The organism is Microtetraspora sp. NBRC 16547 (assembly GCF_030268965.1).
Taxonomy (GTDB): Bacteria; Actinomycetota; Actinomycetes; order Streptosporangiales; family Streptosporangiaceae; genus Microtetraspora.
The window spans coordinates 55,244-282,959 of sequence record NZ_BSSE01000003.1 but is presented as its reverse complement, the minus strand read 5'-3'; the positions used below and the strand labels follow the sequence as shown (position 1 = coordinate 282,959).

210 protein-coding genes, 2 pseudogenes and 2 riboswitches (2 of these 214 cut by a window edge) are annotated in these 227,716 nt (G+C 70.8%); of the genes and pseudogenes, 85 read left to right on the top strand and 127 right to left on the bottom strand.

The window, feature by feature from the left end; translation table 11 throughout:
- The 14 genes from QSK17_RS06625 to pyrR form a co-directional block, all read right to left on the bottom strand.
- Window positions 1-1,503, bottom strand: the 5' portion of a protein-coding gene (locus QSK17_RS06625) for a primosomal protein N' (RefSeq protein WP_285703719.1). The gene continues 765 nt to the left of window position 1, outside the view; the window shows 1,503 of its 2,268 coding nt (coding positions 1-1,503); the start codon lies at window positions 1,501-1,503; its stop codon lies off the left edge, out of view.
- Between the two features lie 210 nt (window positions 1,504-1,713).
- A complete protein-coding gene (gene metK / locus QSK17_RS06620) occupies window positions 1,714-2,901 on the bottom strand; it encodes a methionine adenosyltransferase (RefSeq protein ID WP_285703551.1) in 1,188 nt (395 codons plus the stop codon).
- Window positions 2,902-3,045: 144 nt separating this feature from the next.
- A complete protein-coding gene (gene coaBC, locus QSK17_RS06615; RefSeq protein ID WP_285703550.1) occupies window positions 3,046-4,245 on the bottom strand; it encodes a bifunctional phosphopantothenoylcysteine decarboxylase/phosphopantothenate--cysteine ligase CoaBC in 1,200 nt (399 codons plus the stop codon).
- Between the two features lie 55 nt (window positions 4,246-4,300).
- Window positions 4,301-4,564 carry a DNA-directed RNA polymerase subunit omega gene (gene rpoZ / locus QSK17_RS06610; protein ID WP_285703549.1) on the bottom strand — a complete coding sequence of 88 codons (264 nt, stop codon included), beginning with the start codon at window positions 4,562-4,564 and terminating at the stop codon, window positions 4,301-4,303.
- 46 nt (window positions 4,565-4,610) lie between these two features.
- Window positions 4,611-5,177, bottom strand: coding sequence for a guanylate kinase (gene gmk, locus QSK17_RS06605; protein ID WP_285703547.1), 567 nt, complete (start codon window positions 5,175-5,177; stop codon window positions 4,611-4,613).
- Window positions 5,178-5,300: 123 nt separating this feature from the next.
- A complete protein-coding gene (gene mihF / locus QSK17_RS06600; protein ID WP_285703546.1) occupies window positions 5,301-5,624 on the bottom strand; it encodes an integration host factor, actinobacterial type in 324 nt (107 codons plus the stop codon).
- 548 nt (window positions 5,625-6,172) lie between these two features.
- Window positions 6,173-6,904, bottom strand: a complete 732-nt coding sequence (gene pyrF, locus QSK17_RS06595) for an orotidine-5'-phosphate decarboxylase (RefSeq protein WP_285703545.1) — start codon at window positions 6,902-6,904, stop codon at window positions 6,173-6,175.
- Window positions 6,901-7,875: a dihydroorotate dehydrogenase gene (locus QSK17_RS06590; protein WP_285703544.1), complete on the bottom strand. Its 975-nt coding sequence runs from the start codon at window positions 7,873-7,875 to the stop codon at window positions 6,901-6,903. The genes pyrF and QSK17_RS06590 overlap by 4 nt, the downstream gene beginning before the upstream one ends.
- Window positions 7,876-7,910: 35 nt before the next feature.
- Window positions 7,911-8,768, bottom strand: a complete 858-nt coding sequence (locus QSK17_RS06585; protein ID WP_285703543.1) for a dihydroorotate dehydrogenase electron transfer subunit — start codon at window positions 8,766-8,768, stop codon at window positions 7,911-7,913.
- Between the two features lie 248 nt (window positions 8,769-9,016).
- Window positions 9,017-12,301 (bottom strand): carbamoyl-phosphate synthase large subunit, encoded by a 3,285-nt coding sequence (carB, locus tag QSK17_RS06580; protein WP_285703542.1) that lies wholly within the window; start codon window positions 12,299-12,301, stop codon window positions 9,017-9,019.
- Window positions 12,294-13,511: a glutamine-hydrolyzing carbamoyl-phosphate synthase small subunit gene (carA, locus tag QSK17_RS06575; protein WP_285703541.1), complete on the bottom strand. Its 1,218-nt coding sequence runs from the start codon at window positions 13,509-13,511 to the stop codon at window positions 12,294-12,296. The genes carB and carA overlap by 8 nt, the downstream gene beginning before the upstream one ends.
- 2 nt (window positions 13,512-13,513) lie before the next feature.
- Window positions 13,514-14,818 (bottom strand): dihydroorotase, encoded by a 1,305-nt coding sequence (locus QSK17_RS06570; RefSeq protein ID WP_285703540.1) that lies wholly within the window; start codon window positions 14,816-14,818, stop codon window positions 13,514-13,516.
- The gene (locus tag QSK17_RS06565; RefSeq protein ID WP_285703718.1) at window positions 14,815-15,750 is read right to left on the bottom strand and encodes an aspartate carbamoyltransferase catalytic subunit; all 936 of its coding nucleotides are present in this window, start codon (window positions 15,748-15,750) and stop codon (window positions 14,815-14,817) included. Before QSK17_RS06565 ends, QSK17_RS06570 begins: the two co-directional genes overlap by 4 nt.
- Before the next feature lie 5 nt (window positions 15,751-15,755).
- Entirely contained in the window at window positions 15,756-16,343 is a 588-nt protein-coding gene (pyrR, locus tag QSK17_RS06560) for a bifunctional pyr operon transcriptional regulator/uracil phosphoribosyltransferase PyrR (protein ID WP_285703539.1), read from the bottom strand.
- Window positions 16,344-16,762: 419 nt separating this feature from the next.
- Here pyrR and bldD point away from each other — a divergent pair, with 419 nt between their 5' ends.
- Window positions 16,763-17,257, top strand: coding sequence for a transcriptional regulator BldD (bldD, locus tag QSK17_RS06555; RefSeq protein ID WP_285703538.1), 495 nt, complete (start codon window positions 16,763-16,765; stop codon window positions 17,255-17,257).
- A 127-nt stretch (window positions 17,258-17,384) separates the two neighbouring features.
- Here bldD and QSK17_RS06550 read toward each other — a convergent pair whose 3' ends face one another.
- Together QSK17_RS06550 and QSK17_RS06545 are read right to left on the bottom strand one after the other, a co-directional pair.
- Window positions 17,385-17,822, bottom strand: a complete 438-nt coding sequence (locus tag QSK17_RS06550; RefSeq protein ID WP_285703537.1) for an SAV_6107 family HEPN domain-containing protein — start codon at window positions 17,820-17,822, stop codon at window positions 17,385-17,387.
- A gap of 573 nt (window positions 17,823-18,395) precedes the next feature.
- The gene (locus tag QSK17_RS06545) at window positions 18,396-19,289 is read right to left on the bottom strand and encodes a L,D-transpeptidase family protein (protein ID WP_285703536.1); all 894 of its coding nucleotides are present in this window, start codon (window positions 19,287-19,289) and stop codon (window positions 18,396-18,398) included.
- Window positions 19,290-19,419: 130 nt separating this feature from the next.
- Here QSK17_RS06545 and QSK17_RS06540 point away from each other — a divergent pair, with 130 nt between their 5' ends.
- Both QSK17_RS06540 and QSK17_RS06535 read left to right on the top strand, forming a co-directional pair.
- Entirely contained in the window at window positions 19,420-19,896 is a 477-nt protein-coding gene (locus QSK17_RS06540; protein ID WP_285703535.1) for a YbaK/EbsC family protein, read from the top strand.
- A 226-nt stretch (window positions 19,897-20,122) separates the two neighbouring features.
- Window positions 20,123-20,671 (top strand): GNAT family N-acetyltransferase, encoded by a 549-nt coding sequence (locus QSK17_RS06535; protein WP_285703533.1) that lies wholly within the window; start codon window positions 20,123-20,125, stop codon window positions 20,669-20,671.
- Window positions 20,672-20,743: 72 nt separating this feature from the next.
- On the opposite strand, the gene metF is transcribed toward QSK17_RS06535, so the two are convergent.
- Window positions 20,744-21,673 carry a methylenetetrahydrofolate reductase [NAD(P)H] gene (gene metF / locus QSK17_RS06530; RefSeq protein WP_285703532.1) on the bottom strand — a complete coding sequence of 310 codons (930 nt, stop codon included), beginning with the start codon at window positions 21,671-21,673 and terminating at the stop codon, window positions 20,744-20,746.
- 137 nt (window positions 21,674-21,810) lie between these two features.
- Between metF and QSK17_RS06525 the strand changes: the two genes are divergently transcribed.
- Entirely contained in the window at window positions 21,811-22,878 is a 1,068-nt protein-coding gene (locus QSK17_RS06525; protein ID WP_285703531.1) for a polyprenyl synthetase family protein, read from the top strand.
- Window positions 22,879-22,954: 76 nt separating this feature from the next.
- Here the strand turns inward: QSK17_RS06525 and QSK17_RS06520 are convergent, their stop codons facing one another.
- From QSK17_RS06520 to QSK17_RS06505, 4 genes are all read right to left on the bottom strand, one after another.
- Entirely contained in the window at window positions 22,955-23,488 is a 534-nt protein-coding gene (locus tag QSK17_RS06520; protein WP_285703529.1) for a LysR substrate-binding domain-containing protein, read from the bottom strand.
- Between the two features lie 212 nt (window positions 23,489-23,700).
- Window positions 23,701-24,348 carry a thiamine phosphate synthase gene (gene thiE, locus QSK17_RS06515; protein ID WP_285703528.1) on the bottom strand — a complete coding sequence of 216 codons (648 nt, stop codon included), beginning with the start codon at window positions 24,346-24,348 and terminating at the stop codon, window positions 23,701-23,703.
- A gap of 32 nt (window positions 24,349-24,380) precedes the next feature.
- Complete coding sequence (locus QSK17_RS06510) at window positions 24,381-24,755, bottom strand: Rv2175c family DNA-binding protein (RefSeq protein ID WP_285703526.1); 375 nt, start codon at window positions 24,753-24,755, stop codon at window positions 24,381-24,383.
- Window positions 24,756-24,942: 187 nt separating this feature from the next.
- On the bottom strand, window positions 24,943-26,118 hold the full coding sequence (locus tag QSK17_RS06505; RefSeq protein WP_285703525.1) for an NAD(P)/FAD-dependent oxidoreductase: 1,176 nt from the start codon (window positions 26,116-26,118) through the stop codon (window positions 24,943-24,945).
- Between the two features lie 318 nt (window positions 26,119-26,436).
- On the opposite strand from QSK17_RS06505, the gene thiO reads away from it, so the two are divergent.
- From thiO to pknB, 4 genes are all read left to right on the top strand, one after another.
- Complete coding sequence (gene thiO, locus QSK17_RS06500; RefSeq protein ID WP_285703524.1) at window positions 26,437-27,549, top strand: glycine oxidase ThiO; 1,113 nt, start codon at window positions 26,437-26,439, stop codon at window positions 27,547-27,549.
- Entirely contained in the window at window positions 27,546-27,746 is a 201-nt protein-coding gene (gene thiS, locus QSK17_RS06495; RefSeq protein ID WP_285703523.1) for a sulfur carrier protein ThiS, read from the top strand. Before thiO ends, thiS begins: the two co-directional genes overlap by 4 nt.
- Window positions 27,743-28,525, top strand: coding sequence for a thiazole synthase (locus QSK17_RS06490; protein ID WP_502889147.1), 783 nt, complete (start codon window positions 27,743-27,745; stop codon window positions 28,523-28,525). Before thiS ends, QSK17_RS06490 begins: the two co-directional genes overlap by 4 nt.
- Before the next feature lie 70 nt (window positions 28,526-28,595).
- A complete protein-coding gene (pknB, locus tag QSK17_RS06485) occupies window positions 28,596-30,617 on the top strand; it encodes a Stk1 family PASTA domain-containing Ser/Thr kinase (protein WP_285703521.1) in 2,022 nt (673 codons plus the stop codon).
- Window positions 30,618-30,706: 89 nt separating this feature from the next.
- Here pknB and alc read toward each other — a convergent pair whose 3' ends face one another.
- From alc to uraD, 9 genes are all read right to left on the bottom strand, one after another.
- Window positions 30,707-31,711: an allantoicase gene (gene alc, locus QSK17_RS06480; RefSeq protein WP_285703520.1), complete on the bottom strand. Its 1,005-nt coding sequence runs from the start codon at window positions 31,709-31,711 to the stop codon at window positions 30,707-30,709.
- Window positions 31,708-33,096: an allantoinase AllB gene (gene allB / locus QSK17_RS06475; RefSeq protein ID WP_285703519.1), complete on the bottom strand. Its 1,389-nt coding sequence runs from the start codon at window positions 33,094-33,096 to the stop codon at window positions 31,708-31,710. Before allB ends, alc begins: the two co-directional genes overlap by 4 nt.
- Before the next feature lie 24 nt (window positions 33,097-33,120).
- Window positions 33,121-34,452 (bottom strand): glycerate kinase, encoded by a 1,332-nt coding sequence (locus QSK17_RS06470; RefSeq protein ID WP_285703518.1) that lies wholly within the window; start codon window positions 34,450-34,452, stop codon window positions 33,121-33,123.
- A 75-nt stretch (window positions 34,453-34,527) separates the two neighbouring features.
- Complete coding sequence (locus tag QSK17_RS06465) at window positions 34,528-35,904, bottom strand: 8-oxoguanine deaminase (protein WP_285703517.1); 1,377 nt, start codon at window positions 35,902-35,904, stop codon at window positions 34,528-34,530.
- A complete protein-coding gene (locus tag QSK17_RS06460; RefSeq protein WP_285703516.1) occupies window positions 35,897-36,598 on the bottom strand; it encodes a (2Fe-2S)-binding protein in 702 nt (233 codons plus the stop codon). The genes QSK17_RS06465 and QSK17_RS06460 overlap by 8 nt, the downstream gene beginning before the upstream one ends.
- Before the next feature lie 112 nt (window positions 36,599-36,710).
- Window positions 36,711-37,613, bottom strand: a complete 903-nt coding sequence (locus tag QSK17_RS06455; RefSeq protein ID WP_285703515.1) for an FAD binding domain-containing protein — start codon at window positions 37,611-37,613, stop codon at window positions 36,711-36,713.
- A gap of 5 nt (window positions 37,614-37,618) precedes the next feature.
- Complete coding sequence (gene pucL / locus QSK17_RS06450; RefSeq protein WP_285703717.1) at window positions 37,619-38,545, bottom strand: factor-independent urate hydroxylase; 927 nt, start codon at window positions 38,543-38,545, stop codon at window positions 37,619-37,621.
- Between the two features lie 4 nt (window positions 38,546-38,549).
- Entirely contained in the window at window positions 38,550-38,897 is a 348-nt protein-coding gene (uraH, locus tag QSK17_RS06445) for a hydroxyisourate hydrolase (RefSeq protein WP_285703514.1), read from the bottom strand.
- Window positions 38,894-39,379, bottom strand: a complete 486-nt coding sequence (uraD, locus tag QSK17_RS06440) for a 2-oxo-4-hydroxy-4-carboxy-5-ureidoimidazoline decarboxylase (RefSeq protein WP_285703513.1) — start codon at window positions 39,377-39,379, stop codon at window positions 38,894-38,896. Before uraD ends, uraH begins: the two co-directional genes overlap by 4 nt.
- Window positions 39,380-39,549: 170 nt before the next feature.
- Between uraD and QSK17_RS06435 the strand changes: the two genes are divergently transcribed.
- Window positions 39,550-40,386: a deoxyribonuclease IV gene (locus tag QSK17_RS06435; RefSeq protein WP_285703512.1), complete on the top strand. Its 837-nt coding sequence runs from the start codon at window positions 39,550-39,552 to the stop codon at window positions 40,384-40,386.
- A 478-nt stretch (window positions 40,387-40,864) separates the two neighbouring features.
- Here the strand turns inward: QSK17_RS06435 and QSK17_RS06430 are convergent, their stop codons facing one another.
- Window positions 40,865-41,620, bottom strand: coding sequence for a LytR/AlgR family response regulator transcription factor (locus tag QSK17_RS06430; RefSeq protein ID WP_285703511.1), 756 nt, complete (start codon window positions 41,618-41,620; stop codon window positions 40,865-40,867).
- A 129-nt stretch (window positions 41,621-41,749) separates the two neighbouring features.
- Window positions 41,750-42,361: a sulfite oxidase-like oxidoreductase gene (locus QSK17_RS06425; protein ID WP_285703510.1), complete on the bottom strand. Its 612-nt coding sequence runs from the start codon at window positions 42,359-42,361 to the stop codon at window positions 41,750-41,752.
- A 342-nt stretch (window positions 42,362-42,703) separates the two neighbouring features.
- On the opposite strand from QSK17_RS06425, the gene aroF reads away from it, so the two are divergent.
- Together aroF and QSK17_RS06415 are read left to right on the top strand one after the other, a co-directional pair.
- Window positions 42,704-43,750, top strand: a complete 1,047-nt coding sequence (aroF, locus tag QSK17_RS06420) for a 3-deoxy-7-phosphoheptulonate synthase (protein WP_285703509.1) — start codon at window positions 42,704-42,706, stop codon at window positions 43,748-43,750.
- Window positions 43,751-43,977: 227 nt separating this feature from the next.
- The gene (locus QSK17_RS06415) at window positions 43,978-45,573 is read left to right on the top strand and encodes an AAA family ATPase (protein ID WP_285703508.1); all 1,596 of its coding nucleotides are present in this window, start codon (window positions 43,978-43,980) and stop codon (window positions 45,571-45,573) included.
- Between the two features lie 30 nt (window positions 45,574-45,603).
- Here QSK17_RS06415 and thiI read toward each other — a convergent pair whose 3' ends face one another.
- Window positions 45,604-46,812 carry a tRNA uracil 4-sulfurtransferase ThiI gene (thiI, locus tag QSK17_RS06410; RefSeq protein WP_285703507.1) on the bottom strand — a complete coding sequence of 403 codons (1,209 nt, stop codon included), beginning with the start codon at window positions 46,810-46,812 and terminating at the stop codon, window positions 45,604-45,606.
- A 667-nt stretch (window positions 46,813-47,479) separates the two neighbouring features.
- Between thiI and QSK17_RS06405 the strand changes: the two genes are divergently transcribed.
- A complete protein-coding gene (locus tag QSK17_RS06405) occupies window positions 47,480-48,097 on the top strand; it encodes an MHYT domain-containing protein (protein ID WP_285703506.1) in 618 nt (205 codons plus the stop codon).
- Here QSK17_RS06405 and QSK17_RS06400 read toward each other — a convergent pair.
- Window positions 48,067-49,092: a 6-phosphofructokinase gene (locus QSK17_RS06400; RefSeq protein WP_285703504.1), complete on the bottom strand. Its 1,026-nt coding sequence runs from the start codon at window positions 49,090-49,092 to the stop codon at window positions 48,067-48,069. The two genes, QSK17_RS06405 and QSK17_RS06400, sit on opposite strands and share 31 nt — an antisense overlap.
- A 326-nt stretch (window positions 49,093-49,418) precedes the next feature.
- Between QSK17_RS06400 and glpK the strand changes: the two genes are divergently transcribed.
- Window positions 49,419-50,867, top strand: a complete 1,449-nt coding sequence (glpK, locus tag QSK17_RS06395) for a glycerol kinase GlpK (RefSeq protein WP_285703503.1) — start codon at window positions 49,419-49,421, stop codon at window positions 50,865-50,867.
- 131 nt (window positions 50,868-50,998) lie between these two features.
- Here the strand turns inward: glpK and QSK17_RS06390 are convergent, their stop codons facing one another.
- Complete coding sequence (locus QSK17_RS06390) at window positions 50,999-52,210, bottom strand: alkaline phosphatase PhoX (protein WP_285703502.1); 1,212 nt, start codon at window positions 52,208-52,210, stop codon at window positions 50,999-51,001.
- 298 nt (window positions 52,211-52,508) lie between these two features.
- Between QSK17_RS06390 and QSK17_RS06385 the strand changes: the two genes are divergently transcribed.
- Window positions 52,509-56,102, top strand: coding sequence for a P-loop NTPase fold protein (locus QSK17_RS06385; RefSeq protein ID WP_285703501.1), 3,594 nt, complete (start codon window positions 52,509-52,511; stop codon window positions 56,100-56,102).
- Window positions 56,103-56,117: 15 nt separating this feature from the next.
- Here the strand turns inward: QSK17_RS06385 and QSK17_RS06380 are convergent, their stop codons facing one another.
- The gene (locus QSK17_RS06380) at window positions 56,118-56,585 is read right to left on the bottom strand and encodes a Dps family protein (protein ID WP_285703500.1); all 468 of its coding nucleotides are present in this window, start codon (window positions 56,583-56,585) and stop codon (window positions 56,118-56,120) included.
- Between the two features lie 114 nt (window positions 56,586-56,699).
- On the opposite strand from QSK17_RS06380, the gene QSK17_RS06375 reads away from it, so the two are divergent.
- From QSK17_RS06375 to mmuM, 3 genes are all read left to right on the top strand, one after another.
- A complete protein-coding gene (locus QSK17_RS06375; RefSeq protein ID WP_285703499.1) occupies window positions 56,700-57,725 on the top strand; it encodes a MerR family transcriptional regulator in 1,026 nt (341 codons plus the stop codon).
- Window positions 57,726-57,728: 3 nt separating this feature from the next.
- Entirely contained in the window at window positions 57,729-60,593 is a 2,865-nt protein-coding gene (locus tag QSK17_RS06370) for a VIT domain-containing protein (protein ID WP_285703498.1), read from the top strand.
- 83 nt (window positions 60,594-60,676) lie between these two features.
- Entirely contained in the window at window positions 60,677-61,540 is an 864-nt protein-coding gene (gene mmuM, locus QSK17_RS06365) for a homocysteine S-methyltransferase (RefSeq protein ID WP_285703497.1), read from the top strand.
- Window positions 61,541-61,590: 50 nt separating this feature from the next.
- On the opposite strand, the gene QSK17_RS06360 is transcribed toward mmuM, so the two are convergent.
- Complete coding sequence (locus QSK17_RS06360) at window positions 61,591-62,298, bottom strand: lysophospholipid acyltransferase family protein (RefSeq protein WP_285703496.1); 708 nt, start codon at window positions 62,296-62,298, stop codon at window positions 61,591-61,593.
- Between the two features lie 122 nt (window positions 62,299-62,420).
- Between QSK17_RS06360 and QSK17_RS06355 the strand changes: the two genes are divergently transcribed.
- Together QSK17_RS06355 and QSK17_RS06350 are read left to right on the top strand one after the other, a co-directional pair.
- Window positions 62,421-63,185, top strand: coding sequence for an alpha/beta hydrolase (locus QSK17_RS06355; protein WP_285703495.1), 765 nt, complete (start codon window positions 62,421-62,423; stop codon window positions 63,183-63,185).
- 12 nt (window positions 63,186-63,197) lie between these two features.
- Window positions 63,198-63,650: a hypothetical protein gene (locus tag QSK17_RS06350; protein WP_285703494.1), complete on the top strand. Its 453-nt coding sequence runs from the start codon at window positions 63,198-63,200 to the stop codon at window positions 63,648-63,650.
- A 45-nt stretch (window positions 63,651-63,695) separates the two neighbouring features.
- Here QSK17_RS06350 and QSK17_RS06345 read toward each other — a convergent pair whose 3' ends face one another.
- The 7 genes from QSK17_RS06345 to QSK17_RS06315 all read right to left on the bottom strand — a co-directional run bounded on the left by QSK17_RS06345 (window position 63,696) and on the right by QSK17_RS06315 (window position 69,640).
- The gene (locus tag QSK17_RS06345; RefSeq protein ID WP_285703493.1) at window positions 63,696-64,832 is read right to left on the bottom strand and encodes a hypothetical protein; all 1,137 of its coding nucleotides are present in this window, start codon (window positions 64,830-64,832) and stop codon (window positions 63,696-63,698) included.
- Between the two features lie 67 nt (window positions 64,833-64,899).
- Window positions 64,900-65,667 carry an endonuclease/exonuclease/phosphatase family protein gene (locus tag QSK17_RS06340; protein WP_285703716.1) on the bottom strand — a complete coding sequence of 256 codons (768 nt, stop codon included), beginning with the start codon at window positions 65,665-65,667 and terminating at the stop codon, window positions 64,900-64,902.
- Between the two features lie 190 nt (window positions 65,668-65,857).
- Entirely contained in the window at window positions 65,858-66,799 is a 942-nt protein-coding gene (locus QSK17_RS06335; protein WP_285703492.1) for an ROK family glucokinase, read from the bottom strand.
- 15 nt (window positions 66,800-66,814) lie between these two features.
- Window positions 66,815-67,267, bottom strand: coding sequence for a hypothetical protein (locus tag QSK17_RS06330; protein WP_285703491.1), 453 nt, complete (start codon window positions 67,265-67,267; stop codon window positions 66,815-66,817).
- On the bottom strand, window positions 67,264-68,424 hold the full coding sequence (locus QSK17_RS06325; RefSeq protein ID WP_285703490.1) for an ArsA family ATPase: 1,161 nt from the start codon (window positions 68,422-68,424) through the stop codon (window positions 67,264-67,266). The genes QSK17_RS06330 and QSK17_RS06325 overlap by 4 nt, the downstream gene beginning before the upstream one ends.
- A complete protein-coding gene (locus QSK17_RS06320) occupies window positions 68,421-68,858 on the bottom strand; it encodes an SRPBCC family protein (RefSeq protein ID WP_285703489.1) in 438 nt (145 codons plus the stop codon). Before QSK17_RS06320 ends, QSK17_RS06325 begins: the two co-directional genes overlap by 4 nt.
- Before the next feature lie 14 nt (window positions 68,859-68,872).
- Window positions 68,873-69,640: a metallophosphoesterase family protein gene (locus QSK17_RS06315; RefSeq protein WP_285703488.1), complete on the bottom strand. Its 768-nt coding sequence runs from the start codon at window positions 69,638-69,640 to the stop codon at window positions 68,873-68,875.
- A gap of 328 nt (window positions 69,641-69,968) precedes the next feature.
- On the opposite strand from QSK17_RS06315, the gene QSK17_RS06310 reads away from it, so the two are divergent.
- Window positions 69,969-71,753 carry an AMP-dependent synthetase/ligase gene (locus tag QSK17_RS06310; RefSeq protein ID WP_285703487.1) on the top strand — a complete coding sequence of 595 codons (1,785 nt, stop codon included), beginning with the start codon at window positions 69,969-69,971 and terminating at the stop codon, window positions 71,751-71,753.
- Window positions 71,754-71,781: 28 nt separating this feature from the next.
- Here the strand turns inward: QSK17_RS06310 and QSK17_RS06305 are convergent, their stop codons facing one another.
- The 8 genes from QSK17_RS06305 to QSK17_RS06270 all read right to left on the bottom strand — a co-directional run bounded on the left by QSK17_RS06305 (window position 71,782) and on the right by QSK17_RS06270 (window position 81,738).
- Entirely contained in the window at window positions 71,782-73,005 is a 1,224-nt protein-coding gene (locus tag QSK17_RS06305) for a glycosyltransferase family 4 protein (RefSeq protein ID WP_285703486.1), read from the bottom strand.
- A 40-nt stretch (window positions 73,006-73,045) separates the two neighbouring features.
- Window positions 73,046-74,338, bottom strand: a complete 1,293-nt coding sequence (locus tag QSK17_RS06300; protein ID WP_285703485.1) for a M48 family metallopeptidase — start codon at window positions 74,336-74,338, stop codon at window positions 73,046-73,048.
- 49 nt (window positions 74,339-74,387) lie between these two features.
- Window positions 74,388-75,281 carry a peptidase MA family metallohydrolase gene (locus tag QSK17_RS06295; RefSeq protein WP_285703484.1) on the bottom strand — a complete coding sequence of 298 codons (894 nt, stop codon included), beginning with the start codon at window positions 75,279-75,281 and terminating at the stop codon, window positions 74,388-74,390.
- A 258-nt stretch (window positions 75,282-75,539) separates the two neighbouring features.
- Window positions 75,540-76,067: a C40 family peptidase gene (locus QSK17_RS06290; protein WP_285703483.1), complete on the bottom strand. Its 528-nt coding sequence runs from the start codon at window positions 76,065-76,067 to the stop codon at window positions 75,540-75,542.
- 121 nt (window positions 76,068-76,188) lie between these two features.
- A riboswitch (cyclic di-AMP (ydaO/yuaA leader) is annotated at window positions 76,189-76,348 on the bottom strand.
- Between the two features lie 829 nt (window positions 76,349-77,177).
- Window positions 77,178-78,137 (bottom strand): C40 family peptidase, encoded by a 960-nt coding sequence (locus QSK17_RS06285; RefSeq protein WP_285703482.1) that lies wholly within the window; start codon window positions 78,135-78,137, stop codon window positions 77,178-77,180.
- Window positions 78,138-78,262: 125 nt separating this feature from the next.
- The gene (locus QSK17_RS06280; protein ID WP_285703481.1) at window positions 78,263-79,579 is read right to left on the bottom strand and encodes an NYN domain-containing protein; all 1,317 of its coding nucleotides are present in this window, start codon (window positions 79,577-79,579) and stop codon (window positions 78,263-78,265) included.
- Between the two features lie 282 nt (window positions 79,580-79,861).
- Window positions 79,862-80,266 carry a hypothetical protein gene (locus tag QSK17_RS06275; RefSeq protein ID WP_285703480.1) on the bottom strand — a complete coding sequence of 135 codons (405 nt, stop codon included), beginning with the start codon at window positions 80,264-80,266 and terminating at the stop codon, window positions 79,862-79,864.
- A 59-nt stretch (window positions 80,267-80,325) separates the two neighbouring features.
- Window positions 80,326-81,738, bottom strand: coding sequence for an alpha/beta hydrolase (locus QSK17_RS06270; RefSeq protein ID WP_285703714.1), 1,413 nt, complete (start codon window positions 81,736-81,738; stop codon window positions 80,326-80,328).
- A 62-nt stretch (window positions 81,739-81,800) separates the two neighbouring features.
- Between QSK17_RS06270 and QSK17_RS06265 the strand changes: the two genes are divergently transcribed.
- The 4 genes from QSK17_RS06265 (at window position 81,801) to QSK17_RS06250 (ending at window position 84,788) form a co-directional block, all read left to right on the top strand.
- Window positions 81,801-82,034 carry a WXG100 family type VII secretion target gene (locus QSK17_RS06265; RefSeq protein WP_285703479.1) on the top strand — a complete coding sequence of 78 codons (234 nt, stop codon included), beginning with the start codon at window positions 81,801-81,803 and terminating at the stop codon, window positions 82,032-82,034.
- Window positions 82,035-82,038: 4 nt separating this feature from the next.
- Window positions 82,039-82,599 carry a GNAT family N-acetyltransferase gene (locus QSK17_RS06260; protein ID WP_285703478.1) on the top strand — a complete coding sequence of 187 codons (561 nt, stop codon included), beginning with the start codon at window positions 82,039-82,041 and terminating at the stop codon, window positions 82,597-82,599.
- A 79-nt stretch (window positions 82,600-82,678) separates the two neighbouring features.
- Window positions 82,679-84,433: a DEDD exonuclease domain-containing protein gene (locus tag QSK17_RS06255; RefSeq protein WP_502889145.1), complete on the top strand. Its 1,755-nt coding sequence runs from the start codon at window positions 82,679-82,681 to the stop codon at window positions 84,431-84,433.
- Window positions 84,434-84,500: 67 nt separating this feature from the next.
- Complete coding sequence (locus QSK17_RS06250) at window positions 84,501-84,788, top strand: Lrp/AsnC family transcriptional regulator (protein WP_285703476.1); 288 nt, start codon at window positions 84,501-84,503, stop codon at window positions 84,786-84,788.
- Here the strand turns inward: QSK17_RS06250 and QSK17_RS06245 are convergent.
- The 3 genes from QSK17_RS06245 to QSK17_RS06235 all read right to left on the bottom strand — a co-directional run bounded on the left by QSK17_RS06245 (window position 84,731) and on the right by QSK17_RS06235 (window position 87,125).
- The gene (locus tag QSK17_RS06245; protein WP_285703475.1) at window positions 84,731-85,549 is read right to left on the bottom strand and encodes a sensor histidine kinase; all 819 of its coding nucleotides are present in this window, start codon (window positions 85,547-85,549) and stop codon (window positions 84,731-84,733) included. The two genes, QSK17_RS06250 and QSK17_RS06245, sit on opposite strands and share 58 nt — an antisense overlap.
- A gap of 101 nt (window positions 85,550-85,650) precedes the next feature.
- Window positions 85,651-86,694 (bottom strand): anthranilate phosphoribosyltransferase, encoded by a 1,044-nt coding sequence (gene trpD, locus QSK17_RS06240; protein ID WP_285703474.1) that lies wholly within the window; start codon window positions 86,692-86,694, stop codon window positions 85,651-85,653.
- A gap of 14 nt (window positions 86,695-86,708) precedes the next feature.
- On the bottom strand, window positions 86,709-87,125 hold the full coding sequence (locus tag QSK17_RS06235; RefSeq protein WP_285703473.1) for a hypothetical protein: 417 nt from the start codon (window positions 87,123-87,125) through the stop codon (window positions 86,709-86,711).
- 163 nt (window positions 87,126-87,288) lie between these two features.
- On the opposite strand from QSK17_RS06235, the gene ctaE reads away from it, so the two are divergent.
- The 4 genes from ctaE to qcrB are packed head-to-tail and all read left to right on the top strand — an operon-like array spanning window position 87,289 to window position 91,443.
- The gene (gene ctaE / locus QSK17_RS06230) at window positions 87,289-87,906 is read left to right on the top strand and encodes an aa3-type cytochrome oxidase subunit III (protein WP_285703472.1); all 618 of its coding nucleotides are present in this window, start codon (window positions 87,289-87,291) and stop codon (window positions 87,904-87,906) included.
- 17 nt (window positions 87,907-87,923) lie between these two features.
- Complete coding sequence (gene qcrC, locus QSK17_RS06225) at window positions 87,924-88,736, top strand: cytochrome bc1 complex diheme cytochrome c subunit (protein WP_285703471.1); 813 nt, start codon at window positions 87,924-87,926, stop codon at window positions 88,734-88,736.
- Window positions 88,733-89,818 carry a cytochrome bc1 complex Rieske iron-sulfur subunit gene (gene qcrA, locus QSK17_RS06220; RefSeq protein WP_285703470.1) on the top strand — a complete coding sequence of 362 codons (1,086 nt, stop codon included), beginning with the start codon at window positions 88,733-88,735 and terminating at the stop codon, window positions 89,816-89,818. The genes qcrC and qcrA overlap by 4 nt, the downstream gene beginning before the upstream one ends.
- Window positions 89,818-91,443, top strand: a complete 1,626-nt coding sequence (gene qcrB / locus QSK17_RS06215; RefSeq protein ID WP_285703469.1) for a cytochrome bc1 complex cytochrome b subunit — start codon at window positions 89,818-89,820, stop codon at window positions 91,441-91,443. Before qcrA ends, qcrB begins: the two co-directional genes overlap by 1 nt.
- Window positions 91,444-91,599: 156 nt before the next feature.
- Here the strand turns inward: qcrB and QSK17_RS06210 are convergent, their stop codons facing one another.
- The 4 genes from QSK17_RS06210 to ctaC form a co-directional block, all read right to left on the bottom strand.
- Window positions 91,600-92,778, bottom strand: coding sequence for a L,D-transpeptidase (locus QSK17_RS06210; protein WP_285703468.1), 1,179 nt, complete (start codon window positions 92,776-92,778; stop codon window positions 91,600-91,602).
- A 150-nt stretch (window positions 92,779-92,928) separates the two neighbouring features.
- Entirely contained in the window at window positions 92,929-93,324 is a 396-nt protein-coding gene (locus QSK17_RS06205; protein WP_285703467.1) for a cytochrome c oxidase subunit 4, read from the bottom strand.
- The gene (ctaD, locus tag QSK17_RS06200; protein WP_285703466.1) at window positions 93,321-94,979 is read right to left on the bottom strand and encodes an aa3-type cytochrome oxidase subunit I; all 1,659 of its coding nucleotides are present in this window, start codon (window positions 94,977-94,979) and stop codon (window positions 93,321-93,323) included. Before ctaD ends, QSK17_RS06205 begins: the two co-directional genes overlap by 4 nt.
- A complete protein-coding gene (gene ctaC / locus QSK17_RS06195; RefSeq protein WP_502889144.1) occupies window positions 94,976-95,806 on the bottom strand; it encodes an aa3-type cytochrome oxidase subunit II in 831 nt (276 codons plus the stop codon). The genes ctaD and ctaC overlap by 4 nt, the downstream gene beginning before the upstream one ends.
- Before the next feature lie 187 nt (window positions 95,807-95,993).
- Here ctaC and QSK17_RS06190 point away from each other — a divergent pair, with 187 nt between their 5' ends.
- The 3 genes from QSK17_RS06190 (at window position 95,994) to QSK17_RS06180 (ending at window position 97,957) form a co-directional block, all read left to right on the top strand.
- Window positions 95,994-97,151 (top strand): cysteine desulfurase family protein, encoded by a 1,158-nt coding sequence (locus tag QSK17_RS06190; RefSeq protein WP_285703464.1) that lies wholly within the window; start codon window positions 95,994-95,996, stop codon window positions 97,149-97,151.
- Complete coding sequence (locus QSK17_RS06185) at window positions 97,151-97,459, top strand: sulfurtransferase TusA family protein (protein WP_285703463.1); 309 nt, start codon at window positions 97,151-97,153, stop codon at window positions 97,457-97,459. The genes QSK17_RS06190 and QSK17_RS06185 overlap by 1 nt, the downstream gene beginning before the upstream one ends.
- Window positions 97,460-97,525: 66 nt before the next feature.
- A complete protein-coding gene (locus QSK17_RS06180; protein WP_285703462.1) occupies window positions 97,526-97,957 on the top strand; it encodes a CBS domain-containing protein in 432 nt (143 codons plus the stop codon).
- 63 nt (window positions 97,958-98,020) lie between these two features.
- Here the strand turns inward: QSK17_RS06180 and QSK17_RS06175 are convergent, their stop codons facing one another.
- Both QSK17_RS06175 and erpA read right to left on the bottom strand, forming a co-directional pair.
- The gene (locus tag QSK17_RS06175) at window positions 98,021-99,007 is read right to left on the bottom strand and encodes a carbohydrate kinase family protein (RefSeq protein WP_285703461.1); all 987 of its coding nucleotides are present in this window, start codon (window positions 99,005-99,007) and stop codon (window positions 98,021-98,023) included.
- A 224-nt stretch (window positions 99,008-99,231) separates the two neighbouring features.
- Window positions 99,232-99,585, bottom strand: a complete 354-nt coding sequence (gene erpA, locus QSK17_RS06170; RefSeq protein ID WP_285703460.1) for an iron-sulfur cluster insertion protein ErpA — start codon at window positions 99,583-99,585, stop codon at window positions 99,232-99,234.
- A 288-nt stretch (window positions 99,586-99,873) separates the two neighbouring features.
- On the opposite strand from erpA, the gene nadA reads away from it, so the two are divergent.
- Window positions 99,874-101,028 (top strand): quinolinate synthase NadA, encoded by a 1,155-nt coding sequence (gene nadA / locus QSK17_RS06165; protein WP_285703459.1) that lies wholly within the window; start codon window positions 99,874-99,876, stop codon window positions 101,026-101,028.
- 65 nt (window positions 101,029-101,093) lie between these two features.
- Here nadA and pspAB read toward each other — a convergent pair whose 3' ends face one another.
- The 4 genes from pspAB to QSK17_RS06145 are packed head-to-tail and all read right to left on the bottom strand — an operon-like array spanning window position 101,094 to window position 103,619.
- On the bottom strand, window positions 101,094-101,651 hold the full coding sequence (gene pspAB / locus QSK17_RS06160; protein WP_285703458.1) for a PspA-associated protein PspAB: 558 nt from the start codon (window positions 101,649-101,651) through the stop codon (window positions 101,094-101,096).
- Window positions 101,651-102,547 (bottom strand): zinc metalloprotease HtpX, encoded by an 897-nt coding sequence (htpX, locus tag QSK17_RS06155; protein WP_285703457.1) that lies wholly within the window; start codon window positions 102,545-102,547, stop codon window positions 101,651-101,653. The genes pspAB and htpX overlap by 1 nt, the downstream gene beginning before the upstream one ends.
- Window positions 102,547-102,825, bottom strand: a complete 279-nt coding sequence (gene pspAA, locus QSK17_RS06150; RefSeq protein WP_285703456.1) for a PspA-associated protein PspAA — start codon at window positions 102,823-102,825, stop codon at window positions 102,547-102,549. Before pspAA ends, htpX begins: the two co-directional genes overlap by 1 nt.
- Window positions 102,822-103,619, bottom strand: coding sequence for a PspA/IM30 family protein (locus QSK17_RS06145; protein ID WP_285703455.1), 798 nt, complete (start codon window positions 103,617-103,619; stop codon window positions 102,822-102,824). The genes pspAA and QSK17_RS06145 overlap by 4 nt, the downstream gene beginning before the upstream one ends.
- A 143-nt stretch (window positions 103,620-103,762) precedes the next feature.
- On the opposite strand from QSK17_RS06145, the gene QSK17_RS06140 reads away from it, so the two are divergent.
- Entirely contained in the window at window positions 103,763-104,383 is a 621-nt protein-coding gene (locus QSK17_RS06140) for a DUF3043 domain-containing protein (RefSeq protein ID WP_285703454.1), read from the top strand.
- Window positions 104,384-104,469: 86 nt separating this feature from the next.
- On the opposite strand, the gene QSK17_RS06135 is transcribed toward QSK17_RS06140, so the two are convergent.
- Complete coding sequence (locus QSK17_RS06135; protein ID WP_285703453.1) at window positions 104,470-104,937, bottom strand: SMI1/KNR4 family protein; 468 nt, start codon at window positions 104,935-104,937, stop codon at window positions 104,470-104,472.
- A gap of 142 nt (window positions 104,938-105,079) precedes the next feature.
- On the opposite strand from QSK17_RS06135, the gene QSK17_RS06130 reads away from it, so the two are divergent.
- Both QSK17_RS06130 and QSK17_RS06125 read left to right on the top strand, forming a co-directional pair.
- Window positions 105,080-107,128 carry a multicopper oxidase family protein gene (locus tag QSK17_RS06130; protein WP_285703452.1) on the top strand — a complete coding sequence of 683 codons (2,049 nt, stop codon included), beginning with the start codon at window positions 105,080-105,082 and terminating at the stop codon, window positions 107,126-107,128.
- Between the two features lie 27 nt (window positions 107,129-107,155).
- A complete protein-coding gene (locus QSK17_RS06125) occupies window positions 107,156-108,154 on the top strand; it encodes an aldo/keto reductase family protein (protein ID WP_285703451.1) in 999 nt (332 codons plus the stop codon).
- A 128-nt stretch (window positions 108,155-108,282) separates the two neighbouring features.
- On the opposite strand, the gene QSK17_RS06120 is transcribed toward QSK17_RS06125, so the two are convergent.
- The 11 genes from QSK17_RS06120 to fdxA all read right to left on the bottom strand — a co-directional run bounded on the left by QSK17_RS06120 (window position 108,283) and on the right by fdxA (window position 117,611).
- Window positions 108,283-109,173 carry a VOC family protein gene (locus tag QSK17_RS06120; protein ID WP_285703450.1) on the bottom strand — a complete coding sequence of 297 codons (891 nt, stop codon included), beginning with the start codon at window positions 109,171-109,173 and terminating at the stop codon, window positions 108,283-108,285.
- Between the two features lie 42 nt (window positions 109,174-109,215).
- On the bottom strand, window positions 109,216-109,509 hold the full coding sequence (locus QSK17_RS06115; RefSeq protein WP_285703449.1) for a Dabb family protein: 294 nt from the start codon (window positions 109,507-109,509) through the stop codon (window positions 109,216-109,218).
- Window positions 109,510-109,519: 10 nt separating this feature from the next.
- A complete protein-coding gene (locus tag QSK17_RS06110; protein WP_285703448.1) occupies window positions 109,520-110,032 on the bottom strand; it encodes an aromatic-ring-hydroxylating dioxygenase subunit beta in 513 nt (170 codons plus the stop codon).
- Between the two features lie 22 nt (window positions 110,033-110,054).
- Window positions 110,055-111,389 carry an aromatic ring-hydroxylating oxygenase subunit alpha gene (locus tag QSK17_RS06105; protein WP_285703447.1) on the bottom strand — a complete coding sequence of 445 codons (1,335 nt, stop codon included), beginning with the start codon at window positions 111,387-111,389 and terminating at the stop codon, window positions 110,055-110,057.
- Between the two features lie 199 nt (window positions 111,390-111,588).
- Window positions 111,589-111,975, bottom strand: a complete 387-nt coding sequence (locus QSK17_RS06100) for an AraC family ligand binding domain-containing protein (RefSeq protein WP_285703446.1) — start codon at window positions 111,973-111,975, stop codon at window positions 111,589-111,591.
- Window positions 111,976-111,998: 23 nt separating this feature from the next.
- Window positions 111,999-112,826, bottom strand: coding sequence for an aldolase/citrate lyase family protein (locus QSK17_RS06095; protein WP_285703445.1), 828 nt, complete (start codon window positions 112,824-112,826; stop codon window positions 111,999-112,001).
- Window positions 112,827-112,831: 5 nt separating this feature from the next.
- A complete protein-coding gene (locus tag QSK17_RS06090; protein ID WP_285703444.1) occupies window positions 112,832-114,019 on the bottom strand; it encodes an amidohydrolase family protein in 1,188 nt (395 codons plus the stop codon).
- A 78-nt stretch (window positions 114,020-114,097) separates the two neighbouring features.
- Entirely contained in the window at window positions 114,098-114,943 is an 846-nt protein-coding gene (locus tag QSK17_RS06085; RefSeq protein ID WP_285703443.1) for a fumarylacetoacetate hydrolase family protein, read from the bottom strand.
- A 475-nt stretch (window positions 114,944-115,418) separates the two neighbouring features.
- Window positions 115,419-116,201, bottom strand: a complete 783-nt coding sequence (locus QSK17_RS06080) for an IclR family transcriptional regulator (protein ID WP_285703442.1) — start codon at window positions 116,199-116,201, stop codon at window positions 115,419-115,421.
- A 67-nt stretch (window positions 116,202-116,268) separates the two neighbouring features.
- Window positions 116,269-117,303: an NAD(P)/FAD-dependent oxidoreductase gene (locus QSK17_RS06075; protein ID WP_285703441.1), complete on the bottom strand. Its 1,035-nt coding sequence runs from the start codon at window positions 117,301-117,303 to the stop codon at window positions 116,269-116,271.
- Window positions 117,300-117,611: a ferredoxin gene (gene fdxA, locus QSK17_RS06070; protein WP_285703440.1), complete on the bottom strand. Its 312-nt coding sequence runs from the start codon at window positions 117,609-117,611 to the stop codon at window positions 117,300-117,302. The genes QSK17_RS06075 and fdxA overlap by 4 nt, the downstream gene beginning before the upstream one ends.
- 226 nt (window positions 117,612-117,837) lie before the next feature.
- Between fdxA and QSK17_RS06065 the strand changes: the two genes are divergently transcribed.
- Entirely contained in the window at window positions 117,838-119,304 is a 1,467-nt protein-coding gene (locus QSK17_RS06065; RefSeq protein ID WP_285703439.1) for a hypothetical protein, read from the top strand.
- A 124-nt stretch (window positions 119,305-119,428) separates the two neighbouring features.
- Entirely contained in the window at window positions 119,429-120,220 is a 792-nt protein-coding gene (locus QSK17_RS06060) for an IclR family transcriptional regulator (RefSeq protein WP_285703437.1), read from the top strand.
- A 106-nt stretch (window positions 120,221-120,326) separates the two neighbouring features.
- On the opposite strand, the gene QSK17_RS06055 is transcribed toward QSK17_RS06060, so the two are convergent.
- Both QSK17_RS06055 and QSK17_RS06050 read right to left on the bottom strand, forming a co-directional pair.
- Entirely contained in the window at window positions 120,327-122,540 is a 2,214-nt protein-coding gene (locus tag QSK17_RS06055) for a cytochrome P450/oxidoreductase (protein WP_285703435.1), read from the bottom strand.
- 207 nt (window positions 122,541-122,747) lie between these two features.
- Window positions 122,748-123,878, bottom strand: a complete 1,131-nt coding sequence (locus tag QSK17_RS06050) for an NAD(P)-dependent alcohol dehydrogenase (RefSeq protein WP_285703434.1) — start codon at window positions 123,876-123,878, stop codon at window positions 122,748-122,750.
- A 77-nt stretch (window positions 123,879-123,955) separates the two neighbouring features.
- Between QSK17_RS06050 and QSK17_RS06045 the strand changes: the two genes are divergently transcribed.
- The 9 genes from QSK17_RS06045 to QSK17_RS06005 all read left to right on the top strand — a co-directional run bounded on the left by QSK17_RS06045 (window position 123,956) and on the right by QSK17_RS06005 (window position 134,066).
- Window positions 123,956-125,425, top strand: a complete 1,470-nt coding sequence (locus QSK17_RS06045; protein WP_285703433.1) for an aldehyde dehydrogenase family protein — start codon at window positions 123,956-123,958, stop codon at window positions 125,423-125,425.
- A 232-nt stretch (window positions 125,426-125,657) separates the two neighbouring features.
- A complete protein-coding gene (locus QSK17_RS06040; protein WP_285703432.1) occupies window positions 125,658-126,686 on the top strand; it encodes a zinc-binding dehydrogenase in 1,029 nt (342 codons plus the stop codon).
- Window positions 126,683-128,206 (top strand): amidohydrolase family protein, encoded by a 1,524-nt coding sequence (locus QSK17_RS06035; RefSeq protein ID WP_285703431.1) that lies wholly within the window; start codon window positions 126,683-126,685, stop codon window positions 128,204-128,206. The genes QSK17_RS06040 and QSK17_RS06035 overlap by 4 nt, the downstream gene beginning before the upstream one ends.
- 112 nt (window positions 128,207-128,318) lie before the next feature.
- Window positions 128,319-129,416 (top strand): BMP family ABC transporter substrate-binding protein, encoded by a 1,098-nt coding sequence (locus tag QSK17_RS06030; RefSeq protein ID WP_285703430.1) that lies wholly within the window; start codon window positions 128,319-128,321, stop codon window positions 129,414-129,416.
- Between the two features lies 1 nt (window position 129,417).
- On the top strand, window positions 129,418-131,076 hold the full coding sequence (locus tag QSK17_RS06025) for an ABC transporter ATP-binding protein (RefSeq protein ID WP_285703429.1): 1,659 nt from the start codon (window positions 129,418-129,420) through the stop codon (window positions 131,074-131,076).
- Window positions 131,073-132,251 (top strand): ABC transporter permease, encoded by a 1,179-nt coding sequence (locus tag QSK17_RS06020; RefSeq protein ID WP_285703428.1) that lies wholly within the window; start codon window positions 131,073-131,075, stop codon window positions 132,249-132,251. Before QSK17_RS06025 ends, QSK17_RS06020 begins: the two co-directional genes overlap by 4 nt.
- The gene (locus tag QSK17_RS06015) at window positions 132,248-133,162 is read left to right on the top strand and encodes an ABC transporter permease (protein ID WP_285703426.1); all 915 of its coding nucleotides are present in this window, start codon (window positions 132,248-132,250) and stop codon (window positions 133,160-133,162) included. Before QSK17_RS06020 ends, QSK17_RS06015 begins: the two co-directional genes overlap by 4 nt.
- A gap of 50 nt (window positions 133,163-133,212) precedes the next feature.
- Window positions 133,213-133,665: a VOC family protein gene (locus tag QSK17_RS06010; RefSeq protein WP_285703424.1), complete on the top strand. Its 453-nt coding sequence runs from the start codon at window positions 133,213-133,215 to the stop codon at window positions 133,663-133,665.
- Window positions 133,647-134,066, top strand: coding sequence for an ester cyclase (locus QSK17_RS06005; protein ID WP_285703423.1), 420 nt, complete (start codon window positions 133,647-133,649; stop codon window positions 134,064-134,066). The genes QSK17_RS06010 and QSK17_RS06005 overlap by 19 nt, the downstream gene beginning before the upstream one ends.
- A gap of 77 nt (window positions 134,067-134,143) precedes the next feature.
- On the opposite strand, the gene QSK17_RS06000 is transcribed toward QSK17_RS06005, so the two are convergent.
- The 3 genes from QSK17_RS06000 to QSK17_RS05990 all read right to left on the bottom strand — a co-directional run bounded on the left by QSK17_RS06000 (window position 134,144) and on the right by QSK17_RS05990 (window position 136,016).
- Window positions 134,144-135,220 (bottom strand): TauD/TfdA family dioxygenase, encoded by a 1,077-nt coding sequence (locus QSK17_RS06000; protein WP_285703421.1) that lies wholly within the window; start codon window positions 135,218-135,220, stop codon window positions 134,144-134,146.
- 156 nt (window positions 135,221-135,376) lie between these two features.
- Window positions 135,377-135,505, bottom strand: a complete 129-nt coding sequence (locus QSK17_RS05995; protein WP_285703419.1) for a hypothetical protein — start codon at window positions 135,503-135,505, stop codon at window positions 135,377-135,379.
- 304 nt (window positions 135,506-135,809) lie between these two features.
- Entirely contained in the window at window positions 135,810-136,016 is a 207-nt protein-coding gene (locus QSK17_RS05990) for a hypothetical protein (protein ID WP_285703417.1), read from the bottom strand.
- Window positions 136,017-136,214: 198 nt separating this feature from the next.
- On the opposite strand from QSK17_RS05990, the gene QSK17_RS05985 reads away from it, so the two are divergent.
- The gene (locus tag QSK17_RS05985; protein ID WP_285703416.1) at window positions 136,215-137,426 is read left to right on the top strand and encodes a bifunctional adenosylcobinamide kinase/adenosylcobinamide-phosphate guanylyltransferase; all 1,212 of its coding nucleotides are present in this window, start codon (window positions 136,215-136,217) and stop codon (window positions 137,424-137,426) included.
- Between the two features lie 78 nt (window positions 137,427-137,504).
- Window positions 137,505-138,500: an adenosylcobinamide-GDP ribazoletransferase gene (locus QSK17_RS05980; protein ID WP_352231771.1), complete on the top strand. Its 996-nt coding sequence runs from the start codon at window positions 137,505-137,507 to the stop codon at window positions 138,498-138,500.
- A 217-nt stretch (window positions 138,501-138,717) separates the two neighbouring features.
- On the opposite strand, the gene QSK17_RS05970 is transcribed toward QSK17_RS05980, so the two are convergent.
- Window positions 138,718-139,713, bottom strand: a complete 996-nt coding sequence (locus tag QSK17_RS05970) for a DUF1648 domain-containing protein (protein ID WP_285703415.1) — start codon at window positions 139,711-139,713, stop codon at window positions 138,718-138,720.
- Entirely contained in the window at window positions 139,710-140,057 is a 348-nt protein-coding gene (locus tag QSK17_RS05965) for a GntR family transcriptional regulator (RefSeq protein ID WP_285703414.1), read from the bottom strand. Before QSK17_RS05965 ends, QSK17_RS05970 begins: the two co-directional genes overlap by 4 nt.
- A 92-nt stretch (window positions 140,058-140,149) precedes the next feature.
- On the opposite strand from QSK17_RS05965, the gene QSK17_RS05960 reads away from it, so the two are divergent.
- The 9 genes from QSK17_RS05960 to QSK17_RS05920 all read left to right on the top strand — a co-directional run bounded on the left by QSK17_RS05960 (window position 140,150) and on the right by QSK17_RS05920 (window position 149,815).
- On the top strand, window positions 140,150-141,688 hold the full coding sequence (locus tag QSK17_RS05960; RefSeq protein ID WP_502889143.1) for a leucyl aminopeptidase: 1,539 nt from the start codon (window positions 140,150-140,152) through the stop codon (window positions 141,686-141,688).
- Between the two features lie 78 nt (window positions 141,689-141,766).
- Window positions 141,767-143,146 (top strand): dihydrolipoyl dehydrogenase, encoded by a 1,380-nt coding sequence (gene lpdA / locus QSK17_RS05955; protein WP_285703411.1) that lies wholly within the window; start codon window positions 141,767-141,769, stop codon window positions 143,144-143,146.
- Between the two features lie 32 nt (window positions 143,147-143,178).
- The gene (locus tag QSK17_RS05950) at window positions 143,179-144,639 is read left to right on the top strand and encodes a 2-oxo acid dehydrogenase subunit E2 (protein ID WP_285703410.1); all 1,461 of its coding nucleotides are present in this window, start codon (window positions 143,179-143,181) and stop codon (window positions 144,637-144,639) included.
- A gap of 187 nt (window positions 144,640-144,826) precedes the next feature.
- A complete protein-coding gene (locus tag QSK17_RS05945; RefSeq protein ID WP_285703408.1) occupies window positions 144,827-145,720 on the top strand; it encodes a TIGR01777 family oxidoreductase in 894 nt (297 codons plus the stop codon).
- A gap of 32 nt (window positions 145,721-145,752) precedes the next feature.
- Window positions 145,753-146,502: a Type 1 glutamine amidotransferase-like domain-containing protein gene (locus tag QSK17_RS05940; RefSeq protein WP_285703407.1), complete on the top strand. Its 750-nt coding sequence runs from the start codon at window positions 145,753-145,755 to the stop codon at window positions 146,500-146,502.
- A gap of 52 nt (window positions 146,503-146,554) precedes the next feature.
- Entirely contained in the window at window positions 146,555-147,208 is a 654-nt protein-coding gene (gene lipB / locus QSK17_RS05935) for a lipoyl(octanoyl) transferase LipB (RefSeq protein ID WP_285703406.1), read from the top strand.
- 35 nt (window positions 147,209-147,243) lie between these two features.
- Window positions 147,244-148,173 (top strand): lipoyl synthase, encoded by a 930-nt coding sequence (gene lipA, locus QSK17_RS05930; RefSeq protein WP_285703405.1) that lies wholly within the window; start codon window positions 147,244-147,246, stop codon window positions 148,171-148,173.
- Window positions 148,174-148,340: 167 nt separating this feature from the next.
- Window positions 148,341-149,012 carry a DUF4191 domain-containing protein gene (locus QSK17_RS05925; RefSeq protein WP_285703404.1) on the top strand — a complete coding sequence of 224 codons (672 nt, stop codon included), beginning with the start codon at window positions 148,341-148,343 and terminating at the stop codon, window positions 149,010-149,012.
- Between the two features lie 14 nt (window positions 149,013-149,026).
- Window positions 149,027-149,815: a class I SAM-dependent methyltransferase gene (locus QSK17_RS05920; protein ID WP_285703403.1), complete on the top strand. Its 789-nt coding sequence runs from the start codon at window positions 149,027-149,029 to the stop codon at window positions 149,813-149,815.
- Here QSK17_RS05920 and QSK17_RS05915 read toward each other — a convergent pair.
- From QSK17_RS05915 to QSK17_RS36385, 3 genes and pseudogenes are all read right to left on the bottom strand, one after another.
- The gene (locus QSK17_RS05915) at window positions 149,796-150,326 is read right to left on the bottom strand and encodes a glycoside hydrolase family 113 protein (protein WP_285703402.1); all 531 of its coding nucleotides are present in this window, start codon (window positions 150,324-150,326) and stop codon (window positions 149,796-149,798) included. The two genes, QSK17_RS05920 and QSK17_RS05915, sit on opposite strands and share 20 nt — an antisense overlap.
- Before the next feature lie 461 nt (window positions 150,327-150,787).
- Entirely contained in the window at window positions 150,788-151,453 is a 666-nt protein-coding gene (locus tag QSK17_RS05910; RefSeq protein WP_285703401.1) for a TetR family transcriptional regulator, read from the bottom strand.
- Between the two features lie 143 nt (window positions 151,454-151,596).
- Window positions 151,597-151,740, bottom strand: a pseudogene (locus QSK17_RS36385) (transposase); the annotation flags it as partial.
- Between the two features lie 48 nt (window positions 151,741-151,788).
- Between QSK17_RS36385 and QSK17_RS05900 the strand changes: the two are divergent.
- Window positions 151,789-152,940: an RNA-guided endonuclease InsQ/TnpB family protein gene (locus QSK17_RS05900; protein ID WP_285703399.1), complete on the top strand. Its 1,152-nt coding sequence runs from the start codon at window positions 151,789-151,791 to the stop codon at window positions 152,938-152,940.
- Between the two features lie 43 nt (window positions 152,941-152,983).
- On the opposite strand, the gene QSK17_RS05895 is transcribed toward QSK17_RS05900, so the two are convergent.
- Complete coding sequence (locus tag QSK17_RS05895; RefSeq protein WP_285703397.1) at window positions 152,984-153,460, bottom strand: RDD family protein; 477 nt, start codon at window positions 153,458-153,460, stop codon at window positions 152,984-152,986.
- Between the two features lie 104 nt (window positions 153,461-153,564).
- Here QSK17_RS05895 and QSK17_RS05890 point away from each other — a divergent pair, with 104 nt between their 5' ends.
- Both QSK17_RS05890 and glnA read left to right on the top strand, forming a co-directional pair.
- Window positions 153,565-153,969, top strand: coding sequence for a hypothetical protein (locus tag QSK17_RS05890; protein WP_285703396.1), 405 nt, complete (start codon window positions 153,565-153,567; stop codon window positions 153,967-153,969).
- 501 nt (window positions 153,970-154,470) lie between these two features.
- Window positions 154,471-155,895, top strand: a complete 1,425-nt coding sequence (glnA, locus tag QSK17_RS05885; RefSeq protein ID WP_285703395.1) for a type I glutamate--ammonia ligase — start codon at window positions 154,471-154,473, stop codon at window positions 155,893-155,895.
- Window positions 155,896-156,166: 271 nt separating this feature from the next.
- Here glnA and QSK17_RS05880 read toward each other — a convergent pair whose 3' ends face one another.
- The gene (locus QSK17_RS05880) at window positions 156,167-156,568 is read right to left on the bottom strand and encodes a VOC family protein (protein WP_285703394.1); all 402 of its coding nucleotides are present in this window, start codon (window positions 156,566-156,568) and stop codon (window positions 156,167-156,169) included.
- Window positions 156,569-156,951: 383 nt separating this feature from the next.
- Here QSK17_RS05880 and QSK17_RS05875 point away from each other — a divergent pair, with 383 nt between their 5' ends.
- Together QSK17_RS05875 and QSK17_RS05870 are read left to right on the top strand one after the other, a co-directional pair.
- Window positions 156,952-157,614 carry a pyridoxamine 5'-phosphate oxidase family protein gene (locus QSK17_RS05875; RefSeq protein ID WP_285703392.1) on the top strand — a complete coding sequence of 221 codons (663 nt, stop codon included), beginning with the start codon at window positions 156,952-156,954 and terminating at the stop codon, window positions 157,612-157,614.
- A 188-nt stretch (window positions 157,615-157,802) separates the two neighbouring features.
- Complete coding sequence (locus QSK17_RS05870; protein WP_285703391.1) at window positions 157,803-158,306, top strand: DinB family protein; 504 nt, start codon at window positions 157,803-157,805, stop codon at window positions 158,304-158,306.
- A gap of 28 nt (window positions 158,307-158,334) precedes the next feature.
- Here the strand turns inward: QSK17_RS05870 and QSK17_RS05865 are convergent, their stop codons facing one another.
- The 5 genes from QSK17_RS05865 to QSK17_RS05845 form a co-directional block, all read right to left on the bottom strand.
- Window positions 158,335-158,880, bottom strand: a complete 546-nt coding sequence (locus QSK17_RS05865; protein WP_285703390.1) for a PIN domain-containing protein — start codon at window positions 158,878-158,880, stop codon at window positions 158,335-158,337.
- Entirely contained in the window at window positions 158,877-159,974 is a 1,098-nt protein-coding gene (locus tag QSK17_RS05860; protein ID WP_285703389.1) for a helix-turn-helix domain-containing protein, read from the bottom strand. The genes QSK17_RS05865 and QSK17_RS05860 overlap by 4 nt, the downstream gene beginning before the upstream one ends.
- Window positions 159,975-160,173: 199 nt before the next feature.
- Entirely contained in the window at window positions 160,174-161,400 is a 1,227-nt protein-coding gene (locus tag QSK17_RS05855) for a hypothetical protein (protein ID WP_285703388.1), read from the bottom strand.
- A gap of 134 nt (window positions 161,401-161,534) precedes the next feature.
- Window positions 161,535-164,522 (bottom strand): bifunctional [glutamine synthetase] adenylyltransferase/[glutamine synthetase]-adenylyl-L-tyrosine phosphorylase, encoded by a 2,988-nt coding sequence (locus QSK17_RS05850; RefSeq protein ID WP_285703712.1) that lies wholly within the window; start codon window positions 164,520-164,522, stop codon window positions 161,535-161,537.
- A gap of 149 nt (window positions 164,523-164,671) precedes the next feature.
- Window positions 164,672-165,394, bottom strand: a complete 723-nt coding sequence (locus tag QSK17_RS05845; RefSeq protein WP_285703387.1) for a type 1 glutamine amidotransferase — start codon at window positions 165,392-165,394, stop codon at window positions 164,672-164,674.
- Between the two features lie 119 nt (window positions 165,395-165,513).
- Here QSK17_RS05845 and QSK17_RS05840 point away from each other — a divergent pair, with 119 nt between their 5' ends.
- Window positions 165,514-166,374 (top strand): alpha/beta hydrolase, encoded by an 861-nt coding sequence (locus QSK17_RS05840; RefSeq protein WP_285703386.1) that lies wholly within the window; start codon window positions 165,514-165,516, stop codon window positions 166,372-166,374.
- A 115-nt stretch (window positions 166,375-166,489) separates the two neighbouring features.
- On the opposite strand, the gene QSK17_RS05835 is transcribed toward QSK17_RS05840, so the two are convergent.
- Window positions 166,490-167,251: a hypothetical protein gene (locus tag QSK17_RS05835; RefSeq protein ID WP_285703385.1), complete on the bottom strand. Its 762-nt coding sequence runs from the start codon at window positions 167,249-167,251 to the stop codon at window positions 166,490-166,492.
- Window positions 167,252-167,496: 245 nt separating this feature from the next.
- The gene (gene glnA2, locus QSK17_RS05830; RefSeq protein WP_285703384.1) at window positions 167,497-168,858 is read right to left on the bottom strand and encodes a gamma-glutamylpolyamine synthetase GlnA2; all 1,362 of its coding nucleotides are present in this window, start codon (window positions 168,856-168,858) and stop codon (window positions 167,497-167,499) included.
- A gap of 195 nt (window positions 168,859-169,053) precedes the next feature.
- On the opposite strand from glnA2, the gene QSK17_RS05825 reads away from it, so the two are divergent.
- On the top strand, window positions 169,054-171,186 hold the full coding sequence (locus tag QSK17_RS05825; protein WP_285703383.1) for an ATP-binding protein: 2,133 nt from the start codon (window positions 169,054-169,056) through the stop codon (window positions 171,184-171,186).
- Here the strand turns inward: QSK17_RS05825 and QSK17_RS05820 are convergent.
- On the bottom strand, window positions 171,173-172,135 hold the full coding sequence (locus tag QSK17_RS05820; protein WP_285703382.1) for an ArsR/SmtB family transcription factor: 963 nt from the start codon (window positions 172,133-172,135) through the stop codon (window positions 171,173-171,175). The two genes, QSK17_RS05825 and QSK17_RS05820, sit on opposite strands and share 14 nt — an antisense overlap.
- Window positions 172,136-172,269: 134 nt before the next feature.
- Here QSK17_RS05820 and QSK17_RS05815 point away from each other — a divergent pair, with 134 nt between their 5' ends.
- The 4 genes from QSK17_RS05815 to QSK17_RS05795 all read left to right on the top strand — a co-directional run bounded on the left by QSK17_RS05815 (window position 172,270) and on the right by QSK17_RS05795 (window position 179,068).
- Window positions 172,270-173,490, top strand: coding sequence for an MDR family MFS transporter (locus tag QSK17_RS05815; protein ID WP_285703381.1), 1,221 nt, complete (start codon window positions 172,270-172,272; stop codon window positions 173,488-173,490).
- Window positions 173,491-173,502: 12 nt separating this feature from the next.
- Window positions 173,503-175,554: a sensor histidine kinase gene (locus tag QSK17_RS05810; protein ID WP_285703380.1), complete on the top strand. Its 2,052-nt coding sequence runs from the start codon at window positions 173,503-173,505 to the stop codon at window positions 175,552-175,554.
- A 147-nt stretch (window positions 175,555-175,701) separates the two neighbouring features.
- Complete coding sequence (locus QSK17_RS36080; protein ID WP_352231770.1) at window positions 175,702-177,234, top strand: BTAD domain-containing putative transcriptional regulator; 1,533 nt, start codon at window positions 175,702-175,704, stop codon at window positions 177,232-177,234.
- 55 nt (window positions 177,235-177,289) lie between these two features.
- Window positions 177,290-179,068: an NAD+ synthase gene (locus QSK17_RS05795; RefSeq protein WP_285703379.1), complete on the top strand. Its 1,779-nt coding sequence runs from the start codon at window positions 177,290-177,292 to the stop codon at window positions 179,066-179,068.
- 40 nt (window positions 179,069-179,108) lie between these two features.
- Here QSK17_RS05795 and QSK17_RS05790 read toward each other — a convergent pair whose 3' ends face one another.
- Window positions 179,109-179,723, bottom strand: a complete 615-nt coding sequence (locus QSK17_RS05790) for a TetR/AcrR family transcriptional regulator (protein ID WP_285703378.1) — start codon at window positions 179,721-179,723, stop codon at window positions 179,109-179,111.
- Window positions 179,724-179,889: 166 nt separating this feature from the next.
- Here QSK17_RS05790 and QSK17_RS05785 point away from each other — a divergent pair, with 166 nt between their 5' ends.
- On the top strand, window positions 179,890-181,092 hold the full coding sequence (locus QSK17_RS05785) for an RNA-guided endonuclease InsQ/TnpB family protein (RefSeq protein ID WP_285703376.1): 1,203 nt from the start codon (window positions 179,890-179,892) through the stop codon (window positions 181,090-181,092).
- 17 nt (window positions 181,093-181,109) lie between these two features.
- On the opposite strand, the gene QSK17_RS05780 is transcribed toward QSK17_RS05785, so the two are convergent.
- Window positions 181,110-182,621 (bottom strand): MFS transporter, encoded by a 1,512-nt coding sequence (locus QSK17_RS05780; RefSeq protein WP_285703373.1) that lies wholly within the window; start codon window positions 182,619-182,621, stop codon window positions 181,110-181,112.
- Between the two features lie 401 nt (window positions 182,622-183,022).
- The gene (locus tag QSK17_RS05775) at window positions 183,023-184,216 is read right to left on the bottom strand and encodes an MFS transporter (protein ID WP_285703372.1); all 1,194 of its coding nucleotides are present in this window, start codon (window positions 184,214-184,216) and stop codon (window positions 183,023-183,025) included.
- Window positions 184,217-184,373: 157 nt separating this feature from the next.
- Between QSK17_RS05775 and panB the strand changes: the two genes are divergently transcribed.
- Window positions 184,374-185,216, top strand: coding sequence for a 3-methyl-2-oxobutanoate hydroxymethyltransferase (gene panB / locus QSK17_RS05770; RefSeq protein WP_285703371.1), 843 nt, complete (start codon window positions 184,374-184,376; stop codon window positions 185,214-185,216).
- 226 nt (window positions 185,217-185,442) lie between these two features.
- On the opposite strand, the gene QSK17_RS05765 is transcribed toward panB, so the two are convergent.
- Window positions 185,443-186,612, bottom strand: coding sequence for a trans-sulfuration enzyme family protein (locus QSK17_RS05765; protein WP_285703369.1), 1,170 nt, complete (start codon window positions 186,610-186,612; stop codon window positions 185,443-185,445).
- Between the two features lie 162 nt (window positions 186,613-186,774).
- Between QSK17_RS05765 and QSK17_RS05760 the strand changes: the two genes are divergently transcribed.
- Window positions 186,775-187,458, top strand: coding sequence for an alpha/beta fold hydrolase (locus QSK17_RS05760; RefSeq protein ID WP_285703368.1), 684 nt, complete (start codon window positions 186,775-186,777; stop codon window positions 187,456-187,458).
- A gap of 61 nt (window positions 187,459-187,519) precedes the next feature.
- On the opposite strand, the gene npdG is transcribed toward QSK17_RS05760, so the two are convergent.
- The gene (npdG, locus tag QSK17_RS05755; protein ID WP_285703367.1) at window positions 187,520-188,185 is read right to left on the bottom strand and encodes an NADPH-dependent F420 reductase; all 666 of its coding nucleotides are present in this window, start codon (window positions 188,183-188,185) and stop codon (window positions 187,520-187,522) included.
- 265 nt (window positions 188,186-188,450) lie between these two features.
- On the opposite strand from npdG, the gene QSK17_RS05750 reads away from it, so the two are divergent.
- Window positions 188,451-189,029: a hypothetical protein gene (locus QSK17_RS05750; protein ID WP_285703366.1), complete on the top strand. Its 579-nt coding sequence runs from the start codon at window positions 188,451-188,453 to the stop codon at window positions 189,027-189,029.
- 109 nt (window positions 189,030-189,138) lie between these two features.
- On the opposite strand, the gene QSK17_RS05745 is transcribed toward QSK17_RS05750, so the two are convergent.
- Window positions 189,139-189,588 (bottom strand): hypothetical protein, encoded by a 450-nt coding sequence (locus QSK17_RS05745; RefSeq protein ID WP_285703365.1) that lies wholly within the window; start codon window positions 189,586-189,588, stop codon window positions 189,139-189,141.
- 71 nt (window positions 189,589-189,659) lie between these two features.
- Window positions 189,660-189,836, bottom strand: a complete 177-nt coding sequence (locus QSK17_RS05740; RefSeq protein WP_285703364.1) for a hypothetical protein — start codon at window positions 189,834-189,836, stop codon at window positions 189,660-189,662.
- A 43-nt stretch (window positions 189,837-189,879) separates the two neighbouring features.
- On the opposite strand from QSK17_RS05740, the gene map reads away from it, so the two are divergent.
- A complete protein-coding gene (map, locus tag QSK17_RS05735; protein ID WP_285703363.1) occupies window positions 189,880-190,728 on the top strand; it encodes a type I methionyl aminopeptidase in 849 nt (282 codons plus the stop codon).
- 99 nt (window positions 190,729-190,827) lie between these two features.
- Here map and QSK17_RS05730 read toward each other — a convergent pair whose 3' ends face one another.
- The 5 genes from QSK17_RS05730 to QSK17_RS05710 all read right to left on the bottom strand — a co-directional run bounded on the left by QSK17_RS05730 (window position 190,828) and on the right by QSK17_RS05710 (window position 197,393).
- A complete protein-coding gene (locus tag QSK17_RS05730; protein WP_285703361.1) occupies window positions 190,828-191,244 on the bottom strand; it encodes a sensor histidine kinase in 417 nt (138 codons plus the stop codon).
- A gap of 255 nt (window positions 191,245-191,499) precedes the next feature.
- Entirely contained in the window at window positions 191,500-193,491 is a 1,992-nt protein-coding gene (locus tag QSK17_RS05725) for a bifunctional copper resistance protein CopD/cytochrome c oxidase assembly protein (RefSeq protein ID WP_285703359.1), read from the bottom strand.
- Entirely contained in the window at window positions 193,488-194,129 is a 642-nt protein-coding gene (locus tag QSK17_RS05720; protein WP_285703358.1) for a copper resistance CopC family protein, read from the bottom strand. Before QSK17_RS05720 ends, QSK17_RS05725 begins: the two co-directional genes overlap by 4 nt.
- Before the next feature lie 208 nt (window positions 194,130-194,337).
- Entirely contained in the window at window positions 194,338-195,630 is a 1,293-nt protein-coding gene (locus QSK17_RS05715) for a helix-turn-helix domain-containing protein (protein WP_285703357.1), read from the bottom strand.
- Window positions 195,631-195,860: 230 nt separating this feature from the next.
- The gene (locus QSK17_RS05710) at window positions 195,861-197,393 is read right to left on the bottom strand and encodes a PucR family transcriptional regulator (protein WP_285703356.1); all 1,533 of its coding nucleotides are present in this window, start codon (window positions 197,391-197,393) and stop codon (window positions 195,861-195,863) included.
- 164 nt (window positions 197,394-197,557) lie between these two features.
- Between QSK17_RS05710 and QSK17_RS05705 the strand changes: the two genes are divergently transcribed.
- Window positions 197,558-199,912: a molybdopterin cofactor-binding domain-containing protein gene (locus QSK17_RS05705; protein WP_285703710.1), complete on the top strand. Its 2,355-nt coding sequence runs from the start codon at window positions 197,558-197,560 to the stop codon at window positions 199,910-199,912.
- Between the two features lie 69 nt (window positions 199,913-199,981).
- Here the strand turns inward: QSK17_RS05705 and QSK17_RS05700 are convergent, their stop codons facing one another.
- Window positions 199,982-201,184 (bottom strand): excalibur calcium-binding domain-containing protein, encoded by a 1,203-nt coding sequence (locus tag QSK17_RS05700; RefSeq protein WP_285703355.1) that lies wholly within the window; start codon window positions 201,182-201,184, stop codon window positions 199,982-199,984.
- A 281-nt stretch (window positions 201,185-201,465) separates the two neighbouring features.
- On the opposite strand from QSK17_RS05700, the gene ald reads away from it, so the two are divergent.
- Complete coding sequence (ald, locus tag QSK17_RS05695; protein WP_285703354.1) at window positions 201,466-202,581, top strand: alanine dehydrogenase; 1,116 nt, start codon at window positions 201,466-201,468, stop codon at window positions 202,579-202,581.
- Window positions 202,582-202,612: 31 nt separating this feature from the next.
- On the opposite strand, the gene QSK17_RS05690 is transcribed toward ald, so the two are convergent.
- The gene (locus QSK17_RS05690; RefSeq protein WP_285703353.1) at window positions 202,613-203,371 is read right to left on the bottom strand and encodes a thioredoxin-like domain-containing protein; all 759 of its coding nucleotides are present in this window, start codon (window positions 203,369-203,371) and stop codon (window positions 202,613-202,615) included.
- Window positions 203,372-203,483: 112 nt separating this feature from the next.
- Between QSK17_RS05690 and QSK17_RS05685 the strand changes: the two genes are divergently transcribed.
- Window positions 203,484-204,203, top strand: coding sequence for a DUF305 domain-containing protein (locus tag QSK17_RS05685; RefSeq protein WP_285703352.1), 720 nt, complete (start codon window positions 203,484-203,486; stop codon window positions 204,201-204,203).
- 181 nt (window positions 204,204-204,384) lie between these two features.
- A complete protein-coding gene (locus QSK17_RS05680; RefSeq protein WP_285703351.1) occupies window positions 204,385-204,681 on the top strand; it encodes a DUF3467 domain-containing protein in 297 nt (98 codons plus the stop codon).
- A gap of 107 nt (window positions 204,682-204,788) precedes the next feature.
- On the opposite strand, the gene QSK17_RS05675 is transcribed toward QSK17_RS05680, so the two are convergent.
- Genes QSK17_RS05675 through QSK17_RS05665 form a run of 3 tightly spaced genes read right to left on the bottom strand, consistent with a single transcriptional unit; the run spans window position 204,789 to window position 208,779 of the window.
- Window positions 204,789-205,862 carry a threonine aldolase family protein gene (locus tag QSK17_RS05675; RefSeq protein WP_285703350.1) on the bottom strand — a complete coding sequence of 358 codons (1,074 nt, stop codon included), beginning with the start codon at window positions 205,860-205,862 and terminating at the stop codon, window positions 204,789-204,791.
- Window positions 205,863-205,916: 54 nt separating this feature from the next.
- On the bottom strand, window positions 205,917-206,573 hold the full coding sequence (locus QSK17_RS05670) for an SDR family NAD(P)-dependent oxidoreductase (protein WP_285703349.1): 657 nt from the start codon (window positions 206,571-206,573) through the stop codon (window positions 205,917-205,919).
- 43 nt (window positions 206,574-206,616) lie between these two features.
- Complete coding sequence (locus tag QSK17_RS05665) at window positions 206,617-208,779, bottom strand: DUF6421 family protein (RefSeq protein ID WP_285703348.1); 2,163 nt, start codon at window positions 208,777-208,779, stop codon at window positions 206,617-206,619.
- A 184-nt stretch (window positions 208,780-208,963) separates the two neighbouring features.
- On the opposite strand from QSK17_RS05665, the gene QSK17_RS05660 reads away from it, so the two are divergent.
- Complete coding sequence (locus QSK17_RS05660; protein ID WP_285703346.1) at window positions 208,964-209,665, top strand: hypothetical protein; 702 nt, start codon at window positions 208,964-208,966, stop codon at window positions 209,663-209,665.
- Here QSK17_RS05660 and QSK17_RS05655 read toward each other — a convergent pair.
- A complete protein-coding gene (locus QSK17_RS05655; protein ID WP_285703344.1) occupies window positions 209,605-210,279 on the bottom strand; it encodes a response regulator in 675 nt (224 codons plus the stop codon). The genes QSK17_RS05660 and QSK17_RS05655 overlap by 61 nt on opposite strands.
- Complete coding sequence (locus tag QSK17_RS05650) at window positions 210,279-211,466, bottom strand: sensor histidine kinase (protein WP_285703343.1); 1,188 nt, start codon at window positions 211,464-211,466, stop codon at window positions 210,279-210,281. Before QSK17_RS05650 ends, QSK17_RS05655 begins: the two co-directional genes overlap by 1 nt.
- Before the next feature lie 435 nt (window positions 211,467-211,901).
- On the opposite strand from QSK17_RS05650, the gene QSK17_RS05645 reads away from it, so the two are divergent.
- Both QSK17_RS05645 and QSK17_RS05640 read left to right on the top strand, forming a co-directional pair.
- A complete protein-coding gene (locus tag QSK17_RS05645) occupies window positions 211,902-212,543 on the top strand; it encodes a vitamin K epoxide reductase family protein (protein ID WP_285703342.1) in 642 nt (213 codons plus the stop codon).
- A gap of 47 nt (window positions 212,544-212,590) precedes the next feature.
- Complete coding sequence (locus QSK17_RS05640) at window positions 212,591-213,376, top strand: DsbA family protein (RefSeq protein ID WP_285703341.1); 786 nt, start codon at window positions 212,591-212,593, stop codon at window positions 213,374-213,376.
- Between the two features lie 121 nt (window positions 213,377-213,497).
- On the opposite strand, the gene QSK17_RS05635 is transcribed toward QSK17_RS05640, so the two are convergent.
- The 7 genes and pseudogenes from QSK17_RS05635 to QSK17_RS05610 form a co-directional block, all read right to left on the bottom strand.
- Window positions 213,498-215,318 (bottom strand): hypothetical protein, encoded by a 1,821-nt coding sequence (locus tag QSK17_RS05635; protein ID WP_285703340.1) that lies wholly within the window; start codon window positions 215,316-215,318, stop codon window positions 213,498-213,500.
- Entirely contained in the window at window positions 215,303-216,058 is a 756-nt protein-coding gene (locus QSK17_RS05630) for an ABC transporter ATP-binding protein (RefSeq protein ID WP_285703339.1), read from the bottom strand. Before QSK17_RS05630 ends, QSK17_RS05635 begins: the two co-directional genes overlap by 16 nt.
- A gap of 129 nt (window positions 216,059-216,187) precedes the next feature.
- Entirely contained in the window at window positions 216,188-216,988 is an 801-nt protein-coding gene (locus tag QSK17_RS05625) for an adenosylcobinamide amidohydrolase (RefSeq protein WP_502889158.1), read from the bottom strand.
- 15 nt (window positions 216,989-217,003) lie between these two features.
- Window positions 217,004-217,801, bottom strand: a complete 798-nt coding sequence (locus tag QSK17_RS05620) for an ABC transporter ATP-binding protein (protein WP_285703337.1) — start codon at window positions 217,799-217,801, stop codon at window positions 217,004-217,006.
- On the bottom strand, window positions 217,798-218,811 hold the full coding sequence (locus QSK17_RS05615; RefSeq protein ID WP_285703336.1) for a FecCD family ABC transporter permease: 1,014 nt from the start codon (window positions 218,809-218,811) through the stop codon (window positions 217,798-217,800). Before QSK17_RS05615 ends, QSK17_RS05620 begins: the two co-directional genes overlap by 4 nt.
- A 63-nt stretch (window positions 218,812-218,874) precedes the next feature.
- A pseudogene (locus QSK17_RS36075) lies at window positions 218,875-219,111 on the bottom strand (pentapeptide repeat-containing protein); the annotation flags it as partial.
- Window positions 219,112-219,209: 98 nt separating this feature from the next.
- On the bottom strand, window positions 219,210-220,163 hold the full coding sequence (locus QSK17_RS05610; RefSeq protein WP_285703335.1) for an ABC transporter substrate-binding protein: 954 nt from the start codon (window positions 220,161-220,163) through the stop codon (window positions 219,210-219,212).
- 78 nt (window positions 220,164-220,241) lie between these two features.
- Window positions 220,242-220,387: riboswitch (cobalamin riboswitch) on the bottom strand.
- A 7-nt stretch (window positions 220,388-220,394) separates the two neighbouring features.
- Between QSK17_RS05610 and QSK17_RS05605 the strand changes: the two genes are divergently transcribed.
- The 4 genes from QSK17_RS05605 to QSK17_RS05590 all read left to right on the top strand — a co-directional run bounded on the left by QSK17_RS05605 (window position 220,395) and on the right by QSK17_RS05590 (window position 224,390).
- The gene (locus tag QSK17_RS05605; RefSeq protein WP_285703334.1) at window positions 220,395-221,633 is read left to right on the top strand and encodes a sensor histidine kinase; all 1,239 of its coding nucleotides are present in this window, start codon (window positions 220,395-220,397) and stop codon (window positions 221,631-221,633) included.
- Entirely contained in the window at window positions 221,630-222,271 is a 642-nt protein-coding gene (locus tag QSK17_RS05600; protein ID WP_285703709.1) for a response regulator transcription factor, read from the top strand. The genes QSK17_RS05605 and QSK17_RS05600 overlap by 4 nt, the downstream gene beginning before the upstream one ends.
- A 158-nt stretch (window positions 222,272-222,429) precedes the next feature.
- Window positions 222,430-223,728, top strand: coding sequence for an acyltransferase family protein (locus tag QSK17_RS05595; RefSeq protein ID WP_285703333.1), 1,299 nt, complete (start codon window positions 222,430-222,432; stop codon window positions 223,726-223,728).
- Window positions 223,729-223,811: 83 nt separating this feature from the next.
- Window positions 223,812-224,390 carry a histidine phosphatase family protein gene (locus QSK17_RS05590; RefSeq protein WP_285703332.1) on the top strand — a complete coding sequence of 193 codons (579 nt, stop codon included), beginning with the start codon at window positions 223,812-223,814 and terminating at the stop codon, window positions 224,388-224,390.
- Window positions 224,391-224,411: 21 nt separating this feature from the next.
- Here the strand turns inward: QSK17_RS05590 and QSK17_RS05585 are convergent, their stop codons facing one another.
- Window positions 224,412-225,638, bottom strand: coding sequence for an alpha/beta hydrolase (locus tag QSK17_RS05585; RefSeq protein ID WP_285703331.1), 1,227 nt, complete (start codon window positions 225,636-225,638; stop codon window positions 224,412-224,414).
- Window positions 225,639-225,738: 100 nt separating this feature from the next.
- Between QSK17_RS05585 and QSK17_RS05580 the strand changes: the two genes are divergently transcribed.
- A complete protein-coding gene (locus QSK17_RS05580; protein WP_285703330.1) occupies window positions 225,739-226,629 on the top strand; it encodes a LysR family transcriptional regulator in 891 nt (296 codons plus the stop codon).
- 221 nt (window positions 226,630-226,850) lie between these two features.
- Here the strand turns inward: QSK17_RS05580 and QSK17_RS05575 are convergent, their stop codons facing one another.
- The 3 genes from QSK17_RS05575 to QSK17_RS05565 form a co-directional block, all read right to left on the bottom strand.
- Window positions 226,851-227,147: a hypothetical protein gene (locus QSK17_RS05575; RefSeq protein ID WP_285703329.1), complete on the bottom strand. Its 297-nt coding sequence runs from the start codon at window positions 227,145-227,147 to the stop codon at window positions 226,851-226,853.
- Window positions 227,148-227,244: 97 nt separating this feature from the next.
- Window positions 227,245-227,478: a DUF397 domain-containing protein gene (locus tag QSK17_RS05570; protein ID WP_285703328.1), complete on the bottom strand. Its 234-nt coding sequence runs from the start codon at window positions 227,476-227,478 to the stop codon at window positions 227,245-227,247.
- Window positions 227,479-227,716: the 3' end of a Sco1979 family transcriptional regulator gene (locus QSK17_RS05565; protein WP_502889138.1), read on the bottom strand. 629 nt of this gene lie beyond the right edge of the window; the window shows 238 of its 867 coding nt (coding positions 630-867); its start codon lies off the right edge, out of view — the gene reads right to left on this strand; it ends in the stop codon at window positions 227,479-227,481.

The window sequence follows — 227,716 nt, the reverse complement described above, 5'->3', positions numbered from 1 at the left end:
ACGCAGGGCCAGCGGCCCCGAGCAGACGCCACCGGCGACACCACCGCAGCGGGCGAGGGCACGGCAGTTCTGGCAGGCGAGCACGGGGAGGTAGCCCCTGCGCGGCACCTGAACCAGCACCGGCCCGTGGTCGAGTCCCCGCCTGAGCGTCCGCCACGCCGCGCTGGGCAGGCGGGCGGCGCGCGCCGCCTCGTCGCGGGCCATCTCGGCGTCGTCACCCGCCGGGCGGACCTTGGGCGCGCGCGCCCTGACCTCCTCGCGCCGGGCCACCAGCGGCCGGGCCCACCCAGAGGCGATGAGCTGCGTGGCCTCGACCGTGCGCGCGTAGCCGCCGATCAGCATGCCGGCGCCGGTCTGGTGGGCGCGCAGCGCCAGCACCTCGCGGGCGTGCGGGTATGGCGCGTGCAGCTCGGCGTGGAGATCGTCGCCGTCGTCCCAGACGACCACGAGGCCGAGATCGGCCACCGGAGCGAATGCGGCGGCCTTGGTCCCGACGGCGACCCGCACGTCTCCGCGCAGCACCTTGAGCCAGCGGCGATAGCGTTCCGCCGGTCCGAGATCCGCCGTGATCGCGACATGGGGCGTGTCCCCCAGCGCGTGGTCAGCCAGTGCCACGTCCTTGCCGTCCGGCAGCACGACGACCACGCCGCGCCCGCTCACGAGCGTCGCCCGTACTACCGTCGCGATGGCGTCCGGCCAGGAGGGCCCGTCGGCACCGGTCCCGGGCAGGGCCGACCAGACGGCCCGGGGCGAGCGCCCCTCCGCCAGCGCGGCAAGGAAGGACTCGCCCGTGGGATAGGCGTGCCAGGCCCGCGCGTCGGCAGCCGGGCCGGCGTGGAGACCCTCGGCCGGAGGGCCCTCCGGGACATCGGCGCCCACCGCCGCCTCCGCCGTGTCGGCGACCTGGGTCGTCCCGGCTTCCTCGGACTCGCCACGGGTGGATTCGTCACTGGCGTCACTGGCGTCACTGGTGTCACTGGCGTCACTGGCGGATTCGTCTTTAGCGGATCGGGCCGTCCGGGGCCTGTCGATCCCGGGCCGGTCGATCCCGGGCCGGTCGGTCCGGGGTTCGGCCTCGACCTTGGCGTGGCGCGGCGGCACGGCGAGGCGGAGCACGTCGGACATCGTCCCGGCGTAACGGTCGGCGACCGCCCTGGCGAGACCGGCGATCTCGGCCGTCAGCACGGGCTCGGGCGAGATCACCCGGTCGAGGAACGCCAGCTTTCCCGCGTGGTCGCTGTGCTCGGCCCGCTCAAGAAGGAAGCCGTCCGTGAGCTTCCCGGCGAAACGGACCCGCACTCGGCAGCCCGGCACGGCGGCGTCGTCCATGGAGGCCGGCACCAGGTAATCGAACGGCCGGTCCAAGTGGGGCAGCGGGGTGTCGACCACGACCCGTGCGATCGGTGACCGTCCGGCGGGCTCAGGGGCCCCCTTGGCCGGACCCGCCTTCTTCGCGGCCGGTCTGTCGGACGGGCGCGCTGACCGCGCCCTGCGCTCCGGCATCGCGAGCAGCACCTCCTGGCCCTCGGGCGATGTCGGAACGGTCACGTCCCTGTCCTACCAGATGGCGCCGACGCCGCCGTACGGCCGGCGGGAGAGCCCACGGCAGAGGAGGTTCCGACGGGTGAGGCAGCGGCCGGGCGAACCACGGAGGTGCGGTGGAACGCGAAACGGCACCCGCCGGAGAGGACGGGTGCCGCTTCGCCTGACGTGTCAGAGACCGGCGGCCTCGCGCAGGGCGTCGGCGCGGGCGGTGGACTCCCAGGAGAAGCCATCACGGCCGAAGTGACCGTACGCGGCGGTATCGGAGTAGATCGGGCGCAGCAGGTCGAGGTCGCGGATGATCGCGGCCGGGCGCAGGTCGAAGACCTTGAGCACGGCCTCCTGGATCTGGGCGACCGGGACCTTCTCGGTGCCGAAGGTCTCGATGAACACGCCCACCGGCTGGGCCTTGCCGATGGCGTACGCCACCTGGACCTCGGCACGGTCGGCGAGACCGGCCGCGACGACGTTCTTGGCGACCCAGCGCATGGCGTAGGCGGCCGAGCGGTCGACCTTCGACGGGTCCTTGCCGGAGAAGGCGCCGCCGCCGTGGCGGGCCATGCCGCCGTAGGTGTCGACGATGATCTTGCGGCCGGTCAGGCCGGCGTCGCCCATCGGGCCGCCGATCTCGAAGCGGCCGGTCGGGTTGACGAGCAGCCGGTAACCCTCGACCTCGATGTCGAGGTCGGCGAGCACCGGCTCCACGACGTGCTCGCGGATGTCGGGCGTGAGCATCTCGCGCAGGTCGATCTCGGGAGCGTGCTGGGTCGAGACGACGACCGTGTCGAGCCGCACCGGGCGATCGCCGTCGTACTCGATGGTGACCTGGGTCTTGCCGTCCGGACGCAGGTAGGGGATGGTGCCGTTCTTGCGGACCTCGGACAGGCGGCGGGCCATCCGGTGCGCCAGCGTGATCGGCAGCGGCATCAGCTCGGGGGTCTCGCGGCAGGCGTAGCCGAACATGAGGCCCTGGTCGCCGGCGCCCTGGCGGTCGAGGTCGTCCACGCCCTCGCCCTCGCGGTGCTCGTAAGCGTCGTCAACGCCCTGCGCGATGTCGGGCGACTGCGCGCCGATGGACACTGAGACGCCGCAGGAGGCACCGTCGAAGCCCTTGTGGGAGGCGTCGTAGCCGATCTCGAGGATCTTGTCCCGGATCAGGGCCGGGATGTCGACATAGGTCTCCGTCGTCACCTCACCGGCGACGTGAACCTGGCCAGTGGTGATCAGCGTCTCGACGGCGACACGGCTCTTGGGGTCGTCCTTGAGCATGGCGTCGAGAATCGCGTCACTGATCTGGTCAGCGATCTTGTCCGGGTGGCCTTCGGTAACCGACTCGGAGGTGAACAGGCGACGGGACAACTCGTGGCTCCTCATGCAGCGGCTGCTGACGTCTACAATGCTTCGCTGAGTGTAGCCGCACCGGATACGGAGCTGCGAAGCCCCGCCGCTTTTGAAGATCCAGTGGCCGTGGCCGGACGAGATCCGGGGGACGAAACCGCCTGGTCAGGCCAGTCGAGTGGCGACCAGGTCCCAGACCACGTCGGCGAGGTCCTCCTTGGGTCCCCTCGGGATCTCCACGGGATCGCCACCCGCCACGAGAACGACGGCGGCGTTGTCGGGGGTCCCGAACGCGAGGTTCTCCCCCACCTGGTTGACCACGAGCAGGTCGCAGCCCTTGCGCTCCAGCTTGGCCCGGCCGTTGGCGAGCACGTCGTCGGTCTCGGCCGCGAAGCCGACGATGACCCGCGGGGACGGCGCGCGCCCCTCGCGGCGGATCTCGCCCAGCTCGGCCAGCACGTCGGGATTCTTCACCAGGTGGATGGGATCCGGCTCGGCGGCCGACTTCTTGATCTTCGTGCCGCTCTGCCGTGAGGGCCGGAAGTCCGCGACGGCGGCGGCCATGACGACGACGTCGGCGTGCCCAGCGGCGGAGAGGACGGCCTCGCGCAGTTCGGTGGCCGCCTCCACCCGCACCACCTTGGCCCCCGCCGGGTCGGGCAGCGCGACGTTGGCCGACACCAGCGTCACCTCCGCGCCGCGGGCGAGGGCCGTACGGGCGAGCGCGTAGCCCTGCAGGCCCGAGGAGCGGTTGCCGATGAAACGGACCGGGTCGATGGCCTCGCGCGTGCCGCCGGCGGAGATGACGACGTGCCGGCCGGCGAGGTCGGCGGCGCGCCCGGCGAGAACGCGGCGGCAGATCTCGAAGATCTCGGCCGGGTCGGGAAGCCGCCCGGGGCCGCTGTCCGCTCCGGTGAGCCGGCCGACCGCCGGGTCGATGACGAGCGCGCCGCGCTCGCGGAGCGTCGCCACGTTGGCGCGGGTGGCCGGGTGCTCCCACATCTCGGTGTGCATCGCGGGCGCGAACACCACCGGGCAGCGGGCGGTCAGCAGGGTGTTGGTGAGCAGGTCGTTCGCCAGGCCGTGCGCGGCCCTGGCGAGCACGTCGGCGGTCGCGGGCGCGACGACGACGAGATCGGCGTGCTGCCCGATGCGGACGTGCGGCACCTCGTGGACCGAGTCCCAGACCTCCGTGGTCACCGGGTTGCCGGACAGCGCGGCCCAGGTCGGCTCCCCCACGAATCGCAGCGCGTCGCGGGTCGGCACGACCCGCACGTCATGGCCCGACTCCGTGAACAGGCGGAGCAGCTCGCACGCCTTGTAGACCGCGATGCCCGCGCTGACCCCAAGGACGACCGATCTCACGAGTGAAACCTCCCGCGCGCCTCCCGCGCGAGCGGGGCGGGCGCATCGAGCGCCGTCAGCCCTCGATGGGCTCGGAGCTGAGCAGGCCGTCGCTGACCTCGCGCAGTGCGATGGAGAGCGGCTTCTCCTGGGCCTGGGTCTCCACGAGGGGCCCGACGTACTCCAGCAGGCCCTCGCCGAGCTGGGAGTAGTAGGCGTTGATCTGGCGCGCCCGCTTCGCGCCCATGATGACCAGACTGTACTTGCTGTCGACGATGTCGAGCAGAGAGTCGATCGACGGGTTGGTGATGCCTTCCGCGTAGGCGGCGCTGTTTGCCACGTTGATGCTTCCCCTAGCTAGGTGGACGTCCGGTCGTCTCGGAGACCTAAGCCTCCGGAGTACCGGCCAACAAGGCTATCAGGCGGTGGCAGACGTCCTGGACAGACGTGTTGACAAGGGTGAGGTCGAATTCCTTCTCGGCGGCCATCTCCACACGTCCGGCATCGAGGCGGCGTTCGATGACGTCCGGAGGCTCGGTGCCGCGGCCGCGCAGCCGCCGCTCCAGCTCCTCCCAGCTCGGCGGAGCCAGGAAGACGAGCAGCGCCTCGGGCATGCTCTCGCGAACCTGCCGCGCGCCCTGGAGGTCGATCTCCAGCAGCGTCGGCACTCCGGCGGCCAGCCGTTCGAGAACCGGCGTGCGGGGCGTGCCGTACCGGTTTCCGGCGAACTCGGCCCACTCCAGGAGCTCCCCGGAGGCGATCATGCGGTCGAACTCGGCGTCATCCGCGAAGAAGTACTCCACGCCGTGGGTCTCGCCCGGGCGAGGCTTCCTGGTTGTCACCGAGACCGACAGCCACACCTCGGGGTGCGACCGCCGGAGCTCGGCGACGACCGTGGACTTCCCGACGCCCGACGGACCGGAGAGGACCGTCAGGCGGCGGTTCGGAGGCATGGAGTCACCGGCACATGTCCCGGACCCGCTGGAAGCGGCTGCCTGGCGGGCCCGATCCTCATCGGGCCAGGACGTACCGGTCACTCAATATCCCCCTTAAATCTTGCTCGCGCGAAGCCGAGATCAGCTCTCGGCACCGCCGAACTCCCGCTCCAAGGATGCGCGCTGGTTGGCACCGAGACCCCGCACACGGCGGGACTCGGCGATACCAAGGCGCTCCATGAGCTGCTTGGCGCGGACCTTGCCCACGCCAGGGAGCGACTCCAGCAGAGCCGAGACCTTCATCTTGCCGACGACGTCATCGGTCTGCCCATCCTTCAGCACCTCAGCCAGAGAAACCGCGCCGTGCTTGAGCCGGTTCTTGACCTCGGCACGCTCCTTGCGAGCCTTGGCAGCCTTCTCAAGCGCCGCCGCGCGCTGCTCGGGAGTCAGGGGAGGAAGAGCCACGCCGGGTCACCTCGAATTTCTGTCGATGTACTCGGACGGGAGGGGAAACTAGCTGGTCTATGCCCTCTCCGGCAACGTCAAGCCATGTTTCTCTCACCACAAAATTGAATCTATTACTTTCCGCACCCGGAAAATCACGCTGTGTCGACGAAAACCGCCTCATCAGCCACGGAAGAGGACCGGCCCTCGAACCGCCTCCGAACCGCCTCCGAAGCGCCTCCGAGACGTCTCCGAAGCGTCTCTGAGGCACCCCGAAAGCCGGACGCGAAACCGCTCCGCACGCCGGCTCCGAGACCGCCCCGGACCTGCCCGAGAACGGCGCCGCGGCTGTCGTCTCGCCCTCCCGGAGCATCCTCCGAGGGCGTCTCCGAGGCGTCTCCGAGGTATCTCCGAGGCATCCGCGGGGCGACCCCGGGGCGTCAGGGAGGGCCGCCACGAGAGCCGTGAGGACGGCCCCGAGACGGCCGTGACGCGACAGCGGGAAGAATCTGGGATGATCTTTGCCACAAGGACTCGGCGACGGCCCTCCGCACGCCGCCGAGCGCCTTTCAGCGTGCCCGCGAAGCGTCCGCCGCCGAGCGGGACACGTCCACCTTGCGGAGGGCGGCGGCGATCGTCGCGGCGGCCGCGCCCGGGTCCGGCGAGCCCGTGATGGGACGGCCGATCACCAGAAGATCGGCCCCGTCAACGAGCGCGTCCTCGGGGGTCGCTACTCTGGCCTGATCCTGAGTGTCGGCGCCGGCGGGCCGGACACCCGGGGTGATCAGCGTGATTCCGGGCCCGACCTCGGCCCGCACCGCGGCGACCTCGCGGGGCGAGCAGACGAGGGCCTGGGCTCCGGCGCCCACGGCGAGAGCCGCCAGACGGCGTACGGAGTCATCGGGGCGTCCTTCGAGTCCGATCGCGGCGAGATCGGCCTCCGAGAGCGAGGTGAGAACCGTCACGGCCGCGATCTTGGTCTGCGGGCCCGCCGCGTCCACGGCGGCCCGGATCATCGCGGGCCCTCCCGACGCGTGGACGGTCAGGATGGACGGCTTGAGCCGCGCCACGGCGCGGGTGGCCCCGGCGACCGTGTTGGGAATGTCGTGCAGCTTGAGGTCCAGGAAAACCCGCACGCCGCTCGCCCCGCGCACCGAAGCGATCACGTCGGGCCCGTAGCGAAGGTAGAGTTCCAACCCGACCTTCACCGTCGAGACATGGGGTGTCACCAGACTCGCCCATCGGGCCGCGGTCTCCAGATCGGGCGCGTCGAGGGCGACGGCGATGGGAGCGGGGGTCACAGGGAACTCTCCTCCAGATCGATACGGTTCCGGGGTCCGGCCCCGGCGGGTCGGTGCGCCAGCCCGACGGCGTCGGCCAGGCGGTCGAAGCCGCGCGCCTGCAGGAGCTCCTCCAGCTCCCTCAGGATGCGCTGGCAGGCAAAGGGGTCATGGAACAGGGCCGTACCCACGGCGACGGCACACGCGCCCGCGAGGACCAGCTCAAGGGCATCCCTGCCGGTCATCACGCCGCCCATGCCGACGATGGGGACGCCTGGAAGGGCCGCGTGGACCTGCCAGACGCAGCGGACCGCGAGCGGCCTGATGGCGGGCCCGGAGAGGCCGCCGGTGCCGGCGGCGAGCGACGGCCGCATCGTGTCGACGTCGACGCTCATGCCGAGGGGCGTGTTGATCATGGACAGGGCGTCCGCTCCCCCGTCCACGCACAGGCGCGCCAGCGAGACGACGTCGGCCACGTCCGGCGCGAGTTTGGCGATCACCGGGACGTCGTAGTTCGTCGCCGCCCGCACGGACGCGACGACCTCCGCCGCGGCGGAGCCGTCCCGGGCGAAGACCCGGCCCCGGTCCTCGACGTTCGGGCAGGACAGGTTCACCTCGACGGCCGTGATCCCGGGAGCGCCGGCCAGCCGCCGGGCGAGGGCGGTGTACTCCGCCACGCTGCCGCCACCGATGGAGACGATCGTGCGTGCTCCCCGCTGAGCCAGCCAGGGCAGCTCCCGCTCCGCGAACACCTCCACGCCCGGCCCCTGAAGGCCCACGGCGCTCAGCATGCCCGACGGCGTCTCCGCCATCCTGGGCGTCGGACGCCCGGCTCTCGGGACCATCGTGATCGACCGGGTCACGAACGCGCCGATCCGCGTCACGTCGAAGAACTGCGCCAACTCCCGGCCCGTGCCCCCGCATCCGGAGGCGGTCAACACCGGGTTGGGCAGCTCCACATGACCCAGATAGCTTCGCAGATCAACGGCCATACCGCTCCCCACCCCGGCCCGAGGCGCCGCCGTACTCACCCATGCCGACCCCCAGGAGCGCCCAGAGCGTCGAACGGAATCGTCCCCACGTCGTCGAAGCGGACCCTCTCCCCGAGGAACACAGGACCGTCCGTACAGGCCCGGACCATCCGCGTCACACCGTCCTCGTCGATCACAGGGACGACGCAGGTCATGCAAATGCCCACACCGCACGCCATGGCCTGCTCCACCGACACCTGCGCCGGGATGCCGAACTCGGCGCACACCGCCGTCACGCCGCGCAGCATCGCCATCGGCCCGCACGCGTACACCACGTCCGCCCGCGCGTCCGCGATCACGCCCGCCAACACATCGGTGACCTCCCCGCGCATGCCCAGCGAACCGTCCTCCGTCGTCAGCGTCGTCGTCTCCCCCATCCGGCGGGCCCGCAACGCGCCGAACACCCGGTCCGCGCTGGACGCCCCCAGCACGAAATCGACCCGGCAGCCGCGCCGCTGCAGGACGTCCGCCAGCACGAATAGCGACGCCGAGCCGTACTCGCCGCCGACCAGCACGCACGTGCACGGATCACGCGGCAGCGGGAAGGGACGGCCCAGCGGGCCCACCAGATCAAGCGTGTCCCGCGCCCTGCGCTCCGCCAGCCATGCCGTACCCGGACCCCGCACGCTGAACACGAACTCCACCGTGCCGCCGTAATCCGGCTTCACGTCATGGATCGCGAACGCGCGCCGCGTCAACATCGAGGTGTGCGGCCCGCCCACGCCGACCGTGACGAAGTGGCCCGGCCGGAACCGGTCGGCGACGGCAGGCGCCACGACGGTCAGCGCGTGATAGGCCTCCACCCGCCGCGTCGTCAGCACCGTTCCCGTCACCTGAACCGGGGAACCGGCCACTCCCTCACCTCCGCCGCCGTGGCACGGGCCCGCCGTCCCGCGACACTCAGTCCCTCAGCCCCATGCCGACGGCCGGCTTCGCTCCCTCGCTCACTTCGCGGACCCCGCGTCGTGCCGGAGGCGCGCCCCCAGCACCGTCCTCGCGGGCCACTCCGCTCGCTCAGTCCCTCAGCCTCCGTACCCTTGGTCGGCTTCGCTCCCTCGCTCACTTCGCGGACCGCTCGTACCTCGCGGGCCACTCCGCTCGCTCAGTCCCTCAGCCTCCGTGCGTGCTCCTGGAGCGACCGTACGCCCACGTCGCCGCGGACGATGTGCTGGATGCCCTGAACGGCCGCCGCGAGTCCCTGCACCGTGGTGATGCAGGCGATGCCGCGCGTGACGGCGGCGGTGCGGATCTCGTACCCGTCCAGGCGCGGCCCGGACTGGCCCGGGCTGCTGAACGGGGTGTTCACGATCAGATCCACCTCACCGTCCAGAATGCGCCGCACGATCGTCGGCTCGCCGTCGGGACCCGTCCCGTCGCTCTGCTTGCGCACGATCTTGGCATGGACGCCGTTACGGCGCAGCACCTCCGCCGTACCCTCCGTGGCCAGGATCTCGAAGCCGAGATCCGCCAGCGCCTTCACCGGGAAGATCGCCGCGCGCTTGTCCTTGTTGGCCACCGACACGAACGCCCGTCCCTTGGTCGGCAGATCGCCGTAGGCGGCCGCCTGGGACTTGGCGTACGCGGTGCCGAAGAACTCGTCGATGCCCATCACCTCGCCGGTGGAGCGCATCTCCGGGCCCAGCACCGTGTCCACCCCGCGGAACCGGTTGAACGGCAGCACCGCCTCCTTCACCGCGATCGGCGCATCCAGCGGCAGCGTCCCGCCGTCCCCGGCGGCGGGCAGCATGCCCTCCGCCCGCAGCTCCGCGACGCTCGCCCCGAGCATCACCCGGGCGGCGGCCTTGGCCAGCGGGACGGCGGTGGCCTTGGACACGAACGGCACCGTCCGGCTGGCGCGCGGGTTCGCCTCCAGCACGTACAGGACGCCGGCGGCCATCGCGTACTGCACGTTCAGCAGGCCGCGCACGCCGACACCGCGGGCGATGGCCTCAGTGGCGGCGCGGATCCGCTTGATGTCGAACCCGCCCAGCGTGATCGGCGGCAGCGCGCAGGCGGAGTCGCCGGAGTGGATGCCGGCCTCCTCGATGTGCTCCATCACACCGCCGAGGTAGAGCTCCTCGCCGTCGAACAGGGCGTCCACGTCGATCTCGATCGCGTCATCGAGGAACTTGTCGATCAGCACCGGGTTGTCCGACGCCTGTACGGCGTCCGCCATGTAGGTGCGGAGGGTGCCATCGTCGTAGACGATCGCCATCCCGGCCCCACCCAGCACGTACGAGGGACGGACCAGGACGGGGTAGCCGATCTCCTCGGCGATCGCCTGCGCCTCCTCCACGCTCAGCGCGGTGCCGTGCTTGGGCGCGGGCAGGTTCGCCTCGGCCAGCACCCGGCCGAACGCGCCTCGCTCCTCGGCCAGATGGATCGACTCCGGCGGCGTGCCGACCACCGGCACCCCGGCGTCCTTGAGCGCCTGCGCCAGGCCGAGCGGGGTCTGCCCGCCCAACTGGACGATCACCCCGGCCACCGGGCCGGTGGCCTGCTCGGCGTGCACGACCTCCAGCACGTCCTCCAGGGTGAGCGGCTCGAAATACAGCCGGTCGGAGGTGTCGTAGTCGGTGGAGACCGTCTCGGGGTTGCAGTTGACCATCACCGTCTCGAACCCGGACCTGGCCAGCTCGAAGGAGGCGTGCACGCAGGCGTAGTCGAACTCGATGCCCTGCCCGATCCGGTTCGGGCCGCTGCCCAGAATGATGACCTTGGGCCGGTCCCCGTGCGGGACCTCGCTCTCCTCGTCGTACGTCGAGTACAGGTACGGGGTCGCGGCGGCGAACTCGGCGGCGCAGGTGTCCACCGTGTTGTAGACCGGCCGCACACCCAGGCCATGGCGTACCTCGCGGACGTGCGGCTCCGCCGCTCCGAGGATCTCGGCGATCTGCGCGTCGCTGAATCCGTACCGCTTCGCCCGAAGGAGGGTCGCGGCGTCCAAACCGGTGATGGAGTGGGCGACCTCGTCGATCGCGAACAGCTGGTCGATGAACCACGGATCGACCCTCGTCGCCTCGAACAGCTGCTCCGGCGTGGCCCCGGCGCGGATCGCCTGCTGCATCGTGCGCAGCCGCCCGTCATGCGGCCTGCGGCACGCCTCCAGCAGCTCGCCGAGGTCGCCGGGGTCGCCGGTCCAGGAGAACGAGGAGCCCTTCTTCTCCAGCGACCGCAGCGCCTTCTGCAGCGCCTCGGGGAAGGACCGGCCGATCGCCATCGCCTCGCCCACCGACTTCATGTGCGTCGTGAGGGTCTGATCGGCGCCGGCGAACTTCTCGAACGCGAACCGCGGAACCTTGACCACGATGTAGTCCAGGGACGGCTCGAACGAGGCCGGGGTCTCCTTGGTGATGTCGTTGGGGATCTCATCCAGCGTGTAGCCGATGGCGAGCTTGGCGGCGATCTTCGCGATCGGGAAGCCCGTCGCCTTGGACGCCAGCGCCGACGACCGCGACACGCGCGGGTTCATCTCGATCACGATCATCCGGCCGCTGGCCGGGTCGACCGCGAACTGGATGTTGCAGCCGCCGGTGTCCACCCCGACCTCGCGGATCACCGCGATCGCCACATCCCGCATGTTCTGGTACTCGCGGTCGGTCAACGTCAACGCCGGGGCGACGGTCACGCTGTCACCGGTGTGCACGCCCATCGGGTCGATGTTCTCGATCGAGCACACGATCACGACGTTGTCGGCTCGGTCGCGCATGACCTCGAGCTCGTACTCCTTCCAGCCGAGGATCGACTCCTCAAGGAGCACCTCGGTGGTCGGAGAGGCGTCCAGCCCCGCCCCGGCGATCCGGCGCAGGTCCGCCTCGTCGTAGGCGAACCCCGAGCCGACACCGCCCATCGTGAACGAGGGCCGCACCACCAGCGGATAGCCCAGCTCATCGGCCGCGGCCAGGCAGTCGTCCATCGAGTGGCAGATCACACTTTGCGCGGACTCGGCGTTCAGTCCGTGCTCGGCCGCGACCATGGCGACGATGCCCTTGAACCGCTCGCGGTTCTCCCCCGCCTGGATCGCGTCGAAGTTCGCGCCGATCAACTCGACGCCGTAGCGCTCCAGCACGCCGGACTCGTGCAACGCGACCGCGGTGTTCAGCGCGGTCTGCCCGCCCAGCGTGGGCAGCAACGCGTCCGGCCGCTCCTTCGCGATGATCTTCTCGACGATGTCCGGGGTGATCGGCTCGACGTAGGTGGCGTCGGCGAACTCCGGGTCCGTCATGATCGTGGCCGGGTTGCTGTTGACCAGGATGACCCGGAACCCCTCGGCTCGCAGGATCCGGCAGGCCTGGGTGCCCGAGTAGTCGAACTCGCACGCCTGCCCGATCACGATGGGCCCGGAGCCGATCACCATGATCGACTCGATGTCCGTGCGCTTAGGCACCCTTCTCCCCCGTTTCGCTCGTCGTCTCCTGCGGGCCGCCGCTCGCCCGCTCCATCAGCTCGCAGAACTCGTCGAAGAGGTATGCGGCGTCGTGCGGCCCGGCCGCGGCCTCCGGGTGGTACTGCACGCTGAAGCCCGGGTAGTCGAGCAGCCGCAGCCCCTCCACGCAGCCGTCGTTCAGGTTCACGTGGCTCACCTCGGCCCGGCCGTACGGCGTGTCGAACGGCCCGTCGAGCGGGGCCTGGACGGCGAAGCCGTGGTTGTGCGCCGAGATCTCCACCTTGCCGGTCCTGCGGTCCTGGACGGGCTGGTTGACGCCCCGGTGGCCGTACCGGAGCTTGTACGTGCCCAGCCCCAGCGCCCGGCCGAGGATCTGGTTGCCGAAGCAGATGCCGAAGAACGGCCGGCCCGAGTCGAGCACGCCGCGCAGCGCCTCGACCGCGTAGTCCGCGGTGGCCGGGTCGCCCGGCCCGTTGGAGAAGAACACGCCGTCCGGCTCGATCGCGAGGATGTCCTCCGCCGTCGCGGTCGCCGGGAGCACGTGCACCTCGCACCCGCGCTGGGCCATCCGCTCCGGCGTCATCGCCTTGATGCCCAGGTCGACCGCCGCCACCGTGAACCGCTTCTCGCCCGTGGCCTTCACCACGTACGGCTCGGCCGTCGAGACCTGCTTGGCCAGGTCCGCGCCCTCCATCCCGGGCGAGCGCCGTACCCGCTCCACCAGCTCCTCTGTACCGGCTCGCGCCGGGTCCGCGCCGGTACCGGCCAGAGCCGCACCGGAGAAGATCCCGGCGCGCATCGCACCGCGCTCGCGCAGATGACGGGTGAGCGCCCGCGTCCCCGGCATCGCGATGCCGACCACGCCCTGCTCGCGCAGGTAGTCCTCCAGGCTCGTGGTCGACCGCCAGTTGGAACGGATCCGGGACGGCTCGCGCACGACGTAACCCGAGACCCACACCCTGCCGGACTCCGGGTCCTCCTCGTTGACGCCCGTGTTGCCGATGTGCGGCGCGGTCATCGCCACGATCTGCCGGTGGTACGACGGGTCGGTCAGCGTCTCCTGGTAGCCGGTCATCCCGGTGTTGAAGACAATCTCACCGAAGGTCTCGCCGACGGCCCCGAAGGCCGTCCCCTCGAAGACCCTGCCATCCTCCAGCACGAGCAACGCCGTGTTCACGGTCCCGCTCTCCTCGCTCAGTCCCTTGCTCATCGTCACACCAGCTTCCCTTCGAGAACGGTCGGGCGGCCGCGCAGCAACGTGGCCACGACCCGGCCAGGAAGCGTCAAGCCCTCGTACGGCGTGTTGCGGCTCTTGGAGACCATCGCCGCCGGGTCCACCGCCGTGCGGACCGAGGGGTCGTAAAGCGTGATGTTCGCGGTGGCGCCCGCCTCCAGGGGGCTGCCGTGGCCGCTCAGCCTGCCGATCCTGGCCGGCCGGTAGGACATGCGGTCGGCGATGCCGGCCCAGTCGAGCAGGCCGGTCTCGACCATGGCCTCCTGGACCACGGAGAGGGCGGTCTCCAGACCGATCATGCCCATGGCCGCCGCGGCCCACTCGGTCTCCTTGTCCTCGACCGGGTGCGGAGCGTGGTCGGTGGCGACGCAGTCGATCGTCCCGTCGGCGAGCGCCTCGCGCAGCGCCTGGACGTCCTCGTTCGTGCGCAGCGGCGGGTTCACCTTGTAGATCGGGTTGTACGGCCCGGCCGGGGAACGCTCCACACACGAGTCGGTGAGCAGCAGGTGATGCGGGGTCACCTCGGCGGTGACGTCCCAGCCCTTCGACTTGGCCCAGCGGATGATCTCGACGGAGCCCGCGGTGGAGACGTGGCACACGTGCAGCCGGGAGCCGACGTGCGCGGCCAGCAGGCAGTCGCGCGCGATGATCGCCTCCTCGGCGACCGCCGGCCACCCCGTCAGGCCCAGCCTGCCGGAGACCTCTCCCTCGTTGACCTGGGCGCCCTCCGTGAGGCGCGGCTCCTGGGCGTGCTGCGCGACGACGCCGTCGAACGCCTTGACGTATTCCAGCGCCCGGCGCATGAGCACAGCGTCGGAGACGCACTTGCCGTCGTCGGAGAAGACCCGGACCCGGGCCGCGGAGTCGGCCATGGCGCCGAGCTCGGCGAGCTGCCTGCCCTCCAGCCCGGACGTCACGGCGCCGACCGGCTGGACGTCGCAGTAGCCGTACTCCTGGCCGAGGCGCCAGACCTGCTCGACCACACCGGCGGTGTCGGCGACCGGCGAGGTGTTGGCCATGGCGTGGACGGCGGTGTATCCGCCGCGCGCGGCGGCCTGGGTACCCGTCTCGACGGTCTCGGCGTCCTCGCGGCCGGGCTCGCGCAGGTGGGTGTGCAGGTCCACCAGGCCGGGCAGCGCGATCAGGCCGGTCGCGTCGATCGTCTCGGCCTTGCCCGCCTTGGCGACGGTCGCGCCGATCTCGGCGATCACGCCGTCCTTGATCAGGATGTCGCTCGGGTCGCCGCCGAGTACGCGGGCGTTCTTGATGAGGATGGTGCTCACAGGTCTCCCCCGATCGCGGGCTCGGACCCGCTCAGCAGCAGATAGAGAACGGCCATGCGGACGGTCACCCCGTTGGCCACCTGCTCCACGATCGTCGAGCGGGGCGAGTCGGCGACCTCGGCGGAGATCTCCATGCCGCGGTTCATCGGCCCGGGGTGCATGACGATCGCGTCGTCGTGCAGGCGGGCGAAGCGCTCACGGTCCAGGCCGTAACGGCGGCTGTACTCCCGCGCGGACGGGAAGTAGGCGGCGTTCATCCGCTCCAACTGCACGCGGAGCATCATCACGACGTCCGACTTCGGCAGGATCGCGTCGATGTCGTACGAGACCTGGCAGGGCCAGGTGTCGACGGACACGGGCAGCAGGGTCGGCGGGGCGACCACGGTCACCTCGGCGCCGAGCGCGTGCAGGAGCAGGACGTTGGAGCGGGCGACCCGGCTGTGCAGGACGTCACCGACGATGGAGACCTTGAGCCCGTCGATCCTGCCCATCCTGCGGCGCATGCTGAACGCGTCGAGCAGCGCCTGGGTGGGGTGCTCGTGGGTGCCGTCGCCCGCGTTCACCACGCTGCCGCGCACCCAGGTGGCCAGGCGGTGCGGGGCGCCGGAGGCGCCGTGCCTGATGACGACCGCGTCGGCGCCCATGGCCTCGAGCGTCAGCGCGGTGTCCTTGAGCGACTCGCCCTTCGACACGCTCGACCCCTTGGCCGAGAAGTTGATGACGTCGGCGGACAGCCGCTTGGCCGCGGCCTCGAACGAGATGCGGGTCCGGGTCGAGTCCTCATAGAAGAGGTTGACCACCGTGCGGCCGCGCAGCGTCGGCAGCTTCTTGATGGAGCGCTCGGAGACCCGGGCCAGCTCCTCGGCGGTGTCAAGGACGAGCAGAGCGTCGTCGCGGGTCAGGTCGCCCGCGGAGATCAGGTGCCGCTTCATCGTGCTCACCGCTCCCCGTTCTCTTCGCCGGCCGCGGGCCGGTCGTCCCCCTTGACGAGCAGTACGGCGTCGCGCCCGTCGATCTCCTCGAGGTAGACCTTCACCTTCTCGCTCTTGGAGGTCGGCAGGTTCTTGCCGACGTAGTCGGCCCGGATGGGCAGCTCGCGGTGGCCGCGGTCGACCAGGGTGGCGAGCTGGACGGCGCGGGGACGGCCCACATCGTTGAGCGCGTCGAGCGCCGCGCGGACGGTCCTGCCGGAGAAGAGCACGTCGTCGACGAGGACGACGGTCCTGCCGTCGATGCCGTCCGCGGGAAGGTCCGTACGGCCGAGCGGGCGGGCCGGCCGCAGCCGGAGGTCGTCGCGGTACATCGTGATGTCGATGGCGCCGACGGGCACCTTCACACCCTCGAACTGGGAGATGCGGGCCGCGATCCGGTGCGCCAGCGTGGCGCCGCGGGTGGGGATGCCGAGCAGCACGACCTTCTCCGCACCTTTGGTGCGTTCGAGGATCTCGTGCGCGATCCGGGTCAGCGCCCGGTGGATGTCGGGGCCCTCAAGGACCGCTCGAGCCTGATTTCGGGCATCGGACATGGAGATATCACCACCTTTCCCGCCTCACAGGACGGGTCTTAAAGGGTGTCTGGCGGCCTCACACTACCAGCACGGCCCGAGGGCGCCCGACGGGGTCACCCCCTCCTGCCAGCGGCGATGCCCCCGCGAGCGGGCGCGTTCGCTCTGGGCGTCACTCACCGGAAAACCCGAGGCAGGCTCCGATGGGGGGATTGAGGAGAGAACACTGTTTGGCGCTCTTTTTTCCAATCGGCTTGACCTTTGACAGTGGCGGCTTTACCGTCACTGTCCGTAACCACAACACACGACCTTCCTGGGTAAAACCCGACGCAGCGGTCACCGAAGGTGCCTGACTCAGGCACCGGCCCCGGTGTTCCCCGCATACGGGACGAGGAAGCAGAATCAAGTGAGAACAGACATAGAGAGCCGGGGGCCACACGATGCCGTCTGACTACGCCAAGTCGCTTGGCGCGCGACTGCGCGCGATCCGCACCCAGCAGGGCCTGTCTCTGCACGGGGTCGAAGAGAAGTCCCGTGGCCGGTGGAAGGCCGTCGTGGTTGGCTCCTATGAGCGTGGCGACCGCGCGGTGACCGTGCAGAAGCTGGCCGAGCTTGCCGAATTCTACGGTGTTCCGGTGTCGGAGCTGCTCCCGGGCGGGGCCTCGCCCAGCCCGCTGGCCCCCGCGCCGAAGCTTGTCATCGACCTGGAGCGGCTCTCGCAGCTTCCGAAGGACAAGGCCGGCCCGCTCGCCAGGTACGCCGCGACCATCCAGAGCCAGCGTGGTGACTACAACGGCAAGGTGCTGTCGATCCGCCAGGAGGACCTGCGCTCGCTTGCGGTCATCTATGACAAGTCCCCGGCAGAGTTGACCGAGGAGTTCATCAACTGGGGTGTTCTCGACGCGGAGGCCCGCCGGGCCGTGGAGTCCTTCTGACGCTCCGCACCGTCATCCAGCGCTGAACACGCATGATCGAATCGGGGCCCCGAGCCGCCCGGCCCGGCCGCTCGAGGTCCCGATTCGCGTTTCGATCCCATGCCCTTGGGGCCGCTGGGACGCGGACCTATCCCGCCATCGGGAGAGCCGACTGGCCGGGCACCCCGAGGATCGCCTCGATCTCGCCGACGAACCTGTCCGCCTCGGCGATGAGCTCCTCGGCGTCCCGCTGACTGACGACACGCGTCATCCCCGCCTCGGCCGCGGCGCGCTTGGTGGCGCTCACCGTGAAGTAGGCCGCCCACTCCGCCAGCTTCGGCTCCGCCTCGGGCAGCAGCTCCCAGGCGCTGCGCAGCCGGCGCCGCCGGCCGTCCATCGGCCGGGGACGAGCGGCGAGCACGGCCGCGGCCGCCCGCAGCGCCGCGAGATGCGCCGACACATACCTGTCCGCCGGGGTGGTGCCGCCAAGAGCGTCCGCCAGGCAGGCCCGGGCGTCCGCGAGATGCGCCAGAGCGGCCTGCGGGATCTTGGGCCCGCTCCTGCGGTCATCGACCTGTCCAGTCACGCCCGCCTCCTCGAGTGGTGGCCTCCGGCGGTGCTCGCCGGTGAGATCACACTTGCAGACCGCACCGACAATTTGTCACGGCCGACTTGTCACGGCGGCCGGACGAGGAGCTTCCCCTCTCCCCGTCCGGCCCACGCCGTGGACCGCACCGCGCTCGTCTCCGCCGACGACGAAGGCACGGCATCCAACGGGATGAATGCGAGCCGCGAGTCCCGCACTCACTGCCTCGAACATAAATTCGACCAGGTTCACTGTCAAGCACCATAGCGAACAAGGGTTCGATTGATCATGTGACGGCGGTACGGGGGAATGACCTCCGAAAACACGAAAAGCCCTACGGGCAAGGGACTCACGATCGCAGCGGCCTGAGTCGCCGATCGGGAACCTCCCGGCGTGTCGAGTGAGCCGGGCGCAGGACCGGCGTGCGCCCATAGCGTGCCCGGTCGACCCCGACGGTGCACGGGTGTCGACCACCGGAGCCCCGCGGGCATGGTTCGGGCCCGAGGCGAGGCGCCCCGGGCCCGGTGTGAATCGCTCGCAGATCGGTGCCGATCGGCGTCGACCGGCGTGTCGTCAGCGGACGAACTTGCCGCGCACATGCACCGGGACGCCGGTCCCGAGCAGGCCGGGCAGGATCTCGGCCACGTTCATCGGCAACCGGACGCAGCCGTGGGACGCCGGATAGAGCGGCACGGACAGCGCGCCGTGGAAGGCGATGCCGCCGTTGAAGAAGATCGGGTTGTACAGCTGCCCCAGGTAGGACCGGTGCCATCCGCTCCGGCGCCAGGTCGTCTTGTAGTCACCCGTCGGCGTCCTGGCGCTGCCGGTGAACTTCGTCCGCTTGCCGTTCCACATGGCGTACTCGGTGTACGGGATCCCGCTTCCGGAGGAGATGTGCGAGATGATCTTCACCTCACCCCCGGAGTACAGCACCATGACCTGCTGGGTGAGGTTGACCTCGACCCGGTCCGGCTTGCCGCCCGGCACCAGGACCTTGGGGGCCTTGGGGCTCTCCAGGGCCCGCCAGGTGCGGCTCGCCACCGTGCTCGTCGGCGTGATGCCCTGCACCTTCTGGAACGCCCACACCGCGGCCTGCGTGGTTCCGCCGTACTGCCCGTCGAGCGCGCCGGGCATGTAGCCGAGCTCCTTCAGCCGGGACTGCAGCGCCTTGACCTCGGTCCCCTTCGCGCCGAGCGTGAGCGTACGGCCCGGTGCGGAGAACGCCGTGAACGCGGCGGAGGCCGCGCGAACTCCCGAGCCGGCCGTGGCCGCGCTCGCCGGCGTCACGAGCACGGGTGCCGTGCTCATCGACGCCGTGCTCATCGGCCCCGTGCTCATCGGCGCCGTCACTGGAGCGCCGGCGGCCGCCGGCCGCACGTGTTCGGCCCCCGCCGTGCCGCAGCCCGCGAGCGTCACAGCCCCCACCGTGACCAGCGTCGCGACGGCAGGCCACCGTCGAGCCCCCATTCGGATCAACCCTTTCAGTCGTCTCAGTTTTGGATCAAAGGACATTAACGCACGGAACGAATGTCCCCGGTACTAGCCACAGAGCCGTAATGCGTGGCCCATGGCTTGTCATCCTCATTAGAGTTGCCTGATGCCGGAAAAGTTGCATCCCAACGTCGCCCGCGTGGCAGAGGTCCTGCGTTCCCATGACGTCGAGGGTGATGTCGTGGTCCTTCCCGAGTCCGTGCCGACCGCCGTCGCCGCCGCGGCCCAGCTCGGCTGCGAGGTCGGGGCGATCGCCAACAGCCTGATCTTCGATGCGGACGGAGCACCACTCCTCGTGCTCACCAGCGGAGCCCACCGTGTGAACACCGAGCTGATCGCGGGGCTCGTCGGCGCGGCGAAGGTGCGGCGGGCCACGCCGGAGTTCGTACGCGAGCACACGGGGCAAGCGATCGGAGGGGTCGCGCCGGTGGGCCACCCGGCGCCGGTGCGCACTCTGGTGGACACGTGGCTGGGCAAGTACGACGTCGTGTGGGCAGCGGCCGGGCACCCGCACACGGTGTTCTCCACGTCGTTCGACGAGTTGCTCAAGATGACCGGTGGCACCGCCGCCGAAGTGGAATAGGCCGTCGCGATCCCGGCCGGGCACTCGCCACGGGCCGCCCGTGGCCGGGATCGCCCCGAGTGGTGATCGAATCGTGACCTCGTGATCAGGTCACGCTCCCCGGATGCATGTCACGGGATTTCCGCGTCTTTCCGTAAATATCCACAGAGCTCCGCGCGGACGGCCGTCATTCACCTCCACCGGACGGCCGATGCCCGCCCGAGACGACTTTGCTAGTCTGCGGAAAGTGATCGAATTGCGACGCGTCGGACCCGACGAGTTCATCGGGGTACTCGACACGGTGCTCGCCATCTACACGGCCGCCATGCGCCCGCCCTCCGATCAGATCTCCGGCCGTCGCGGCATCATGCGCAATCACGCGACTTATCCGGAATTCGTCTGCGTCCTCGCCGAAAGTCCCGAGATCATCGGTTTCGCGTACGGCTTCCACGGAATGCCGGGCCAGTGGTGGCATGACATCGTCGCAAGGTCCCTGACGGACCAGTCCGGCCCTCTCGCCGCCGATGAGTGGTTCGGCGACGCGCTGGAGATCGCGGAAATTCACGTTCTCCCCGGCCACCAGGGCAAGGGCATCGGCCGCCGGATGATCCACGCGGTCTGCGAGGGCCGGCCCGAGCGCACGGCCGTGCTCTCGACGCACGACGCGCCGACCGTGGCCAGGCGGCTCTACCGCAGCATCGGCTTCGCCGATCTCATGACGGGGTTCGCCTTTCCCGGCGGCCGCGAGAGCTACGTGATCGCCGGAACGAAGCTCCCTCTCGCCCCGACGAGCTGAACCCGCGGATGCCACCGGAACCGCGGGAACCGGCCGGGGCTCTCCGAGAGCCCTCTGACGGGCCGGACCCGCTCAGACGGTCAGCGTGGCCGGGCTCGGGGACAGCGCCTGGAAGACCTCACGGGTGGCGCTCGACTTGTTGAAGGTGATGAAGTGGACCCCCGGCGCGCCCTCGTCGAGCAGCGTCTGGCACATCTCGGCGGCGTGCTCGACGCCCAGGCGGCGCACCGCGGCGGGATCGTCGGCGACCGCCTCGAAACGGGCCGCCACCTCGGGCGGGAACGGCGCACCCGACAGCTGCTCCGAGCGGGCGATCGTGCTCATCTGGGTCACCGGCATGACGCCCGGGATGATCGGCGTGTCGCAGCCCTTCGCGACCACCCGGTCCCGCAGGCGGAGGTAGTCCTCCGCACGGAAGAACATCTGGGTGATGGCGTAGTCGGCTCCGGCCCGGCACTTCTGCACGAAGTGCTCCGTGTCCGACTCGATCGTGGCGGACCGCGGGTGCTTGTACGGGAAGGCCGCCACACCCACGCAGAAGTCACCGGACTGGCGGATCAGCCGGACCAGGTCCTCGGCGTACTGCACGCCCTCGGGGTGCCTGATCCACTCGTCGAGCGGGTTGCCGCCGCGCGGGTCGCCGCGTACGGCCAGGATGTTGCGCACGCCCGCGTCGGCGAACCTGCCGATCAGGTGGCGCAGCTCCTTGATGGAGTGATCGACGGCGGTGAAGTGCGCGACCGGCGTGAGCGTCGTCTCGTGGGCGAGGCGCTCGACGATGTCGACGGTGCGGTCACGGGTGCTGCCGCCCGCGCCGTAGGTCACGGACACGAAGGTCGGCCGCAGTGCCTCAAGCTCACGGATGGCACGCCACAGCTGCCGCTCCCCCTCGTCGGTCTTCGGCGGGAAGAACTCGAACGAGAACGATCGCTCCCCCGCGGCGAGCATCTCGCGGACCGTGGGGACGCGGTCGGGAAGTCGTGACGGGAGACCCAAAGCCATGGTGACAAGGCTACCGTCCCGCTCTCCGGCCGGTCGCCTGCCCTCTCGCAAACGAATCCGGGTCGCTTTATTACCTCCTGACACTTATGTCTCCCCAGGCCTCCACTGTTCGATCTATGCCGGTTACGCTCAGAGGCATGACCACTTCCGCTGCCCCGCTCGACCTCGTACGTTTCGAAGTGGATCGTTCTCTGCGAAGGTTCCTCGACGACCAGCGACCGTTCTTCGACGACCCCCAGTTCGCCGTGCTGCTGTCCGCCGTGGACGACTTCATCGCCGGTGGCAAGAGGCTGCGCCCCGCCTTCTGTCACTGGGGATGGCGGGCGGCGGGCGGCGACGACGACCCGGCCCTCTACAGCGCCGCGGCCTCGCTCGAACTCCTGCAGGCCAGCGCGCTCATCCATGACGACGTGATGGACGCCAGCGACCTGCGGCGTGGCATGCCGGCGGCGCACCGCCGCTTCGAGCGGCTGCACGCCGAATCCGGCTGGCACGGATCCGCGGAGCAGTTCGGCGAGGGGGCCGCGGTGCTCCTCGGCAACCTGCTCCTCGTCTGGGCCGGGCAGATGTGGCGGACCAGCGGCGTGCCCGACGCCGCCCTCGCCGCGGCGCAGCCGGTCTACGACCACATGCGCACCGAGCTGATGTTCGGGCAGTACCTCGACCTGCTGGAGCAGGCCAAGGGCGAGAGCACCTTCGAGAGCGCCCTGCGTGTCGCGCTGTACAAGAGCGGCAAGTACTCGGTCGAGCAGCCGCTGCGGCTCGGTCTCGTCCTGGCGGCCCGCGGCGTGACGCCGTGGATCGACCGGCTCTGCGTCGAGTATGGCCAGAAGGTCGGCATCGCCTTCCAGCTCCGCGACGACGTCCTCGGGGTCTTCGGCGACCCGGCCGAGACGGGCAAGCCGGCGGGCGACGACCTACGCGAGGGCAAGCGCACCATGCTGATCGCCCGGACGCTGGCCGCCGCGTCCGACTCCCAGGCCGAGGTGGTACGGACGCTCCTGGGCGACCCGAAGCTGGACCAGGAGGGCGTCGAGCGGCTCCGCCTCATCATCGAGGAGACCGGGGCGCTGGCCCAGTGCGAGGAAATGATCAAGCGCTATCTCGACGACGCGCTCCGATCGCTGGAGCGCGCGCCCATCGAGCCCGAGGCGCGGGACGCGCTCGGCGCCCTGGCGGTCGCCGCCACCACGCGGCGTACCTGACCCATCCACCGTCCGCCTGTCCGGCCGCCCCTCGGCGGCGGCCGGACCACGGCCGAAAGGTGCCGCGGGCGGGGGTCTAACCGGGGCCGGGCTCGGCGAATGCCCGCCGGCTGTACGCGAGCAACTCACGCACGGCGGGGCTGTGCGGGCTTCTCCAGACCAGGGCCAGCAAGGCGGGTATCTCGACGTCCTCGATGGTCAGGGCGGTGAGCCGGTCGCGGTAGTGCGCGGCCATCGAGTCGCTGAGGATGGCGACGGCGAGCCCGCGGGCGGCGAGGTCGGCGATGGCATCTGCGGCGCTGGCCTGCAACGCGATGACCGGCTGGAGGCTCTGTGCCGCGCAGGCCTGGTCGAAGACCGTACGCAGGCCGGTCCCTGGTGGCATGCACACGATCGGGTAGGCGCCGAGGTCGCGCAGGGTGACCCGCGGCCGTGTCGCCAAGGGGTGCCCGGCCGGGACCGCCGCGACGAGCCGCTCGCTGATGATCGTCAGCGCGTCCAGCCCGTCGGGGGTGGCGGCCGCGGTCCCGATGAGAGCCAGGTCGACGGCGCCGGCGCGCACTCCCTCGACGAGCCGGTCGGAGTTGTCCTCCCGCAGCGAGATCTCCACGCCGGGATGCGCGCGGTGGAACGCGGCGAGTGCGTCGAACAGTCACGGTGCAGCCGATGACCACCCCGACCGTGAGCCGGCCCCGGATCAGGTCGGTCACCTCGCCCACCGCCTGGCCGACCGCCGCGGCGGCGGCGAGCGCGCTGAACCCCGCCACGGCGAGAACCGGCGTCCGCGCCCAGCAGGTGGGCCGCCTCCCGGGGCGACGAAGATCAGAGGGGAACGGCGTCGAGGCGTGCCCGCAGCGCCGCCGTCGCGGCCGCCGGGTCCTCGGCCTCGGTGATCGCCCGTACGACCACGACCCGGCGTACGCCGTGGGACACGACCTCGTCCAGGTTTCCGAGGTCGAGGCCGCCGATGCCGAACCAGGGCCGGGCCGTATCCAGGCCGGCGGCGTGATCCAGCAGCGCGACACCGGGCGCGGGACGGCCGGGCTTCGTCGGTGTGGGCCAGATCGGCCCGCAGCAGAAGTAGTCCACGCCCGGCTCGGACGCCGCGACCGTCGCCTCGTCCGCGGAGTGGGTGGACCTGCCGATCAGCACGTCGGGCCCGAGGATCTCCCGGGCGACGGACACCGGCAGGTCGTCCTGGCCGAGGTGCAGGATGTCGGGGCCCGCGGCACGAGCGATGTCGGCGCGGTCGTTCACGGCGAGCAGGGCGCCATGCCGGTCGCACGCGTCGCGGAACACCTCGAGCAGCGCGAGTTCCTCGCGCGCCTCCAGCCCCTTCTCCCGGAGCTGGACGATGTCCACACCGGCGGCCAGCACGGCGTCGAGGAACTCGGGCAGATCGCCACGGCCGCGCCGGCCGTCGGTGCACAGGTAGAGCCGGGCGCCGGCCAGCCGCTGTCGGAGATTCACACGACTAACGATGCCATGCCCCGGAGGGTCGGTCAGAACCCGAGGGCCTGCGCCCTGCGCTTGACCTCGGTGTGCCGTCCGGCGCTGATCGCGTCGATCGGCGCCCCTGGCAGTGAGTCGTCGGGTGTGAAGAGCCACCGGATCGACTCGACCTCGTCGAATCCGGCGTCGGCCAGCACGGTGAGCGTGCCGGGCAGGCCCTTGAGCACATCGTCCTCGCCGATGAACTTCGCCGGGATCTGCGGCCCTCCGCCGCCCCTGCGGGCGCCGACGAGCTTCTTGTCCTTCAGTAGCTGCTTGGCTCGGCCGATGGTCAGCCCGAGCCTCTTCGCAACCTCGGGGAGGGGGAGCCACTCCCCTACGAGCTGGTCGGTTCCTCTATCGATCTGTGCAACAGTAAGCGTCACAAATCCACGATTACCACAGGTGGCTGCCGCAAAACACCTCGATTGCGGAGCGCCCGGTAAAGCCTGGCGGACTCCAGCGGCTCCCGCACCGGCCGCTCCGCCGGCCCGTCGCCCGTTCCCGCGCCGGTTTCCAGTCGTTCTCGTACGGGTTGCCGGCCGTTCCAGCGCCGGTCGCCATACTGGATTGCTATGGCAGGGCGCAGTCGCGCAGGGCGGTGGCCGGGTCCGCGATCCCGGCGACGTCCACCCGCTTGCCCGCCTCGATCAGGCGCCGCCCCTGCACCAGGTCCCGGGGGCGGTCGACGGTCAGCACGGCGGCCAGCCGGTCGTCCTCGGTGAGCCAGCAGGCCGCCCACTTCCGGTCCTCCCGGGGCTCGCCCCGCAGGACGAGCCGCGCGCCCTCACGGTACCCGGCGAACTGCACCATCCGGCCGAACTGCTCGGACCAGAAGTACGGGACCGGGTCGTACACCGCGTCCTCACCGAGCAGGGTGGCGGCGGCGGTGTCCGGCGCGCCGAGCGCGGCGTCCCAGTGCTCGACCCGCATCCGCCTGCCGAACCTGCGCGACCACCAGTTGGCGCAGTCGCCCACGGCGACGACGCCGGGGACCGAGGTGCGCAGGTGCTCGTCCACGACGACGCCGTTCTCGAGCTCGACCGCGGAGCCCTTCAGCCACTCGACGGCGGGGCGGACGCCGACGCCGGTGACGACGACGTCCGCGGGGATGCGCGCGCCGGACATGAGCGTCAGGCCGTCGGGGTCGACCGACCTGACCATGGCGCCGAGCCGGAGCTCGACGCCGGCTTCGCCGTACCAGCCGGTGGTGTACGCGCCGACGGTGGTGCCGATGGCGGCGGCGAGGGGCGTCTCCCCCGCCTCGACGACCGTGACGGCGCAGCCGGCCCTGGCCGCGGCGGTGGCGACCTCGGCGCCGATCCAGCCGGCGCCGATGACGGCGACGCGGGCGCCGGGCACAAGCCGGGAGCGCAGCTCGATGGCGTCGTCGATGGTGCGCAGGACGTGCTGCCTGCCCTCACCTCTCAGCCGGACGGGGGTCGCTCCGGTGGCGATGACGAGCCCGTCGAACGCGAGCTCCCCCTCCGTGGTTTCCAGTACGCCGGTCCCGAGCCCCTTGGCGGCGGTCCCGAGAAGCAGCCGCACGTTCAGGGCGTCCAGGTCGGAGTCGACCACAGTGGAGTCGGTCTCTCCGAGCAGCACCGCCTTGGAGAGAGGCGGCCTGTCATAGGGGCGATGACGTTCCTCGCCGATCAGCGTGATCCGGCCGGCGAACCCGTGGGCTCGCAGTGCCTCGATGCTCCGTATCCCGGCCAGGCCGGCGCCTACCACCACGACGTCATCCACGCCCCGACCCTAGATCGGCGACCGGGGCACACGCCAATGGAGATTTGGTAACGAGTTGAGCAAGTAGCCCGCACAACGAGTGATGACCATGGTGTGCGTGACACTCCCGATCAAGACTAGTCTTGAGGCGTAAGACGCGCGGGAGCCCGGTGAGCCGGGCTGAGAGGAGAGCGTACGGAGCGGCGAGGGCCGCAGTGAGCGAAGTGGTAGGCGAGGAACGAGCCTCCCGCGAAGCGAACGAGGACCCCGAGCGCGACCGTGTGACAGCTCTCGACCGCCAGAACACCTGATCCGGGTAATGCCGGCGAAGGGAGCGCGTTGGTGCGTGGCTACGACGTGGTCGTCGTGGGCGGCGGCGTGGTGGGCCTGTCGGCCGCATGGCGTACCGCCCGGCGCGGTCTTTCCGTGGCGGTGGTGGATCCCGATCCGGGGACGGGCGCGTCGCACGCGGCGGCGGGCATGCTGGCCCCGGTCAGCGAGGTGACGTACACCGAGGAGCCGCTGCTGCGCCTGGGACTCGCGTCGCTGGAGATGTGGCCGTCCTTCCGGGACGCGCTCGAGGAGGAGAGCGGCGTCGATCTCGACTACCGCGCCGAAGGCACGCTCGAGGTCGCGTACGACCCGGACGACATGGCCTACCTGGACGATCTCGCGGCATTCGAGAAGACGCTCGGCCTGCCGGTGGAGCGGCTGACGGGGCGGGAATGCCGCAGGTTCGAGCCGATGCTGGCGCCGTCGATACGCGGCGGGCTGCTGGCGACCGGCGACGCCTGGGTGAATCCGCGCCGGGTGGTGCGCGCGCTGCTGGCGGCGTTCGAGCGGGCGGGCGGCACCCTGGTCCGCGACCGCGTGACCGAGCTGTCCACCGGCGGCGACGAGGCCCGGGGCGTACGGCTGGCGTCCGGCGAGGCGGTGGCGGGGTCGCGGGTGGTGATCGCGGCCGGTTGCTGGTCGGGGTCGCTGGCGCCCGGCCTGCCGGTGCGGCCGGTCAAAGGCCAGATCCTGCGGCTGCGCGGCCCGAAGGGCTTCCTGACACGGTGTGTGCGCGGGATGGTGCACGGTTCGCCCGCATACCTGGTCCCTCGGGGCGACGGCGAGATCACGCTCGGCGCCACGGTGGAGGAGCTGGGCTTCGACGGCCGGGTGACCGCGGGCGGCGTGTATGAGCTGCTGCGCGACGCGCGTGAGCTGGTGCCGGGCATCACGGAGCTGGAGCTGGTGGAGACGACCGTCGGCTTCCGGCCCGGGACCCCGGACAACCTGCCGCTGATCGGTCCGGCGGTCGCGCCGGGCGTGATCGCGGCGACCGGGCACCACCGTGGCGGTGTGCTGCTCGCGCCGGTCACCGCGGAGGCGGTCACGGCGTTCCTGACCGGCGGCGACGTGCCGGATGCCGTCCGGTCCTGCGACCCGGAAAGGGGCGTCCGATGAAGGTGACGATCAATGGAGCCGCCGGAGAGCTGCCTGACGGTACGACCGTGGCGGAGGCCGTGCGCACGCTGACGGCGCTGACCAGCGGCGTGGCCGTGGCGGTCAACGACGTGGTGGTGAGCAAGGGCGCGTGGAAGTCGACCTCGCTGGCCGAGAACGACCGCGTCGAGGTGCTGACGGCGGTGCAGGGAGGATGACGGTGAACGAGGCGGACGACGTGCTGGTCCTGGGCGGGGAGAAGTTCACCTCGCGGCTGATCATGGGAACCGGGGGCGCGCCCTCGCTGGATGTGCTGGATCGGGCGCTTGAGGCGTCGGGCACCGAGCTGACCACGGTGGCGATGCGCAGGCTCGACCCCGCGGTCCAGGGGTCGGTGCTCGACGTGCTGCGCCGGCGGAACATCCGGGTGCTGCCGAACACCGCGGGCTGCTTCACCGCCGGAGAGGCTGTGCTGACCGCGCGCCTGGCCAGGGAGGCCCTGGAGACGAACTGGGTGAAGCTGGAGGTCATCGCGGACGAGCGGACCCTGCTGCCCGATCCGATCGAGACGTTCGACGCCGCGGAGCGGCTGGTCGCGGACGGGTTCGTGGTGCTCCCCTATATCGGGGACGATCCGGCGCTGGCCCGCAGGCTGGAGCAGGCGGGCTGCGCGGCGGTCATGCCGCTGGGCGCGCCGATCGGGTCCGGACTGGGCATCCGAAACCCGCACAGCATCGAGCTGATCGTCGAGGCGGCCTCGGTCCCGGTGATCCTCGACGCGGGCGTGGGCACCGCGAGCGACGCGGCGCTGGCGATGGAGCTGGGCTGCGACGCCGTACTGCTGGCGACCGCCGTCACCCGTGCCCAGCGGCCGGAGCTCATGGCCGCCGCCATGCGCTCGGCGGTCGAGGCGGGACGGATGGCGAAACTGGCGGGCCGTATCCCCCGGCGGCGGTACGCGGAGGCGTCCTCACCTTCGCTGCCGAGGTTCGCGTAACGTTCAGAAACGGTCTCGTTTTGGGGCCGGAAAGCCCTACCCGCGGCAAAGCCGTCGTAAACTCAGCCGGGTGGACACGACGCTGACAGACCCGTTGGTGGGGCGGCTGCTCGACGGGCGTTATCGCGTCGAGTCCCGGATCGCCCAGGGTGGAATGGCCGCCGTCTATCTGGCTCTGGACGTCCGGCTCGACCGCACGGTGGCACTCAAGGTGATGCACCGGTCTCTCGCCGAGGACCCGCACTTCGTCAAGCGGTTCATCGGCGAGGCGAAGTCGGTCGCGAGTCTGTCCCACCCCAACGTGGTGCAGGTCTTCGACCAGGGCACGGACGGTCCCACGGTCTACCTCTCGATGGAGTACGTGCCGAGCAAGACCCTGCGCGAGGTACTGCGCTCACGCGGCCCGCTGCCCGCCCGCGAGGCGCTCGAACTCCTCATCCCCGTCCTGGCCGCCCTCGGCGCCGCCCACTCGGCGGGGATGGTCCACCGGGACGTCAAGCCGGAGAACGTGCTGCTCGCCGACGACGGCCGGGTGAAGGTCGTGGACTTCGGCCTGGCCCGCGCCGTCGAGGCGAGCAACCAGACCAAGACCGGCATGATGATCGGCACGATCGGTTACATGTCGCCCGAGCAGGTGACCTCCGGGGTCGCGGACGTCCGAAGCGACGTCTACGCCGCGGGTGTCATGCTGTTCGAGCTGATCACCGGGCGGCAGCCGTACGAGGGCGAGACGCCGATGTCCATCGCCTACCGGCATGTGCATGACAGCGTCCCGGCCCCGTCGTCGATCATCTCCGGCGTCCCGCCGCAGGTCGACGCCCTGGTGGCGGCGGCCACCGACCGGGACCCGGCGCGGCGTCCCGCCGACGCGACCGCCATGTTGGTCGCCGCCGTGGAGGCGCACCGCACGCTGCCGCGCGGGCACACCGGGCAGCACCCCAGGCCGCCCGCCGGATCCTCCGGCGCGCCGGGAACGCCCAGCAGTCCCGGGCTCTCCAGCGCGCCTGGTGCCCCCGGCACGCCCGGGCTCTCATACACCACCGGCGCACCCGGGCTCTCCGGCACCGGCGGCACGCCTGCGCTCACCTACACCACCGGCGCTCGAGCATCCGACGTGGCCGGGCACACGATGATCCAGCCCAAGGTGGAGCCGGCGACGATCCCGCCCGCGCGGTCCAAACGCGGGTGGCGGCCGAACTGGTTCATCGTCGGGCTGGCGCTGGTGATGATCGCGGGCGTCGCGTTCAGCGGCTGGTGGTTCTCCCAGTCGCGCTACACGGTGGTGCCCGACCTGCTCCGCCAGAACATCACCGCGGCCAGGCAGCAGGCGGAGAACGCCGGGTTCACGGTCAAGATCGGGGAGCCCAGGTTCGACGATGAGGTCGGGAAGGACCGGCTCCTGGAGATCTCCCCCGCCCCGGGCACCGAGGTGGAGAAGGGATCAGAGCTGACGTTCGTGGCATCGGCGGGGCCGGAGACCGTCCCCGTGCCGAACCTCGAGAACCTCAGCGCAGGCGACGCCAAGGTCAAGATCGCCGAGGCCGGTCTGCAGGTCGGTCAGGAGAGCAAGGTGCCGAGCGACACCGTCGCGCGCGATCTCGTGGTCCGCACCAAACCGGCGGTCGGCGAGCAAGTCAGGAAGGGCACGACCATCGACCTGGTGATCAGCGCGGGGATGCTGATGCCGGACGTCTCGCAGATGACGAAGGACCAGGCGGTGCAGTTCCTCCAGGAGAAGGGCTTCACCGTCACTGTGGACGAGACGGCCGACAGCACCCCACCAGGAACGGTGATCGCCCAGGATCCCGCCGCCGGAGCCGAGATAGCCGCCGGAGCCGCCGTCCGGCTGACGGCCTCGAGGGGACCGGACGAGGGCTGGCACTGGCCGTGGGAGACCGACGACTCGCAGCCCACGCCCGACTTCGCGAACGTCCCGGACGTGCGGCTCAAGGGCGTGGAGGAGGCCAAGGGCGAGTTGGAGGCCGCCGGGTTCACGGTCAAGATGCGCAAGCTCGTGGGCGGCCAGCGCGTCGTGGGCGAGAACCCGCTCGGCGAGCAGCCGGTGGGCTCGGAGATCACCATCTGGTACTGACGCTGGTACTTACGCCGCCGGGCGCCCGCCGCACCCGCCGGGCAGGCGCTCCGTCCCTGGCGGGCGCTTTCCCTGGCGGGCTCTCTCGGTCAGGGCCGCGTCGGGCGGGAGGCCGGGTCATCGAGCAGCGAGCCGAGCAGCCGCAGCCGGGCCAGCCCGCCGTCGGGGAAGATGTCGAGCCGGGCGTGGGTCAGCGGCCGGTCCCCTTCAGGACCGCTGTCAAGCCGGAACCGATGCCGGGTGTCCGGCTGGAGCCGCGTCTTCGGCAGCAGGGTGATCCAGGCGTCCTCGTCATCCAGCGCCGCCGTCCGGGCGTCGATGCCGGTCAACACCGCCGCGTCCGGAGCGTTGAACAGGAGGTTCGCGGTGTCCAGCTCGGCCACGGCGACGGTTCCCGCGCCGGCCAGGGCGACGATCAGCCAGTCGTTGCCGCCGTCCCGCCTGCGCGCGGTCTCCCACCCCTCGGCCTGGTTCCTGGCGAGCCCCGGAGCGAGGATGTTGTTGGGTGAGGAGTAGAACTCGTCGGAGCAGGCGACGACGACCGCCCCGTTCTCCAGCGCGGCGAGATCGACGGTGAGACCGGACAGGAGCAGCGGGTCGGGCACCACCTCGCCGTGCACCCGCAGCCGGGCCACGCCGCCGTCGGGGAAGATGTTGAGCCGCACATGGGTGAAACGGCGTGGATCGGTGACCTCGAACTCGTGGACGGTGTCGCCCGCGAGCGGGACGCGCGGCACGATCGGAGCCCAACCGGTCAGCTCGTCCGGGGCCGGGTACCCGTCCGCGGCGCACGCCTCGACCAACGCGAACGGCGGATAGTTGCCCTTGAACCACGCGGTGTCGATCACGATCGCCTTGATCACGCCGGGCAGGCCGAGCCGTACCACGGCCCAGTCGTGGCCGGGCTCGCGCCGTCTCCGGGTCTCCCAGCCGTCGTAGACCTGGCCCTTCGCGCCGAACGTGTGCGGCCGGAACTCCGCCGGGCCGGGCCTGATCAGGGCCTCCTTCTCGGCGAACGACTCGTCGCTCGCCGCGACCACCGATCCTCCGTACGAGCGGAGCGCGAGATCAGGAAGCCTGCCGAGATCCGTCATCCGATGCCCTCCCTCGTGAGAAGCCGGCCGTGTGGGGTGACGAGGTCGGCCGGGCGGCCGCGCAGCCACGTGCGGGCGACCACGCCGGTCAGCGTCTTGCCGTGGTAGGGCGACACCGGGTTCTTGTGGTGCAGCGCGGCGGCGTCCACGGTGAACCCGGCCGCCGGGTCGAAGGCGACCAGGTCCGCGTCCGCGCCCGGCCTGATCGCCCCCTTGTACGGCAGGCCGACCAGCGCCGCCGGTCCCTCGGCCATCCACCGCACCACGTCGCTCAGGCCGTAGCCGCGCGCGCTCGCGGACGTCCAGACGGCGGGGAGGCCGACCTGCAGCGAGGAGATCCCGCCCCAGGCGGCGGCGAAGTCGGGCACCTTGAGGTCGGGCGTGGACGGCGAGTGGTCGGAGACGATCCCCATCAGCACGCCGTCGGCCAGCCCCTGCCAGAGGGCGTCGCGGTTGGCGGCCTCCCTGATCGGGGGGCAGCACTTGTAGGCGGGCCCGCCGACCTCCTCGGCGGTCAGGGTGAGGTAATGGGGGCAGGTCTCCGCGGTGATCGGCACGCCGGCGTTCTGGGCGGCCCGCAGCGGTTCCAGGCAGGATCCGGACGAGACGTGCACGATGTGGGCGCGGGCTCCGGTCTGGGCGGACAGCTCGATGACCTGCTCGACGGCCCTCCGCTCGGCCTCCGCCGTACGAGATGCCAAGAAATCCAGATAAGTCGGGCCGAGCGGGTCGGTGAGGGTCGCGGGATCCTCAGCGTGGACGGTCATCAGGCCGCCGAACGACGCCAGCGTCCGAAGGGCCTCCCTCAGCCCGGCGCGGTCCAGAGCGGGGAACTCGTCCACGCCGGACGGCGAGAGGAAGCACTTGACGCCGAACACGCCCGCACGGTGCAGCGGCTCCAGCTCGCGCGTGTTGCCGGGGATCGTACCGCCCCAGAAGCCGACGTCGACGTGGCACTGCCCTTCGGCGGCCTTCCTCTTGATCTCCAACGCGGCCACGTTGACGGTCGGCGGAAGCGCGTTGAGCGGCATGTCGACGATCGTGGTGACGCCCCCGGCGGCGGCGGCCCTGGTGGCCGAGGCGAAACCCTCCCAGTGCGTACGGCCCGGCTCGTTGACGTGCACGTGGGTGTCGACCAGGCCGGGCAGCAGCGCCACCTCGCCCAGGTTCACCATCTCGCGGGCCGTCACCCGCGCCGTATCCCTGGCCGTATCCCGCGCCGACTCGCGGGCGGGCGGCGGCGCGGGATACGGGAGCAGGGCCGCGATCCTCCCGTTCCGCACGGCCACCGCGAGCGGCCGCTCCCCGTCCGGGGTCACCACCCTGCGGGAGCTCACGATCAGGTCGAACTCCGCCGGCAGGCCGGACTCCGCGCGCTCACCCATGGCGGGCTCTGCCTCCTGCTCGGATCATGCGTGACCTCCGTGATCTTCTCCGTGGCCGCTCCGGCGCACGGCCGGGGGCTCGGACCCGGACGCGGACGTGGACGCGGACGCGGACGCGGACGTGGACGTGGACGCGGAGAGGTGGTTGACCGCGATGTCCGCGGCCAGGCGCTCCAGCAGCGGCCCCGCCTCGGCCATGCACCGCTCGACGTCGGGTTCGAGATCGGTCAGCGCGTACGCGGCGGTGATGCCCGCCGCATGGAGTTCCTCGTCCGAGATGGACCGGCGGCCGCAGACGGCGACGACCGGAACCCCGTGCTTGGCCGCCGCCGACGCCACGCCCAGCGGTGCCTTGCCGCGCAGCGACTGCTCGTCGAGCGACCCCTCGCCGGTGATGACCAGCCGGGCTCCCGCGACATGCCGGTCGAACTCCAGCAGGCCGAGAAGAAGTTCGATGCCGGGGCTGATCTCGGCGTGCAGGAAGGCCAGCGCGGCGAAGCCGACGCCGCCCGCCGCTCCGGCCCCGGGCCGCCCGGCGACGCCCATGGAACGTACGACACCGTCGTGCTCGACCGCTCCCACGACGCCGTGGGTGTGCGCGGCGACGGCGGCCAGCCGGGCCAGACCCGCCTCCAGCACCGCCACGTCCTCCGGCCCGGCCCCCTTCTGCGGGCCGTACACGGCGGCGGCGCCGTGCGGGCCGAGCAGCGGGTTGTCCACGTCGCTTGCGACCACGAACTCGACGTCCGACAGATCGCCGCCGAAATGCCCGTGGCCGTGCCCGTGGTCCTCACCGTGCCCATGGTCCTCGCCGTGCCCATGGGTGTGACCGGGGCCGAAGGCCGAGAGATCGATCGTCGCCAGATTCCTGAGCGCGCCTCCGCCGGGAGGCAGCTCATCGCCGTTCTCGTCGAGCAACCGGGCGCCGAGCGCCTGGATCATGCCCGCACCGCCGTCGGTGCAGGCGCTGCCGCCGAGGCCGAGCACGACCCTGCGGGCGCCGTGCCGTACGGCATGGGCGATCAGCTCGCCGGTTCCGCGGCTCGTGGCCGTCAGCGGGGCGGGACCGGCCGGCAGCAGCCGCAGGCCGGACGCCTCCGCCAACTCGATCACGGCGACGCCGTCCCGCGTGGCGTAGGAGGCGCGGACGGGGTCGCCGGTGGGGCCGGTCACCTCGACCTCGACCCGGGTGAACCCGCACGCCACGACCGCGTCCACGGTGCCGTCGCCGCCGTCGGCCACCGGAAGGCGTACGGCGGGCACGTCTCCCAGCCCGGCGGCCACATGCTCGGCCACGTCCGCGGCGGTCAGCGACCCCCTGAACTTGTCCGGCGCGATGACGACGTGGTCCCTCATTACTGCTCCCTGGGCCTCTGTGAACGGATCACGACCATCATCGTCGAACGCCGTACCCCGCCCCGCCGGGTGGGGTCATCGGACCGCGCTCATGAGACGGCGGTGCGCCGCCGCGCCCGCCTGGGCCGCCTCCGTGCCGGAGACCGTGCGCAGTTCGCCGTCCTCGACCAGGGTCCGGCCGCCGACGAGCAGCCGGGCCAGCGGTGGCGTCCTGCCGTAGGCGAACGCGACCACCGGGTCGTCGATCGCGTCGTAGAAGCCGTCCAGCCGCCAGAGGGCGACGTCGGCCAGCTTGCCCGGCTCCAGCGTCCCGATCTCCGCGTCACGGCCCAGGCATCGCGCCCCGCCCAGCGTGGCCAGCTCAAGTGCCTGCCGGGCGGTCAGGGCACGCGGGCCGTAGCGGGCGCGCTGCATGAGCATGGCCGTCCTGATCTCGCCCGCCAGCGTGGTCATCTCGCTGGACGCGGCGCCGTCGACGCCGAGGCCCACCGTCGCTCCGGCGCGCAGCAGGTCGGAGATCCGGGCGATGCCCGAGCCGAGGCGGCCGTTCGACGACGGGCAGTGCGCCGTGCCCGTACCGGTCTCGGCGAACCGCCGGACGTCCTTGTCGGTCAGGTGGACGGCGTGGGCCAGCCAGACGTCGGGCCCGAGCCAGCCGAGCTGGTCGAGGTACTCCACCGGAGGGACGCCGAACTGCGCCACGCAGTGCTCGTCCTCGTCCCTGCTCTCGGCGATGTGCGTGTGCAGCCGTACGCCGTGGGAGCGGGCGAGCTCGGCGGACCGGGTCATCAACTCGCCGCTCACCGAGAAGGGCGAGCAGGGGGCGACCGCGATCCGGAGCATCGACCCGAACGACGGGTCGTGATATTTCCGGATCGCGTCCTCGGTGGCGGCGAGGATCTCGTCGACGTCCTCCACGATCTCGTCCGGCGGCAGGCCGCCCTGGGACCGCCCGCGGTCCATCGATCCCCGGCACGGGTGGAACCGCACGCCGACCCGCCATGCCGCCTCGATCTCCGCGTCGAACAGGTCGCCGCGTCCCTTGGGGAAGATGTAGTGATGGTCGGTCGTGGTGGTGCATCCCGACGCGGCCAGCCAGGCGAGCCCCGCCGTCGCCGCGCCGTGCACCACCTCGGCGTCCAGGCCCGCCCACAGCGGATAGCTCGCGACCAGCCAATCGAACAGCGTCCCGTCGGGTGTGACCCCTTGCGCGGCCCACTGGTAGAGGTGGTGATGGGTGTTGACCAGACCGGGCGTTGCCAGGCACCCGCTCCCGTCGATCCGCTCGGCGTCGGCGGGTACGGCGTCCGCCGCGCCTTCCGCCGCGCCGGGGCCGACCGCGACGATGCGATCGCCCTCGATCACGACGTGTCCGGCCGGGATCTCGGCGCCGGCCACCGGGACGACGTAGGCGTTCTCGATCACCACGCGCCGGGGCGCCGGATCAGTCACGGGAGCCTCCCTGTCCCGGCGGCACGAGCGGCGACGATCCCGGCGCGGCGCCGTTCCCGGCGAGGGCGCGGGCGGCGGCCAGCCGTACGGCGTCGAGGATCTTCTCGTAACCCGTGCACCGGCACAGATTGCCGGCCAGTGCCTCGCGGATCTCGGCATCCTGCGGCACTCCGGACGCTCTCGCGATCAGGGAGTGCGCCTGCACGACGAGCCCGGGCGTGCAGAACCCGCACTGTACGGCTCCCGCCTCGACGAAGCAGCGCTGCACCTCGTCGAGCCCGTCCCCCGAAACCGGCTCGGCCCCCACGGATACGCCCATGGAAACGCCTGCGGTATCGCCCGCGGTGTCACCCGCCGTGTCACCCGCCGTGTCGCCCGTGAGCACGCCGGGTGACACACCCGCGGAGACAGCCGAGACAGCCGTGCCGGCCGCGACAGCCGTGGCGATGCTCACCGAGGGGAGGCCCTCCACGGTGACCACCTCCCGCCCTTCGGCCTGGCCCGCCGCCACCAGGCACGCGCACACCGTGATCCCGTCGAGGTAGACGGTGCACGACCCGCACTCGCCCTGCTCGCACGCGTTCTTCGCGCCAGGCAGGCCCAGCCGCTCGCGCAGGACGTACAGCAGGCTCTCGCCCTCCCAGACGTCGTCGGCGGTCATCGCCTGACCGTTGACGGAGACGTTCACCCGCATCGGACCTCCATCCACAGGCTCCCTGAGAAGATCGGCGAGTCCCGGCGGTCAGGCCGGGCGGCACTGGTATTCATGCGGGCAGCTCTGGTGTTCATGCGCGGAGCTCTGGTGTTCATAGGCTGAGACCGGTCCCTTCGCTCGCTCCGCCGGCTCGCCCCGCCGTGTGATCGGTCCAGGCCCAGCCGAGGGCGCGGCGGGCCATGACGCCCAGCGCGTGCCGCCGGTAGGCCGCCTGGCCGCGCACGTCGTCGATGGGCGACGCCGCCTCCGCGACCAGCTCGCCGAACCTGCGGGCGAGCGCGGGATCGAGCGGCCCACGGCCGTCCCAGTCCAGCTCCTCGGCGAGGAACTCCTCGGCCGCGTACGCCCGGCGCGGAGTGGGGGCGGCCGAGCCGATCCCGGTGCCCACGCGCCGCTCCCCCGGGCGCAGGGCGATCGCGAAGGAGCACACCGCGATCACCATCGCGTTCCTCGTGCCGATCTTGGCGAAGTACTGCGGACCGGTGGCCGGAGGGACGTGGACCGCGCGGATCAGCTCGTCGGCCTCCAGCGCGTTGCGCTTCACGCCGGTGTAGAACTCCGCGATCGGGATGAGCCGCGTACCGCGTACCGACACGGCCTCAACCAGCGCGCCGGAGGCCAGCAGCGGCGGGTGGCCGTCCCCGGCGGGCGAGGCCGCCCCGAGGTTGCCCGCGAGCGTTCCTCGGTTCCTGATCTGCGGCGATCCCACGGTCCGGGACGCCTGCGCGAGCCCCGGCAGTCGGCCGCCCAGCTCCGCGATCAGCCGCGCGTAGGTCACCCCGGCCCCCACGCGCAGCATCGGCGCGGCGTCCTCCGTCCAGGCCCACCCGGCCAGCTCGGCGACCGGGTTCAGGTCGAGGAGGGCCGCCGGGCGCCCCTTGTCGAGGTTGATCTCGACCATCACGTCCGTGCCGCCCTGGATCGGCGTGGCGTCCGGCCGGGCGGCCTTCATCGCCAGGGCCTCCTCCCAGGTGGCGGGGCGCAGGAAGTCCATCGCCGTCACTCCCAGGCCGGTCCGGCGGCAGGGGCGTCGTCGCGCAGGACCGTCCCCTCGATCAGCCCGTACGGCCGATCCGCCGCGAGGTAGACCTCATTCGGGTTGTCCAGCCCGAAGGGCGCCAGATCGACCAGGAAGTGGTGTTTGTTCGGCAGCGACAGCCGTACCTCGCAGATCTCCGGGCAGTCGGCGAGCACGCGGGCGCCCATGGCGTAGAGCGTCTGCTGGAGGGAGAGGCTGTAGGTCCCGGCGAAGGCCGTGAGCAGAGCCTGGCGAACCGTCTCGTACGACTTGTCCCAGTCGTTGGCGGCCTCTCCGTTTCCGTCCGGACCCCTGTCCCAGTCCCCGCCCGGGTCTCCGTCCGGGCCGGTGGGGCGCACCGAGGAGTGCCGCCAGGACGCGTCGACCGCCGTGGCGAGGATCCGGTCGCGAGTCTCCGGCAGGGTCGTGTACTCGTCCTTCACGAACCCCCGGAACTCCGAGTTCGTGGTGTTCAGCACAACCAGGTCGCGCAGGCCGCAGACCATCCAGGCGGCCGACCCGTCGTAGTGCGCGACGCAGGTCCGCACCTCCCTGCCGGAGCGCAGGAACGAGTGCCCGGAGCCGGCGTTCCGCTCCCAGGCGTACTCCTCGACCGCGACCCGCGCCCGGTGGACGGACGGCTGGGAGTCCACGAAGCGCCGGGCCAGCAGCAGGGCGAAGTCCTCGATCGCCCCGATGCCGTGCTTCCTGGCGAAGGCGTACACCGTGTTCTTCTGCGCGTCCGTGGTGAGCACGGCCGAGTTGTCGCCGGTCAGGTGCACGTCGGCCATCGCGCCGGACAGTGACGTGCTGACGTTGAGATCCTTGATGTGGTGGGCGTCGCCATGCCGGGTGACTCTGACCACCCTGGTCTCGGCCTTGCCGTATCGGTTGGGACCCAAGACGATCAAGCTAGCTCCCGCGGTAGGTCGAGTAGGCGTACGGGCTGAGCAGCAGCGGCACGTGGCAGTGCCCGCCGTGCTCCCGGAGCGTGAAGACGACGCTGACCTCGGGGAAGAATGCGTCCTCCCCCAGGTATTCCCCCGTGTGGAAGACCAGGCGGTAGGTACCCGGGCGAGGGTCCACGCCCTCGACCCACTCCGCGCTCACCGGCGACCACTCCCGGATCCGGCCGTCCCCGTCCGTACGGCCCTCGGCCGCGGCGAGGAAGCCGTGCACGGTCATGCGCGAGAGCCGGACCAGCACGCCGGCCGCGGGCAGCCCCTTGGCGGTGTCGAGGACATGGGTGGAGAGGCTCATCCGCCGGTCACCGCCGTCTCCAGGCGGAGCCGGACGATCTCGGCGAGCTCGGCACGGACGATCTTCCGCTCGGTCTCCTCGTCATTCGCGAGCCGGGCCAGCAGCAGGCCGAGCATCTCCTCGGCGCTCCTGCCCGTGGCGCGGACCAGGTAGACGTGGCCGAACCGCTGCTCGTAGACGGCGTTTCCCCTGGTGATGGCGTCGAGCACGGTCTGGGCCGCGCCGGCCGTACCGGACTGCTCGGCCCGGGACCACGCCGCCTCGCGGTCGGTGGCGGCCTGATCGGCGGCGGCCCGCTCCCCGATCTGGGGATGCGCCGCGAGCGCCTCCTCCACGTCGGGCCAGTCGAGCGCCGCGATCGCGGCCTCGCCCGCCGCCACCAGCGCGGTGAGGTCCGCGTACGGCTGCCGCGCCGCGACCGCGGCCATCCAGGTCGTGGACGCGCAGCAGGAGCGCAGCTCCTCCTGGCTGAGTTCTCGCATGCCAGCAGTCAACATCGCGGCGAAGGGCGGGTCTAGCAGCGTGAACGCCCAACTGTCCCGCCGTGTCCCGGCCGGGGTTTGTACGTTGCCACAAAGCCCGGCCACCAAGCCCGGTCACCAGCCAGGGCAGCAGCCAGGGCAGCAGGCCCGGACACTAGGCTGGAGCCATCATGACCTCGAGAAATGCGATCGGCGCGCACGTTTCCGTCGCGGGCGGTCTCGCCACCGGCGGACTGCGCCACGCGGCCGATGTCGACGCCGAGATGGTCCAGGTCTTCGTCACCAACCCCCGGACCTGGGCGCTGAACGACGGCGACCCGGCCGAGGACGCGAAACTCGCCGAGTCCGGGCTGCCGGTCTTCGCGCACGCCCCTTACCTGGTGAACTTCGGCTCGCCCACCGCGGCGACCCTGGAGAACTCCGTGGCGGTGGTCAGGCACACACTCCGGCGCGGCGCCGCGATCGGCGCCCTCGGCGTGGTGGTGCACACCGGCTCAGCCGTCAGCCAGTCGCGGGACAACGCCATGCGCCAGATCCACGAGCAGTTGCTCCCGCTGCTGGACGAGATCCCCGAGGGCGGCCCCGACCTGCTGCTCGAACCGATGGCCGGGCAGGGGCAGATGCTCTGCGCGACCGTCCAGGACCTCGGGCCCTACCTGGAGGCGCTGGATCACCACCCGAAGGTGGGCGTCTGCCTGGACACCTGCCATGCATTCGCCGCCGGGCACGACCTGGCCGCTCCCGGCGGGGTGGGCGCGATGCTCGACGCGTTGCACCAGACCGCTCCCGGACGGCTCAAGCTGATCCACGCGAACGACTCGAAGGACGTGTGCGGCTCGAAGAAGGACCGCCATGAGAACATCGGCGCGGGACACATCGGCGAGGAGCCGTTCGCGGAGATCATGCGCCACCCTGTGACCGCCGGAGTGCCGCTCTGCATCGAGACACCGGGCAAGGTGGACCAGGACCGGGAGAACATCGCGCTCCTGAAGAAGCTGCGCGGCTGACGGCGCGAGGACAGCGCGGGGACAGCGCTGCTGACGGCGGCTGACGGCACGGCTGGCAGCAGGCCCGCTCGCGGTCCGGCGCCCCCGATGGCCGGACCGCTTTCGCGGATCCCGCGACAGGTCATATCCGGCAGATGTCGCCTTACTCGGCGAACCACCATCTTCCGGACATTTCCCAATGGCCCCATCCCCAGTGAGGGCCCGCCTGGCATCCGCGCGGCATGGTCACGAACTTCTGTCAGCTACGCGGCGTGGCCTTGCAATGACGGAGAGATTACGGCCGCCGGCCGGACCAACGGCCGGAGTTCGGACGAGCGGTCGGTGTTTCGCGACGCGCGGGCAGGCCCGCCCGGACCGGCGGCTCATCGGACGCGACGAACGGTCGAAGCCCGCTCCGTCGTCACGGCCGTCGCGGATGCCCCAGTCACATCACACCGCCCGGTCACATCGCACCGCCCGGTCACATCGCACCGGCCGGTCACATCGCACCGGCCGGCGGCGCGGCGACCCGGAAGCGCCGGACGAGCTGGTCGCGAACCTCACGGGTGTGCCGCCTGCTCACCGGCAGCACCTCGGTCCCTACCTGGAGCACCATCCGGCCGCCGTCGAAGCGCAGCTCGCTGACATGCCGCGCGTTGACGAGGGTGCTGCGGTGCGCCCGGACGAACCCCGAACCGCCCCAGCGGCGTTCGAGCGCGGCGAGGGGCATCCGGACGAGGTAGGTCCCGTCCACCGTGTGCAGGCGGACGTAGTCGCCGTGGGCCTCGGCGTACCAGACGGCCTGCCGCTGGACGAACTTGGTGCGGCCACCCAGCTCGACCGGGATGACGTCGGTGTCCTTCTCCTCGACCGTCGCAGCCGCGACCGCCGAGGAGAGCCGCCGTACGGCTTCCGCCAGCCGGTCGGGGCGTACGGGCTTGAGGACGTAGTCGACGGCCTCCAGCTCGAACGCCCGGACCGCGCAGTCGTGGGCGGTGACGAAGACCAGCCGGGGACGGGCCGGGAATCCGGCGATCACTCTGGCCAGCTCGAATCCGTCCAGGCCGGGCAGCCGGATGTCCAGGAAGGCGCCGTCGAGGCGCTCACCCGCACCCATCATCGCCACGATCGTGTGGAGCGCGGCCAGCCCGTCCTGGGCGGTGGTGACGTGCTCGATCCGCTCGTTCTGGCGCAGCAGATAGACGAGCTCGGACAAGGCGGACGCCTCGTCGTCGACGGCCATAACACGCAGCATGCCCACCACCGTGCCGCCTCGCCCGCCGGACCCGCAAGGGATTCGGCGACGAAGAGTGCCCGCACGGACACACAGAGAAGTCGGACCGTGGAGAGGAGTCGAACGCGGAGCGAACCCCGACTCGAACCGTCAGGGAGGGCCCTCGCCCGGCTCCTCCTGGTAGGAGTACCGCTGTTCCCGCCAGGGATCGGCGGTGTTGTGGTAGCCGCGATCCTCCCAGAAACCGCGCCTGTCCTCCGTCAGGTATTCCACTCCGCGCACCCATTTCACGCTCTTCCAGGCGTACAGGTGCGGGACCACGATGCGTACGGGGAACCCGCGCTCCGGGGTGAGCGGCTTTTCGTCCAGCTCGGTGGCGAACAGCGTGGTGTCGCGGTCGAAGTCGCTCATGCGGATGTTCGCGCTGTAGCCGTACTCGGCCCAGATCATGACATGCTGCACGTCCGGGGCCGGCGGAACGCGCTCCATCAGCGTCCTCGCCGCGATGCCCGACCACTCGTTGCCCATGATGGAGAACTTGGTGACGCAGTGGAAGTCGGCGATCATCGCAGTCCTGGGCAGCGCGGCGAACTCCTCCCACCCGAACATGTACGCGTCGCCCGAGGCGGTCGCGCCGAACACCTGGAACCGCCAGCTCTGGGGACGGAACGCCGGAACCCGGCCGTAGTGGAGGACGGGCCGGCCGCGCGGGATGTACTGCCCGGGGGGCAGACGGCTCTCCTCTTCGGGAATCTCCGGCACGTCGCCATCCTGCCACCAGCCGTTCAGTTCCCCGCCACCGGGACCCCGCCAGCGGCTCCGCCGCCCGTCGGCCCGGCGTGATCGGCGGAGCCGGACGCGGGGGTGCATCGCCCCTTCACCCCATGATCGCTTTAAGGGAAGGGCGCCGCTCGCAGTGTTGGACATGCGCTATATTGCGTGGCATGCGTATCGCTGAGTTTTGGTATGGCGACGGACCCGCAGGGACCGCTCGCCCCTTAGCGCTGCGCTGACAGCCAAGGCGAACGAAAGGCCCCGGGTCCACACGGACCCGGGGCCTTTCGCGTTTCGCGAGGAAAACGACAGCACCCACTAGGAGTGACCATGGTCATCGTCATGGGGTCCGAGGCGACCCAGGGCGACATCGAGTCGATCGTCGGGCTCGTCGCCACGGCCGGCGGCGAGGCGTTCGTCAGCAGCGGCGTGAGCCGGACGATCATCGGGCTGGTCGGCGACGTCGAACGGTTCGCGGCGCTGAACCTGCGCGGCATGTCCGGCGTCGCGGACGTCATGCGCGTGTCCGTGCCGTACAAGCTGGTCAGCCGGGAGAACCACCCGGAACGGTCGACCGTCAGGGTGGGCGGGGTGCCGATCGGCCCGGACACCGTGACGCTGATCGCGGGCCCGTGCGCCGTCGAGACCCCGCAGCAGACCCTGGAGGCGGCCGAGATGGCCAAGGCCGCGGGCGCGACCCTGCTGCGCGGCGGCGCCTTCAAGCCGCGCACCTCGCCGTACGCCTTCCAGGGGCTGGGCGAGGAGGGCCTGCGGATCCTCGCCGACGTACGCGAGAAGACCGGCCTGCCGATCGTCACCGAGGTGGTGGACGCCCACGACGTCGAGCTGGTCGCGTCCTACGCGGACATGCTGCAGATCGGCACCCGCAACACGCAGAACTTCGCGCTGCTCCAGGCGGTCGGCGCGGCGGGCAAGCCGGTCATGCTCAAGCGCGGCATGAGCGGCACGATCGAAGAGTGGCTGATGTCGGCCGAGTACATCGCCCAGCGCGGCAACCTCGACATCGTGCTGTGCGAGCGCGGCATCCGCACGTTCGAGACCGCCACCCGCAACACCCTGGACGTCTCCGCGGTCCCCGTCGCGCAGCGGCTCTCCCACCTCCCCGTGATCATCGACCCGTCCCACTCGGGCGGCCGCCGCGACCTCGTCCTGCCGCTCACCCGCGCGGCCATCGCGGTCGGCGCCGACGGCGTGATCATCGACGTCCACCCCCACCCCGAGCAGGCGCTCTGCGACGGCCCCCAGGCCCTGGTCAACGGCGACCTGCGCGAGCTCGCGCGGGTGATGCGCCAGTTCCCCCCGCTGCTGGGCCGTACGCTCGCCGACGCCACGCACGCGGTCCCGGTGCCCGCGTGATCTCCGGCTCGCCTCGGGGCGCGGCCCGCCACCGCGTGGCCTCGCGCCCCTGACCTTCTGAATGTGCGGCCGTCCGGCCGCGGACGAGCGGGTACGGCTTGCGCCACGAGCGGCGAGCCGTACCGACCGGCGGGGCACATTCGTCGCGAAATCCGCATATAACCGCAGGTCGGAAGGGTTTCCTGGAATCCCAGCGGACGGCCGAGCCGGGAAAATACGCTGCCCGCATGTTGCCCAAACCTGACGACATCGTTGACCGCGACGAGGACTGGGAGATCCTGGAGCGGTTCGCGCGGCCTTCTCCCATCGGAACCCCGGGCTCGGGGGTGGCCGCACTGGCCGGCCGTCGCCGCACCGGGAAGTCCTACCTTCTCAAGCACTTCACCGTCGCGACCGGCGGGTTCTACTTCGAGGCGCGCCTCGAGGAGACGCTCATCAAAGTCCAGCAGCGGTTCCGTAAGGAGCTGAGCACCTACGACCCGTCCCGGGCCGCCGAACTGTCGGCCCTGACTCTCGACGCGCCCGACACGTGGGACCTGCTGCTCCAGATCGCGATGGACGCGACGTTCAGCAGGAGCGAGGGAAACCGGATTCCCCCCGTCGTGATCGACGAGTTCCCCTATCTGCTGCGGGACACCCCGGACCTGCAGTCGATCGTGAAGTCGATCTACGACACCAGCTCGTTCCGGCGCGGCGAGCCCGGCAAGCCCGGCCTCTGGATCGGCTACTACGACCGGCTCATCGAGGGGCGCATGTTGCTCTGCGGCTCGGCGATGTCGGTGATCCACGAGCTCGGTCACGGCTCCCGGCCGCTCTTCGGCCGCCTCACCTTCAAGCTGACCATGGACCCATTCGACCATGTCGACATGGCGCGGTTCTGGGGGATCGAGGATCGCCGGGTGGCGTTCACCCTCTTCGCGGCGCTCGGCGGCGCTCCGGGCTATCGGAATCCGCTCCTGCAACTGACGGGGCTCCCGATTCCGCAGACGATGGAGGAACTGGACGCCTGGCTCGCCGACGCACTGCTCCGGCCACGGCCGGACTTCTTCACCGAGGCCGAGATCGATCGCCTGCTCCGCGAGGACCCGCGCATCACGGACAAGGACATCTACCGGCAGGCGATGAAGGCGATCTCCGAAGGCAACGCCACCCTGACGGAGATCGGCGGGGCCATCGGCCGTTCCAAGGACGAGACCGACGGGATCGTCGCCCGGCTGGTGGCCATGCGGTACGTCGAGGAGTGGCGCGACCTCCTACGGCCCCGCGACTACCTGTTCCGGCTGAACGACCCGATCGTCCGCTTCCATCACGCCGTGGTCGAGTCGCGCATGCGCGATCTGGCGCGCGGGGTGACGACTCCGGAGGACGCCTGGCGGGACGCGCAGCAGAGCTTCCGCTCCCAGGTGATCGGCCCGGCGTTCGAGCAGACCGCCACGTGGAGCGCGTTCCGCCTGCTGTACAACCGGACCGACCTCGGCACGGACGGCTGGGCCCTGGTGCCCGACCCGGCCAACCGGACCACCCACGAGGTGGACTACATCGGTCTCGCTCACAACACCAGTGGCCGCCCCAAGGGTTCGACGATCACCGCCATCGGCGAGACCAAGGCGACCGAGCGGCCGCGCGGCCTGAAGGACCTGGAGCGCCTTCGCCACATCCGGGCGCTGCTGGCCAAGGACCACAAGGCGGAGAACGCCGTACTCGCGATCTTCTCCATGCACGGCTTCTCGGAGCACCTGCGCCAGGCGGCGAAGGAGGCCCCCGACGAGATCGCGCTGTACGACCTCGACGACATCTACGGTTATCGGGAGCCGTCCTTCTGACCGGACGACCGGGCCACCGCACCGGCCTGGTCAGACGCCTTCGAGCTTGTACTCCTGCAGGGAGTCGGCGAGCTGGACGGCCAGCTCCTCGGCGTCGAGCCGCTTCTCGATCTGCTTGAGGTCCTCGATCTTGGCCCGGGTCTCGGCCGTACGCGGTGCGAGGAGGGTGCAGCAGTCCTCGTCCGGCAGCTCGGAGATCTCCAGCGTGCCGATCCGCCGCGCCTCGGCCATGATCTCGGTCTTGTCCAGCCCGATCAGCGGCCGCAGGATGGGCATGTCGACCGCGTGGTCCTGCGCGGTGATGTTGGCCAGCGTCTGCGACGAGACCTGGCCGAGCGAGTCTCCGGTGATCAGCGCCTCCGCGCGGATGCGGTGGGCGACCTCTTCCGCCGTCTTCAGCATCAGCCGCCGCTGCGCGATCACCGCCAGCCTGTCCTGTCCGGAAGCCTTGATGGACTGCTGTGCCTTGCCGAACGGCACCACCCACAGGCGTGACTTCCCCTGGAACCGGTCAAGGCGGCGGACCAGCGCGTACGCCTTGTAGATCGACTCGGACGTGGTGAACGGGATGCCGGAGAAGTGCAGGAAGTCCACCCGCAGGCCGCGGCGCATCATGCGGTAGGCGGCGACCGGCGAGTCGATGCCGCCGGACATCAGGACCAGCGCCCGCCCGCTGGAGCCGACCGGCAGGCCGCCCTGGCCGGGCAGCCCGTCGGTGAAGACGAAGACCTCGTCCCGGTCCACCTCGATGTAGACGGTCAGCTCGGGGTTCTTCAGGTCGACCGGCAGGCCGTACGTGTCGTTGATGTGGCCGCCGACGAGGCGGTCCAGCTCGTTGGAGCGGAGCGGGAAGCGCTTGTCCCTGCGGCGCGAGCGCACGGCGAACCGCGCCTTGCGCGCGACCTCGTCCCTGTCCTTGATCAGCTCGATGGCGGCGTCGGTGACGGCCTCGGGGGTCTTGGCGACCCGCCAGGCGAGGTTGACCCGTACCAGGCCGGGCACCTCGGACACGCGCTGCGCCACCGCCTCGGCGACGTCCACGGAGGTGCCCGCGGGGAGGAACAGCGCGATCACGCCGTGCCGCTGCCGGATGTCGACCGTGAACTCCTTGAGCGCGGCCTTGATGTTGGCGCGCAGCCGGCTCTCGAAGAGCTCGCGGTTCCTGCCCTTGAGGACGACCTCGCCCAGCTTGAGCAGCACGCAGGGCTCACCCAGGGCCGACATGGCCGTCACGGACATCGTGTTACCTCCGGCGAAGCGGTTCGAGACAGGTAGGGCTACCGCAAGTGTGGCGCGTACGGGCGGCTACGGCGAACCGGAAACCGGTCCGGCAAGGCACGTCCGGCAAGGCACAACGCCGCGGTCCCGCTACTTTAGTCCGCGCTCGCCCCCCCTCCGCCCCAGCCGGAGAGCCTCGACCGGCAAGGGGATCAGGTGCAGGCCGGACGGGCTTGCCCCGTCCATGAGACCGGCCGGTACGCGCAAGGGCACCGCAAGGACCACAAAGGGACGCAACGGCACGTAGGGGACGCCCTCACCGAATGTCACGCCGGATACAGGTAGAGATTTCGCCGGCGCGATCCAGGAACCCCGCCCGGGAATTCCCCCTCACCACCGAAAACCTCCGAGCACTGACTTTCCGGTCACGTCCAGATCGAAACAAGATCGGACCAATATCGGGCCATTTCGTCCAGTCAAAACCGGGGAGGAGCCCCATCCGCGATCTTCACCTCGGAAAACGTGAACCGAACCTCACTCGGAGTGCCGCCTTCCGCATCGGTGATGCATTACCACTCCCCCGGGACGAAAATGCCCACCCCACGCCTTGGGCATCAACCACACCAACCTCATAAATGCCGTTCTATTGCGATACTCCCGGTGTCTCGATTTACCGAAAGGTGAATTCATGGCACACATAAACCATTTTTCGTACGGGCTGCTCACCCCGCTGCTCGCCTACGTGATGTCCAGCATCGGCTCGATGCTCGGGCTGATGCTGACCGCGCGCGCCCGCTTCGCGATCGGCGGCGCGCGGGTGCGCTGGCTCGCCAGAGGCGCCGTGTCGATCGGCGGCACCGGGATCTGGGTCATGCACTTCATCGCGATGATGGGGTTCGACGTTGGGCACGTCCCGATCCGCTATGACATCCCGCTCACCGTCGCCTCCGCGCTCATCGCGGTGACCGTGGTCGGCGCCGGGCTGTTCCTCGTCACGTACGGCGGCGCGCGGCCGGGCCCGCTGCTCGCGGGCGGGCTGCTCACGGGAAGCGCTGCTCTCGGCGATCCTCGCACCGTCGGAGCGCGAGCTGCGCGCGGAGGCGGAACTGGTGGAGTGGCTGGCCGAGCGGCGGGCCGGATCGATGCTGCCCTTCCCCCACGAGCCGCAACACCACCACCGTCCTGGTTGAGGGCCCGGATGAGGGCCCGGATGAGGGTTGAGGCCGCGAAGGGCCGCCCCGGAACCCCGGGGCGGCCCTTCCTTTGCGATGCCGGTCAGCCGAAGAAGACCTCGGCCTCCTCGTAGCGCGAGACCGGGACGGTCTTGATCTCGGCGGTCGCCGCGTCGAGGCCGACGCGGACGATGTCGGTTCCACTCAGGGCGACCATCTTGCCGAAATCTCCCTCGTGAACGGCGTCGATCGCGCCGAGACCGAAGCGGGTGGCCAGGACGCGGTCGTAGGCGGTGGGCGTTCCGCCGCGCTGGATGTGGCCGAGGACCGTCGTGCGGGCCTCCTTGCCGGTGCGCTTCTCGATCTCCGCGGCGAGGATCTCGCCGATGCCGCCGAGCCGTACGTGCCCGAACGCGTCGAGCTCCCCGGCCTGCAGGGTCATCTGGCCCTCGATCGGGTGCGCCCCCTCGGCGACGACGATGATGGGCGAGTAACGGGTCTTGAAGCGCGACTCCACGTACGAACAGACGCGGTCGATGTCGAACGGCTTCTCCGGGATCAGGATGACGTTGGCGCCCGCGGCCATCCCGGCGTGCAGCGCGATCCAGCCCGCGTGGCGGCCCATCACCTCGCAGATGAGGGCGCGGTGGTGCGACTCGGCCGTGGTGTGGAGGCGGTCGATGGCCTCCATCGCGATGTTCACGGCGGTGTCGAAGCCGAAGGTGTAGTCGGTGGCGTTGAGGTCGTTGTCGATCGTCTTGGGAACGCCGACGACCCGCACGCCGCGGTCGTAGAGCTGCTTGGCGACCCCGAGGGTGTCCTCCCCGCCGATGGCGATCAGGGCGTCGACTCCGGACGCGGCGAGATTGTCCTTGATCCGCTCGACGCCGCCCTCGATCTTGATCGGGTTCGTGCGGGAGGAGCCGAGGATCGTGCCGCCGCGCGGAAGGATGCCGCGCACGGCCGGGATGCCCAGCTCCATGGTCTCGCCCTCCAGCGGGCCACGCCAACCGTCACGGTAGCCGACGAACTCGTGTCCGTAGACCCCGATGCCCTTGCGGACGACGGCGCGGATCACGGCGTTCAGACCGGGGCAGTCTCCGCCTCCGGTCAGCACTCCGATACGCATGACGGGTTCCTCCATATGTATCCACGGCCAGACCGGTGCCGGCACTCCAGCGCGTCAACGCAACGCATTCTGCCCGAGGTGGCACCAATGGTCTAGACCAAGCGTGAGGTTGAGTGATCAAGCCTAATCAGCGGGCCTGTGCCGCGCCGGGATTCTCACGACCGGCCGCGCGGCGCCGCGTTCCTTATCAGCCTCCCCCGGCGCATCGGCCGTTCGGCGCTGGCTCTCCGGGCCGGTTTCCGGGCCGACGCACCCTGCCCGGACGGCGAACCCGGGTTAATATCCGCCCACAACACAGTAGCCAACGTGCCGGCGAAGGAGGCGCGGTGAGCGTCCTGGCGATCGACGCGGGAACGACCGGGGTGACCGCCCTGGTCGTGTCCGAGGACGGCCGGATCGAGTCACGGGGATACGAGGAGTTCGCGCAGCACTTTCCCCGGCCGGGCTGGGTCGAGCATGCCCCCGAGGAGATCTGGCAGGCGACGCTGGCGGCCTGCCGTACCGCGCTGGACGGGTCCGCGACGACTCCCCGGTGCGTCGGCATCACGAACCAGCGGGAGACCGCGGTCCTGTGGGACCGGACGACGCTGGCCGCCCCGCGCCGGGCGATCGTCTGGCAGGACCGCCGCTCATCGGACGTCTGCGACCGGCTCCGCGCGCACGAGCCGCGGGTGTCCGAGCTGACGGGCCTGCGGCTCGACCCGTATTTCACTGGAACCAAGCTGGCCTGGCTGGCGGAGAACGACCCCGGGTCGTGGAACGCGGGCAACCTGGCGATCGGCACGGTCGACTCCTATCTGATCGCCCGCCTCACGAACGGCCGGCGGCACGTCACCGACCCGTCCAACGCGTCCAGGACCCTGCTGTACGACATCACGCGCGGCGCCTGGTCGCCGGAACTCTGCGAGCTGTTCGGCGTGCCGGTGAAGGCGCTGCCGGAGCTCGTGCCGAATTACGGGGACATCGGCCGGACGTCTCCCGAGGCGTTCCTCGGACTCGACCTGCCGATCAGCGGCGTGGCGGGCGACCAGCAGGCCGCGCTGTTCGGCCAGACCTGCTTCTCCCCGGGTGACGTGAAATGCACGTACGGCACGGGCTCGTTCATCCTGGTCAACACCGGCGAGGAGATCGTCCGCTCGGCGGCGGGGCTGCTCACCACGGTGGCCTGGCAGGCTCCGTCCGGCGCCATGACGTACGCGCTCGAAGGGGCGGTGTTCGTCACCGGGGCCGCCGTCCAGTGGCTACGCGACGGCCTGGGCCTGATCCAGAGCGCCGCGGAGACCGAGGCAGTCGCCCGGACGGTGCCCGACTCGGGAGGCGTCGTCTTCGTCCCCGCCCTGACCGGGCTCGGCGCGCCGTACTGGGACCCGGACGCGCGGGGCACGATCCTCGGCATCACGCGCGGCACGACGCGGGCGCATCTCGTGCGCGCGACGCTGGAGGCGATCGCCTTCGAGGTGCGCGACATCGTGGAGACGATGGACCTGCCCGTTCCCGTACTGAAGGCCGACGGCGGGGCCAGCGCCAACGACCTGCTCATGCAGCTGCAGGCCGACCAGATCGGCACGCCGGTCGAGCGGCCGGTCGCCCAGGAGACGACGGCCCTGGGCGCGGCGTTCCTCGCCGGGCTCGGGGCGGGCGTCTGGTCCTCCCAGGAGGAGCTGCGCGCCACCTGGCGGCTCGACCGCCGGTTCGAGCCCGCGCGGGAGGACGGCACGGCCTCCTACGCCCTGTGGAAGAAGGCCGTCGATCGCGCGCGGGACTGGGCCTCCTGACGCCGCCGTCATCCTGGTGATGGAAAACCCAGTGGCGGCAGGCCCGATGGTGGCGGGCCCTGTGGTGGCGGGCCCTGTGGTGGCAGGCCCGGTGGTGGGAGGCGCTGGTGCGGCGAGCCGAGGTGGTGCACTCAGCGGCGGAAGGGGCCGGTGACCTCGTAGGTGACTCCCGCCGTGGGTGATCCCTCGCCGCCGAGGCGTGCGGAGAAGTAGAGCCTGCCGCCGTCGGGTGAGAAGGCCGGGCCGGTGATCTCCGATCCGCCGTGGCCCAAGACGCGCAGGAACGGCGCTGCCGTGCCGCCGTCCGTGATGACGGTGATCTCCATGCGTCCGCACTCGGCGACGAAGAGGCCGCCGGTCAGGCCGGGGATCGCGCCGTCCGCTCCAGCGGTCGGCGCGCCCGGCGCGTTCTCTGCTCCGTTGAGGATCGTGATCCACTCGTTCGCCGTGTCGTATGCCCAGACGTGGCCGTCGCCCCTGGTGGTGAAGTAGCAGAAGCCGCCCGAGTAGTGGCACCCTCCGCTCCCGTCGAACCGCTTGGCCCCCTCGACCTGCTCCCGCGTCGGCTCGAACAGGGCGGCCGGGTTCGGCACACGCCGCCAGGTGACCGGCCCGGGCCCCGGTCCGCCCACCATCACCTCGAGGACGCCGGTCGTCAGGTCGCCCCACTCCTCGGGCCGGAACCGGTAGAAACAGCCGTCCGGCTCGCCCTCGGTCAGGTAGACGACCGCCTGGGAGGGATCGAACGCGGCGCCCTCGTGCCGGAACAGGCCCATCGCGAGCCGGGGCATGGCGGCGCGGTCGCCGTACGGGTCGCATTCGAAGATCCGGCCCCGGCCGGTCTCCTCGCAGGAGAGCCAGGTGACCCAGGGTGTCGCCCCGCCGGCGCGGTTCCTGTCGGTCCCGGACAGGATCCGGTAGCCGTTCCTGATGGTCCCGTCGGGGCCGAACCTGATCGCCGACACGCCGCCGAGCAGCGGAATCTCCGAGTTGGAGACGTAGATCCAGCCGTCGCCGTCGGCGAAGCAGGCTCCGCTGTCGGGAGCGGCGTGCCAGGTCAGCCCGCCCACCCGCTGGCCGGATCGCCCGACGACGCGGCTGGTGAACCCGCGCGCGAGGGCGATGCCGTTGCCGTCCGGCGCGTCCAGGTCCCCGTACGGGTTGCCGTCCCCGCTCGCGGGGGCGCTGTGCGAAGCGGGGGCGCTGTGCGATGGGGGGACGCCGGGTGGAACCCCCGAGCCGCCGCTCCCCCTCCGGACGCCCGGCGCCGCGCAAGCGGAGCGCCACAACGAGCCGGTCAGAACTGGAGTCGCCTCCGGCCGCACGGACGTACGACGCGACATGATCGTCTCCTTGGCCTGTTCGTGGGCACACGGCCCGGATGGGCCCCGGAACCCCGTTTCCCGCCACCCGGCCCGTGTCTGTGGCGTCTGTCCAGTGCGTCTCGTTGGCGCGCTACGCACGGTCGGTCCAGACAGCCGATCAAAACGTTATGAACGCCCGGGGAATCCCCACGCTTCGTCTGTGCAAACTTTGCGCGAGAAGTACGTAATCGACGCCGCCCGTCGCGATCATCGCGGACACGCCCAGGTTTACATTGAGGCCCCCACCAGCCCTCCAGCGAACCACGGTGATCGATCCATGACCCACGGCACGGTAGACGCCCCGGCCTCGGGCACCTACGCGGCCGCCGAGCCGATGGACGGCCGGGTGCACGCCCGCAAGGCGCTGGTGTTCCTGGACCCCGAGGAGCCGGAGGCCCCCGGGACGCCGACCGGAGACGCGTCCGGCGGCCTGCCCGCCCGGCGGCTCGTCAGCGCGCTGGCAAGCAACGGGTACGCGGTCGAGTCCGTGCCGGGCGGACGCTCCGAGGACCACCGTCACCTCGGCCGGTTCCTCGACGCCGCGGAACCGGGTGATCTGCTGGTCGTCCGCTGGCCGACCGGCCGGGGCTGGAGCTCCCGCGACTTCGCCGCGCTGATCAGCGGTTTCGCGCGCCGCGCGGGCGACTGCGCGGCCGACGCCCTCGTGATGATCGTGGATTTCGGCTGGGTGGTGGACACCGGTCCCGGCGACACGGACACCGACGACCCCAGCGACTCCGGTCGCAGCGTCAGCAGGCTTCCCGTACGCGGCGAGCCGCCCATCGTGGCGGCGGCCCTGACGACCGGCCTGGCCATGGGCGAGCGCCCGCCCGCCCGGGGGTTCTCGCTCACCGGCCTGATCGCCGACGGCCTCCTCACCGGGTCGGCCGACATCGACGGCGACGGCGTGATCACCATCTCGGACCTGCACCGATACGCCGTCGCCGCCTGCGCGGGCACCGGGCTGCGTCCCCTCCTGAGCGTGTATGGGGACGCTCCCGACGTTCCGCTCGCGCGTACGGGCCGGGCGGCCTCCGGCACGGTGCCCGAGGAGCTGCTGGCGGCGGCCGGCGAGCTGGTCAGGCGCGGCGAGACCGCCGTCCCTTCGACACCGCAGGAGATCGTGGCGCGGATCTACGACGTGTACCTGGGGGCACCAGCCCAGGATCTGCTGCGGCTCGCCTCACTGCTGGAGGACGGCGAGCCGCTGACCTCCGATCTCGCGGAACTGCTGCTCGCGGACGGCAAGGTAGCCGGGGACAGCGCCGGGATCGGCGGGAGGGCCCTCGCCGAGCTGGGCACGCCATGGGAACTGGTGGACGGCGCGGGCTCCCTCGCCCACCCTTCCGTACGCGATGTCGGGTGGGCGCGGCTGACCCGCGAGGAGTACGCGCGTGCCTCCGTGGCGTTGCGGCGGTGGCGGGCCGGGCGGCGGGCCGTACAGCCGCGGGCCAGGCTCACCCCGGACCGCTGGACGACGAACGACCAGCTCGGGCACCGGATCTACGCGGAGGCCATCGCCGCGTTCATCCGCCATCCCGAGACGCTGGCGCCGCTGACGATCGGCATCAAGGGGCCGTGGGGCACCGGCAAGACGTCGCTGATGCGCATGATCCAGAACCTGCTCGATCCCGGGGCATCGGACGGCAGGCCCGCCGAGATCCACCTCGACAGTCCGGCACCACCGGGGGATGCGGAGAAGAGGTCCCGGCTCGCCCGGCTGCGGCCGGCTCCCGGAGTGACCAACGCCGAGGTGCTCTCGCGCGCGAGGCGGCGAGGGACCGAACGGTCCCGAGAGGACGCCGACCTCTCAGCACCCGAACGGCTCTCGCTGCGCGCCTCCGACTGGCGGCCCACGGTGTGGTTCAACCCGTGGATGTACCAGAACGGCGAGCAGGTCTGGGCCGGCCTCGTCCACGAGATCATCACTCAGGTCACCGGCCGGTTGCCCCGTGGCGAGCGCGAGCGGTTCTGGCTGGAGCTCAACCTCGGCAGGATCGACCGCGAGGCCGTGCGCCGCCGGGCCTACCGGATGGCGATCATCCGGCTGACGCCTGTCGCGCTCGCGCTCGCCGCCACGCTCGTGCTCACCTGCGCCTCGCTCGCCGCGGCCGCGCTGGTGCCCGCTCTCGGCCCCGCCCTGCGCGCGGCGGCCGCCGCGCTCGGCACGGGCGGCTCCGTGGGCGTGCTCGTCGCGGGAGCCGTACGGCTGGCGCGGTTCCTGACCGAGTCGGCCGAGACGGCGTTCGGCAGGCTGATCCGACCGCCCGATCTGCTCGGACCCGTTCCGGGGTTGGCGGATGACCTGGTGAACGACCCCGGATATGGCTCGAAGACGGGATTCCTGCATCTCGTCCAGACCGACATGCGGCGGGTGCTGCGGCTGGTCGCCACGGAGGAGCGTCCGCTCGTGGTCTTCGTCGACGACCTGGACCGCTGCTGCTCCGGGACCGTGGCCCAGGTGATCGAGGCGATCAACCTCTTCCTCGCCGGAGAGTTCCCGAACTGCGTCTTCGTCCTGGCCATGGAACCCGAGGTGGTGGTGGCCCACGTGGAGGTCGCCTACCAGGGTCTCGCGGAGGCCATGCCCGGAGAGCTGCGTTCCGGCCTCGGGTGGCGCTTCCTGGAGAAGATCGTCCAGCTTCCGCTCAGCCTGCCGGTGCTGGAGGACGCCCACCGCCTGCCCGGGTACGTCAGCGCGCTGCTGGGCGTGGACCGCGCGGGGACGCGGGCCGAAGGACGCCGGGCGGTCCCGCCCACCCGTCCGGCGGATGCGCGCTTCTGGGGATGGACGTCGCCGGCGTACGGCGAGGGCCGCGAGCGTCCGCGAACCACCGACGATCGGGGCGCTGATGTGCGGGAAGCCCGTACTCACGGACCCCGTCCTCGAAGGACCCGCGCCCTCGCCGAGGGTGTACGCGCTTCCGGCGCGGGAGCTCCCGGAGGTCGTGCTGACGAAGGTCGTGCCGCCGGGGCTGGCACTCAGGGAGTTCTTGAGCGTGCGACGAGCGCACGAGGAGCAGGCACACAGGGAGCAGGCGCGCAGGGGGCGGACGCGCAGCAGGCGGACGCGCAGGGGGCGGACGCGCAGGGGGCGGACGCGCCCGGATCGTCCAGGGGCCGTACCCCCGACCTGCGGCTCGTGGAGTTGTTGGAGTCGGCCATCCGGGCCGCCCGGCCGACCGCGGAGACGCTGGACGCGGCCGCCCGGGAAGCGCAGGAGGCCGTCACCGCTGGGGAAGGCCGCTCCGGCCGTGGCACCGGTGCAGGAGGTTCGGGTCTTTTCGGACGACGTCGGACCGTGCGCCACGAAAGCATCGGATACGCAGGCGATCTCGAACCCGGGAGAGACGCCGTGCCGGATCTGTGGGCCGAAACGCGACTCGCCGCCGACCGGGTGTTCGACGACCTGTACACCGACGAGAACGCCTACCGGGCGATCGAGGCCGCGCTTCCCGCCCTGTCCGCCACCAACCCGCGGCAGCTCAAGCGTTACGTGAACGTCTTCAGGTTCTACTCGTTCGTGACGTACCGCCAGAGCCTCGCGGGGGCCGAGCGGGCCGATGACGCGGCGGTGGCGAAGGTGGCGGCGTTGGCCGTCCGCTGGCCGCATCTGCTGTCCGCGCTGGCCAAGGAGTGCGGCTCCGGGGAGACGGTCCTTGAGGTTCTGGAACGGGCGGCGTCCGCAGGGCGCGCCCGCGCCTGGGAGGAGGCGCTGGCCCGGAGCAGGCTCGTGCCGTACAGGATGACGGGCTCCTGGGCGGGCGCGGATGTCCCTGACACGCGTGAGGGCGCCCCGGAATGGGACGCCCTGCGCGAGTTGCTGGCGAGCCTGCCGCCCATGGCCGATCTCGCTCGCAGGCTCCTTTGAGGAGCACCCGGACGATCAGCGTTGAGCCTGCATCATCCAGTGGTGCTTCTCGAGGTCACGGGTGATCCCGATGAGAAGGTCCTGCGTCACGGGGTCGGTCGTCTCGGTCGCCTCGATGCGCTCCCGCATCCGGCGAACGATCGACTCGAGAACGTCGGTGAAGATCGCGATGACCTTGCCGTCCTCGATGTAGCCGCTGTCGACCCGCGTCACGTGGCTGTCTCTCGCCACGGTCCCGGGGCGGCCATCGGGGTTGGCCCCAAGTGCCACCGCACGCTCGGCGACGAGGTCCGAGCTCTCACGAGCGAGGTCGACGATCTCGTCGAGGTGCAGATGGATCGGACGGAAGTGACGTCCGATGACGTTCCAGTGGGCCTGCTTACCTTCCAGGGACAGGTCGATCAGATCGATCAACGCGCCCTGCAGACAATCCGTGACGATCTTCTTGTTCTCGGCCGAGAGCGGACTGCTTATCGAGGTCATGAAGGCGCCTCCCTCCGATCGGTGTCCTTCGTCAGTGCAACCGACTACCAGGCCTACCCCTTCCACACCCACTAAACATTGACACTGTCACGATGACAGTGTCAACATGAGGGCATGAGTGAGACGTGGACCATCGGGGAGCTGGCCGAGCACGCCGCGGCGCTGCTCGCCGCGGGGCCGCGCCGCAACGGGCGGGTCCGTGACGTGCCGAACGCGCGCCTCATCCGGTGGTACACGACGATCGGCCTGCTCGATCCGCCGCTGGCCCGGCGTGGCAGGGTCGCTCTGTACGGCCGACGCCATCTGCTCCAACTCGTCGCCATCAAACGCCGCCAGGCCGAGGGCCTGTCCATCGCGGCCATCCAGACCGAGCTCGCCGGAGCCACCGATGGGATGCTGGAGCGAGTCTCCGGCCTGTCCGACGACGCGATCGGCACGTCGGCCAGCGGTCGGGAGACCGATCGGAGCACGGGACGGGAGATCCGCCCGGGCAGCGGCCAGGAGATCGTTCCGGGCATCGGGCCGGAGCTTCCCGATCTCGTGCATGGCGGGGATGCCGCCGCCGACACCGCTGACGCCGCCGCTGGTGATGGTGGTGGTGGTGGTGGAACCGCCGGTCGCACCACTGTGGACCTGGCGGCCGGCGCCGCCGCAGCCTTCGCCTCGCCTCCATCCGCCAGTGCCGACAGAGCGCGAGGGGCCGAGCGCTTCTGGACACGTCCCTCCCTCCCTCCCACCCCGCCCGAGCCGTCACGAGCGGATTCCGCGCGGGCGCTGCTCGACATCGCGGCGCCGACCGTCGACACGACGCCGGCCGACCGCACTGCCATCGGGCCCACTCATGCGCTTGGTCTCGATCCTGCTTTCGGTCCCGCTCACGCTCCTGGTCCCGCTCATGCTCCGGCTGCTCCCGCCGCCGGCGGCCACACGCGAGGCCCGCTCCAACCACACCCTCGCGTCGCCGACCTCGTCTACGGCGTACGGCTCGCTCCGGGAGTGACCGTCGTCCTGGACGGCGCGACGCGCACGCCCACCGACCATGATCTGGCCGCGCTTCGCGAGGCGGCCGTCCCTCTCATCGCCGACCTCATCGCCAGAGGACTGGCCGTCGTGCCCGACTCCTCCATGGAAGGGAGCTGACCGATGTCTGCCCCGATCACCACCTTGCCGCCCGAAGAGTGTCGTCCCGTGCCGGACGCCGGGCTGGGCACGCTGGAAACCGCCAGAGGCAACCTTCCGCTGGAGAGTGTCGACATCACCGCGCACGTCGCGGGACTCGTGGCTGGCGTAGACATGGACCAGGGGTTCCACAACCCCTTCGATGTCACGCTGGAGGCGACATACGTCTTCCCGCTGCCGCCCCGCGCCGCGGTGACGGCCTTCCGCATGGAGGCCGGCGACCGGGTGATCCACGGGGTGCTGAAGGAGCGCGGCCAGGCCAGAGCCGACTACGACCGCGCACTCACCGAGGGCCGCCGGGCCGCGATAGCCGAGGAGGACCGACCCGACGTCTTCACCATCCGGGTCGGCAACATCCTGCCGGGTGAGCGGGTACGCGTGCACCTCACGCTCAGCCAGCCCCTCCCCTTCGAGGACGGAGCGGCCGAGTTCCGCTTCCCGCTCGTGGTAGCGCCGCGTTATGTTCCCGGCACGCCGCTGGACGGCGGCCGTGCGGGGGACGGCACCGCACCGGACACCGACGCGGTGCCCGACGCCTCCCGAGTGACCCCGCCGGTCCTGCTGCCCGGCTTCCCCAACCCGGTGCGGCTCTCGCTGGCGGCGACGATCGACCCGGCCGGGCTCGAACTCAGCGAGATCCGCTCCAGCCTCCACGAGATCACCCGAGAGGGTGACACCATCAGCCTCCTGCCTGGAGAGCGTCTGGACCGCGACTTCATCCTGCGGCTCGCCTTCGCCCCGTCCTCGTCCTTGGCCCTCGCGCCGGACGCCCTGGCCGACGCCGGAGCTCTCGAGGGGCCGGACACCGGCACCATCGGCGGGAAGCCGGCAGACGGTGACATGCATGAGCCCGCCGTCTCCGCTGAAGGGACGTCCGCGTCTTCCAGTGAGGTCACGTCGTCCGCATCCTCTGATGAGGGCACGTTTGATGAGGGCACGTTCACGCTGACCGTCATGCCGCCCACGGACCTGGCCGCCGAGGTCGCCCCACGGGACGTCGTGCTCCTGCTGGACAGGTCGGGCAGCATGGCGGGCTGGAAGATGGTCGCCGCCCGGCGAGCCGCCGCACGCATCGTCGACACGCTGACGGAGCGGGACAGATTCGCCGTTCTCGCGTTCGACTCGGCGATCGAGCGGGCCTTCTCCGGAGGGCTCACACCAGCCACCGACCGCAACCGCTATCGAGCCGTCGAGCACCTGTCCCGGGTGAACGCGCGAGGCGGCACCGAGATCCTGGCCCCGATGGAAGAGGCACTGCGCCTGCTCACCGGGTCGGATACCTGGCCGTCACCCGATCGTCCCACCGATCGTCCGGCAGCCGTCCGCTCCCCTGACCACTTCCCCGGCCAGGGGCCGGACCCGGCGTTCGCGTACGCCACCGAGCCCGAATCGCCGCATGAGTCGGCGACAGCGCAGGGCTCACCGCGAGCCGGCGACGACGCGTCGGTGGAGCGTCGGGAGCCGAGAGATCGGGTGCTCGTCCTGGTCACCGACGGACAGGTCGGCAACGAGGACCAGATCCTGGAGCGAACCGGCACGCGGCTGAGCGGGATCCGCGTCCACACCGTCGGGATCGACCGCGCAGTCAACGCCGGGTTCCTCGGCAGGCTGGCGCTGCTCGGCTCGGGACGGTGCGAGCTGGTCGAATCAGAAGACCGCCTCGACGAGGCTATGGAGAACATCCATCGCCGCATCGGCTCTCCACTGGTGACCGGCCTCTCGCTCCGAACCGATGGGTTCGAGCTGGCTCCGGGCACGGTGACGCATGCCGGGTCGCTGTACCCCGGCGTCCCGTTGCTGGTCTCGGGCCGCTATCGCGGCCGTCCGGCCGCCGGCGGGCCGGGACCGGCCCTCCGATCGGGCACCGCCGACGCGACGGGACAGAGCACGCACCCGTCCGGCGAGCAGGCCTTGACCGTGCACGGCCTGACCTCGGACGGACGGCCGTGGGAGACGCGAGTGCCCGCCGTGACCGTGAGAGGCGCCGCCGAGGGTGGCGCGGCGCGGGCCATGTGGGCACGCGCGCACGTACGCGACCTGGAAGATCGGTACGCCATCGGCGATCGATCGCTCGAACACGAGATCATCGAGACGTCGCTGCGCTTCGGCGTGCTCTGCCGGTTCACCGCGTTCGTCGCGGTGGACACACGGATCGTCGCCGGGGGTCGGCCGGAGCACCGCGTGATCCAGCCGGTCGAGCTGCCCAGCGGCTGGGAGTCACCCCAGCCGGTGATGACGGCGTCCATGACCAGGATGGCCTTCTTCGCGGAGAGCGCCCCCGCGCCGGACGAGGCCGCCGACACGCTCATCGGCTGGACGGACGCCGGGATCAACACACCGCCGGTCCCAGGCGGCCCGCCGTCCGCGCCGAAGCCGTTCGCCGCCCCCGGGCCGGCGATCCGGTCTCCGCGGCCCGGTCGAGGGTTCACCGGTGCTGTCCCCGGCTGGTACGCCGGGGAGACCGCACCGGCAGCCACGACTCTTGACGGCGTCAGAGGACAGCTGGCCGAGGAACTCCAGCGGCTCCACGCCGTGGAATCGGCCCCGGAACCGGCCCGTCGCCGTTACCTCGCGGACCTCGCCAGCCGTCTCCGGGTGCTCGATCACATGATCGGCGGCCATGCCGAGCTGTCCGATCTGGCGGAGGCGCTCGAACAGGCCGAGCGGGCCACCGCCGACCTCGACGCCCTCTGGCGGCGGACCGTCGAGGTGCTCGCCCGGCTTTCCGGGCGACCGGCCGCGGAGACGTCGGCCCCGCCGCCCACACCGCCGCGGGCGCCACGATCGGCGAGAGCAGGCGAGGCGGGTACGGGAGAGCAGTCGCGGTAGCCACCGTCCAGCTAGCGGCGGCGCAGTACACGGCCGACGAGCCGTTTGAGCCCGATATGCCGCGAAACGCATAGGGTTGTCAGGTGAGTTCCCTACTGATCCTCGACGGCGGCCTCGCCACCCACCTTGAGGCCCTCGGCTGCGACCTTTCCGACGACCTCTGGTCGGCCAAGCTGCTGATCGAGGATCCCGGTGTGATCCGCCGGACTCACCTCGACTATTTCGCGGCCGGTGCGGACGTCGCCACCACGGCGAGCTACCAGGCGAGCATCCCCGGCTTCGTCAAGCGCGGCCTGACCTCTCAGGAGGCCAAGGATCTCATCCGCCTCTCGGTCGAGCTCGCCGTACAGGCCCGGGACACCGTGGGGCACGGCCTCGTGGCCGCGAGCGTCGGCCCGTACGGCGCGTACCTGGCCGACGGATCCGAATACACCGGCGACTACGACCTTGACGAGGAAGGGCTGACCGCCTGGCACCGGGAGCGCATGGAGATCCTGGCGAACGCCGGAGCCGATCTGCTGGCGTGCGAGACCATCCCCTCGCTCGCCGAGGCCCGGGCACTGGCGAGTCTGCTGCGGGAACTGCCGTCGGTGCGAGCGTGGGTCAGCTTCTCCTGCCGTGACGGGGAGCACATCAGCGACGGCACGCCGTTGCGCGAGTGCGCCGCGCTGTTCGCGGAGCTGCCCCAGGTCGTCGCGGTGGGCGTGAACTGCACGGCCCCGAGGTACGTCCCCAGCCTGATCGGCCGGATCGAGGGCAAGCCCGTCGTCGTCTATCCGAACTCCGGGGAGACCTGGGACTCCGCGAACCACCGGTGGCTCGGTCTCACCGACCCGGTCGAGTACGGCGAGGCCGCCGCGGAGTGGCGCGCGCTCGGCGCGTCCTACATCGGCGGCTGCTGCCGCACCACCCCGGAGCACATCCGCCAGATCCGCGCCCGGATCTGACCTCGGAACACCTCGTCCCGACACTGCGACCTCCCAAGGTCGCCGTGGCGTCACGAGTTCGAGGAGGCCGCCCTGGCCGCTCGGACCATCTCGACCTTGGCGCTGGCGGCGTACTTGTCGACGTACTCCTGGCCGGACAACTCCATCAGCGCGTACATGATCTCGTCGGTGACGGCGCGGAGGACGAGACGGTCGCCTTCCATGCCGTAGTAGCGGGAGAAGTCGAGCGGCTTGCCGTACCGGACCCCCGGGCGGATGCCGAACTTGGGGAGGGGATGCCCGGGCGGCATCATCTCGAACGTGTTGACCATCGCCCAGGGGATCACCGGGGCGCGGGACTCCAGGGCGAGGCGGGCGACGCCGGTCTTGCCCTTGTACAGCCGGCCGTCGGGAGAGCGCGTGCCCTCGGGGTAGATGCCGAGGACCTGGTTGTCCTTCAGGATGCGCAAGCCGGTGCGGAGCGCCGCCTCGCTGGCCTTGCCACCGGAACGGTCGATGGGAACGGTCCCGACGCCCGAGAAGAAGGCCCGGCTGAACATGCCCTTGATGCCGCGCCCGGTGAAGTACTCCGCTTTGCCGAGGGAGATGACCTTGCGCGGCAGGAACCCCGCGCCGAAGAAGTGATCGGCGAACGACAGGTGGTTGCCCGCCAGAATCACCGGACCTTCCTGGGGAACGTTCTCCAGACCCTGAGCCCAGGGCCGGAAAATCAGACGGAGCAATGGCCAGATGGTGGCCTTCACCACCCAATACAACACCGCGGGCGCTCCTTCGGTCGGATGTGCAGTCATCTTCCCATGTCTTAAGGTGCTCGCACTAACCATGGCCAACGTGCGACTATCGGGCGAATCAGGAAAAGCACCGGACACGGAGGTCTCTCATGCCGCTGCTTCCCGGCGCCGAGCCGTACCAGCACGACGGTGGCGAGATCGGCGTCTTGCTGTGCCATGGTTTCACCGGGTCGCCGCAGGCGTTGAGACCGTGGGGAGAATATCTCGCGGAGGCCGGGCTGACCGTCTCCCTCCCCCGGCTTCCCGGGCACGGCACCACATGGCAGGAGATGAGCCGGACCCGCTGGGAGGACTGGTACGCGGAGCTGGACAAGTCGTTCGCCGACCTCCGGGGGGCCTGCGCGGAGGTGTTCGTGATGGGCCTGTCCATGGGCGCCTGCATGGCGCTCCGGCTCGCGGAGGTGCACGGCGACGCGGTCCGCGGGGTCGTGGTCGTCAACCCGTCAGTGGTGAACGACGTGCCGCTCCTGCGGCTGGCCCCGGTGCTGAAGTGGTTCCTGCGGTCGGTCCCCGGCGTGGGTGGCGACATCAAGAAGGAGGGCGCGGTGGAGCTCGCCTACGCGCGGACTCCCGTCCGGGCCGCCGCCACGCTGCCGCGCTTCTGGAAGCTCGTCCAGAAGGACCTGGACCGGATCACGCAGCCGGTGCTGCTCTACCGCAGCCCGCAGGACCATGTGCTGAAACCGGCGAACGTGGAGTTCCTTCGGGGACGGATGGGGAACAATCTGGAAATCAGAGAACTACCGAACAGCTACCATGTCGCGACATTGGACAACGATGCACCCACGATCTTCGCGGGGAGCCTCGACTTCATTCGCGCTCATGCCTCGGTACCCTTGACGAAGGACTCCTGACCCGGGATCGAAGTGACGCCGCAGAGTGACGAGGACGAGGTCTGGCGTCAGATCGTCGCCTCCTTCAACGAGAAAGCCGAGGACACCTCGGCCGGTCAGCCATGGCCCGACCGGGAGAACGTCCCGGACGAGCCCGCCGAAGAGGAGAAGGAGGAGGAGGACACCGAGGCCGTCCCGACGCCCGGTCAGGGCCAAGCCGGCGACTCAGCCGACGATGGGGACCACTACGTTCCTCCGCCTCCGCCGCCGCTGCCCCGGGCGGACGGCGTCGCCAAGGCGGCGTGGGCGGCCCTGTTCGGCGGCCCCGCGTACCTGCTGCTCGCGGCCCTGCTGGGCTGGCCGATGGACGGCTGGATCGTCTTCACCGCCGTAGCCGCGTTCATCGGCGGGTTCGTGGCGCTGGTCGTGCGGATGGGCGACAGCCCGCCCGCCGACTCCGGCTGGGACGACGGCGCCGTCATCTGACTCGCCTCTGACCCGGCCTGACCCCTCCTACGCAGGCCGCACGGCTCACTTGGCCGGGGCGCCGAAGGTCTCGATCACATCGTGGTAGCGGTCGTTCGCGAGCGTGTGCCCGACCGCCACGGTGGTCTCACCGACCCGGGTCACCGCCTGCAGCCGGACCGTCCGGTCGGGCGCCGAGTCGCCGCGCACCACCTTCCACTTCGACCCGGTGTAGTTGAGCAGGAAGGCCGTCCCCGGCCGCTGCGGATCGTAGCCCGACACCCAGAACGCGCCGTCGCCGTCGCCGGTCACGCCGTACAGCTCGGCCTGGCCGATCGGGAGCCGCTCCCGGGTCCACCTCTCGCCGTCCCAGGCCAGCACGAGCGGCGTGATCTTGCCGGACCGCTGGTAGACCCCGCCGACCGCGATCGCCCGCTTGCGGCTCTGGACGTACACGTCGCGCAGGAAACCGCCCTTGACCACCGGGACCTGGGACACCTTCCACCCGCTCGGGGTGAGCCGGAGGACCAGCGGCCGGGAGCCGGAGTCGCCGACCGCCCATCCCTCCGACTTGCCGGTGAGGCCGACGCCGTACAGCGCGCCCGCCGGACCCTGAATCGTGTCCCAGGAGGTCCATGAGGGGCCGCTCGCCGTCGCGACGAACGTCTTGCCGTCCCGGCTTCCGACCAGCACCGCGCGGCTGGTCGTCGCCGCGACCGCGCCGAGCCAGTCGCCCCCGTGGAGCTGCGGCATGGGCAGCCGGTCGAACCCGTCCCGGTTGCCCCTCGCGACGTACGGCAGGCCGTCATGACCGTCACCGACCGCCCACACGTCGCTCTTGGACGCGGCGGCGACGGAGCGCAGGTGACCGGCGCCCGTGGTGTCGTTGCGGACGTCCACCTCGGTCCAGGAGTTGCCGTTCCAGTGGGTGATGACGCCCTGGTTCTGCCAGAAGTCCCATACGTCCTGCTGGCCGACGGCCCAGACGTCCTTCTCCGACAGGCCCGCGACGTCGGACAGCGAGCCGTCGGCCTGGAGTTTCGCGGACGACGTCCGGCTGCGCGCGGCCTGCTTGTCCGACTCCGGACTGCCCGGTTCGGCGTGCGCGTGCGCCACCGATGTGACGCACAGGAGGGAACCGGCCACGAGACCGGCGAGGAGCACATCAAGCGGTGCCGCGCGCCGTCTGTGGCGGCGGGTCATGAACAAATCGTACGGGGACGGGAGCGGCTCGTGTGCGCGAGGTCTCGGTTCAGGTCTCGAATGTGACCTATCCGGCCGATCCCGCCGCCGATGTCCCGCCCGATCCCTCACCTTGTTCCTCGCCCGATCGCTCGGCCGGTCCCTCTCCGGTTCCCTCCCCCGACCGCCGGCCGCACAGGTCGGCGACCACGGGGCGGTGATCGGTGGCGGCCACGAGGTCGGCGGGTGCGGCGTCCGCGGCACCGCAGCGGGCCACGGTGAGCTCGGGAGCGGCGAAGATCCCGTCGATCCGCTTCGCCGGCCGTCTGGCGCTGTAGGTCCCGCCATCCCCTTTGGGCGCTTTGGCGTAGCAGTCGGTGAAACGGCTCGCGAGGTAGCGCCAGGTCGGCCCGGCGGGCTCCTCGTTCACGTCCCCGCACAGTACGGCGTGCGCCCCGAAGAGCCGGGCGAGGCGGTCGGCGATCGGCATGATCTCGGCGGCATGCCGGAGCCTGGCTCCGCGATGCAGGTCGAGGTGGAAGGAACAGACCACCAGCCGGAGACCGTCCTTCTCGACGACCGCGAGGGCGACGGCGCGCGGTTCCAGCCCGGGGAACCAGCGCAGCCGGCGCTGCTCGGCGTGCAGGAGCCGTACGGCGGGGCCGGTGAGGACCGCCACTCCCGCCAGACGCGCGCTCACCGGGCGCTCCCCGGCCGCGATCGTCATGCCCGCGTCACGCGCGAGGCGGCGCCGCCTGCCCGGAAGCGCCGGCGCCTCCTGGACGCACAGCACGTCGGGCCGGATGGCTCTGATGACCCTCACGAGCGCCCGCCGGTCGTCCCGTGCCGACCGCACGTTGTAGGTGGCGATCCTGATGTCTGGCAGCCGTCGCTCCCGAGTCCTGTCTCTGCGTCCCAGCGTCCCTGCGTTCCGCGTCGTTCCGTCGCTGCTCCTCGCCCGGCCCTGCCTGCGGCGTGCCCGCCGCACCTACTCCTGACCGCCCGTGCCTGCCCGCGTCTGCCCTGTGTCGGTTCGCGCCTGTCGGCTAGCGGAGCCGGGCGAGGTCGGCGGCGCCGACCACCCCGGCGGCCGGGCCGAACTGGGCGGCGCGGATGTCGGCGAGTGGCCGGTGCCCGCGCCCGGTGAGGCGGGCGGCGTAGTGCTCGCGGACCTGGTCGAGGAACAGGTCCGCCGCGTCCGAGACGCCACCGCCGATGATGAAGCAGCCGGGGTCCAGGATGGCGGCGAGGTCGGCCAAGCCCTGAGCGAGCCAGCCGGCGACGAAGCCGAACGCCGCGAGCGCGGCGGCGTCCCCCTCCCGAGCGGCGACGGTGACGTGCTGACCGACGACGGCGTCCGGGGAGCCGGCCAGTTCGAGCAGGCGGACCGCCGACGACGGGTCGGCCGCGGCGTTGATCTTGGCCTGGCGCACGAGGGCGTTGCCGCTGGCGTACTGCTCCCAGCAGCCGTGGTTCCCGCACTTGCAGGGCAGGCCACCGGGCACCATCTGCATGTGGCCCAGCTCGGCGCCCATGCCCCAGCGACCTCGGTAGAGGTCGCCGCCGAGGACGATCCCGCCGCCGATGCCGGTGCCCAGGGCCACGCACACGACGTGGCTTTCGCCCCGGCCCGCGCCGAAGCGGTATTCGCCCCAGGCCGTGGCGTTGGCGTCGTTCTCCACCACCACGGGAAGGCCGACGAGTTCGGCGACCTTCTTGCGCAGCGGCTCCTCGCGCCAGGCCAGGTTGGGCGCGAACCTGACGATCGACCGGGTCTCGTCCACGAACCCGGCGGCGCCCAGCCCGACGGCCTCAACGGAGTGCCGCGCGGCCAGCTCGGTCACCGCGTCGGCGATGGCCCCGGCCACCAGCTCGGGACTGTCGGCGGGGGTGGGTCGCAGGGCCCGGTCGATGATCCGGCCGTCCTCCGCGACGACCCCAGAAGCGATCTTGGTGCCGCCGATGTCCACGCCGATGGTCAAGGCCATTGCTCGAAACCTCTGTCAGCCCAGGTCGATGTGCTCTACGTGCGGCTCTTCCGGCCGCTTCGCCGGGGCCGTGCGCTGCTGCAGGGCGTCCACGGCCTGGCGCAGCGCGGCGACCAGCTCGCCGCCCGCCGCGATCAGGTGGTCGGTCACGTCGCCGCCGGACTCCTTGCCCGCGGCGATCACCCGGCAGACCGGGCAGGCCCGGCAGATGTACTCATCGTGGTCATGCCCGGCGACGGCCTCTCCCCACACGTCGTCGGCGCGACCCTCTCCGAAAGCGCCGCCGGAGCCGCCGCCGAAGGCACCGCCGAGCCCGCTCATGCCGCCCTTCACGAAGCCCTTGCCCAGCTCGCGACCGACGCGCCGCTGCAGGGCGTCGAAGAGCTTCATGGCCTCCTCCGCCGCCGACCCGAGCGGGTCCTGACGGGGGGAGCCGTTGGTGCCGTTGCTGTCGTTGTTCTCCGTCATTTCGCCCCTCCTGTCTCGAACCGTACCCGGAGGCGCCCGTCCCGGAGCACCGCGGTGGAGATCCCCCTGCGGGCCAGGGCCGAGGGAAGTGCGATCACCCGGCGGTAGGAGCCCGCCGTGACGATCAGGTCCTCCCCCTTGCGGGCGAGATCGACGGCCTCCTTGTCGGCCAGCGGCAGGGCCAGCACCAGCTCGTCGGCCCCGACGCTCATCGGCGGCTCGGCGGCGGGAGGGGCGAACGGGTCGACCGTGCCGTACAGCTCGGCGGCCACCTCCGCCAGGGCGCGCGGGCCGACCGGCTCGGTGGGAAGGTACGGCACGGTGTGGATCGGCAAGGGTGCGAACGACTGGTGGATCTCCGCCAGCTGCCTGGCCTGCGCCTCGACCCAGCCGCGCCGCCAGTCGTCGGCGTCCTCGGCGGGGAAGACCCGGTTGGCGATGACGGCGTCGACGCGGTAGCCGTACAGGCTGAGCGAGGTGAGCGTGCGCCGGGCCTCGGCGACGACCACGGCCTCGGGGGTGAGCACGAGGCGGACCGAGGCGTTGTCGCCGGTCAGCAGGTCGCGGACTTCCATCAGGCCGCGGTGCAGCCGCTCGCCCGCCGATATGACGGCGCCTTCGGGAGCGGTCACCTTGGCGACGTGCCTGATCACCGGGGAGACGGCGCGCAGCACCCGCCGGGCGGTCGGGAGCAGCCGGCTGACGTGCCAGTCGAGGGCCTCCGGTAGGGCTAGCAGCCGCAGCGTCTCCGCGGTCGGCGCGCAGTCGACCACGATCACGTCCCAGCGGCCGGTGCGGGCCTGCTCGCGTAGTTCCAGGAGCGCGATGATCTCCTCGGCGCCGGGCATGACGGTGATCTCCTCGGAGGTGATCTCGTCCAGGCCGAGTTCCTGAAGCACGTTCTTGGCGTATCCCCGCAGCTCGCCCCAGTGGCGTTCGAGTGCCTTCTGGGTGTCGACCTGCTGGAGGTGCAGTCCCGGCGCGACCTCGACCGGCTCCCGTGACGGGGGCGCGGCCAGCGCGTCGGCGAGCGAGTGGGCGGTGTCCGTGGAGACGACCAGCGTCTTCAGGCCGCGTTCCGCGGCGAGGGTCGCGGTCGCCGCCGCCGCGGTGGTCTTGCCGACCCCGCCCTTCCCCGTGAAGAGGAGGACCCTCATCGGCCTTCGACGCGCTTCTTGAGCCCCTTGAGCGCGGTGTCGATGATGACCTTCTCGGCCTTGCGCTTGATCATGCCGATCATCGGCACCTTGAGATCCACGGCGAGCTCGTACGTCACCTCGGTGCCGCCGGCCGTCTCGGCGAGGCGGTAGCTGCCGTTCAGGCCGGAGACCATCTTCCCGGCCTCGACGACGTGCCAGCTGACGGCGGCGTCGTTCGACCAGTCGTAGCCGAGGACGTAGTCGTCGCTGATCACTCCCGCGTCGAGGACGAACCGGACCCGTGAGGGGCGGCCCTCCGCCCCCGTGTCCAGGACGCTCGCGGACTTCACCTGGCCGGCCCACTCGGGATAGGCGGGGAAGTCGGCGATCACGGTCATGATCGACGCCCGGTCGGCGCCGATCGTGATGCTCGACGTGGTTCGATCAGCCATGGGCTAACCGTACTTCACCATTCCAGGGCGAAAGGCGTGCCGCGCCCGCGGAAATGACCGACGTTGACGCATTCGGTCCGGCCCACGCGCGTCCTGCTCACCAGGGGCTGGTGAACGTGGCCGAACAGGGCGTATCTCGGCTGCGTCCTCCTGATCGCCTCGAGCGTGGCCTCACTGCCGCGTTCCAGCCGGCGGGCGACCACATCATAGAGCAGCTCGGGGATCGCGGGCGGGATGTGGCAGCACAGCACGTCCACCTCCCCCACCGCCGCGACCTTGCGCGCGTACTCCTCGTCGTCGATCTCGTACGGCGTGCGGTACGGAGTGCGCAGGCCCCCGCCGACGAACCCGAAGGTCAGGCCGCCGATCTCGGCGGTGCTCCCGTCGAGGACGAGGTGACCGGGCCGGACGAACTCCGGCCACAGGCGCGGGATGTCGACGTTGCCGTACGTCATGTAGGCGGGCGCCGGCATCGCCTGGAAGATCTCGGCGTACTGGCGGCGCACCGCGGCCTCGATGTGGTCACGGGGATCGCCGTCGAGCGTGGACCACAGCCGGGCCGACATGGCCCGCGCCTCGTCGAACCGGCCTGCGGTGCGCAGGCCGATGAACGCGGCGGCGTTCTCGCGCCCGAACAGGTCGGCGAAGATCCCGCGGGAGTGGTCGGCGTAGTCGACGAAGAGGATGAGGTCGCCCAGGCACACGAGGGCGTCGGCGCCGTCGCCCGCCCGCGCCAGGGCATCGGCCCGGCCGTGGACGTCACTGACGACATGGACCCGCATGCGGGTCATCGTAATACCGGCGCAATACCGGCCCTCGGACGCGCCCCGGGGCTCGTCTCTCCTTAACGCCTGTTCGACTCCCGGAATGCTTCTTCGCCCCCCGGCGGCCGGACCGGGCGGCGGCACGGTAAGGAGCGGGGCGCGACTCATTCACGGAACGTGCTGGGCAAAGGCCCGGCACAGCCCCCCTGATAGCGTGCGAATGCCCAGATAACGCCTGGGTGACGGATCTACCCACGCGTAACTTCGCGCGGTAGCGTCCGGTGAAGCCGATTCCCGCTCCAGCCTCGATTGAGGAGACCACAGGAGCGCACCAGAAGGAGTAACCGTGCGCGAGTACAGCGTTCCCGTGCTGGTGGACGTCCCGTTGTCCGCGAACTGCACTGACACGGTGTTCCAGCGCGGTGTCGACGATCCGGACGCCGTGGTGATCCGCCGCAAGGACGGTGACGCCTGGGTCCCGGTGACCGCGCGCGAGTTCCGCGACCAGGTCGCGGGCGTCGCCAAGGGCCTGATCGCCGCGGGAGTCGAGCCCGGTGACCGGGTGGCGCTCATGTCGCGTACGCGTTACGAGTGGACCGTCGTCGACTACGCCATCTGGGCCGCGGGCGCGGTGGGGGTGCCGATCTACGAGACCTCCTCCGTGGAGCAGGTGAAGTGGATCATCTCTGACAGCGGCGCCAAGAGCGCCTTCGTCGAGCAGGAGTCGCACGAGAAGGCGGTCAAAGAGGCCGCGCCCGACCTCGCCTCGATCTGGCGCCTGGAGGACGGCGGGCTGGAGGAGCTGATCCGGCTCGGCGCCGACGTCTCCAATGACACGCTGGCCGAGCGGCGGTCCGCGCGGGGCGGCCACGACCTCGCGACGATCATCTACACGTCCGGCACAACGGGCCGGCCCAAGGGGTGCGTGCTCTCCCACGACAACCTGCTGTTCACCGCGCGGAACGTGGCACAGGGACCGTTGGAGCTGCTGTTCGACGTGCGGGACCGGGCCGCACTGCTGTTCCTGCCGCTCGCGCACAGCTTCGCGAGGATCATCCAGATCGTCCTCATCGAGACGGCCACCGTGATCGGGCACACGCCCAACATGAAGAACGTCGCCCCGGACCTGCAGACGTTCAAGCCGACCTTCCTGCTCGGCGTGCCCCGGGTGTTCGAAAAGGTCTACAACGCCGCCGAGCTCAAGGCCACCTCCGAGGGCAAGGGGAAGATCTTCCACACCGCCGTAGGCGTGGCGATCGAATGGAGCAAGGCGGAGAGCTCCGGCGGAGCCTCCCTCGGTCTCCGCCTCAAGCACGCCCTCTTCGACAAGCTCGTGTACGGCAAGCTGCGGGCGGCGACCGGCGGCGCGCTGAGCGCGGCCGTCTCCGGCGGCTCCGCCCTCGGCGAGCGGCTCGGCCACTTCTTCCGCGGCGTCGGCATCGAGGTGTTCGAGGGCTGGGGCCTCACCGAGACGAGCGCCCCCTCGACCGTCAACATCCCGGGCGCCAACAAGGTCGGGACCGTGGGCAAGCCGTTCCCCGGCGTCACGATCGGCATCGCCGACGACGGCGAGATCCTGGTCAAGGGCCGCCACGTGTTCGGCGGCTACTGGAACAACGAGCGGGCCACCAAGGAGGCCATCGACCCGCAGGGCTGGTTCCACACCGGCGACGTCGGAGAGCTCGACAAGGACGGCTACCTGCGCATCACCGGCAGGAAGAAGGAGATCCTCGTCACCGCGGCCGGCAAGAACGTCGCGCCGGGCCCGCTCGAGGACAGCATCCGGGCACACCGGCTGGTCAGCCAGGTGATGGTGGTCGGCGACGACCGGCCGTTCGTCGCCGCGCTGGTCACCCTCGACCACGAGGCCATGGAGCAGTGGAAGGAGGCCAACGGGCGGACCGGCGCCACGATGGCCGAACTCTGCACCGACCCGGCCGTCGTGGCCGAGGTGCAGCAGGCCGTGGACAACGCCAACGTCTCCGTCTCCAAGGCCGAGCAGATCAAGAAGTTCCACATCCTCGACATCGACCTGAGCGAGGAGAGCGGCCACGTGACGCCGAAGCAGTCGATCAAGCGTCACGTCGTGGCGCAGGACTTCGCCAAGCAGATCGACGAGCTGTACGGATGACCCCGCGGGCCGGCTTCACGGGCCGGCCCTACGGCTGCGCCTCCTGCCCGCCTCCCCCCGGGATCACGCGATCCCGGGACGGGGCCGCCGGCTCCTCCCCTGCCGACTCCGGCGCGAGCGGCGCGGAGAACCCAGCCGACTCCGGCGCGAGCAGCGCGGAGAACCGGGCGGCGACGAGGTCCCAGCGCCACTCCTCCTCGATCCACGCCCTGCCCCGCTCCCCCATCGCGCGGGCGCGCGCGGGGTCGCTCAGCAGCTCGACGAGCGCGGCCGCCACCTCCTCGTGCGACGTGCCGTCGACCACCAGGCCCGTCTCGCCGTGCCGTACGGCGTCGGGGGCGCCTCCGGACGCGCCCGCGACGACGGGAAGGCCGGTCGCCGACGCCTCCAGGTAGACGATGCCGAGCCCCTCGACGTCCAGCCCGCCCAGGCGGGTACGGCACGGCATGGCGAAGACGTCACCCGCGTCGTAGTACGACGGCAAAGCGGACCAGGGCACGGAACCGGTGAACAGCACGGAGTCCCGCAGCCCGCTCCTGTCCGCCATCCGCCGCAGCGCGCCGCGCGAGGGACCGCCCCCGACCAGCAGCAGAACCGCGTCGGGGACCCGCGCCCGGACCAGCGGCCACGCGCGGACCAGGATGTCCTGCCCCTTGCGCGGCACCAGCCGTGAGACGCAGACGACCACGGGCCGCCCGCCGAGCCCCAGGGACTTCCTGACCTCCGCTCCGCCCGCGCCGGGGTGGAAGACCGTGGTGTCCACGCCAGGCGCGAGCCGTACGAGCCGGGTGTCGGCGATGTGCGGCGCGAGGTGGCGGCGCGTGTATCCGCCGAGGTAGGTCACCACGTCCGCGCCCTCGCCGATGCGCCTCAGGACGTCGCGGGCGATCGGCAGCCGGGCCCACGACGCCTCGTGGCCGTGCGTCAGCATCACCACCCGCCTGGCTCCGGCGTCGCGCAGCACGGGCGCGAGCAGGCCGAGCGGGGCCGCGGCGCCGAAGACGACGGCGCGGCAGTCCCGCGCCAGCTCGGCGGCCCGGCGCGCCACCTGCCGGGTGGGCAGCATCAGCGACGTCGGATGTCGCACCACCTCGTACGGCTGCCGCGCGTCGAAGGCCTCGCAGCCCTTCCAACGCGGGGCGTAGACCACGACCGAGGCCGGGTCGAGACGGGAGGCGATCCCGTGGACGAACGCCTGGATTCCTCCGGCCCTGGGCGGGAAGTCGTTGGTGACGAACAGCGTCCTGTCCACGGCCGCTCCTCCTGGCCCGCCGCTCTTCATGATCGCGCGGTCACGGCCGCGGCAGGCCGGCCCGCCCGGCCCACGACCTGGCCATGGCGATGCGCTCCGCGGTCGAGGGGTGCGAGGCGTACAGCACGTACTCCAGGGCGTTCGGTGAGAGATCCGAGATGTTGCGCAGCGCCAGGCTCTTCTGCATCGCCACGAACGTGGACGGGTCCCGGGTGAGGTCGAGCGCGTGCGCGTCGGCGCGGGCCTCGATCTGCCGGCTCACCACGTTCTGCGCGGGTCCGGACAGCACGGTGCCGAGGGAGATGAGCCCGATGAGCAGGCCGACGGCCCGGGGATCGCCCGCGGAGGACACGCCCGCCCGCCGGCGCAGCGCCTGGACGGCGAGGAACAGCAGGCAGGTCCCCGCCGCGGCGCCGAGCGCGCCCACCAGCGTGCCGTAGAGGACGTCGTCTTTCTTGGCGTGGCCCAGTTCGTGCGCGACGATCAGCTCGACCTCGTCGGCCGGCTGGCGGACCAGCGTGTCGTAGACGACGATCCGGCGGGTCGCCCCGAACCCAGAGACGTACGCGTTGAGCGCGGTGGTGCGGCGGGAGGCGTCGGCGACCAGCACGTCCTTGACGGGGACGCCGTCCTTCTCGGCCATCGCGAGCAGGTCGGTGCGCAGTTGCCCGGCGGGCAGCGGCGTGAACGTGTTGAACATCGGCTCGACCACGACCGGGTAGGCGAAGGACAACACGACGGTCAGCGCGAAGGCACCCAGGGACGCGGGGATCCACCAGGTGCGCGGCCACTTCCGCGCGAGGGCGACGATCACCAGCACGGCGACACCGGAGAGCACGATCTGCAGGCCGAAGTTCTTCAGCCGGTCGGCGGTCCAGGTGCCCCAGGTCTGGGTGGACAGGCCGTAGTCCCGCAGCACGGACTCCATCCACATCCCGAGCGGCCATCTCAGCAGCAGCGAGACGACATAGACGCCGAGCACGCCGAGCATCGCCCTGACCCACCACGGCCCCTTGAGCCGTCCGATCAGCCGGGCGCCGACCGGGGTGAGGACGAGCACGCCCGCGATGACCAGGGTCAGCGCGAGCGACAGGTAGCCGGGAAGCGAGGTCGCGGCGTCGAACGCGTCGGCGCGGGCGATCTGGGCGGTGGTGAAGTCCCGCGCGGGGTCGGCGGGCACGTCCGGAGCCCCCGGGCCGAGGGGGTTCCACGGGGTCGTGAGGGCGACGACTCCCGCCAGGACAGCTCCCAGGACCGCCAGCGCGATCCCCGCCGCCCGGGTCCCGGTTCCCGCGCCGGCGTCCGACCAGTCGGCGACATCACTTCGTGGCATCCCCCATCACTCCTTCACAGTCCCCCGGTGGTCTCTCGCGGGCGGCGCGTCAGGCGAGCTCGCTCCGCAGGTACCCTCGCCAGGCCGTGGTGAGCTCCGGGAGGTCGGTGTCTAACGTTTCTACCAGCGCCGTGGCGAGATCATGGTCGCGGGCCGCGCGGTAGAAGGCCACCAGCGCGCGTTCCCCGTACCGCTCGGCGACGTATCGGCAGGCCAGCCACGCCTCCTCGTACGCCTGCGGAAGCCGTGGCGAGCCGGGACGGAACGCCTCGCGGCCGGGCAGCGCCGCGGGGACCGCACCGGCGCGGACCTCGGCGGCCAGCTCCGCCGCGACGGCGCGGACGGTCAGGCCGCTGCCGAGGTATCCGACGTAGTCGGCGAAGCCTTCCACCAGCCAGGCCGGCATGTTCCCGGCGACCGCGGCCCCGGTGGCGACGTGTGTCAGCTCGTGGGCGAGCACGACGCGCCGGCCGGTCTCGGAGAGCCGGGCGAACCCGGAGGGCGCGATGACGACGTGATCGACGTCGGCCAGGGCGGCGAGGCCCGTCACCCCGGAGGGCGAGGCGAGCACAGCGGCCTGCTCGTCGGTCGCCGGAACGAGGATCACCGCGTCCACCGGTCCCCATACCCGGGCGACCGTACGGCGGGCGGAGTCGGCCACGGCGGCCAGCCCGGCGACGTGAACGGTCGCGGGTCGCGCCACGGGCCGGGAGCCGGGCACGGAGAGGGAGTGGGAAGCGGTCCCCGATCCGGCCGCCGCCCGTCCTTCGATGACGACGGCGTGCTCTCCCCTGGCGATCGACGCCCCGATCCACATCTCGGGATGCTCGCGCATGACCGCCCGCGCCGTGGCCAGCGCCCGGTCCGGCGGCGCGTCGGCGGGCAGGGCCGCCACCGCCCCCACGACCACCACCGCCGCCGTGAGGCGGGCCACAGCACGCATGCCGAAATCGTACGAGCCTCCGGACATGCCGCGGCCCCGCCCCTCTGGACGAGAGGCGGGGCCGTACGGCGTGCCTGAGTCGAACCGCACCCGGCCGGGGTGGTCGGCCCGGGCGCGCCCGGGTGGGGTTCGATGCCGGGCACGCCGGCTGGGGGGTTCGGGGGGTGGGGGGTTCGGGGGGTGGGGGGTTCGGGGGGGTGGGGGTCCGATGCCGGACACACCCGGCTGGGGGTTGCCGGGGGCGGGGGGTTGCCGGGGCTAGGCTCCGGGACGGACGGCGCCGACGAAGGTGCTCTTGCGGTACTGGTCGAGCTTGTCGATCCGCACCCGCGCGCCGGTGTGCGGCGAGTGGATCATCTTGCCTTTGCCGACGTACATGCCCACGTGGCCGCCGCCGCTGGTGAAGATCAGGTCACCCGGCTTGAGGTTGTTCCAGGAGACCTTCTTCTTGACTTCGCTCTGCTGTGACCAGGTCGTCCGGGGGATCGTCACGCCCGCCTTCCGCCAGGCGTACTGGACCAGGCCCGAGCAGTCGAACGCGCCCGGTCCGGTGGCTCCCCATTGGTACGGGTCGCCGATGTGCTTCTTGGCCACCTCGACGGCCTTCTCCGCCTTGGTCCTCTGCCGTTCGGCCTTGGACTGCCGGAGTGTGGTCGCCGAGGCCGTGGCCGCCGTCGTGACGGCGGTTTCCGTGGTGGCCGCCGTCGTGGCCGCCGTGGTGGCCGCCGTCGTGGCCGTCGTCGTGGCCGTCGTGGTTACCGTTTCCGCCGCCAGACCGTCCGTCACGGGGTCGGCCGAGGCCGGCTGGACTCCGGCGGCCCCTACGGAGGCGGTGATCGCGACGCCACCCAGGGTGACGCGGGCAAGGCGGGACAGGCGTGCAGGGGTGATAGACAGGATCGCTCCTATGGTCTTCCGCTTGCGCCTACCGGGTTAGCTGACGGATTCGGGCGGGGAAGTCGCCCTACGGCGCGCGATGCGCCGATTCACCCCGGACCTTCGAATGAAGGTCGTTTGGGTCCCCGGCTCCGTGCCTCCTGACTGCACGGACTCGGCAGGTCGCCGTACCCGGGGGGATCACGAAGCGGGTGACGACGACGGATGATCGGCACGAACGCGGCACGACACCGGCGTTCGTGGCGACGGCATTGGAGTGCTCGCCGCGGCCCAGAAGTTACCGATTCGTGCCATAGGTCGGCAAAGCCACCACCAAGAAATAAAGATCGAATAAATGATCCGGCAAAGCGAAATTCCTGCATACACGGCGCATTCCGTAGCAAAATGTGACTCTAGTCACACATTGCGAAACAGCGCCCAAATTCGCCACTTTTACACCACGAGACGCAGTGATTGGTAGATCAATAGTGGTGATCGCGATTAGCGCGGAGAGATCACAAGAAGGCATGATCAGCGGCGCCTTAGTGTGAAAGTTGTCACATATACCGCTTCCGCAGGATGGGCCACAGGGCGGTCGAAATCATGATCAGCCACGGCGGCGAATCGTCGCGATACGGCCGGGGACTACAGATACGTCGGATGATCCCGCTCTTTATCGGGGTAGGGCATGCCCTTTTCGCGAGAGGCGGCCGTACGCGACGGAGCCGAGCCCTTTTGTTCCCCTGGACTCGATATGCGCCTCAGGTAGCCGTACAGCGGCTCACAACGGCACGTTTGGACACAGCGAGGACCACGAGGACCACACGGTCGGAGCGTCCGCCCGGGACGATCGGTGCGTCTGAGTACGCGGCGCGGCGACGGCTGCCAGGCGCAGGGCGCGATGACAACGGCTGGTCGCTGACACGAAGCAGCGCCTGGACAGCTCCTGGATTTGCGGCGCGGGACACCGACGACGGGTGTCCCGCTACCGAGGGGTCGCCGGCGCTCCGGCGGCGGGCATCAGGGGCGTACGGCGCCGATGGCGTTGTACTGGGCGAGCGTGACGACCTTCACCACGTCGCCGGTCTGGGGCGCGTGGACGACCTTGCCGTCACCGGCGTAGATGCCCACGTGCCCGTAGCCGCTGTGCCAGAGCAGGTCGCCGGCCTGAAGAGCGCTGAGCGGCACCCTGCGGCTCGCCCCCCAGGCCCACTGCTCGTAGCTCGTACGCGGGAGCGACACTCCACCGGCCGACCACGCCGCCTGCACGAACCCCGAGCAGTCCCACGAGCCCGGCCCTGTCGCGCCGTAGCGGTACGGCTTGCCGATCTGCCGGTAGGCGAACTGGAGCGCGGCGAGCGCGTTGCCGGAGGCGGCACCCGAGTAGGTGACACCCGCGCTGTTGGGGTTACCGGGGTTGTACGCCCCCAGGCGGCGCAGCAGCTCGGTCTGCTCCTTGACGAGGTCGTCGGCCTCCTTCTTCTGCTTGAGAAGGTCGGCCTTGACCTTGGTCGCCTCGTCGAAGACGCCCTTCTTCTGGTCGCGCTGCCGCTTGAGGCCGGCGATGGCGCTCTTGTACTCGTCGAGCCGCCTGGCGCGCCCTTGGGAGAGCTGGTCGAGCGCGGCGAGACCGCTGAGCATGGCGTCGGGGTTCGCGTTGTAGAACAGCCCCATGGAGATGACGTCACCGGTCTGGTACGTGCTGGAGGCGACCGTCACCAGGCCCTCGCGCAGTTCCTCGACCTCGCCGGCCTGCTTCGCGTAGCTGGCGTTGATCGTGGAGTACTGCTTCTTGGCCTTCTTCCACTTCTCGTTGGCCGCGTTGTACTGGTCCACGACCTTGTCGGCCTGCTCGTTGAGCTTCTTCAGCTTGGCCTTGGCCTCCGCGATCGTCGGCTTGGGATCGGCCTGCGCGCCAGTCACAGGCAGCAGCAGCGCCACAGCTGCCAAGCCGACGGCCACCGATACACGCCCTCGCACTCAGGCCCCCTTGCCATAGATAAACCTGGGGCGCGACTTTACTCAGGCGATCATGACGATTCAACCGATTCGCAGGTATTCGACCCGATCATCACCTATGGCAACCAGAATGGAGCGCTCAGTGATCAGGCACGGCCGAGACGGCGGAGCAACAGCAGCGAGGGCACCGGCCGCGCCCCCATCCGGCGTACCGAATCCGCGACCTCCCGGTCAGAGGAGACCACGGCGATGGCGCGGCCGGAGGGCTCCGCCTTGACCAGTTGCCGGATGAGATCGTCGGCGATCTGGCCGGGGGCGCTGAACATCACCCGGACCCCGCGCGGCGCCGAGACCTGGACCGGCCCGTTGAGTTCCGCGCCGTCGAAGACGCAGGTGACCTCAACCCTGGCCTGTACGGCGAGGCCGCCCAGACCGGTGAGGAGCCGCGACCGCTGGTCCGCCAGCGTGAGCGACGGATAACCCGTCTTGGTGACGTTGTAGCCGTCGATGATGACGTGCAGGTTCGGGATGGCCAGCAGCTGGTCCAACAACTGCGGGTCGTCGTCGGCGAGCGCCCTGGCGGGCACCGCCCGCACGCTCGGCGCACCCGGGACCACGGCGGACACGTAGTCGGCCGGTCTGCTGATCACCGTGGGCAGGGCCAGCTCCTTGCGCAGCCCGGCAGCGGCGTCCTGCAACGCGTCCATGAGCACCCGGATGCGGGCGTCCTCCACGCTGCGTCCCTCCCGGGCGGCGCGGCGGCTCGCCTCCAGGTGCCGCTCCACGTCCGCGAGACGCTCCTTCAGCCTGCGGATCTCGGTTTCGGCCGCGCCGCTGGCGTTCGCCACCTTGGCTCTGGCGTCGGCGGTCTCGGCCTCCAGCTCGGCCGCCCTGCGCTCGGCCACCTTGGACCGCTCGCGCGCGTCGTGCAGCCTGCGCCGCAGGTCGGCGTTCTCCGCGCGGGCCACCCTGACCTGTTCACGGAAACGCTCGACCTCCTCCTTGGCGGCCGTCCGCTGGGCGGCGAGCTGCTCGCGGAGCCGGGACTCCACCTGGTCCCGTCCCGCCTCGGCCGACGTGGCCTGCTCCAGGTCCTCACGCGCGCGCTCGACCAGCTCCGGCCAGCCCGGAGGCCGGGTGAGGTACGCCGCGGCGGCGACGATCACCGGCTCGGCGGCGGCCGGAACCACGCCTTCGGCGAGCCCGGCGACCAGGTCGGGCCAGGCGGACCGGAGCGTCTCCGCGACGGTCTCGCGAAACTCCTTGTCCGTCTCAAGTAGGGTGGCGATCGGCGCGCTGCCAAGGCGGGCGCGCTTACGCGGGTCGAACTTGGCGATGCCGCGCAACTGAGGCGGGACCGCGGCGGCGGGCATGGAGCCCAGAACCTGAGCCGCGAGCTCCACCACGTGTAAGCGCACCTGCTCCGGCAGCGGACGAGACAGGCCCTCTCCGGCTGAACTCATCCGCTTGCTCCTCATCCTTGTCCTGTTTAAAGGGTACGGCTGTCGCGCACCTGACCGGGTCGCGCGGCGCTCCTGCCTCGGCGGCCGCCCCCTCGGGAGCTCTCTCGTGGCATCACGGCGGCTCCGTACGATGCACGAAACGCTGAGGTTAACGGAGTCCGACCGACCGCTTGGTTGCGATACGGACTCAGGACGGCCCCACAGAACGACGGGCCGAGCAGATGAACGGGCCGAGCAGATGGACGGGTCGACGCGTACGCTCCCGCTCATCCCGGGGGACGCCTACCGGACGTCCCGCCAGTCCTCCGGAACCTCCCCCGGCAAACAAACCGTGTTACCGCGCACCCAGACAGAACTCCGGTCGGGAAATCCATGTACTGACAGTTCAAAGATTCGGGATTTGACTATTGCCTCCGGCTGGCTGTGATCCCGTGAACGATCGACCTGAACCGTGAAGCGCCGCTGCCGCCAATGGTCGACAACGGCATTCACCACCCGATGCGGATCAGGAACGATCACGTCATAACTGATCGTGAAGGCACGCTTTCCCGCGTCCTCACATGGCCATAGCGCCCGCTGTGCGGTCGGCTCGGCGTCAAGTCCACTCACCTCGATCGTTTCCGCCAGCGCCCCGGTCAGTTCGCGTAGCGCTTGCGCGATGCGCGGCTCGTCTGAGCTTTGGCTCACAGCGCACCCTCCCGCTCCGAGGACTATGGTCAACGATCCGATGAGGAAAGTCCGATATATCACCGCGACGCTCTCGCCTCTAAGAAAGTAATCGGCCGCTTGCCCAGGATCACTCGAGCGATGTTGCTGATGGACAGAGTTGTGGGGCCGGAGGTGGTGAAGTAGTCGCCGTGGGCGTCGATGTCGAGGCCCAGCTGCACCAGGTCGCCGTCCGTACCGGTGGCGAGGCGTGTGACACCGGCGAGGAGGATCGGGTCCTGCCCGTGACCCGCCCAGGGCGTGGCCAGCAGGCCCAGCAGCCCGGCCTTGGAGACCGCCGACAGGACGGGAGCGACGCTGATCGCGTCATGGGGATGCCGGAGGGCGTACATGCGGGTGCCAGGGGCGTGCAGGTCATCGGCGGAGTAGACCCCCCACCCCGGGCTGGCGACGGCGACGAGGCTGCCGGGCCGCAGACCCGCGCTCACGGCGTGCCCGGTCACCGTGCTGCCGTACGAGTGACCGACCAGGGTCGCACGGACGTCCGCGCTGAGGCGCAGGCCGGTCACGAAGTCGCGGAGCATCGGCCCGCCGGCCTCGGCATAGGACGTCCAGGTGGCCTGCGGAAGCGACTGCGGCAGGTCGCAGCCCATCCAGGCGATCGTCGCCGACCTTCCCCCGGAGAAGCGTTCGGCGAAATCGTGCAGGGCCCGCGCGTTCGCGCCGGGGCCGTCGCCGTAGGTGCCGAGGTTGTTCCCGGTGCCGGGCACCGTGACGGCGACCGACGTCGCCGTGTCGAGGTCGCCGAACACCTCCGCGACACGTCCCTGCCCGGAGGGGTCGAACAGCAGGAACTGCCTGGGCAGCTTCTCGGACACGACCCGCCCGTCGCGCACGGTCCGCACCTCGCGCGGTTCGAGCAGCCGGGAGTACAGGGCGACCCGGTCGGTGAGCCACAGGGCGCCGGCCTCGGCGCGGGCCTGCCGGATGAGGAGCCGGTTCGCCGCGTAGCGCAGGTCGTACGGCACGCCGCCGAGCGGGCCGACCAGCGCGGCGCCGGCGAGGGCCACCGCGAGCGCGGCGTCGGGAGGGAGCGCGGCGAAGAACGCGGCCACCTTCCCGTCACGGCCGGGCCCAGCTCCATCGGCGGCGAGCAGCAGCCGGAGCTCGGACAGCGCCGCGTCGCCCGTGCCAGAGGCGGCGGCGATCAGCGCACTCCTGACGGCCGGCGGCTCCACCGGGTCGAGGGCCACCGCGTCGGCCTGCTCGGCGATCGCGGCTCTGCGCCGCAAGTCCGCCGACGTCGCCTCGCACCACTGACGGAGCGACCGCAGCCGACCGGCGTAGTGCGCCAGTTCGGGATAGCGCGACACCTGGTCGGTGCTGAACAGCGGGGACAGCCCGGCGCTCACTCGCGGCGCCAGTCCTCCCGACACATCGTCCAGGCGTGCGGCGAGCGCGCGCAGAGACGGCGCATCGGCCAACCACAGCATGGTCACCAGCGGATCGTAGGCCATCGGTCACGCTGCGTGCTCACTTCTGCCAGGCTTGCGGCGTGACGTTCGAGAGTGACGCGATGCGCAGGGCGGCTCCCCGGTTCGACGACCTGCTGGATCCGGTGACGGCGCTGCGCGGGTTCCCGCGCTGGACCGGCCCCGCCGCGGAACGCTTCGACCAGGAGCTCCACTGCTGGCGCCGCATGCTGCACCAGTTCTCCGAGGATCTGCTGAGCGTCGCCGCCAGGCTGGAACGGGAGGCGAACGGGCCGGCCGCACCCCCAATAGGATGATCGCGTGCTGAACCCGTCGTATCCCATCGAAACTCCCCGGCTGCTGCTCCGCCCCTTCACCATGGACGACCTCGACGCGCTGCACTCCTTCCATTCGCGCCCCGACGTCGCCCGATACCTCTACTGGGACGCGCGTACGCGTGACGAGACCAAGGCGGCCCTGGAGACCAAGGTCGGGCTGGCGGTCCTGCGCGAGGAGGGCGGCACCCTCAACATCGCCGTCGAGCTGCGCGAGACCGGCGCGCTGATCGGCGACCTCTCCCTGTTCTGGCGGAGCCCCGAGCACCGCCAGGGCGAGATCGGTTTCGTCTTCCACCCCGCCTACCACGGACGGGGACTCGCCACCGAGGCGTCCCGGGAGGTCCTGCGCCTCGGCTTCGACGATCTCGGCCTGCACCGGATCTACGGCCGCTGCGACGCTCGCAACACCCCCTCGGCCAGGCTGATGGAGCGGCTCGGCATGCGGCGCGAGGCCCACTTCGTGGAGAACGAGCTGTTCAAGGGCGAGTGGAGCGATGAGCTGGTCTACGGAATGCTCCAGCGGGAGTGGAACCCCGCGGCATGAACTCCGTGGCATAAACCCCACAGCGTGAACTCCGCGGCGTAGCCGCGAACGCGCGCTACTCGGGGCTCCGCCGCCGGGAATGTCGGTGACCGTCTCTAAGGTCGAGCGCGTGGAAGCGGTACAGGGCACTCTCGACGAGCTCGGCACTCCCCTCCAGGACGTGACGTTCGTGGTCTTCGACCTGGAGACCACGGGCGGGGCGGCCGCCGAGCACGCGATCACCGAGATCGGCGCGGTCAAGGTGCGCGGCGGCGAGGTGCTCGGCGAGTTCGCCACGCTGGTCGACCCGGGCGGCCCGATCCCGCCGTTCATCTCCGTCCTCACCGGCATCACGGACGCCATGGTCGTGGCCGCGCCGAAGATGCCCGAGGTGGTTCCCAGCTTCCTGGAGTTCATCACCGGCGCCGCGCTGGTCGCGCACAACGCGCCCTTCGACATGTCGTTCCTCAAGGCCGCGTGTGCCGCCGCGGGCTACCCGCCGCCCGTTAACCCGGTGGTGGACACCGCCGACCTCGCCCGGCGGGTCCTCACCCGGGACGAGACGCCCAACTGCAAGCTGTCCACCCTCGCGCGGCTGTTCCGCAGCGCCACCGAGCCCCACCACCGGGCGCTCGCCGACGCCAGGGCGACCGTCGACGTGCTGCACGGCCTGATCGGCCGGGTCGGGTCGTACGGCGTGCACACCCTGGAGGACCTGCGCTCCTTCGTCCGGGCGCCGTCCCCGGAGCAGCAGCGCAAGCGCCACCTGGCGCAGTCCGTGCCCAGTGCCCCGGGGGTGTACGTCTTCGAGGACGCCAAGGGCGAGGCGCTCTACATCGGGAAGAGCTCGAACCTGCGCAACCGCGTCCGGAGCTACTTCACGGCGAGCGAGACCCGGCCCCGCGTGCGCGAGATGGTCGGCATCGCCGAGAGCGTCCGCACGATCGTCTGCGCGACGGCCCTGGAGGCTGAGGTCCACGAGCTGCGCATGATCGCGGCGGCGAAACCGCGCTACAACAAGCGGTCCAGGTTCCCCGAGCGTGTGGTCTGGCTCAAGCTGACCGACGAGCCGTTCCCCCGGCTCAGCGTCGTCCGGGAGATCAAGGACGACCACGGCGCCTATCTCGGGCCGTTCCCCAGCAGCCGCATGGCCGACGACGCCCGCGCGGCGCTGCACGAAGCGCTCCCGTTGCGCCAGTGCAGGGAACGGCTGTCCGCGCGGACCCGCCGCACCGCGTGCACGCTGGCCGAGCTCGGCCGGTGCGGGGCGCCCTGCGAGGGCCGCGAGACCGAGGACGACTACGCCCAGCACGTCGAAAGTGCCCGGCACGCGATGGAGCGGGATCCCGATGTGGTCTTCTCCGCGATCGAGGCGCGCATGCGCCGCCTCTCGGCCGAGCAGCGGTACGAGGAGGCCGCCGTCGACCGCGACCGGCTCGCCGCCTACGTCCGCACGGCGGCCCGCATGCAGCGGCTGCGCTCGCTCACCGGGATCCCGCAGATGGTGGCGGCCAGCCCCGCCTTCGACGGCGGCTGGGACATCCACGTGGTGCGGCACGGGCGGCTCGCGGCGGCGGGGGTGATGCCGCGCGGCGCTCATCCCGTCCCCTACGTCGACGCCCTGGTCGCCACGGCGGAGACCGTGCGGCCCGGCCCCGGCCCCATTCCGGCCGCCAGCGCGGAGGAGACCGAGTGCGTCCTGCGCTGGCTCGACTCCCCCGGCGTGCGCCTGGTCCGGGTGGAGGGGACGTGGAGCCTGCCCGCGTACGGCGCCGGCCGACTCAGAGACCGGATGGAACGCGCCTACCAGGGGCTGCCCAGGCACCAGCCTCGCGAGGGCAAGCCCCTACGATGAACCACGATCCCGCCCCGCGCGCGCCGTCGGAGCGGGGACCGCACCCGACTGACACAGGAGAACGCGAATGGTCACCGCGATCGTGCACATCAAGGCTGATGTCGACCGGATTCCCGAGGTCGCGCAGACGGTCGCCGAGCTCAACGGGGTCAGCGAGGTCTACTCCATCACCGGCGACTACGACCTGCTCGCCATGATCCGCGTCGCGCGCTACGAGGAGATCGCCGAGGTCGTGCCCGGCCGCATCAACAAGGTGCCCGGGGTGCTCCAGACCGAGACCCACATCGCCTTCCGCACCTACTCCCGCCACGACCTCGACGCGGCCTTCTCGATCGGTCTCAACGACGGGGACTGACCGGCCAGCAGCCGGACCCGCGTCTCGAAGCCGCCGGGCAGGACGCGCGCCGACACCGAACCGCCGAACAGCGAGGCCCGCTCCCAGGCGCCGAGCAACCGGTCCCGGGGCACGCCGTCGTCCCGGACGGTCAGGTCGAGCACGCCCTGGGTCCAGCGCAGCCTGACCGCGGCCGTGCGCGCCGCGCCGTGCCGCATGGCGTTGCCGAGGGCCTCCTCAACGATCCGGTAGGCCGACAGCTCCAGCGAGGGGCGGGCCTGCCGTACCCCCTCTTCGGCGAACGTCACGTCCAGCCCCGCGGCGGTGAACGCGTCCAGCAGCGCGGGGAGCTCGGTAAGACGGGGCTGGGGGGCGCGGGAGACCCCGTCCACGCGCAGCAGCGCCATCACGCGCTGCAGGTCGCCCAGCGCCTGGCGGCCCCACTCCTCCGCCTCGCGAAGGGTCTGGATCGCCCGCGCGGGATCCCTGTCCATGAACACGCGGCCGGCGCCGACACCCAGGGTCATCACGCTCAGGTCATGGGCGACGACGTCATGCAGCTCGGACGCGATGCGGAGCCGTTCCCGCGTGCGCGCCAGGCCAAGCCGCTCCCGCGTGCGCGCCAGGCCAAGCCGCTCCCGCGTGGGCACGAGCCACGGCGGCCGTGGCGGCCACGCGGGCGAGGAAGCGGGTTCTACCGGCCGGCCGCCGCGAAAGTCCGGGAGCCCGGGAGCACATCGGCGGGCGAGGCGAGCCAGGCGGGCGAGCAGGAGGCGCGTCATTCGGGCACCGTACGGCTCACGCCGTGCCGAAGGCGTCACCTCGAAGGCGGACCGGGAATCCCTCCGGGGACGGACCCCGGCCCGCGCGGTTCAGGAGTGGCTCAGGAGGCGAGCGAGCGGCTGACCTCGACCCAGCGGTCGAGCGTGGCAGCGGCGCGGCCGGTGTCGACCGCCTCCGCAGCCCGGGTATAGGCGGCGCCGAGGTCGGCGACCAGGTCATCGCCCGTGCCGTCGAGCGCGACCAGCGCCGCGGCGGCGTTCAGCAGCACCGCGTCGCGCACCGGCCCGGTCTTTCCCGCCAGCGTGTCATGCACGGCCGCGGCGTTGAACGCCACGTCGCCGCCGCGCAGGGCGTCCGGCCGGGAGCGGGCCACGCCGATGTCCGCGGGGTCGAAGACCGTGTCCCTGGCCACACCGTCGCGGACGACGAAGACGCGCGAGGGACCGGTCGTGGAGAGCTCGTCCAGCCCGTCCTCGCCCCGGAAGACCAGCGCCGACACGCCACGCTGGGCGAAAACGCCCGCGACCACGGGCAGCATCCGCGCGTCGAAGACGCCGATCGCCTGGGCCGACGGGCGCGCCGGGTTGGTGAGCGGGCCGAGGAAGTTGAAGACGGTGGGGATCCCGATCTCCCTGCGCGGCGGTCCGGCGAACCGGAAGCCGGGGTGGTAGACGGGCGCGAAGCAGAACGCGATCCCGGCCTCAACCGCGAGCCGTGCGGTGGCGTCCGGGGACAGGTCGAGAACGACGCCGAGGTGCTCCAGCACGTCGGCCGCGCCGCACAGGGAGGAGGCGGCGCGGTTGCCGTGCTTCACCACCCGGGCGCCGGTCGCGGCCGCGACGACGGCCGCCATCGTGGAGACGTTGACGGTGTGCGCCCGGTCGCCTCCGGTGCCGACGATGTCGACGACGGGCCCCTCGATGGACAGCGGCACCGCCCGGTCGAGCATGGCCCTGGCCAGGCCGGACGTCTCGGCGACGGTCTCACCCTTGGCCCGCAGCGCGACCGCGAACGCGCCGATCTGCGCGGGCGTGGCGTCGCCGGACATGATCTCGCCCATGGCCCACGCCGTCTCGTCGGCGGTCAGGTGCTCACCGGCGAGCAGGGTGTTCAGCAGGGACGGCCAGGTGGTACGCGAGTCCATATGGAGAGGCTCCGTTACGAGACGGGCTGAGTTGGGCGGGACGATCCGGACAGACTCAGCCTCCGGCGCATGAGATCGGCGACGGCCTCGGCAACGGCCATGGGGTCGAGCGGCTGGGCGACCACGGCGTCGGCGCGGGACCAGTTGGCGAGCCAGCGGTCGTCCTTGCGCGCGATGATGAGCAGGATCGGCGGGCAGTTGTGCACCTCGTCCTTGGCCTGCCGGCTGACGCCCATGCCTCCGGCCGGGGCGGCCTCGCCGTCGAGAACCGCGACATCGATGTCGCCGGAGTCGAGGTGCTTGATCACGGCAGGCTGTGTGGCGCACTCGACGATCTCAACGAGGGGCACGTCCGCGGCGGGACGCCGCCCGATGGCCAGCCGCACCTTCTCACGAGTGCCTGCGTCGTCGCTGTAGACGAGAACCCTCATGTCACGCTCACTGTCGAATCGCGGGATATGGTCATCGTGATGCTACCGGCGTACGCGCCGGACGCGCAGCCCAGGGCTTCCTGCCACGCTTCTCCGGTTCTAAACCGAGCAAATGGCCTCTAACGGGGGGCCGTGCGGCGACCCGACCAGGAGAGCCGCAATAATGCTGCCCGTGGCGACAGCATCCGCAATTACAACGACGACGACACCGTACGGGTCCCGCAGGCCGAACCTCGTCCAGGTCGGGACCATCGTTTGGCTGTCCTCTGAGCTCATGTTCTTCGCGGCGCTGTTCGCGATGTACTTCACCATCCGGTCGGTCAGCCTCGGCCAGGGCAAACCCTGGCCGGACGCCCATCTCGACATCCCGTATGCCACGGCGAACACGATCATCCTGGTTCTGTCCAGCGTGACGTGCCAGTTCGGTGTATGGGCCGCGGAAAAGGGCCAGGTCAAGAAGCTCAGGTTCTGGTACATCTTCAGCTTCATCTTGGGCGCGATCTTCGTCGCGGGCCAGCTGAACGAGTACCGCGTCCTGGTGGAGGAGGGCGTGACCCTCGCCTCCACCGCCTACGGCTCGGTGTTCTTCCTGACCACAGGCTTCCACGGTCTGCACGTGACGGGTGGACTGATCGCGTTCCTGTTCATCCTGGGACGCACGTACGCCGCGAAGCGCTTCACCCATGAGCAGGCGACCAGCGCGATCGTCGTGTCTTACTACTGGCACTTCGTCGACGTGGTCTGGATCGGCCTTTTCGCGACCATCTACATCATCAAATGATCGGAACGGGGAGATCGGTGAACTCCATCACCGCGCGACGGCGGCATCCCCTCGCGCGTTTTGCCGTTGTGGCGCTCGCGCTGGGCCTCCTCGGCGGAGGATACGCACTCGCCGCGCCGACCGGCAGCACCGCGGACGCGGCAGTCGCGTCCGGCAAGGCCGACGACGTGGCGCAGGGCAAGAGCCTCTTCGTGGCCCACTGCGCCAGCTGTCACGGGCTGAACGCCGAGGGCACCAAGTCCGGCCCCACCCTGGTGGGCGTGGGCGCGGCGGCCGTGGACTTCCAGGTGAGCAGCGGGCGCATGCCTGCGGCCGACCCGGGGGCCCAGGCTCCGCGCAAGCCCCTCGACGAGTGGGTGACCCCGCAGGCCATCGACCAGCTCGCGGCGTACGTCCAGTCACTGGGCGGCGGCCCGACCAGGCCGACGGCCGAGCAGGTCGACCCGGCCAAGGGTGACCCGGCGAAGGGTGGCGAGCTGTTCCGCGCGAACTGCATCCAGTGCCACAACTTCGTCGGCGCCGGCGGCGCGCTGACCTACGGCAAGTACGCTCCGCCGCTGCACGAGTCGTCGCCGACGCAGATCTACGAGGCGATGGCCACGGGTCCGCAGGCGATGCCCGTCTTCAACGACTCAGTGATCACTCCCGAGCAGAAGCGGGACATGATCGCGTACATCACCAGCGTCCGCAGCCAGGTGGACCCGGGCGGTGCCAGTCTCGGCCGTATCGGTCCGGTGACCGAGGGCCTGGTGGCCTGGATCGCCGGCATCAGCCTGCTGGTCCTCGCCGCCATCTGGATCACCGCGAAGAAGCGACAGGCGCATTCATGACAGACAACACCATCGACCAGCCCGAGGATCGCGTGCCGAAGCGCGTCATCGGCACGCCGCCTCCCACGGAGGCCGTTCTCAAGGACGAGACCGTCCACGAGCCCGCCGCCCTGCCGGGCGTGCAGTACCAGGACCCGGTGAGCGCCCGCAAGGCCGAGAAGACGGTCGCGCTGCTCTTCACGATCGCCTTCCTCGCGGGCGTCGGGTTCATCGTCTCGTACGTCGCCTTCCAGGTCGGGACGATCGACAAGACGTCGACGTCCAACTTCGCGCTCGGCGGCACGCTCACCCTCGCGCTGCTTTCGCTGGCGGCCGGCATCACGACGTGGGTGCGCCGGATCATGCCGAAGTACACGATGGTCCAGGAGCGCCACCCGATGGCCTCCGACACCGAGACCCGTGAGTCCGTCAAGGAGACGTTCCTGGCGGGCGCCGACGAGAGCGGCTTCGTCAAGCACAAGCTGCTGCGCCGGACGCTGCTGCTGGCCGCGGCTCCCCTGGGCTTGGCCCCTCTCGTGCTGCTGAAGGACCTCGGCCCGCTGCCGGGCACCAAGCTCCGGCACACGGTGTGGGGCGAGCCCACCAAGACCGGCAAGCCGCGCCGCCTCATCACCGAGGGCACCGGCCAGCCGATCCGCGCCGCCGACTTCAACTCGCCCGGCGGTATCCTGTCGGTGGTCCCCGAGGGCTACGAGCACGACCTCAACGCCCTGGCCAAGGCCACGCTGATCCTGCTCAAGTTCCGTCCGGAGGAGATCAAGTCCGGCACGAACCTGAACTGGACGCACGACGGCATCGTCGCCTACTCGAAGATCTGCACTCACGTGGGCTGCCCGGCGGCGCTGTACGAGCAGACGACCCATCACATCCTCTGCCCGTGCCACCAGTCGACCTTCGACGCCGCCGACGGCGCCAAGGTCGTCTTCGGTCCCGCGGCCCGGCCGCTGCCGCAGCTCCCGATCGGGATCGACGACGAGGGCTTCCTCATCGCCAAGGCCGACTTCAACGTGCCCGTCGGGCCCAGCTTCTGGGAGCGCGGGGACGCGGAGGCGGAAGCTAGGCAGAAGGCGGAGAAGGCGTAATGGACACTCCTCCCAAGGCAATCGCCGGCGTCTCGACCTTCCTCGACGACCGCCTGGGCGCGGGCAGCTTCCTCAAGCGCAACCTGCGGAAGATGTTCCCCGACCACTGGTCGTTCCTGCTGGGCGAGATCGCGCTCTACTCGTTCATCATTCTGCTGCTCACCGGTACGTTCCTGACCTTCTGGTTCAGGCCCACCATGGGCGAGGTGATGTACAACGGGTCGTACGAGCCGCTCAAGGGCGTCATGATGTCCGAGGCGTACGCCTCGGCGCTGAACATCAGCTTCGACGTGCGCGGTGGCCTGCTCATCCGGCAGATCCACCACTGGGCGGCCCTGCTGTTCATCGCCGGCATGGTGGTGCACATGCTCCGCGTGTTCTTCACGGGGGCATACCGCAAGCCGCGCGAGCTGAACTGGCTGATCGGCATCGGCCTGCTGTCCCTCGCCCTGTTCGAGGGTCTCACCGGTTATTCGCTGCCTGACGACCTGCTGTCCGGCGCCGGTCTGCGGATCACCCAGGGTGTCATCCTGTCGATCCCGCTGATCGGCACGTACATCCAGTTCTTCCTCTTCGGTGGCGAATACCCCGGTGAGGACATCATTTCGCGCTTCTTCACGCTGCACATCCTGCTCATCCCGGGCATCCTGCTGGCGCTCATCACCGCCCACATGATCCTCATGTGGGTGCAGAAGCACACCCAGATGCCGGGCAAGGGCCGCACCGAGAAGAACGTGGTCGGCGCTCCGTTCTACCCGGCCTTCATGGCCAAGGCGGGCGCGTACTTCCTGTTCACCTTCGCGGTCCTGGCGGGCCTGGGCACCTTCGCCCAGATCAACCCGATCTGGCTGTTCGGACCGTATACACCGGCGGACATCTCGGCGGGCTCCCAGCCCGACTGGTACATGGGCTTCCTCGAAGGATCCCTGCGCCTGATGCCCGCGTGGGAGATCAACCTCTTCGGCACGTCCGGAGGCACGATCCCGCTCAGTGTGCTGATCCCGGCGCTGCTACCGCTGGGCATCATCATGACCGGCCTGGCGCTGTATCCGTTCCTGGAACAGTGGGTGACCGGCGACCGTCGCGAGCACCACATCGTCGACCGGCCGCGCAACAACCCGCACCGGACCTCGATCGGCATGGCGGCGATCACCTTCTATGGCGTCCTGTGGCTGCTGGGCGCGAACGACGAGATCTCGGCCAACTTCCACATCGGCCTGTACGAGACGACGATCTTCGGTCGCATCGCGGTCTTCCTCGGCCCGCTGATCGCCTACATCGTCACCTACCGGATCTGCATCGGCCTCCAGCGCAAGGACGCCGAGATCGTGTCCCACGGTGTCGAGTCCGGCGTCATCAAGCGGATGCCGAACGGCGAGTACATCGAGGTGCACACGCCGACCTCGGACGACATCCTGGCGCACATGCGCGGCAAGAAGGAGATCCCGGTCATCGAGAGCGGAGCCGACAAGGAGGGGGTCCCGCCCAAGGGCGCCCGTTCTCTCCTCGGCAGGCTCCGCGCCAAGATGAGCAAGGCGTACGGCACGGACCACATTCCTCTCGAGGAGGCCCACGGCGAGGAGCACGCCGCCGTCGGCGCCGGGGAGCGCAAGGAAGTTCACTGAGTCGACTGACTCATACGCAAACGGCCCGGGTGGGGATTCCCACCCGGGCCGTTTCGCTTCTCCCGCCGTGGACGGCCCTCAGATCCTCCGAGACGGCGAACGGCTCGCGTCCCCACAAGTGGGACGCGAGCCGTGGTCAGCGGCGCGGAGAGGCCGTCAGAGCGGCTCGGTGCTGGCGCCGCGGAGCCTGCTCCACTTGAGCCACTGCTTCCAGGACTCCTGCCAGTGGCCCCAGCCGTTCGTCGGGTCGAGCGGCCGCGGCGATCCGCTGATGATGATGGGGTCGCCGATCAGGGTGTTGATCCTGAACCACTTCGCGTTCGCGGGGCTGATGTTGACGCAGCCGTGGCTCACGTTGGAGTTGCCCTGGTCTCCCACCGACCACGGGGCGCCGTGCACGTACTCCCCCGTGTCGGAGATCCGTACGGTGTCGTAGACGGTGGTCTGGTAGTAGCCGGGGCTGCCGGGGCCGATCCCGGGCGAGGTCATGACGGTGACGAGCTCGCGGTCCATGGCGAGATGGACGCCCGAGGTCGTGTAGTACTTCATCGCACCGCCCATGCCGGCGCTGATGGGCATGTTCCGGATGACCTTCCCGTCGCGCACCACCTTCATGTAGTGCGTTCCGGTGTCGCCGTGGCTGATCTGGGAGCGGCCGATGGTGAAGTCGCGGACGTAGTCCTTCGCGCCGTACATCCCGTCGCCGCCGCGTACGCCGGCGAGCCGGGCGACGAGCCGGACCTTCGTGTGGGCCGGCCAGTATTCCTTGGGCCGGAACGACACGTGGCGGTTGTCGAACCAGTGCCACGCGCCCTGGACCGGCTTGGACGCCTGCACCTGCAGGTTCTTCTCGATCGAGACCCGGTCGGTGACGTCGTGGTCGAACGTGATCATGATCGGCATGCCGATGCCGACGGTCAGGCCGGTCAGGTCCTTGTTCGGCAGGATGGTCTGGACGTCGAAGGACTTGGCCGCCTTCAGCGTGGAGAAGGCGCTCCTGGTCTCGGTCGTCTTGCCGGCCCGGTTGATCGCCACGGCGGTCACGGTGTAGTCGGTGCCCGGCGTCATCGGCCGCGCGCTGCGCCACCTGGTCCGGTCGGCGCTGAACATCCCCTCGACCCGCTTCCCCGTCGCCTCGACGGTGACGCTCTTCAGCGTCCCGCCGGCGGCCGTCACCATGATCGGCAGCTCTGGAACGAGGCCCTGAGCCCCGTTCTCCGGCGTGATGCCCACCGCCGTCGCGGGCGCGGCGGCGGCCTCCTGCTCGCGTTCAGCCGCCGCGGCGGTACATCCGGTCGCCATCAGCAGGGCAAGTACCCCAGCACCAGCTCGCATTTGGTCTCCCCCCGGCCACGTACCACTTGCATGGGGTTAGTACCCGATTACGGTGGGTCCGTGCTCAGGCCAGGGATGACAGCTGGCAAAGAAAAGCGTCGCGGCCGGCCAACATGATCGTTGGCCGGCCGCGACGGAGGACGTTCCCGGTCAGTGCGAGAAGTGACCCCGGTAGTACTGGAACACGAAACCGATCGTGCTCATCACGACGCAGAAGAGGCCGATCAGGAACAGCCACATGCCGACGGCGAAGCCGAAGAACGCCAGCGCGGCGGAGAGGCAGACGAACAGCGGCCACCAGCTGTGCGGGCTGTAGAAGCCGAGCTCCCCGGCGCCGTCGCTGATCTCGGCTTCCTTGTTGTCCTCCGGCTGATCACCGACGCGGCGCGCCGTGAACAGCAGGTAGTAGCCGATCATGAGGGCGAGGCCGACGGATATGGCCAGCACGGCGGTGCCGGTCGGCTCCTTGGACCAGAACCAGTACACCAGGTCCACGGCGGCGAAGAAGAGGCCGCACAGCACGAACATCCATCCCTGGATCTTCATCGGCTTTCCTCCAGAGCAGGCTTCGCGGAAAGGTGCGGGTACTTGATGTCGAACGCCGGCCGCTCGGACCGGATACGCGGCAGCGACTTGAAGTTGTGCCGCGGCGGCGGGCAGGAGGTCGCCCACTCAAGCGAACCGCAGTAACCCCACGGGTCGTCGACGGTGACCTTCGGAGCCTTCTTCCAGGTGATCCACACGTTGTAGAAGAACGGCAGGAGCGAGGCGCCGAGAAGGAACGCGCCCACCGACGAGATGAGGTTCAGGTCGGTGAAGCCGTCCACCGCGGCGTAGTCGGCGTAGCGCCGGGGGAAGCCGATGACACCCAGCCAGTGCTGCACCAGGAAGGTCAGGTGGAAGCCGAAGAACGTGAGCCAGAAGTGGACCTTGCCGAGCCGGTCGTTCAACATCCGCCCGGTGAACTTGGGCCACCAGAAGTAGAAGCCCGAGAACATCGCGAACACCACGGTGCCGAAGATCACGTAGTGGAAGTGGGCGACGACGAAGTAGGTGTCGCTGATGTGGAAGTCCAGCGGCGGCGACGCCAGGATGACGCCGGTGAGACCACCGAAGAGGAACGTCACCAGGAAGCCCACCGCGAACAGCATCGGCGACTCGAACGTCAGATGGCCGCGCCACATCGTGCCGATCCAGTTGAAGAACTTCACACCGGTTGGCACCGCGATGAGGAACGTCATGAAGGAGAAGAACGGCAGGAGCACCTGGCCGGTCACGAACATGTGGTGCGCCCACACGGTGATCGACAGGCCCGCGATCGCGATCGTCGCGCCGACCAGGCCGATGTAGCCGAAGATCGGCTTGCGGCTGAACACCGGGATGACCTCGGTGATGATGCCGAAGAACGGCAGCGCGATGATGTAGACCTCGGGGTGCCCGAAGAACCAGAACAGGTGCTGCCACAGGATCGCGCCGCCGGTCGCGGAGTCGAAGATGTGGGCGCCGAGCTTACGGTCTGCCTCCAGGGCCAGCAGCGCTGCCGCGAGGACCGGGAAGGCCAGCAGCACCAGGATGCTGGTGAGCAGGATGTTCCAGGTGAACATCGGCATCCGGAACATGGTCATGCCGGGCGCGCGCATGGTGATGATCGTGGTGATGAAGTTCACCGAGCCGAGGATCGTGCCGAGTCCGGACAGCGCCAGACCCATGATCCACATGTCGCCGCCGATGCCGGGCGAGGTCACCGCGTTGGACAACGGCGCGTAGGCCGTCCATCCGAAGGCGGCGGCGCCGCCGGGGGTGATGAAGCCCGCCACCGCGATGGTGCTGCCGAACAGGTAGAGCCAGTAGCTCACCATGTTCAGCCGGGGGAAGGCCACGTCGGGCGCGCCGATCTGCAACGGCATGATCGCGTTGGCGAAACCGGCGAACAGCGGCGTCGCGAACATCAGCAGCATGATCGTGCCGTGCATCGTGAACAGCTGGTTGAACTGCTCGTTCGTCACGAACTGCAGGCCCGGAGCGGCGAGCTCGGCGCGCATGACCAGCGCCATGACGCCGCCGATCAGGAAGAACACGAAGGACGTGATCAGGTACAGGTGCCCGATCACCTTGTGGTCGGTGGAGGAAAGCCACCGGGCGACGGCCGAGCCCTTGGTGTACGGCCGGGCCACGATGGCGGGTTGCTGGATGGCGGTCACTGTGCACTCCCCGCCTGGCTCTGGATGTACTGGTCGAACTCCGCCTGCGGTACGAGCTTCACCGAGAACAGCATCTTGCTGTGGTCGACGCCGCAAAGCTCAGCGCACCGTCCGACGAAGACGCCCGGGCGGTTCAGCGTCTTGATCTGGAACTTGTTGTGCACCTGGCCGGGGAACACGTCCTGCTTGAACAGGAAGGCCGGCACCCAGAACGAGTGGATGACGTCGGGCGAGTGGAGGTCGAACTCGACCTCGGCACCCGTCGGCAGCACGAGCTGCGGGCCCTCGGGGTTCTCCACGCTCTGCTTCGCCAGGTCGACCGGCATGCCGTCGACCTTGACGGTCTTGCCCTCGTACTCGGTGGTGAAGCGCCAGCTCCACTGGTAGCCGTCGACCTTGACCTTCACCGGGGCGTTCCCGGAGACCCTCATGATCTCGGTCTCGTCACGGGCGGTGAAGTAGAAGAAGACCGAGACCATGATGATGGGCACCACGGTGTAGAGGATCTCGATCGGCAGGTTGTACCGCACCTGAGGCGGCAGCTGGTCCGGCGAGTTCTTCTTCTTGCGGTGGAACGCGCACGTCCAGAGGATCAGGCCCCACACGATGATGCCGGTGGCCAGAGCCGCGATCCAGGCCCCGTTCCAGAGGTTCTGGGTAAGGTGCGCCTGCTCGGTGGCGCCTTCTGGCATGCCGCCACGAGACCACTGTTCAGTCGCCTGGGCGCTACACGCCGTCGCGGACGCCACGAGCACCGCCAGAGCGGCGACGCGTGGCAACCGGCGGCGGGCCAACGGTCGCCGTGTCGTACGGCGGGTCGGACTCACGGATTGCCTACCCCACAGGTGAAGCCCAAGAGTCCCTCTCCTGGGCGAATCTTCCAACTTGCACGTTCACTAGGGACCCGTGCGGCTTCGCACCGGTCACCTCTTTACTTGATTGAGTTCACGCTGGGGGACACATTAGCGCGGACCGGCACCGCCCCTCTGAGCAGCCCCCGTTAATGTCCTAACTGTGGTGTATCTGGACGCGGCCTCGACCGAACCCCTTCACCCCGCGGCGAGGGACGCGCTCCTGGCCGCCCTCGACTCCGGCTGGGCCGATCCGGCCCGTCTGTACGGCCACGCCCGACGGGCGCAGATGCTCCTTGAGCAGGCCCGGGCCGACGTGGCGGACGTGCTCGGCGCCCGCCCCGACGAGGTCGTGTTCACCTCGTCGGGCACCCAGGCGGTTCATCTCGGCGTGCTCGGCACGCTGAACGGGCGCAGACGGACCGGCCGTCATCTGGTGGTCGGCGCCGTTGAGCACTCCAGCGTCCTGCACTCCGCCGAGACCCATGAGCGCGAGGGCGGCACCGTGGAGATCGTGGGCGTGAGCCGTACGGGCCGGGTGGACGCCGGGGCGTTCGCCGAGGCCGTCTCCGCCCCCGGTACGGCCCTGGCCTGCCTGCAGACGGCCAACCACGAGGTGGGGACGCTCCAACCGGTCGAGGAGGCCGCCGCGGCCTGCCAGGAGGCCGGGGTGCCGCTGCTGGTGGACGCGGCCCAGTCCGCCGGTCGGCTCCCGCTCCCCCACGGCTGGTCCGTGCTGACGGCGAGCGCGCACAAGTGGGGCGGCCCGGCGGGCGTCGGCGTGCTGGCGGTGCGGAAGGGGACCCGCTGGCGGTCGCCGTACCCGCAGGACGAGCGGGAACGGCGCCGCGTGCCCGGTTTCGAGAACATCCCGGCGATCGTGGCCGCGGCGGCGGCGCTGCGCGCCAGGGCCGCGGAGAACGCCGCTGGGGAGGCCACTGAAGAGATCTCGGAGAGCACGCGGCTGTCCGCCCTGGTCGATCGCATCAGGACGGAGGTGCCGCGCCTGGTGCCGGACGTGGAGGTGGTCGGCGATCCGCTTCTGCGGCTGCCGCATATTGTCACCTTTTCGTGTCTTTACGTGGAAGGCGAGGCGTTGCTGGCCGAGCTGGACCGGGCCGGTTTCGCGGTCTCGTCCGGGAGCTCGTGCACGGCGAGTACGCTTCGGCCATCGCACGTGCTCGAGGCGATGGGTGTGCTTACGCACGGGAACGTCCGGGTATCGCTGCCCCATGGCGTGTCCGAAGGCGACGTCGACCGGTTCCTCGCCGTCCTTCCGGACATCGTGCGACGCATCCGAGCGAGTTTGGGAGTGCACTGATGTGGCGGAGGCGGTCGGGGGCGGGCAGGAACGAGACCGAGGAGCCGCGAGCCGAGAGCCAGGCCGGGGCGCGTGAGCCCGCCGCGCTGACGATCGACGCGCTGGGGCGCAAGTGCCCCATCCCGATCATCATGCTGGCCGACCAGATCAACCAGGTGCCCATGGGAGCGGTGGTCGAGGTCCTCGCCGACGACCCCGCCGCGTACACCGACGTGCCCGCGTGGTGCCGACTGAAGTCCCACGCGCACGTCGGGAGCGTCGAGCTGCCCCAGGGCGGCTGGTCCATCCAGGTGCGGCGCAACTACTGACTGCCCGCCCGTCGTCTGGGTAGTGGGTTCCCGGAAAGGCACATCGACCAGTTTTCGGGGGATCCCATGACGACCGCACGCAACGTCATGCACTTCGGTGTGCAGTGCATCGGAGAGAACGAAGACCTGCTCACCGCCTCGCGGATGATGCGCGACCTCGGCGTCGGCTCGCTGCCCGTGTGCGGCACCGACGACAGGCTCAAGGGGATCATCACCGACCGCGACATCGTCATCAAGTGCGTCGCGGCCGGTAAGGACTGCTCCGAGGTCAAAGCGAGGGACCTCGCCCAGGGCACGCTCGTCTGGATCGACGCCGACGCGGACCTGGAGGAGGCACTCCACACGATGGAGGAGCACCAGATCCGGCGGCTGCCCGTGCTGGAGAACCACCGGCTCGTCGGCGTGATCAGCGAGGCCGACCTGGCCGCCCACCTGCCCGAGGACAAGCTCGCCGAAGCGGTCACCCGCATCTACGCGGAGAGCACGCCGCGCGTGTAGCGGCGCGCCTCACACGTAACGGCGCCTCACGCGTGAGGGGAATCCCTCACGCGTGACGGCGCCTCAGGCGTAGTGGCACTTGACGTTCGCGGCGACCTCGGCCGCGGCGTCCTGGCCGTAGGCCGCGCCGAACCGGTCCAGGAAGACGCGCTGGCTCAGCTCGTACTCCTGGCAGCCGACCTGCTCCAGCACGTGTGTCGCGGTGAGGTTGCCGACCTGCGCGCAGCGCTCCAGGGACAGACCCCAGGCGAGCGCCGCGAGGAAGCCGGCCCGGAAGGCGTCGCCGACGCCGGTCGGGTCGGCCTTTCCGAGCTCGGGGGCGGGCGGGACGTGCAGGCTGGGCTCGCCGACGCGGTCGATCCTGGCGCCCTTGGGCCCGAGCGTGGTGACGCGGACACCGACCCTGCCCAGGATCTCCTCGTCCGACCAGCCGGTCTTCTGCTCGATGAGGCCCTTCTCATAGTCGTTGCCGAACAGGTAGGCCGCGCCGTCGATGAGCTGGCAGATCTCGTCGCCCGGCATCCGGGCGAGCTGCTGCGAGGGGTCGGCCGCGAACGGGACGCCGCGCCCGCGCGCCTCGTCCGTGTGCCGCAGCATGGCGTCCGGGTCGTTGGGGCTGATCAGGACCAGGTCCAGGCCGCCGATGCGGTCCAGGATCGGGCCCAGCTCGATCTCCCGGGCCTCGGCCATCGCTCCCGTGTAGAACGAGGCGATCTGGTTGTGCTCCTCGTCGGTCGTGCAGAGGAAGCGCGCCGTGTGGTGCAGCTCGGAGACGTAGACCGACTCGCAGTCGACGCCGTGCCGCTCCAGCCACGACCGGTAGTCCGTGAAGTCCGTGCCGACCGCGCCGACGAGGACGGGGCGCAGCCCCAGGCATCCCATGCCGAACGAGATGTTGGCCGCGCACCCCCCGCGACGGATCTGGAGTTCGTCGACCAGGAAGGACAGGGACACCCGGTCGAGCTGTTCGGCGACGAGCTGGTCCCCGAACCTGCCGGGGAAGGTCATCAGGTGGTCGGTCGCGATGGAGCCGGTGACGGCGATGCGCACGGGGTCGTTCTCCTCGTTGTCTGCATCTCGGTTGTACGTCTCGACGAACGTCGTCGCGGACGTATCGACGAAGGTCTTGATAAACCCCGCAAGAATACGCGACCGCAGCCGGGACTCAACCCGATCCCGAGCGCACCGACGCCCCGCACGGCCGGGCTATTCGCGTGGCCGTACGGGGCGTGTGTGCGGCGGGCGGATCCGCTCTCCGGGATCCGCCGGACCCGCTAGTTGAACGAGTCGCCGCAGGCGCAGGAGCCCGTGGCGTTCGGGTTGTCGATCGTGAAGCCCTGCTTCTCGATCGTGTCGACGAAGTCGACCGTGGCACCGATCAGGTACGGCGCGCTCATCCGGTCGGTCACGACGCTGACACCGCCGAAGTCCGACACGACGTCGCCGTCCATGGAGCGGTCGTCGAAGAAGAGCTGGTAGCGGAGGCCGGAACAGCCGCCCGGCTGCACGGCGACGCGCAGCTTCAGCCCCTCTTCGCCCTGCTGCTCCAGCAGGCTCTTGACCTTGGCGGCGGCCGCATCAGTCAGGATCAGGCCCTGCTGCGTGGTCTCGCTGCTCTCAACCGTCATGTGCTGACTCCCGCGTCTGCGTCAACCGCCCACCGGGAGCGGTCGATTGATTCTGACGTCTCAGGTAGGGCTCAAAGGGATATTTCCACCTTCGTTGAAGGTCACACCCTGAGCTCTCCCCAGATAGACGCTACCAACACCGGCCCGGCGCCACACATTCCCCGCCGTCGCCGAAGGCGCCGGGCGAAGCGCGCGAGACCCCTGCCGGGGCCCCTGGAATGAAACGGACGAGGGGTGTGTAATTATTAGTCGTCAGTTCGACGATAAGTCCCCGAAGGGGGTGTGGTCGTGACGACCACCGAGACCGGGATCCCGCTCTTCATCCTCGGCCAGGACACCGACCCGCACAGTGAACGCGGAGTGGACTGTCCGGGTGAGCTGCCCCTCGCCTCCGATCCCGCGCTGGTCGAGCGCGCCCGCAAGGCCAAGGAACGGCTCGGCGACAGGCTCTTCGTGCTCGGCCACCACTACCAGCGCGACGAGGTCATCCAGTTCGCCGACGTGACGGGCGACTCCTTCAAGCTCGCCCGCGAGGCCGCCGCCCGGCCGGAGGCCGAGTACATCGTGTTCTGCGGCGTGCACTTCATGGCGGAGTCGGCCGACATCCTGACCAGCGACGCGCAGAAGGTCGTGCTGCCCGACCTCGCGGCCGGCTGCTCAATGGCCGACATGGCGACCTTCGACCAGGTCGAGGAGTGCTGGGAGGCCCTGGAGGACGCCGGGATCGCCGACCAGGTGGTCCCGATCACATATATGAACTCGAGTGCCGACATCAAGGCCTTCTGCGGGCGGCACGGGGGCGCGGTGTGCACTTCCTCCAACGCCCGGCGGGCGCTGGAGTGGGCCTTCGAGCAGGGCGAGAAGATCCTCTTCCTCCCCGACCAGCACCTGGGCCGCAACACCGCCGTGCTGGAGATGGGCCTGTCCCTCGACGACTGCGTGGTCTACAACCCGCACCGCCCGAACGGCGGCCTCACCCGGGAGCAGTTGGAGAACGCCCGGATGATCCTGTGGAGGGGCCACTGCTCGGTCCACGGCCGGTTCACCGCCGAGTGCGTCGACGACGTGCGCGCGCGCATTCCCGGCGTGAACGTGCTGGTCCACCCGGAGTGCCGCCACGAGGTCGTGACCAAGGCCGACTACGTGGGCTCGACGGAGTACATCATCCGCATGCTGGAGGAGGCGCCGGCCGGCTCCTCGTGGGCGATCGGCACCGAGCTGAACCTGGTCAAGCGGCTCGCGCAGACCTTCCCGGACAAGGACGTGACCTTCCTTGACCGGACCGTCTGCTACTGCTCCACGATGAACCGGATCGACCTGCCGCACCTGGTGTGGGCGCTGGAGTCGCTCGCCGACAGCGAGGTCGTCAACCAGATCACGGTCGACCCCGACACCACCCACTGGGCCAAGGTCGCCCTCGACCGCATGCTCGCGCTCCCCTGATCCGGCAGGCCGGTACGTACGCGTGGTGATCCTCCGGACGGACGGATCACCACGCGGCGGCGGGCTCAGAGGCCGGGAGCACCCCAGACCGGGAACCAGCGGGCGAGGTCGGGCTCGATCTTGAGCTCGCCCGCGAGCACTCCGCGGACCTGCAGTTCCAGGGCGTTGTCCCGCTGAGTCCCTCCGGCGGGCGCGAAGGGGTAGAACGTGCCCTGCTTGTAGAGGTAGACGATGGCCAGCCGCCGCTCACGCGGATCGGTGAAGCTCACCAGCGAGCACAGCAGGGACGGCCCGAAGCCGCTCGCCTCCAGCGTCGAGTTGACCGCGTGCAGGTCGGTGACCAGCGACGCCACATCCTCGACGGGGCGGCGGACCACCAGCCAGGTGTAGCCGTAGGAGTCGGGCGCCAGCTCGGTCCCCTCGCCCAGGAGGGCCCGCATGTCCTGTTCGAGCTGGATGAAGGCCCCGCCCTCGGCGGCGCGGAAGCACACCGAGCCGACCCCCGCGGGGGCGAACCCGGTGGCCGCCTGCAGGGTCACCGCCGCGGACGGCAGCGCGAACAGCGCGTCGAGGTCGGGCCTGGCCGGCTTCGACCGGCCGAGAAGCGCGTCGAACCAGCCCATCAGCGCCCCAGCTCGGCCGAGATCTTGGACAGCTGCGCCAGACGGCGCTCCAGCGACGGGTGCGTGGAGAACAGGGACGCGATGCTCTGCCCGGAGAGGGCGGGCGCGAAGTAGAACGCGTTGAACGCCTGCTCCTCACGCAGGTCCCGCGTCGGGATCCGCGCGATCTCCCCGCTCACCTTCGTCAGCGCGCTCGCCAGGGCGGAAGGACGCTGGGTCAGCAGCGCGCCCGCGCGGTCGGCGGCCAGCTCCCGGTAACGGGACAGGGCCCGCGTCAGCAGGAAACTCACGGCGTAGGCGATGCCGGACACCAGCAGGATGATCAGCCCGACGGGCGGGCCGTTGTTGTTGTTGCCCCTGCGGCCGCCCAGGCCGCTGTAGAGGGCGAACCGGGTCATCAGCCCGGCCACGACCCCGAGGAACGAGGCGATCGTCATGACCGCGACGTCGCGGTGCGCGACGTGTGACATCTCATGGGCGAGGACGCCTTCCAGCTCCTGCGCGTCCAGCCTGCGCAGGATCCCGGTCGTCACACAGACGACCGCGTTCTTCTGGTTGCGCCCGGTGGCGAACGCGTTCGGCACGTCCGAGTCGGCGATCGCCACCCTGGGTTTCGGCATGTCCGCCATCGCGCTCAGCCGGTCGATGATGCCGTGCAGCTCAGGGGCTTCCTGAGGGGAGACCTCCCGGCCGTGCATCGCGAACAATGCGATCTTGTCGGACAGGAAGTACTGCACCAGCAGGAAGCCCGCGGCGATCACCAGCACCACGACCGCGCGTACTCCGACCGCGATCAGGATGGCCATGAACGCGACGTAGAGCAGCCCGAGCAGGAACATGGTCGTGACCATCCGGGTGGTCAGACCACGATCAGGGGCGAACCTGGTCCGGGACATCAGCCCGGGATGAGCCCGGTGTCGCCGAGCATGTCCCGCACTTCCTCTATCGAGGCGTCGGCGGGCGGCAGGATCAGCTCGGACGGCTCCAGCGAGTCGTCCGGCAGCGCATTGCCCACCTGACGGACCTTGTCCAGAAGCGCGTGCAGCTTGACCCGGAAGACCTCCTCGTCCTCGGACTCGATGGCGGCCTCAAGCTCGCTGTCCAGGGCGTTCAGAACGTCGAGATCGGCGTCCGCGATCTGGATCTGGCCCTCTCCCATGATTCGGACGATCACAGGCCCTCCCCCGGCTGACGCAGCTGCTGGGTCTGCGGCGACGACTGCGCCGCCTGACCCGGCTGCCCTGCCTCGATGGCGCTCTTGGGAGCCGGGCCCTGCCCCAGCTCCGCCTTCATCCTGGCGATCTCCAGCTCGATGTCCGTGCCACCGCCCATGCGGTCCAGCTCGGCCTGGATGTCGTCACGCTGGCCGGTGAAGTCGTCGAGGGCGCCGCTGGCCAGCAGCTCGTCGATCGCCCCCGCACGCGCCTGCATCTGCGCGGTCTTGTCCTCGGCGCGCTGGATCGCGAGGCCGACGTCGCCCATCTCCTCGGAGATGCCGGAGAACGCCTCGTTGATCCGGGTCTGCGCCTCGGCCGCCGTGTAGGTGGCCTTGATGGTCTCCTTCTTGGTGCGGAAGGAGTCCACCTTGGCCTGCAGCCGCTGGCTGGCGAGGGTGAGCTTCTCCTCCTCGCCCTGCAGGTTGTTGTACTGGATCCGGAGATCGGCGATCTGCGTGTTCAGACCGTTGCGGCGGGCCAGCGCCTCACGCGCCAGGTCCTCCCGCCCTGCCGACAGCGCCTGCCGCCCCTGGTTCTCCAGCTTCGTGGCCTGGCTTTCCAGCTGGTTGATCTGCAGTTCGACCCGCTTGCGGCTGGTCGCGACGTCGGCCACACCCCGGCGCACCTTCTGCAGCAGCTCCAGCTGGCGCTGGTAGGAGTAGTCCAGGGTCTCCCGCGGATCCTCCATCTTGTCCAGTGCCCTGTTGGCCTTCGACTTGAAGATCATGGAAAGTCTTTTCATCACGCTCATGCGCGTCGGCCGTCCCCTTCTCAAGGTTGCGTGGGTAGCCCCAGCCGTATTCAGTCGCCCAAAAGCGGCAGAGCCGCCTGGGTTCACCCTACGCATAACGCGCGAGGGCGTCACTAAGTTGCACTCCCGGTAGGCTGGGCCACGTGTTCGGACGTCGTAACCAGGCCGCTACGGACGAGGCCCCCGTCCCCGTGGAAGATCCTAAGCCCCAGGGGACTCCGGGTAAGGGCCGTCCCACCCCCAAGCGGAGCGAGGCCCAGGGGCGCCGCCGCTCGCCCGTGACCGCGCCGGCCAACCGCAAGGAAGCCTACCGGCAGCAGCGCGACCGCGACCGGGCGCTACGGGCCCGCCAGCGCGAGGGCATGCTGCGCGGCGAGGAGAAGTACCTCCTCCCCCGCGACAAGGGCCCCCTGCGCAAGTTCGCCCGCGACTGGGTCGACTCCCGGCGTCTCCCCGGTCAGTACTTCCTGCCCGTCGTGCTGGTCATCATGCTGCTGTCGATGGTGCCGTTCCCGCTGCAGATCCGCACGGTGGTCCTCACGGTGTACACCCTGGCCCTGCCGGTGGTGATGGTCGGGGTGCTCGGCAGTTCCTTCTATGTCGCGAACCGCGTGAAGAAGGCGGCCGCGGCGAAGTTCCCCGACGAGAACCTCAAGGGCATCGGTTTCTACGCGGCGATGCGCTCCTCGCAGATCCGCCGCCTGCGGTTCCCCAAGCCGATGGTGCTGCCCGGCGGCAAGCCGGTCTCGCCGCCGGCGAGCTGAGTTCCGGTACGGCCTCCGCCCGGCGGAGGCCGTCCGCCGCTCCTGCCCTTCCCGGCCTCCCACGGCTTGTGCGGCCCGTCCGGCCGTCACGCGTCTGGTACCTCGTCCGGGTCGTCCAGGCCCAGGTCGTCCACGTCGATCCATCCGAGCGCCCCGCCCGTCACCTGAGGGACCAGCCGGCCTCTCAGCGGCTCTCCCGTGGTGAGCGCGTCCGCCGTCGCCCTTAGCAGCGCGTAGGAGGAGGACCAGTCCGCTCCTCTCGTGAACGTGCCCCCGTCCTCGATGAAGGTTCCCGCGACGTCCTTCCGCGCCGAATCGACCAGCAGATATTCGCCGTTCTGGTCGTCTCCGACGGGGATCATGCGCCCGCTCCACCACTCGTCCCGTGGATCGGTGGTGTAGTCCGAGGTCGCCGAGGTCGCGTGAGCCGTTGTGCCGCAGGAGCGAGGCGCGCAGCGCACGTCCGCCATCGGCCCTTGCGCACGGGCGAACGTCTCGATACGGGCGAAGACCTCGAGCAGGTCGGCGCCCCGGCGACGACGGCGGGCCCCCACCCCGGCTCCTGCGCGGCTTCCCAGGGGGTCCGGGCCCGTCATGGCACTATGGCGACCGGCGTCGCTCCGGGGGGACGGCCGCGGGAGAGAGCCGTACCGGTCGTTTGGGGGGCGGCGAGACGATCGCGAAGACGGAGCGGGGATGAGGACCAGCAGGCGGGGATTCTGGGGCGTGGCCGCGGGGCTCGCGGCGGTCGCGGCGGGCGTGGGCGGCGGCAAGTTGGTGGCGGCGATCCGCCGGGCGACGCCAGGGACGCTCGGATCGGGAGACGTCCCGCGCGGGGGCGCGGCGCACGACCCCTCCGGCCACATGGGCGACCTCCCGGGCGCGGATCACGCGTACGACCCGCTGCACCCCGGCTCCTCACCGGCCGGCCACGGACCCGCCACCGCGGCGGACATCCCACAGGGCCGCGGGATCACCGCCACGCTGACGCCTTTCGTGGACGCGCTCCGCGTCCCGCCGGTCATCCGCCCGCAGGGGCCGCGGCTGACGATCGAGTTACGCTCGGTGAACCGGCGGCTGCACGCGCAGCTCCCGCCGACCCGCCTGTGGACCTACGGCGGGCACTTCCCGGGCCCGACCATTGAGGTGCGGCGCGGGCAGCGGCTGGAGGTGGCCTGGCGGAACGTCATCGACGACAAGCGGGTGCCGGTCACCGCCGTGGAGGTCTACGCCCCGGTGGGGGCGGAGCCCAACCCGTACGTCGTGCCGGGGCGCAGCGGGGGCACGCCGCGCGCGGACGTGGCCGCGATCCCGCCGTGGCTGGTCGTGCATCTGCACGGCGCCGTCACCGGGGCGGGCCAGGACGGATGGTCGGAGAACGGGCAGTTCCCCGGCGAGACGCAGATCGTGGAGTATCTCAACCACCAGCCGGCGTCCACCCTGTGGTACCACGATCACTCGATGCACGTCTCGACGTGGACGCTCTTCGCCGGGCTGATCGGCATGTACCTGATCAGGGACGATGAGGAGGACCGGCTCGGGCTGCCGCACGGCGACCGCGAGATCCCGCTGGTGATCACCGACCGCAACTTTGAGGTGGACGCGGACGGACGGCTCACCGGCCGCCTGCTGCACAAGGTGACCTACGCCGACGCGGCGCCGCCGCACATCACGGCCGGGTTCCGCGGGCCGTACACGCTGGTCAACGGCACGATCTGGCCCCATCTGGACGTGGCGCCCGCCTGGTACCGGTTCCGGATGCTCAACGCCTGCAACACCCGCACGTACCACATGATGATCATCGATGAGAAGACCGGGCGGCCGGTGAAGGGGGCGGTGCGGCAGATCGGGACGGACGCCGGGCTCCTGCCCGCGCCCGTGACCGTCGACTCGCCGCTCATCCTGTCGCCCGGGGAGCGCGCGGACATCCTGGTCGACTTCTCGGGATCCGGCGGGCGCCGGCTGCGGCTGGTGAACGTGCTGGACGACAACCCGCCCGCCCCGCCCATCTCGCGGGAGTCGGCTCCGGGGGTGCCCACGGCCGGCCTGCCGTACCCGCAGATAATGCAGTTCCGGGTCGCGGCCAAGGGCAAAGCCGACCCGTTCACCCCTCCCCCGGTGCTCTCGGCCTCGTTCACCCGCCTGACGTACGGCGCGCTGCCCACGGACCGCTACCACCGGATCGTCGCCACGAAGGTGCTCGGCGGACGGCACGCCGAGATGTGGGAGATGGAGGAGGTGGACGCGGCGTCGGTGAAGATCCCGTCGGACGGCGTGGTGCAGCTCCGGGGGCCGGACGGCAGACTGCGGACCTTCAAGCGGATCTCCCGCAACCCCGACGACACCGTGAACTTCTACGGCGAGCTGGGCAAGTGCGAGCAGTGGACGTTCATCAACGCCGCCACGGCGCTGCACCCGATGCACATCCACCTGATGCGCTTCCAGATCCTGTCGCGGGACATCTACGACGTCAGCGGGTTCGACATGAAGCTCTGCGGCACCACCCGTCCCCTCGAGTTCAAGGAGACGGGCGTGGTCGAGGAGGGCGAGAAGGGCTGGAAGGACGTGGTCCGCCTCGGCGACGCGGAGGTCGTGGAGATCGCCGGCACGTTCGTGGGCGGCACCGGGCGGTACGCCTACCACTGCCACCTGCTGGAACACCAGGACGTGGGGATGATGCGGCCGATCATCGTCTTCCCGCCGGGGATCGCGGCGCTGCGCCTGGCACACCAGCACACCGGCTGATCGACCGGATGTTCTAGTGTTCCGCTTATGGAATTCCGCCATCTCGGCCGGAGCGGTCTCATGGTCAGTGAGATCAGCTACGGCAACTGGATCACGCACGGTTCCCAGGTTGAGGAGGACGCCGCGCACGCGTGCGTGCGCGCGGCCCTGGATGAGGGCATCACGACCTTCGACACCGCGGACGTCTACGCGGGCACGAAGGCCGAGGAGGTGCTCGGCCGGGCGCTGAAGGGCGTGCGCCGCGAGTCGCTGGAGATCTTCACGAAGGTCTACTGGCCGACCGGGCCCGGCCGCAACGACCGCGGCCTGTCACGCAAGCACATCATGGAGTCGATCAACGGGTCGCTGCGGCGGCTCGGCACGGACTATGTGGACCTTTATCAGGCGCACCGTTTCGACTTTGAGACGCCCCTGGAGGAGACCCTTCGGGCCTTCGACGACCTCGTACGGCAGGGCAAGGTGCTCTACGTCGGCGTCAGCGAGTGGAGCGCCGACCAGATCTCCCAGGCGTTGAAGATCGCCGAGTCGATGGGCTTCGACCGCCTGGTCTCCAACCAGCCGCAGTATTCGATGTTGTGGCGGGTCATCGAGGCCGAGGTCGTGCCGCTGAGCGAGCGCGAGGGGCTCGGGCAGATCGTCTGGTCGCCCATCGCGCAGGGCGTGCTGACCGGCAAGTACCTGCCCGGGCAGCCGCCGCCCGCCGGTTCGCGGGCGACCGACTCGACCGGGTCCGGGTTCATCGGCGGCCTGATGCGGGACGAGGTGCTCCGCCGCGTGCAGGAGCTGAAGCCGGTCGCGGCCGACCACGGTCTCACCATGGCCCAGCTCGCGGTGGCCTGGGTGCTGCAGAACCCCAACGTGTCGTCGGCGATCGTGGGTGCGAGCCGTCCGGAGCAGGTCCGCGACAACGTGAAGGCGGCCGGGGTCAAGCTCGACGCCGACACGCTGCGGAAGATCGACGACATCCTCGGACCGGTGGTCGAGCGCGACCCGGCCAAGACTGTGAGCCCGTCGAGCCGGCCGTAGGGCGTGCCCGGCGTGTGACGGCCCGGCGGCCGAAGCTGCGGGGTGTACGCACGCGGCGCGGGTCCCTGCCGGTCAGGGGACCCGCGCCGCGTTCGCACACGCCGGGCCATCGGGCCGCCTCCTTCTAATCAGAAGCGGTCCCAGTCGTTGTCGGCCGCGCGCCACACGTCGATGTTGCGCGGGTCGGCGACCATGCGGCGGGCCCGGTGCGTCTCGTGCTCCTCGGGCGTGAAGACCCGGTGGCCGTCGCACAGCTCGTACCTCGGCCCGTGCTTGGGCTCGAACATGTAGAACGCGATCGACGTCGACGCGGAGTGGTTGACCAGGTCGGAGGCGATCGGCACCTTCTTGTACAGCGCCCGCGCCCGGCCGCGCATGACGTGGTCGAAGCTCTTCATCATGAAGCACAGGTGCGCGACGAAGTACTCCTTGTTGCGCTGCAGCGCGAGGCTGTGGTGGAACCGGTCCTCCGAGCGGAGGAACGCCGAGATGTCGCCGACGTAGTCCGAGACCTGGAAGCCGAGGACCGTGGTGTAGAACTCCAGGCACTCGTCGTACTTGTCCGTGGCGAGGAACGGGTGCACCAGCTTGAGCGGGCGCAGCTCGACCGTCGGCGGCTCGGCGTACTCCTGGAACTCGGTGAACAGCTCGATGATCAGGCCGTTCGGGTCGCGTACGGCGAAGCCCTCCTGGCACAGGCCCTTCATCCGGTCCTGCAGCGCCAGCACCTCCAGGCCGGCGGCGGAGACCCGGTCGCGCAGGTCGGCGAGCTCCTCGGCGGACTGGACGCTGTAGCCGACCGAGACGGTGTGCGAGGCCGCGAGGCTCGGGTCGCTGATCAACTCGATGCAGTGGTGCTCGATGTCGGCGCGCAGGTAGGCGTACTCGTCGGTGTGCCGCTCCAGCTGGAGGCCGACGTGGTACCGCAGGAACTCGATGGTCTCGGCCATGTCCGGGACATGGATCCTGGCGTACTCCAGCCCGTATGGCCCCCTGCGGCGGGCGCCGTCAGTCGTCATGGTGGTTCCTCATAACTCGTGGTCGTAGGTGGTGCGCGCACGTCAGTACGCGAAGGTGACGATCGCCTGCCGGTCGATCACCGGGCGCCAGCGCTCGCGCACGAACTCCTCGTGCGAGTCGCTGCCGAGGTAGTCGAGGAGGTCGCGCTCGGAGTCGAACTCGACGACGAACCCGTGGGTCATGGTGGTGTCGCGGGTGCTGATGTTGCGCCCGCTGGCCCAGTTGCGCATGGCGGGGTACTTCGCGGGGAACGTGTCCAGCTCCGCGAGGACCGCGGCGACGGTCTCGGGCGGGACGTCGTCGCGGAAGCGGAAGACCAGGGTGTGCTTGATCACGGACGCCGCCTCAGAGGATGAAGCTCAGCCGGGCGCCCGGCGCCATGGTCTCCATGGTCGGGATCGACCTGCGGAGCCGGAACCTGAGCCCGTCGTCGTCCACCAGCAGGACGTGCTCGTACCGGCCGACATAGGTGAACGCCTGGTTGTCGCGGTACCGGTGGATGATGAAGTTGGCCGCCACCCAGACCGTCTCGTCCCCCTGCTCCAGGATGATCACGTTGGAGATCATCCGGTGGGTGCGGGAGTGCGGGTTCTCGGCGTGCGCCTTGCGGCTCTTCAGCCGCTTCACCCTGGCCTTGAGCAGGCCGTAGTCGTCGCACATGAAGGCGCCGGCCGAGGAGCTGTCCCATCCGTTCCAGTCGGTGGTGGTGACCTCCATGCGGCCGCCCTCCTCGAAGAGGGCCAGCCACTCGTCCAGGCGCCACTCGTCGAGGAGCTGCGCCTCCCGGTAGAGGAAGTCCTCCGCTTCCGCCCTGGTCACTGTGCGGCGGCCCATGGTGCTCTCCTTACGCTGGTCCATGCTCTCCACCCGCCCCGGCCGCTCAGGCACCCGGGGTTCCGTCTTCGACCCGGCGCGACCACTGCCGCCAGAAGCTGCGCATCGCGCCCTCGTCGATGGAACGGCCCTGGTTGCCCTGCTTCTCGTTGGCCATGCCGCGCGACATGTCGCTCCAGTCGTACGCGGGGTCGGCGGAGTCCGCGGTGGCCTCGATGCCGCGCTGCACCGCCTCGTACGCCTCGATGTCGTCCGGCGTCGCGAGCCCTCCGGGGCCGACGAAGCTGACCATCGTCTTGATCCGCAGCGCCCGGACGTCGTCCGGCTCGCCGGTCTCGACGAACTGCCAGGCCCGCACGTCCGTACGGCCGGCCTCGACCGGCTCCAGTTGCCGGATGGTCAGCGCCTCCAGGTCGAACAGCAGCAGGTTGGGGAAGACGAAGAGGATCCGGCTGGCGTCGGCGATCTCGGCGGCGAGCTCCTTGCCGAGGCGCTGCTCCATCTCCTGCCGCTTGGCGGCGGTGCGCTCCTTCTCCGCCTCGCCGAAGCGCGGCTCCCACACCATGCCGATGCGGCCGTTGTGCCCGGTGAGGATGAGCAGGCCGTGGCCGTCGCCGAGGTCGTAGGCGTACTGGTCGTCGTCGGTGACGGCGAAGCCGGTCTCCCGCAGGTAGCCCACGAAGGTGTTGTGGGTGGGCGCGAAGTGGTAGCCGTCCATCGCGTTCTCGACGGCGAGCTTCCAGTTGCCCTTGACCGAGTAGAGCTGGACGCCGGGGACGGTCTGCATGCCCTGGGGCCCGATCTTGGCGGTCAGCGACATGTAGTGCGCGGCCTCGCCGAGGTGGGTCATCAGGTCCGGCACGTCGGGGTCGAAGGAGATGAAGACGAAGCCCTCGTGGCTGTCCACCCTGGGCACCGAGCGCAGCCGGTGCCGCTCCTTGAAGCCGGGCACGTCGGTATACGCGTCGTCACCGGGCAGCGCGGCCAGTTCGCCCGAGTTGCTGAACGCCCAGGCGTGGTAGAAGCACTGGAAGAACTTCGTGTTGCCCTCGCTGTGCCGGCACAGGATCGTGCCGCGGTGCGTGCAGGCGTTGAAGAAGACCTGGACCTGGCCGGAGGAGTCGCGGCAGAAGATCAGCGGCCGGCCGCCGAGGGTCCTGGACTTGAAGTCGCCCGGGTTCGGGATCTCGGTCTCGTGACCGAGGTACAGCCAGGTGTGACCCCAGATCCGGGACGTCTCCTTCTGGAACACGGCGGGCGACCGGTAGGCCGACCTGTGCACCTTGAACGTCAACGCCTCCCAGTCCTCCTGGACGAGGGAGTGGTTGGGCGGTCCACCGGGGCCCGTGTGTGTCAGGTCCGTGTGTGTCAACTGCGTCATCGCCGCGGCCTGGCCCTTCCTGCGATTTGAGCGAGCATTCGAGATACCGTCTCGCAATGTGATGATGATGCTGGCCCGCGACCTCCAGAGATGTCAAGAGGGTCGCGTTTATCCTGATTTGTCGGTTACGCCGCGTTCACGACAAGGGTCGTGACGCGGTCCACCTCGCGCGGTTCGGCGTGATTCCGGGCGGCTCCGGTCAGGGACCGTCCGGAAGCCAGGCGGCGTCGCGGAAGTCCGCGCGCGGCGGCGCGAAGACGTCGACGTTGACGCACGGCCCCTCGATGGGCTCGATGTAGTGCTCGGCGCCCTTGGGCACGAGCAGCATCGAACCCGGGCCCATCTCGTGGCCGACGCCGTCCACGTAGTACGTGCAGCGGCCCTGGTGGATGAGCACGAGCTGGTCGAAGTCGTCGTGGTGGTGCGGGTTGAGGGTCATCCCGACGGACAGCTCGTGCCAGGCGAGCATGATCTCGTCGGTGGAGTACACCTTGCGCCGCACTCCGGGGCGGATCTCGGTCGCGGGTATGTCGTCCCAGTTCACCGCGACGCCGTACAGGTGCTGGTTGAACATCTTCCTGAACATCGTCGTTCCTTTCTCGGCGTCCCTCACGACGCTCCGGATTCCAGGCCGGGGAGGTCACGCGCTCCGGCCGCCGTCGCGCGCAGCGCGGACCCGAGCAGTTGCAGGTCGGACCCGGCGATGACGAAGGCGGCGGAGCCGAGCCCGGCCCCGGCGATCAGGTCGGCCTCCGGGCGGGCCACCCATCCGCCGAACGCCGTGCCGGCCGCGTGGGCCGCCGCGGCGACCTCGGCCACCCGCGCCGCGAGCGCCGACTGGTCGGCCGCCCCGGCGATGCCGAGGCTGACCGCCAGGTCGGTGGTGCCGACGAACGCGACGTCGAGGCCGTCCACCAGCTCCGCCAGCGGGTCGCGGGTCGTGGCCGTCTCGATCTGCCCGACGAGCAGCGGCGGGTCCCGCTCCTCCGCGGCCAGGTACGCGGCCAGGTCGGTCGCGCCGAAGCCCGCCGCCGGATGCGCCAGGCTGACGCTGCGCTCACCGCGAGGGGCGTAACGGGTGGCCGCGATCAGGGCGGCCGTCTCGGCGGCGCGGGTCAGCATGGACAGCTGCACTCCGGCGGCGCCGCTCTCCAGCACCCGGTTGACCCACGCGGCGTTCACCGACGGCACCCGGACCAGTGCGGCCAGTCCCGTCACGGCGGCGTGCCGTACCAGCGCGAGGACGGTCTCCTCCGGGAGCGCGGAATGCTCGCCGTCCACCACCACGAAGTCGAACCCGGCCTGGCGGGCCAGGTCCACGCAGTCGACGGTGGGCAGCTTGACGAACGTGCCGGTGACCCGGCGCCCGGCGGTGAGCGCGGCCCGCAGCCGCCGCCGGGCCTCCGTCACCGGAGTCGCCGCAATGGCTTGGGACACCGCTGTCACCCGGCCGCGGACCCGGCCCCGGCCAGGCCCCGCCACGGGGTGGGCTCCACCTTGCGGCCCTTGTGCAGGATGAGGGCGGGTTCGAGCCGGGGCGCCACGATCGAGTTGCCCGCCGCGTCGGGAAGGACCGTCTCGTCGGTCTCGGCGAGCACGGTGACGTGCGCGGGGCCGCCCTCGACGAGGGTTCCGTACCCCTCGGTGTCGAGGCCGAGGACGCGGGCCGGGGCGATGGTCATGCGCGGCGCGATGTCGTCCATGGACATGCCGAGCGCGCGGAGCTTGGCCGCGCTGGTCACCAGATCGAACACCGGCCCCTGCCAGTTGCGCCCGCTGGTGTCGGAGGTGAGCAGGTCCGGCAGGAAGCCCTCGGCGATCGCCTGCCTGGCGACCTCGAAGCTCAGGTTGCTCTTGCCGTGCGCGCTGTCGAAGAGCACGCCCCGGGCCCTGGCCTCCTGTACGGCGGCGATGACCTTGCCGTCGGCGAGGATGCCGTACGGCTTGCCGGTGTAGCAGTGGGCGACGATGTCGCCGGCGCGGAGCATCGGCAGGACGTCCGGCAGCGGCTCCTCGGTCTCACCGATGTGGACCATGAGGGGCAGTCCCGCCTCCTCGGCGAGTTCGAGCGACCTCTTGAGCAGGGACCGCCAGGCCGGGCCGACGACGTCCTCCGAGAGGCGGATCTTGAAGCCGCGCACCACGCCCGGGTTCTCGCGGGCCACGGCGAGCGCGTCCTCCGGGACCAGGGTGGCGGGGTTCAGCAGCTCGCCGAAGCGGAAGTCGATCAGCCCGAGCACCGACACGTTGAGGAAGTTGACCAGGCGCATCTCGGCCTGCCCCACCGTGTAGGCGTTGAAGGCGGCGAAGGTGGACGCGCCGACCGTGCCCGCGTCGGCGGCGGCGACCACTCCCCTGCGCAGGTGCGCCTCGTCCGGCGGAGCCCCCACCTTCGACACGTTCTCGAAGATGTGGGTGTGGCCCTCCACCAGGCCGGGGAGCACCCATTGGCCGGCGCAGTCGACGACCTCCCGGGCCCGCTCCCTCGCATCCGGGTCGAGGGACGGCGTGATCCGCGCGACCCGGTCACCGATGATCGCCACATCCGCGATCGCGGACGTCCCCGCCTCGGTGTCGAAGACGGTGCCGTTCGTCAGAACCAGATCGTAAGAAACAGCTGTCTCGGTCATCTCACTCTTTCAGGGGGTTCGGGTGCGGCCGGGCACCGCGACGGATTGGAGAACGGTTCAGAACAGGGGTCGGGTCGCTCAGGAGTGGCCGGGCGCCGACCGGTACCGGGTGCGCAGCGGCAGCACTCCGGCCACGGTGATCTCCACCTCGTCGCCCGGGCCGAGGAAGACCTTCCGGTCCTGTCCCGTGCCGGCCGGGGTGCCGGTCAGCACCACGTCTCCGGGCTCCAGCACGGCGAAGCGCGAGATCCGCGAGATCAGGTCGGGCACGGGGAAGATCAGTTCGGCCGTGGTGGAGTCCTGCCGCACCACGCCGTTGACGGTGGCGCGTACGGGGATGTCGCCGGGATCGGGCAGGCCGGCCAGTTCGAGCACCGAGGCGCCGAGCGCCCCGAAGCCGGGGAAGCTCTTGGCCAGGGACGGCGTCCCGGTGGCCACCATGACGTCACGGGCCGTCATGTCGTTCGCGGCGGTGACGGCGGCGATGTGCTCCCACACCCGCTCGGGCCGTACGCACGACATCCGGCGGCCGACCACGAAGGCGACCTCCGCCTCGTAGTCGATCTGGCCGGAGCGGTCCTGGGGCAGCTCGATCTCGGCACCGGGCGCGGAGACGGCCGACAGGGCCCGCAGGAAGAGGATCGGCTCCTCCGGCACCGGCCGTCCGGTCAGCTCGGCCTTGGAGTGGTAGTTCAGCCCGACGCCCCAGATCGCCCGCGTTCGGGCCAGCGGCGCCAGGAGGTCCCCTTCGAGGTCGGCCAGGGGGACGCGGCGCAGCTCCTCGGCGTCGGGCGCCGGCGCGAAGCCCTCCCCCATGGCGAGCAGCTCGGCGACGTCGCCGTACGGCAGGTCGAGGAGTACGGCATCCGTGCCGTCGACGCGGGCCAGGCCGTCGCGGGTGGCCACCAGGTTCAGCGCGGTCATCGGGCGGCCGCCGCGGCGGTCCGGCCGGACGCGTCGTCTCCGCCGCACGTCGTGGAAAGGGGGACGGCGATCAGGGCCGCGAGGGCTTCCACGCGTCGCGTTCGCATGCAGACTCCTTGGTTCCCTCGCCGCCCCGCGCCCGCGCCGCCGGGGAGCTGAGCCCTTCGGCGGTACGGGCGGGGGCGGTCGGGAGGGGGGTTGGAGGGATACGCACGAACGTAGGAGAAACGTTCAACCCATGTCAATATGCGAAACAACATCTCGTATTACGCGCCGCACCCGGCAGTGCGAACCACGCACGGGGTTCCCCACAGCGGGCCAGAAGTACGCCGACGGCGGCCACCATGGGCAGGACAGAGGGCGTGACGGTGAGGAGTGGGTGGCGCCGGAACAGCCACCCGCCGCAGCGCAGCGGCACTCCTTCACGGCGAGGAGGGTGTTACCCGGTTATGGCCGTGCGGCCGGGACCGGCGGGTCAGGCGGTGGTGACCGTGGTGCCGCCGAGTTCGGCGGACAGGCGGCGCGAGGCGGCGAGCAGCGCCTCCGTCACCACGTGCTCGGCTTCTCCTGCCAGCGTCGCCACGGTGCCGACGACCGCCATCGACGCCACGATCTGGTCACCCTCGAAGATCGGGGTGGCGATGACCCGCACACCGTGGTCGGCGGGCGAGTTGACCGCGACCCCGGTCCGCCGAACGTCCTCGATCAGCCCGCGCAGCTCCGGTGTGGTGCGGAGCTTGCGCGCCAGCCCGGGGACCTCGCCCACCGGCAGGTACGCGCAGAAGACGCGGCCCTGAGCCGAGCGGAGCAGGTCGAGCGTGGAGCCGGTGCGCACGCTCAGCCGGATGTCGCCGTCGGTGTTGTCGACGCAGCGCACCACCACGGGGCTCTCGCCGTTCCAGACGCTGAGCACCGCGGTCTGGTTGATCTCGCGGACCAGCAGGTCGAGGTACGGCCCGGCCGCGGCGGCGATGGGCAGCCCGGCGCGGGCGGCGGCCTCCAGGGCCAGCACCTCCGGCCCCAGCGTGTAGGTCGCCTGCTGCGCGTCGTAACGGAGCAGGTTGGCCGCCCGCAGCGCGCGGGTGTACCGGTGCGCGGTGGGCTTGCTGGTGCCGAGGCGGGCGGTGATCTCGCTCAGGCTGAGCCGGGGGCGTTCGACGGTGAACGCGCTCAGGATCAGCGCCGCGCGCTGCACCGTCTGTATGGCGGGAGCCTCGGCGGACTGGTTCGCGTCGTCGCGCTGCCCTGGCCCCGGCATCCCGTCTCCTCCGTCGAGTACCCCTTATGTCGGTTGGGACTCTATCCAGGGACGCGCCCGCGCGCATTCAACTCGCATCAGACGAATGGCCGGGAACCGTGCCGAACGCCGGGTTGACCAGCGGCGCGAGGTTGTTGACCGCCGCGGCGGCCTCCCCGAACCCGACGGAGATCAGCCGGACCTTCCCGTCGTAGTCGCTGATGTCACCGGCGGCGAAGACCCGCTCCAGGTTGGTCCGCATGGACCGGTCGACCAGGACGTGCCGCTTGCGCAGGTCGAGGCCCCATTTCTGGACCGGGCCGAGGTCGGCGATGAAGCCGAGCGCGGCCACGACGGTCTGCGCGGGCAGGGTGATCCGCTCGCCGCTCCTGACCCGTTCGACGGTCACCTCGCCGATCCGGCCGTCGCCGGTGACGTCGGCCACCTCGAACGGCGTGAGCACCCGTACGGACGACGCGCGCAGCCGGGCGACGCTGTGCTCGTGGGCGCGGAAGGCGTCCCGGCGGTGGACCAGCGTGAGCGAGCGGGCGATCGGCTCCAGGGCGAGGGCCCAGTCCACCGCCGAGTCGCCGCCTCCCACGACCACCACGTCCTGGCCGGCCAGCTCGTCCAGCTTCCGGACGAAGTAGCGCAGGCCGCGCCCGAGGTATTCGCCGCCCACGGGCAGTTCCCTGGGGGTGAAGGTGCCGATGCCACCGGTGAGCAGCAGCGCCTTGGCCCGCACCCGGGTGCCCGCGTCGGTGACGACCTCGACCGCGTCGGCGTCGTGCCGCAGTTCCAGGGCGCTCTCCCCCAGCAGGTAGAGCGGGTCGGCCTGGCTCGCCTGGGTGACCAGGGCGTCGACCAGCGCCTGTCCCTTCACGGCCGGATAGCCGGCGATGTCGAAGATGTCCTTCTCCGGGTACAGCGCGGCCACCTGGCCGCCGGGCTCCGGCAGGGAGTCGATCACGGCGACGGACATGCCGCGGAACCCGGCGTAGTAGGCGCCGTACAGTCCGGCGGGGCCGGCGCCGACGATGACCAGGTCCACCTCGTGGACCTGGTCCGGCGCGCCGTTCTCCCCCGGATCGCCGATGCCGTACGCGTCGGAGGCGGCGGTCACGACGCGCCCTCGGAGACGGCGGGATGGTCGGCCCCCGTACGCCCAACCTTGCGCGCGCCCCCGGGGGAGCCGAGGTCGGCGAAGAACTCGGTGTTGATCTGGGCGAATCCGGCCAGGTTCGGCGGCAGGTCCTCGTGGTGGTAGATCGACGTCACCGGGCAGACCGGTTCGCATCGGCCGCAGTCCACGCACTCGTCCGGATGGATGTACATCATCCGGTCTCCCTCGTAGATGCAGTCGACCGGGCACTCCTCGACGCACGATTGGTCCTGTACGTCCACGCACGCGTCGGTCACGACGTAGGCCATCAGTCCTCCTGGGGTGGGGATGGGCGCCCGCGCGGGAACGGGGGGACGCGCGAGCCGTTGGCCGGAGGCCCGCCGCCGGAAGGGCGGGCCGGGAGCGGCGGGAGCCGTGGGAATCCGGTTGGCCTGCGGAATCGGCCTCTCCACCGACGTGAGGGAACAGTAGGTTCCGGCCGAGAACGTTGTCAAGATACGAGATGCCATCTTGGATTGAGTTACCATCAGTGCGATGCGGGCCACCCGCCCCATCGCGGAGCCCGAGCGGAACTCTGGAGAGCCCGTGACGACCGACCCCCTGGAAGGCCTGCGGAGCGCCGCGCACCGCGCGATCGACGGCGAGCGGATCGTCGAGGCGGTGCGGCTGCTCGCCGCCGGCCCGAGCCCGCGTGGAGCCGAACGCGCCACCGCCGATCGGCTCGCGGAGTGGGCGCGGACGCGGTGGCCTCAGATCTCGTGGCGCCGCGACGCGATCGGGGCCGCGGGCGCCAACCTCGTCGCCACGTCGGTCCACGGCATCCGCGAAGAGCAGCGGGATCCCGGCGTCCACGAACCCCGGGACGTCCATGAGGGGCGCGCCGGAACGGGGCGGGGCCCCGGCGGACAGCGCGCAGGCAGCGGAGAACTGCTCGTCTACTCCCATCTGGACACCTCCCTGCCCGGCGACCCCGAGCGGGATCGATGGACGACGGGGATCGCGACTCCCCCGGCGCCGTTGACCGTGGACCGCGAGTCGGGCACGCTCGCCGGGTTCGGCCTCGGCGTGGCGCGGGCCCCGGCCGCCGCCGCCCTGGCCGGGTACACGGCCGCCGTGACGGCGCTCCTGGAGGCGGGCGTCCCCCATCGGCTCACGCTGCTGCTGGCCGGCGGGGGCACGCATGCCTCACCGTTCGCCGGGACCGCGGAGTCGGCCGCGCCGGTCGGCGTGGAGGAGTACCTCCGGGCGTATCCCCGCCCTGACGCCGCCGTGGTGGCCAAGTGCGGCCCGCCCGGGATCCTGTACGAGGAACCGGGGGCGGCCTTCGTCCGGGTCAGGCTGGGCGCGGCCTACCGCCCGGTGCTCGCCAGGGACGCCGCGCCGCCCGCCGGCGGCCTGATCGCCCACCTGGGCGAGGTGATCGCCGTCCTGGAGCGGTGGCGGGCCCGCCACGTCACCGCCCGCGCCGGCTCCGGCGGGCAGATCGCCGCCGAGGCGGGGATCGGCGCGGTGCGCGGCGGCCTGGGGGCCAAGCCGGATCTGCTGCCGGGCCTCGTCGAGCTGCATCTCTACCTGGTCACCGTGCCCGGAGACGACGTCCGGCGGATCGTCGCGGATATCCGCGACGCGCTAGAGACGGGGCTGCGCAGCGGCCCCCTGGAGGGCTGCCCGCTGTCCGTCGAGGCCCACGAGGCGTATCCCGCCGCCACCACGCCGCTGGACGCCGCGGTGGTACGGCACGCCGCCGCCGCGTGGCGGCACGCGCACGGCGCGCCACCCTCGCCGCTGACCGGCTGGAAGGGCTCGACCGACGGCGTGGTGCTGCGCGGCCACGGCGTTCCCACCGTGCGGGTCGGCCCCGCCGTACGGCCGGACCCGGCGGATCCCCGGCGGGATGTGATCGAGGTGGACACTCTGGTGCGTTTCGCCCGGATTTATGCCGACATCGTCTTGCGCCACATCGTCTACGGCGAATCTGTCGTCGAACCGTCTCAATCCTGAGAAGATCTTCATCGCCGGACCGCTCCGTCCCACCGGATGGGAACCATTTCTTTTGCAAGATGGTGTCTCGAAAAATGGAACGCGAGCCTTCCCCGAGCCACCACCGCTACACGAAGGAAGCCACATGGGTGACGAGACGACGCCTGTCCCTCCCGGCGCCGGGGGCGAGCGGGCGGCCCCGGCTATCCAGACCGTCCAGCGCGCGGCCATGATCCTCAGCGCGTTCACGGTCAGCCGTCCCCAGCTCAGCCTCAACGAGCTGACCGCCAGCCTGGGCACCAGCAAGGCGACCGCGCACCGCTACACGAAGGCGCTGCGCGAGAGCAACCTGCTGCGCTACGACGACCGCGAGGCGCTGTACTCGCTGGGCCCGCAGATCCTGACGCTCTCCGCCGCCGCGCGGGCGGGGATGCCGGTGATCGGGATCGCCGGGCCGTACATGCAGCGGCTGGTGCGCGAGATCGACGAGACCGTCGTGCTGAGCGTCTGGGACGGCGACGCCGCGGTGGTGGTCCGGGTGGACGACAACACCGACCGCATCATCCGCGTCAGCGTGCGGACCGGCACCCGGCTGTCCCGCACCGAATCCGCCCAGGGCCGGGTCTTCTGCGCGTTCCTGCCGGAGGGCGAGGTGCCCGGCCTGGCCGAGGAGCTGGACGCGTCACCCGAGCTGCGCCGCGAGCTGGAGAGGATCCGCGAAGAGAACATCTCGGCCAACACCCCCTCGGTGAACGGCGTGCGCACCATCGCCGCCCCGGTGTTCCGCGACCGGATCCCGATCGCCACGATGGCGGTTGTGGCGACCACGGACTCGGTTCCCCCCGGCAGCGGCTCCCCCGCCGCCGAGGCGCTCAAGCGCGTCACCGCCGAGATCACCGCGGAGCTGGGCCGGGAGCCGGCGGACGGCCACGCCTGAACGGCCGGTCCCTCCCGCGCGCCCGCGGCGCGTACGGGAAGGACCGGCCGTCACAGGTCCGGCACGAGGACCGGCGTGGGGTGCGTGGGCGACGTCCGGCGCGCCGTCAGAGGTCCAGGACCAGGCGGGGTGACGCCGCGCGGCCGACGCAAATCATCATGGTCCGGCTGGACTCCCGCTCCTCGGGCGTGAGCAGCGAGTCCCGGTGCTCCGGGGTTCCGGCGAGGACCCGCGTCTCGCAGGCCCCGCAGTACCCCTTCTCGCAGTCGTAGGAGAGGCCGGGGACGGCCTCGCGCACCGCCTCGATGAGGCGCTGGTCCTCCCTGACCCGCACCGTACGGCCGCTGCGGGCGAGATGGACGTCGAAGGCGGTGTTGCCCGCCGGGTCGAACGCCACCTCCAGGTCGTCGCCCGCCGCGAACCGCTCGATGTGCAGCCGGTCGCCGAGGCCGAGACGCGTGCAGGCCCGCTCGACCGCCTCGATCATCCCGGCTGGGCCACAGCAGTAGATCGCGGTGCCGGGTCCGGCCGCGGCCAGGACGGCGTCCAGGTCGGGCAGCCCGCGCTCGTCCTGGGGCAGCAGCGTGGCGCGCTCCCCCGCGTGTTCCATCAGCTCGTCCCGGAACGCCATGGAGGAGGTCGACCTGCCGCCGTAGACGGCGCGCAGGGCGGCCCCGTCACGGACGGCGGCCCGCACCATGGCCAGGATCGGGGTGATGCCGATGCCTCCGGCGAGGAACAGGTAGTCCTTCGCCTGCACGAGCGGGAAGTGGTTGCGCGGCCCCTTCACGGTGACGGTCACGCCGGCGCGGGCGAGGTCGTGCAGCTCGGCCGAGCCGCCGCGCCCGCCGTCCTCCCGGAGTACGGCCACGCGGTAGGAGGCGCGGTCCGCGGGATCGCCGCAGAGGGAGTACTGCCGGATGCGTCCCGACGGGAGGCGGAACTCCAGGTGCGCGCCGGGCGCCCACGCGGGCAGCTCCTCCCCGTCCGGCGCGGCCAGCGTCAGCGAGAGCACGCCGTCGGCGACGGTCTCCGCCGCCGTGATCACGACGTCGAACGGCACCGCCTGCTGGAAGGCCGCCGGGGCGCCGGAGGAGGACGGCGTCCCCCTGCGGGGCCCCGGCGTGAAGACGGCGGGGATGGCGTCCCAGCCGGACTGGTTGCCCCGGGTGGGGTAGGCGATCAGGCCCTCTTCCAGGACCGTGAAGTCGGGCAGCCGGGTGAGGACCTGGGTGACCATCTCGCGGAACATGGCGCGGGCCAGGTGGGCCCCGGCACAGCGGTGCGTGCCGATGCCGAAGCTGAGATGGCGGGTGGCGTCCCGGTCCAGCCGGATCTCGGCGGGGTCGGGGAAGACGGCCGGGTCGTGGTTGGCCGCCACCCACGGGATCAGCACGCGCTCGCCGGCGCGCACCGGGCATCCGCCGATCTCGGTGTCGGCCAGGGCCGTACGCGCCATGGACTGCGAGGGGGCGAACGCGCGGAGGAACTCCTCGGTCGCCGTCTCCAGCAGGTCCGGCGACTCGATGAGCCGCCGGCGCTGGTCGGGGTTCCGGCTCAGGTGCACGAGGACCGAACCGGTCAGCGACGTGGTGGTGTCCACGCCGCCGGCGATGAGCAGGCCGATCACGGAGACGAGCTCGTCCTCGCCGAACGGTTCGCCGTCGGGACGGCGCTGCGCGACCAGGTGGCTCACCGCGTCGTCCGCGGGCTCCTCGCGGCGCAGCCGTACGAGCTCGCGGATGCGGCGCTCCATGTGGACGAGGCCCTCGGCCCCGCGGCGGGCCCGGTCGCTGTCGGCGGGCGCGGCGAAGATGTCGTGGATGGGACCGGCCAGCGGGGCCCAGTCCTCCTCCGGGAAGCCGAGCCAGTCGAGGGTGACCGCGGCGGGCAGCGGGTTGGTCAGGTCGCGGACGAAGTCGGCCGAGCCCAGCTCGACGAACTCGTCCACGATCCGGGTCGCGTGCCGGGCGATCATCGGCCGGAGCCGGTCGACGGTGTCGGGGGTGAGCAGCGGGTTGATCAGGTCGCGGTATTCCGTGGACCGCGGCGGGTCCAGCTCGATCGGGTACTGCTCGAGGCCGGGCCCGCTCGGGATCACGATCGCGACCCGGTCCGGGCCCGCGGCGGCCCGCGAGGAGGAGAAGGTCCCGTCGTCGCGGGCGACGCGGACCACGTCGGCGTAGCGGGTCGTGTAGACGTAGCCGCCGTGGGCCGCTGTCCGGCCCACCGGGCAGCCTTCGCGGAAGGACTCGTAATAGGCGACCGGATCCTCCGTGCACAGGGCGGAGTGGTGGTCGAAGTCAACCTGTCGGGTCATGGTGCACAGGCCCCACATACATGGACGACGCGCGGTGTTTCCCAGCCGCGCCACTGGGTGTCTGTGGTCCCGAGAGTCTAACCGTGCCCACTTCGCGAGACAATGTCTCGCAAATCGCGACAACACACGACAACGCGCGACAACGCGAGTCGCGACGGCGCCGCATCGGCCCGGCCCCCGGGTGGGAACCGTCCGAACGTCAGAACCTCAGAACGTCAGGACGGCCTTCGCGACCTCGCCCGCGCGCACGGCGGCGACGGCCTCGTTGATCTTCTCGAACGGGAACGCGGTCATCATCCGGTCCACCGGGAACCTGCCCGCGGCGTGCAGGTCGAGCAGCTTCGGCAGGAAGACCTGCGGGACGCTGCTCCCGGCGATGATCCCGGTGATGGTCCGGCCGTTGAGCACGCTGCGCCAGTCGAAGCTCATCTCGGGGCTCGGGCCGACACCGATCACGCCGCACCTGCCCAGCGGCCCGAGCGCCTCGACCGCCGTGCGCAGGACGTCCTGCCTGCCCGTGGTGTCGATGACGTAGTCGAAGCCGTGCGGCGCGATCGCGCGCAGCGCCTCGGCCGTGCCCGCCCCTGCGCCCGCCCCTGTGCCCGTCGCCGTGCCCACACCTGCGCCCGTCGCCGTCGAGTCCACGATGTGCGTCGCGCCGTAGGAGCGCGCCGCCTCCAGCTTGGCCGCGTTGACGTCCACCGCCGCGACGATCCCGCAGCCGCTGACGGCCGCGGCGATGATCGCGGCGACGCCGACGGCGCCGGCGCCGAAGACGGCGATCGAGGAGCCGGCCTCAGGACGCAGCACGTTGAACACGCCGCCCGCCCCGGTCTGGAACCCGCAGCCGAAGGGACCGGCGAGGGACACGTCGATGCCGTCGCCGATGGGCACGATCGCGCGCTCCGGCACCACCGCGTGGGTCGCGAAGGACGACTGCCCGAGGAAGTGCCCGTTGATCGGGGCGCCGTCGAGCGAGAGCGCCGAGGAGCCGTCCGGGCGGCGGCCGCTGAAATTGACCGCGTCGAACCGGTGGCAGTACGCGGGAGCGCCGGTCCGGCAGGTCGGGCAGCGCCCGCACGAGGTGAAGCTCATCGCCACGCGGTCTCCCGGGGCCACGGAGGTGACCTGCGCGCCCACCCGTTCGACCACGCCCGAGCCCTCGTGGCCGAGGACCGCCGGCGTGGGGAAGAACGTGGCGAACTCCAGGTCGGTGCCACAGATCCCGGTGCCGCTCAGCCCTACCAGCACCTCGTCGGGGCGCGGCTCGCCGAGATCCACGTCACGGAGGGCGAACGGGCCTCCCGCCGTCTCCAGAACCGCTGCGGTGATGCGCACGGATCCTCCTCAGAGCGTTTTCATAAAACGAGATGGCATCTTGACATGCAGAATATTGGGGGTCAAGGATTCCCTCCATGGCCGAACTCCTGATCCCTCCCGCCCAGCAGCTGATCGACGGCGAGTGGGCGGCCGCCCGCGACAAGGGCGAGCTTCCCGTCACGGATCCCGCGACCGGACAGACGATCCAGGCGGTGGCCCGCGCCGGACGCGCGGACGTCGATGACGCCGTGTCCGCCGCCCGCCGGGCGTTCCCCGCCTGGGCGGCCACCTCGCCGTCCGAGCGCGGCGCGCTGCTGCGCCGCTGGGCCGAGCTCATCGGCCGGCACGTCGAGGAGCTGGCCGCCCACGAGGCCCGCGACGTCGGCAAGCCGCTGTCCGGCGGCCGGATGAACGTGTACATCGCACAGGGCATCATCGACTACTTCGCGGGCGCGGCCGACAAGCTCACCGGCGTCACCCTGCCCACCCGCACCCCCGACTACCTCGGCTACACCGTGCAGGAGCCGTACGGCGTCTGCGCGGTGGTGATCCCATGGAACGTTCCCTCCGTGCTCACCGCGGCCAATGTGGCACCGGCACTGGCGGCGGGCAACACCGTGGTGCTCAAACCGTCGGAGGTGGCGCCGCTCGCGCCGCTCGCCCTGGCCGAGCTGGCCCGGCAGGCCGGGTTCCCGCCCGGAGTGCTGAACGTCCTGACCGGATACGGAGCCGACGCCGGCGCCGCGCTCACCTCGCATCCCGGGGTGAACCACATCAGCTTCGTCGGCTCGACCGCGACCGGCCGCGCCATCATGCGGGCGGCTGCCGAGAACCTGGTGCCGGTCAAACTGGAGCTGGGCGGCAAGTCACCCAACGTGCTCTTCGCCGACGCCGACATGGACGTGGCGATCCCCGCGATCGTCGGGTCCATCACCGAGAACGCCGGGCAGAACTGCTACGCCGGGTCCCGGCTGCTGGTCGAGGCGTCGGTGAAGGACGAGGTCGTGGAGCGGGTGGCCGCCGCGATGCGGGCCGTACGGCTCGGCCCGTGGGACGCGGACCTCGACATGGGGCCGCTGGTCAGCGAGGCGCAGTACAGGCGGGTGCTCGGCTTCCTCGAGGAGGCCCCGCGCGCCGGCGCCCGCCTGGTCACCGGTGGCGGCCCTGCCGGAGAGTGGGCCGGGGGACGGCCGGGCGGCTGGTTCGTCGAGCCGACCGTCTTCGACGATGTCGATCCCGGCGCCCGGCTGTACCGGGAGGAGGTCTTCGGCCCCGTGCTCGCGGTGCAGGCGTTCTCCGGCACTCGGCAGGCGATCGAGATGATGAACGACACCGACTTCGGCCTGCTGGCGTGCGTCTGGACGAACGACGTGTCCCGCGCGCTGCGGCTGGCCCAGGAGGTGCGCTCCGGGCAGGTGTCGGTGAACCAGTTCGCCGACGCAGGGGTGATCGGCTTCCCCTTCAACATGCAGAAGGACAGCGGCTTCAGCCGGGGCGGCGGCCACGGCGCGATGCGGGAGTACACCCAGGAGAAGGCGGTCGCGATCCGCCTGCTCGACCGCTGACCCGGAACCGCGCGGAGGCCGCGGCGGCGTCACTGTGTAACCCGCGCGGACCCGCTCCGACATGCGTGTATCCGCGCCCGGATGCGCCGGATAACAAGCGCATGACGCGCGGCCCGAGATGCCGCGGAGGCATTGACACGCTACCGGAGCGGTAGCAGAGTACGTCGCATTGCGAGCCACCGAATCACAATGCGAGATGGCATCAACATTCGCGATCCGTCGGAGGGTAAGCGTGCGAGCACTGGTCCAGACGGCCTTCGGAGGCCCGGAGGCCGTGGGCGTCCAGCGGGTCCCGGACCCGGAGCCCGGTCCACACGATGTGATCGTCCAAGTGGCCGCCTGCGCGCTCAACCGCCTGGACCTTCTCCAGCGGCGCGGCCCGGGGCTGCTCCCCGGCTTCAGCCTGCCGCACATCGCCGGCATGGACATCGCCGGCCACGTGGTGGCGACCGGCGCGTCCGTCACGTCGCGGGCCGTCGGCGACCGGGTCGTCGTCGACCCCACCGTGGGCTGCGGCTCCTGCCCGTACTGCCGGGCCGGAGAGCGCGGGCACTGCGCCTCGCTGCGGGTCATCGGAGGCAACGCGCCTGGAGGCTACGCCGAGTTCGTGGCCGTCCCCGCCGGTCTGGCCCATCCGGTGCCCGAGCACGTCGGCCTCGACGAGGCCGCCACCCTGCCCACCCCGTGGAGCACCGCCTGGCAGGCGACGTACCGCGTGGGCGAGGTCGGCGCGGACGACTGCGTGGTCATCCAGGCGGCGGCCAGCTCGGTCAGCATCGCGGCGATCCAGCTCGCCAAACGGGCCGGGGCCCGGGTCGTCGCGGTGGCCAGCACCGACGAGAAGCTCGCCACCGCCGCCGATCTCGGCGCCGACCTGCTGCTGCGGGGCGACGCCCCCATCGACGGGCCGATCCGCGACTTCACCGGCGGGCGCGGCGCGGACGTGGTCCTCGACCACGTCGGCGCGGCCACGTGGCAGCGCTCGCTGGACTGCCTGCGGGTCGGCGGACGCATGGTGATGTTCGGCAACACGACCGGGGACGAGGTCTCCTTCTCGCTGGCGAGCGTCTACCACCGCGGCCTGCGGCTGCTCGGCGCGGGCGCCTACGCCGCCGACGACTTCCCCCTGATGCTGGACGCGTACTTCTCCGGCGGCCTGCGCACCGTCCTGGCCGCGGAGTGCGGTCTGGAGGACCTGCACGCGGGCTTCGGCCTCGACGACTCCCGCGCGCTGGTCGGACGGGTCCTGGTGCGGCCATGACCGCGTCCGAGATCACGTCCGAGACCGCTCCGGGAACCCCACCTGAGACCGCTACGGGGACCGCCGCCGGGACCGCGGCCCGGCCGGCGCCCGCGGATCTGCTCGTCGTGGGCGGCGACGTGGTGACGATGGCTCCCGGGCGGGAGGTGGTCACCGGAGCCGCGATCGCCGTGGCCGCCGGGCGCGTCGCCGGCATCGGCACCGCGGAGGAGCTGCGGGAGCGCTTCCCCGGCACCCCCGAGCTGGACGCGCGGGACTGCGTGGTGATTCCCGGAATGATCAACGCGCACCAGCACACCACCGCGGACCCCCTGGTGCGCAGCATGATCCCGGACGACATCTCCTCCGACGAGGCGATCTTCAGCTGGATCGTCCCCCTGCACGACCAGGTCACCGGCGACGACGACGAGCTGTCGGCCACCCTGACGGCCGCCGAGTCCCTGCTCCGCGGCGTCACCACGATCCTGGAGCCCGGCACGGTCGCCCACCCGCTGCGGGTGGCGGCGGGCCTCGCCTCGGCCGGGATCCGGGCCCGGGTCGGCCGCTGGGGCTGGGACGTGCCGGGCGTCGCCCACGCCCTGCCCGCCGCGGAGACCCTGGCGCTCCAGGAGGAGACCGTACGCGCGCTCCCGCCGAGCGGGACCGTCACCGGCTGGGTCACCCTGGTCGGGCACGACCTCGCCAGTGACGAGCTGTTCATCGGCGCCGCGGAACTGGCCGAGCGGCTCGACGTGGGGCTGACGTGGCACGTCTCCCCCAGCGCCGCCGACACGCGCGCGTACGCGGAGCGATCGGGCACCCCGCCCGTGCTGCACTTCCGGCGGCTCGGCGTGCTGGGCCCGCGACTGCTGCTCGGCCACGCCGTCTGGCTGGACGACGCCGAACTCGACGCCATCGTCGAGACGGGGACCTCCGTGGCCTCCTGCCCCGGGGCGTACCTGCGGCTCGGGCAGGGATACGGCCGGGCCGGGCGGCACGCCGAGCTGGTCCGCCGGGGCGGCAGGCTCGCCCTCGGGGGCGACTCGCACAACGCCGGAGACGTGCCGGACGTGCTCGGCACGGCGCGGCTGCTGGCCGCGCTGGAGCGCGACCGGGACGAGGCGCCCGTCCTGCGCGCCGACCAGGTCTTCGCCCTGGCGACGATCGGCGGCGCCGAGGCGGCCGGCCTCGGCCATCTCGTCGGCTCGATCGAGGTCGGCAAGGCCGCCGACCTGGTCGTGCTGGACACCCGGGATCTGTCCTGGACGCCCAGGGGCGACCTGGCCACACACCTGGTGTGGGGCGCGCCGACCCACACGGTCCGCGACGTGCTGGTGGACGGCAGGATCGTCGTCCGCGACCGCCGGCTCACCACCGTGGACACGGGGGCGCTGCGCCGTGAGGCCGCCGAGCGGTCCGCGGCGCTGCTTCGCCGGGCCGGCCTCGACGTGCCGCACCGCTGGCCGGCGATCCCGGCGGCGGAGTACTCCCGAAGACCGTCTGACCGTCCTGGCCCGTCCCCGAACCCGCGAATCCCCTGACTTCCCCGAAATCCCCTGAACTCCCCGCAGATCACTGCCCGGAACCCACGACCCGACAACTCTCCTACGAACTCCCAGAAGATCGAGCCCCCAGAAGATCGAGAGGATCGTTATGGCCGGAAACTACCGAGCGGGCAAGGCCGCCGGTGCGATGATCGCCTGCTTCGGCGCGATCGCCCTGGCCGGATGCGCGGCCAACGACGCCACCGCGGTGAAGGCTCCGGCCGCGGCCGGAGACAGCACGGCGGGCGGCAGCACGCAGGCCGGCCAGCCGGACGTCAACGGCGACGGCAAGGTCGTCATCGGCGTGCTCAGCCCCGGCGACATCAACGACAAGGGCTACTACCAGAGCTTCGTGGACGAGGCCGAGAAGTTCGCCACCTCCAAGGGCTGGACGATCATCAAGCGCGGCAGCGTCAACCCGAACGACGCGCTCAACGCCGCGCGGGCTCTCTGCCAGCAGAAGGTCGACCTGGTGGCGCTCGCCGCCTCGGAGCTGAGGGACGCGATCCCCGCCTCCGAGGAGCCGGTCTGCGCCGACACCGCGTGGTACGTGCCGTCGATGGACAACGTCCAGCAGACCCCGAAGATCACGATCTCGGTCGACGACGCGAACCAGAGCCTGCTCGCCGCCGGTTACGCCGCGGGCCTGCTGATGCAGGAGCAGGGTGTGGCCAAGGCCGGTTTCCTCACCGGTCCCGAGGTCGACTTCACCACCTCGGCGGCCAGGGCGTTCAAGGCGGGCATCCGCCTCGTGGTTCCCGACGCCACGCTGGTGACGACCTTCACCGGCGACCTCAACGACTCCGCCAAGGCCAAGGAGGCCATGCAGGCGCAGATCAGCCAGGGCGTCAAGGTCGTCTATCCGTACCTCGGGGGCGCCGCGGACGCCGCCACGGAACTCGCCAACGCGAACGGCGTCGCCACCCTTACGCCGGGCACCGACCGATGCGGCTCCACCAAGCCCAAGTTCGACATCTCGGTGCTGTTCAGCCCGGGCGACTATTTCGCCGCCGCGCTGGAGAGCTTCGCCGAGGGCAAGCTGCAGATGGGTGTCAAGAAGGTCTGGCAGCTCGGTGTCGACCCGTTCCCGACGGTGAAGCTGTGCGAGGACAAGCCCGCGCTCAAGGAGAAGCTCGACGCGTTCATCGCCGACGTGGGCGCCAAGAAGATCGACACGACTGCGGAAGTCAAGAGGCTCGGTTCCTGAAATGACGATCGACGAGCGGGCGAGGGAGCTGACCCCGCCGACGACACCCGCCCTGCGGCTTCGCGGGATAAGCAAGCGCTACGGCCCGGTCGTCGCCTCCGACGGCGTGGATCTCGATGTGCACCACGGCGAGATCCACGGCCTGCTCGGCGAGAACGGAGCGGGCAAGTCGACGCTGATGAAGATCCTGCTCGGGCTGGTCAAGCGGGACTCCGGCACGATCCTGCGCGGCGAGGAGCCCGCCGACATTACGAGCCCGCAGGAGGCCGTGGCGCTGGGCATCGGCATGGTGCACCAGCACTTCAGCCTGATCGACGCGCTGACGGTCTGGGAGAACGTCATCCTCGGCGACACCGGGAAGATCGACCGAACCGCGGCCTGCCGCCAGGTGGAGGAGGTGTCCCGGCGTTACGGGCTGCCGATCGACCCCCTGGCCCGGGTCGACCGGCTCTCCGCCGGGGAACGGCAGCGCGTGGAACTGATCAAGTGCCTGCGTCGTGACCCCTCGGTGCTGATCCTCGACGAACCGACCTCCGTGCTGACCCAGGCCGAGTCGGCCGAGCTGTTCACCGTACTGCGCCAGGTGGTGCGCACAGAGGACCGCGCGGTCATCCTGATCAGCCACAAGCTGGCGGAGATCACCGCGGCGACGGACCGCGTGACGGTTCTGCGCAAGGGAAGGGTCGTCTTCCACAGCGAGACCTCCGCGACCACGCCGCAGGAACTGGCCCGTCAGATGGTCGGCCGGGACGTCTCGCTCCGGGCCGAGGGCGCGGCGCTGGGCCTGTTGCCGGTGGACGGCGGGCGGCCCGCCGACACCGGCACCGCGCCGGACACCGCGCTGGACACCGCGCCGGACATCGAGACCGGCACCGCGCCGGACACCGAGACCGGCACCGCCTCCCCGGCACCCGGCGTGGTCCCTGCGCTGCGGCTGCGCGACCTGACGGTGACGGTGGACGGCGTGACGGCCCTCTCCGACCTCAGCCTGGACATCGCCCCCGGCGAGATCCTCGGCCTGTACGGCGTCGAGGGCAACGGCCAGTCCGTCCTCGGCGACCTGCTCTCCGGGCTCGTCCTCCCCACCTCGGGAACGGTCGAGGTCGGCGGACGGCCGGTGGAGCTGGACCGTCCCGGAGCGCTGCACCGGGCGGGCCTCGGCATCATCCCGGAGGACCGGCACAGCTCGGGCGTCGTGCTGGACATGAGCATCGCCGAGAACCTGGTGATGAAGTCGCTCGGCGACGTCAGCGGCCGGGGCTTCATCAGCCGCAGGAAGATGTACGGCATCGCGCGCCGCCTGGCGGCCGAGTTCAACATCGTCGCGCCGTCCATGGACACGCCGGTCCGCAGCCTGTCCGGAGGAAACCAGCAGCGGGTCGTCCTGGCCCGCGAGCTCTCGGCCGGCCCGAGCGTGCTCGTCGCCGCGCAACCCACCCACGGCCTCGACGTCGGCGCGATCGAGGACATGTACCAACGACTACAGGATGCCGCGTCCGGAGGTGTGGCGGTGCTGCTGATATCCACCGAGCTCGAGGAGGTCATGGCCCTGGCCTCCCGCATCGCGGTGATCTGTTCCGGGCGGATCACCGGCGTGCTCCCGACCGGGGAGGCGACGGCCGAACGACTCGGCATGCTGGTGGGCGGGGTGGCCGCGTGAACGAACGTGAGGACCTCGGCTCGGGTGACGTCCTCCGCCGCCTGCTCTCCAACCTGAACCCCGGACCTTCGGGCTGGCGTACCGGCGCGGCAACGATACTCGCCTTGCTCGTGGCGCTGACCCTTTCCTCGCTGCTGATCGCGGTCACCGGGGGATCCCCCGTCGCGTCGGTCGAGGCCCTGTTCCAGGGCAGCATGTCCGACCTGACGGCCTGGAGTTCCACGCTGCTCTACGCGGCTCCGCTGCTGCTCGTCGCCGTCGGCGCGTGCGTCAGCGCGCGCTCCGGCCTGTTCAACATCGGCCAGGAAGGCCAGGTGCTCATCGGCGCGCTGGCCGCGGCCTGGGTCGGCCTGCGGCTGGCGATCACCGGGCCGCTGCTCATCGTGGTCATGCTGCTGGCCGCCGGGCTGGCCGCGGGCGGGTGGGCGGGTCTCAGCTCCCTGATGTACCGGCTGCGCGGGGTCAACGTCGTGGTCAGCACGCTCCTGATGACCTTCGTCGCGCAGCAGATCGTCGCCTACGCCGTGAACACGCCGTGGCTCCTCCAGGAGTCGCGCATCGGCAACGCGATCGTCTCACCGCAGTCCAACCCGCTGCCCTCCTCCGCGCTGCTCGGCTCCATCGGCGAGTATCCGGGCCTCCAGATCAATGCCGGACTGATCATCGCGCTGATCGCCGCCGTGCTGATCGCGGTGGCGATCAGCCGCACCACCTGGGGATTCAAGATCACCATGCTGGGCCGCAACCCGCTCGCGGCCAAGCACGCGGGAGTCCGCGTCACCGCTCTGGGCGGTGCGGCGCTGGCGGTGTCCGGGGCGTTCGCCGGCCTGGCGGGGGCGGTCCTGCTGGCCAGCCCGGTGGGTGTCAACCGGCTGCAGCCGGGCCTCTCGATGAACATCGGCTGGGACGGCCTGCTGGTCGCCCTGGTCGCGCGCAACCGGCCGCTGGCCGCCATGCCGGTCGCGCTGCTGTTCGGCGTGCTTCGCTCGGGAGGCGGCTTCCTGGCCGCGACCGGCGTGCCGTCGTTCCTGGTGGACGTGGTCAAAGCGCTGCTGGTGCTCGCCTTCGTCGCGCCGCCCGTGGTCGTCGCCCTCGCCAGGCGGCGCCGTTCCGGCGACCGTACGGCGGGAGCCCGCCGCGAGGCCGCGCCCGTCGCAGAGGAGGCCATCGCGTGAGCGCCGCCGACGACATCTCGACGATCCTGTCCAGCGGGATCCGGCTCACCGTGCCGCTGGCCTTCGCCGCCTGCGGCGAGTACCTCGCCGAGCGGGCCGGGACGATGAACATCTCGCTCGAGGCCATGATGCTCGGCGCGGCCTTCGGCTCGGTGGCCACGGCCTCGGCGACCGGCAGCGCGACCACCGGACTGGTGGCGGGCGTGCTGATCGGACTGCTGATCGGCTTCGTGCACGGGAACCTCGCGCACCGCCTGGAGGTCAACACGTTCGTGGTCGGCCTGGTGCTCAACGCCCTCGTGCTGGGGCTGACCAGCTACCTGATCACGATCAGCTCCTTCGACTCCCACCAGGTGTCGCAGGTGAGCGTCCCGTGGCTGCGGGACATCCCCCTGATCGGCCATCCGCTGTTCGTCGAACGCTGGCCGGTCTACCTGCTGCTCCTCGTCATCCCGCTGACCTGGTGGCTGGTGGAGCGCAGCAGGTGGGGGCTGGAGCTGCGGGCCGTCGGCGAGCAGCCGCAGGCCGCCGACGTCACCGGCATCCGCGTCAACCTGCGCCGCCGCCAGGCGCTGCTGTGGTGCGGCGCGCTGGCCGGCCTCGGCGGCGCCTACCTCGCGGTGGGCGAGGTCGGCTCGTTCAACCAGAACATGACGGCCGGTCGCGGGTACATCGTCATCGCGGCGGTGATTTTCGGCGCCTGGCGGCTGGGCCGCACCCTGCTCGGCTGCGTGCTCTTCGGGCTGGCCGACGCCATGCGCCTCGCGCTGCCCGCGCTGGGCCTGACGATGAACTCGCAACTGCTGGTGGTGGCTCCGTACCTGCTGGCGCTGCTCGCGATGCTGGTCTTCACGACCAGGAACCGCGAGCCGAAGGCGCTCGGGCAGCCCTTCGTACGGGGCTCCACCTGACCGGCGACACGACTTTCCCCCTTGATAGATCACACAAATCGGAGGAAGAAATGAGCGGTCTGACCCAGGCACGCTGGACGCACGTCGCGCTGCCGACCGGCGACCTCGACAAGGCGATCGACTTCTACACGTCGCTGACGCCGCTGGTGGTCGTGGAGCGGTTCCGGGACGACGCCGGCGAGAGCGCCTGGCTGTCCAACGACAAGCAGGTCGAGACGCCGATGGTGCTGGTGCTCGTCTCGTTCAACAAGGACAAGGGCGGGCAGCTCGGCCTGCTCACGCCGTTCGCGCACATCGGCATCGAGGTGCCGGAGCGCGGTGACGTGGACGCGATCGCCGAGCAGGCGCGCGAGCTGGGCTGCCTGCACTGGGAGCCCCGGGACATGCCCGACCCGGTCGGCTACATCTGCGCCCTGAAGGACCCCGACGGCAACGTCATCGAGATCTCGCACAACCAGCAGGTGTTCGACACGGTGCGCAAGCTGTGGGCGAACCCCTCCTGAGCGCCGAGCTCACCCGGGCCGCGGTCGCGCGGTACGTCGCGGCGCTCAACGCGCACGACGCCGACGCGATCGCGGCCTGCGTGAGTCCGGACTTCGTCAACGAGCACACCTCCGCGCTCGGCCGCGACGTCACCGGCCGGGACGGTTACCGGGCGAACCTCACCGGTTTCCTGGCCGACTTCGCGGACCTGCACTACGCGGTCGAGGACCTGATCGTGGAGGACGGCCGGGCGGCGCTCGCCTACCGGATGTCGTTCACGCTGGTCTCCGCCGGGCGCAAGCCGGTCCGGATACGCGGCGTGTTCCGCTTCCGGGTGGGCGCGCACGGCCTGATCACCCACCGTACGGACTACTGGGACAGCGGCGAGGTGCACCGGCAGCTCGCCGAACCGCCGGCGTAGGAACGCGGACGAAAGATACGAAAGATGCCCTGGGCACCGGTTCCCCAGGGCATCTCGTTTTCGTTCTCCCGCCGCGGTCAGTTGCCCCAGTCCTGGTTGGGCACGACCGCCTCGGCGATGCGGAAGGCGCCGCCCTCCACCAGCTTCTGCTCCTCCGCGCCGCGCGCCTTCACGACGTTCTTGCCGAAGCCGTCCACAAGCGGGCGGCCCACGTCGCGCTTGAGCCACAGACGGAGCAGGTGGCGGCGTCGCTCCGGCTCCGGCCAGTCGACGTACTCGGTGCGCGAGTGCAGGGCGGCGTAGTTCAGCAGCCACTGGACGTCACCCGGCTGGAAGTCCATGTCGAGCGCGAGCCCCGGCTCCTGCGTGATCTCGTCGTAGAGGTGCAGCAGCTCGATCTGGGCCTCGGTCAGCGGCGGGACACCGTCGTACTTCTGCGCGGAGAAGATCATCGAGCTGCCCGCGTACGTGCTGAAGCTGCCGTCCACGTAGCTGCAGATCGGCGACACGTAGGTGTCCGCGAGCGCATCCGGGTCCTGGCCGCGCCAGTCCCAGTGCCACGGCTCGAACAGCAGGGGCGCGAGGTCGGGCCGGCGGCGCACGATCTCGTTGTAGATCGTCGTGCCGCTCACCAGGCTGCTGGCGCCGCCCTCCTTCGAGGCGCGCAGGCACATCAGCGCGACGACGTCGGAGCTGTCGGAGTGGAACGGCAGCCGGTCGCGCACCCGCGACGGCAGCGCGCCGGGGTCGTCCAGCGTCTTGTTGGACGTCGCGATGACGTGGTCGAGCACGTCGCCGAGCTGGTTCTGCTCCATCGGCGTGCCGAGGTGCAGGCCCATCAGGAAGAAGATCGCCCCGGCCAGCGTGTCGCCGTACCCCTCGGTGCGCAGGCCGCGGACCAGGACGAACCCGCGCCCGGCGTCCATCTGCCGGGCGCACTCGTCGATCAGGCCGCGCGCGGCGGACAGCGGGTAGTCGGCGGCGACCACGGTGCGCAGGTCGGGATCGTCGGCGACGAACGTGCGCCCGGCCTCCTCCAGCTCCTCGCGCTCGGCGTCGCTGAGGACGTAGATCCATTCGGTGGAGCCGGCCAGCTCGTCGCCACGCCAAGCGGAGGGGCCGGTGATCGGGGACAGGGAGACTTCTGTGGTCATGATGGTGCACTCCGAGTACTTTTGGGGTCGCGTCTCAGAAGGCGGTGACAGCTCAGAAGGGCCGTTACAGCCGGGATGCGGAAGTCCGGACAGGCGAGGACGGCGGACGACGCCGCGGGACCGCTCGTGCGGCGCCGCTCGCCTCTGGTGCCGAGATCAGAAAGGGGTCTGCGGAGCTCCCGCGGCGGTGCCCGGGCGCATGCCCTTCCGCGGCGGGTGGACTCGCATCGGTTCCTCCCAGCCGGACAGGATCGCCGCGAAGCCGGGTACGGCTACGTGGATCATGGCGCTCTCCTGCGGTGGTCGTCTTTCCGCCACGCTAGACCCGCACCAAAGGTTCCGTCAATAGAGATGACGTCTCGCACTCCGTTACAGTCGGCGAGATCCCGCAGGCGGCCCGCCCCCGCGTGGACAGGCGGAAAACGCCGTAAGCGTCCAGCGACGTCGGCGGGCGGACACGTGTCGAGCACTGTCACAGACCAGATGCCACCCACGACGCGAAGGCGTTCAAGAAGCACGGCAGGCGGAGCCGTGTCGAGCAGCGTCGAAAACCGGACGCCGCTCCAGCGGATCCGCCCGCCCTGTCACGTCACTCGGAACGCAGCGACATCGCCGCGTACTCGACGCGGTCCTCATCCAGCAGCGACACCTGCTCGACACCCGAATCCAGCAGCTCGCGCCAGTTCTCCCCGAGCCAGGACTCGGCGTCGGCCTGGTTGGTGAAGATCTCCTTCGGCAGGTCCCGGTTGGCCACCTCGCCACCGTTCGCGTCCTCGTAACGCCATCGCCACGTCATGACTTACGCTCCTTTTCCGGGTGCGGCCGATGCCCGCCCGGTGGTGATCCGGTGGTTAGCGGCCTCCGAGCAGGTCCCGCCGACCATACAACCGCCCGGGACGGTGATCGTTCCAGTGCGCGCCCTGGCCCATCCGGGCACCGCGGGCGGCGCACGGAAGGCCCGGCACGGGCCGACCGCGCGTCACGGAGGGATCGGATGAAGATTTTCCTGGAGGGCACGGCCGGGCCCGACGGGTGGCCCTCCCCCGGCTGCGGCTGCGCCTCCTGCGGGCGGCTCGCTCCCGGGCACCGCCGGCCGCTGTCGATCGTCCTCGACGATCGGATACGGCTCTCACCCCATCCCTCCACCGCACCCGCCCCTGTCGGTGACGTATCCGCTCCCACAGGCGGTGCGGCGGAATCGCCGAGCTGCCACCGGGACCCGGACGCCTACCGGCTCGAACGGACACCAGACGGACTCGCGGTCACCGGTCCCGACGGAGCGCGACTGCTCCACGCCGCACTCCACTCGGCCGAGCGACACGTCACGGATCAGCCGCCGATGCCGTTCGACGTGGTGCTCATCGACCTGCTCGACCGCCCGGAGCGTCTCGGCGACCTTCGCGGGCGGGGTCTGGTGACGCCGGAAACCCGCGTCATCGCCATCGGGCTCGACCACCGCGTCCCCTCTGAGAGGGAGCTGACCCGTCGCCTCGCCTTGTGGGGGGCGGACGCCGTGCCCGACGGGACCGTGCTGGACACGCGTGACCGGCCCGCGCCCACGCGACCGGCGCCACGGCGGACGCTGCTGCTCGGCGGCACGCGATCCGGCAAATCCGAGGAGGCCGAACTCCGTCTCGCCGCCGAGGCGGACGTCACGTACGTGGCGACCGGGCCTTCCGGAGGTGACGATCCCTCCTGGCTCGCCAGGGTCAAGGCGCATCGCGACCGCCGCCCCGCGCACTGGGGAACGGTGGAGACGACCGACCTCGCCGGGCTGCTCCGCGCGTCGTCCGGAACGCTGCTCATCGACGGGCTCGGCACCTGGATCGCCGCCGTCTTCGACGAATGCGGAGCCTGGCCGGGGTACGACCACGAGACCCCGCACGGCGAAGCCGACACACATGGACAGAGCGCCCCTAACAGGCGGCGGTCCACGCCGGAGGAGAGCAGCGCGGATCTGCCCGAAGAGGAGCCATCCCCGCTCGACATGGTGGCCGCGCGCTGCGACGAACTGGTTGACGCGTGGCGGCGGACGTCGGCGCGGGTGGTCGCCGTGAGCGACGAAGTGGGACTCGGTGTGATTCCGGCCACCGCGAGCGGCCGCCTCTTCCGCGACACGCTGGGCCGTCTCAACCAGCGCCTCGCCCGCGAGTCCGAGGAGGTCGCGCTCGTCGTGGCGGGCCGCCTGCTCCCGCTGCCGATCTAGCCCAGAGGGGCAGGGCCGACGACAGCGACCGCGACGGTGGGACCTCCCGGCCCTGGTCCGCGGCTACGATCATGCGTTATGTCCGGAACGCCAGAGCGAGATCCCGCCTCCGCCGCGGCGGCGTGGCGGTTCGCGCTGGGAACGCTGAGCGTGTTCCCGGTACGCGCCGTCGAGGTGAATCGCCGGCTCGCCGGACGCGGGATGCTCCTGGCGCCGTTCGCCGGGCTGCTCCTCGGGGCGGCCGCCGCCGCGGTGTCGGGCGCCGCAGCCTGGCTGAGCGGCTCCGCGTTGCTCGCCTCGGTGCTGGCGGTCGGAACGCTCGCCTGGCTCACCCGATGCCTGCATCTCGACGGCCTCGCGGACCTGGCCGACGGCCTGGGCAGCGGCAAGCCCGCCGAGCAGGCGCTCGACATCATGAAGCGTTCCGACATCGGACCGTTCGGCGTGGTCACGCTCGTATTCACGCTGCTCGTCCAGGTGACGGCGCTGGCCCATCTGGGGGGTTTCGGACCGCCCGCGCTGATCGCCGCCTGCGCCACCGGACGGCTCGCGATCACCTGGGCGTGCCGCGACAGCGTCCCCGCCGCCCGCCCCGGCGGCCTGGGCGCCTTCGTCGCGGGCACCGTGCGGCGTGGCCCCGCCCTGGCCGTGACGGCGGGCGTTCTCGTCGGCGCGGCCCTGCTCCTGCCCGCCCTCGGGAGCGTGCTCCCGTGTCATCTCACCGCCGCGCCGGGCGGGGTCATCTGGGGTGACCTGCATCGGCCGTCGTCACCTCTGCTGGACGAATGGCCCCCGGGCAGGGTGTTCGAGAACTCGTACGGATACCCGCGCGGCGACACCGCCCATTATGAAGTCGTCACCATGGTCAACGTGGCCGAGCCCTCGCCGTTCCTGTCGGCGATCCGGTGGGCTCCGGCGACGTTCCCGCTCGCCGTGCTGGCCGGCCTCCTCGCCGCGGCGCTGCTGCGGCGGCGGGCCGTACGCAGACTCGGCGGGATCACCGGGGACGTGCTCGGCGCGTTGGTCGAGTGCGCGACGACCACGACGCTGTTGCTCTGCGCTCTACTTCTCTGAGAACGTGTCCGCGACGGGGGGCGGACGGAGAACCCGGTCACCGGGGCGATCTACGCGCGCGACCGGTACGGCGAGCGCAGGACGGCCACGACGACGGCGAGGATCACCCAGCCGACGACGCCGGTGACGCCCGCGAGCGCGAGGTTGGGCGGATGGGCCGCGTCTCCGGCGACCGCGACCAGGCCGGCCGTGGTTGAGGCGACGCATGGACACTCCCTCAGTCCCTGGACGCCACAAGAGCGTTGAGCAGCGCGGCGCCCTGGGCGGCGTCGTCCACGCTGATGCCGAGTTCCCCGCCCGAGGTGTAGCGGACGACGAGGCATTCGCCGCCACGGATCATGATCGTGCTCTGGCCGGGCAGTCCGCGGTAGCCCCAGCCGCCCACATCCGAGGGGAAGCGCTGCTCCGTCCAGGCCCGGTCGAGCCTGCCGAGCGGCACCGACCTGGACGGCCACCGCAGCGGGCCGTACGACACCGTGAGACCTTCGGGGCTCACCTTCACCCTCACCGAGGAGAGCCCGAGACCGAGCAGGCCGACGAAGGCGAACACCACCACCCCGATCCACAGAGCCGCGGAGAAGCCCATGAGGACGCAGGCGGCGAGCGACACGGCGGCGGCGAGGAGGGCGAAGGCCAGGCCCGCGACGAGGGGCGAAGCCACGGTGGAGACCCACACGGGCCGCTCCCCCGGGTGGAGCACGAGGGCCGTCGGCCGAGGCTCGGCGCCGGCCGGCCGCTCGTCGGGACCCGGCCGCCCGGCCAGCCAGCCGAGCCCGCCGACCAGGAAGGCCGCGGCGATCACGGCGGCGACCTGCCAGCCGAGCGACGCCGCGTCCTCCCAACGCGCCCGATCCAGGTTCGCGCTGATCGTGACGGTCTGCAGGCCGAGCAGGAAGGCGGCGCCCCAGCCGAGCCCGGCCGCGACGCTGCGGCGCCCCGCTCGCCTCATCACCAGGCGGCCGCGCGCCGCGGCGCCCAGGCACGTTCCCGCGACGACGGCCCACAGCAGGGCGACGAGGACGAAGGCGGCGAACGGCATCGAGCCGTCGGGATCTCCGGACGGCCCCCAGTGCGCGGCGAGGGGGTCGGGCAGCCGACCCCTGAACCCGAGCGGCACGGCGGCCAGCGCGGCGGACACGAGGACGACCCAGGCTCCGGCCACCAGGAGGAAGCGCGTGCGAAAGGAGCCTTCCCGCGCAGGGGGAGTGTTCATGAGATCTCCTTGATGAGTTCGATGACGTCGTGGGGGCGATAGCCGTACCGGGCGGCCTCGTCGAGCAGGTCCCTCGCCCTGGATCGGAGCGCCTCGCGGGGGTCAGGCCGGCTCAGCACCGAGACACCGCGTCCGCGGCGGAACTCCAGCAGGCCCTCGTCTCTCAGGTCGCGCAGCGACCGCAGGACCGTGTTGGCGTTGACGCCCAGCGCGTCGGCGAGATCGCGGGCCGGGGGCAGCCGATCCCCCGGAGCGACGTCCCCCTGAACGATCGCCCGCCGGATGGCGTCGGCGACCTGTTCATGGAGGGGCCGCGGATCGTTGAGATCGAGCTTCAGCAACATGATGCTAGCGACATTAGCACTATCTTGGTTCAGATGGTGCTATCGCCAACAGCACCATTTGCCGACGCTATTGGTAGGACGAACCCTCGTTTATGCGTACGCCGAAAGCAGAGCTAGCATCGGCACCCGTGACCACAGTGCGCGTTATCGCATCTGACACGGTCTCCATCGAGACCGATGCTCTCGTAGTCGGCTTCCACACCTCACCGGACGGCCCACAGGTCGCCCCCGGCGCCGACGACCTCGACCAAGCCTTTGGCGGCACCCTCGCCACGGCGCTCGGCGCGGTCGGATTCAGCGGGAAACCCGAGGAGATCGCGAAGATCCCCACTCTCGGCGCCCTTCCCGCGCCGCTCGTGCTCGCCGTCGGCCTCGGGGAACGGCCCGCGGACGGCTACCCTACTGAGACACTCCGCCGCGCGGCCGGCGCCGCCGCCCGCGCCCTCACCGGCACGGCCTCCGCCGTCCTGGCCCTGCCCGCCTCGACGGCCGAGGAGGCCGAGGCGGTCGCGCTGGGCGCCCTGCTCGGCGCCTACGACTTCACCAGATATCGCACGGGCGAGCGCAAGGACCCCGTCGCCGAGTTGTCGGTGCTCACCCGCGCCGAGGGGGCGGAGGCCGCCGTCGAGCGCGCCTCGACCGTCGCCGAGGCGGTCGCCCTGGTGCGCGACCTCGTCAACATGCCGCCCTCGGACCTGTGGCCCGCGAAGTTCGCGGACATCGCCGAGGACACCGCGACCAAGGCGGGCCTGTCCGTCGAGGTGCTCGACGAGACCGCGCTCAAGGAGGGCGGCTACGGCGGCATCACCGGTGTCGGCCAGGGGTCGGTCAACCCGCCCCGGCTGGTCCGGCTCGCCTACAGCCACCCCGACGCGTCGCGGACCGTCGCGTTCGTGGGCAAGGGCATCACCTTCGACTCCGGCGGCCTGTCGCTCAAGCCCGCCAACGCGATGGACTGGATGAAGTCCGACATGGGCGGCGCGGGCGCCGTCCTGGGCGCGCTGATCGCCGTCGCCAGGCTCGGCCTTCCGGTCAACGCCGTCGGCTACCTGTGCCTCGCCGAGAACATGCCGTCGGGTACGGCCATGCGCCCCTCCGACGTGCTGCACACCTTCAGCGGCAAGACCGTGGAGGTGCTCAACACCGACGCCGAGGGCCGGCTGGTGCTGGTCGACGGCATCGCGCGCGCCGCGCAGGACGGCCCCGACCTGATCGTGGACGTCGCCACCCTCACCGGAGCCCAGATCGTCGCGCTCGGGTGGCGGACCAGCGGCGTCATGGCCAACGACGACGCGCTCCGCGACGAGGTCGTGGAGGTCGCCGTCGCCCAGGGCGAGGCCGCCTGGGGCATGCCGCTCCCCGAGGAGCTGCGCAAGGGCCTGGACTCCCCGGTCGCCGACATCGCCAACCTCAACCCCGACCGGTGGGGCGCGATGCTCGCGGCGGGCATCTTCCTGCGGGAGTTCGTGCCGGACGGCGTCCGCTGGGCGCACATCGACATGGCGGGCCCCTCCTTCAACAAGGCGGAGCCGTACGGCTACACGCCGAAGGGCGGGACCGGCGCGATCACCCGCACACTGGTGGCACTGGCGGAGCGTTACGCCGGTGACAGCGGGCACACCGCCGACTGAACCACGATCTTCAGAGACAAGTGAAAAGATGCTGTCGGGTCCATCCGGCGGTGTGGCAAACCAAGGAGGAGCATTCCTGTGGCTGATGGCAGCGGCGCCTACGACATCGTCGTCCTAGGCGGCGGCAGCGGTGGTTACGCCTGTGCCCTGCGGGCGGCCGAGCTCGGCATGAACGTCGTCCTCATCGAGAAGGACAAGGTCGGCGGCACCTGCCTGCACCGCGGCTGTATCCCCACCAAAGCCCTTCTGCACGCGGCCGAACTGGCGGACCAGGCCCGCGAGAGCGAGGCGTTCGGCGTCCGCACGAGGTTCGACGGCATCGACGTCCCCGCGGTCCACTCGTACAAGGACAAGGTGATCAGCGGGCTCTACAAGGGCCTCGCCGGACTCATCAAGAGCAAGAAGATCACCGTGGTGGAGGGCGAGGGCCGGCTGGCCGGCCCGAACCGCGTCGTGGTGGGCGACCAGGTCTTCGAGGGGCGCAACGTCGTCCTCGCCACCGGTTCGGTGCCCAAGTCGCTGCCCGGCCTGGAGATCGACGGCGACAAGGTCGTCTCCAGCGACCACGCGCTGGTCCTGGACCGCGTCCCCAGCTCGGCGATCATCCTGGGCGGCGGCGTGATCGGCGTCGAGTTCGCCAGCGTGTGGCGGTCGTTCGGCGCCGAGGTCACGATCGTCGAGGCGCTCCCCCATCTGCTGCCGCTCGAGGACGAGTCCAACTCCAAGCTCCTCGAGCGCGCCTTCCGCCGCCGGGGCATCAAGTACGAGCTCGGCGTCCGGTTCGAGAGCGTCAAGACCACCGAGACCGGTGTCGTCGTCACCCTGGAGAACGGCAAGACCCTCGACGCCGAGCTCATGCTCGTCGCCGTGGGCCGCGGCCCGGTCTCCGCCGGGCTGGGCTTCGAGGAGGCGGGCGTCACCGTCGACCGCGGCTATGTCAAGGTCGACGAGTACTGCCAGACCAGCGTCCCCGGCGTGTACGCCGTGGGCGACCTGATCCCGACCCTCCAGCTCGCGCACGTCGGCTTCGCCGAGGGCATCCTCGTCGCCGAGCGCATCGCCGGGCTGAACCCGGTCCCGATCGACTACGACGGTGTGCCGCGCATCACCTACTCCGAGCCCGAGGTGGCGTCGGTGGGCATCAGCACCGCCGTGGCGCGCGAGCGCGGCCACGACGTGGTCGAGCTCAGCTACAACCTCGCCGGAAACGGCAAGAGCAAGATCCTGCAGACCCAGGGCGAGGTCAAGGTCGTCGCCGAGCGCGACGGCCGGGTCCTGGGCGTGCACATGGTGGGCAGCCGCGTCGGCGAGCTCGTCGCCGAGGCCCAGCTGATCTACAACTGGGAGGCCACGCCCGGTGACGTCGCCCAGCTGATCCACCCGCACCCGACCCAGTCCGAGGCCCTCGGTGAGGCGATGCTGGCCCTGGCCGGCAAACCGCTTCACGTCCACAACTAAGGCCCTCACAGGAAACGCGAGAGAAGAGAACCATGCCGGTCTCCGTAACCATGCCCCAGCTCGGAGAGAGCGTTACCGAGGGCACCGTAACCCGCTGGTTGAAGAAGGAAGGCGAGCGCGTCGAGGCCGACGAGCCGCTGCTGGAGGTGTCGACGGACAAGGTCGACACCGAGATCCCTTCGCCGTCCTCCGGCTACCTGACCAAGATCGTCGTCGCTGAGGACGAGACGGTCGAGGTCGGCGCCGAGCTGGCCATCATCGACGAGAGCGGCGCCGCCGCCGCTCCCGCCGCTCCCGCCGTCGAGGCGCCCGCTCCGGCTCCCGAGCCCGAGCCCGCCCCTGCTCCGGCCCCGGCCCCGGCTCCCGCTCCGGAGCCGACGCCCGCCCCGGCTCCGCCGATCTCCTCGATCCCGCAGCCCGCTCCGGCCCCGGCCCCGGTCGTCGCGCCCGCTCCGGTGGCCGCGGCCGTCGAGGTCGCTCCGGCCGGCGAGGCTCCGTACGTCACGCCGCTGGTCCGCAAGCTGGCCACCGAGCACGGGGTCGACCTCGACTCCCTGACCGGCACCGGCGTGGGCGGCCGCATCCGCAAGCAGGACGTCATCGAGGCGGCCCGCGTCCAGCGCGAGCAGGCCGCTGCCGCCGCCCCGGCCGTCGCCGCTCCGGCGGCTCCCGCCGCAGTGGCTCCCGCCGCAGTGGCTCCCGCCGCAGTGGCTCCGGCCGCCCCGGCCGTTCCGGCCGCGGCTCCCGAGCAGGTCCAGGTGGACACCACGCTGCGTGGCACCACCGAGAAGATGTCCCGCCTGCGGCAGACGATGTCCAAGCGCCTGGTCGAGTCGCTGCAGACCGCGGCCCAGCTCACCACGGTGGTCGAGGTCGACGTCACCAAGATCGCGCGGCTGCGCGCGCGGGCCAAGGACGAGTTCTTCCGCCGCGAGGGCGTCAAGCTGTCGTTCATGCCGTTCTTCGAGATGGCGGCGATCGAGGCGCTCAAGCAGCACCCGAAGCTCAACGCGACGATCAACAACGAGACCATGGAGGTCACGTACTTCGACGTCGAGCACCTGGGCATCGCAGTCGACACCGAGCGCGGCCTGATCGCGGCGACGATCAAGAACGCCGGTGACCTCAACCTGGCCGGCCTCGCCCGCAAGACGGCCGACCTCGCCGAGCGGACCCGCGCCAACAAGGTCACGCCCGACGAGATCACCGGCGCCACGTTCACGCTGACCAACACCGGCAGCCGCGGCGCGCTGTTCGACACGCCGATCCTCAACCAGCCGCAGGTCGGCATGCTGGGCACCGGCGCGGTCGTCAAGCGTCCGGTCGTGCTCGACACGCCGGAGGGCGAGGTCATCGCGGTCCGCTCGATGGTGTACCTCGCGCTGACCTACGACCACCGCCTGGTCGACGGCGCCGACGCCGCCCGCTTCCTCACGACGGTCAAGCGCCGCCTGGAGGAGGGCCGCTTCGAGAACCAGCTCGGCCTCGCCTGAGCGGTTCCCGGCGCTGAGCCGTAGCGCGTCGCGCTGATCGGCCCCGTGCCGATCAGCGCTGTGCCGATCAGTGCCGTGCCGATCAGCCCTGTGCCGATCGGCCGTGCCACATGGTTCCCGGAGGCCGTCCCGTGTTGTCACGGGGCGGCCTCCGCCGTTTCCCGGGCCGGCGCCTACCGTGGACGGCATGACCATCGTTGTGACCGGCTCGTCGGGATTCCTCGGCTCGGCCCTCGTTCGCGCCCTCCGCGCCGACGGCGTCGAGGTCCTGCGGCTCGTACGGCGGGAGCCCGTGGCGCCGGACGAGGCGTTCTGGGACCCGGAGCGGAACCTTCTCGACCCCTTCGTCCTGGAGGGCGCGGAGGCGGTGGTCCATCTGGCCGGGGCCGGGATCGCGGACCGCAAGTGGACGGAGTCGTACAAGCGGGAGCTGGTCGACAGCCGCGTCGTCGGCACGCGCACGCTCGTCGAGGGGCTGAGCCTGCTCAGGAGCCGGCCGCCGGTGCTGCTGTCCGCCTCGGCGGTCGGCTACTACGGCGACACCGGGGACCGGGAGGTCGACGAGTCCGCGCCTCCGGGGGCCGGATTCCTGGCGGACCTGGTCCGGGACTGGGAGGAGGCGGCGGGGCCGGTCGAGCAGGAGGGCATCCGGCTCGTACGGCTGCGCACCGGCGTCGTGCTGAGCCGCCGCGGAGGGGCGCTGGCCAAGGTGCTGCCGATCTTCAAGGTCGGCGCAGGCGCCGCCCTGGGGAGCGGGCGGCAGTACGTCTCGTGGATCTCCCTCCCCGACTGGCTGACCGCGGTGAGATTTCTCATAGCGAATCCGGACATCTCAGGCCCGGTCAACCTCACCGCGCCCGAGCCGGTGACCAACACCGAATACACCAGGGCCATCGGGAGGGCGCTACGACGACCCACCATGCCCATCGCGACCCCGGCGTTCGCGCTGCGCCTGGCGCTCGGCGAGTTCGCGAACGAGGGGTTGCTGACCGGCCAGCGTGTCATCCCGCGCCGTCTGCTGGAGGCCGGTCACCGGTTCTCGCATCCCACCCTCGCGGAAGCGTTGGCCGCCGTACTCTAATGAATCCCTGTTTCCCGATATTGGAGTGACCGATGAGCCGGATCGGACAGTCGCACATCGTCGCCATCGGCGGCGGATCGTTCCGGCAGACAGAGCGGTACGGGTTCATCGAGCCGACCGGCCTGCTGCGTTACGTCCTGGACCTCACCGGCCAGGACCGGCCCAAGCTGGGGCTCCTCGCCACCGCGACCGGGGACGACGCCGACTGGCTGCTGAAAATGTACGGAGCGTTCCGCGAGTGGGACGTCGAGGTCAGCCACCTGACGGTCTTCCCGATGCCGAACGTCGCGGAGCCGGGCGAGTGGATCCTGGAGCAGGACGCCATCTACGTGAGCGGCGGCAGCGTGGCCAACCTCGCCGCGCTGTGGCGTCTGCACGGGCTGGACGAGGCGTTCGCCGAGGCGTGGCGGTCGGGGATCGTCCTGTCGGGCCAGAGCGCGGGCGCCCTGTGCTGGCATGTCGGAGGCAACACCGATTCGTTCGGGCCGAAACTCCGCCCGTGGGCCGAGGGGCTGGGCTTCCTGCCGTACTCCTGCGGCGTGCACTACAACTCCGACGCGCAGCGCAGGGAGCTGCTGCACGCCTCGGTGGCCTCGGGCGAACTGCCCGACGGATACGCCGCGGACGAGGGCGTCGGGCTGCACTACGTGGGGACCGAATTCATTCAGGCCGTGACGGTCGACCCCGGCGGCTACGCGTACCGGATCGAGAAGGACGGTGCAGGTGGTGTCAAGGAGTTCCGTATCGAGCCGAGGCTTCTCACGTCTACCCTGGACGAGTGAACGAGCGGAGCGTGACCACGAGGCCGGCCCGCCCGGGCGCCGGGAGCGTCGCATGACCGGGCTCGCCGTCGTCCGCCTGGGCGTCGACGTTCCGTACGAGCAGGCGTGGAGTCTCCAGCGCCGGGCGCACCGCCGCCGGGCGGCGGGCGAGATCTCCGATCTGTGCCTGATGCTGGAGCACGCCCCGGTCTACACCGCGGGCAGCCGCACCCTGCCGCACGAGCGCCCCGCCGACGGCACGCCCGTCATCGACGTGGACCGCGGCGGCAAGATCACCTGGCATGGCCCGGGGCAGCTGGTGTGCTATCCCATCCTCCGGATCGCCGACGTCGCGGGATACGTCCGGCTCCTGGAAGAGGTGCTGATCCAGATCTGCGCCGACTTCGGGCTGGCCGCGCGGCGGGTCGAGGGCCAGGGCGGCGTGTGGATGCCGGGAGACGCCGCGAGCGGCCTGCCCGACCGCAGGCTCGGCACGATCGGCATCCGGGTGGCCGGCGGCGTGACCATGCACGGTTTCGCGCTCAACTGCGTCAACGACCTGAGCTGGTACAACCGGATCGTCGAGGGCGACTCGGGTGTCACCTCCCTGTCCGCGGAGACGGGCCGCCGGATCACCGTCGACGAGGTCATCCCGTTCGCCGAGAAGCGCCTCGCGGAGGCCCTCGGCACCGAGCCGTACGACATGTACGAGGAGGACCTCGCCTGACGGTGCATGAGGCGTCTGGTAATAAGCTGGACGGCGTGTCCGTTGCCCCAGATGGCCGTAAGCTCCTCCGCCTGGAGGTGCGCAACAGCCAGACCCCGATCGAGAAGAAGCCGCCGTGGATCAGGACCCGGATGAAGACCGGGCCGGAGTACACCGAGCTCAAATCGCTGGTGCGGCGCGAGGGATTGCACACGGTCTGCGAAGAGGCCGGTTGTCCCAACATCTATGAGTGCTGGGAAGACCGGGAGGCCACGTTCCTCATCGGCGGCGACCAGTGCACCCGGCGTTGCGACTTCTGCCAGATCGACACCGGCAAGCCCGCCGAGTACGACCGCGACGAGCCCCGTCGCGTGGCCGAGTCGGTCCAGCAGATGGGCCTTCGCTACGCCACGGTCACCGGTGTCGCCCGTGACGACCTGCCCGACGGCGGCGCCTGGCTGTACGCCGAGACCGCCCGCCAGATCCACGCGCAGCTCCCCGGCTGCGGTGTCGAGCTGCTGGTGCCCGACTTCAACGGCATCCGCGAGCAGCTCGAGGAGGTCTTCTCCGCCAAGCCCGAGGTGTTCGCGCACAACATCGAGACCGTGCCCAGGATCTTCAAGCGGATCCGGCCCGCGTTCCGTTACGAGCGTTCCCTCCAAGTGATCACCATGGCCCGCGAGGCCGGGCTGGTCACCAAGTCCAACCTCATCCTCGGCATGGGCGAGGAGCGCGAGGAGATCACCCAGGCGCTGCGCGACCTCCACGAGGCGGGCTGCGACCTGGTGACGATCACGCAGTACCTCCGCCCGAGCCCCCGCCACCACCCGGTCGAGCGCTGGGTCAAGCCCGAGGAGTTCGTCGAGCTGGAGCGGGAGGCCGAGGAGATCGGCTTCGCCGGCGTCATGTCGGGACCGCTCGTCCGCTCGTCCTACCGGGCCGGCCGCCTGTACCAGCAGGCGATCGCGGCGCGGCAGAGCCTCTAGGGAGTGATTCGTGGATCCTCGCTACGGCAAAGATCCACGAAACACGACCCAGAACCCGCCAAAACCCCTCAGGGGACCTTCCAGACCCGCTCGTCCGGCTCCTTCGTGAGCCGGCCGGGCGGGTCTCGTTTTCATTAATTCGCCCTGGGATTTGTATCCTGCTGAGCATGGCGAAAGACCCTGCGACTCCGGGACGGCTCAAGCAGATCCGGATGGTCGCCCAGTTCGTGAAACAGGCCAACCCCAAGGGCATGCCGATCGTCTACGGGTCGGCGCTGGGCACCCTCGCCGTCTTCGTCGTCCTCGGCGTCTTCTTCGGCTGGACGTGGTACGTCTTCGGTGTGCTCGCCGCCGTCCTTGTGGGCATGATCGTGTTCAGCCGGCTGGCGCAGAGCGCGCAGTACAGCATGCTCCACGGCCAGCCCGGCGCGACGTACGCGATCCTCCAGGGCATGCGCGGCAACTGGTACGTCGAGGAGAAGCCGGTGGCGGTCAACCGCGACCAGGACCTCGTGTTCCGCGTGGTCGGCTACCCCGGCGTGATCCTCGTCTCCGAGGGTCCGGGCAACCGCGTGCAGCGGATGCTGGTCGCGGAGAAGAAGCGGGTGCAGCGGGTCGCGATCGACGTCCCGGTGTACGACGTCCAGTGCGGCGACGGCGACGGCCAGGTGCCGCTGGCCAAGCTCCAGCGCCACCTGATGAAGCTGCCGCGCAACCTCAAGAAGCCCGTCGTGTCCGAGATCAACAACCGGATGCGCGCGCTCACGCCGGCCATGCCGATGCCGAAGGGCCCCATGCCCAAGAACGTCCGCATGCCGCGCGGCCCCAAGGCCCGCTGAGCCTCGGGTCGAACGTGGGCGTCACGAGGAAATCCGTCACCCGCGCCGAGACCGCGCAGGCCAATCGTGGCTGGTGGGACGGCGCGGCGGACGAGTACCAGGCGGAGCACGGCAAGTTCCTCCGCGACGACGGCTTCATCTGGTGCCCGGAGGGGCTGGACGAGGCGGACGCCCGGCTGCTGGGCGATGTGACCGGCCGCCGGGTGCTGGAGATCGGCTGCGGCGCCGGGCAGTGCGGCCGGTGGCTCCTCGCCCGGGGCGCGTCCGTCGCGGCCTTCGACCTCTCCTACCGGCAGCTTCAACACTCGCGCCGCATCGACGAGGAGACGGGCCGGTCCGTGCCGGTCGTGCAGGCGGACGCGGAGGTCCTTCCGTTCCTCGACGACGCCTTCGACCTCGCCTGCTCGGCGTTCGGGGCGCTGCCGTTCGTGGCGGACGCCGGGGCCGTGCTCGCCGAGGTGCGCCGTGTGCTGCGCCCGGGCGGGCGGTTCGTGTTCTCGGTCAGCCACCCGATCCGGTGGGCGTTCCCCGACGACCCCGGCCCGCGCGGGCTGACGGCGGACCGCTCCTATTTCGACCGCGCGCCGTACGTGGAGCTGTCAGGCGGCGGGACGCCGTCCTACGTGGAACACCACCGGACGCTGGGCGACTGGGTCGGTCTCATCGCCGGGGCGGGGTTCGTCCTGACGGGCCTGATCGAGCCGGAGTGGCCGGACGGCCACGAGGGCGTGTGGGGCGGCTGGAGCCCCCTGCGCGGCCGGCATTTCCCCGGCACCGCGATCTTCACCTGCGAGAACAGGTAGCCGCCATGGCGTGGAGGACCTCCCGCGGCTTCCAGCGCTCCCGGTCGATCATGCTGACCACGCCGTACGAGCCGAGGTCGGCGTCGCCGCGCCGCTCGTAGCCGGCGAAGGTGAACCAGAACGCGCTGTCCACGCCTTCCGCCGCGAAGACGTCGAGCAGCTCGGTGAAGTACCGCACCTGCTCGGACTCGTCCGGCACCAGATCGTCCACCTGCTCGATCGCCCATGCCATGCCGCCTCGGTCACCGGCCCCCTTGTAGGGGCAGGTGCCGAACTCGGTGACCGCGACCGGCTTGCCGTGCCGGAAATGTCCGCGGATCTCCTCACGGAAGTTCGCCGCGTTGTAGGCGGCGCGGTAGGCGTCGACGCCGACGAGGTCGAACGGCGTCCAGTCGATGAACTCCCAGGGCGCCGACGCGTAGGTCACCCGCCCGCCGAACCGGGCGCGGGCACCTTCCGCGGCCTCGGCCAGGAAGGCGTTCAGCCGGGCGAGCATCGGCCCCATCGACATCCAGTCCTCCTCCGTGAAGGACCCGAGGGCGGCCAGCCGGTCGTAGAGCGGCCGGCAGGAAGCCGGGCGCGAACCCGCTGATCTCGCATCCCATGACGTAGACCACCTCGGCGCCGGCCATACGCACCCGTTCGGCGCGGGCGGCGCAGTCGGCGAAGAAGGGCAGCATCTCCTCCGTGGTCAGCTCGCACGGGAACGGCGCGAACCAGACTTCGAGTCCCGCGGCGGCGGCGTGCTCCGCGGCCACGCTGAGCCGCTCCGGGTCCCCACCCGACACGCGTACGGCGGTGCAGTGGAGGTCGTCGGCGATGACGCGCATCTCGCGGCGCACCACCTCGGGGTCGAAGTGCCGCCGGGAGGCGGCGCCGGGGAGGAACCCGGTGTCGTAGTTGATGCCCACAGCTCTCATGTCACAGCTCCCAGGTCGAGGGGTTCATCGTCATGCGCTCCGTGTGCGGGGCCTACCGGGCCGGATCGTGCTGGAGCCCGCTCCCCAGCCCGCTCTCCAGCCCGCTCTCCAGCAGGTCGAAGGCGAGGTCGACGTCGGCGAGCAGGCGGCGGCCGGCCTCGGCGAGCGGCATCCCGGAGGCGATGCGCTGAAAGAACGTCTCCTGGAGTGTCAGGACGGCGGCGCTGATCTGCGCGGCCGCCAGCTCGACCGCCAGCTCGACCGTCGGCCCGGCACTCTCGCACGGCGGGTGTGGACCGTCGTCACCGGCCAGGGCACGGGCCAGGGCACGCCGTTGGCCGTAATGGAGACGGTTGGCGGCGGCGGTGAGCGCGGGGCTGTCCACGATCACCTTCATCCGGGCGACCAGCTCGTCCGGGTCGCCGATGTCGGGCTCGGCGGCGAACGCCCGGAAGTGCGCCCGCAGGGCCCGCAGAGGCGTCTGACCGGGCGGCCGCGAGGTCACGATCCCGGCCAGGTCCTCGTCCTCGACCGCGTGCAGGACGAGGGATTCCTTCGCCGGGAAGTATTTGAACAGGGTGACCTTCGCGACGCCCGCCGCCTCGGCGATCTCGTTGACGGTGACCGCCTCGAACCCGCGCTCGGCGAAGAGCCGCAGCGCCACGTCGGCGATCGCCTGTCGCGTCCGCCGCTTCTTGTCCTCCCTGAGACCTGCCATACCGGCACAATAAATGAACCGGGTTCAGATGCAAACCCGGTTCATCTTTTTACGCTGTGGCGCGGCGGCTTTCAGCGGTATATAGCGAGGAACCCCGGGCGTTTACGCCCGGGAGGAATCGCTTCCCTCGCCTCGCCCGGACGCTAGTCCGGGCGCTTCTGATTCTCGATGTACTCCTTGATGATCGACAGCGGGGCACCGCCGCAGGACGCCGCGAAGTACGACGGTGACCAGAAATGGCCGCCCCACAGGTATCTGCGGACATGAGCGGGAAACCCCTTGCACAGTTTTGGTTTCCATCACGGCGACATGAACCAACCGATAGTGTGTTCGATGTGAAGCTGGTGGTGCAGGTGAGGCTGCGGCCGACGCCTGAGCAGGCGGCAGCGCTGGAGGCGACACTGCGCGCCTGCAACGACGCCGCGAACTTCGCCTCGATGACCGCGTTCACGACCGGGGACCGGCGCGAGTACGCGCTGCGCAAGCACACCTATCGCGAGGTGAAAGCGCGCGGGTTGGGGGCGCAGGCCGCCCAGCATGTGATCAAGAAGGTCGCCGACGCCTACACCACACTGAAGGCCAACACCCGGGCCGGGAACCTGGGACCGCAAGGCTCCCGGCGCCGCGCGCGGGCCGAGAGCAAACCGATCGTCTTCCGCGCCGGTGCCGCGCAGCCGTTCGATGACCGCTGCCTGTCCTGGCAGATCGACGCGCGCACGGTGTCGATCTGGACCACGGCCGGCCGGTTGCGCAATGTCGCGTTCGTCGGCTCGGCCGACCAGCTCAAGACGCTCGCCCTGTACCGGAAGGGCGAATCCGACCTGGTCTGCCGGGACGGCATGTGGTTCCTGTACGCGACCTGCGAGATCCCCGATGTTCCGGTCACCGAACCCGACGCCTTCATAGGGGTGGATCTGGGCATCGCCAACATCGCCACCACCAGCGACGGCGCCCGCCACTGCGGTAAGGGCCTGAACGCGGTCCGCCACCGCAACCGGGAACTACGCCGCCGGCTGCAGGCCAAGGCCACCAGGTCCGCCAAACGGCTGCTGAAGAAGCGCCGCCGCAAGGAGGCACGGTTCGCCGCCGACACCAATCACCGCATCGCCAAACGCATCGTGACCGAGGCAGAACGCACCGGACGCGGTATCGCCCTGGAAGACCTGGGCGGCATCCGTGACCGGGTACGGCTCCGCAAGCCCCAGCGGGTCACGCTGCACTCCTGGAGTTTCCACCAGTTGGGGAGCTTCATCGCCTACAAGGCGGCCCAGCGCGGGGTCGCCGTGATCCACATCGATCCGGCCTACACCTCCCAGACCTGCTCGGCCTGCGGGCACGTGGACAAGAAGAACCGGCCCGACCAGAAAACCTTCTCCTGTACGTCGTGCGGCTTCGCTGAGCACGCCGACGTCAACGCAGCCCGCAACATCGCCTCGCGCGGTGTCGCGGGTTGGGCAGTGAGTCACGCTGCCGACGACGCGGCCTGACCCGTACCCGCCAGGTACGGCGAGGAGCCGCAAGCTTGGCCCTTCAGGGCCGAGAAGCTGACAGGCGGACTACCACCGTGTTGGAGGCCCGGTCGTGCAGGCCCCTGCGGTCCCGGTCCCAGATCAGCGCGGGGACGGCGAGGCACAGCAGGAAGGTGCGGACGAGCACGGCGATGACGGGAGGCCGACCGCCGTCGAGCGTGGCGACCCGGATGCCGAACAACCGCATGCCGAGCGTCATGCCGAGGGTGCCGACGAGGAGGACGTTCTCCACCGCGAAGACGGCCAGGCCGACCCAGCCGACATCCTGCCCGCTGGCGCCGAACACGCCTCCGGCGATGGCCCAGGTGCACAGCAGCCAGTCCACCATGATCGCGCCGAGGCGCCGGCCCCAGCCGGTGACGGAACCCGCGCCCTCCGCGGGCAGGCCGAGCCGCTCGCCGGGATAGCCGAGGTCGATGCCGGCCGACCGGACTCCTCCCAACCAGGTCTGCGTCCACCGGGGCTGCTGCTTGCTCATGACTCCACAGCGTATCCGTGCCTGTCGCCGGCCTTCCGCTTGGCGGCCGAGACGACCATGATTGATCCAACTGTCTCGTGAAATCTCAGCCTTTGGAGTGATCTGTGCGCTCGGCGGACCCTGACGACATCGACGCGCGCTTCGAGGCGCTGGTCGCGCAGTTCGGCGAGGAGGAGATCCTCCGGATGGAGGCGATGGCGGCGCCGCTGTCCAGACCGGGGCGGCGCCGCACGCCGGTGGTGATGCTGGCCGTGCTCGGGGTGGTCGCCCTCGCCGGCGCGATCATCAGCCTGCGGCCGGATCTGCTCGGCGGGGACACACCCCCCTCCGCGACACCGCACCCTCTCACCCCCGCCGTCGTGCGCCCGGCCAGGGACGCGACGGAGCCCCCGGCGACCGATCCGACGACGGGCTCGGGATCGCGGGACACCGCGCCGTCACCCTCGGCCACGTCGACCGCCGGGTCACCTCCGCCGTCACCGTCGCTCATGCCGCCGTCCGGGCACTGAACCACCCGGCCCGCCGCGTGGCAGGCGCGGCCGGGCTCACATATTCACACCGGCCCATCTCATCGCGGCGCACAACGTTCCCATTAGCACGTCATGGCATCACGTTTCACTGCAGAGCAGGGCGAATCGCAAAGATATCCGTTGCCCGGGCAATATCTCCACAGGAAATGCGCCTGACGTTCGCCGCTCCTTCCATGATGGATGCGATCCGGCTCCGCACGGCCGTCACATAAGGGCCGCACGGCGGCATGTCCGTACGGCCGACGGCGATCGGCTGACCGCATCGGCGGGCTACCGGTGAAAACCGGCGGCCACGCAGAGGCGCCGGCCGCTGAGACACGAGAGCACCTTCGACCTGCGCTGATACACCGTTCGCGGCCTGGTCGCGGTTACTGTCGGAGCACGCTTCCATTAACACGCGCGAAACAGTCGAGACATGGGGCGGAAACGGCTCGCGCCTATTTTCGGGTCTGCTGGCCCATGCCCCTGGGAGGTTCAAGAGTGTTTAACTCTGCCGACGACGTCCTGAAGTTCATCCGGGACGAGGGTGTGCAGTTCGTTGATGTCAGGTTCACAGACCTGCCGGGGACGACGCACCACTTCACTTTCCCCGTCGAAAACTTCGGCCCCAATGTTTTCACCGACGGGCTCATGTTCGACGGCTCGTCGATCCGCGGTTTCCAGGCCATCCACGAGTCGGACATGCTGCTGCTGCCCGACCCGTCCACCGCCGTGCTCGACCCGTTCCGCGTCCACAAGACGCTGAACATCAACTTCTTCGTGCACGACCCGCTGACGGGCGAGGCCTACAGCCGCGACCCGCGCAACGTCGCCCGCAAGGCCGAGGAGTACCTCAAGGGCACGGGCATCGCGGACACGGCCTACTTCGGCCCCGAGGCGGAGTTCTACATCTTCGACGACGTCCGCTTCGAGACCAAGGCGAACGCCGGTTACTACTACATCGACTCGATCGAGGGCGCCTGGAACACCGGCAAGGCCGCCGAGGGCGGAAACCTGGGGTACAAGCCCCGGTACAAGGGTGGCTACTTCCCCGTCCCTCCGATGGACCACTTCACCGACCTGCGCTCGCAGATGGTCCGCAACCTCATCGAGGCCGGCATCGAGACCGAGATGCAGCACCACGAGGTGGGCACCGCGGGTCAGGCCGAGATCGACTTCAGGTTCGGCACGCTGCTTAAGACCGCCGACAACATGATGCTGTACAAGTACATCATCAAGAGCACAGCGCTCCAGCACGGGCACACGGTCACGTTCATGCCCAAGCCGCTCTTCGGTGACAACGGCTCCGGCATGCACTGCCACCAGTCGCTGTGGAAGGACGGCGAGCCGCTCTTCTACGACGAGGTCGGCTACGCGGGTCTGTCCGACATCGCCCGCTACTACATCGGCGGCCTGCTCAGGCACGCCCCGTCGCTGCTGGCCTTCACCAACCCGACCGTGAACTCCTACCACCGGCTGGTGCCGGGCTACGAGGCCCCGGTCAACCTGGTCTACTCGCAGCGCAACCGGTCGGCGTGCGTCCGCATCCCGATCACCGGCTCCAACCCCAAGGCCAAGCGCCTCGAGTTCCGCGTGCCCGACCCGTCCTGCAACCCGTACTTCGCCTTCGCGGCGCAGCTCATGGCGGGCATCGACGGCATCCGCAACAAGATCGAGCCGCCGGAGCCGATCGACAAGGACCTGTACGAGCTGCCGCCGGAGGAGGCCCGCCAGGTCTCGCAGGTGCCGGGTTCGCTGCCGGAGGTGCTCGACGCCCTCGAGGCCGACCACGACTACCTGCTCGAAGGCGGTGTCTTCACGCCCGATCTGATCCAGACCTGGATCGCCTACAAGCGGGAGAACGAGATCGACCCGATCCGCCTCCGCCCGCACCCGCACGAGTTCGAGCTCTACTACGACTGCTGACGGGCTACCGGTGACCTGGGCAGAAGGCCGCGTGTCACTTGCTCAGGGCACATCGAGGACTCGCGTCCGCGGAAAGGCCATCGGCCGGCGCCACAGGCACGGTCGATGGCCTTTCGCATGCGGTCCTCCCCCGACGGCATCAGGTGCGTATACGTCCGTAGGGTGAACCCGGGGTCATGGTGTCCGAGGAACTCAGCGAGGCTCCGAACATCAACACCGCCCGCAAGCAGAACGCTTGTAGCCCCGTGCCCGTCAGAGCGGCGACTCACGGCTAGGGCCAGATCAGGCCCTGGTCGGTCCAGATGACGCCCTTGTTGCGACACAGGCAGAAGGGGTGGCCGATCGGGTCGGTGTAGACCCGCCAGCCGTAGCCGGCGGGGCCGATGAAGTCCTGCTGCAGCGTCGCGCCGAGGTCGAGGACGCGGCGCTGCTCGGACTCGATCTCGTCCACTTCGAAGTCGAGGTGGAACTGCTTGGGGTGCTCGCTGTCGGGCCACTGCGGAGCGCGGTAGTCGTCCACCCGGATGAAGGCCAGCTCGACCTCGCCGAACTTGATGCCGGCCCAGTCCTCGTGGCTGCCTTCCTTGATCGGGCGGCCCGTCACCTCGGAGTAGAAGGCCGCCAGCTTCATCGTGTCTGGGCAGTCGATGATGAAATCGGTGAGTCGCAGCATCCCGCGATCTTGTCACAAGATCAAAGGAGCCTAGGGGCTGTCCCAAAGTGAGGTCAGTAGCCAGTCGTTGATGATGGCGATGTGGAGGCTGGCCTCATAGCGGACGGCGAGTTTGTCGTACTCAGATCTACGACTGCTGACGGGCTACCGCGCGGTGACCTGCATGTTCATCGCGCGGCTCCCGCCTGGTTCTGCCTCAGTTCCGTCCGGGTCGCGAGCACCGAATCGATCGCGGCCCGCGTCGACTCGTCGGAGTCCGGCCACAAGTGGCCGTAGGTGTCGAGGGTCTGACGATCCGTACGCGAGGACGCCACCCGCAAAGGGACGAAATGCCGCGAAGTATGCTCAACGGCGGGTGATCACACGCGACGACGGGAGAGACCATGCCGGAAAGCGCTGAGTCCACGGAGCTGGTGGAGATCACATCGGAGGCCGAACTCCGCGAGCTGCTGGGCCACCCGATGCCGAGGGCGGTCGCCAAGGAGCGCGTGGCGCTGCACGAACGGGACCGGGAGTGGCTGGCGCTCTCGCCGTTCTGCCTGATCGCCACGGCCGGTGCGGACGGGACCTGCGACGTCTCCCCGAAGGGCGACCCTCCGGGGTTCACGTTCGTCCTGGACGACACCACGATCGCGATCCCGGACCGGCCGGGTAACCGCAGGGTGGACGGCTTCCGCAACGTGCTGGCCAACCCGCATGTCGGCCTCATCTACCTGGTGCCGGGCCGCAACGAGACGCTGCGGATCAACGGAAGGGCCCGGCTGGTCCGCGAGGCGCCGTTCTTCGACGAGATGATCGTCAAGGAGCACCGGCCGCAGCTGGCACTGATCGTCGAGATCGAGCAGATCTTCTTCCACTGCGCGAAGGCGTTCCTCCGCTCGTCGCTGTGGAAGCCGGAGACGTGGAATCCGGACGCGCTTCCGTCGCACGCGCGCATCGTCAAGAGCGTCCAGCAGACCGAGGAGACGCTGGAGGAGCTGGAGCGCTACTACGGCGCCGAGTACGCCGCCAAGCTTTACCAGTCCGTTCCCCGCCACACCACCTGACCAGGCAGCACCGTTTCGGGTTCGGCTTCGGGTTCGGCGAAGGTCCCCGAGCGGTTCACGGGGACGTCGCCGAAACGAGAATCGTCCGTACCGCTGGCGCGCGCCTGCCCGGCATGGGGCCGGACGACGACGCCTGGCCGGGAATATTGATTGGACACCCTGGCCTGGCGGCCTGAAGGATGCGGCGCATGACACGCACCGACTTTCCCTCGTCCTTCGACGAACGCACCATGCTGACGACCTTTCTCGACTACGCACGTGCCACTGTGCACGCGAAGTGCGAGGGGCTCTCGGACGAGGACGCCCGCAAGGCCCCCCTCCCTGGCTCGCCGCTCATGACGATCTCCGGCCTGGTCAGCCATCTGCACTGGGTTGAGTACAGCTGGATGCAGGTCGTGTTCCTCGGCGAGGAGGACCACGGACCGTGGACGGAGGAGGACCCCGACCGCGAGATGACGATCGGCCCCGACATCCCCCTGGCAACGCTGCTGGCCGACTACGAGGCCCAGTGCGACCGCTACCGGAAGCTGGTGGCGTCCCACGATCTCGACACACTCGCGAAGCGCAAGATCCGGGGCGGCAAGGATGTGGAGCTGCGCTGGATCATCATGCATCTGATCGAGGAGACCGCCCGCCACAACGGGCACATCGACATCCTCAGGGAGATGGCCGACGGCGTCACCGGCGACTGACCCCCCCCCACCGGTGTGGGCCGGGACATCAGAGCAGTCCATACCGCCGGGCGTAGCAGCCGAACATCGCACCGGAGCACGGAAGGCGCATACCTGTCATCACCAGCGCGTCGATGATGTTTCCGGCACCCACTTCGCTGATCTTGCCGTCCTGGCAGGCCGACGCGAGCAGCCACACAGTGCCGTGGACCTCGAGCCCGTGGGTTCTGCCGACCACAACGGCATCGCGATCGTCGGTGATCGCGATACCTCCGCGCAACTCAGCCGCCGAGAACACGCTCGCCTCTCCGAGGTTCCGGTCCGACGAGCCGACGCGCTGCACCCACTTCGCGAAGCAGCCGATCTCCTCCAGGGAGTCGAGGCGCGCCACACCCAGCCAGTCGGCGTCCAGCACGTCTCGGAGGAGCGGATGCTCGCGTGCGCCCTCGCGCAGTTCCTGACGGACCACGTGAGTCGTCAGGCAGCTTGCGCCGACGAGCATGTCCCTGAGCACGTCGAGCCGTTCGGCGCGGGCGAAGTGGCTGAGGCACATGGCGTCGAACACCAGGGAGACATCGGATCTGGGAAGGCTCACGGTTCCAGATCCGCGTCATCCCGTGGAGGCAGGTCGGATTCGACGATCTGGCCGCGCATCAGATCGGCAGCGCGGGGTGCCGTCACCATGCCCTTCTTCCATGCCTGAAGGACGGCGTGGGCGTAGCTCGGCGGTACCCGAATGTTCTGGAGATCAGGTTGCGGTGCCCAGCCCACCGCCTCCATCAGCTCGGCCCGAGTCGGATTACGGCGACGTAGCTCCTTCGCCTCCTCGCGGTCTATGACGTCGGCCGCGAGCGCTTGGCGAATGGCCAAGGACCACGATGTCCTGTAACCGGCCGCGAGCCTGACCAGCGTCTCCCGCCTCCCCTCCCCGGCGTCCCGGCAGGCGTTCCGTACCGAGTCGATCGGAAGCAGGAGCTCAGCGGCGAAGGCGTCGATCACCTGCTCTCTGTCGGCGCGTGAGGTATGCACACCCAGATCCGTCGAGTATTCGTCGCCGATGATGAGGTGGCCCAGCTCGTGTGCCGCGGTCGCCCGTCGGCGCCCCGGGTCACCCTGGCTGCTCACGACCGCGACGGCGACCCCATCCTCGATCAAGGACGCGCCGTCTCCGGGGATCTCCACCACCGCCACCATCTGGCCGAGGCTCTCACAGACACTCATCAGGGAGCTGATGGGTCCCAGGCCTAGGTCCAGCCTCTTCCTCGCCCACATCGCCACCGCGCGGGCGGCCTCGACGTCCTCGACGTCACGTCCACAGCGCGCGGGCGGCGACAGATGCAACTGCCCCAGTTCGATGAGTTGCCGGACGTCGGCCAACCAGATCGCCAACGCCATCTCCAGGCGATATGACTGGCGGCCCGCGTCGGTGGCCGAGTCCTCGGCCAACTCCGCACGACGCGAGATCACCGCGGGAGGCCGGCTCAGAAAGTACGTGAGGGGCACGTCGAGAACGGCCGACAGCTTGGCCAGCTCCAGGGCGTCCACTCGGCGGACACCTGTTTCGATCTTGGCGATGATCGTGCGTTCGAGGTTCATGGCCGACGCCAACTGCTCCTGCGACAGGCCCGCCGCCACACGGCACTCGCGGATGCGGTCGCCGACCTCTTCCCACTCCCGAGGCTCCCTCATAGTGCGATATTCGCACACCCCCTGATCGGCGGACAGGCGAGACGGAATTCTGTGAACAACCGTTACCTGTATCGGACCGCGTCATCGCTCTCATCGGGTCTGGCACGGGCGGGCGACCGCGCAGCGTCGGAGGCCGCCCCGGGACAAGCCGTGAGCCCCGGACCGCCTGCTCGCGCCGTAGCGCCGCTCCTGGACGCGGCTACCTGTCCGGCGTGGAGACGCGGGAACGGATGCCGGTGACTCGGCGGAAGATGTCCCACCAGAAGGGCGCGCCGAACAGCAGCGCGATCAGCGTGATCAGGTAGCCGGGCCAGTGGGACGGTGACGACACCCGGCTCCACCAGTCGCCGCCGCGCCAGGACCAGGCCGGGCCGGAGTCGGCACGCATCTCGACCGCCACAGGCGCGTGCGTGAAGATCTGCACGAACGCCGGCGTGCTCAGCACGTCGGTGACGCAGGAGTAGGTGTCCTGCCCCGGCTCGCATCGCTCCTTCAGCGGCTCCAGCGCGTCGGGGCCCGACTGGGCGAACGCCGCGACCGAGCTGCGGTAGGCGTTGTCGTTCAGCAGGGACTTTCCGTACTCCAGGGCGTCCATGCCGAACAGGACCGTGACAGTGAGGCTGAGCGCGGCGATCACCCAGCGGACGTACCTCCGGTAGAGGATCGTGAGCCGCTCCATCTCGCCGTCGAACCAGTCCTCGACCCCCTTGCGAAAGGCCTCGACGTCGTGCGAGGCCCGGTCCCACACGGCCTTGACGGGCCGGTAGAGCGGGCTCTTGAGCGTGTCGAGCTCGCGCATCAGTCGCTCCACCCCGCCCATGTCGGTGGCGATCTCCAGGAGAGCGACCGCGAAGCGGGCCGGGGGGATCTGGGCGATGGTGGTCCTGCCCCGCGCCGAATGGTCGATCTCCTGCAACCGCTCGTGGAGGAGATCGGTCAGGGACTCGCCCTCCCCCGCCGACCCCGCACTCGGAGCCGCCGTGGAGGCCACCGCCGGATCCCCCGGGTCGCGCGCCGTGGCTCCCGCGAGCGGCGGGCTCTCCACGGGCGCGGGCCGGGGGGCGAAGGCCGGGCGCGGGTCTCGGCCGAACGGCAGCTTCGCGAACACGCCGAGAACAGTCGCGGGCAACCTGGAGCGCCCCGCGCCGGGCGGCGGGAGCAGGTCGGCCAGCCTGTCGTGAAGCCAGCGGCCCAGGCCCCTCAACCTGCCGAGCACTCCCATCAGGGTCCGCGCCGCCGCCGGGATCCTCTGCCCGACCTCCGCGCCGTCGAGTGTGTCCCGCAGGTACGCCCACAGGAACCTGCTGCGGATGCCGAGAATTCGGACGATGCCCTCGTTGACGCCGCTGACCAGCAACGACAGCAGCATGAAGGCGAGCACCAGGCCAAGCGCGAGGTCGGTGTAGTACGAGACCAAGGAGATCACCGGAATCTACGGCGCGGAGACCCCGGGGCGGGGATCCGCGATGGGGGGATGCCGACCGCACCGTTGATACACCCGCGTGTCCTGGCGGCGCAACGGATTCCGGTCATCACGGCATGCGTCGCCCGTCCTCGGCCTCAGTCGTCGTAGAAGACGCGTTCCACAACCGCCCTGGCCCGGCGGCTGATGCGGCGGTAGTCCTCGATGAAGTCCTCGGAGCCGTCGGGCGGGTAGCCGAGCGCCTGAGCGATCAGCGCCCGCTCCTTGACGGCCGTGGGGATCATGTCGGCGGCCCGGCCCCTGACCAGCATGATGGCGTCCCTGATCCGGGAGGCGAACCGCCACGCCCGGTCGAGCGCCGCCTCGTCCTCGGAGGCCAGCAGGCCCTCGGCGACGGCGGCCCGCAGCGTGTCGAGCGTCCGCGTCGTGCGCAGCGCCGGTACGGCTCCCGCGTGGCGGAGCTGGATGAGCTGGGCCACCCATTCGACGTCGGAGAGCCCACCCCGGCCGAGCTTGGTGTGCAGGGCCGGGTCGGCGCCGCGCGGCAGCCGTTCGGCCTCCATCCGGGCCTTCAGCTTGCGGATCTCCCGTACGGCGTCGGCCGGGATGCCGTCGGCGGGATAGCGCACCGGGTCGATCATCTCGATGAACTCGGCACCGAGCCGGGCGTCTCCCGCGCAGAACCGGGCGCGCAGCAGCGCCTGAGCCTCCCAGTGGGACGACCAGCGGTCGTAGTACGCCTTGTAGGACGCGATCGTCCGGACCAGCGGCCCCTGCCTGCCCTCGGGGCGCAGCCCGGCATCCACCAGCAGCGGCGGGTCGGGCGCCTGGAGGGCGAGCAGCCTGCGCAGCTCCTCGGCGACGGCGTGCGCGGCGAGCGCGGCCTCCCGGTCGGCGGCTCCCGGCAGGGGGGCGTGCACGAACATCACGTCGGCGTCGCTCGCGTAGGAGCTCTCCATGCCGCCCAGCCGGCCCATCGCGATCACGGCGATCCGGGTCGGCGGCGGCTCGCGCCGGTCGACGCTCACCTTGTTGATCGCGGCGTCGAGCGCGGCCTGGACGGTCACGTCGTTCAGCGCGGAGAGCGCCTGCCCCACCCGCTCGATGTCGATCAGCCCGGCCAGGTCGGCACAGGCCGTACGCAGCAGCTCCCTGCGGCGCAGGGCGCGGACCGCGGCGACGGCGGTCTCCGCGTTCTCGCCGTGCCGACCGACCGCCGCGGCGGCCTCGCCCGCCAGGGCCTCGGCGGGTCGTACGGCGAGCTCGGTGTCGGAGCCGAGGATCGCGACGGCCTCGGGCGCGTGCAGCAGCAACCCGGTCACGTAGCGGCTGGTCCCGAGCAGCCGGGCGAGCCGCTCGGCGACGGCGGTCTCGTCGCGCAGCAGCCGCAGGTACCACGGTGTGGCCCCGAGCTTGTCGCTGATCTGCCGGAACCCGAGGAGGCCCGCGTCCGGGTCCGGGGCGTCGGCGAACCAGCCGAGCATGACCGGCAGCAGGGTGCGCTGGATCGCGGCCCGGCGGGACACGCCGCTGGTGAGGGCGGCGATGTGCCGCAGCGCCCCTTCCGCGTCGGTGTATCCGAGCGCCTCGAGCCGGGCGGTGGCCGCGGCGGTGGACAGCCGCGTCTCGGTCTCGGGCAGCCGGGCGACCGCCTGCAGCAGCGGGCGGTAGAACAGCTTCTCGTGCAGCCGCCGCGCTTCGAGCGCGTGCCGCTTCCACGTCGTGGTGAACTCTCCCACAGGGTCGCTCGTCATCCCGAGCCCCCGCCCGATCCGGCGCAGGTCGGCGATCTCCGACGGCACCACGTGCGTACGGCGCAGCCGGTGCAACTGGATCAGGTGCTCGACCCGGCGCAGGAACGTGTACGCCTCCGCGAGCGCCTTGGCGTCCTCCCGGCCGACGTACCCGCCCCTGGAGAGGGCGGCGAGCGCGGACAGCGTGGCGCGGCGGCGCAGCAGCGGGTCGGTCCGCCCGTGCACGAGCTGGAGGAGCTGGACCGCGAACTCGATGTCGCGCAGACCGCCCGGGCCCAGCTTGATCTGCCGCTCGGCGTCGCCGGTCCTGACCGTGGCCGCCACACGGGCCTCCACACGGCGGCGCATCGCCTGTACGTCCTCGACGAAGTTGTCCCGGGCCGCGGCCTGCCAGACCAGCTCGTTGACCGCGGCGACGTACTCCTCGCCCAGCTCCAGGTCGCCGGCCACCGGCCTGGCCTTGAGCAGCGCCTGGAACTCCCAGGTCTTGGCCCACCGGCGGTAGTACGTCAGGTGGCTGTCGAGGGTGCGGACCAGCGGGCCCATCCTGCCCTCGGGGCGCAGTCCCGCGTCGACCTCCCACAGCGCGCCCTCGGGGGTGCTCTCGGAGCAGGCCCGCATCATGGCCTGGGCCAGCCTGGTCGCGACCCGCAGCGCCTTCGCCTCGTCGGCGTCGGCCCTCGGCTCGGCCACGAAGATCACATCGACGTCGGAGACGTAGTTGAGCTCCCTGGCTCCGCACTTGCCCATCCCGATGACGGCGAGCCGCACGTCGTCCGCGCCCGGGACCTCGGCGCGCGCGATGACGAGAGCCGCGTCGAGCGCGGCGCCGGCCAGGTCGGAGAGCTCGGCGGCGGTCTCCGCGAACGCCGACTCCCCCATCACGTCACGTGCCGCGAGGTGGAGCAGCCGCCCCCGGTAGGCCACCCGGAGCGCGTCCAGTGCGGCCCGGTGGTCGTGCGGGCCCGCAGACAACGCCGACACCGCCGACACCGGCGACACCGCGGCCGTCAGCTCCTCGCGCAGCTCGCGGTCCGTCGGCCGGGCCGCGTGGCCGGTGCCGTCCTCCAGGAGCCGCAGGTGCTCCGGGTGCCGGACGACGTGGTCGCCCAGGGCGGCGCTCACACCGAGGACGCCGAGCAGCCGCGCGCGCAGAACGGGATCGGCCCGGAGCGCGCCGAGCACACCCGGGTCGCGCTCGGCCAGGCGGCTCAGCGAGGTGAGCGCGAGATCGGGGTCGGCGGTCGCGAGCAGGCGGTCGAGCAGGCCGACGTCGCCCACCGCCTCCGGGCCGAGCTCATCCAGCAGACGCTCGGCCCTGGCCCCGTCGGCGAATCCGAGCCTGGCCAGGCGCCCGGCGGTGGTCTGCATCCGGGAGTCGGCGTTCACCGTGCCTTCTTCCAGCTCGACGTCGATCACATCGGCCGTCGTGGACGGGCCTTCCCAGCAACGGTACACACGGCGGGTGGAGCATCCTCGCCAAGATCGGCCCTGGCGCGCCGGAGCGCGAGCCTCCCGCGTCACACCGTCCCGGTACGGCGTTCGCGCACCAGCGCGGCGAACGCCTCCGCCAGCGGGCGCCACGCGGCCTGCAGCGCTTCCTCGCCCTCCTTCACCTGGCGGTCCAGCTCCGCGACGTCGTAGCCGGCGAGATCGCCCTCGGCGGTCCACTTCATGAAGATCTCCGCGGTGGCCTCCGGATGGAACTGCACCGCCCACGCCGAATCACCGAGCCGGTACGCCTGGTTGGGATAGCGCGACCCCGTCGCCAGCCGCACCGCCCCCGGGGGCAGCTCGGTCATCGCGTCGTAGTGGTACTGCACCGCCCGCGGCTCCGGCACGGCCGCCGCGACCGGGCCGAACAGGCGGTCGTCCGCCGCCTCGGGGAGCAGATCGATCGCGCCGAGCCCGACCTCCAGGCCGTTCGCGCCGCGCTCGACGGTGCCGCCGCACGCGATGGTCATGAGCTGCGCGCCGAGGCAGATGCCCAGCGTGGGGACGCCGCTCTCCACCGCTCCGGCGATGAGCCGCCGGGCGTCCGGCAGCCACGCGCACCCGTCGTCGTCCCACGCCGACGGCGATCCGCCGAGCACCACGAGACCGGCTCCGGGATCGGAGGGGACGGCCTCTCCCAGGTGGGGCCGGACGATCTCGTACTCGATCCCCGCGTCCTCCAGCCAGCCCGCGAAGAACCCCAGACCCGCACCGACCTCATGCTCGACCACGACGACACGCTCGTTCATGCGATGAGCATAGAGGGGAAGAAATTGCACGTCTGTCGCCGGACGTACCTTTTGCGATGCCGCTGTCGTACAGTGCCGGGAACAGTTCGGAAAGATCTTTCATCCCCCAGGAGGAGCCGATGCGGTTCGACGAGGTCACGGTGCCGGGCGGCAAGTTGCGGATCGCCACGTTCGGCGCGGGACCGCGCCTGATCATCGCGGCGCACGGCATCACCGCGTCCCTCATGGCATGGCGCGCGGTGGGCGAAGCGCTCCCGGACGGGTGGTCGCTGGTCGCCGTGGACCTGCGCGGGCGCGGCCACAGCGCGGACGTCTCCGGCCCGTACGGCCTGCCGCGGCACGCCGAGGACCTGGACCTCGTCGCCGACCATGTCGGGGCGGACGAGACCGCGGTGCTCACCGGCCACTCGATGGGCGCGTACGTCGCCGCTCTGCACGCGGCGCGGCGGGAGTACGCCCGGGTCGTCCTGGTCGACGGCGGGCTTCCCCTGCCGATGCCGCCGGGGGCCGACCCGGACGCGGTGCTGGAACTCACACTCGGTCCCGCCATCGCGCGGCTGAGCCAGACCTATCCGAGCGTGGACGACTACATCGGCTTCTTCAAGGTCCACCCGGCGTTCGCCGGCCAGTGGTCCCCCGTCGTCGAGGAGTACGTGCGCTACGACGCGACCGGCCTGTCCGACGCCATCCGGTCCCGCGCCCAGGAGGACGCCGTACGGCAGGACGGCCGCTGGCTGCTGACGGGAGCGGAGGAGATCGGCCGGGCACTGGAGCAGATCAAGGCGCCGCTCGGCCTGCTTCGCGCGCCGCGCGGCCTGCTGAACCAGGACGTCGGGATGCTCCCCGACGATCTCGCCGCGCACTGGACCACCCGGCTCCCCGGCCTCAAGGACGAGGTCGTCGAGGACTGCAACCACTACACGATCATCTTCGACGACCGCTGCGTCAGGACCGTCGTGGACCGGCTGATCGGCAACTGACCGGCGGAAACGGGCGGCGGCCCGTGGTCTCATCCGCTCTCGCGGGGACCACGGGCCGCCGGACGTGCGCGCCGGGCCGGATGTCGGAGGCCCTTTCGGAGGCCCTTTCGGCGGCTCAGCCGCGCGGAACGATCCAGGTGGCCTTGGCAGCGGCGACCAGGGTGCCGTCGACCTCGTAGACCGCGCTCTCGCCGAAGAGCTTGCGCCCCTCGCGGCCGGAGACGCGGCCGACCACGGAGTACCTGCCGAGAGGGTAGACCCGGCGGTAGACCTGCGCGGTCAGGCGGCCGAGCAGGGCCGACTGCCCCGGCTCCGGATGCTCGTCCGCGGGGGCGTCCGGCCCGCCGAAGTGCGCCCAGAAGGTCACGCAGTCGAGGGCGGCCCAGATGATCGAGTCGGGGACGACGCCGTCCTCGTCGGTCACGTTCACCGGGACCCGCCAGCCGGCGGCGACGGCGCCGGTCTCCGGCACCGGACCGGGGAAGATGCGCAGGCCGTCACCCGGCTCGCGCAGCCCGCACGCGAAGCAGCCGGCGATGGCGTGCCCGTGCAGCCCCCCGAACCCGGCCTCGGCCCGCGCGGCGTCGGTGAACGGCACGAACGGCGGCGGGGTCAGGCTCTCGGCGACCGGGATGGCCTCGGCGAGATGCCGGTCACCGTCGCCGAGGGCAAGGGTGTTGCCGACGGGCGCGACTCCGAGTTCCATCTCCAGGGGGACCGGTTTATGGAGGGTGACTTCGACGGCCGAGTCATGACCCGCGCCGGTCAGTAGACCGGCCAGTGTCCCCGAGATCCATCCGCCGTTGGCGGTTCCCTCGGGGCCCCGGAAGCGCTCCGGAACGGTCAGAACGGTCTGCAGCCCGGCAGCCGTCGTCATGCAACACCCTCCAACGTCACGCCCGATTGCGGCCCATCCGCATCAGTCGTAACCAACCATCCGATTTTACGCTTGTCGGCTTAAGAAAAGCTAAACAGACCAGGATGCCCGCCACGTTGGCCCTGTGTAACAGAACGATGACGTAACGAACCTATGACGCCCCTTGCGCCGTCAGGGCGTGACACCAGGGGACGACGCCGCATCCGAGGCCACAGGACCGCTCACAGGATCGATCAAATGATCGGTCACAGGATCGGGAGGTACCGCCCGAGCTCGAACTCCGTGACGTGGCGGCGGTACTCGCCCCACTCGGTCCGCTTGTTACGCAGGAAGAAGTCGAAGACGTGCTCGCCCAGCGTCTCGGCCACCAGCTCGCTGCGCTCCATCACCGCTATCGCCTCGTCGAGCGACTGCGGCAGCGGCTGGATGCCGAGCGCCCTGCGCTCGCCGCTGGTCAGCGCCCAGACGTCGTCCTCGGCGCCGGGCGGCATCTCGTACCCCTGCTCGATGCCCTTGAGCCCGGCGGCGAGGATCACCGCGAACGCGAGGTAGGGGTTGCACGAGGAGTCCAGCGAGCGGAACTCGATGCGGGTCGAGCCGCCCTTGTGCGGCTTGTACATCGGGACCCGGACCAGCGCGGACCGGTTGTTGTGCCCCCAGCAGATGTAGGAAGGGGCCTCGCCGCCCGCCCCGGCGATCGCCTCGGCGCCGCCCCACAGCCGCTTGTACGAGTTGACCCACTGGTTGCAGACCGCGGTGATCTCGGCGGCGTGCCGGAGCAGGCCGCCGATGAACGACCGGCCGACCTTGGAGAGCTGGTAGTCGGCGCCCGGCTCGTAGAAGGCGTTCCTGTCGCCCTCGAACAGCGACATGTGGGTGTGCATGCCGGAGCCGGGGTACTCCGTGAAGGGCTTGGGCATGAAGGACGCCCAGACCCCCTGCTCCAGCGCGACCTCCTTCATCACCAGCCGGAAGGTCATGATGTTGTCGGCGGTCGTCAGCGCGTCGGCGTACCGCAGGTCGATCTCCTGCTGGCCGGGGGCTCCCTCGTGGTGGCTGTACTCCACCGAGATCCCCATCGACTCCAGCATCATGATCGCCTGACGGCGGAAGTCGTGGCCCGCGCTGTGCGGCGTGTGATCGAAGTAGCCGCCCTCGTCTATCGGCTTGGGCCGATCGCCGCGCTCGGGCCGGTTGCGCAGCAGGAAGAACTCCACCTCGGGGTGGGTGTAGAAGGTGAATCCCATGTCCGCGGCCTTGGCCAGCGCGCGCTTGAGGACCCACCGGGGATCGGCGTGCGACGGCGAGCCGTCCGGCATGAGGATGTCGCAGAACATGCGGGCCGCACCCGGCGACTCGCTGCGCCACGGCAGGATCTGGAAGGTGGACGGATCCGGCTTGGCCAGCATGTCCGACTCGTAGACCCTTGAGAAGCCCTCGATCGCCGACCCGTCGAACCCGATGCCCTCGGCGAAGGCCCCTTCGAGCTCGGCGGGCGCTATGGCCACCGACTTGAGGAAGCCGAGCACGTCCGTGAACCACAGCCGGATGAACCGGATGTCGCGCTCTTCAAGCGTGCGGAGCACAAATTCCTGCTGGCGGTCCACGGCGTACCTCTCGGGAACTACACGTCTGGTCTCGTACCAGTGTGCCCTCTGCGTGTTTCACCTGCATTACGAGGAATCCCGGCTCCGCCGTTGATCGGTCATTCATTCGGAGGCGATCCGAGCCCGTTACGTTGCCGCCGATCAGACGGTCAGGCGGTCAGAGGATCGGTCGGCCGGGGGGAAGGGCGGTGGCGCGTGCGCGAACCGGCGGTCGGGAAGCCCGCGAGTGACGAACCGGACACCGGGGACCACGGGAACGTGGCGCCCCGGTACATGCGGGTCCCCGAGTCGTGGGCCAGGGCCGTGGCGGTCACGATCGCCGCCGTGTCGGCCTGCCTCGAACTGACCGACATCTGGGTGACGGCGCAGCTCCCGCGACCGGCCTACACGCCGTTGCCGTTCGCGCCCGAGGACATGGCGGGCACCGCGTTCCCGCTGTTCGGGGCGTTGCTGGTGATCGCCCGGCCGCGGCTCGTGGTCGGCTGGCTGCTCTGCCTCGGAGGGCTCGGCGCGGCCGTCAACATCCTCTGCCTCAACGCCGCGGCCCTGATCGTCCAGAACGGCGGGCACCCGTCGGTCCCGGCGATCGTGCTGTTCGCGCACGCGATCTGGTCCCTGACGACGTACGCGCTGGGCGTCCTCCTGCCGCTGCTCTACCCGACCGGCCGCATCCTGTCGAAGCGCTGGTGCGTCCCCGGAGGGTTCGCCGCGGCCGCCCTCGTCCTCGGCTGGGTGTGCGACCTGATCGGCCCGCCGACCCCGCTGGTCGGGCACAACCCGTGGGCGGTGGCCGCGTTCGCGCCTCACTACGAGGTGGTCAGGCGGGTGCTGGACGGCGCGGTGACGGCCGGGATGGGGATGGCCCTCGCGTCGCTGGCCGTACGGTTCCGGCGGGCAGGCCCGGCCGAGCGCCGGCAGATCCTCTGGCCGCTGGTGGCCTTCACCGGTCTCATCGTCCCCTGGCTGGTCGGCAACCCGATCTGGTGGACCGCCTCGTTCACCATCCCCTTGGTGCCCGCGGCCATCGCGGTCGCCGTGCTGCGCTACCGGCTTTACGGCATCGACACCCTGATCAGCCGCACGCTCGTCGGCGCCGGGCTGGTCGGCGTCGTGGCCGGCGTGTACGTGCTGGCGAGCGCCGCCTCCAGCCTGTTCCTGTCCGAGATGGACCGCCTGGCCGGGCTGGCCGCCGCGCTGTTCTCCGGAACGTTCCTCCATCCGATCAGGCGCGGCCTCCAGCGCCTGGCCGATCGCATGCTGTACGGCTCGCGCGGCGACCCGGTGACGCTGGCCGCGGAGCTGCGGCGGCGGCTCCAGCAGGCCGACCCCGCGCACGGCCTGCTCGCCTGCCTGGACGCCCTCAGGGAGGGGCTGTCGGTCACCGGGATCGCGGTGGAGATCGACGGGACCACCACGACGTCGGGCGAGGCCGGCCGGGTTGCCAGGGAGATCCCGCTGGTCTGGCACGGCGAGCCGGTGGGCCTGATGCTCGTCGGCTTGCCGGGGAGGCGCCGCTTCCCCGCCGCCCACGACGAGCGGGTGATCGCGGTGCTGACGCCGTACGTCGCCGACGCCGCGCACGCGATGCGGCTGACCACGGCGCTCCGCCGCTCCCGGGAGCGCATCCTGACCGCGCGCGAGGAGGAGCGCCGGCGGCTGCGCCGGGACCTGCACGACGGCCTCGGCCAGACGCTCACCTCGATGGCGATGACCATCAACATGGCCAGGCTCACCCTGCGGACCTCACCGGACGGCGCCGACGCCCTGCTGCGTGAGCTGCACGGCAGCATGGACATGATCACCACCGACATCCGGGAACTGGTGTACGGTCTGCGGCCCCCCGCGCTGGACGACCTCGGGCTGGCGGGAGCCGTACAGGCTCTGGCGGAGGAGACGGGCCCCGGCCTGGCGGCGGACGTCGAGATCGAGGGAGATCTCACGGGACTGCCCGCCGCCGCGGAGGTGGCCGCCTACCGCATTGTGCAGGAGGCGCTGACAAACGTGCGCAAGCACGCGAGCGCCGGATGGGTGCGGGTTTCGTTGCGCATGGGCGGCGAGCTGCGCGTCGTGGTCGCGGACGACGGGGTGGGACTGCCCCGCGCCAGGCGGTCGGGTGTGGGCATGTCGTCGATGATCGAGCGCGCCGCCGAGCTGGGCGGCACCTGCGCGGTGACATCGGAGCCGGGGAGGGGCACCACCGTGACGGCCCGCCTCCCGGTCGGCCAGGTCCATCGGACCGACCGAACCGACCAGACCCATCGGACCAGCCGGGCCGTTCAGATCGACGAGACCCGCCGGGCTGATCAGGCCGGGCTCACGAGCCGCTGACCAACGCGTCGCCGATGGGTGTGCGCCGGTAGAACACCTCCCTGCCCATCCGCCGCCGGGTGACGAGGCCGCCGCCGGACAGCACGGACAGGTGCTGGCTCACCGCGCCCGGGGTGAGCTCCATCCGGCGGGCCAGCGCCGAGGTCGAGGCCGGCTCCTCCAGCGCGGTGAGGATGTCCGCCCGGGTCCGGCCGATGAGCGCGCCGAGCCCTCCGGAGGTGCACGGCCGCCCCAACGTCCACAGGGTGCCGACGCCCCGGGCGGGATAGCAGAGCAGCGGCTGGTACGGCTCGAACATGATCGCGGTGTCGGGCCAGTGGAACGCGCTGGGCACGAGCAGCAGGCCGTCACCGTTGATCGGCCCCGAATAGTCGCAGTCCCTCGTCGCGACGAGCCGGTCGCCGTGCCAGGTGACGGAACCGTGCAGGTCGGCGAAGAGCTCCCGCACTCCCCCGGTCGCGAGGATGCGGGAGCGCCACGTGACGTCCGCCTCTAGCAGGCCGTAGACCCGCGGCCAGAATTCCTCGAAGGCCAGCGTCCAGTAGTCCCTCAGCGTGTCGGTCACCCTCCGGATGCCGGCCTCCGGATCCGTCCCGAACCGCTGGAGCGCCTCCGGGTCGGCGGATCGCACACAGGCCAGCTCCTCCACAGCCGTCTCGGGCGGCGTGCGCCGCACCCTGTCCAGCTCGGCGGCGAAGTCGGGAAGCGGCGTGTCCGGCGGCGGCGTCAGGAAGTCGGGCAGATAGCCCCGCACGGGGACGAGCGCGAACAGCTCGGTGAGATCCAGCTCGGCCAGGCGGGGCCGGACGGCGCGCAGCCACGGCAGGTGGACCGAGTGGGCGGCCGGGTCGCGCAGCACGCGCAGGCTCGACACCAGCTCCCACAGCGGGGAGAACGCGAACCGCATCCGGGCCACGTCTCCCGCGGCGAACCTCCACTCGACCGCCACGCCCGCTCCCCTTTCCCGCCCGCGTCCCGCGTGTCTCCCACCCTCATCGGCCCGCTGCCGTGCCCGCATGGGAATCGTTTTAGCCAGAGCTAAAGCATTCGCATGTTAACGAACACATGTCCGACGCTTGCCGGGTGACGAGCACGACCATCGCCAAGTCCGGCTTCCTCCGATCACAGATCGGCGGCCTCCCCCGCCCCTTCTGGGTCCTCTTCTGCGGCACCCTCGTGAACCGCCTCGGCACGATGGTGGAGCCGTTCATCGGCGTCTACCTGACGCAGTCGCGCGGCATGTCGCTCGCGACGACCGGTCTCGTGCTGACCGTGTTCGGCGCGGGGTCGCTGGCCTCCCAGCCGGTCGCCGGCTGGATGGCCGACCGCTTCGGCCGGCGCGTGACGCTGACCGGCGCCATGGTGATGACGGCGGTCGCCATGCTCGCGCTGGGATACACGACGAGCATCCCCGGGATCGTCGCCGGGATGTTCGTGCTCGGCGTGGTGGTCGACGCCTACCGTCCCGCCTCCCAGGCGCTGGTCGCCGACCTGGTCTCCCCCGAGGACCGGCCCCGGGCGTACGGCCTGCTCTACTGGGCGCTCAACCTGGGCTTCTCCGTCGCGATGATCGCGGGCGGCTGGCTGGCCAAGAGCGGCTTCACCACCCTGTTCTGGATCGACGCGGTCACCTGCGCGGCCTTCGGAATCCTGGTGTGGCGGGCGATCCCCGAGACGCGGCCGGCCAAGGAGGAGGGGCAGGCGGGCGGCTTCGGCGACGTGCTGCGCGACCGGCTGATGATCGCGTTCACGCTGGTCAACCTGGTGTACGCGTTCGTCTACCTGCAGGCCTTCACCACGCTGCCGCTGGCGATGAGCGGCCAGGGCCTTCCCCCCAGCGCGTACGGCACCGCGATGGCGGTCAACGGCGTACTGATCGTGTTCGTGCAGCCGCTGACGAACGCGTGGCTGTCCCGCAGGGACCCGAGCCGCGTGCTGGCCATCGGCTTCGCGGTCGTGGGCGGGGGTTTCGCGCTCACCGCGCTGATGTCGTCGGCGCTCGGCCACGGGACGGCGATCGCCGTCTGGACCATGGGCGAGATCGTCCTGGCGGGCGTCCCCGGCACGATCGTCGCCGCGCTCGCCCCGGCCCACCTGCGAGGCAGCTACGCCGGCCTGAACGGCTTCGCGTGGTCGGTCGCCTCGATGCTCGCGCCGCTCCTCGGAACCCGTCTGCTCGAAGCGGGCGCGCCGGTCCTGTGGATCACCTGCGGCGTGCTGGGCGTGCTGGCCGGAGCGGGGATGCTCGGCATCGCCCCGGCGATCCGCCGCCGCACTGGCGGTGAGGCGCTTATCCCGACATAATCCACGTTCAGCATGAACGAACGACGGGGCCGGGTGGTCGCCGGCGTCATGGCGGCGACGGCGCTCGCCCTGACGTCGTTCGCCCTGCTGGCCCAGCTCCGGACTCCTCCGGAATGGCGGCCCACGCTCCTCGCCTCGCCGGATCTCGGGGCCGGTGTCGCCTTCCCTGTCGTCGGAGCGTTCCTCGTCACGCAGCGCCCGCGGCTCAGCCTCGCCTGGCTGATGTGCGCCGGCGGGCTGCTCGCCGCGAGCAGCGTGTTCCTCACGGCGATGACCTTCTGGCGCGCCTCGTCGGGTGATCTCGCCCTGGCCGGGGTCCTGCGCTGGTTCGAGGTCCCCTGCTGGGCCGTCGGGGGCATGCTGCTCGCCATCGTGCTCCCCCTCTACTCGCCGACCGGGCGGCTCCCCTCGCGCCGGTGGCGGCCGGTGATCGTGGCCGGGGCGGTGGCGACCGCCGCGGAGACCGTGCTGATCATCACTCGGCCCACCCCGGACCAGGCGACCTACCGGTGGCCCACCGTCATCCCCAACGCCCTGGCGATCGAGGCGCTCGCGCCGTACTACAAGCAGATCCTCGCGGTCCTCTTCCAGGCGGTGGCGGTGTGCGTGGCGGCCGCGCTGCTGTCCCTCGTCCTGCGGCTGCGCCGCGCCGATCCGGTCACCCGCCGCCAGATCGCCTGGCCGCTGGTCGCCTTCGCGGGATACGTCGCCTTCTACCTGCCCGGCGAGTCCACGGCGCTGCTCGCGTCGGCGTGGACCGGGATCATCCCCATCGCGATCCTCTTCTCCGCGCTGCGCTACCGGCTGTACGGCATCGACACCGTGATCAGCAGGACCTTCGTGGCGGCCGGCCTGCTCACCGTGATCAGCGCTGTCTACTTCGGCGTCAGCGCGCTGGCCGGCGTGCTGGCATCGGGATACAGCCAGATCGCCGGGCTCGCGGCGGCGCTGTTCTCCGGCGCGTTCTTCCAGCCGCTGCGCCGCGCCCTCCAACGCGCGGTCGACCGCATGCTCTACGGCCCGGTCGGCGACCCCCGGGTGCTCGCCGACCGGCTCACCCAGGAGGTCCGCCGGACCGATCCCGCCGACGCGCTGGCCTCCGTGGTCACGGTCGTCCGGGACGGCCTGGCCGTCGGCGGCGCCGCCGTCGAGGTGACCGACGGGCGGCCCGGCTACGTCGAAAGCGGTGAGGTGGGTGACGCGCCCCGTGAGATCGCCCTCGTCTGGCACGGCGAGCCGGTGGGCCGCCTCCTGATCGGCGAGCCGGGAGCGCGGCGGTTCGCCGCCGCCCACGACGAGCGGGTCATCGCCACCCTGCTGCCCTACGTCGCCGACGTGGCACACGCCGTGCGGATGGCCGCCGACCTCCAACGCTCGCGCGAGCGGATCCTCGCCGCCCGCGAGGAGGAGCGCCGCCGCCTGCGCCGCGACCTGCACGACGGCCTCGGCCAGACGCTGTCCGGCATGGCGATGACCATCAACATGGCGCGGCTCAGCCTCAAGCGCTCCCCCGCCACGGCGGACGACCTGCTCCGTGACCTGCGTACCGGCATGGACGCCGTCACCGGCGACATCCGCGAACTCGTGTACGGCCTGCGGCCCCCGGCGCTCGACGACCTCGGGCTCGCGGGAGCCGTACGGGCTCTGGCGGAGGAGGGGCCGCCGCCAGCGGAGGTCGTCGTCGAGGGCGAGACGACCGGGCTGCCGGCCGCCGTGGAGGTGGCCGCGTACCGCGTCGTCCAGGAGGCGCTGACCAACGTCCGCAGGCACGCCCGGGCCACGCGCGTGCGCGTGGAGCTGCGCCGGGACGCCGAGCTGCGGGTCAGCGTCACCGACGACGGGATCGGCCTGCCCGAGGACAGACGGGCCGGAGTCGGGACCTCCTCCATGCGGGAACGCGCCGCCGAACTGGGCGGAAGCTGCGTGATCGCCGCCGCTCCCGGAGGCGGGACCGCCGTCGAGGCCCGGTTCCCTCTCGCCACCCCCGGCGAACCGCTTCCCGGGGGTCCTTCCGGTTCGCGTGCCGCGCGCCCGGACGGCTCGCTCTCGGAGCCGCTGCCCTGACGCCCGTCCCTGGCCCGCTGACGCGCCGCTCCTGCGCCCACATGCCGGGATCCCGGATCCGGCCGGGCGAGGTTGATCAAGAGTCGGTCCCATAGCCGGGACGGGCACTGCTCAGTTGCCCCGGATGGCCCTACGCTTACCGGTGCGATGGTGATATTTCGTGCTCTCGGACCGTTCCAGGCGGAGTCCGCTGGTCAGATCCTCGACCTGGGCGGACAGCGGCAGCAGGCCGTGCTGGCCCGGCTGCTCGTCGCGGGCGGCCGTGCCGTACCCATGGGCGTACTCATCGACGAGCTGTGGCCGGGCGAGCCGCCCGCGCAGGCGCTCTCGACCATCCAGGGATACGTGTCGCGGCTGCGGCGCGCGTTGGAGCCGGACCGGGCTCCCCGTGAGCAGGCGGGGGTCCTCGTCTCGGCTCCTCCGGGGTACGCGCTGCGCGCCACCGTCGAGCAGGTGGACTCCTGGCGTTTCGAGGAGCTCGTCAAGAGCGACCACGGCGACGACCCGGCGCGCGCGCTGGAGCGGATGGAGACCGCGCTCGGCCTGTGGCGGGGGCCCGCGCTGGCCGAGTTCCTCGACCTGTCCTGGGCGGTGACCGAGGGGATACGGCTGGAGGAGCTGCGCCTGCTCGCCGTCGAGCGCCGCGGCGACGCCGCCGTGCGGCTCGGCAGGACCGGCGCGCTGATCCCCGACCTGGAGGCGCACGCGTCGGCGTACCCGCTCCGGGAGGAGGCCTGGCGGCTGCTCGCGCTCGCGCTCTACCGGGCGGGGCGGCAGGGGGACGCGCTCGGAGCCCTGCGCCGGGCGCGCGAGCTGCTCCGCGACGAGCTGGGCCTGGATCTGGGGCCCACGCTGCAGCGGCTTGAGCAGGACATCTTCGCGCAGGCCCCGCACCTGGACGCGCCCGCCACCCGCGCCGTGCACTCCGGAACCGCGTCGGCCTCCGGAACCGCGTCGCCGTCCGGGTCCGGGGCGGCGGCGGGACCGGGAGCCGCGCCGGGCACCGGACCGGCGGCGGAGCCGGGCCCGGTGACACGGCTCCGCGTCGTGATCGCCGACGACCAGGCGCTGGTGCGCACCGGACTGAAGGTGGTCCTGGAGTCCGAGCCCGGCCTGGAACTCGTGGGCGAGGCCGAGAACGGCGAGCAGGCGATCGCCGTCGTCCAGGCGGTGCGGCCGGACGTGGTCCTCATGGACATCCAGATGCCCCGCCTCGACGGCCTGGCCGCAGCGCGGCGGATCCTCGCGGGCGAGGCGCCGCCAAAGGTGATCATGATGACGACCTTCGGGACCGACGACAACCTGTACGCCGCGCTCCGCGCCGGGGTGAGCGGCTTCGTGCTCAAGACCTCGCCGCCCGAGCAGCTCGTCTCGGCGATCCGGGCCGCGGTCGCGGGGGACGCCCTGCTCGATCCCGCGGTCACCACGCACCTGATCGCCGCCTTCGCCGGGCGGCGCGACCCCGCGGCGCCCGCCGGCCTGTCGGACTCCGATCTCGACCTGGTCAAGCTGGTGGCGCGCGGTTTCACCAATCGGCAGATCGCCGTCACCCTGGCCGTGCCGGAGCGCGAGGTGGCCGACGAGGTGGCCGCGCTGCTCAAGCGGTTGGAGTTGCTGGACCGGGCGCAGCTCGTCGTCCTCGCGTACGAGAGCGGCCTGGTCAGCCCGGGCTCTCCCTGATCATCTACTTATCGTCGCTTTGACGACAAATGACGGCGGGTTCTACGCTGGGCCTGTGGCACAACTGCGTATCGCCCTGGCCCAGACCAACCCCGTCGTCGGCGACCTCAGTGGAAACGCCGACCGGCTCGTCGAGTGGACCCGCCGCGCCGCCGAGAGAGGCGCCCACCTTGTGGTCTTCACGGAGATGTTCCTCACCGGATACCCCGTGGAGGACCTGGTGCTCAGGTCCTCGTTCGTGGACGCCTCGATCGCGACGCTGGACGCGGTGGCGCGGCGGCTCGCCGACGAGGGACTCGGCGACCTCCCCGTCGTGACCGGCTACGTCGACCGGGCCAACCTCGAACCCCGCGTCGGCCAGCCCAAGGGCGCGCCCCTCGACGCGGTCGCCGTACTGCACGGCGGCCACGTCGTGACGCGGAGTGCCAAGCACCACCTGCCCAACTACGGCGTCTTCGACGAGTACCGCTATTTCGTGCGCGGTGACCGGCTGCCCGTCGTGCGGGTGCGCGGCGTCGACGTCGCCATCGCCGTCTGTGAGGACCTCTGGCAGGAAGGCGGTCCCGTCTCCGTGGTCGCGCGGGCCGGCGCCGGACTGCTCGTCGTGCCCAACGCCTCGCCGTACGAGGTGGAGAAGGACGACATCCGGCTGGAACTGGTCGGGAGGCGGGCACGGGAGGCGGGCTGCGCCCTCGCCTACGTCAACCAGGTGGGCGGGCAGGACGAGCTCGTCTTCGACGGCGACTCGATCGTCGTGGACGCCTCCGGCGAGCTGGTGGCGCGCGCGTCGCAGTTCAAGGAGGAGCTGCTCGTCACCGATCTCGACCTGCCGCTCGGCGTCGGCGAGCCCGGCGAGTTCCCGGTCGACGCCCAGGACGGGACGACCATCACCGTCGAGCGGGTGGAGATCGCGGGCGGTCCCGTCGCGCCGTACGCGGCCGAGCCGCCCGCCGTCGCGCCGCGGCTGGACGACCTCGCCGAGATCTACCACGCGCTCGTCCTCGGCGTGCGGGACTACGTGACCAAGAACGGCTTCCGCTCCGTCATCCTCGGCCTGTCCGGGGGCATCGACTCGGCCCTCGCCGCGACGATCGCGTCCGACGCCATCGGGCCGGAGCGGGTGAACGTGGTGCTGATGCCCTCGCGTTACTCCTCGGAGCACTCCGTCGGCGACGCGGAGGAGCTGGTGCGGCGGCAGGGCGTCACCGCGCGGACCGTCCCGATCGCCGACATCGTCGCGGCCTTCGAGAAGGAGATCGACCTGCACGGTCTCGCGGCCGAGAACCTCCAGGCCCGCGTGCGCGGAATGCTGCTGATGAGCCTCTCCAACGAGCACGGCCACCTGGTGCTGACCACTGGCAACAAGAGCGAGCTGGCCACCGGATACTCCACGCTCTACGGCGACTCGGCGGGCGGGTTCGCGCCCATCAAGGACGTGCCGAAGACCCTGGTCTGGAAGCTGTCGGAATGGCGCAACGCCCAGGGCGCCGACGAGTTCTTCCGGCTCCGCACCGCCGAGCCCCCGATCCCCGAGAACTCCATCACCAAGGAGCCCAGCGCCGAGCTGCGGCCCGACCAGCGCGACACCGACTCGCTCCCGCCGTACGACGTGCTCGACCGGCTGCTGGACGACTACGTGGAGAAGGACATGGGCGCCGAGGAGCTGGTCGCGGCCGGCCATGACACGGAGCTGGTGAGCCGGATCATCCGCCTGGTGGACCTCGCGGAGTACAAGCGGCGCCAGTATCCGCCGGGTCCGAAGATCACGCCGAAGAACTTCGGCCGTGATCGGCGGCTGCCGATCACGAACCGGTGGCGGGAGACCGCCCACTGACATCCGGGGCCGCCGACCGCCGGCCTTTGTCAGACACTCCCTAGCGGGGGCGGAAGCCGCGTAGGGCCTCGTCGACGATCCGCTCGGCGAGGTCGGCGGGCAGGTCGGCGGACCGGTGCGACCACTTGGTGTGCCACAACATGGCGCCACTCAGGATGGCCATCGCCATCTCGACGTCGAGGTCGGGGCGCAGCTCCCCGCGCTCGATGCCGCGCCGCAGCGCCTCCGCCATGACGGCGCGGCGCGGCTGGATGGCCAGCTCGTCGAACCGCGCGGCCAGGCGGGGGTGCCGCTCGGAGTCGCTCATCGCGATGTTCATGATGCAGCGGGTGCGGCTGTGCTGGGACTCGTCCCTTATGACCGTGAGGTAGGCGACCAGGTCGTCCCGGACGGAATCCCCTCGCATCGGCGGTATCGGCGGTTTCAGCGTCGCCAGGGCGTCGACGACGAGATCCTCCTTGTTGGACCACCGGCGATAGATCGTCGTCTTGCCGACGCCCGCCCTGGCCGCGATGCCCTCGATGGACAGCTCGGACACGGCGATGCCCTCGCCGATCAGTTCGAGGGTGGCCTCGATGATCGACTTCTCCGCCTTCTCACTGCGCGGGCGACCCGCGGCGCGAGCCGCCCCTTCCGCCGTCTGCCGCGTCATCATCGTGCGCTCACCGAAATCTCCGGAGAAAACCTGGCCCTTCGGGGCCCGGAGGGATCCAGGCCTCGCAAGCAGTGGCCCGGCAAAGCCGGGACAGTCTAGAGCGCGGAACGCTCATAACCTTCTCCTTTCGCTGACCGCCCGGGCAACGGACCAGTAACGTGCGAACATGCGTACGGCATACAAGGTGCGGGTCTACCCCACCTCCGAACAGGCCGCGGTGTTGAACCGCACCTTCGGCTGCGTACGCCTGGTCTGGAACAAGGCCCTCGCATGGCGGCACCGCCGCTATCACCTTGATGGCGACACGACGTCTTATGCGCAGACCGATCGGTACCTGACCGAGTTGAAGCGCGACGGCGGCCATGACTTCCTGTACGAGGTGTCCTCGGTGCCGTTGCAGCAGGCGCTGCGTCACCAGTACACAGCATTCCTGAACTTCTTCTCCGGGCGCGCGAAGTACCCACGGTTCAAGTCCCGGCATGGCCGCCAAAGTGCGACCTACACCCGATCGGCGTTCCGATGGAAGGACCGGAGGCTGCTCCTCGCGAAGATGGACGCTCCCGTGGAGTTCGTGTGGTCCTGGCCGGACATCGACCCCACCACGCTGAACCCGACCACGGTGACGATCTCGCGTGACCCTGACGGCCGCTGGTACGCCTCCCTCACCGTGGAGACCTCGGCCGATGCCGAGCCGCTGTCCCCCAATGGCAGCGCGGTCGGCGTCGACCTGGGCATCAGCGACTTCGCGGTCCTCTCTACAGGCGAGAAAATCGCCAACCCTCGCCACCTCGATCGCAAGGCCCACAACCTCGCCCGCTACCAGCGACGCATGGCCCGCAAACAACGGGACTCCAGCAACCGGGCCAAGGCGAAGGCGAAGGTCGCCCGCGCCCATACCAAAGTCGCCGATGCCCGCGCCGACTTTCTCCACACGACCAGCACCCGCCTTGTCCGCGACCACGACCTGATCGTGATCGAAGACCTCAATGTGTCCGGCATGGTTCGCAACCGTCGTCTGGCACGGGCGATCTCCGCCTGCGGCTGGGGGGAGTTCCGTCGTCAACTGGAGTACAAGACCGCCCGGTACGGCCGGCATCTGGTGGTGATCAACCGCTGGTACCCCTCTAGCAAGACATGCAGCGTGTGTGGGCATCTGCTCGCGGAGCTGTCCCTTTCGACCCGGCACTGGACGTGCCCGGGATGCGGCACCCGGCACGACCGGGATGTCAACGCCGCGAAGAACATCCTGGCCGCTGGTCAAGCGGTGTCGGCCTGTGGAGCTGATGTGAGTCATGCCGGGCCCCCCGGGGTGCGATCGGCTGCGAAACAGGAAGCCCAGCCTGTGAGGGCGGGAATCCCCCGCCTTTAATTAGGCGAGGGAGGAAGTCAAACTACCGCTGCTTCCCGATCCACCTCCGCCGACTCCTTCGGCGCGACGGCAGGCCTCCCGGGCATCCAGCGAGCCATCAGCAGGGCGCCGAGGAGCGCGACCGCGGCCGAGCCGAGGGCCGCCCAGTGGATGCCCGCGACGAACGCCTCGTTGGCCGCCTTCATCAGATCGACCCCCTGGGCGCCCAGGCGCTCGGCGACGCCGGCGGCGCCGGAGATCGACTCGGTCACGACGTGGCGGAGCTCCTCCGGAACCGCGGTGACCTTGCCCTCCATCCCGCTGCGGTAGCTCGCGGACAGGACCGCGCCGAGGATGGCGATGCCCAGCGTGCCGCCGACCTGCCGGACGACGTTGCTCATGGACGAGCCCACACCGGCCTTCTCCCGGGGCAGGGCGTTCATGATGGCGGTGGTCGCCGGGGGCATGATGTTGGCCATCGCCGCCCCCTGGACGAAGCCGAGGACCAGCAGGATCCAGATCGACGTGTCGACGCCGACGAGGGCGTAGGCCGCGAGGCAGGCGGCGATCACGGTCATCCCGATCGTGCCGACCACCTTGGCGCCGTACTTCTCGACCACCTTGGCGCTCCGCGGCGCGAAGATCAGCTGGGCCACAGCGAACGGCAGCACCAGCGCGCCCGACTGCAGCGGAGAGAAGCCCCGGACGATCTGCCAGTAGAAGGCCATGAAGAACATCACACCCATGGCCGCGAAGAAGACCAGGCCCACGCTCGCGATGGCGGTGGAGAACGCGGCGTTCCTGAAGTTGCGCACGTCGAAGGCCGGGTGGTCGATGCGCCGCTCGTACCAGAAGAACACGCCGAGGATGACGACACCGATCAGCGTCGGGACGATGACCGAGACGTCGGCGAAGGTGCCGAGGTCGCTGATCCGCACGATGCCGTAGACCAGGGCCACCAGACCGATAATCGACAGCAGCACGCCGACCGGGTCGAGCCCGGTCTTGCCCGGGTCCTTCGAGTCCGGCACCAGGGTGGCGATCAGCGTCAGGCCGATCAGCACGATCGGGATGTTGACCAGGAAGACCGAGCCCCACCAGAAGTGCTCAAGGAGCAGGCCTCCCGTGATCGGCCCGATGGCGACGGCGATGCCGACGCCGCCCGCCCAGATGCCGATCGCCTTGCCGCGCTCGCGGATGGGGAAGACGTTCGAAATGATCGCCAGCGTGGCCGGCATGATGGCCGCGCCGCCGAGCCCCATCAGCGCCCTGGCCATGATGAGCTGCATCGGATCCTGCGCGTACGCGCTGGCCAGCGACGAGAGACCGAAGATCGCCATGCCCACCAGGAGCATCTTCTTCCGGCCGTACCGGTCGCCGAGCACGCCGAAGGTGAACAGCAGGCCCGCGAAGACGAGCGTGTAGGAGTTCATCGCCCACTCCAGCTCGCTCTGGGTGGCCCCCAGACCGTGCACCGGGTCGGCGATGGTCTTGATCGCGACGTTGAGAATCGTGTTGTCGAGAACGACGGCCAACAGGCTGAACACCATCACGCCGAGGATCTGCCATCGGCGTGGGTGACCGGCATGCGCGTCCACAGGTCCCCCAGTAAAATTTCGATACGCATTAGTTTCGGAACGCTACCGTAGCGATAAGGGATTCGATACGCAACCGACCCGTTTCATAATGCGGACACCAAGCAACGGCAATGGACAACACAGCACGATGCCGCCCGGCCGCGCCGCGCTCGCGCCCAGTGACGGGTTGGCCCGGCTGCGGGTACGACAACGCCGCCCCCGCCCCCTGTGCCTTCTCGGAGGCGAACCGCGGACAGCCTCCCACCATTCCCGGAACGACCTCGGAACGCCCCGGGAACGCCCCCGGGACGGCCTCGGAACGTTCCTCGAACGACCTCGGAACGTCCCGGAAACGAACCCGGCGGATCAGCCCGTCAGAGCGACGCGGACACCGGCTCGGCGGCCGCAGGCCGCCTGGCGTCGCGCCAGAACGGGAAGGCGATCAGGACCAGCACCAGCCCGACCGCGCCCGCCGCGGCGAACGCCCAGCCGGGGCCGTGGGAGTCGACCACCGCTCCGGCCGCGGGACCGGCGCAGGCGCCGCCGATCAGCAGCGCCGTGCCGTGCAGGCCCATCGCCTCACCGCGCGCCCCCGCGGGAACCCGCCCGTTGACCGCCGCCACGGTGGCGGACATCGCGGGCGCGCACATCAGCCCGGCGGGGACCAGCGCCAGGCACAGCCACCACCAGCCGCCGCCGATGATCCCCACCGGCGCGGTGAACGCGCAGAGAACGCCGGTGAGCAGCAGCGGCGAGAACCCCCGGGGAAGCCCGCCGTACACGAATCCGCCGATCAGCGAGTATCCGCACCACAGCCCGAGCACCAGACCGGTCCACTGCGTGGCCGCCCCGGCCTTGAGCGTGGCGACGACCGACAACTCGGTCGTGGTGAGGACGAACGTGAGCGACGCCGCGACGCCGAGCAGCGTGAGCAGCCCGGGCCGCAGCCACTCCCGCCGCGGCACCGACTCCGGGATCTCCTCCCCCGGCGAGCTGGTCGGCGGGTTCAGCGCGTACAGCGCGACGCCGGTCCCCACGAGGCCGACCCCCACGGCGTACATCGTCACCGTGCTGGAGAAGCCGGTGGAGATGGCCACGGCCAGGGCCGGGCCCACCATGTACGACACCTCGACGGCCATCGAGTCCAAGGCGAACGCCGACTGGTGGCGCTCCGCGGGGACCATCGCGCCCAGGCACTGCCGCAGCGCGCCGAAAACCGGCTGGTTGAACAGTCCCGCGATGAGCGCGCCGGGGATCAGCGCCTCGTACGGAAGCCACGGCGCGGTGCACCAGAAAGCCAGTTGCACGGCGGTGGTCACCGCGAAGACCGGACGCAGGCCGTGCCGGTCGACGAACCGCCCCGCGAGCGGCGCGCCGATCGCGGCTCCCACCAGGTTGCCCGTGCCGACCAGTCCGGCTTGTAGGAATCCCATGCCGAGTCCGTTGACCACGTGCAGGGTGAGCGTGATGCCTATGCCCGTCATCGGGATCCTGGCGAGCATGCCGACCAGCAGCAACGCGCGGACTCCCGGCAGGGCGAGAACCCTCCGATAAGGTTCGAGTGCCATTTTGGTGCGTACCTCCGGGATGGCATTGTGCCGTGCCGCACCGACATGCTTTCCACCGGATTACGGCCTGTCCGTCGGGTGTTCTATTTGCGAGCCGCATGCGATGATCTGACTGTCCGGGGACGCCACAGGGGCGCCACGAGACCTGGAGGTAGCCATGTCCTCTGTTTCCGCTGCACCCACCGCGCTTTACGGCGGCACGTCGGGGCGCAGGGTGACCGTCCGCGACCTCGCCACGGCGAAGGAGCGCCACGAGAAGTGGCCGATGGTCACCGCGTACGACGCGATGACGGCGAGGGTGTTCGACGACGCGGGGATCCCTGTCATGCTGGTCGGCGACTCCGCCGCCATGGTCGTCTACGGGTACGACTCGACCCTCCCGGTCACGGTCGACGACCTCGTCCCGCTCACCGCCGCCGTGGTCCGCGGATCCAAGCGCGCGATGGTGGTCGCCGACCTGCCGTTCGCGTCCTACCAGGCGTCTCCGCAGCAGGCGTTGGAGACGGCCGCCCGCTTCATGAAGGAGGCCGGGGCACACGCCGTGAAGCTCGAGGGCGGCCACCGTGTGCTGCCCCAGGTCGAGATGCTCGTTTCGGCGGGCGTCCCGGTCATGGCCCACATCGGCCTGACCCCGCAGTCCGTGAACGTCCTCGGCGGATACCGCGTACAGGGGCGCGGCCAGTCGGGCGACGAGCTGATGGCCGACGCCAAGGCCCTTGAGCACGCCGGGGCGTTCGCCGTCGTGCTGGAGTGCGTTCCGGCCGACCTGGCGGAGCGGGTGACCGCGTCGCTCAGCATCCCCACCATCGGCATCGGGGCGGGAGCGGGCACCGACGCCCAGGTGCTCGTCTGGCAGGACCTCATGGGTCTCACTCCGCGCCCGGCCAAGTTCGTCAAGAAGTACTTCGACCTCGCGGGCGAGATGGACCGGGCGGTACGCGCCTACGCCGACGAGGTCGTGTCCGGCGTCTTCCCCGCGCCCGAGCACAGCTACCAGTGATCTCCTGGTCGGTCTCCCGGGCCGACCCTGTGCGCCGATCGTCCGCATGATCTCCCGGTCGTGTCCTCCGGGTGGATCTATCGGACCGATTGGCCGAGCCGATCTCCCCTCTTGATCTCCCATACGGATCCATGCGGATCTGGCGGCCCCGGTCGCACGTTCACGGTGGCCGGGGCCGTCGGGTCGAGGGTTCCGGCTGACCGGATCCCGAGTGAGCCGGGACGTGTCAGCCGAGCGCCTGCTCGAAGTCGGCCCACAGGTCCTCGGGATGCTCGATGCCGACGGAAACCCGGACCGTCCCCTCGCTGATACCGGCGGCGGCCAGCCCCTCCGCGTCGAGAGACCGGTGCGAGGTCGTCGCGGGGTGCAGGATCAGCGTCTCGACACCGCCGAGCGAGGGCGCGAGCAGCGCGAGCCGTACGGAGCTCATGAACGCCTCACCGGCCGCGCGGCCTCCGGTGAGGTCGAACGAGAACACGCCGCCGAAGTCCGGCAGCACCTTGGCGGCCACCTCGTACGAGGGATGCGACGGCAGGCCGGGCCAGTGGACCGCCGCCACGGCGGGATGCTCGGCGAGCCGGGTGGCGAGCAGCCGCGTGTTGGCGCAGTGGCGCTCCATGCGCAGCGGCAGCGTCTGGATCCCGCGCAGGGTCAACCAGGCCGCGAACGGGTCCGCCGTGGCCCCCAGCTCGATCGCGTACGACCAGACCTTGCGGTGGAGCTCGGCGGAGGCGAAGACGGCGATGCCACCCAAGACGTCGGTGTGGCCGGAGAGGTACTTCGTGGTGGAGTGCACCACCACGTCCGCCCCGTGCTCGATCGGCCGGCACAGGACGGGCGAGGCGAACGTGTTGTCCACGACGGTCAGCAGTCCCGCCTCGCGCGCAGCTGCCGCCATCCCGGGCAGGTCGGCGACCTGCGTCATCGGGTTGGCGATCGTCTCCAGGTAGAGCAGCTTCGTCTCGGGCCGCGCCGCCTCGCGCACCGCCGCCGGGTCCGCCTCGTGCACGTACGTCGCCTCGATACCGAACCGCGCGGTGAGATCGGCCAGCATGTGGGCGGTGCCGCCGTACAGCGGGCGCTGGGCGATCACGTGGTCGCCCGGGCTCAGCAGCGCGAGCAGCACCGAGTTGATGGCCCCCATGCCGGAGCCGGTGGCCACGGCCGCCTGGCCGCCCTCCAGCCCGGCGACGGCCTCCTCCAGCGCGCGCACGGTGGGGTTGGAGAGCCGCCCGTAGACGAAGGCGCCGTCCGGGCGCCCCATCCCGTCGGCGAAGACGGCCGGGTTGTCGAACGCGAACCCTGACGTCTGGTAGATGGGGACCGTGATCGGCGTGCTGCCGTTCAGTTCGGGTCGGGGCAGGTGGACGGCTCGCGTCTCCGGGCGCAGGGTCATGCCCACAAGGATTACCTGGTCGGGCCCGGATGTCAGATCTGGGGGCCGCTACACAACCATACAAAGCATCACAGATCGCAGCTCGCCCACCGGCCTCGAACGGCGTTACGCGCTGAGAGGATCATCGCTCCCGGCCCGCCGGCCCCGTGAATCCTGGTCGACGTGAATACCTTCGTGCTTGTCCACAGCCCCTCGGTCGGCCCGGCGACGTGGACCCCCGTGGCCGAGATCCTGCGCGCACGCGGCCACACCACTGTGGTGCCGTCGCTGGTCGACGTGACCTCCGGGCCGCCGCCGTACTGGCCGCGAGTGGTCGACGCCGTGACGGCCGCCGCGCCGCCGCACGGCCCGCTGGTCATCGTCGCGCACAGCAACGCCGGCATGTTCGTCCCGCTCATCGTGGAGGCACTGCGCGGCCAGGTCGGCGCATGCCTGTTCGTCGACGCCGCGCTGCCGCCGCGCACCGGGCCCGTCCCGATCGCGTCCCCTGAGATCGTCGGCTTTCTGCGGGACCTCGCCGACGAGACGGGCGTCCTGCCCCGGTGGACCGACTGGTGGCCGGAGGAGGTCGTCGCGACGCTCATCCCCGACGAGGAGACCCGGCGCACGGTCGTGGCCGAGCAGGCCCGCCTGCCGCTCGACTACTACCTGGCCAACATCCCGGTCCCCTCGCGCCTGGACCACGTCCGCGCCGCGTATCTCTGGTTCGACTCGCCGTACGCGGCGATGGCGAAGGAGGCGGGCGAGCGCGGCTGGCCGGTCGAACGCATCCCCGGCGGGCATCTGCACCAGCTCGTCGAGCCCGAGGCGGTCGCCTCCTGGCTGGTCAAGTCCGCGGACGGCTGACGTCAGGGACGCCCCCGCCGACGCCGGGCGTGTGAACGCCGCTCCACGCCCGGCGGACGTCTCAGACGTCGGTGACGCGGAACCCGGCGTGGGCCTTGTACCGGCGGTTGATCGCGATCAGGTTGGCCGTCAGCGCCTCCACCTGGCCCGCGTTGCGCAGCCGGCCGCCGTAGACGCCCCGCACGCCCGCGATACGCGACGCGAGCGCCTGCACGATGTCCGTCGCCTCCCTGTCGTCACCGAGCACGAGGACGTCCAGGCCGACCTCGTCCACCTCCGGGTCGAGCAGGATGACCGCGGACACATGGTGGAACGCCGCGACGACGCGGCTCTCCGTCAGGACGGCCGCCGCCTGCTGGGCCGCGCTGCCCTCCTCGACCGGCAGCGCGTACGGGCCCTGCTTGTCGAAGCCGAGCGGGTTCACACAGTCGATGACGATCTTCCCGGCGAGCTCGCCGCGCAGCGACTCCAGGGTGGCCTTGTGCCCGTCCCACGGCACGGCCACGATCACGATGTCCGCCTCGGCGGCGACGACGGCGTTCTCGGCGCCGCGTACGCCGATGCTCTCGGCGGCCTCCCGAGCACGCTCGGCACTGCGGGAACCGATCAGTACGGTGTGCCCCGCCAGGGCGAACCTGCGGGCCAGGCCCTTGCCCTGGTCCCCGGTTCCTCCGAGGATCCCGATGGAGAGGCCGGAAACGTCCGGGGAGTCATTCAGATCAGCCATAGGCCGCATCATGCCAGGGCGCTTCCGGCCCACCGCTCGCAGGGGCGGCGCGGCAGGACCGGTGCGAGCTACGCGAGCACCTCGCACAGCCCGCACCGTTCGCACGATGTTCCATGCATGTCCCGTGCATGTCCCGTGCATGGACGTGCATGTCATGTGTTCATCGAGTCGTGCCACGGCGACCATTTGAGGTTCGCCGCAGAACTCGACGTCGAGAACGTGATTCACGGGACCGCGCCCGGTCCTGTCAGGCACCATGGGCCCCATGGATGCTGACTCGGTGAGCCTCCTCCGCGAGGTACTCGCCTCGACCGGCTGGCTGGAGCGCACCCGGGAGCTGGGGCTGGCCCTGCGCACGACCCGGTCCCCCGGAGGCCTGCTCCTCGTGGGAACGCCCGACGACGAGCCATGGCATCTGACCGCCCATCTGGCCGACGAGGCGCGGCTGTCCGGCCTCTCGCAGCTCTCCCCGACGCTGCTGCGCTGGTCACCTCCGGCGAACGCGCCCGCTCACCTGAGTGTCGGCCTGGACCGGCTGCGCGAGGCGCGTCACGGTGAGACGCTCTTCGTGGTCTCGGAGGAAGAGGCACCCGTTCCGCTGCTGGAGCACGTGGACGACGCGCGCCGGACCGGCGCCACGATCCTCGCCCTCGACGGCGGCGATCCGAACCTGGAGTCGCTGGCTCATGACTCGCTCGCCGTACCGCGTCTGGACGGCCCGCTCAGTTTCGACGGCGCCCAGCATCTGGTGAGCAGCGCGGCGGGCGACATCCGGCGAATCGGCCTGCGGGAGCGCCTCGCCCGCCTGATGGACCGGGTCAGCGGGCCGCACGTCCCCGACTGACACCCGCTCCGCCCGGTCCCCGGCTCCATTCCCCACGGCCAGATACACGGCCTGACACAGGGACTGGCACAGGGACTGACACAGGGACTGACGCGGTGCGAGCGGGTCGTTACGGCCGGGTCGTGTCGTGGTCGTGGTCGGTGTCGAAGGTGAGGTCGTAGCCGTCACCGATGACCCGCCAGCCGCGCAGCACGTGGCTGTGCGGTACGGCGGTGAACCAACGGACACCGTCCTCGGCGGCGGCCCGGCCGAGCCCGGTGCCGCGCGCGTCGATCACGGCGCGGTCGGCGTGGCGGGCGGCGCGGCTGAGCGCCATCGTCACCGCCACGCTGGTGTCCCCTTCGGCGAGTACGACGAAGTCGGTGGGCCGCCCGTCGACGAGGGCGTCGGCGCGGCTGGCCCGGGGCCGGTGACCGGTTCGCCGCTCGTCCGTGGGGGCCACGGCGACGACCGTGTGTCCTTCGGCGGCCAGCAGCGCCGCCACGCGGCGCTCCGCGCCCGACAGGCGGCGCGCGCGTTCGTCCACGCCGCTCAGGGCACCGGGCTCACTGAGCTCCATGTACCACCTCCCGCACCAGGCCAGCTTCGCAGGCCACTTGCGGGAATGTCCCCCAATTTCAGGTCAAAGCGTCAGTCGTCCCATTCCTCATCCTGCGTCTGCCACACCTCGTTCCGCTCGGAGGCCGTCTCCAGGGCCCTCGACGCCTCCACCTCCGAGGCGTACGGACCCATTCGGTCCTTGTTGGGGCAGCCCTTTTCCGGCTCGACGCGCATGTGCTTCAGGCAGAACCACCATTGATCGCTCACGGGATTAATCCTCCCCCTCGGGACCGCATCTAGACTTGGCGGCATGACAACACTCCTCCGGCCAGGGCGAGTGTCGCCCATGCGTAAGGTCCCCGCCCACATCGAACGCCCGGAGTACGTGGGGAAGGCCGCCCCGAAGAAGGGCACCACCGACATCCAGACTCCGGAGACGATCGAGAAGATGCGGGTCGCGGGCCGGATCGCCGCCCAGGCCCTGGAGGAGGTCGGCAAGCACGTCGCCCCCGGCGTCACCACCGACGAGCTCGACCGGATCGGGCACGAGTTCCTTCTCGACCACAACGCCTACCCCTCGACCCTGGGCTACCGCGGCTATCCCAAGTCGCTGTGCACCTCGATCAACGAGGTGATCTGCCACGGCATCCCCGACGACACCGTGCTGAACGACGGCGACATCGTCAACGTCGACATCACCGCGTACATCGGGGGCGTGCACGGGGACACCGACGCCACCTTCCTCGTCGGCGACGTGGACGAGGAGTCCCGGCTGCTGGTCGAGCGCACCCGCGAGGCGACCATGCGCGCGATCAAGGCGGTCGCGCCCGGACGCCAGCTCAACGTGGTCGGCCGCGTGATCGAGGCCTACGCGAAACGTTTCGGCTACGGCGTCGTCCGCGACTTCACCGGCCACGGCATCAGCACGTCGTTCCACTCGGGGCTGATCGTCCCCCATTACGACGACCCATCGCTCGCGGTCACCCTCGTGCCCGGCATGACGTTCACGATCGAGCCGATGCTCACGCTGGGGACCATCGACTACGACATCTGGCCGGACAACTGGACCGCCGTGACCAAGGACCGCAAGCGGACCGCCCAGTTCGAGCACACCATCCTGGTCACCGACTCGGGCCGCGAGATCCTCACGCTTCCCTGAGCCGAACCCTCGCCCGGGTCCCCCAGACCGGGTCATAGAGCCAGGTCCTTTGTGCCGGACCCCTTGAGCCCGGTCATTGAGCCAGGCCCTTGAGCCCGGTCAGCTGGAGCGGATCACCCCGGTGACGGTCGTCCCGCCACCGGGGACGCTGTTGATCGTCAATGTGCCGCCGGCCTCGGCGAAGTGCGCGCGCATGGCGGTCAGGCCCCGCGCCGTGTTCGGTGCCGCCTCGTCCACGGCGAACCCGGCGCCGTCGTCGCTCACGGTCATCCGCAGGCCCGCCTTGCCGGTGGTGACGGCGACGGAGACCTGCCCGGCGTGGCTGTGCCGCTCGACGTTCTCCAGGGCCTCGATGACGGTGGCGTACACCGCCTGGGCGACACGCCGCGGCACGGCCTTGCCCGGTAGCGCCCAGATCTCGACGGCGATGCCCGAGCGCTCGGACCACTCCGCGAGGTAGTCCTCCAGAGCCGACACCAGATCGCCGTTCGACCGGATCCGCAGTTCTTCCGCCAACCCGTCCCTCCTCAATCGCCGCGCCGCCTTCCTCGACGGACAGGCGACGCGGACGCCAGCGGCACGAGCTCTGGACAGGCTTACCGAGCACATGACTCCGCCCGGATTCACCGGGCGTCTCACCCGTGGTTATGCCCGTTCTTCGAGCAGGTCACGCGCGTCCAGCCTACGCGCGGGCGGCCTCACAGGACGTGTCACCGCACAACTCGAGAGGCGACTCGCCGGGCCGGCGCGGACGACCGGCCGGTGAGGAGCTCACTGGGCGGTGTCGCGCTTGTGCAGCTTGGCGAGGTACTCGTTGTAGGCGTCCATCTCGACGTCGCCGGTGCCGCCCACCTTCGCCGCGCGCGCCTCGGCCCGGCGGTCGGCGCGGCGGGCCACCCGGTCGTCGGCCCGCCACCACTGGATCGCCAGCGCGATGAGCACGATCAGGGTCGGGATCTCACCGAAGCCCCAGGCGATCGCCCCGCCGGTCTGCTGGTCGGCCACCAATGACGCGCCCCAGGTGCGGCCGAGCTGGCCGTACCACTCGGGGGCGAGGACGCTGCCCATGCTCATCAGCGCGATCCCGAAGAACGCGTGGAACGGCATGGTGACGAACAGCAGCAGCAGCCGCCCGACGTGGGGCAGCCGGTGCGGACCGGGGTCCACCCCGATGATCACCCAGAAGAACAGGCAGCCGCTGACCAGGAAGTGCACGGTCATCGCGATGTGCCCGATGTGCTCCTGCATCGCCGAGGCGAACAGCGAGGTGAAGTACAGCGCGTACGTCGACACGACGAAGATCGCCGTCGCGATGGCCGGGTGGGCGACGAACTTGACGTACCGGCTGTGCAGGATCACGGTGACCCACTCGCGCGGACCGCGGTCGCCGCGCCGTACGGCGGGCTTGAGCGCGCGCAGCGCGAGCGTCACAGGTGCGCCGAGCACCAGCAGGATCGGCACCAGCATGTTGAGCACCATGTGCTGGGCCATGTGGACGCTGAACAGCACCGGTGAGTACTTCGCGATCCCGCTCTGGGTGACCAGGACCAGGATGAGGACGCCGATGAACCAGGACGCGGTGCGGCCGACCGACCACTTGTCGCCCCGGCGGGCCAGCCGTACGACACCGGCCGCGTAGAGGCCGGCGAGCACGGCGGCGAGCACGGCGAAGAACAGGTCGAACCACCACAGGGTCAGCAGGTTTTCCAGCGAGACCGGCGGCGGCACGAGGTAGCCGAGCAGTTCGTAGGCGCGGTCGATCGGCCCCTTGATCACCGGCGGCGCGGTGCGCGCGAGCGCGACGGCGAGACCGACCGTCGCGGCCATGAGCAGGACCTCGCCGAGCGCCAGCCGCAGGAACGCCCCCGACTTGCCGGCGGCCAGCGACGGCACGGTGCGGCCGCGGTGCCGCCAGCCGATCACGCCGAGAGCGGCGAACGCCACCGTCTTGGCCACCAGCAGCAGGCCGTACGAGGTGGTGAACAGCTCCTCGACGGAGGCCAGGCGGGCGAAGACGCTCGCCAGGCCGGAGAGGCCGACCCCGATGAAGCACCACAGCGCCATCCGGGAGAACCGCGCGGCGGCGACGTCGAGCCGGGCGCCGTCGCGGTAGGCGTGCAGGCACAGCACGCCGAGGCCGCCCACCCACAGCGCCAGGAAGAGCACGTGGAAGGCCACCGAGGTGGTCGCGAGCCCGTGGTTGGGCGACGAGGAGGAGTGCCCGGTCAGCGCCGGCGGCAGCAGCGTGGCCATCGCGAACAGCAGCAGCCCGGCCGCCGAGCCGACGGTGATCGCGCCCCGCGCGAACAGCGCGATGGCGACCGCGAAGAGCACGACCAGGGTGAACGCGATGCCCTGCGGGACCTGGCTGGCGTAGCTGGTCAGCTCGTTGCCGCCGAGGACGTCTCCGACCGGCATGCCGAGCGTCTCCGACAGGCTGAAGACGAGGGTCGACGCCCCCGCGACCGCCCAGACGCACGCCGACCACGAGGCGGCCTTGACGTACTCCTGGGCGGGCTTGCCGAGCAGTCCCTTGTCGCTGGGCAGGAACGCGGCGCTCATCACCAGCAGGCCGACGGTGACGAGGCCGGCGCCGTCCATGGCGAGCTTGGACAGCGGGAGCATCCACCGAGTGAACGTGCCCTCGTCGGGGAGCCCGGGGATGATCCGCGGGGTGGCCGCGCCTCCGGCCACCATCCCGATCACCAGTGCGACGGCCGCCGCGCAGATCGCGGCGACCGCCAGACGCGCGGCGCGGCTCATGGCTTCTTCCGCATGCTGATGGCCATCCCGATGCCGATGCCGGCCACGCCGAAGACCGCGATCCACACCCAGGCGGGTACCCGGCCGCCGTCGTCCTGCGCCTGATCGTCCGCGGACTCGTCCCCGACCCGCGTGAACGTCGGCTCGGGGGTCGCCTCGGCGGTCCCCGTGACGGTGGGTTCGACGCCGGGAGTGGCGGGCGACTCGGTGGGCGACTCAGTGGGCGACGTGGTGGGCGTCACAGAGGCGTCCGGGGTGGCGGACGCCGCCGCGGAGCCGGTCACCGTGAACGGGATCTCCCCCTCGATGGGATGGCCGTCGGTGGAGACCACCCGCCAGGCGACGCTGTACTTCCCGGCGGGCAGCGAGTCGGCGACGGCCTGGGTCACCTTGGGCCCGTCGACGGCGGGGTCGCCGGACTCGTATCGCTTGCCGTCGGGGCCGCGTACCAGCACGACAGGGAAGCGGACCGACTCGGAGAAGACCAGGCTCACCTTCGTGAGTCCGTCGACCCGGGCGTTCGCCTTGGGGTCGCTGCTCCTGAGCGAGGTGTGAGCCAGCGCGGGCGTGGCGAGAGCCGTACCGAGCAGGAGAGCCGCGACGAACGCGATCATGGCGGTAAGCGGGGATTTTCTCATGGCAGCAACAAGGCTACCGACGCGTGGGTCCGGTCCCTACCCCGCGTCACCCACGGAGACGGGACACTTGCGTAACGCATGTCTCGGGTGTCTCCGGGGTCCCGGCGGACCCGGCGGCTCCACGATCCGGCCTCCGGGTGGACGCCCCGGAGGCCGTGGATCGGGCGCCGGTCATCTGCCGTCCCCAGCCTTCAGGTTGGGGAGCGCGTCAAAGGCCGACGCAGGCGAGCGCGCGCCGGTAGGCGAGGGCGCCGGCGGCGTGGTCCTCGATGCGCTGGAACGCCTCGGCGGCCTCCAGCCACCCCTGTGCGGCCATCCTGATCTTGGGCGACCGCTCCAGCCACTCGCCGGCCGCGGCGAGCTCGACCGCCGCCTCCTCGCGCCTGCCGAGCTGCTCGTACGCCTGGCCGAGCACGAGGTGAGCCTCGGCCCGCAGCTCTCCGAGGGACCCCTCCGTCAGGTCCTTCGCGGCCCGGGCGTGCTCGGCGGCCTCCTCAGGGCGGTGCAGCGCCAGCTCGGTGCGGGCCAGGAACACGGAGCAGCGGGCGATGTCCGCCTTGCTCGCCGCGGACTCGCCGAGCTCCCGGTGGGTCCGCGCCAGCAGGTCGCGGGCGGTCTCCAGGTCGTCCGGGCGGACCCGGAGCAGCAGGATCGCGTACGCCAGGCGGAGCCGGGCGAGGTTGCGGGAGTCGCCGTTCTCGCTCTGCACGGCGAGGGCGCGCTCGGCCAGCGCGAGTGACTCGTCACCGCGTCCGGTGAGCTCGGCGATCCTGGCGGCGTTCCAGTTGGCGGCGACCGTCGCGCGGGGTGTGCCGAGCAGGTCGGCGGCGGCGAGCAGCTCGTTGGCGAACTGGGTGGCGCGCAGCAGGTCGCCGCGCACGCCGTACGCGGCGAGCAGGGTCGCGGCGAGCTCGATCAGGTCGTCGGTCCAGGTGGCGCGGTTCATGTCCTTGAGCATCGTCTCGCCCACCTGGACGGCCGGCCCGAGATCGCCCTTCTCGCGGTAACACCGGCAGAGAGCGACGGCGATCGCGACCCGGCGGTCCTCGGGCATCGCCCCGGCCTCGGCGTCGAGCAGGCGGTTCAGGATCGCGATGGCCTCGCCGAGGTGGCCGCACGCCTCGGCGGCGAGCGCATAGCCGAACTCGGCGTCCTGGCGCAGCTGGGAGAGGCCGACCATGCTCTTGTCGTCCAGCAGCTCGCCGAAGCGACGCCTGGCCTCCTCGACCTCGCCGTTGTCCAGGGCGAGCCGTGCGAACCGCAGGCCGAGCTCCAGCTCCTCCATCTGTTCGGCGGTCACGCCATTGATCAGATAAGTGAGCGAGCAATCCAGCTTCTGGGACAGCAGTTCCAAAACGGCCGGAGTAGGCGTTCGCTTACCGCTCTCGATCAAGGAAACATAACTGTCCGAAAGCTCCGGATGTGCCAGTTGAGCTTGGGAAAGACCGCGTTGGCGACGGATCATCTTGATGCGCTGGCCGACTAGATCTTGACTCGTCACGGGCTCCCCCTGCAAGAATGGTGTAAATCAGACGATTTTACGACAGGAGCTGATCATGCGCCGCCGACTCATCGTCTCTGTCCTGGCCGTTCTCTTCTCAACCGGTGTGGTTGTCGCGGCAAATGCTACGGCCGCCAACGCCGCGACGTCTTCCCCCAACTACACGATCAGTGACTGGTGCTGCTGAGTCGTTATCTGATTCAGTCCGCACATCCGTTCGTCTCCCGAGATCATCCCGCCCTCAACGCGAGGAACAGATCCACCCGGTCCGTCATCGAGGAGAGGTCCTTACCGGTCAACTCCTCGATGCGGCGGATCCGATAACGCACGGTGTTGACGTGGACGTGCAGCCGTTCCGCGCACCCGTTCCACGAGCCCGCGCAGTCGAGGAAGGTGGCGAGGGTCAGCACCAGCTCCGCCTGGTGGCGCCGGTCGTATTCGAAGAGCGGGTCGAGCAACCGGCTCGCGAACGACCGGCGCACCCCGTCCGGCACCGTGGCGAGCAGCAACCCGTGCGTATAGATCTCGTCGCTGGTGACGACGCCGCCGCCGCGCATCTCCGCCATCCGCCGGGCGTACCCCGCCTCCTCGGTGCCGCCGCGGATCGCCGAGGCCCCGGCCAGTCCGGCGCTCACTCCCACGGACACGCGAGCACGCGGGAGCCCTGACGCGATCACCGCGACCCGTTCCCGGAGGTCCGCCGCCAGCTCGGCCGCCGTCCCGTGATCCCGCAGCGGTACCAGCGCCACCGCTCCGTCCGCTCCGGCGGCGGCCACCGCGCGCCGGTCGAGCAGCTCCTCCACGGCCTGGCCGCCCAGCGTCGCCGGGTCGGGCGCGTCCGCCGCCCCCTGCCGCGTCACGGTGGCCGCGACCACCGCGTACGGCTCAGCCGCATCGATCCCGCAGGTCATGAGCCTGGCGGAGAGCTCGGCGAGGTCCGCGCGGCCCGATGAGGCCAGGCCGATGAGCTCCTCGGCGAGCCGGCGCTCGACCCGGCGCCCCTCCTCCATGCGGGCACGCTCCATGGCGACGCACGAGGCGAGCTCGTACCCGATCTCGACGTCGAGCTCGCCCCGGCAGGCGAGCACCCAGCCCGCCGCCCGGTGCGCGCGGTCCACCGCGAAGATCGTGAACTGCTCGGCGTCGCCTGCTTCGCCCGCCCGGACGACGTGGGGAAGCCGGGTGGCGCGCAGGTATTCGCCCGCCAGCCGTACGGCCTGCTTCTCCGGAAGGTCGCCCGCGATGACGGAACCGGCGGCGGACAGCACCGCGCCGGTGACCCCCAGCTCACTCGCCATGAGCGCGAAGAGCCGGCCGAGACCCGCGCCCTCGGCCACGGCGGCGACGATCCTGCGGTGGCGGCCGAGCACGCTGCGCAGGTCCCCCGCCCGCGCTCCGGACAGCCGCCGGCTCACGAGATCGGCGATCGCTCCGAACGAGACCTCGACGGGCACCTCGAACAGGGGCAGGCCGCGCTCCCGGCAGGCCTCCACCAGGTCGTCGGGCACCAGGCCGAGACGGGCGTCCCCGGCGCCGAGCGCGACCACCCCGGACGCGACCAGCGCGTCGGCGAACGCCCGGGAGTCGGCGGGGTCCCGGCGCCACATCAAGCCGGTGAGCACGAGATCGCCCTCGGAGACGTACCGGCCGGGATCGGGCAGATCGGTGACCAGCACGCCGCCGATCTCACGGTCCACGCCCCCGGCACCGGTCAGGAGGGCGAGCCGGAGCTCCTCAGCGGCCAGCAGATCCCGCAAAAGCATGCGAATCAGGGTATTTGGAGAAATCTACAATCAGCATCCCCCGCGGCCACGGCGTTTCATCGCGACGGCAATTGGCCCGCGTGACCTGGGCTGATGTACTGCCCGTACTGGATGGCCGGGCCGGAAGGTGGGAGCGACCGTTGAAGACCGAGACCCGACCCAGCATGGGCGTAGGCGCGAGCGCCCCGCGCCCCGACGGCACGCTCAAGGTGACCGGCGAGTTCGCCTACGCCTCCGATCTGTGGCTCGACGGCATGCTCTGGGGCGCGACGCTGCGCAGCCCGCACCCGTCGGCGTGGATCCGGTCGATCGACGTCGGCCCCGCCCTCGCCATGCCGGGCGTGTTCGCGGTGCTGACCCATGAGGACGTGCCCGGCGAGAAGTTCTACGGGCTGGAGCGCAGGGACCAGCCGGTGCTCGCGGTGGACCAGGTGCGCTACCAGGGCGAGCCGGTGGCCGTCGTGGCGGCCGACCACCCCGAGACGGCTCGCCGGGCGGCCGCTGCCGTGGTCGTCGAGTACGAGATCCGCGAGGCCGTCGTGGATCCCCGCCGGGCGGCCTTCGACCCGTCCTGCCCCCGGGTGCATCCCGGGGGCAACGTCGTACGCCACCAGCCCGTCCGGGTCGGGTCGGCCGGACCGGAGGCCCGCACGAGCGACGGTGCCCGCGCCGTGGTGGTCGTCACGGGTGAGTACGAGGTCGGGATGCAGGACCAGGCGTTCCTGGGCCCCGAAGCCGGCCTCGCCGTACCGGCGGACGACGACGGCGTGGACCTCTACATCGCCACCCAGTGGCTGCACGTGGACCAGGACCAGGTCGCGCCGTGCCTCGGGCTGCCGAAGGACAAGGTACGGCTCGCACTGGCCGGCGTCGGCGGCGCGTTCGGCGCCCGCGAGGATCTGTCGATGCAGATCCACGCCTCGATGCTGGCGCTGCGCACCGGCCGGCCCGTGAAGATGGTCTACGGCCGTGAGGAGTCGTTCTTCGGGCACGTCCACCGGCATCCCGCGTGGATGCGCTACGAGCACGGAGCGACCGCCGACGGACGGCTCGTCTACGTCACGGCCGAGATCCTGCTCGACGGCGGCGCCTACTGTTCCTCCTCACCCGCCGTGGTCGGCAATGCCGCCTCGCTCGGCGTCGGGCCGTACGAGGTGGCGAACGTGCGGATCGACGCGTACGGCACCTACACCAACAACCCGCCGTGCGGCGCCATGCGGGGGTTCGGCGCGGTCCAGGCCTGCTACGCGTACGAGTCGCAGATGGACCGGCTCGCGGAGGCCTGCGGCCTCTCCCCGATCGAGATCCGGGTGCGCAACGCCGTCGCGCAGGGGTCCCGGCTGGCCACCGGTCAGCTCATCGACACCCCGGCCCCGCTCGCCGCGATGCTCCGCGAGCTGGAGGCGATGCCCCTTCCCGCACCGCTCCCCGGGCTCCTCCCCGGGCTCACCGGGCTTCCCGAACCGGGTCCCGAACCGGGTCCCGAACCGGGTCCCGAACCGGGTCCCGAACCGGGTCCCGAACCGCCGACCGGATCGTTCCCCGGACCGGCGACGATGGCGGCCGATCTGCGGTTGCTGCCCGGCGGCGTGGCCCAGAGCACCCACGGTGAGGGCGTGCGGCGCGGCATCGGGTACGGCGTCGGCATCAAGAACATCTGTTTCTCGGAGGGCTTCGACGACTACTCGACGGCCCGGGTCCGGGTGGAGCTTCTCGGCGGCGAACCGCATGTGCTCGTGCACACGGCGGCGGCCGAGGTCGGGCAGGGCCTGGTCGCGATCCAGGCGCAGATCGCCCGCACCGAGCTCGGCATCGACCGGGTCACCGTGGCCCCGGCGGACACCTCGGTCGGTTCCGCCGGTTCGTCGTCCGCGTCCCGCCAGTCCTACGTCACCGGCGGCGCGGTCAAGACCGCCTGCGAGGCCGTGCGAGGACACCTGGACAGGCTCCGCGCCAACAACCCCGGGCTCTCGCTCGACGAACTGCTCGACCGGTTCGGGCCCGTCGAGGAGACGCGGGAGTACCGCCATCGGCCGACGTTCCCCATGGACCCGGTCACCGGTCAGGGCGACTCGCACACGCAGCTCGCGTTGTGCGTGCACCGGGCGGTCGTGGACGTGGACGTGGAGCTCGGGCTGGTCAAGGTCGTCGAGCTCGCCGCCGTCCAGGACGTCGGCCGGATCATGAACCCGCTCGCCCTGGAGGGCCAGATCCACGGCGGCACGGCGCAGGGCCTGGGCCTCGCCCTGATGGAGGAGATCCAGGTACGCGACGGAAGGGTGGTGAACCCGTCCTTCACCGACTATCTGATCCCGACCATCCTCGACATGCCGCCGATGCGGCTGTCGATCCTGGAGAACCCCGACCCCAACGCGCCGTACGGCCTGCGCGGGGCCGGGGAGCCGCCCACGCTGTCGTCCACGCCCGCGGTGGCCGCCGCCGTACGCGCGGCGACGGGGCTCGCGCTGCCCCGCGTCCCGATCCGCCCCGAAGACATCGCCTTCGGCCACCCGGCCTGATCCCGGCGCGCCGGGCTTCCGGAGCCGGATGCCCGGTGCCCGGGTGCCGGATTCCGGGTGCCGATCAGATCAGAGGTCGCCGGAGTCGCAGGCGACACCGTCGTGATCGGCGTCGACGTACCAGTAGTACTCCTTGTGGATGCCCTTGGTGTACGGCCCGTAGCCGGCGTCCCTGGCCTCCTTGCAGGTCGCGAAGCGGCCGGATTCGGTCGATCCGCCGCCCTGGGTGACACGGGTCTGCGTCGCCCCGGTGGTGCTCCCGGTCGCGCCGCCGCCGGTCGTGCCCGCACCGCCGCCGGTCGTGTTCCCGGTGGTGCCGGTCGTGTTCCCGGTGGTGCCCGACGGGTCTCCGGTCGTGGTGCCGGGCGTGGTTCCGCCGGTCGTACCGGTTGTGTCGCCGGTTGAATTGCCGATCGTGTTGCCGTTGTTGTCCACCATCGTGTTGCCGGTGGTGCCCGACGGGTCTCCGGTCGTGGTGCCGGGCGTGGTTCCGTCGGTTGTCCCGGTTGTGGTTCCGCCGGGATCTCCGGCACCGCCGGTCGTGCCCGTGTCTCCGGAGGCGCTGCCGAGAAGGCGGGTGATGAGGGCGTCGGCGTCGGCCTTGGTGAAGCCCGCGATGCTGAGGCTGTCCTGGGTGATCTCCTGGGCGACGCGGGGCGCGGCGATCACCTTGTCCCCCACGACGATGGCGAGCTGCTGTTTCACCGTCTCCCGGATCAGCTCGGCGACCTGCTCGCGGGTGGCAGCCGAGAGCACCACGCGGACGGAGTACGTGCCGTCCTGCTCGGTCACCGGCTCGATCTTCTGGACGGTGGTGACCGTGACTCCCGGATCGAGCTGGTAGCAGGTGGTCCCGGCGTCGTCGGGCACCGCTTCGGTTCCCGGGCACGGCGCGGCGCGTACCCCGGTGACCGGCGCGAAGTGGATCGACGTCCGCAGGGTGCGCGGCGGCGTGCGGGACAGCGGAGGGGAGTCCTGGTTGCGGGTCATCAGGACGGCGACCGCGCCGAGCACGCCGGTCATGACGACGACGAGGGCCAGTGCGACGGCGAGGACGATCGTGGTCCCGCGTGTGGCCTGCGGTGGGCCGGGCGGGGCGGCGGGGCCGACCGGAGCGCCAGGAGTGCCAGGAGCGGCCGGAGCGCCTGGAGCGGCCGTATCAGCGTCCGGCGCGCCGCTGGAACCCGGCGGGCTCGCGGGATCCGGCGGGCTCGCGGGATCCGGCGCTGTCGCCGCGGCCACGGCCCCCGTCGCCGACACAGCTGTCGACACCGCCGTCGACACACCCGCAGACGCAGGCGGTGTCGCCGGTGCGGCTTCGGGGCCCTCCGGCCTGCGATCGGGTCCCTGGTCACCTGGAACCGGCGTGTTCTGCATCCCGACCTCGATCCCTGACATCGTCGCAGAGCCTATCGAGCTATGCCATGGCGAGGTAATCGAATGATCAGCAATTTTCCGCAATCACACATGCAGCACAATTTGTGACGAATGACATGCAATTTGTTGCGCATGGTGACCTGCCGCTCGCCTTCCCCGGAACGGACAGTGAAGGCATGAAGGTCGGAGTTCCGCGCGAGATCAAGAGCCACGAGTACCGCGTCGCCCTCACCCCGGCCGGTGCCCACGAGCTGGTACTGCACGGACACGAAGTGCTCGTCGAACGAGGAGCCGGGGCCGGGTCGGCCATCACCGACGACGACTTCGCCGGGGCCGGCGCGGAGATCGTGGACTCTGGCGAGGAGGTCTGGGCCCGCGCCGAACTCGTGCTCAAGGTCAAGGAGCCGGTCCCCCAGGAGTACCACTGGATGCACAAGGGACAGGTGCTGTTCACCTACCTGCATCTGGCCGCCTCGGAGCCGTGCACCCGGGCCGTGCTCAACTCCGGCGTCACCGCCATCGCGTACGAGACCGTCCAGACGGCGACCGGAGCGCTGCCCCTGCTCGCCCCGATGTCCGAGGTCGCGGGACGGCTCGCACCTCAGGTCGGCGCGTACCACCTGATGCGGCAGGGCGGCGGACGCGGGGTACTGATGGGCGGCGTCTCCGGTGTGTACGCCGCGAAGGTGGTGGTGATCGGCGCGGGCGTCTCCGGCATGAACGCCGCCGCGATCGCGCTGGGGATGCAGGCCGAGGTCCTGCTGCTCGATCTGAACATCGACCGGTTGCGCCAGGCGGACATCATTTACCAGGGGCACTGCCAGACCGTGGCGTCCAACGCGTACGAGATCGAGCGGGCGGTGCTGGACGCGGACCTGGTGATCGGCGCGGTGCTGATGCCGGGGGCCAAGGCGCCCACGCTGGTCACCAACGGTCTGGTCTCCAGGATGAAGAGCGGTTCCGTCCTGGTCGACGTCTCGATCGACCAGGGCGGCTGCTTCGAGGACTCCCGGCCGACCACGCACGCGAATCCCGTCTTCCGGGTGCACGACTCGGTGTTCTACTGCGTCACCAACATGCCGGGCGCGGTGCCGCACACCTCGACGTTCGCCCTTACCAACGCGACGGTGCCATACGCGCTGGCGATCGCGGACCTCGGCTGGCGGGAGGCGCTGCTCGCGGACGCCGCGCTGGCCAAGGGGCTCAACGCGCACGAGGGGCACCTGATCAACCAGCCCGTGGCCGAGGCGCACGGGCTGGAGGCGGTGCCCCTGGAGCAGGCGCTCGCTTGACGCGTTGTCCCTGGGGCAGACGCTCGCCTGATCAGGAGGCGGCCGGGCTCGGCGCCTTGGACGGTGCCGCAGACGGCGCCGCAGACGGTTCCGTGGTCGCGCCCGTGGAGGGCTCGGCGGACGGCTGGGCGGAGGCCTCGGCGTGCGGGTCCACCGCGGGGTCGGCCGGCGGCAGCGGCTGATCCGCGGTGGTGCCGATGCCCCGGTCGCAGGCCGATCCGAACTCGGGGGTGTAGGTCGGGTTCTGCTTGTACTTCTTGATGTACACGGGGAGGCGGGGATCGTCGGCCCCGTTGAGGACGAGCTGGTGGTTCCACGAGCTCACCACGACCGGCCCGGGCAGGCCCTCGTACGGGCTGAGGAGCATGAAGTCGCTCGACGCGAGAGACTTCAGCTTGTCCAGGTCGGCCTGCGGCAGATCCGGACGGTAGGTGATCCACACGGCGCCGTGTTCGAGCGAGTGCACGCCGTGCTCATCGTGGATCGGCTTGTCGTAGATGCCGCAGTTCTGCCAGTAGAAGTTGTGCGGGCCTCCGGCCGGCGGGTCCTCCTTGTACGCGACCTTGTCCCAGGTGTGCTCGGATCCCTTGTAGGCGAAGGACTTCACACCGGACAGCGACTTCTGCGAGCGGTCGTTGACGACGTAGAATCCGACGAGGCCGACGAGCACGATGATGACCAGGCCGCCGATCCCCCACATGAACAGCGCGGAGCGCCGCTCCTTGCGTTTCTGCTCCGCACGCATGCGGACGAGGTGCTCGCGCCGTGCCTGCGCTTTGTCCTTGTTCATTCGGTCCTCCAGCAACTGGTCACCAAAGCCCCCGCATTGCGTAGGAGAATAATCGGTTGGCCGACGCGGCCGCCTTCCACGCGAAGCCCCGCCCTAAGTAGCCTGTGGTGCGATGAGCACCGAGACCATTCCCCCGGCCGCCGACCCCGCCTACCCCGCCACCGCCGACGACGACGTGGCGGCGCGGCCGCGCAGGAACGCCTTCCTGCCCGCGTTGATCGGCCTCGTGGTGGTGGCGGCCGGGCTTCTGCTGGTCGTGGGCGGGTCGAGGGCCCCGGGCGACACCTCGCCTGAGGCGGGATTCGCCAGGGACATGGCCACCCATCACGCGCAGGCGGTCGAGATGGCGTTCGCCGTTCGGGACGCGAGCACGGACGGCCCCATCCGGAACCTCGCCTACGACATCATCACCACGCAGTCCACCCAGCGTGGAGTCTTCATGGGCTGGCTCCAGCAGTGGGGGCTCGACCAGGCATCGGACCGCCCGCCGATGGCGTGGATGTCGGGCCACGGCCACGGCGGGGCGACGGCGCAGGGAGCGGCCCAGGGGATGGCACAGGGCGCGATGCCCGGGATGGCCACGCCCGAGGAGATGGATCGGCTGCGCGCCGCCAAGGGCCGGGACGCGGAGATCCTCTTCCTCCAGCTCATGATCCGCCATCACGAGGGTGGCGTGGACATGGCGCGAGGGGTGGTGCGGCTGACGAACCGCCCCGAGGTCCGCGAGCTGGCCCAGCACATCGTCGACGGCCAGACCGCCGAGATCACGCTGATGAAGGACTTCCTCCGTGCGCGCGGCGCGGAGCCGCTTCCGTCGATCCTCACGCCCTGACCCGCACCCGGGCCCCGTACCTGGGCCGCGCTGAGCCGCACCCGGGCCGCGACCTCGGCCGCCCAGGATCACCTCCCGGTACACCGACGAAACGGCCCCTTGGAATCGAGTCGTGTCATAACGCGCGTAAACACGCTCGCCAGGGCAACATGAGGGGAAGTGTCCGGAGGAGAGGCGAACATTGATTGAAGAGCCGGAAAGCCGCCTCGAGGTGAGCATCTCGCCCGAGGTCGAAGCGGGGCAGTACGCCAACTTCGCCTCGGTCTGGCATACCCGTGACGGGTTCATCCTGGACTTCGCGGTGATCACCCGGCCGCCGGCCATCGCGGACGATCCGCAGTCGGGCACGCCGTACGTCAGCGTGCCGACGCGGATCGTCAGCCGGGTCCGGCTGCCCCCAGCCCAGGTCTTCGAGCTGATGAAGGCCCTCGAACAGCAGCTCACGGCCTTCGAGAAGGAGACCGGCCACAAGCTCTGAGCGGCCGGTCTCCTGCGGTCGTGCCAGGCAGGCCGTGCCAGGCAGGCCGTGCCAAGCAGGCCGTGCCAAGCAGGTCGTGCCAAGCAGGCCGTGCCAGGTGGGTCGGTTTAGGCGTGCATCTCGGCGGCGAGCGTGGCCGCGAAGGCGTCCACGTCGGCCTCCGTGGTGTCGAAGGCGCACATCCAGCGCACCTCGACCCTGCCGCCGCCGATCTGCTCGTTCCAGTTGTAGAACCGGAAGCGCTTGCGCAGCCGGTCGGCCGCGTCGGTGGGCAGGATCGCGAACACCGCGTTCGCCTCGACCGGCCGCGGAACCTCCACACCGGGGATGTCCCGCACCGCGTTCGCCAGCCGGGCCGCCATCGCGTTGGCCTGGCGGGCGTTGCGCAGCCACAGGTCGCCGCCGAGGAGCGCCTCGAACTGGACCGAGACGAACCTCATCTTCGAGGCGAGCTGCATGCTCGTCTTCCGGAGGTACGGCAGGCCGCTCACGGCCGCGGGGTTGAGGACGACCACCGCCTCCCCCAGCAGCAGGCCGATCTTGGTGCCGCCGAACGAGAGCACGTCCACCCCGGCGTCGGTGGTGAGCGCGCGCAGCGGCACGTCCAGGGCGGCCGCCGCGTTCGTGATGCGGGAGCCGTCCAGGTGGACGATCATGCCCAGCTCGTGGGCATGATCGCAGATCGCCTTGATCTCGGCGGGCGTGTAGAGCGTGCCCAGCTCGGTGGTGTTGGAGATCGAGACGACCCGCGGCTGCGCCCGGTGCACGTCGCCGAAGCCCCACGCCTGCCGGTCGATCAGCTCCGGTGTGAGCTTGCCGTCCGGGGTCGGCACCGTCAGCAGCTTGAGCCCGCCGGTCACCTCGGGCGCGCCGCCCTCGTCGGTGTTGATGTGCGCGCTCTCCGCGCACACCACGGCCTCCCAGGGGGCGCACATCGAGCGCAGCGAGATGACGTTGGCCGCCGTGCCGTTGAAGACCGGCCACGCCTCGGCCCGCTCACCGAAGTGCCCGCGGAAGATCTCCTGTATCGCCTCCGTGTAGACGTCGTCGCCGTAGGAGATCTGGTGACCTCCGTTCGCGAGGGCGACGGCCTCCAGGATCTCGGGATGCACGCCCGCGTAGTTGTCGCTCGCGAACGTCTTGATCTCGGGATCGTGCCGCCGAACGGCATCCGTGGTCACGAAAGCTCCCCCGTCATCTCACGCTGTTCTCTCACGATTTCCGAAGCCCGCTTCTCAGCCGGCGGTGAGATCGATCCGCTGCCCGTTGACTTCCTCGGGGCGGCGCTCCCACAGGTCGGAAACGGCCTTTGCCAGGGTAGCGACGTCGGTGTACCCCTTGTATGGCCGGTCCGGGTTTGCCGCCCGCATGGCGTCGTTGACCAGGGCCATCACCACGAGGATCGTCGCCGCGGACGTCGTTCCCTTCAGGGCGTCGGCGAGCGCCAGGGTCCAGGCCTCCGCCGCCGCCTTCGCCGTCGCGTACGCCGCGTTGCCCTGGGTGGGCGCCTGCGCCGCCTTGGCCGAGACGATCGCGAACCGCCCGTCGTCGCTGGCGCGCAGCAGCGGCTCGAACGCGAGCGAGACGTGCTGGAGCGTCCGGATCAGCAGGTCGTGCAGCAGGTTCCAGTCGTCGAGCGAGGTCTCGGCGAAGGTCTTCGACCCGCGCCACCCTCCGACGAGGTGGACGATTCCGTCGACCCGCCCGTGCTCCTCGCCGATCCGCGCCGCCAGATCGCGTACGGCCTTCTCGTCCAGGAGGTCGATCGGGAGGCACCCTTCGGCGCCGGTCCGGTCGACGCCGATCACGGTGTCGCCGAGCTCGGCGAACCGGCGGACGACGGCCTGCCCGGCGGGACCACCCGCGCCGGCGACCAGGATCACTCTGCTCATCGATCACTCACTCTCTTGCGGACGGCTCGGGGGGTGGACCGGCTCACGCCCTGATCCCCCGGGTGGACTCGACGACATCGGTGAGCTTACGGCGCAGGGCCTCGTAGAACATGCTCAGGGGGAACTCGTCCGGCAGGACGGCGTCCACGACGGCCTTCGGGAACCCCTCGACCGGCAGCGCGTCCACTCCCTTGTGCCACACCGAGGCGGGGTGCGGCTCGACGTACTCGGCCACGAGCTGGTGCGCGGCGAGCCAGTGGGCGAGCTTGGCCCGGTCGATGCCGTCGCGGTAGAGCTTCTCGACCTCGCCGCGCAGGTCCGCGATGCCGTCGGCGACGCGGTCCCAGTCGACCGTGAGCCGGTTGTCGGTCCACCGCACGATGTCGTTCCTGTGCAGGTACGCGAAGAGCAGCTGGCCGCCGAGCCCGTCGTAGTTGCGCACCCGGTCACCGGTGATCGGGAAGCGGAACAGCCGGTCGAACAGGATCGCGTACTGGACGTACTTGGCCTGCGGCACGCCGGCCGCCTCCAGCTTCACCGCCTCGCCGAACGCGGTCAGGTCGCAGCGCAGCTCCTCCAGGGCGTACAGCCAGTACGGCATCCGCTGCTTGATCATGAAGGGGTCGAACGGCAGGTCGCCGTGGCTGTGCGTCCGGTCGTGGATCAGGTCCCACATCACGAACGTGTCCTGGGCGAGCTGCTGGGAGGCGAGCAGCCGGGCCGCGTCCGGCGGGAGGGCGAGTTTCAGCGTGGTGGCCGCGGCCCGGCTGACCACGCGGAACCTGGCCGCCTCGCGGTCGCAGAAGATGCCGCCCCAGGTGAACGCGGGCGGCGTCCGCCGCACGGCGACGGTCTCGGGGAACAGCACCGCCGAGTTGGTGTCGTAGCCCGAGGTGAAGTCCACGAACGCGATCGGGACGAACATCGGGTTGTCGTAGCCGCCGCGCTCCAGCTCGGCCAGCCACTCCGGCCAGACGGTGCGGATCCAGACGGCCTCGATGTTGCGGTCCAGGTTGCCGTTCTGGGTGTACATCGGGAAGACGACGAGGTGCTCCAGGCCGTCCACGCGCTGGGCGTCGGGGTGGAAGGCGTCGAGCGAGTCGAGGAAGTCGGGCACGCCGAGCCCGTCGGCCACCCACTTGCGGAAGTCGGCGACGACCGCGTCCAGGTACGCGCGGTCGTGCGGGAAGCGCGGCGCGAGCCGTACGACGTGGTCCACGATGTCGCCGACGAGCGCGACGGCGCGGTCGCGGTCGCCGGTCACGGAGCCGTCCTTGGCCTGGAGGCCGCGCAGCTCCTCGACGGCCGTCTTGAGCCCGGCGAACACCGCGGGGTAGTCCCCCCCCTGCTGGTCGGCGGACTGTGCGGATCCGCTCTCCGCGTGGGCCGCCTCGGCGGGGTCGCGGGCCACCCAGGTGACGAGGTTCCCCCAGAGGCGCTCGTGGTCGAAGTCGCCGATCGAGTCGTCGCCGAAGAGGTCGGAGTCGGCGAGCACGACCACCCGTCCCCTGCCGTGCCGTACGGCGAGGGCGAGCGGGCGGCGGGCGGGGTCCGCGGTCCCCGACGTCTCGAACAGCACGGTCGCGCCGGCCGGCGCGACCAGCGTGCCGGAGCGGTAGAAGCACGCCCGCCGGACGCCCGCCAGCAGGTCCTGCCCGGGCTCCCCGGCACCGCCCTTCGCCGGGCCGTTCTCGGCGGAAGCGGCGGGAACGGCGGGCACGGGGCCGGCCAGCGGAGCGCCGAGGACCCACGTCGCGACCTTGTTGTGGCAGTTCGCCGGGTCCTGGACGGTGACGTGCTCGACGCCGACGCCGAAGCGGGCCAGCAGGTCGGCCAGGTTGCTGCCGTACTTCTCCTGCTCGCACTCGGCCAGCACGATCAGCCCGCCGCCGTCGGCGACGTACGCCTCGATCGCGTCCAACTCCTCGACGGGGAAGACGGGGCTGCCGAGGCCGGTGGTCCGCTCCCACAGCTCGGCCGACGGGTGCGCGACGACGAAGACGTCGTGGGCGCTCAGCAGGGACGGCGTGATCGGCCCTTCGGTGTGCGCGGTCACCGCGTGGCCCAGCTCCCGCAGCGTCGCCGCGGCCCTGGCGTAGCTGTTGTCGTCGGGATGCGCCGGGTTCATGGCCTCCGCGATCTCACGGCGGATGGTCCATGCCTCGCTGTGTGCCTCGTCGAACAGGATCGAGGGGAACGTCGTCATGAAATATCTCCCGAATCAGGACCTATCTGCCGAAAAATATACACATAACCATGGCAAAGACCACAAGTCCCCCGAGCGATGGACGGCGAATCACCCCGGCGGCGGACGTACGTAGGGAGGCTCGCGACCTAACGTCCCCGGCGATCGGAAAACGATCGGCACGCACCACCGTGAGGAAAGTCCCATGCTCAAGAACTCGACCAGATTCAGGCGCGTCGCCACGGGCACGCTGCTGATCCTCGCCCCGTTGCTGCAGCTCGTCGCCGTGATCGTCGACCCCGGCACCTGGGGCGACGACCGGGAGGCGGTCAGCTACGGCGACAACCCGGCCCTCGCCCAGCTCCAGTCCGTGCTCTACCACTGGAGCTGGCTGCTGATGGCCGTCGCCGCCTTCGGCCTGCTGCACTTCGTACGGCGCCGCGTCGTCGCGTTCGGCCACATCACGGGTGTGATGGCCATTCTCGGCTACATCAACGCCTCGGCTCTGCTGATGACCGACCCGCCCGAGTGGTGGCTCGGGCAGCACTACCCGCCGGAGGAGGCGGAGCGCATCATGAACGAGATGATGGACCTGCCGCACCTGACCTTCGGCTTCGTGCTCCCTGGAATGGTGGGGCTCGTCTCCCTGCCGCTGCTGCTGACCGCCGTGTGGCGGGCCAAAGCCGTCCACTGGTGGGTGCCGCTCACGGTGGCCGTCGGCTACCTCGCCTCGTTCCCCGTGCCGTACGGCCCGCTCACGATCGCCTTCTGGGGACTGCCCGTCGTCGCCCTCGGCGCGTTCGGCCTGAAGGTGCTGCGGATGGGCGACGACGCGTGGGCGGCGTACTATCCCGCCGCGGCTCCGGGAGTCACCACGCCCGACTCGTATGCGAAGACAACCGCCTGAGCGCGGTCGCGGAGGTTCAGCTTCATGAGCACGCGCGCGACGTGGGTCTTGACCGTGGCCTCTCCGACGAAGAGCTCCCCGGCGATCTCGGCGTTGGTGAGGCCGCGGGCGAGCATCCGCAGCACCTCCAGCTCGCGCGGCGTCAGCTCGGACAGCCGCGGCGGGCGGACCGGCTCGTGCCGCCCGGCGAAGGACGCGATCACCCGGGTGGTCACCGCCGGGTCGAGCAGCCCGTCGCCGCCGGCCACGACCCTGATGGCCTCGACGAGCTGCTCCGGCGGCGACACCTTCAGCAGGAACCCGCTCGTCCCGGCGCGGAGCGCGGCGTACAGGTTCTCGTCGGTGTCGAAGGTCGTCAACATGATGATCTTCGGGGGGCGTGGGGTGTCGAGGAGCTGCCTGGCCGCGGTCAGGCCGTCCATCCGGGGCATCGAGATGTCCATCAGGACGACGTCCGGCTGGTACCGCCGGACGACGGCCACCGCCTCCGCGCCGTCGGCGGCCTCGGCCACGACCTCCATGCCGGGCTCGCTCTCGACGACCATGCGCAGTCCCGCGCGGATCATGGCCTGGTCGTCCGCGACGACGACGCGGATCGGGGAACCCTCGCTCATCACGCGCGCTCGCTCATGGAGACCCCTTGGGAGACGGGAAGCCTGGCGTGGACCCGGAAGCCGCCCCCGGGCAGCGGGCCCGTCTCGAGCGAGCCGCCGAACAGCTCGGCCCGCTCGCGCATGCCGATGAGCCCGTTGCCGGTGGACAGCCCGGCCCCGGCCGCGGACGGGCCGGTCGTGCCATTATCGACGATCTGGAGTTCCACGACGTCGTCGAAGTAGCCGATCGTGATCCGCACATCGGCGTCGCCCGCGTACTTCGCCGCGTTGGTCAGCGCCTCCTGGACGATCCGGTAGGCGGACAGGTCGAGGCCGGGCGGGAGCCGTACCGGCTCGCCCTCGACGGCGAGGTGGACGCGGAGCCCGGACGAGCCGACCGTGGAGATGAGGTTCTCCACCATGTCCAGGCCCGGCTGGGGCAGCGCCTCGTCCTGCGGCATCCGAAGCGCCCCGAGCATGATGCGCAGCTCCTCGACGGCCTCCCTGCCGCTCTGCTCGATGCCGGAGAGGATCTCGTTGTCTCCTCCGAGGGAACGGCGCAGGACTCCGGCCCGCATGACCATCATGCTCACGCTGTGGGCGACGACGTCGTGCAGCTCCCTGGCGATCCGGGTGCGCTCGGCGGCGACCGCCTCGGCGGCCCGGCGCTCGCGCTCCAGCTCCATGCGGGCCGCCCGCTCGGCCATCCGCTGCACGCGCACCTGGTAGCCGCGCAGGGCCAGCCCGGTCAGGTACGCCGAGCCGAAGAGGACGGTGAGGAAGATGACCTCAGCGAGATCCAGCCACCGGTGGTCCACCGCGCCCGAGTCGAAGATGAGGATGCCCGCGACCGCCCAGGACGCGCCCGGTTTCAGCGGCAGGTTCGCTCCGAGCGTGTGGAAGACGATCAGCAGCGAGGCGAGCTGCCAGACGGGACAGCCCTCGTTCCCCTGCCGGTGCCACGCGTACTGCGCGAGCAGCATCAGGATGAAGACCGCGACGGGGAACCTGCGGCGGTAGACGACCAGGACGCCGGTGACGACGGCCTGCGCCACCCACCAGAACTGCGGGTTCTGCGTCGCGCCGTACGACGTCGCGACCGTCAGCGCCTCCAACGTGCCGAGAGCGATCACCGCGCCGCCGATCAGGACGTCGACCCGGGGAAGTGATCGGAAATGGCGGACCATGGGGAGCGCGACCGGGGGCATACCGGGCACATTAATACGCTGCTTCGACGAGGGAAACGGGCCGAGCGGCGCTTCAATCGGATGCCAAACGGACTGCAAGTGAGCGCGTGATCGGCCGCCCACCCCCACCCCAGCGGCTCCGTCGACCGAGTCACCCCCGGCGCCGTTCGCATCGAGTCCAGCACACACGTCTCCATCACGCTGTCCGACGACCGCGGCGTCCTCCAGCAGTTCGTCCGGGAGTACGACACCGACCCCGCCGAGGGCAGCGGGTTCACCGTCACCCCCGAAAGCGGGGACGTCGAATTCACCGTGGACCCGGAGGACGAATGTAACCTGCGTCACATCGAATAATTCCCGCCGCGGTCGGTGAAGTGCGGACGCGAGCGGGATACCTGCGCGATTCCGGAATGTGCTGCTTCGCGGGCTAACGATGAAGCGCCGCAGCGGAGGGCGATGCGCCGAGCAGAAGCCGGATCACCCGTTTTCCTCCCCATCACACATGCGCGGTACCCTGTGTTTTTCCGGGCCACGGACACGAGCCGGCGACAAGCGCAGACCCCATGTGCGGAGAACTGGTCGGCGGCCGTTCACACGAAAGGACCGCCCGTGATCCACGATGCCGGCTCGCGAACCAAACGAGCACCGGTCCCCAATCGTCCAGGATGGCTCATCGCCTCACTGGCGATCCTGGTCACCGCGGGATTGGCGGTTTCGATATACCTCACCATCGACCACTACAGTCAGGAAATATCACTCGTCTGCGCGGAAAACGCGACGGTCGACTGCGCCGCGGTGACGTCGAGCGAATTCTCCACGGTGTTCGGAATCCCGCTCCCGCTGCTGGGGCTGGCGTACTTCATCGGCTTCGGCGCGCTAGTCACTCCGTGGGCATGGCGCTCAGATCACCCGATCATCAGATGGGGGCGGCTCGGCGGCGCGATCGTGGGAGTGCTGTTCGTCGTCTACCTGGTCGCCGCAGAGCTGATCGTCCTGGGCAAGATCTGTCTTTGGTGTACGGCCATCCACGTGATCACCGTCCTGTTGCTCGGCCTCGTCGTACTCGATGAATACCGCCGCATCGGTCAGGAGTCCTGACCGCGGCCAGGCCGAAACCACGGCTTGCGATTTTGCAGGGAGAACGAATGAGTAAGAGCGCCCGGCAGCGATCCGCCAGAGAACGGGTCGCCGAGGAACGCAGGAAGCAGCGGGCACGCGAAAAGCAACGCAAGCTACTGCTGGGCGTGATCGGCGGGCTTGTCGCGGCCTCGGTGGCGGTGGTCGCCGTAGTCGCCGTCCAGGACAAGGCCGGTAAGAGCAGCCAGAAGGCGATCGCGTACACCGGGCCCGCGGTCACCGCCACCCGCCAGGCCGACGGGTCGATTCTCATGGCGAAGGAGGGCGTCACCGGCCCCACCCTGGAGGTTTTCGGGGACTTCCAGTGCCCGGCCTGCCGAAAGCTCGATGAGAGGGCGGGTGACGCGATGAAGAAGGCGGCCTCCGACGGTAAGGCGAGGGTGGTCTACCGGCCGTTCCAGCTCCTCACGGCCCCGGATTTCCCCGAACCGATTCCCTCGGTGTCCCGCCGCGGGGCGAACGCGGCGTTCTGCGCTCCGGCCGACAAGTGGGCCTCGTACGCCAAAACGCTGTACGCCTATCAGCCGGAAGAGGGGAAGAACGGCTTTGAGAACAAGGAACTCCTCAACTGGTCCCGGGATCTCGGCTTCTACAGTCCCGAGTTCGACAAATGCGTGACGGGCATGGAGAAGGCCGACGACATCGCGAAGGCGACCCAGTACGCGAAAGAACAGCAGGTGACGTCCACCCCCACCCTGAAGCTCAACGGTAAGAAACTCGAGAATAAGCAGATGGAGGAGATCTTCGCCGATCCCTCCAGCCTGGAGCGGATACTCGCCACGGCCGCCTCCTAGCGATCCTTGGTCACGATCGGACATTGACCGCCTGAGTCGCCGCGCGGTGGGGGACCCCAGCACACGAGCAGTGCGCTGGGGTCGGCGATGCTGATCGACCACATGGTCAACACCGTGACCTTCAAACCGTGGCCTTCGCGCCGTTGACCTTGTCCCCCGTCACCGCCTCGCGATGGCGCAAGGGGATCCACAGGCCCAGACCGTAGATGCTCAGGCCGAGCAGGACCATGAAGCCGATCATCGGCCACTGGAGCCCCTCGGGCAGGTAGAGCGCGAGGAACCAGCTCCGCTCGGTGATCCCGTTGACCTTGAACACGCCGGCCACGATGCCCTGGGGGAAGAGCGGGATCGCGCCGGTCGACCAGCAGACGATGGAGATGATCCGCTCGCGACGCGGGAGGTCGTCGAACTTCCACCGGCTCCGTCCGCTGCCCGGCGCGGCGGGGGGCCGCTTGCCCGTTCGCATGGTGTGCAGCAGCTCGGGCCCATGGGTGTGCAGCCGTCGCTGGGCGAGCGACCCGAACGACCAGAAGCACAGCACACCGGTCGCCACGCCGACGGCCACACCCACCCAGCCGAACAGCGCGACCGCCACTCCCGCCGGCGCCCCGGTGAGCGCCACCAGGGCCAGTACGGCGTAGGCCTGGCCGGTCAACGCGCCCTCGTCCTCGCTGAAGCGCAGCGGGTTGCCGCCGCGCCGGTGCGGGTCGGTGCCGGGAACGAGCGCGTACACCGACATGAGGACCACGACCCCGGCGCCGCCGCCGAGCAGAGCGGGAGTGAGCGCCAGCACCAGCGGCCACGGGCCCCCGGTCACAGCGGTGAAGGCGAGCCCCAGCGCCACCGCCAGGGGGCCGACCGTCAGCAGCCAGGCCCGCTGCCTGCCCCGCACGTCGGCCCCGTCCGGGCACATCATCGTGAGCCACAACGCGGTGCCGTCCACGCCGTAGACGTTGGCCGACATCGCGGCGGCCATGACGATGAAGATCGGTCCCGCGTAGGGCAGCATGCCGTTCCAGCCGATGAGCAGCGGAGCGGCGGCGAAGAAGACACCGTAGGCGAGGGCGAAGGTCAGCTGGTGGGTCCGCACCAGGTCCCGCGACCAGGTGCGCAGCTCCTTGGCCAGCACGGCGCCGGAAGCGGTCGAGGCCGTCATCGGCCGCCGCCCGCGCGTGGACGGCCTGACCGCGCCCGCGCGCCGGGTGAGCAGGGCCGCCCAGACGGTCAGCAGCAGCGCCACGAGCACCACCATCGCGCCGACCGCGAGGCCCGCGCGCCCCCAGTCGCCGGCGCCCGCGGCCTCCACCGCGGTCAGCCCCCAGCCGGACGGGAGGTAGCGCACCGCCGTGGACGCCCCGGCGGGCAGCCCGCCCGCCTCCCCCAACGCCACCATGAAGACCCAGCACTGGCCGAGGGCGGCCACGATCACACCGTTGATCAGACCGGCGCTGATGGCGCCCACGCGCGAGCGCAGGGCGATGCCCATGACGGCCACCGCGACCCGGGACAGCAAGACGAAGATCGCCAGTTGCAGGACCATCGCGGGCAGGGCCACCAGCGCCGCCGCCGGGCCCTGCCGTACGCCGACGACTACGAGCCCGGTCAGGGCGAGCAGGCTGATCGCGGGCGCGACGCCGACGAAGGCGGACACCAACAGGCCGGTCGCCAGGCGGCGCGGCGGGAGGCCGATGAGGGTGAAGTACTCGGGGCGGAGCGTCTCGTCGCCGCCCCCGGTGAAGACCGGGCCGAAGATCCACCCGAGCATCCAGATCGCGTACGCCGCGGCGAGCAGGTCGGCGTTCACGACCGCCGCGACGATGGTCGCGGCCACCAGGGCCAGGCCGAGCCCGCCGCCGGTCGCGATGAGGCCGCCCTTCTGGCCAGTCATCGAGTGGCGCAGGATGGCGAGCTTCATCGCCACCATGGTCAGCGCGACAGCCACGACAGCTCCTTCGTCCCGACGTCGGACGCGCCGACCAGTTCGACGAAGGTGTCCTCCAGGGAGTGAGCGCCTCTGACCTCGTCCAAGGGGCCCGCCGCGGCCACCCTCCCCTTGTCGATCACGGCGACGTGGTCGCAGAGCTGCTCGACCAGGGCCATGACGTGACTGGACAGCACGATGGACCCGCCGCCCGCCACGAAGCCCCGCAGGATGGTCTTGATCGTGGCCGCCGAGACGGGATCGACGGCCTCGAAGGGCTCGTCGAGCACGAGCAGCCGCGGGGCGTGCAGCAGGGCGATGGCCAGCCCGATCTTCTTGCGCATGCCCGTGGAGTACTCGATCACGAGGGTCTTCTCCGCCTCGTCGAGCTCCAGCACGGACAGCAGCTCGTGGGCGCGTTCGGCGACGACCTCCCTGGGCAGGCCGCGCAGCAGGCCGAGGTAGGTGAGCACCTCGCGGCCGGTCAGCCGTTCCGGCATCGCCAGGCCGTCGGGCAGCACGCCGACCAGCGACTTGGCGTGGGTCGGGTCGGCCCAGACGTCCGAACCGAAGATCCGGGAGCTCCCGCCATCCGGGCGCAGCAGCCCGACGGCCATGGCGAGCGTGGTGGTCTTGCCCGCGCCGTTCTGGCCGACGAGGCCGTAGAAGGAGCCTTGGGGAACCGTCAGGTCGACGTTGTCGACCGCGACCTTGTCCCCGAAGCTCTTGGACAGGCCATTGATCTCTAGCGCTGAGGTCATGAAGCTCTCCGGGGTGCGCGGCGTAGGGGGTGACCGGTTCGCGTACGTGTATCCAGGGTGCGGATCACGAAATTCCATTATTCAGAGGGACACGGCCTCCATAAAGGCAATTAAGTTCATATGACCCGGCTAACCGAGGTGGGTGGCGGTCCAGTGCCGGGCTCCGGCGAGGACGGCCTGATGGACGGCCCGCGCGATCCGGGCGCCCCAAATAGACCTCGGACCGCCGAAGAGCTCCCCCGTGCCGTCGCCCGGGCCGTCTCCCTGTCCACCACCCACGCCACCGTCCCGTACGGCGACGCAGACGGCGTCGGAGGCGGTGCCCGTGCACTGGAATCCGGCCTCGATCAACGCCTGGGTCTTGGCCTCTGTCACGGTCATGACCGCGTTGACCAGCGCCGCGTCGGTGAACGGGACCGGAACCGCCACGATGATGTTGATGGTCCCGGGCGCGGGGAAACCCGACGGCGCGGAGTCGAGCGGGGCCGAATCAAGCTGGGCCGAATCAAGCTGGGCCGGGTCGAGCGAGGCCGGATCAAGCTGGGCCGGGTCGAGCGGGGCCGGGTCGACGAGCGCGGGACGCAGCTCGGGGTCGGTCCTGCCCTCGGGGGAGGCCGCCCATGTCGGTACGCGCAGCCCGACCGTGGCGACCGCCTCCACTCCCCCGTCGGACGCCTGGACGTACCGGTCCACGGACGCCGCGGTGAGCATGCCGACGCCCGCTCCGGCGCCCTCCGGCGCGAGTTCGGCCAGGTGGTCCAGCGGGTCCATCCGCGCGTACGCGCCGATGACCTGGGCGTTCAGCACCCACTCGCGGGGGCCGATGCCACCGCCGAGCATCGCCGATGAGATCATCCGCCAGCCCGGGCCGAACTCCCACAGCAACGACGCGAGCCGCGCTCCGTCCTCGTCCCGGTATCCCAGCGTCATTCTCATGCCCGGAACCTATCGATCATCGGGACGGAGCAGGTGCACGAGAGGCCGCCCGTCCGCTCCGGCCTCCACGCGTACGCGGGCACCGAAGTGCCGGGCCAGCAGCGGCTCGGTGAGCACCTGCGCGGGCGGTCCGGAGGCGACCACCCGGCCGCCCGCGAGCAGCAGCAGAGCGTCGGCGTACTGCCCGGCCAGGCTCAGGTCGTGCAGCGTCGTCACCACGGTGAGCCCGTCACCCACGCGGAGCCGGTCCACCAGTTCGAGCACCTGCTGCTGATGTCCCAGGTCGAGGGCGGTGGTGGGCTCGTCCAGCAGCAGCACGGGAGCCTGCTGGGTCAGCGCCCGGGCGAGGACGACGCGCTGCCGCTCGCCGCCCGACAGGTGGGCGAGGGGCCGGGCCGCGAACCCGGCGAGGTCCAGCCGCTCTAGCACCGCCCCGGCGATCTCCCGGTCCCGTGCGCTCTCCCGCCCCAGATAGGGGATGTACGGCGTCCGCCCGAGAAGGGTGTAGTCGAACACGGTCATGTCGGGCGGCAGCGACGGGCTCTGCGGCGCGTACGCGATGAGCCTGGCCCGCTCGCGGGGTTTCAGATCCCGCACCCGGACGTCGCCGACGACGACCTCGCCGACGTGCGGCAGGAGTCCCATCATCGCCTTGAGCAGGGTGGACTTGCCCGCTCCGTTGGGTCCGACGACTGCCAGCCACTCGCCGCCGCCCGCCGAGAGCCCGGCGCCGACGACGACCTCGCGCCCGTCGAGCGTGACGCCGAGGTCCCTGACCCCCAGCGGGTACGTCCGGCCGCCGCTCATGTCCCCACCTTCCTGGTCAGGCGCAGGACCGCGACGAAGAACGGCGCGCCCACGAAAGCCGTGACGACGCCGATGGGCAACTCCGCCGGGGCGAGCACCGTACGGGCGACCAAGTCGCCGAGCACCAGGAAGGCCGCGCCGCCCAGGAACGACAGCGGCAGCACCACGCGGTAGGACCAGCCCGCCAGCCGTCGCACCACATGGGGCACCACAATCCCGACGAAGGGGATCAGCCCGCTCACGGCGACCGCGGACGCGGTGGCGAGGGAGGCGGCCAGCAGCACGACGAACCGGACCCGGCCGGCCCGCAGCCCCAGCCCGGTGGCCTCGTCGTCGCCGACCGACAGCACGTCGAGCAGCCGCCCGTGCAGCAGCAGCGCGATCGTGGAGACCACGGCGTACGGAACGATCATCCACACCTGCTCCCAGCCGCCGCCGACGTCGCCCAGGATCCAGGAGTAGATCCGCTGGAGCTCCTCCACCTTGAGCTGCTGCACGAAGGTCTGGATCGCGGTCAGGAACGACGTGACCGCCACGCCGGCGAGCACCAGCGTGGCGGTTCCGCCGCCGCGGCCCGCGGTGTTCCCCACGGCGTACGCGAGGGACACGCCGCCGACCGCACCCACGAACGCGGCGACGGGGACGGTGGCCACTCCCGCCTCCCCGCCGAGGAAGACGACGACCAGGGTCACGCAGAGCCCGGCCCCCGCCGCGGCGCCGAGCAGGTAGGGGTCGGCCAGCGGATTGCGGAACACCCCCTGGTAGCCCGCGCCCGCGATGGCCAGCAGCCCCCCGACGATCGCCGCGAGCAGCACCCTCGGCAGCCGGAGCTGGAACAACACTCCCTGGTCGACGGGCGCGAGCCCCGAGTCCACGTCGACGAACGGCAGCCGGTCGAGCAGCGCGAGCAGGATCCCCTTCGGAGAGATCCCGGCCGCGCCGACCAGCAGCCCTGCGGCCATGCTCGCGAGCAGGAGGACCACCGCGACCAGCAGCGTCACCGTCCGCATCCGCCCGGTACGCGGCCGGCCCGCCCACGCCTGACCGGCCCGTGACAGACCGGCCCGTGACAGACCGGCCCGTGACAGACCGGCCCGTGAAAGTTCGGCCCGTGAAAGTTCGGCCCGTGAAAATTCGGCCCGTGAAAATTCGGCCCGTGAAAATTCGGTCCGGTCCTGATCGGGCCCCGCCTGATCGGACCGGGTTCGATCCGCGCGTGGCGAGTCGGTGCGTGCCGGATCGGCGCGCGGCGGATCCGCGCGTGCCACGTCCGCACGCGGCAGATCGGCGCGCGACTGGTCGGCGGTCATGACGTACTCAGTTCAGTCAGCTCTTTCGCTCTGTCCGGTCCGGCCGAGGCAGGCCCAGCCGCTTCGGCTCGGGTCGGCCCGGCTCAGATGGGCCCGGCTCAGCTCGCGGCCTTCTGGACGGCCTCGCCGACCGTCTTGGCGAGATCGACGACGCGCGGGCCCCAGCGGGAGGCGATGTCGTCGTCAAGCTCGATCACGCGGTCGTTCTTGATCGCGGACAGGCCGGACCAGCCGGGGCGCTTGGTCAGGGCGTCCTTGTTCTGGCCGCAGCACTTGGTGTCCCCGAGGAAGATCAGCGCCGGGTCCGCCTTGACGACGAACTCCGAGGAGAGCTTGGGGTACCCGCCGGCCGCGTCGGGCGCCTCGTCCGCGATGTTGACGAGCCCGAAAAGGCCGTAGATCTGGCCGAGGAAGGTCGTGGAGGTCGCCGCGTAGGGCGTGGTGTCCAGCTCGTGGTAGTACGTGAGCTTCTTGTCCTTGGGCGCGGCGGCGGCCAGCCGGTCGAGCTCCTGCTTCATGCCGGTTATGATCTCGGCGGCCTTCTCGGCGTTGCCGGTGGCGGCGCCCAGGTCGGTGATCTCGTCGTACGCCTCGTCGAGCGTGTTGGCGGCGGGCTCCACGATGACGGGCACGCCCACCTTCGTCAGCCCGGCCACGACGCCGTCGATGTCGTTGGACAGCACGACCAGGTCGGGCTTGGCGCCCACGATGGCCTCGACGTTGGGCTTGAACCCGGACAGTGTGGTCTTCGGCGCGTCGGCCGGGTAGTTGGACTGGTCGTCGACGGCGGCGACCTGGCTTCCGGCGCCCAGGGCGTACAGGGTCTCGGTGGCCGTCGGGGAGAGCGACACGATGCGCTCCGGGCGCTTGGCGATCGTCACCGCGCCGTTGCCCGCCTGGACCGTGACGGGGAAGGCGGAACCCGCGGCGGTCGCGGCGGCGGTGGGGGTCGCCGAAGGGGCGGCGCTGGACGTACCGTCGGTCTGGCCGCATCCGGCCAGGGCGACGACACCCAGCAACGCGCCCGTGAAGGTCGTGCGTAGGCGCGACACGAAGTCCTCCTGGGGGAAATCACCGGGAATCGGAGAGACCCGTGTCGATGGACGGATCACCCTTTTCCACGAGGGTCGATGGCGTCGGCGCACGGTGCAGGCGACCTGGCTCACCCTCGGGGACGGGGCTTCACAGTTGCGGGACAGCGCCGGGATCTCACCGGACTTCGCTACGCCGTGCGTCGGGATGAACGGTATCAACCGCACCACTCACCAAATAGTCTTGCCCCCGTGGGAGGCATCAGGCGGCGCGCGGGACGGGCCGTGCGGGCGACCCGCCACCTGATACTCAGCCTGCTGCTCGTCCCCCTGTGCGTGCTGGCGCTCCTGCAATTCCTCGCGGCGCTGCTCCTCAGCGTGACGTTCGTCGGCCTGCTCCTGCTCCCGTACGCGGCCAGGGTGAACCGCGGCGTCGCCGGGCTCGCCAGGCGGCTCGCGTCGCGCCAGCTCGACCGGCCGGTCACCGCACGGTACGGCCCGCGCTCCGGCGTGCTGAACCGGGCCCGGCTGACCCTGAACGACCCGATGACCTGGCGGGACGCCGGATGGCTGGCTCTCCACCTCCCCGCCGGCGTGGCACTGCCCGCTCTCGCGCTCGGCCTGTGGGCCGGTCTCGGGTTCGACCTGTCGCTGCCGTTCTGGTGGTGGGCGCCGCTGCCCGAACACACCATCAACGTGACCGGCATCGCCATCGACAGCTGGTTCCGAGTGATCACCGTCGTGCCCATCCACTTCGCGGCCTTCACCGCCGTCGCGCTGTGGGCGATCCCCTGGCTGGCGACCGCCGACGCGCACCTGTCCCGGTTGATCCTCGCCACCCCCGAGCGCGTACGGCTGGCGGAACGGGTCGCGGAGCTGACCGAGACGCGGGCGGCGGCGCTGGACGCGCACGGCGCCGAGCTGCGGCGCATCGAGCGGGACCTGCACGACGGCGCGCAGGCCCGGCTGGTCTCGATCGCGATGCGCCTCGGCATCGCCGAGCGGATGATGGCGACCGACCCGGACAAGGCGGCCGAGCTGGTGTCGGAGGCCCGGCAGAGCACCGAGGAGACGATGACCGAGCTGCGCGGCATCATCCGCGGCATGTATCCCCCCATCCTCGCCGACCGCGGCCTTTCCGGCGCGGTGGCCGCTCTCGCCGCGGGCTGCCCCGTACCGGTGACGACGGCGACGGACGGCGTCGGCCGGCTGCCCGCGGCGGTGGAGGCGGCGGCCTACTTCGTCGTGGCCGAGGCGTTGACCAACGTGGCCAAGCACAGCGGCGCGTCGTCCGCGTCGGTGCGCCTGGACGAGGCGGACGGGCGGCTGAGCATCGTGATCATCGACGACGGCCGGGGCGCGGCGGACGAGATCGGGGGCACGGGTCTCGCCGGGATCAGGCGAAGGGCGACCGCCTTCGACGGACGCACCGACCTGGCCAGCCCTCCGGGCGGCCCGACGACGCTGACCGTGGAGTTGCCGTGCCGGTGAGAGTGCTGATCGTCGAGGACAACGTGCTGCTGGCCGAGGGGCTGGCGCTGCTGCTCCGCACCGAGGGGCACGAGGTCATCGGGACCGTCGACACGGCCGAGGCGTTCCTGGGCGCCGTCGACGAGCACCGGCCCGACATCGCCGTCGTCGACGTACGGCTGCCGCCCACGTTCAGCGACGAGGGCGTGCGCGCGGCCGTCGAGGTGCGGCGCAGGCATCCCGGCCAGCCGATCCTCGTGCTGTCGCAGTACGTCGAGCGGACGTACGCCACGGAGCTGCTGGCGGGCGGTGGCGGCGGCATCGGCTACCTGCTGAAGGACCGGGTCGGCAGGGTCTCAGAGTTCGTCGACGCGCTGCGGCGGGTGGCCGGCGGCGGCACCGCGATGGACCCGGAGGTCATCTCGCAGCTGCTGGTCCGGCACGGCCGGCATCCCGTCGACTCGCTGAGCCCGCGCGAGCGCGAGGTGCTCGCCCTGATGGCCGAGGGCAGGTCCAACGGCGACATCGCGACGCGGCTGACGGTCACGGAACGCTCGGTGCACAAGCACGTCGGCAACATCTTCCTCAAGCTCGGGCTGCCGCCGAGCGACGGCGGGCACCGCCGGGTCCTGGCCGTGCTGAGCTACCTGTCGCAGTGACCGGCCGCGCGGGGGCGCACGACGGCCGATGGTGTAGCTGGCTACACCATCGGGGGTAGTCCTAGCCGAACGATCAAGAGGGGGGACTGCCCCGCTGCGCTGAGCTGGGGTTTCTCGGGATCCTTAAGGGGTTGATCCCCAGCGGAGGCGATTCCCCCATGTCACTGACCATGCTCCCCCCGTCCCGTGCCGGCGTACCGGCGAGCCCGGCTCCCAGGGACAGGTTCGTCGACATCCTGCGCGTGTTCGGGATGGTCCTGGTGGTCGTCCAGCACTGGACCATGCCGGTGCTGATCTACGCGGACGGCCGGCTGTCGACCGGGAACGCCCTGGCCGGGGTGCCGCTGATCACCTGGATCAGCCAGGTCATGCCGCTGGTGTTCTTCGCCGGGGGCGCCGCGAACGCGATCAGCTGGCGCTCCGCCGCGCGCAGGGGGGAGGCCCCCGGGCTCTGGGTGGCCAGGCGGTTGCGGCGGCTCGCCTGGCCGGTGCTCCCGCTGGCGTTCGTCTGGCTGCCGCTCCCCTATGTGCTCGCGGCCCTGGGCGTGCCGGCCCAGCCGGTCGAGGTGGCGGCGCGCACCGTCGGTCAGCTCCTGTGGTTCCTCGCCGTCTACCTGCTGGCCGTGGTGGCCACGCCGTACCTGACGCGGCTCCCGGCCGGGCGGGTGCTGCCGGTGCTGGCCGTGGGCGCGGTGCTGGTGGACGTGGTCCGGTTTTCTGGGCTGGAGCAGGCCGGGTATCTGAACGTGCTCTTCGTCTGGCTCGCCGTCCACCAGGTCGGCTTCCTGTACGCCGAGGGCCGTCTGGAGTGGCTGACCGGCCCGCGGGCCCTGGCGCTGTCGGTCGCCGGATTCGGCATGGTGGCCGGGCTGGTGGCCGCCGGGCCGTACCCGGCCAGCATGATCGGGATGCCCGGCGCGGTGTCGAACATGGCTCCGCCGAGCGCCTGCATGCTCGCGCTGTTCGCCGGGCAGCTCGGGCTGGCGATGCTGCTGCGGCCGACGCTCGACCGGTTCGGCCGGAGGCCGTGGACGGACACGCTGCTCACCGTCCTCGCCCCCCGGATGATGACGCTCTACCTGTGGCACATGACGGCTCTGACCACCGTGGCGGGGATCGCGCTGCTCGGGTTCGGGGTGGACACGCCCGATGTCGGCACCCCGTCCTGGTGGGCGCGGATGCCGCTCTGGCTCGCGGCGATGACGATCGTGCTGCTGGCGCTGGTCGGCCTGTTCGGGCGGATGGAGGAGCCGCCCGGTACGGCCTCGGCCCGCATGGTGGTCGTCGGCACCCTCATGATCGGCGCGGCGCTGACCGCTCTGATGATCACCGGCTTCTCCATCGGCGTGGTCCCGCCGCTCGCCACCTGCGTGCTCATCGCCGGTCTGCTCGTGCTCAGCCACAGGGGAGCTGAGCGGTCCGGCGCACCGGACCCGGCGGTGACGGGCCGGGTGTGAGGAGACCGGGGCACTGCTCCGGCATCCACGACAGGACGCTGAGGGACCGGGGCGGGCGACGGCCGTACCGGCATGATGCCTGTGTGGAAGTCATACTGCTGCGGCACGGCGAGACGGAATGGAGCAGGGACGGACGGCACACGGGCCTGACGGACCTGCCGCTCACGGAGCGCGGCGAGGAGCAGGCCCGCGCGCTCGCGAGCGTGGTGCGGGGACGGACGTTCGCCCTCGCCCTGTCCAGCCCCGCGCAGCGGGCCCGCGTGACGGCGCGGCTCGCCGGACTCCCGTCCCCGGAGACCGATCCCAACCTGTGGGAGTGGGACTACGGCGGTTACGAGGGGATCACCACCGAGGAGATCAGGAAGACCCGGCCCGGGTGGTACGTCTGGCGCGACGGGGTCGTACCCGGCGACGCCGCGCATCCCGGGGAGAGCGTCGAGCACGTCGGCGACCGGGCGGACGAGGTCATCGCCCGGATCCGGCCGATCGACGGCGACGTGGTGCTGGTGTCGCACGGCCATTTCCTGCGCGTGCTCGCGGCTCGCTGGCTGGGCCTGCCCGCCGACAGCGGGCGGTTCTTCCGGCTGGACACCGGGACGTACTCCGCTCTCGGTTTCGAGCATGGCGAGCCCGTCATCCTGCGGTGGAACGCCCCGGTCTAGCCGTGCGCAGGGCTTGATCGGTCAGGGCACCAGCCGAGAGCGATCTTGCTTGTCTGTACTACCAGTGGCGCGAGAGTCACTGGGTATGGCTCTCCTTTCCCGTGACCTCACCCAGGCGGTGAAGCCCTCGATCGCGTCGACGACCGCCTCGAAGCGGACCGAGTGGTACAGGTCGAAGGCGTGGTTCCCGCCGCGCAGCTCGGCGTAGACGACGGGGGCGGCCGAGGTCTGGCGTAGGCGGTCGGCGAAGTGCCGGGCATCCGCCGCGGGCACCTGCGGGTCCAGATCGCCGTGGGCCACGAAAAACGCCGGTGCGTCCGCGGTGATGTGGGCCAGCGGCGAGGACTCGGCACCGTGGTCCCAGTAGGTGCCGTACCAGCCGTTCAGGTAGATGGCGCCGGTGACCGAGGTGTCGGCGTCCTCGAAACCCGGCTGGAAGGCGGGGTCGTTCGGGGTGAGTGCGGCCAGCGCCGCCATGTGCCCGCCCGCCGAGCTGCCCGCGACGAACAGCGTCGACGGGTCGGCGACGTACTCGTGAGCGTGTTCCCGCACCCAGGCGATGATCTTCTTGAGGTCGATCAGGTGGTCCGGGTGCTGGGCCTGCGGCCGTAGCCGGTAGTTGGCGCTGACGCACACCCATCCCTGGCCGGCGAGGTGGTAGAGCAGGGGAAGCGACTGGCTGTTCTTGTGGCCCCCGGAGTAGGTGCCGCCGTGCAGGTGGATCATCACGGGCGCGCCGGAGGGGCGCGAGCGGTGGTGGTAGAGGTCGAGCAGGTTGCGGAGGCCCGCGTCGCCGTAGGCGAGGTTGGCCACGCGCCGGACATCCAGGCGGCGCTTGAAGATGGGCAGGAACAGGATGCGGGCCCACGGGGGACGGCGCCGCAGTCCGGCGCTGAGGTCGGCGTCGATGGCGGCGCGCCACCCCGCGCCCAGCCCCAAGTCCATGGCGCGCTCGATCCTGGCCCGCTCGCCCAGCGCGCGGTAGGCGATGACCGCGAGCCCGATCGCGGTCACGGCGGCCAGAGCGACGACCGCCCAGCCGCCCGCCGAGTGGATGTCGCCTTCGGCGAACGCCAGTGCCGTCGGGAGCAGCAGAAACCAGAAGAAGGCCGCGAACGGCAGCTCGTTGGCGGCCAGGCCGAAGTAGTAGCTCGGACGGCCGAGCGGGCGTGAGAACGGCACCGGCCGTAGCGCGAACAGCGTGCCGATCGCGACGAGCGCCACAGTGAACAGATACCCGACGGGCACGGAACCTCCAAAGATCGCATCCTCGCGGATGATCCTAGGAAGGACCGCTATATGCTGTCCAAGACTAGTTTTTCCATATACTCATAGCTGTAGAGGCATAATGGATCTGCTGTCGCTGCGCTATTTCCAGGCCGTGGCGCGCCATGAGCACATCAGCAGGGCGGCTGAGGAGCTCCGCGTCGCCCAGCCCTCGCTCAGCCGGACCATCGCGCGGCTGGAGGCCGACCTGGGCGTGCCACTGTTCGACCGGCACGGCAGGAGGATCCGCCTCAACCGGTTCGGCGCCGCATTCCTGCGCCGGGTGGACCGGGCCCTGGCCGAGCTGGACGACGCCAGGCGTGAACTCTCCGAAGCCGCCGGCCTCGCCCGTGGCAGCGTCTCGCTCGCCTCGGAGACGCTGCTCACGGTCACCCAACCGGTCAAGAGCTTCATCGCCGAGCATCCAGGTGTCGCCGTGCGTCTTTTTCAGGCGACACCGGAGGTCATGTCCGAGCGGCTGAGCGAGGGACAGGTCGACTTCTGTCTGGCCTCCGAGGTGCTCGAGGGGCCGGGGCTGGTCCATGAGGAGCTGGTCCGCGAGGAAGTCCTGCTCGCCGTACCGCTCGGGCACCGGCTCGCCGGCCGGCGGGAGGTGACCATGGCCGACCTCGCGGGCGAACCCGTCGTCACCACCCGGCCGGGGATTTGGCAGCGCACGCTGGCTGAGCGGCTGTTTTCCGAGGCCGGGTTGGAGCTGGTGGTCGCCTGTGAGATCGACGAGGCCACCACGGGCATCGAGATGGTCATCGCCGGGCTCGGCGTGGGGTTCGGGCCCGCGTGGTACCTCCGCTCGCCGCTGGCGGCATCGCGGGTGCTGCCGTTTTCTCCCGTACGGCTGGCCGTTCCCGGCGCCGAGCGGGTACTGCGGCTGTTCTGGCGGGAGGGGGCCTACGTGTCCGAGGCGGCCCGCTGCTTCCGCGATCACCTGGCCGCCTCACTGATGGCGACTTAGGGAGTGTTTTGTGGATCTTTGCCGTAGCGAGGATCGGCCAGATGGATGCCGCGCAAGGCGGAGGAGGAGGTCGGAGCGGAGCCTCCGGCCGACATTCCCGGGCCCCGCGGAAAGTCCGAGCTTGCGAGGAGTTTTCGTGGGTGGGGCGACAACGAAGCGAGGCGCCATCTGGGCGACCGCAGTAGGCCAAAAAGATCCACGAAACACGACCTAGTGCGTGCTCAGCCGGTGGTGACCGGTTGGGGCTGGGGGCCGCGGCCGGTCAGCCACTCGAGGACCCTGAGGTGCCCCCTGCGCGCGTCCTCGAAGTGGCCCCATCGCCAGTACCTCGGCTGGTCCCGGACTCCGGTCACCCACGTCCGGTAGGCCACCGGCCCGGGCCGCCCGTCCGCGGAATCCGTCCCCGAGGCGACGCCGTACGTGCGGATCACGACCCGGCCTCCGGGCGCGAAGAGCACGTCGTCGGCCACGGGATAGAGAGTCATCTGGTCCAGCATGCCGAGCCCCCTGGTCGTCACCAGTCGTCACCGTCGTGTGGGACCCAATCTGCCGGACGCGTGTTACACGGCTTCGCACGAGCGGGTTAAGGCCGCGCGTTGTCGGGTAAAAACGGCGTTACACCAGAAGGGCGTCGAACTCCCCGTCCTTGGCCCCGAGCACCAGCGCCCGGATCTCGTCCCGCGTGTAGATCAGCGCCGGCCCCTCGGGAAATCGCGAGTTCCGCACGGCCACGCCGCCGTCGGGAAGCTCGGCGAGCTCCACGCAGTTGCCGGTCGAGTTGCTCCGGACACTCTTCCGCCAGGTGACCCCGGTCAGGTCAGTTGCCGGCATCCCGTTATATGTCTGCATTTACATCTCTCTGAGAAGATCGCCGATGATCTCGGCGGTGCCCCCGGGCGTCGTGCTCTCCACGCACAACTGCTCCATGGCCGTGAGGTAAGGATCGATGTCCTCACGCTTGTCCAGGTACAGGGCACCCCACAGCTGCTCGACGTAGACCACGTCCGAAAGATCGGACTCCGGAAAACGCAGGATCGTGAACGCCCCTCCCTCGGCCGCATGCATGCCGAAGCGGAACGGCATCACC

Excerpts from the sequence above, each read along its gene's own strand:
- gmk (WP_285703547.1), bottom strand. The coding sequence starts at position 5,177 with ATGCCTCCGAACCGCCGCCTGACGGTCCTCTCCGGTCCGTCGGGCGTC.
- QSK17_RS06590 (WP_285703544.1), bottom strand. The coding sequence starts at position 7,875 with ATGGCCGTTGATCTGCGAAGCTATCTGGGTCATGTGGAGCTGCCCAAC.
- carA (WP_285703541.1), bottom strand. The coding sequence starts at position 13,511 with ATGAGCAAGGGACTGAGCGAGGAGAGCGGGACCGTGAACACGGCGTTG.
- QSK17_RS06565 (WP_285703718.1), bottom strand. The coding sequence starts at position 15,750 with ATGAAGCGGCACCTGATCTCCGCGGGCGACCTGACCCGCGACGACGCT.
- pyrR (WP_285703539.1), bottom strand. The coding sequence starts at position 16,343 with ATGTCCGATGCCCGAAATCAGGCTCGAGCGGTCCTTGAGGGCCCCGAC.
- bldD (WP_285703538.1), top strand. The coding sequence starts at position 16,763 with ATGCCGTCTGACTACGCCAAGTCGCTTGGCGCGCGACTGCGCGCGATC.
- QSK17_RS06545 (WP_285703536.1), bottom strand. The coding sequence starts at position 19,289 with ATGGGGGCTCGACGGTGGCCTGCCGTCGCGACGCTGGTCACGGTGGGG.
- QSK17_RS06540 (WP_285703535.1), top strand. The coding sequence starts at position 19,420 with ATGCCGGAAAAGTTGCATCCCAACGTCGCCCGCGTGGCAGAGGTCCTG.
- metF (WP_285703532.1), bottom strand. The coding sequence starts at position 21,673 with ATGGCTTTGGGTCTCCCGTCACGACTTCCCGACCGCGTCCCCACGGTC.
- QSK17_RS06525 (WP_285703531.1), top strand. The coding sequence starts at position 21,811 with ATGACCACTTCCGCTGCCCCGCTCGACCTCGTACGTTTCGAAGTGGAT.
- thiS (WP_285703523.1), top strand. The coding sequence starts at position 27,546 with ATGAAGGTGACGATCAATGGAGCCGCCGGAGAGCTGCCTGACGGTACG.
- QSK17_RS06490 (WP_502889147.1), top strand. The coding sequence starts at position 27,743 with ATGACGGTGAACGAGGCGGACGACGTGCTGGTCCTGGGCGGGGAGAAG.
- alc (WP_285703520.1), bottom strand. The coding sequence starts at position 31,711 with ATGACGGATCTCGGCAGGCTTCCTGATCTCGCGCTCCGCTCGTACGGA.
- allB (WP_285703519.1), bottom strand. The coding sequence starts at position 33,096 with ATGGGTGAGCGCGCGGAGTCCGGCCTGCCGGCGGAGTTCGACCTGATC.
- QSK17_RS06470 (WP_285703518.1), bottom strand. The coding sequence starts at position 34,452 with ATGAGGGACCACGTCGTCATCGCGCCGGACAAGTTCAGGGGGTCGCTG.
- QSK17_RS06460 (WP_285703516.1), bottom strand. The coding sequence starts at position 36,598 with ATGCGGGTGAACGTCTCCGTCAACGGTCAGGCGATGACCGCCGACGAC.
- QSK17_RS06455 (WP_285703515.1), bottom strand. The coding sequence starts at position 37,613 with ATGGACTTCCTGCGCCCCGCCACCTGGGAGGAGGCCCTGGCGATGAAG.
- uraH (WP_285703514.1), bottom strand. The coding sequence starts at position 38,897 with ATGAGCCTCTCCACCCATGTCCTCGACACCGCCAAGGGGCTGCCCGCG.
- uraD (WP_285703513.1), bottom strand. The coding sequence starts at position 39,379 with ATGCGAGAACTCAGCCAGGAGGAGCTGCGCTCCTGCTGCGCGTCCACG.
- QSK17_RS06435 (WP_285703512.1), top strand. The coding sequence starts at position 39,550 with ATGACCTCGAGAAATGCGATCGGCGCGCACGTTTCCGTCGCGGGCGGT.
- QSK17_RS06430 (WP_285703511.1), bottom strand. The coding sequence starts at position 41,620 with ATGCTGCGTGTTATGGCCGTCGACGACGAGGCGTCCGCCTTGTCCGAG.
- aroF (WP_285703509.1), top strand. The coding sequence starts at position 42,704 with ATGGTCATCGTCATGGGGTCCGAGGCGACCCAGGGCGACATCGAGTCG.
- QSK17_RS06415 (WP_285703508.1), top strand. The coding sequence starts at position 43,978 with ATGTTGCCCAAACCTGACGACATCGTTGACCGCGACGAGGACTGGGAG.
- thiI (WP_285703507.1), bottom strand. The coding sequence starts at position 46,812 with ATGTCCGTGACGGCCATGTCGGCCCTGGGTGAGCCCTGCGTGCTGCTC.
- QSK17_RS06405 (WP_285703506.1), top strand. The coding sequence starts at position 47,480 with ATGGCACACATAAACCATTTTTCGTACGGGCTGCTCACCCCGCTGCTC.
- QSK17_RS06400 (WP_285703504.1), bottom strand. The coding sequence starts at position 49,092 with ATGCGTATCGGAGTGCTGACCGGAGGCGGAGACTGCCCCGGTCTGAAC.
- QSK17_RS06390 (WP_285703502.1), bottom strand. The coding sequence starts at position 52,210 with ATGTCGCGTCGTACGTCCGTGCGGCCGGAGGCGACTCCAGTTCTGACC.
- QSK17_RS06385 (WP_285703501.1), top strand. The coding sequence starts at position 52,509 with ATGACCCACGGCACGGTAGACGCCCCGGCCTCGGGCACCTACGCGGCC.
- QSK17_RS06380 (WP_285703500.1), bottom strand. The coding sequence starts at position 56,585 with ATGACCTCGATAAGCAGTCCGCTCTCGGCCGAGAACAAGAAGATCGTC.
- QSK17_RS06375 (WP_285703499.1), top strand. The coding sequence starts at position 56,700 with ATGAGTGAGACGTGGACCATCGGGGAGCTGGCCGAGCACGCCGCGGCG.
- QSK17_RS06370 (WP_285703498.1), top strand. The coding sequence starts at position 57,729 with ATGTCTGCCCCGATCACCACCTTGCCGCCCGAAGAGTGTCGTCCCGTG.
- QSK17_RS06355 (WP_285703495.1), top strand. The coding sequence starts at position 62,421 with ATGCCGCTGCTTCCCGGCGCCGAGCCGTACCAGCACGACGGTGGCGAG.
- QSK17_RS06345 (WP_285703493.1), bottom strand. The coding sequence starts at position 64,832 with ATGACCCGCCGCCACAGACGGCGCGCGGCACCGCTTGATGTGCTCCTC.
- QSK17_RS06335 (WP_285703492.1), bottom strand. The coding sequence starts at position 66,799 with ATGGCCTTGACCATCGGCGTGGACATCGGCGGCACCAAGATCGCTTCT.
- QSK17_RS06330 (WP_285703491.1), bottom strand. The coding sequence starts at position 67,267 with ATGACGGAGAACAACGACAGCAACGGCACCAACGGCTCCCCCCGTCAG.
- QSK17_RS06325 (WP_285703490.1), bottom strand. The coding sequence starts at position 68,424 with ATGAGGGTCCTCCTCTTCACGGGGAAGGGCGGGGTCGGCAAGACCACC.
- QSK17_RS06320 (WP_285703489.1), bottom strand. The coding sequence starts at position 68,858 with ATGGCTGATCGAACCACGTCGAGCATCACGATCGGCGCCGACCGGGCG.
- QSK17_RS06315 (WP_285703488.1), bottom strand. The coding sequence starts at position 69,640 with ATGCGGGTCCATGTCGTCAGTGACGTCCACGGCCGGGCCGATGCCCTG.
- QSK17_RS06300 (WP_285703485.1), bottom strand. The coding sequence starts at position 74,338 with ATGCCACGAAGTGATGTCGCCGACTGGTCGGACGCCGGCGCGGGAACC.
- QSK17_RS06295 (WP_285703484.1), bottom strand. The coding sequence starts at position 75,281 with ATGCGTGCTGTGGCCCGCCTCACGGCGGCGGTGGTGGTCGTGGGGGCG.
- QSK17_RS06280 (WP_285703481.1), bottom strand. The coding sequence starts at position 79,579 with ATGAGTTCAGCCGGAGAGGGCCTGTCTCGTCCGCTGCCGGAGCAGGTG.
- QSK17_RS06270 (WP_285703714.1), bottom strand. The coding sequence starts at position 81,738 with ATGCTGTGGTTGGCCGATGCGCCGTCTCTGCGCGCGCTCGCCGCACGC.
- QSK17_RS06255 (WP_502889145.1), top strand. The coding sequence starts at position 82,679 with ATGTCGGTGACCGTCTCTAAGGTCGAGCGCGTGGAAGCGGTACAGGGC.
- QSK17_RS06250 (WP_285703476.1), top strand. The coding sequence starts at position 84,501 with ATGGTCACCGCGATCGTGCACATCAAGGCTGATGTCGACCGGATTCCC.
- QSK17_RS06245 (WP_285703475.1), bottom strand. The coding sequence starts at position 85,549 with ATGACGCGCCTCCTGCTCGCCCGCCTGGCTCGCCTCGCCCGCCGATGT.
- trpD (WP_285703474.1), bottom strand. The coding sequence starts at position 86,694 with ATGGACTCGCGTACCACCTGGCCGTCCCTGCTGAACACCCTGCTCGCC.
- QSK17_RS06235 (WP_285703473.1), bottom strand. The coding sequence starts at position 87,125 with ATGAGGGTTCTCGTCTACAGCGACGACGCAGGCACTCGTGAGAAGGTG.
- ctaE (WP_285703472.1), top strand. The coding sequence starts at position 87,289 with ATGCTGCCCGTGGCGACAGCATCCGCAATTACAACGACGACGACACCG.
- qcrA (WP_285703470.1), top strand. The coding sequence starts at position 88,733 with ATGACAGACAACACCATCGACCAGCCCGAGGATCGCGTGCCGAAGCGC.
- qcrB (WP_285703469.1), top strand. The coding sequence starts at position 89,818 with ATGGACACTCCTCCCAAGGCAATCGCCGGCGTCTCGACCTTCCTCGAC.
- QSK17_RS06210 (WP_285703468.1), bottom strand. The coding sequence starts at position 92,778 with ATGCGAGCTGGTGCTGGGGTACTTGCCCTGCTGATGGCGACCGGATGT.
- QSK17_RS06205 (WP_285703467.1), bottom strand. The coding sequence starts at position 93,324 with ATGAAGATCCAGGGATGGATGTTCGTGCTGTGCGGCCTCTTCTTCGCC.
- QSK17_RS06185 (WP_285703463.1), top strand. The coding sequence starts at position 97,151 with ATGTGGCGGAGGCGGTCGGGGGCGGGCAGGAACGAGACCGAGGAGCCG.
- QSK17_RS06180 (WP_285703462.1), top strand. The coding sequence starts at position 97,526 with ATGACGACCGCACGCAACGTCATGCACTTCGGTGTGCAGTGCATCGGA.
- erpA (WP_285703460.1), bottom strand. The coding sequence starts at position 99,585 with ATGACGGTTGAGAGCAGCGAGACCACGCAGCAGGGCCTGATCCTGACT.
- pspAB (WP_285703458.1), bottom strand. The coding sequence starts at position 101,651 with ATGGGCTGGTTCGACGCGCTTCTCGGCCGGTCGAAGCCGGCCAGGCCC.
- htpX (WP_285703457.1), bottom strand. The coding sequence starts at position 102,547 with ATGTCCCGGACCAGGTTCGCCCCTGATCGTGGTCTGACCACCCGGATG.
- QSK17_RS06145 (WP_285703455.1), bottom strand. The coding sequence starts at position 103,619 with ATGAGCGTGATGAAAAGACTTTCCATGATCTTCAAGTCGAAGGCCAAC.
- QSK17_RS06130 (WP_285703452.1), top strand. The coding sequence starts at position 105,080 with ATGAGGACCAGCAGGCGGGGATTCTGGGGCGTGGCCGCGGGGCTCGCG.
- QSK17_RS06125 (WP_285703451.1), top strand. The coding sequence starts at position 107,156 with ATGGAATTCCGCCATCTCGGCCGGAGCGGTCTCATGGTCAGTGAGATC.
- QSK17_RS06120 (WP_285703450.1), bottom strand. The coding sequence starts at position 109,173 with ATGACGACTGACGGCGCCCGCCGCAGGGGGCCATACGGGCTGGAGTAC.
- QSK17_RS06110 (WP_285703448.1), bottom strand. The coding sequence starts at position 110,032 with ATGGACCAGCGTAAGGAGAGCACCATGGGCCGCCGCACAGTGACCAGG.
- QSK17_RS06105 (WP_285703447.1), bottom strand. The coding sequence starts at position 111,389 with ATGACGCAGTTGACACACACGGACCTGACACACACGGGCCCCGGTGGA.
- QSK17_RS06100 (WP_285703446.1), bottom strand. The coding sequence starts at position 111,975 with ATGTTCAGGAAGATGTTCAACCAGCACCTGTACGGCGTCGCGGTGAAC.
- QSK17_RS06090 (WP_285703444.1), bottom strand. The coding sequence starts at position 114,019 with ATGACCGAGACAGCTGTTTCTTACGATCTGGTTCTGACGAACGGCACC.
- QSK17_RS06085 (WP_285703443.1), bottom strand. The coding sequence starts at position 114,943 with ATGACCGCGCTGAACCTGGTGGCCACCCGCGACGGCCTGGCCCGCGTC.
- QSK17_RS06080 (WP_285703442.1), bottom strand. The coding sequence starts at position 116,201 with ATGCCGGGGCCAGGGCAGCGCGACGACGCGAACCAGTCCGCCGAGGCT.
- fdxA (WP_285703440.1), bottom strand. The coding sequence starts at position 117,611 with ATGGCCTACGTCGTGACCGACGCGTGCGTGGACGTACAGGACCAATCG.
- QSK17_RS06065 (WP_285703439.1), top strand. The coding sequence starts at position 117,838 with ATGCGGGCCACCCGCCCCATCGCGGAGCCCGAGCGGAACTCTGGAGAG.
- QSK17_RS06060 (WP_285703437.1), top strand. The coding sequence starts at position 119,429 with ATGGGTGACGAGACGACGCCTGTCCCTCCCGGCGCCGGGGGCGAGCGG.
- QSK17_RS06055 (WP_285703435.1), bottom strand. The coding sequence starts at position 122,540 with ATGACCCGACAGGTTGACTTCGACCACCACTCCGCCCTGTGCACGGAG.
- QSK17_RS06045 (WP_285703433.1), top strand. The coding sequence starts at position 123,956 with ATGGCCGAACTCCTGATCCCTCCCGCCCAGCAGCTGATCGACGGCGAG.
- QSK17_RS06035 (WP_285703431.1), top strand. The coding sequence starts at position 126,683 with ATGACCGCGTCCGAGATCACGTCCGAGACCGCTCCGGGAACCCCACCT.
- QSK17_RS06030 (WP_285703430.1), top strand. The coding sequence starts at position 128,319 with ATGGCCGGAAACTACCGAGCGGGCAAGGCCGCCGGTGCGATGATCGCC.
- QSK17_RS06025 (WP_285703429.1), top strand. The coding sequence starts at position 129,418 with ATGACGATCGACGAGCGGGCGAGGGAGCTGACCCCGCCGACGACACCC.
- QSK17_RS06010 (WP_285703424.1), top strand. The coding sequence starts at position 133,213 with ATGAGCGGTCTGACCCAGGCACGCTGGACGCACGTCGCGCTGCCGACC.
- QSK17_RS06000 (WP_285703421.1), bottom strand. The coding sequence starts at position 135,220 with ATGACCACAGAAGTCTCCCTGTCCCCGATCACCGGCCCCTCCGCTTGG.
- QSK17_RS05995 (WP_285703419.1), bottom strand. The coding sequence starts at position 135,505 with ATGATCCACGTAGCCGTACCCGGCTTCGCGGCGATCCTGTCCGGCTGG.
- QSK17_RS05990 (WP_285703417.1), bottom strand. The coding sequence starts at position 136,016 with ATGACGTGGCGATGGCGTTACGAGGACGCGAACGGTGGCGAGGTGGCC.
- QSK17_RS05985 (WP_285703416.1), top strand. The coding sequence starts at position 136,215 with ATGAAGATTTTCCTGGAGGGCACGGCCGGGCCCGACGGGTGGCCCTCC.
- QSK17_RS05980 (WP_352231771.1), top strand. The coding sequence starts at position 137,505 with ATGTCCGGAACGCCAGAGCGAGATCCCGCCTCCGCCGCGGCGGCGTGG.
- QSK17_RS05970 (WP_285703415.1), bottom strand. The coding sequence starts at position 139,713 with ATGAACACTCCCCCTGCGCGGGAAGGCTCCTTTCGCACGCGCTTCCTC.
- QSK17_RS05965 (WP_285703414.1), bottom strand. The coding sequence starts at position 140,057 with ATGTTGCTGAAGCTCGATCTCAACGATCCGCGGCCCCTCCATGAACAG.
- QSK17_RS05960 (WP_502889143.1), top strand. The coding sequence starts at position 140,150 with ATGCGTACGCCGAAAGCAGAGCTAGCATCGGCACCCGTGACCACAGTG.
- QSK17_RS05950 (WP_285703410.1), top strand. The coding sequence starts at position 143,179 with ATGCCGGTCTCCGTAACCATGCCCCAGCTCGGAGAGAGCGTTACCGAG.
- QSK17_RS05945 (WP_285703408.1), top strand. The coding sequence starts at position 144,827 with ATGACCATCGTTGTGACCGGCTCGTCGGGATTCCTCGGCTCGGCCCTC.
- QSK17_RS05940 (WP_285703407.1), top strand. The coding sequence starts at position 145,753 with ATGAGCCGGATCGGACAGTCGCACATCGTCGCCATCGGCGGCGGATCG.
- lipB (WP_285703406.1), top strand. The coding sequence starts at position 146,555 with ATGACCGGGCTCGCCGTCGTCCGCCTGGGCGTCGACGTTCCGTACGAG.
- QSK17_RS05925 (WP_285703404.1), top strand. The coding sequence starts at position 148,341 with ATGGCGAAAGACCCTGCGACTCCGGGACGGCTCAAGCAGATCCGGATG.
- QSK17_RS05915 (WP_285703402.1), bottom strand. The coding sequence starts at position 150,326 with ATGTCGATGGGGCCGATGCTCGCCCGGCTGAACGCCTTCCTGGCCGAG.
- QSK17_RS05910 (WP_285703401.1), bottom strand. The coding sequence starts at position 151,453 with ATGGCAGGTCTCAGGGAGGACAAGAAGCGGCGGACGCGACAGGCGATC.
- QSK17_RS05895 (WP_285703397.1), bottom strand. The coding sequence starts at position 153,460 with ATGAGCAAGCAGCAGCCCCGGTGGACGCAGACCTGGTTGGGAGGAGTC.
- QSK17_RS05880 (WP_285703394.1), bottom strand. The coding sequence starts at position 156,568 with ATGCTGCGACTCACCGATTTCATCATCGACTGCCCAGACACGATGAAG.
- QSK17_RS05875 (WP_285703392.1), top strand. The coding sequence starts at position 156,952 with ATGCCGGAAAGCGCTGAGTCCACGGAGCTGGTGGAGATCACATCGGAG.
- QSK17_RS05870 (WP_285703391.1), top strand. The coding sequence starts at position 157,803 with ATGACACGCACCGACTTTCCCTCGTCCTTCGACGAACGCACCATGCTG.
- QSK17_RS05860 (WP_285703389.1), bottom strand. The coding sequence starts at position 159,974 with ATGAGGGAGCCTCGGGAGTGGGAAGAGGTCGGCGACCGCATCCGCGAG.
- QSK17_RS05850 (WP_285703712.1), bottom strand. The coding sequence starts at position 164,522 with ATGCAGACCACCGCCGGGCGCCTGGCCAGGCTCGGATTCGCCGACGGG.
- QSK17_RS05845 (WP_285703387.1), bottom strand. The coding sequence starts at position 165,394 with ATGAACGAGCGTGTCGTCGTGGTCGAGCATGAGGTCGGTGCGGGTCTG.
- QSK17_RS05840 (WP_285703386.1), top strand. The coding sequence starts at position 165,514 with ATGCGGTTCGACGAGGTCACGGTGCCGGGCGGCAAGTTGCGGATCGCC.
- QSK17_RS05835 (WP_285703385.1), bottom strand. The coding sequence starts at position 167,251 with ATGACGACGGCTGCCGGGCTGCAGACCGTTCTGACCGTTCCGGAGCGC.
- QSK17_RS05810 (WP_285703380.1), top strand. The coding sequence starts at position 173,503 with ATGAACGAACGACGGGGCCGGGTGGTCGCCGGCGTCATGGCGGCGACG.
- QSK17_RS36080 (WP_352231770.1), top strand. The coding sequence starts at position 175,702 with ATGGTGATATTTCGTGCTCTCGGACCGTTCCAGGCGGAGTCCGCTGGT.
- QSK17_RS05790 (WP_285703378.1), bottom strand. The coding sequence starts at position 179,723 with ATGATGACGCGGCAGACGGCGGAAGGGGCGGCTCGCGCCGCGGGTCGC.
- QSK17_RS05785 (WP_285703376.1), top strand. The coding sequence starts at position 179,890 with ATGCGTACGGCATACAAGGTGCGGGTCTACCCCACCTCCGAACAGGCC.
- QSK17_RS05780 (WP_285703373.1), bottom strand. The coding sequence starts at position 182,621 with ATGGTGTTCAGCCTGTTGGCCGTCGTTCTCGACAACACGATTCTCAAC.
- QSK17_RS05775 (WP_285703372.1), bottom strand. The coding sequence starts at position 184,216 with ATGGCACTCGAACCTTATCGGAGGGTTCTCGCCCTGCCGGGAGTCCGC.
- panB (WP_285703371.1), top strand. The coding sequence starts at position 184,374 with ATGTCCTCTGTTTCCGCTGCACCCACCGCGCTTTACGGCGGCACGTCG.
- QSK17_RS05765 (WP_285703369.1), bottom strand. The coding sequence starts at position 186,612 with ATGACCCTGCGCCCGGAGACGCGAGCCGTCCACCTGCCCCGACCCGAA.
- npdG (WP_285703367.1), bottom strand. The coding sequence starts at position 188,185 with ATGGCTGATCTGAATGACTCCCCGGACGTTTCCGGCCTCTCCATCGGG.
- QSK17_RS05750 (WP_285703366.1), top strand. The coding sequence starts at position 188,451 with ATGGATGCTGACTCGGTGAGCCTCCTCCGCGAGGTACTCGCCTCGACC.
- QSK17_RS05745 (WP_285703365.1), bottom strand. The coding sequence starts at position 189,588 with ATGGAGCTCAGTGAGCCCGGTGCCCTGAGCGGCGTGGACGAACGCGCG.
- map (WP_285703363.1), top strand. The coding sequence starts at position 189,880 with ATGACAACACTCCTCCGGCCAGGGCGAGTGTCGCCCATGCGTAAGGTC.
- QSK17_RS05725 (WP_285703359.1), bottom strand. The coding sequence starts at position 193,491 with ATGAGCCGCGCCGCGCGTCTGGCGGTCGCCGCGATCTGCGCGGCGGCC.
- QSK17_RS05720 (WP_285703358.1), bottom strand. The coding sequence starts at position 194,129 with ATGAGAAAATCCCCGCTTACCGCCATGATCGCGTTCGTCGCGGCTCTC.
- QSK17_RS05710 (WP_285703356.1), bottom strand. The coding sequence starts at position 197,393 with ATGCTTTTGCGGGATCTGCTGGCCGCTGAGGAGCTCCGGCTCGCCCTC.
- QSK17_RS05705 (WP_285703710.1), top strand. The coding sequence starts at position 197,558 with ATGGGCGTAGGCGCGAGCGCCCCGCGCCCCGACGGCACGCTCAAGGTG.
- ald (WP_285703354.1), top strand. The coding sequence starts at position 201,466 with ATGAAGGTCGGAGTTCCGCGCGAGATCAAGAGCCACGAGTACCGCGTC.
- QSK17_RS05690 (WP_285703353.1), bottom strand. The coding sequence starts at position 203,371 with ATGAACAAGGACAAAGCGCAGGCACGGCGCGAGCACCTCGTCCGCATG.
- QSK17_RS05685 (WP_285703352.1), top strand. The coding sequence starts at position 203,484 with ATGAGCACCGAGACCATTCCCCCGGCCGCCGACCCCGCCTACCCCGCC.
- QSK17_RS05670 (WP_285703349.1), bottom strand. The coding sequence starts at position 206,573 with ATGAGCAGAGTGATCCTGGTCGCCGGCGCGGGTGGTCCCGCCGGGCAG.
- QSK17_RS05665 (WP_285703348.1), bottom strand. The coding sequence starts at position 208,779 with ATGACGACGTTCCCCTCGATCCTGTTCGACGAGGCACACAGCGAGGCA.
- QSK17_RS05660 (WP_285703346.1), top strand. The coding sequence starts at position 208,964 with ATGCTCAAGAACTCGACCAGATTCAGGCGCGTCGCCACGGGCACGCTG.
- QSK17_RS05655 (WP_285703344.1), bottom strand. The coding sequence starts at position 210,279 with ATGAGCGAGGGTTCCCCGATCCGCGTCGTCGTCGCGGACGACCAGGCC.
- QSK17_RS05650 (WP_285703343.1), bottom strand. The coding sequence starts at position 211,466 with ATGCCCCCGGTCGCGCTCCCCATGGTCCGCCATTTCCGATCACTTCCC.
- QSK17_RS05645 (WP_285703342.1), top strand. The coding sequence starts at position 211,902 with ATGCGCCGAGCAGAAGCCGGATCACCCGTTTTCCTCCCCATCACACAT.
- QSK17_RS05640 (WP_285703341.1), top strand. The coding sequence starts at position 212,591 with ATGAGTAAGAGCGCCCGGCAGCGATCCGCCAGAGAACGGGTCGCCGAG.
- QSK17_RS05630 (WP_285703339.1), bottom strand. The coding sequence starts at position 216,058 with ATGACCTCAGCGCTAGAGATCAATGGCCTGTCCAAGAGCTTCGGGGAC.
- QSK17_RS05625 (WP_502889158.1), bottom strand. The coding sequence starts at position 216,988 with ATGACGCTGGGATACCGGGACGAGGACGGAGCGCGGCTCGCGTCGTTG.
- QSK17_RS05620 (WP_285703337.1), bottom strand. The coding sequence starts at position 217,801 with ATGAGCGGCGGCCGGACGTACCCGCTGGGGGTCAGGGACCTCGGCGTC.
- QSK17_RS05615 (WP_285703336.1), bottom strand. The coding sequence starts at position 218,811 with ATGCGGACGGTGACGCTGCTGGTCGCGGTGGTCCTCCTGCTCGCGAGC.
- QSK17_RS05595 (WP_285703333.1), top strand. The coding sequence starts at position 222,430 with ATGTCACTGACCATGCTCCCCCCGTCCCGTGCCGGCGTACCGGCGAGC.
- QSK17_RS05580 (WP_285703330.1), top strand. The coding sequence starts at position 225,739 with ATGGATCTGCTGTCGCTGCGCTATTTCCAGGCCGTGGCGCGCCATGAG.
- QSK17_RS05570 (WP_285703328.1), bottom strand. The coding sequence starts at position 227,478 with ATGCAGACATATAACGGGATGCCGGCAACTGACCTGACCGGGGTCACC.